Source organism: Maribacter polysaccharolyticus (assembly GCF_028882255.1).
GTDB lineage: Bacteria > Bacteroidota > Bacteroidia > Flavobacteriales > Flavobacteriaceae > Maribacter_A > Maribacter_A polysaccharolyticus.
The window spans coordinates 296,988-527,673 of the sequence record NZ_JARBUY010000001.1; the positions used below are offsets into that span (position 1 = coordinate 296,988).

The window sequence follows — 230,686 nt, forward strand, 5'->3', positions numbered from 1 at the left end:
CATCGGTATCAATACGGGGCCCGTTGTGGCCGGGGTAGTGGGGACCAAGAAATTCGCCTATGACATTTGGGGCGACGCCGTTAATGTGGCCTCTCGAATGGAATCGATGTCAGAACCTGGCCGGATCAATATATCGGAAAACACCTATGCCTTGATTAAAGAAGATGCCGAATGCGAGTACCGTGGTAAAATTCAGGTTAAAAATAGGGGGATGATGAAGATGTTCTTCGTGAATCGTATAAAAGAAAATATACCGGTCCCGGCCATGTAGGAATTTAAAGATCAAAATGGGGCACCGGGACAACCCGTCCTACATGGGTATCATCCAATAGCATATTCCCAATGCGTACCCGTACCAATCTTAAAGTTGGGAAACCCACGGCCGCCGTCATCTTGCGTACTTGACGAAACTTCCCTTCGGTCAAGGTGATACTGATCCATGTATTGGGACGATGGGTACCAATTCGGATTTTTTTATCCGGATCGGGCAGCGTAGGGGCCTCAAGCAATTTTGTGACCTTACAGGGTTTTGTGGTGTATCGTTTGCCCCATAGGCCAATCTCGACGCCTTTACCCAGTGCTTTTAGGGCTTCTAGGGTGATAACCCCATCCAACTGGGCATAATATTCCTTTTCGATTCCGGAACGGTTTATCGCATCACTTAATTTTCCGTCCGTGGTCATCAACAACAATCCCTCAGATTTCTCATCAAGCCTACCAACCGGCATTGTTCCCTCGGGAAAATCATACAGTTCACTCAAAAATCGCTTCTTCCTATTCTGACGCTCCTCATTGGAAGATAATTGACTGAGCATCCCAAAAGGTTTATAAAGCTTAAAATGATAGTGATGGTTACCTTCCATGAACTTTACGATCTATGTGCGTTATAAAGGACCTACCCATAAGAAACCCCAACCTACCTAGGGGGATTTCAGATGGGACAATGTGTCTGCCAATAATTCCTCTCGTGGCCAATACGCTTATGTGAAAATTTAGATTTATGGGACCAAAGATTGAGCTTTTTTCGAAATAAAACGGGAATATAGGCGAAAACGGATAAAATGCGGTAATCAAGGATATTTTTTCAACCATTTGAAAAACTTTAAACAAGTTCATTGTAAATTCGTTTTTTTTAGATAAGGTCCCCAATTAGGGCAGGATCAATCCGGAAATGGACAGCAAAATAGAATAGACCAAATGGAACTTACATTCAAAATAATTCATTTAAAAAAAAGATTTCCTTTGCAGATCAGCCGTGGGGTCATTACCGGGACCAACAATCTTTTTGTCGGGGTGACTAAAAACGGGATTACCGGTTGGGGGGAAATGGCACCTTCCGCTACTTTAGGAAATGAGTCCGCGGAGGAAAGCCAAAAAGTATTGGAACAATTTTATAATACGGGAATAGCCGATCTTTCCATTACCGAAATTTATAAAAAGGGAAGGGAATTCGGATTGCCGCTTTGTGTTTTAGCCGCCTTGGATATCGCTTTATGGGATCAACTGGCCAAAGCGGCCCAGCTCCCATTGTACAAACTATTCGGCATTCCCTTGCCCAAAGTCGCCACTTCGGTGACCATAGGAATAAATCCGCCGGAAGTCGTAAAAGAACGAATGCCATTGCTCTTGGAAGGTACCGGGGTTAAATTCCTAAAAGTAAAACTGGGATCCAAGGAAGGTATCGAAGCCGATAAGGCCATGTTTGCCCAGGTAATCGAAAGCACCAAAAAATATAACGTTGGCCTTCGGGTCGACGCCAATGGGGGGTGGGATGTAGACCAGGCCATCCATATGATGAAATGGTTGGCAGACCTAGGAACGGATTATGTAGAGCAGCCATTGGTACATGGCCAGGAAGAAGACCTTCCTTTTATTTTCAAGAATAGGCCACTTCCCATTTTTGTGGATGAATCCTGTAATTTTTCGACCGATATTCCCCAATGGGCACATTCGGTGGATGGGGTGAATTTAAAGTTGATGAAATGTGGCGGATTAACGGAAGGCCTAAGGATCATTGCAACCGCCAAGGCCTTTAACCTAAAAACCATGATCGGTTGCATGGGGGAATCTTCCCTATCCATATCGGCAGGGGCCGCAATAACCGGACTTTTAGACCATGTGGATTTGGATTCCCATCTCAATTTAAATCCCGATCCCTTTTCAGGCGCCCAACTTATCGATGGAGTGGTCATGCCCACGGAACGCTTTGGACACGGAGCAATTTTAAAAGATAAACTATAAATCATGATAGGAAAAGAAAAGAAATTGGCCATTTATATGGAAGGTAATCTGGATTCCATTTATGCCAAGATGGGGTATGGGGTCATGCGTTATTCCGAAAACCCCATAGTCTGCGTGATCGATTCCGATTATGCCGGTAAAAATGTGAACGAGGTCATCGATCAACCCTTTGAAATACCCATCGTTTCCTCCGTTGAAAAAGCTATTGAAATGGGGGCAGAGGTCATGGTTTTGGGATTGGCCCCGACTGGGGGCAAGCTTCCCGATACTTGGGTGCCTGAAGTGGAAAAAGCCTTGATATTGGGAATGTCTTTGATCAATGGGTTGCATGACCACCTTGCTGACCGATTTGCCGGACTTTTAAAGGCCGATAGGCCCGAACAGGTGATTTGGGATGTTCGTAAACCAGTGACCGACTATGCGATCGCCAGGGCCAGGGCTTGTGCCCTTCCCAACAAAAGGGTGCTAATGATAGGTACCGATATGGCCGTTGGAAAAATGACCTCCGGATTGGAGATTTATAAATGGATAAAAGAGCAGGGGATTCCTACCGATTTTCTGGCTACGGGCCAGATCGGCATAACCGTTACCGGAAAAGGAATTCCGTTGGATGCGATAAAAGTGGATCAAGCCAGCGGTGCGGTCGAACATATGGTCCTTGGGACTGCGGACAAGGATATTGTTTTTATAGAAGGTCAAGGTTCCCTACTACACCCAGGAAGTACGGCAACCTTACCCTTATTGCGCGGTAGTTGCCCAACACACCTTATTTTATGCCATAGAGGGGAAATGACAACGCTTCGGGACGTTCCCGACATAAAGATCCCACCTTTTAACGAGGTCATTGAATTGTATGAGGCCCTTGCCCATGCCTGTGGTTCGTTCCCGAAAGCCAAAACGGTGGGTATTGCCTTGAATACAAGTAAACTCAGTGAAGATGAAGCATTGAAGGTCATTGAAAAAATCGAGAACGAAACCGGTCTACCCGTTACCGATGTAGTGCGTTTCGGGGCAGAAAAATTGGGCAGGACCTTACTTTAAATCAAAATCCCAATGGTGAAATTCAAGTTTATAAGCATCCTTACACTTAGCCTTACCCTATGCAATGCGTATGCCCAAGATAAAAGGCCACGTGAACTTGGTATCGAGATCGGGGTACTTAAAACCGGCCCACTCAATGCCATAACCGATGTTTCCGGGGTACGGGTAGGTCAGGTAACCCTTCAGCTAGGGGATAGCATTCGCACTGGGGTTACAGCCATTTTACCGCATTCCGGGAATATTTTCCAATCAAAAGTGCCAGCGGCCATATACATCGGAAACGGATTTGGAAAACTAACAGGTTATAGCCAAGTGGAAGAGTTGGGCAATATCGAAACCCCGATCGTCCTGACCAATACGTTAAGTGTTCCTACGGCTTCGGATGCGGTGATTTCATATACTTTGGGATTAAAGAACAATGAAAATATACGTTCGGTCAACCCCATCGTCGGGGAAACCAATGACGGTTATCTAAACGACATACGAGGAAGGCACGTCAAACAACATCATGTGATGGAGGCCATTCAAAAAGCGACATCGGGACCTGTTGAAGAGGGGAACGTCGGGGCCGGAACCGGCACGGTATGTTTTGGGTACAAAGGAGGTATCGGCACCTCTTCCCGGGTAATCCCGGAAAACTTCGGTGGCTATACCGTCGGTGTGCTCGTACAGACCAATTTTGGAGGGGTTTTGGAAATCAATGGGGTTCCTATCGCCAAAGAATTGAAAAACTATCCAAAATCATTTACCTATGATGTTGACGGTTCCTGTATGATAGTCGTTATGACCAACGCCCCTTTGGATGCCAGAAACTTGAAGCGGTTGGCCAAAAGGGCGATGTTGGGCTTGGCCAAAACAGGAGGAATCGCCTCCAACGGTAGTGGGGACTATGTCATTGCGGTATCCACGGCCGAAACGAACAGGATTCCCTACAACTCCCCGAATTTATACCTTAAAACCGAAACGCTTCGCAATGATGTTGTTTCCCCCTTGTTCCTGGCCACGATAGAAGCTACGGAAGAAGCGATCATAAATTCCTTATTTGCGGCGGAAACGACTACCGGTGTAGGGGGAAAGCAGATAGAAAGCCTGCCTGTAGATCAAATTCTCGATCTTATATCAACCTATAAAAAATGACACTGTTTTTGAATTGAATTCAATGATGGGATTATGGACATAAGAACAAAAAGGCAATGGATCGTCATTAGGGATTATATGATCGGTTGGACGATTGCTTTTCTCTTTCTTGCCATAATACGGGGTATCGGAACCATTGAGAAAAGTTCCTTGTATTTTGAATTCGAGGAAGCCTTGATCTTTTCCTTTATTTTCGGTCCTTTTTTTGGGGGTATTTCCGGTCTGGCACAGAACCTCTTGGAAAAGCGATACAACCAAAGGGTTTCCATATACCGATTGATAGGCCTGAGACTTTTATATGCATTACTGTTCTTATTTTTCCTCATTTTCATGGCTTATCTCATGGTTGGCCATTTTTATGGGAAAACCGAAGATTTTTTAGCCTTTGCCTTTGGGCCGGGTAGTATACCCATATATCTCTATATCCTAACCGTAGATACCTTAATGCTCCTTACCAGACAGGTAAACCTGATGTTGGGCGACAATAATCTAAAGAAATTGTTGATGGGGAAATTTTATAATCCAAGGGAAGAGGAACGTATTTTCATGTTTCTGGACCTTCAATCTTCGACCACCCATGCCGAGCATCTAGGCCATTTAACGTACAGCCGTATGATCCAGGACTGTTTCAACGATTTAGGGATGGTTATTGAAAATGAGGCGGAAATTTATCAATATGTTGGGGATGAAGTCATCCTCACTTGGGAATTGAAAAAAGGCTTACGGAATCAAAATTGCCTTAAAGCTTTCTACACCTTCCAACAAAGACTCCATAAAAAGAAGGGGCATTATCTCGCCAAGTATAATTGTTTGCCCTTCTTTAAAGCCGGACTGCATTCCGGTAAGATTACAGTAACCGAGGTCGGTAAATACAAAAAAGAGATTGCCTATCACGGGGACACCATCAACACTACGGCACGTATCCAAGGGCAATGCAATACCTTGAACCAGGAATTGTTGATCTCCCAACAATTGAAAGAGCAGTTGATGACGAACGGATATGACTTCAAGAATATGGGAAGTATCCCGTTAAGGGGAAAGGAAAAAGAAGTAATTGTTTTTGGGGTAACCCCAACGATCCCAAAATAAAAAAGTCCCGAAAGAATCGGGACTTTTACCTAATAACCACTAAACTAAATACAATTTGTAGAATATAAAATTCTCTTTCATAGCAAATTGTTCAATGACTAAGTCGTTCTTTTCTTCAAACCTTACATTGTAAACCGTGATAAAATAGAGTAGGGGGAGAATTCCATAATTTTTGGACCACTACCCACCATCACCCCCCTTAAAACCTTAGTATTAAAAGAATTAACATAGTATTCAGAATCGCTATATTGAATTTTAAGTAACTTAATGGTATAAAAAAGTTCACTGGGTTTCCCGAAAGAATCCCTATCCATGATGCTTTGCCATTACAAGAAGTTGCCGTCATGGACGATATCGAAAAAACCGAATGAAAAAGAATAAACACTATAAGTTTTTAGCGATAATAGGATTGACCATGGGCGTATTGTCGGGGTGTGGTGGTACCAAAAGCGCAGCCGAAATCGCTATAAATACCAAAAAACTGGAAGCCATAAAAAACGACGTGGCCTCCAAATCCTACAGTATAGAAGTGCACACCGCCTATCCCACGCAAACCTATGCCGTTACCCAAATAACGAATGCTTTAATGCGTAATACCGGGAATTCCGCTTCGCGCATAGACGTTACCGGAAATTCCATTAAGGTAAAGGGCGACACCATTCAAGGGATATTACCTTATATCGGTGAAGTACGGGCCGGAAGCCCCATGAGCTCAAGGGATGTGGGAATAGAATTCAAAGGCCAACCTATTTCATATAAAGTGATCGACAATAATAAAAGGCAAACCTTGGATATCGAATTTCAAATCAAGGATAAAATAGAACGTTATGATATCATCATTCAAATCTATCCCGATAAAAGCACTACTATTTTAGTGAACTGTCGATATCGCACATCTATACGCTATGATGGCACTTTCAAGGTGTTGCCCCCCGAAAACCATCCAAGTGACTGATGATAAGCAACCTGAACTTTCTAAAGGGTTACTTACATTACCTCCAATCCCATTATTTTTCCCTTACTTTTTGTGTTAAAAAAAGATAAATTATTTTTTATTTCAAAGCATGTGCTTAGTTTTGTACCACAGTTACGAACAATGGCCCGAAAAAAACAATATAACGAAGAAGAAGTAATAGAAAAAGCGACGGACTTGTTCTGGCGCAATGGGTATGAGGCCACCACGGTTCGTATGTTGGAGAAAGAAATGGGTATCAACCAATTCTCCATCTATTCGAGTTTCGGCAATAAACAGGGCGTATTTTTACAGTGCTTAGACACCTATAAAAGGCGAATTCGTTCCATAACCCATAAGTTGGAAAATTCCAAAAACAGTTTAAAAGGAATAGAACGATTTTTTTACGACTTTCTAGAGTTTGTGCGTGAGGACAAAAGTTTTAAAGGCTGTTTGGTGACCAATACCGTAAACGAATTGAAAGAGGATACAGACCCCTTGTTACGGGACGAATTGGGACAATTTGTAATTCACATGAAACGATTGTTCGTAAATAATCTTAGTCAGGATCCGGATAAAACCCCCGAGCTTATTGATAAACAAGGGGATTATTTATTGAATTGTCTATTAGGCCTGTCAGTTTCTTCAAAACTTTACGACCAACAGAAACTCAAAGGCATTATTGAAATAACTTTTATGAATTTATAGCTTTTTTTTAATCAAAAACTAAGCGTTTGCTTAGTTACATTAACAACAAATCAATTGAAATTATGAGCACTTTAAAATTGCACACCTTGGAGACGGCTCCGGAAGAAGGAAAGGACCTTTTACAAAAATCACAAAATGCCTATGGCTATATCCCTAACTTGCATGCCGTATTGGCCGGCGCTCCAGGGTTATTGAACGCCTATCAAAACCTTCATGAACTTTTTGTGAATTCTTCATTCAACAATGACGAACTGACCGTTGTATGGCAGACCATAAATGTTGCACACGAATGCCATTATTGTGTACCTGCACACACCGCCATTGCCCATAGCATGAAGGTCGACAATGAAATTATAGAGGCTTTAAGGAACAGCACCAAATTGCCTAGCGAAAAGTTACAGGTACTTCATGAAACCACCTTATCCGTAGTACGTAATAGGGGATATATCAGCAAAGAAGAGGTTGAGGTGTTTTACGCCGCCGGTTATGAAGAAAGACAATTATTGGAAATCATCCTAGGGCTTTCACAAAAAGTGATCAGTAATTACGTAAACCACATTGCTGCAACACCGATCGATCCAAGTTTTCAGAAATTTGCTTGGAAGAAGGAAAATGAAATTGCCTAGTGGTGGTAGACCATAAGGCTTGCAGAAATGAACCTTCTACCTTGTTGTAGGAGGTTCATTTTCCCAATAGTAAGTCCCTATAACCCTCTTCCGCCATTGGGCCATCTAAATTCTTATTAACCAACGTCTACAATTTGAATATGACAGAAAGTATAAAGCTCGATATCGTTTCCGATGTGGTTTGCCCTTGGTGCATCATTGGTTACAAACGATTGATGCAGGCCATCTCGGAATTGGGTGTCGCCGACAAAGTGGATATCGAATGGCAACCGTTTGAATTAAATCCACATATGCCGATAGAAGGTGAGGATTTAAAAGCGCATATCGCCCATAAATACGGTTCATCCCTTGAAGACCAAAAACGATCCCAAGAACGTATGATCGAAATGGGAGAGGAAGTAGGTTTTAAGTTCGATTATTTTGATGGAATGAGGATGCTGAACACACGAAAGGCACATGTTTTACTTGAGTATGCCAAAGGAAAAGGGAAACAGACCGAACTCAATATGCGATTGGTCACGGCATTTTTCAGTGACCGTAGCGATATTTCCAATACCGATGTATTGCTACAAGAGTTGCAAGCCATTGGCCTTGACCCCACCGAAGCCAAAAAATACCTGGAAAACGATCAAGCACATCATGCGGTAATCGCGAAAGAACGTTATTGGCAAGATCTTGGCGTATCTTCGGTACCGACTTTCGTTTTCAATAAAAAAAGTGGTTTGTCGGGGGCCCAACCTGTGGCCGTTTTCAAGGAAATTTTAACCGAATTGTTGAATCGGTAACCCTGTGATTTTTTATATTCGTTCTTGCTATTGGCAACATCCAATATAAACGATCTATTGGGTTATGATCCATGGATGGCAATTGTGGCACGACCTACGCAATACACGAATTTCGCCTTACCCACATATACACCCCATTGTTCTTGGATTCCTGGATCACGGTAAAAAGTATTAGGACCCGTAAAAGCGGCGTTATGGTCAACCGACTGTAACCAGGGCCGAAGAAGGTGATATCGGTTATGCTCCATACCATGACCATCAAAAGTCGGATTTCTTTTATTCCAATAAATATGGGGATTCAAGGGATATGCCCGGTCCCATGAAGAACGTACCCTGGGAGCCATACTAAAAAAGCCATCGTAGGCAAGACAAAAAATTCGTGCCATAAGAAATGATGGAAATTGGAAAATAATTGACGAAATTGCATATATCGATAGCGAATGGAGTTCCTATGATAGGAAAAGGAATATTCGGAATTTTTGGAAATAACACTACCTAAAATATCATTATTATGTCATTGACCCTGTCAAGTATGATGGATTTAGGTGCAAAAGCACCTGACTTCACCTTATTGAATACCATAACGGGAAAACAAGTCTCCCTTTCAGAATTAAAATCGGACATTGCCACCGTTGTTGTATTCATTTGCAACCACTGTCCGTATGTACATCACGTAAATCCAAAATTGGTGGAGGTGGCCAAAACCTATCAAGCGAAAGGAATCCGATTCATTGCTATAAGCAGTAATGATATCGAAAACTACCCCCAAGATTCCCCGGAAAATATGACCAAGGTGGCCGCAAAAGAAGGCTATCCCTTTCCCTATCTGTACGATGCTACGCAGGAAGTCGCAAAAGCCTATAAAGCGGAATGTACCCCCGATTTCTATGTTTTTGACGAAAATATGGAATGCGCCTATAGGGGGCGTTTTGATGAATCCAGGCCGGGAATGGGGCAACCGACCGGAAAAGACCTATGCGAGGCCCTGGATGCTTTGTTGGCCGGCAAAACGGTTTCTTCCGATCAAAAACCGAGCATGGGGTGCAATATAAAATGGAAACAATAGTTTATTAGGGCCCAAAACACGAATACGGACCATACCTTCGAAATCCATTTAACAACCTTCCCCAAAATGGCAGGGCATAGCCTTTTCTGGGTGGTATGAATAAAGGGGTTCTGCTTTCGTCTTGTTGGCATATGTATTCAATTCACATACTTTTTCCGCGTTTTAGCACTATGGATCGATAGGCTATATGAAGAAAATCCCAAGAACAAAAAAAGGGCTCGCATACCAAAATAGGTAAGCAAGCCCCTTTTCAAATCAACAACTAAACCTCCTAATTCAAGGAAACCAATAATTTATTTGCCACCAATTCGGATGAGGTCGGATTTTGACCCGTGTGCTATGAATACGCCATTTTGACGATTTTCTCCACTTTATCAGGGGAAAGGTCTTGATGTTCCCCTAAGCCCAACCAACCTCGATCGGTAAATCGTTTCGCGATTTTTTCCGCAGTACCTTCATAATCCTCAGTATAATCGGAAAGCTTGGTCCCTATACCCAATTCCTTGAAAAAGGCTTCGGTTTTTTCTATGGCCGCATACGCCTTGTCTTCCAAACCTCCCTCGGTAATATCCCATACACGCTCTGCATATTGGGCCAACTTTTCTTTTTTGGCCTCAAAATTGAACTTATAGTGACTAGGTGCAATAACCGCCAAGGTACGTGCATGATCAATACCATATAATGCGGTCAATTCGTGTCCCATGGCATGTACGGCCCAATCTGTAGGCACCCCTTTTTGGATCAACCCGTTTAAAGCCATGGTACAGCTCCACATAAAATTGGCAGTAGCTTTATAATCCGTAGGATCCTTTAAGACCTTAGGCGCCACTTCTATCAAGGTCTGTAAAATACTTTCGGCGAAACGATCTTGCAACAAAGCACCAACAGGATAAGTCATATATTGCTCCAAAACATGGGTAAACGCATCGGTGATACCATTTACCAATTGCCTTTCCGGAATTGATGCAATGACCTGTGGGTCCAAGATGGAGAATCGGGGAAATAACCCCGGTCCGCCCATGGCCAATTTCTCCTTCGTTTCAGCCCGGGTGATCACGGCTCCGGAATTCATTTCAGAACCTGTTGCCGGCAAGGTCAATACCGTACCGAAAGGCATTCCTTTTTCCGTTCTGATATTCTTGGTCAATATGTCCCAAGGGGTATCGCCATCGTAGCAGGCGGCCGCAGAAAGAAATTTGGTGCCATCGATTACAGAACCACCCCCAACAGCCAATAAAAAGGTGATGTTTTCATCTTTTATCACTTTTAGGGCGTTCATTAAAACGGCGTATTCAGGATTTGCGGGTATCCCTCCGAACTCGATGGTATCGATGTTGGCCAAAGCGGTCTTTACTTGGTCATAAATTCCGTTTTTCTTTATGCTTCCCCCTCCATAAAGTAATAATACTTTAGCATCGGCAGGAATTTCTACTGAAAGTTTTTCCATCGTATCCTTACCAAAAATTATTTTGGTCGGATTTTTAAATTCAAAATCATTCATTTTCTTTTAATTTAAACCCTAACAATCATTTTTCCCTTATTTTTCCCTTCGAACAAATCGATGAACGCATTCGGTATATTATCGAATCCATCGACAATGGTTTCCGTATAGGTTAGTTTTTTCTCTGCCAACCATTCCGACAATTGCTTCATGGCCTCGGGAAACTTTTCGCCATAATTCGAAACTATGAATCCTTGCATTAGGGCACTGTTTTTCACGAGGAAGGGCTGTACACTAATGCTTTTCGGTAATTCCGTTTCATTGTAGACCGAGATGGCCCCACATATGATGATTCGTGCAAATCGGTTGATGTTGAACAATACGGCATCCGATATCGGTCCACCAACGTTGTCGAAATAAATATCCACCCCGTTTGGTGCCTCCTTGGCGAGGTCGGCTTTGATATCCGTGCTCGTATTGTAATTAATACCGGCATCAAAACCGAATTTGCCTTTTAGCATATCGATTTTTTCATCGGTACCTGCAATACCGATAACCCGAAGACCTAGGATTTTACCTATTTGCCCTACAACGCTACCTACCGCCCCGGCCGCTCCGGAAACCACCAATGTTTCCCCCGCTTTAGGTTTCCCTATTTGTGTCAACCCCAAATAGGCCGTCAATCCCGTCATACCCAGGATTCCCAAATATGCGCTAAGAGGGGCTTTATCGGCATCCACTTTTACAAGGCCTTCCCCTGTGACTACTTGTTTGGTTTTCCAACTGAGCAAACCTGAGACGAAATCCCCTGCTTCAAAGTTCCTGTTTTTAGTTTCGATGACCTTGGCCACAATCCCCGATTGTATGGGTTTATTCAATTCAAATGGGGGAACGTATGATTTGGCATCGCTCATTCGGCCCCTCAGATAAGGATCGACTGAAACGTACACGGTTTCCAAAAGGACCTCACCTTCACTGAGTTTGAAATCGGAATCCTCGGTTACAAATTCAAAATCCGACATCGAAGGCTTACCTTCAGGTCTTTGCTTTAATAAAATTGTCTTTTCCATATTATTTTTAATCTATAACCGTTACCAGATCCTCTGTAGGTTTTCTGACCTTGACAAGGTTTACCAACCAATCTTGATCCTCTTGTCGGTATCCCAAGGGCAGAAGTACGGCACTACGAAGCCCTTTCTCCCTTAAACCGAGGATCTCATCTACTTTTTCAGGTTCGAACCCCTCTATCGGAGTTGCGTCAACGCCTTCAAAAGCAGCAGCTGCAATAGCCTGTGAAAAGGCGATATAGGCCTGTTTTGCGGCATGGTTGAAGTTTTCCTCTGCATCTTTTTGAGGATAGGAGCTCAATAGCATTTGACGGTAGTTCTCCCATCCTTCATTTTTGAATCCGCGCAGCTCATTGGTCAAATCGAACATGTAATTGATTCGTTCTTCGGTATAGGTATCCCAAGCCGCGAATACCAAAAGGTGTGAACAGTCCGTGATTACGGATTGGTTCCAGGCTACCGATTTTATTTTTTCCTTGATTTCCTGATTGGTGACTACGAAAATCTCAAAAGGTTGCAATCCACTGGAAGTCGGTGCCAAACGTGCTGCTTCCAATATCCGATCCACTTTTTCCTGTGGCACTTTTTTTCCGTTCATTGCCTTAGCGGCATATCTCCATTTCAGTTTATCCAATAATTCCATTTTTTATTTGTATTTGTTAATTGTTATATATGAGGTATTCAATCTTACATTTTTATACTGTCCCAAGCCGCTTTATAAGCTTCATCGAGATGTGATCTGTTTATGGCACAAGCTCCCCGCTGTTGCATGATCATCAAAAACGACAACGGATTTATGGCGTAGGCATACAGTAGATAATCGGAAATCGGTTTGATTACCCCTTCCTTTTTCCCCCGCTCCCATAAGGCCAGCAAGGGTTGTAGGTGCTTAATCCCTTCCTTGCGACTGGGTTCATCGACCATGGGCGTATTATCACATTGGGCCAGAAAAAGGGCCTCTTCACATTGATTCAATTTAAAATCGGCAATGCGTCTCCAGATTACTTCAAACCCTTCATTAACCGACATTTCATCTGAATACGTGGCAAAGGCATAATCGGTAAAAGCACTTTTTACCTCCAAATAGGCCTTATTCACCAAATCTTGCTTGTTTTCAAAATACAAATAGATCGTAGCTGGGGAGACCCCGGCCATTTTGGCGATTTTGCTCATGGGGGCCGCATGGAAACCATCGTTGTTCACAAGGTTGATGGTCGCCTTTAATAGGGCATTGCGCTTATCTATACTTTTTTGAAGTTTTGCCATCGTTATTGAATTTCCCCACAAAGATATACATAAATGAACGTTCATTCTTTTTTTTAACAAAGAATTACAAATCATCGTTTTCAATCCATTTAAAGGGGGTGACGCATCCCTACTGTATTCCGCTGACCCTTATTCCATTAAAACAAAAACCTGCAAACCTGAATACCGATTGTTGATAAATCGACCATTCGGAATTTGTTTCCCTTTGGATAAACCTATTACTTTTATCCGCTTTTTAAGACATGGAAAAACTCAAAATAGGCGATAAATTATACAATACCAAGCAGGACGGGTTCACCGATTTTGTACGCTATTCTTTCTCTGAAGTGGTCGCACTCACCAAAACGTTGGCCGTATTGAAAAATGGGGTAAAACTTATCAACCAACCCAAGGAATCGTACATCACCGAGGATATTGGCTATTCCGTTAACCGTAAAAAGGGGGTACACTGGCATTTGGTATCCCTAGAGGCCATTCGCAAAGCACAGATCGAAAACGAAAAGATCGAAGCCCAAAACTGGTTTCAAAACAAGGAATTCTCCTTAAAAGAGAAGGTATGGATCTACAAGCAATTCAAGGAATCGGAGCGATAGGATTTTCCATTATGGCTGACATCAGGCCGTATTAAAGAAATTTTTCATACTTTCATCGGGTTGTCCTTAAATACATCTATCAGAAGGGCTTTCCAAGTAGTATCCATATGTCAAGGTCTCAGGTAACCGTATCCCTTTTTACGCCCAGAAAAAGTAGGGGAGGAAGTACCCTAAGCATATTCATGGCAATTCCGGATAGGTTCAACCCAAAAAACAAAAATGATTAGATGTGGATGGTATTTGGTAAGGGCTAATATCCATACTTTCTTTTATATTTTGTATACTTCATACCATGAGTGGGTTTATCCTAAACGATTTTCAATTAAGTTCGTAAAATGAAAAAAATATTGATTCTGTTTTCACATCCAAAATTCGAAAGCTCTAGGGCCAATACGGCTTTGGTCTACCCTATAAAGGACAAAGCAGGGGTAACCTTCCACGACCTATACGAACACTACCCTGATTTTCATATAGACGTACCCGCGGAAAAAGAATTATTAAAGCAACACGATGTCATCATCTGGCATCATCCTTTATATTGGTTCAGCTGTCCGCCTTTAATGAAACAATGGATGGATATGGTGTTGGAATATAATTGGGCCTATGGTCCCAAAGGCAATGCCTTGGAGTCTAAAATATGCTTGAATGTGATTACGGCGGGAGGGTCACGTGATCTTTACTGTTCGGCTGGCACCAATACCTATTCCGTGAATGAATTTTTAAGACCCTTTGAACAAACCGTTAAATTATGTCGAATGGCATTTTTACCCCCCTATGCCGTCATGGGAACCTACCGATTGAAAAATGAAGAATTACTGCAACATGGCCGTCAATATATGGCCTTGATCGATTTGTTGCAAGGGAACGTCGCTATTGACGATTTAAAAGGTTATGCATTCCTCAATGATATTCCCCAACTTAAAATGGACTAATTTATGACCGGAAGTATTCTTTTTCAAGCCATTGTTTTTTTAGCGGGTGCGATCATTTGCGTATCCATCGCCAAACGTTTGGGACTAAGTTCCGTTTTAGGTTATCTCTTAGCGGGTGTCTTGATCGGCCCTTATGTTTTGGGTTTCATTGGCGAAAGTGGTCAGGACATTCTACACTTTGCCGAATTCGGGGTAGTGGTCATGTTGTTTTTGATCGGCCTCGAAATTGACCCCATGAATTTCTGGAAAATGCGAAAAACCATTCTTGGAATGGGTGGCATTCAAGTCACCATGACCATGCTGCTTTCATATGCCCTGTTCTTGTTTTTGGGTTTTGAATGGAAGGTATCCCTGGTTTTTTCAATGGCAGTTGCCCTTTCGTCCACGGCCATTGCACTTCAGACCATTAAAGAAAAAGGACTGATGCAAACTACCTTCGGTACCTCGTCTTTCTCGGTTTTACTCTTCCAGGATATTATCGTGATTTTCATGTTGGGTGCCATTCCCTTATTATCCAGAACCGAAACCGGAGTTGTTGAAAATCACAGTGAACACGCCAATCTACTAGACAATTTACCTTTGGGGTTCCAGACCTTGGCAATTATTTTATCGGTCGCATTGATTATCGTTGCCGGTAGGTTTCTCATCGTGCCCATGCTGCGTAAAGTAGCCAAGACCGGGGTAAGGGAGTTGCTTATTGCCGCTGCTTTTTTAATCGTATTCGGCATTTCATTTCTTATGGAATATGTAGGGCTGAGTCCGGCCTTAGGGGCTTTTTTAGGTGGTGTGGTGCTTTCGAACAGTGAATTCAAACATGAGTTGGAAAGTACTTTGGAGCCTTTTAAAAGCTTGCTGTTGGGACTGTTTTTTATGGCCGTGGGGGCATCGATTAATTTTCTTGTAATTGCCGAAAGTCCGTTGACCATTGGAGGTCTACTCATCGTGATCATTCTCCTAAAGGCCCTTGTATTGTTTATTACGGGACATATTTTCAAATTAAAACTTGACCAAAAGATATTGTTCACTTTCAGTTTGGCACAAATCGGTGAATTTGCCTTTGTGCTGCTCTCTTTTGCATTTAACCTGAACATCCTCGATAGGGACCAAATGGATATGATGCTGGTGATAACCGCACTAACCATGACCTTGACACCGATTATCGGAATGATCAATGAACGTCTGGTACTGCCAAAAATCGGAACCAAGGAATCGATACAAAGACCTATGGACCATATTGCCAAATCCCAAAAAATAATCCTTGTGGGGTTTGGCCATTTTGGAAATACCGTGGGCCGATTTTTAAGGTCCCATGGGGTAGAGACCACCATTTTGGACCACGACTCCAATCGTGTCGATTTCCTTCGGAAAATGGGATTTGAAGTCTATTATGGGGATGCCACACGATTGGACCTATTGGAATCCGCAGGAATCGCCGAAGCTAAAATACTGATCTGTGCCATTGACAATCCGGATGCTACCCGAAAAATAACGAACATCGTAAAATCCAATTACCCCCATGTTGAACTCATGATCCGCGTTAAGGACAGATATGAAGCCTATGAGCTGTTGAACATGGGGATAGACAACATCTATCGTGAAACGTTGGAAACCTCATTGACCTTGGCCAAGGATGTCCTAAGTAAAATGGGCTTCAGAAAGTATACTTTGAACAGGCAGGCACATAAATTCATCCAGTATGATGAAAGTATCTTAAGACGATTGGCCAAGGAACCCAAAGATGAAAAAAATTATATATTTAAGGCAAGACAGGAATTGGAGCAACAGGAAAAATTCCTTAATAAGGATTTGGAAAGAGGTATCGTCGCATACGACCAACATTGGGATAGTGAGGCTATCCGGGAGACCTTGCAAAATAACGAAGAAAACACATAAGCCTACCTTTTTCCCTTACAAGGTATCCGATTGACGCATCGAACGTTTTTCCCACCTCTAATATGTATACATGAATCCTTGAAATGTATACTTCGGCATCAAAGTATCGCAGTACTTTTATACCCTGGAAATTCAGGTATCCGATAAAATCCATAGTACGATGTCGCTGAAGGTTTTTCCGGATTCAAGACAAAAATAATATAAAGGGCATGACAACTTTCATTACTATAGATTCAATCACCAAGGCCCATGAATTCTTGGGTTTAAAGGCTCCAAAACATCCTTTGGTCTCTGTCATACCCGTTGAGGAAGTACCCTTTGAAATGGATCTGGGTGCTATACGTCTTACGTTGGATGTATACGTTGTTAGCTTAAAGGAAGGGGTACACTGCAATTTCGGTTATGGACGGAATTCGTATGATTTTACCAATGGTACCCTACTTTTTACCCAACCGGGTCAAGTATTGACCCCCGAAAATCCGACCATTACCGAGAACCCCAGTGGATGGATGCTTATGTTCCATCCCGACCTTATCCGAAGGTCGGTCCTTGGCAGTGCCATCGAAAACTATTCATTCTTTTCCTATGAGATTTTTGAAGCACTCCACCTTTCTGAAGAAGAAAAACAGACCGTTACGGATCTAATACACAAAATCGAGAAGGAAATTCAACATCCAATCGATAAGCACAGTCAAAAATTGATCATTTCCAATATCGGATTGCTTTTGGATTATTGCATGCGCTATTACGATCGGCAGTTTTTTGTCCGCACCGATTTAAACAAAGATCATGTGACCGAGTTCGAAGCCTTGTTGAAAGCTTATTTTGAGTCGAACAAACCCATGGAACTTGGACTGCCTACGGTTACATATTGCGGGGAACAACTCCATATGTCCCCCAATTATTTAAGTGATCTATTAAAGAAAGAAACCGGAAAAAGTGCCAAGGACCACATTAATGCATTTATCGTGAACAGGGCCAAAAACAGGCTTATGGGCAGCAAGGATTCCGTAAGCGAGATTGCCTACGACCTTGGATTCGACTATCCACAACATTTCAGTACCTTATTCAAAAAGAAGACCGGAATAAGTCCGGCAAAATACCGAACCCTGAACTGATCCCCATTGAAACGAATTCTAAAATTCATTAAAAGAATGACCCTAGCCATAATCCTCCTTATAACCGCATTGGTTGTCATATACTTTTTGTTCACCGCCTATTACCCATCTTTCGGTGGTGAGGTTTCCAAAGAGCTTCAATTGCAATATGCCACATCGCCCCAGTTCGATCGTGGGAAATTCGTGAATACGCACCGCGTTGACCTGGGTATGGGCTTTTCGGAAACCATTTCCCTGGCCCGTAAGTTCTTTTTCGAAAAAGTGGAGAACGGTAGACCGGAAAACGATCTTGCAGTGCGAAAAATAGACGCTGCGAACATTGCCGATTATGCGAGTCCGACCCGCTTTGTTTGGTTTGGGCATTCCGCTTTTTTGATCCAAATGAACCACAAGAACATCCTATTGGATCCCATGTTCGGCGATGTCCCTGCACCACTTCCCATTTTAGGGGGCAAACGTTTTTATCCGGAACTGCCGATTGAGATACAAAGCCTACCGCAAATCGATGCCGTTTTGATTTCCCACGACCATTATGATCATTTGGATTATGGGTCCATTTCCATGTTAAAGGAAAAAGTGGAAACATTTTACACCCCTCTTGGCGTTGGGGTGCATTTGGAAGCTTGGGGGATTTCAAAAGATCGTATTGTTGAGCTGGACTGGTGGCAAGAAACCACGCTTGGAGAGCTGCAGTTTGTCTGTACCCCAGCGAGACACTTTTCGGGCCGAAAATTCTCCAATGGTCAAAGCACCCTTTGGTCTTCATGGGTCATTCGTTCTACAGCCGAGACTATCTATTTTAGTGGGGATAGCGGATACGATGGCCATTTCAAGGAAATTGGGGATAAATACGGACCTTTTGATTTTGCTATGATAGAATGTGGCCAATACAATGAATTATGGCCCGATATCCACATGTTCCCGGAAGAATCGGTACAAGCCGGGATCGACCTAAGGGCAAGCAGGATCATGCCGATTCATTGGGGGGCCTTCAAACTGGCGTTGCACTCATGGACAGATCCCGTACAACGGGTAACCAAAAAAGCAAAAGCGTTGAAGGTACCGATAATCACCCCTCAAATAGGGGATGCCTTTTTATTGAAGGAAGCGCATATCGAGAACCAGGATTGGTGGCACTGAAAATTGCCCTGTCGTTTGCTTATCACACTTCGGATAATGCATTCCCATCACCGTTTGGATTTTTGAACTTCGTAAAGGCCTTAAACCAATTACCGTTCAAAACAAAGTTTACAACCAAGCGGATGTCAATTCTCATAAAACACAATTTTTTATGATAAAAATGGTAAAATCATAAAAATGTTAAATCATCTATGTTTTGGTCAGGGCATTAAGTAACTTTAGCTATAACCAAACCATAATAAACAGTAATGAAAACCCAATTACGTCATTTTTTCCTATCACTATCCTTCTTAGTGGTCCATAATTTATTTTCCCAAGATTTTTCAGCATTTCAATTCAGGACCGTTGGTCCGGAACGGGGAGGACGTGTCACCACGGTAACAGGCACTCCGCTATTACCCGGGACCTTCTACCTAGGTGCTACGGGCGGGGGAATTTGGAAATCCGAAGATTATGGAACTACCTGGAAAAATATCACCGACGGTTATTTTGAAACCCCTTCCATAGGGGCTATTGAAATTGCCGCCAACGACCCGAACATTATTTATGTGGGTACGGGTTCAGACGGACTCAGAAGTAATGTTATCAGCGGAAAGGGAATGTATAAGTCCATTGATGCAGGTAAAACATGGAAACATATCGGTTTACCCGATGCCGGACAAATAGGAGCCGTGGAAATAGACCCCACCGACCATAATATCGTTTGGGTAGCTGTCATTGGAAACGCCTTTAAGGCCAATAAAGAACGGGGCATCTACAAAACCATTGATGGAGGTACTACCTGGGAAAAAGTCCTTTTCATTTCCGATCAAGTAGGTTTTGCCGATTTAGAGCTGTTGCCGGGCAATCCGAATATCGTATATGCCACAGCATGGAAAGCAGAGCGGAAACCATGGACCATCATTTCTGGGGGTACTACCGAAGAAGGCGGAATTTACAAATCCATAGACGGGGGCAAAAACTGGATTAGACTGAAGGAAGGACTACCACAGGGTTTGATCGGAAAAATAGATTTAGCCGTTACCCCGGCTGACTCCAGTATATTATATGCCGTTATCGAAGCCCCGGATGATGAAGGTGGTGTTTACAAATCGGTGGATCAAGGTAAGACCTTTGTCCAAACCTCCAGTAATAAAGGATTGGTCAACCGACCTTTTTATTACACCAATCTTGAAGTAGACCCAACAAATCCCGACATCGTATTCTCCAACGCCAATCCATTGTTGAAATCCACAGATGGGGGTAAAACTTGGAAGCGCATGAGCGTACCCCATGGCGACAATCATGATATATGGCTCAATCCCAACAATCCAGACCTGCTCATTCAGGCCAATGACGGTGGGGCCAATGTATCCCACAACGGGGGTAAAACCTGGTCTACCCAATTCAATCAACCTACAGCGGAACTGTATCAGGTAGAAGTGGACGACCAATACCCTTATTGGCTCTATGCCGGACAACAAGACAATTCGACCACCATTGCGGTGCCCAGTTTTCCTCCTTATGCCATTCAGGATGACGGTCGGGGCTTTATCATTAATACCGGAGGTTGTGAAACGGGACCCGCAGTCCCAAAACCCGGGAACCACAACATCGTCTATGCCAACTGTAAAGGTAGGTTCGGGGTTTTCAACAAGCTGACCGGAACAGAAAAGGCGTATTATGTAGGGGCGACCAATATTTATGGCCATAACCCGAAAGATTTAAAATATCGTTTTCAACGGGTATCCCCCGTGCATGTGTCCCCACATGACCCAGATGTAGTCTACCACGGATCCCAATACCTTCATAAAACGGATTCTGACGGGTATTCCTGGGAAACCATTTCTCCCGACCTTACGGCTTTTGAAGCCGATAAACAGGTGATTTCAGGGAGTCCCATTACACGGGATATCACCGGAGAGGAATATTATAGCACCCTATATTCCATCCAAGAATCGAAATTGGTGAAAGGGTTGATTTGGACGGGATCCAACGATGGGGTAGTCTCGGTTACCAAAGATGGCGGTAAGACCTGGAAGAACGTAACCCCTAAAAAACTCCCCAAGGGAGGAAGGGTAGAATCCGTGGCCCCGTCACAATTCGATCCTGCCAAAGCCTATATTGCCGTTGACAGACATTTATTGGGAGACCCTAAACCGTATTTTTATAAAACCAATGATTATGGTGAAAGCTGGGAACTACTGAGTGTGGAGGGTGATGGAATTCCTATGGATCATACGGCCCGAGTATTGCGTGAAGATCCCGTACGTGAAGGTTTGCTTTTTGCAGGTACCGAATTCGGTCTTTTCGTTACATTCGATGAGGGGGAAAGTTGGAAACCATTTCAACAAAACCTTCCGGTTACCCCCATTACCGATATAAAGATATTTCGTGGCGATTTAATTTTGAGCACCATGGGCAGGGGCTTCTGGATCATGGATAATATTACCAGCCTACGTCAATCACAGATCACACGCTTAAAAGAAGAGTCCGTGGTTTTCCAACCGGATACCACCATACGGTACCGATATCCGAAGATGCGTACCACCCAATTCCCTAAATACCCGAGAACGGCCGTATATATCGATTACTACGTGCCAGAGGGAACAAAAGAAGGCATCTCCTTAGAGATCCAAGATGCCAATGGCACCCCTATGGTGACGATTTTCAGTGATAGCGCTTTGGTCGACAGTAAAATAGAAGAGGAGGACATGAACCTTAGCAGCACCTTTCGATATATAGACACCAAGCTCGATGGCCAACCGGGACTCCATCGTTTTGCCTGGGACCTAAAACAGAAAGGCCCTTGGGATAAGGATCCTAAGAAAAGGTTTAAAAATGGTCCTATGGTAGCCCCTGGAAGCTACAAGGTAAAATTGACCGTAAACGGAAAATCGACTTTTCAGGAATTTGAGATCGTCATGGATCCAAGAATCGAGGCCCAAGGTGTATCCGCAAGTGATATCCAAGAACAAGTGGCCATGCAGAACAAAGTCATCAACTTATTATCCGATGCCCGGAAATTGCAGGCAGGCCTCGAGAAAGAGGCTAAAAAGTCGACAGGAAAAAAAGGGGATACAACTACGCCCCAGTCGATAGCCCTTGACACCCTTTTGAAAAAATTAAAGAATGACGAAGGTGCCTACCCGCAACAAATGTTGGTTGCTCAGATTACGTATCTGTACTATATGATCGGGCAGGCCGATCAGCTACCCGGACAAGATGCAAAAGACAGGTATGAGGAATTGACCATGGCTTTTAATGGGATAAAGCAAGAGGCGGCTTCGTTATAAAGATTATCGAACCTAAAACTGGATGGTTTTGGCAAACTCCATAAAATAAGTTTCAAAACGTTTCAGTTTTGGGTTCAATTTTTCCGAATATATCACGTACTGACATTTCTGAATACTTTGTGTGATGGAAATAATTGCACTTGAATCCGATTTCTGGGTTAAAAAATCAGCGTCGTCTATGCTGAAAATCTTTAATTGTGAAGTACTTACCCCATTCATCAAAAACAATTTGTTCATTGTTTTTGGGGTGGATATAAGAATATCGACACCTTCGAAAATCTCTGATTTCTGTATATCTATATGCAGTTCTTCATACCCGACATAAACACGAAGCGAATTATACTTGGTAAACCCTAAGAAAGCTTGGTACACTTCCAGGGCCCTTTCTTTATTTTCCACTAGAACTACTGCGCGTGGGGCATTCCCGACCGCTTCACATTTTAATTTCTGTAAAGTGGTAAGAATAAGGGTAGTTGTTTTCCCCCCATCCTTAGGTGCCGTACAAAACACATTGGCTCCACTTTTTATTACGGGAATACTGTTTCGCTGAAAAGGGGTAGGGGATGCTATCTCGAGCTGTTCGAGGGTCTCTTTTATATTGGGATGTAATTTCTTAAAAGGCATGAAAAGGTAAAAGTTAAAGTTTAAACTTACAATGTATGATAAGCGGGACAAATATACCACCTTGAAATGGAAAGAGATTCCCTTTGTAAAATAGTTACTTTTATCCACTTTGGACCATTTGCGTTTTCATGGTTGTTCCGGCCAAAATAAAAAAGCCTGTTTTACGCTAAGTGGTTCAGAATAAAGGTGTAGTTTCGCGCCTCGTAAAAAAGACTATGAAACGTATAAATCAATATAAGAAGCTATTTGGTGTAGAAAAGGATATCGATCTTAAGACTTTAAAGACCACATACCGTAGGTTAGTAAAGGAATGGCATCCTGATAAGTTTCAGGAAGGTGATGCCCAACGGGAAGAGGCTGAAGTACATAGTCGTTCTATTATTGATGGATACCATTTTCTGGTAAGCATCGCCCCAGAAACCTTGGCTGCAAATCGAGACGCCTATACTGAGACCATCTCCAATTCAGGAATTGCGGAGTTTATCCATAACGGATTGGTTTTGGAAATCACTTTTTCTGATGGAACGACGTACGAATACTTCGGGGTTACCAAACCTATTTATATAAAGATGTTGAATGCCAACAAATTGAATCGATTCGCAAAACGCTCCATCTACCCCAAATACACGTACAGAAAATCAAAACGGACCCTTCAGGAAGCTTAACTGCGGAGTAAACATACTCCGCTAAGGCGCATTTTACAGCCTTAAAAAAGAATTAGTACGGCTCTTTACACGATTGCCCATTTCGTGTAGTTATCTTTGCGCAAATCCACTACATTATATGTCAAATCTATTTTCCGATTTAGGAATCAAGGAACAACTTCTAGAAAGTCTAGCCGAATTAAAGATTTCCGTTCCTACGGATATCCAAAAAAAGACCATTCCGATACTCTTGAACCAAAAAGAGGATGTCGTCGCCTTGGCAAAAACGGGAACCGGTAAAACGGCAGCGTTCGGACTGCCTTTGTTGCAATTGATAAACCCGAAAAATGCGGATGTACAGGCGCTTATATTGGCCCCTACACGGGAATTGGGGCAACAGATTTACACGAACCTCGTTTCGTATGCATCCAACGGTCCGGCCATTTCCATTGCTTCCGTTTGTGGTGGAATTCCGATAAAACCCCAAATAGAACGCTTAAAAGAAACGACGCATATTATTGTGGCCACGCCTGGTCGATTGATAGATCTGATCCAGCGTGAGGCCGTCAGCATTGGAAAATTGAACTATTTGGTCTTGGACGAAGCCGATGAAATGGTCACGGCCTTAAAGTCCGACTTGGATACCCTAGATGCCCTGATGCCCAAATCGAGAAGGACATTGTTGTTTACTGCTACCATGCCGGGAACCGTAAAACAATTGGTACAAAACTATATGTCGAAACACGTAGTGCACTTAGAGGCCGATATGGCCCAAATGGGTCACCAAGGAATCGATCATACCTATATTGTGGTAGCACCTATTGAAAAATTGGAGGTCTTACTTCATTTTCTAAATAGTAAAGAAGGGCAACGGGGAATCATTTTCTGTAAGACCAAGGCAGCTGTGAATAAATTAGCCAAGAAATTGGCCATTAATAAATTCCCCTCCGGCGCTATTCATGGTAGTCTCACCCAAGGCATCCGTGATCGGATCATGGGGCAGTTCAGGGAAGGATACATCGATATTCTCGTGGCAACCGATTTGGCGGCCCGTGGTATCGACGTAAAGGAAATTTCCTATGTGGTCAATTACCATCTACCGGATACGTATGAAGCCTATGTGCACCGAAGTGGCCGTACGGCAAGGGCAGGGGCAAAGGGACTTTCGTTAAGCATCATACAAGAAGAGGAACTTCCTGATATTCCCGAATTCGAAAAGGAATTGGGACTGGTTTTTTTCGAGTTGAAAAAGGAGAGTGAAGCAGATCGGGAAGAAATAAATTTGGTGCTGTGGGCCAAGAAAATATTCAAAACCAAGCCCAACCGTACGGTTTCCGGGGAAACCAAAGAGAAAATAAAGACCATTTTCCATCATTTGACCAAAGAGGAATTGATAGAAAAAGTACTGGCCGATCATTTGATGCACGGTACCACCCATGCTAAAACCGAGGGCTCCCAAAAGAAATAAACCCTATGGCCAATACGATACGAAATCAACGGGATATTTTGGATAAGTTACGGATTCCCGCATTGAACCCGATGCAAAAGGAAGCACTCGAGGTAATCGAAAATACGGCGAATACCGTATTGCTGTCCCCCACAGGTACCGGAAAGACCCTTGCCTTTTTATTACCGCTTATCGAAACCCTGGATCCCGAATGCACTGAAGTACAAGCCCTAATACTAGTGCCTTCACGGGAGCTGGCCATACAGATTGAACAGGTCGTACGTAATATGGGTTCAGGTTTTAAGGTGAATGCGGTGTATGGGGGTAGGCCCATCGCCAAAGATAAGATCGAACTGAAACACACACCTGCTATTTTAATCGGAACCCCTGGTAGGATCTCGGACCATTTTGGTGGTGGCCGTTTTTCAAAAACGCATATCAAGACCTTGGTTTTGGATGAGTTTGACAAATCGTTGGAAACCGGTTTTGAGGGAGAAATGAGTGCCATCATCAATCAATTGCCAAATCTTGAAAAACGTATTCTTACTTCCGCTACACAGGGTGTTGAAATTCCAGCTTTTGTACAATGTATCGAGCCTACTTTCATTGATTATCTAAACACCAAAAAGGAATCCGGATTGATCATTAAATCGGTCGTGTCCACCGACAAGGACAAATTACAGACCTTGGTTAATTTGCTTCACCACATTGGCAATGAACCCGGAATTGTTTTTTGTAATTTCAAGGACAGTATTGAACGTGTAAGTACCTTTTTGGATAAAAACCATATCCACCACACCTGTTTTTCAGGGGGAATGGAGCAACGGGATAGGGAACGCTCGTTGATCAAGTTCAGGAACGGTACCTGTCAAGTCTTGATCGCGACCGATTTGGCGGCTAGGGGAATCGATATTCCAGAATTGAAATACATCATTCATTATGAGCTTCCCAGGGCCGTTGAAGAGTTTACCCACAGAAATGGCAGAACGGCCCGTGTAAACGAAAAAGGAACCGCATATGTATTGCAATGGGAAAAAGAATACGTACCCGGGTTTATCAAAGACGTGGAGACGGTGGACATTTCCAATAAAACGCCCCATAAACCCCTACCGAACCCTCCGAATTGGGAAACCCTCTTTATTTCAGGCGGCAGAAAAGACAAGATTTCAAAAGGTGATATTGCCGGACTCTTCTTTAAACAAGGCGGCATCAATAAAGACCAATTGGGTGTAATTGAATTAAAACAGGACTGTGCCTTCGTAGCCGTTCCCTTATCCATCGCCAATAAATTGGTTCAAAAACTGAATAATTCCCGCTTAAAGAATAAAAAAGTACGCATTACCGTATTGTAAAAAGTAAGGGGTATTATATAAGAAACAGCACTTTTAACAACTCCTTGGTAATGTTTCTGGTAGCGTATCTTATTTTTGCAAAAATTATATTGGAAGTACTACAGTGGTTTACCACTTATATCCATATCGCCAATGCTCCTTTTTAAATTGAAAAACTTTTAAGATAAATATGGAAAGAAGTCCTAAACTAAGTGCCAAAAAGTCTAGAATAAGATTGCTCCACCAATACTATTCCTATACTGGTTTTTACGCATTTATCAAATCCAGTTTAGGTAAGGTCATTGTACCCATATCCTTATTTATCATAGGATTATGGCTTGTTCATTTGTATGTGATCGATTTTCACGATCTATTTACCTCGATTACTACTACGTATAGTCCTTTGATTATTTTAAGTGTTTTCCTGGCCACAGAGTCGCTTTTGGGCTTGGTACCCCCGGAAATCTTTATAGCATGGGCCGGTAAGACCAATACTCCCATTGTATATTTATCGATACTTGCGCTAATATCCTACCTTGGGGGCATAATTTCTTTTTTTGAAGGCAAGGCCATTTCGAAAGTCCCTTCGATGAAGGCTTATTTTGAGGTGAAAATGGCAAAACATATGAAAATGATCCGAAAATGGGGGGGATTCCTCATTATCGTGGGAGCCTTATTACCCATTCCTTTTGCCATGACGAGTATAGCGGCCGGACTCATACATTACCGATTCAGAAATTACCTGCTCTTCGGTTTGTTGCGCTTCGTACGGTTTTACCTGTATGCCATCGTCATTTTCAACATCTTTTAAGGTAGTTATCCTTTAATTTCCTGCAGAATACCACCTTATGATTTCTTCAGCTTCCGTTAAATAGGAGCAAAGAAGTCGTTAATGGGTATTTGTTCCCCAATCAAGGAAATATTCCTAAATGCCGTTCTATCCCTTATTTCGCAGGCATCGTTTTAAGGGGTACATTACTTTAAGCCAACACCATAACCCAATTAATCTTACAAAAGAAAGTATTCACGAATTTAAACAGGACATTTTAGTCCGTTTTAAAAATATCACTATATTTGCACCCGAAATTTATGATTTTTTGATTCTAAAATATCACATATAGGGTTAAAGGGCTTTACGTATCAACGAAGAGTACATACGGTAAGTCGCCACCAACCACGATATTATTGGGCATAGGGAAAAAACTTTTGAAAAAAGAAAAACAATACTTTATAAAAAGATATAAAGGTCTTTTTATCCTTTAAAAATCACTAACGCCAATACCCTCATTGAGTTAGGGGGCCAATAAACAGAAAACAATGAATGGAATTTTTAATGCCAATATATATGAAAACAACCTTGACAACCAAAAACGAATACTACAGCAATGAGCGACCACCCCTTGTCATATCGCTAAATATCAATCTAAAAATCAACTAAACAAAAGTAGAAGCCCGAAAAGGGTCAGAACTGAAGCTTAAACCAATTATTAAAAGAAAAACAACAACCATGAAAAAAGTTTGGATAGGATTTTCCAGTGTAGTAATACTTTCCTTTATTGCCCTGATATGGGTGGGTACCGAAGTATATCAAACACAACCGCCGATACCGGAAACAGTAGTGATTGCCGAAACCGGTGAAACGGTCTTAACAAAAAGCGACATACAAATAGGACAGAATGTATGGGAATCGATAGGGGGCATGGAAGTAGGTTCCATTTGGGGCCACGGAAGTTATGTAGCACCTGACTGGACGGCCGATTGGATCCATAAGGAAGCGGTTTTTATGCTCAACGCCTGGGCAAAGAAGGACTATAATTCCACCTACGACGATTTGGATGTGGAGCGTAAGGCAGCCTTAAAAGCCCGTTTGATCAAAGATATAAAGACCAACACCTATAACCCTGATAATAAAGGTATAACAATTTCCCAAGCCCGTTTTGACGCCATTGCGAATAATTCAAAACACTATGCGGATATCTTTTCGAACGGACACGAAAAATATGCGATTCCAGAAGGTGCCTTGGTAGACACCGAAAAGCTGGCACAGCTAAATGCCTTTTTATTCTGGACGTCATGGGCAGCAAGTACCAATAGACCCAATAAGGAGTATACCTATACCTCCAATTGGCCGCACGAACCCCTGATCGACAATACCATTACACCCGATTCACAAATATGGTCAGGATTTTCGATTGTACTTCTATTATTGTTCATTGGGGCATTGAGCTATTATTATATTCGAAACCATGAAAAGGGCGATGCGCTATTGCATCCAGAAAATGACCCCTTGGACAAGCTCGTACTTACAAAATCACAGAAATCCGTTTTAAAATACTTTATCGTTATTTCCTTGTTGATCGCACTTCAGGTGGTTTTGGGGGCTTTAACCGTACACTATACCGTTGAGGGACAAGCATTCTTCGGATTCGATTTATCCAGTTTTTTACCCTATTCCATCACAAGGACATGGCACACACAATTGGCCGTCTTTTGGATTGCTGCCACATGGTTGGCAACAGGATTGTTCCTAGCCCCTATGATCAGTGGTAAGGAAATGAAATTTCAGGTTTTCGGAATCAATTTCCTATTCATAGCCCTATTGGTCATCGTACTCGGCTCGCTATTGGGGGAGTGGTTGGGCATCCATCAATTTCTGGATTTAACCACCAACTTCTTTTTTGGTCACCAAGGGTATGAATACATGGACCTTGGAAGATTCTGGCAGATTTTCCTAGGCATCGGTTTGGTATTATGGGTACTTATGGTGGGTAGACACGTCTTGTTTGCCATTCGCAAGAATGACGATTCAAAACATTTATTGATCATCCTTTTGATCTCTGTGATCGCTATCGGCATGTTCTTCTTCTCCGGATTAATGTATGGGGAAAACAGTAGTTTACCGGTAATCAATTATTGGAGATGGTGGTTGGTACACCTTTGGGTAGAAGGATTTTTCGAAGTTTTTGCCACGGTGATCATTGCTTTTATCTTCTTGAGGATGAAAATCCTTTCGGCAAAAACAGCAGGAAGGGCCTCCATTGCCTCGGCAACTATATTCTTGGCAGGAGGAATCATCGGAACACTGCACCATTTGTACTATTCAGGGACCCCTGTACAGGCTATCGCTTTAGGGGCGACATTCAGTGCGCTGGAGGTAGTACCCCTTACCCTAATGGGCTTTGAAATACGTGAAAACTGGAATTTGTTGAAGTCCAAGGAATGGATCCAAAATTATAAATGGCCCATATTTTTCTTTATAGCGGTAGCTTTCTGGAATATGGTAGGCGCAGGGGTGTTTGGCTTCCTGATCAATCCCCCGATTGCCTTGTACTACATACAAGGATTGAACACCACGGCGGTACACGCCCATACGGCTTTATTCGGTGTATATGGTCTGTTGGGAATGGGATTCATCATCATTTGTTTGCGATTCTATTCCGATAGGGTGTGGGATTCCATAAAACTTAAAAGAGCCTTCTGGTGGCTGAATATCGGATTGGTTGCCATGGTCGTTTTGAGTTTGTTGCCGGTAGGGATCATACAAGCCTATACTTCGATTACTAAAGGATATTCTTTTGCCAGGGATGCGGAATTATTGTATTCACCAACCGTACAGACCTTAAAGTGGTTACGTATGATCGGTGATGTGATCTTTTCTGTCGGAATATTTTATTTCTGCTGGTTTACCGTACAGGAAACGATCTATTGTCTCAAAAAAAGAAATTAAAACGAATCGGTCTAGGCCATTTTTCCTGTGCTGAAGGTTATTGGCTGTAAAAAGAAAAGGGGACGTATGTTTTTATACGTCCCCTTTTCTTTTTATTCCTTTTTTAAGGTTTACAGAGGATTCCAAACGCTCGCAGGAGGGGAAGATACCAAGGGAGGATTCACAATAGGGGTTTAACCCCATTGAAAATAGGGTGTTGTTGTATTTCATCCATTTTTTAACGCCATCCATAGTAGTTCATTAAAAATTAACACCTATTTCCATACTATAGTTTATATTTATAAAATATCTATAAGTATAGTGCCCAATGATACCCGGTACAGCCCCTGAAAGGAATACTGTGATACGATAGAATACGGTCATGCTTTTTACTTATCGATGCTTTTTATTGTAAATTGATGGTCTAAAAACCCTAACAATCCGTAGTAATCATGCATGCATATTTATTTCCCGGCCAAGGCACCCAATTTCCAGGGATGGGTAAAGCGCTGTACGAAAAATCACAATTGGCCCGAGACTATTTCAACAAAGCCAATGCCATTTTAGGGTATTCGATTACCGATGTCATGTTCGAAGGATCGGCGAAAGACCTGAAACAAACTCAATTTTCACAACCGGCCATATTCTTACATTCCTATATTCTCACCAAAACCCTTGGCGATGACTTTAAACCCGATATGGTCGCGGGACATTCTTTGGGGGAGATAACCGCTTTGGCCGCCGTGGAATCGTTGGACTTTGAATCAGCTATGATACTTATTTCAAAGCGCGCATCGGCCATGCAAAAAGTCTGTAAAAACGACAAAACGGGGATGGCAGTCGTGGTTGGATTGTATGATGTTATCGTTCAGGATATCTGTAAACAAGTAGACGGCATCGTTGTACCGGCCAATTTTAATGCGCTGAAACAAGTCGTTATTTCAGGGGAAAAGAAAGCTCTAAAGGAAGCATGTGACAAATTGAGGCCTGCCGCCCATGCCATCATAGATTTACCGGTTAGTGGAGCCTTCCATTCCCCCTTTATGGAACCCATTGTTGAAGAGTTCAGTAGGGCCATAGCCGAAACGGAATTCAAAAAACCCAAATGTCCGGTTTATCAGAATATCGCTGGGCGTCCTTGTAGCGATATTGAAATGATCAAGAAAAACCTCATCGATCAATTGACGCATCCCGTCATGTGGAGACACACAATACTTCATATGGAAGAGGATGGGGCCACTGAATTTACAGAAATAGGTCCAGGGAATTTCTTAAGGGGACTCGTGCGTCACATTCATAAAAATGTGAAAATCAACGGAATTTCTTGATCCTTTACCTACTTTTCAAACTAATTACTTCATAAACAAGTCCTTCTTCAGAAGAAATTTCCCATAGCCGATAATGCCTTTTACAACTTATTCACAATACGCATTTCAGAAATGAAATGGAAAAATTAATTTTAATAATTCTTAAAATGTTATTAGTTTTAAGGAATATTCTAATTATTATTCAAAGATCAACCAATAAGTGATGAATAAAATTCAATGAAAATAAAATTTTGTTGAATTACCCTTAATACACAAAAATCCAAAAAATGTACCCAAAAGGCATGCCCCTTTAAAAAAGCCTTTGGATATCAAACCTTTAGCAAATAACCGAAATACACCCACCAACCATGACACAACGCAGAAAATTTTTAAAACAAGGGGCCATGGCCATGATGTCCTTGCCCTTAATGTCATTCGACCCCAAAAAAGATTGGTCCCTAGAACCCTTAAAACATAAAGGGTTGAAGGATGAGGGCTATTGGAAAATGGTACGTAAGCAATTCCCTCTAAAAGAAGGACAGACGTATTTCAATAATGGGACCATGGGCCCCACTCCGGGTTATGTGTTGGATAAAATGTTCGATCATATGATGCATTGGAATGTCGAAGCGGCTACCGTGGATTATAAAAACGGTTCAGGTCCCGTTCTCCTTACAGGCTATTTCCCGTATGAGGGTTTACGTATCAAACTAGGCAAGATCATCAATTGTGATTTTAAGGAAATCTCTTTGACTCAAAATGCCACTTTTGGCATGAACTACGTGGGCATGGGACTCGATTTAAAGAAAGGGGATGAGTTGCTCAACACCAATCAAGAACACGGTGGTGGTTTCGGGGCATGGCAATTATTGGCCAAACGTAGGGGATGTGTGTACAAACAGGCCACCATTCCGGAACCGGCCAATGACCCTCAAGAAATAGTTGATGCCATTTTTAAGGAGGTGACCCCAAAGACCAAAGTTATTGCCGTTCCGCATATGGTTTCGGGTTTTGGAACGGTTCTACCGGTAAAGGAAATCTGTAGTGAGGCCAAAAAGCGTGGTATTTTTACCGTTTTGGACGGGGCACAGTGCGTGGGCCATATTCCCGTCGATGTTAAGGACATTGGTTGTGACGCCTACTATTCGAGTTTACACAAGTGGCTTCTGGCCCCTGCAGGTAGTGGTTTGCTGTATATCAATAAGGAGGCATCGGAAGCTATTTGGACCACCATTGCCAGTTATAACTGGGACAACCACGATGACCCTGGATTCCGTTTAATGCAAAACGGCACGGGTAATGCCGGACTTTTGGCCGGGTATGAAGCGGCGGTGGACTTCTTTAACACCATTGGGCATGATCTATGGTTGGGCCGTATCAAGGAACTTGGTATGTACTTAAGGAACGGACTCAAACCCATGAAGCATGTTACCATTTATTCCTCCACCAATGAGGAAATGGCGGCAGGTATCACGACCTATGGGGTAAAAGGGATGACCGGACCGGAGCTCCAAGCTTATTTGTGGGAAAAAGAACGTTTACAACCCCGATCAGTAGGCAGTGAGATGCTGAGACATTCGGTACATATCTATAACTCGAAAGAAGAAATCGATAAGGCATTGACCCTGATTGCAGGTTTGGGTTGATATTCTGGCCGGGGTTACCCGTATTTCTACCTAAACCACCATACAACCATGCGACTTTTCTTTTGTCCCTGGGACATAGGTATGATATGGTAGTCCGCTTTCGATTTCGTTAGCTGTTTTTCAATCCTTGGGAGATTATCGGCCTTGGAAACCAAACTGGAAAATACCCTTACCCGATCTTTAAATTGAATACTTTCCTTTATCAACCTTTTAATGAAAAGAGCTTCCCCTCCATTACACCATAATTCATTTGCCTGTCCCTCAAAATTTAGGGCCAAGTCCTCTTTGTCATAACTTCCCTCCAATTTAGTGCGCTTTCTTAAAGCACTTTTTAGGGCTTCTTCCTTAGAACTATGGAAAGGTGGGTTACAAACCGTAAAATCAAATAGTTCATCGGTCTGTATTATATTTTTGAACAGAAATCCTTTATTGACTTGATGGCGAATCGCTATCAAATCTTTCAACGCTTTTGTTCGCTCCACATTCGTTCTGGCGATTTCTACCGCTCTGACATCACTTTCGGAACCGACCATTTTCCATTTGAAGTGTTGTGCCCCTAGGATGCAATAGATTCCATTTGCCCCTGTACCTATATCCAGTCCATGCAATTGTCGATCCCCTGTAATATTCAACTTATCATGTAGAAAATCACGAAGGTGCAAAAGATAATCCAATCGCCCGGGAATGGGAGGAATGAGATACCCTAAGGGCAAATGATATTCCTCCAGGTTAAAATCGGCAAGTAGTATCGCCTTATTCAATTCATAAACAGCCGAAGAAGAACCAAAATCTATGGTCTCTTCCCCATTGGGGTTGAAAACAATGTGTTGCTGTAACATAGCGTCATGTCCAGACAATTTCTTCAGATCATATCTGCCATGATATGGGTTATGTGCATGCATGAAGGCAAAGGTATGGCATTTAAAGATCAATCCATGCCCTAATCCAAATGCAACAAACAATCCAGGATACCCCATTAAGTCTTTAAAAAGTAGGGGATACCGCTGATTTTTAAGATTTTCAACTAATTATTCTTTGAGCCGATATAAAGCCCTTACCTTTGCCGTCAACTTTAAATTAAGTCAAATAATTGTAAATTAAGTTTATGGGTAAAGTAAAGGCCAACGATACGGTCAAAGTACACTACACGGGAAAATTGGGTAACGGTCAAATTTTTGATAGCTCTATAGACAGGGAGCCTTTAGAGGTAACCTTGGGACAAGGAGCTTTGATACCTGGTTTTGAAAAAGGCCTGATCGAAATGGAGGTCAATGAAAAAAAGACCATTAACATTGCAAAAGAGGAAGCGTATGGAGACGTACAAAAAGAACTTTTTCAACGGGTCAATAAAGAAGATCTTCCAGAAGGCATTGTACCCGAAGTGGGCATGGGGCTTGTAGCCAAAAATCCAGATGGTAGTGAGCAGCCCTTGCGTATTGCCGAAGTAAACGAAACCGATATTGTCATTGACGCCAACCACCCTTTGGCCGGTCATGATTTGACCTTTGAACTGCAATTGGTCGAGATCAAATAAATTCGACAGGATCATTAAAATCTGAATATTTAAAAGGAAGGTGAATTACCTTCCTTTTTTTGTTTCCCATAATCAACCTGATCATTACAAGCCCCTCCCTTTAAAAGAAGGGTATTGCTTTCTTTCCCCAAAGTTCGAAAATCCCTTTTTCAGACCAATAACACCCTATTATAGACCAACTATTCCTGAGGTAGATCATGTACCTTAGCTGGTTATACAATCTACCTGTCATATGAGCATTTTAGTAGCCACGAATTTTTCCGAGACATCGGATAATGCCATCGCATATGCGGCCAATTTAGCGCAAGAATTCAAAACAAAACTAGTCCTGTTCAATGCTTTCAAACTTCCGATCCATGCGTCCAATGCAAGATTATCGGCGACTTACGTTGAGAATTTAATCGATAAGAATAAACATAAATTAAAGGGGATTGCTTCAGAACTCACCAAAAAATTCGGGATTGAGACAGCCTCCGAGTGCAGTTTTTCAAGTTTGGACCAGGAATCGGACCGGCTAATGAAGGCATATGGCTCTCGATTATTGGTTATCGGGATGTCCCCTAAAACCATGGAACAGAATTTATTGGGGAACCCTACTACGACCTTGATAAGCATGAAACGTTTTCCCGTATTGGCCATTCCGGTAAACGCAAAATTCTCGGGCGTGAAAAAAATCCTTTTCGCCTGTGACCTGTTGCAGGAAATCCCGGTGAAAACCTTGGCCGAATTACGTCGGGTAGCCGTACATCTCAAATCGGAAGTTACCGTCTTTTATGTTGAGCAAAAATTAAGTGAATTACAGCCGATTTCCCATGATAACATCGACAAAGGTTTGGAAGACCTGACTCTTTACTATAAGAATGTAAAATCGAATACGGTCATTGAGGCTTTGGAAAATGAAATCCGAAGATCGGAATCGGAGTTATTGGTGATGATTCCAAAAAAATATGGTTTTTGGGAATCCTTGATCCATAAGAGTAAGACCCGGGAAATGGCCTCAGGCCTGAACATTCCATTATTGTCCATTCCTATTGCATAGGGCCAAGAAGTACTTACCGGGATGAACGTGGATATGCCATCCTTTATAAAAGCCTCCCGGTCTTTTACGTTGAAAGCATTTCGCTCAAAAAAGTTCAATGCCTTTGTCCTACAAATAAAGGTTAGCGATATTTTATGGTCTAAAAAGGCTGTATTATGCCTTAAAAAACACCCTCAGTATGGAATCAATAAGAAGGAATATGGCGATTTTTATAAAACTTGTGCTTTTTACCGTCCCTTTTCCACACCTATCAATATGCTAAATTAACAGTAATATATCCTATATTACCCTTCACTGAAAAAAGCAAAAAAAAATTTCTTTTGGTACCCCTATGTTTTAAACGCTTTAGCCCTAATCCCTTGTAAAAAAGGCAGTTTCATGACATTTATCAGTTTTCTAAGTTTTTATATGTCCTAATTTTGGCCCCTTAAAACGATCAAACAATACAAATTTTAAATTGATTAATGTGGAAGTAAAACAAATTAAAAACGGAGTTAGGACAGAAAATGTCAACGTAAGGGATTTTGTATTCAACAATATTACCCCTTACCATGGAACACATGAATTTTTGGTAGGGCCAAGTGAAAAAACCCAAAAGCTTTGGGATATTTGTAAGGCCGCAACCCAAGAGGAAAGACTTAACAATGGGGTTCGATCTGTGGATACGGAAACGATTTCTACCGTAAGTGCTTTTGAAGCTGGTTACATAGACAAAGAAAATGAAGTTATCGTCGGTCTTCAAACCGATGAATTGTTAAAAAGGACCATGAAACCATTCGGTGGTTTTAAAGTGGTTCAAAAAGCCTTATCGGAACAAGGTGTCGCACCTAATGAAAACCTGACAAATTTATTTTCCAAATATGTCAAAACCCATAACGATGGTGTATTTGATGCCTATACGTCAGAAATCAAGAAGTTCCGTTCTTTAGGTTTCCTAACAGGTTTACCCGATAACTACGCAAGGGGTAGGATTATCGGTGATTATCGTAGGGTTGCATTATACGGAATCGATTTCTTGATAGCCTCCAAGAAAGCCGATTTAGCGAATATTACCGGTCCAATGAGCGATGCCGTGATCCGTTTGCGTGAAGAAGTATCTGAGCAGATCAAAGCGTTGAAAGAAATGATCGAATTGGGAGCTAAATACGATTTGGATTTAGCCCGCCCAGCCCAAAATGCCAAAGAAGCCGTTCAATGGACCTATATGGCTTACTTAGCAGCTGTTAAATCACAGGATGGTGCTGCCATGTCATTGGGTAATGTATCTACTTTCCTTGATATTTACATTGAGAAAGATTTACAAGAAGGCTTGATCACAGAAATTGAAGCCCAAGAATATATCGACCAATTCGTAATGAAATTACGTATGGTCCGTCACTTGAGAATGGGAGCTTACGATGAGATATTCGCAGGAGACCCAACATGGGTGACCGAGGCTATTGGAGGAATGTTCGAAGATGGTAGGAGTAAAGTCACCAAAACTTCTTTCAGGTTCTTGAACACCTTATATAATTTAGGCCCTTCACCAGAACCTAACATTACCATTCTTTGGTCAGAATCCTTGCCACAGAACTTTAAGGATTATTGTGCCAAAGTTGCCATCGATACCTCATCCATCCAGTTTGAAAACGATAACTTAATGCGTGAGAACCGTGGCTCAGACGATTACGGTATCGCATGTTGTGTATCTTATCAAGCTTTAGGAAAATCGATCCAATTCTTCGGTGCCCGTACCAACTTGGCCAAAACATTATTATTGGCCCTTAATGGTGGACGTTGTGAGTTTACAGGACAACAAGTTGTAAATGGTGTTCCTGAATATACTGATGAGTATCTTGATTTCGATAAAGTAATGGCCAATTTCAAAATTGCCATGAAAGAAGTTGCCCGTGTTTATAACGATTCAATGAACATTATTCATTATATGCACGACAAATACTATTATGAAAAGGCCCAAATGGCTTTAATCGATACCAATCCAAGCATTAACATTGCTTATGGTATTGCCGGATTATCAATAGTAGCCGATTCACTTTCAGCCATAAAATACGCGAAAGTCAAACCCGTAAGAAATGAAGAAGGTTTAACGGTCGATTTCGAAATCGAAGGGGAATTCCCTTGCTATGGAAATGACGATGACAGGGTAGATTTATTGGCAAGTCAAGCAGTAGCTGATTTTAACAATGAGTTGAAACAATTGCCTGTTTACAAAAATGCAGAACCTACCATGTCGGTATTGACCATTACGTCAAACGTATCCTATGGTAAGAAAACCGGAGCAACACCAGATGGTAGGGCTCATGGGGTACCTTTTGCACCGGGTGCAAATCCAATGCATGGTCGTGATAAAAATGGAGCCATCGCTTCCTTGAACTCCGTATCAAAAATTGACTATAAGGATTCTTTGGATGGAATTTCCAATACCTTCTCTATCGTACCTAAATCATTAGGTTCATCGGAACAAGATAGAATAGACAATTTAGCTACGACCCTTGATGGTTATTTCTCAAGGAATGCACAACATTTGAATGTAAATGTATTGAATAAGGAAACGTTGCTCGATGCCATGGAAAATCCTGGGGAATATCCTCAATTGACCATTCGCGTATCCGGTTATGCCGTTAATTTTGTACGGTTGACAAAAGAGCAGCAAATGGAAGTTATTACACGTTCTTTCCACGAGTCCATGTAATTTTTTAATTTTTGTATTGAAAGCATTTGGGATTAGGAGTATAACAGCTTCTTTTCCCGAGTGCTTTAATATTTAAAAACGGTTCGGCCATTGCCTAAAGGCCTAGGGACTTCCCTTTGAACCATGTAAACAGCACCTCCTACCTTAAGATTTTATGGTTATTGGCTTGTTTATGATAGCCAGTTCCATGCTTATAATTGTCCATACCATCATCCATAAATTGTTTTTATAGCGGTAATTCCCCTTTAGGATCTCGGTGGGCCATAAATTTTCGGCACCGCATTTAGGCTTGCCACACCCGGCTTTCTTTTAATCTTTCTTTTTATTATCCAATGCCAATCCTTTCTGGCTTTACTCAGGGGTATCCTTTTCCTTGACCGCCAATCGCATCCAACAAATCCCGATAAGTAAAATAGGAAATATAACCCTAACTGGTTAAAATTCACTATATTGTATAAAACACATTCACCATGCCTATTTATATGGATCGTCACGATATACCTCAAGAAATCACTGCGGTACATGTGGCACAAATGCATAAGGAAGATTTAAAGATTGAACATCTTTACGGTTGTAAGGGTATGACCTACTGGTGCGATGAAAAAAGGCGGACCGCCTTTTGCCTTATCCAGGCCCCTAACAAAAAGGCCATCCAGGATATGCATAACCATGCCCATGGTGAAGTTCCCCATAGGATTATCGAAGTGGAGGGATCCATAGTGGAATCTTTCCTAGGAAGGATCGAAGATCCTGAAAAATCGAAAAAAACAGAACTGAATATCATAAATGACCCCGCATTTAGGACCATTATGGTCATCGCCTTAAAAATCGGTTCATTAAAGGGTGTTGACCCATTACATTTACCTAAGGATATCGCCAATAGCCATTCATCCATTATTGGAGTAACCGAAAAATATTTCGGTCGGATCGTAAAGCAGCAATCCGATTATTTTTTACTGTCCTTCAATTCGGTCACCAATGCCGTACACTGCGCCCGGGAAATATATGCCAACTTAAATTCCCTTTCCATGACGTCGAATACAGACATCCAATCGAGCATAGGATTACACGCAGGCGTGCCGGTCACCGAAAAAGACGGTATTTTTGAGGACACCATTAAAATGGCGGAACGTTTTTGTGCCTTGGTGGATGATAAGGTCGTATTGTCCCCAGAGGTAAGGGAATTGTATGAAAGTGAAAATTTGAACCAGAAATTGGAAAATAAAAACTTGACGGCCTTAAAAGTAGATGAGGGGAAATTCATAAACCTGTTCATGGACATCATGGAAAAGGAATGGACCAATGCAGCCTTCAACGCGGATGGTTTCAGTAAAAAAATGGGCTATAGCAAATCCCAACTCTATAGAAAAATGATAGCGCTTACTGGCAAATCCCCTAATAGGCTTATCAAGGATTATAGGTTGGAAATGGCCTTACAGCTTTTGAACAGGAACAATGTTTCCGAAACAGCCTTTTCAACCGGGTTTAGCAGTGCGTCTTACTTTTCAAAATGTTTTATGGATCATTTCGGAATCCTTCCCTCAAAGTATATCCAAAATTTTGTTGATTAAGGCTTTTTTTTTGTGGGCATAAAACACCCCATGCTCAAATATTGTTATTATTTGGATAAAAAGTAGCGGTCATTCAGTATTTTGCTACTTAACTTTATTCCAACAAAAAGAATAGCGCTTCGGAACCTAGTGTTCGGTCCGGCATCAAAAAACGTAAACTCCCCATTGCTCAGGGTCACGCTGTTTTGTTTACATAAGTATCCCCTCATTTTTTATAAGTAACCGATCTCCCATTAGTTCCCTTTTTCCAACTTTTCTTGCCTTCGTTTACGCGAAAGGTAAAACGGTTTACGGTACGTTGCGATCTCCCAAGAAGCGAAAAGGAAGAAAAGAGCCATGGGATTTACAGCTGAAGTTGAATCATTTTATTAACCTTAAATAGTTGAGTCATGAAGTTTATGTATGTATTATCGAAATTAAAAGTTGTACTGTTGATCTCCTTTTTTTTGGCAAGCCCTTCCTTTTTCGGGCAAGATGACCTTGAAGATGAAATGGAAACCTCCTTGGTAAGGACACATATGGATAAAGATCTGCAATGGGGTCCGTGTCCATCCTTTATGCCAGAGGGTTGTAGCATATCCGTACTGCACGGAGACCCCTCAAAAAGAAATGTAGATATCTTTTTTAAGGTACCTGCCAATTATGTAATTCCTAAACATCGGCATAGTTCAGCTGAACGAATGATCCTTGTTTCCGGGGAACTACATGTTACTTATGAAGGGGAAAGTGAACAGACCATGAAGGTTGGTTCCTATGCATTTGGCCCGGCCAATAAACCACACACCGCAAAATGCGGAAGTGAAGAACCCTGTGTCCTTTTTATTGCCTTCGAAGAGCCATTGGACGCTTTTCCCATTACCGTGGGAACGGAATGATCTGAAGGGTATTATGGCTTATCTAACAATTAAAAAATACGATTATGGAAATGGTAAAAGGATTGGATGCCGAACTGATAGCATCCTTAAAAAATCAAATTAGGGGAGAAGTGGTAATGCCTTCGGATATCGAATACGATACCCGTCGAAAGGTATTCAACGGTATGATAGATAAGCATCCCGGTATGATCGTCAAATGTGTAGATGTGGCCGATGTTTTGGCCTCGGTCAATTTTGGACGGGAAAACGATTTGCTTATCGCCGTTCGGGGTGGGGGCCACAATGGAGGTGGATTGGGCATTTGCGACGACGGAATGGTCATTGATTTGTCAGGAATCAAATTTGTACGGGTAGACCCTTCCAACAACACCGTACGTGTAGGAGGAGGAAACCTTTGGGGTGAAGTAGACCATGCCACACACGCCTTTGGATTGGCCATACCGGCGGGAATAATTTCCACTACAGGAGTAGGGGGGTTGACCTTGGGCGGCGGTGTAGGCTATCTTTCCAGGAAATTTGGACTTACCATAGACAATTTGTTGGAGGCCGATATGGTATTGGCCGATGGTACTTTTGTAACCGTGAGCAAGGAACAGCATGCCGATCTGTTTTGGGCCATCCGTGGGGGTGGAGGCAACTTTGGGATCGTAACCTCCTTTAAGTTCCAGGCCCATCCCATAAAAACGGTTATTGGGGGACCCACCTTATGGCCCATAGCGCAAACCGAGGAAATCATGGCATGGTTTGATGGATTTATACATGGAGCTCCGGAAGATTTAAACGGGTTTATTGCAACTTTGGTCATTCCAGGGCCTCCTTTCCCCGAGCATTTGCATAACAAACAATTCTGTGGCGTGGTCTGGTGCTATACCGGGCATCCAGATAAATTCAAGGATGTTTTTAAACCTGTACGCGATAAAAAACCTTTATTCGAACATGTAGGGGAAATGCCCTATCCTTCTGTACAGACCTTGTTCGACGGACTCTTTCCTCCGGGATTGCAATGGTATTGGAGGGCCGACTTTTTTGACGAATTGGGTCCGGAGGTAAGAGCGGGCCATTTGAAACATGGCTCCCAAATTCCCACACCGCTTTCGCAAATGCATTTATATCCCATTAGCGGGGCCGCGAGCAGGGTTGGTGCTACCGATACGCCTTGGGCCTATAGGGATGCAAAATATGCCGGGGTAATTGTAGGGGTTGACCAAGACCCGAACAACAAGGAGAAAATAACTGATTGGTGCAAGGATTATTACAACACGCTACACCCATATTCCTCGGGTGGGGCCTATTCCAATTTTATGATGGAAGAAGGCCAGGAACGCATCAAAGCCAGTTATCGGCACAATTATGATCGACTGGTCGCGATAAAAAACACCTACGATCCGGATAATTTATTCAAGGTGAACCAAAATATCAAGCCCTAGGTATTTAGACCATATTCCAAAGGTCCAAAACCACCTTTTAAAGTCTATTCCCCAACTTTAAAACAAGATCTATAAGGCAAAAAAAAGTCCGTTTAAAAATCATTAAACGGACTTCCTTTATTTGGGGTCTTTACACCCTATTTTATGTTGGAAATAAGCTATTCCTCCTCTTCGGACAGTACATCGGCCATCTCCAAAGCCTCATCCATATCGTTCTTCAAAGGTACGGAGTCCTTTAAGGCCGTGAACTTTTCCAAGCGTTCCACTTCCCCTTCTTCACCTGAAAAATAAGGGAACACATCCATAATAGGGGATTCTGAAATCGCCGGTATGGTGTAATCGCCCATAGTGTCTTTCATGGCGACAACCGTATTGTCATAGGCCTCCTTTACATCGTTGGCCTGCACCAAAAGGTAAAGGTTTGTTTTACGCTCCTTTCCACTTTCCTCATCAAAGGCAATCAAGGAAACTTTTGATTTAAACCATCTGTCGGAATTCTCAAACGGATGGATCTCGGCATAATTGGCCACTTTGATATTCGTGATCTTGATTTCCTCACTGTCGCTCAGATAGGCCGCCATTTCTTCGGTAATCCGACTTTCTGCCTCGGTGTAGGATACGGCATCTACCAAATAAGGCTCGGTCTTTACCTTTAGCATACCCGATGCTTCATCCAGTTTTCTATATTTTACTTTGCACTCATACCACGTTGCACTCATATTTTTTTTGTTTTAAGGGTGCCAAATATAGGGTTTCAGATTAGGGGAAAAAGTCAAAATCGGGAATAGATATTCACAATTTTCAAACGGAAACCATATCGTTTTTAGCATGAAGCAGTTAGGGTTACCCTAAGGTGTTATATAAAAGCCAAAACGTATCGCCTTCCTGTTATTACGAACTGCATTATGTAATTTTACAGCATAAAATCGTAATTAACCATGAATACAGAACCTACCGCCTATTCCATTTTGGATTTAGCATTGGTGTCCAAGGACCATACGCTTGCACAGACATTCAACAATGTGCGTGAATTGGCAAAACATGCCGAAAACCTCGGGTATACCCGCTTTTGGTTGGCAGAACACCATAATGCATCCAATATCGGGAGTAGTGCCACTTCGATACTTATCGGTTATGTTGCCGAAGGAACAAAAACCCTTCGTATCGGTTCCGGTGGAATTATGCTCCCAAACCATTCCCCCTTGATTATAGCCGAGCAATTTGGCACGCTAGCTTCTTTATATCCCAACCGAATCGATTTGGGCTTGGGAAGGGCACCGGGAACCGATAGGGAAACCGCACAGGCCATACGTTCCGATTTTATGCAGGCGGCACATTCATTTCCTTCGGAATTGGAACAGTTGGAAATGTACTTTTCAAAAGCGAATGCCAAAGCCAAAGTACGTGCTACCGTAGCGGAAGGGGTTGAAATTCCATTCTATATTTTGGGGTCAAGTACCGATAGTGCCCATTTAGCGGCCAAAAAAGGATTACCATATGCCTTTGCCAGTCACTTTGCCACCACCCACTTAAGGGAAGCCTTACAAATCTACCGTGAAGAATTCCAGCCTTCAAAACAGTCCGAAAAACCGTATGTGATGGCAGGGGTAAACGTTATTATTGCGGATACCGATGAAGAAGCTGAACGATTATCAACTTCCTTGATCCGTTTGATCATAGGTATATTTACAGGTAAACGCGATGATGTTCAACCGCCAACGGCAATGACCGATACCTTAAGGGAAACCATGCAACATCCGCAGATACAGCAAATGCTTAAGTATTCCTTTATTGGCAGTAAAGCCACTGTCAAGACCCAATTAAAAGCGTTTTTGGAACAAACCAAAGCAGATGAACTGATTGCCGTGACCCATATCTATGGACTGGAAGATAAGATACGGTCATATAAATTATTTGCGGAAATCATGAAGGAATTGCATTAGCAGGAAAATAGATGGGTTGCCCGTCATTTGCCCGGCAAGTTAAAACGGGATTGCCGCAACGAAGTCGCTGACAATCCCATAAACCCTGATCGAATCAGGACTCTTACTGTTTTTTTACGAAATCGGCTTCCATCAAAACCCAGGAATTGGGATCGAGTACAATTTGTTCCGGGATAAAATCAAGCGTAAACGTAAAGGAGTTCGATTTTTTATCGACCTGTACCTTTTCAATCAACCGATGCTTGCCATCGGTCCCGTATATACCGATCTCCAAAGGCATTCTAAAAAAGCTTCCATCATGCTGTACCTGATCCAAACGAAGGGTCACTTTTCGGTTTTTGTCATCATAGGTCCAATTACCTTGGTACTTAAGCGTACCGGGTTTGTACAACCACTGTTGAAAAAAGTATTCCAAGTTCAACCCTGAAGCCTTTTCCATTTCCTTTTGAAAATCGGCCGTAGTGGCATTCAAATCCTTATACTTCTTGTAATACGCCTGAATTCCTTTCCAAAAAACATCGGTCCCCACCACTCCGCGTAACATATGTAGAATCCAACTTCCTTTTTGATAGGTCTGTCTGCTGGTTACTTGGGACATATCGCTAAGATTGTCATGAACGATGCGATACTCCGGATTTTTCGCATAGAAATCATCCACCATTTCTTTACTCTTGGCAAGGCCCTGTAAAAACTCATCATGACCGTATTCATGCTCAATGAAAAGCAGTGTAAAATAGGTGGCGAAACCTTCGCTCAACCACACATCGTCCCAGTCATATTCGGTCACGGCATTTCCGAACCATTGATGGGCAATTTCATGAATGACCACATTCCTCCAGCGTTCATTTCGATCTCCGACTACGGAATTTTCACTATATAGGATGGCCGATGCCGCTTCCATGCCACCACTTACACTGTTCGATTGTATATTGGCCAATTTTTCATAGGAAAAAGGCCCTACCCAATCGCTATAGAACTCCAGTACCCTTTTTGTAGGGATGGCAAAATCGTAAAATCCCGCCTCCCTGTTTTGTGGATATACCCATGATTCGATCGATTTACCCTCGAACTCGTCCACATACTGTACCGCAAACTCCGCCACACCCAAAACATAAAGCCATGTAGCAATGGGAACCGATTGCTTCCAATGGGTAAGGCGTTGACCGTTACCCAAATCGGTTTCCTCGATCTTCAATCCATTGGAAACAACCTGATATTTTGTGGGCGCACTTACGATGAACTCACAAGTGGCCTTGTCGTAGGGGTGATCAATGGTTGCCAACCAATTTCTCCCTTTATTGGGCCAATTGTCGCTAAAGAAGGTCCGGTCCCCGTATTTATTGTCCCCGATTTTAAGGCCAGTGGCCGGAACCCCTTTATAACTTATGGTATAGGAACTGTATTGGTTCGTCTTTGACGGTTCGGGCAATTGAATGGCCAGGATGGCATCGTCATGCGTAAAGTCGAGTAGCTTTCCTTCTGAAATCACCTTACTGACCATCATACCCTTTTGATCCAGTTTTTTGGATGCCTTGACCAAATCCAGCCGTAATGTCGTTTCCCCGGCAGCCAAATATCGGATTTCAACGGTCTCCTCACATTGGATCTCATCAGAGGTATCCGAAAGGCTTATGCGAAACACATAATCAATGGCATCGATATTTGGATTTTTCGGGTAGTTGTCCGTTATCGGATTAGCCGCTCTTATCGGTAGAACTAGGGCAAATAAAAGCAATAAAGAGATACTTTTCATAGGATGGTTTTAGGTGGTGGTTATCTATTGTTAGGGGTAGGGTCAGTTTTTTAGCGGTAACGCGGCAGGTCGACGGAATTCGATGACCCCCTTTTCCATGATGGTCTTTTCCACATCCGCTATGGACGACGGCACAAAAGCACTTAGGTTTTCCACACCATCCTCGGTGACCAAAGCGACATCTTCAATACGGATATACAGGCGTTCCTCGGGAATCCAAATCATGGGGTCGATGGTGAAGACCATACCGGCCCTTAGGGGTACCCGACGCACGTTGCCCACATCATGCACGGCCATGCCCACGGGATGCTGAAAATGCCCCCGGAATTTCACCCCTTCTTGCACCGCTTTCAGATAATGGGGTTTGGCAAAGGATTTTCCTTTTAAATAGTCGTTCATGTCCGCAGCGGCCCGGTCGAGAACCTCATCGGAAGTAACACCGGGCTTAATATATTTGAACAGGGCATCCCGGTAAGCCACGATGAAATTGTACAACGCCTTTTGGGCATCGTCGAATTTACCGTTCACGGGCCATATTCTGGTCACATCACTGGTGTAATACCGATAATCGGGTGCATAATCCATCAATACCAGATCCCCGGATTTCAGTACATCCGTTTTATGAAAATAGTGTCCCATAAAGGCATTGGTACCCCCACCGATAATGGAGGCATAACCATCGCCACGGGAACCGTTGACGTGGAAAATATATTTGGCGGCGGCATCGAGCTGATATTCAAAAACCCCCGGTTCGGTAGACCGCATGGCTTCGATGATCCCAAGACCTGCGATTTGTGTAGCCTTCCGTATCAGGGCAATTTCTTCCTTGCTTTTGATCAATCGCATCGCATCCATGATCGGGGATAAGTCGCGAATTTCAAATTGTGGGAACTGTGATTTTATTTTTTGTACGAATAACGCTTCCTTAGTCGATGAAGCGTCCCACGGATCGGCCGTTACCCGCGCCTGTGCATATAAAAGTTCATCCCTACTGTCGTTCCCTGTTTCTGCCGGACCTAGGGGGGTATAGAGCAGGGGGGTATCTGATTTAATAAGTCCAGTTCTGAGCAAATCGGAAGACAAAAATTCATATCCTTTTACATCATCGACCCCGGTAAGCTCCAAAACCAGTTCTTTGTCCTCTGCGGACAATATCTTACCCTGTCCTTTTTCACGGCTTTCATCCCGATGTGGCAGGTAAAGCGTTGTTTGCTTATTTTTTCCGTTTAGCATCAGATAGGCATGGTCGGTTTCCAATCCAGTGAGGTAGTAAAAAGTGTTCGATTGCCTAAAAACACTGAATCCGGGATGACCTCCAGCACCTTGCACCAGTGCTATGGCCTCATTGCCGATGGCATTGAATACCTTCGTTCTACGTTCGGTAAAATTGTCAATGGAAAAATCGGTTTGGTAATGATGGTTATCCTGAGCCTGTAATTGGTTTAGGCATAGACCAAGCAAAATGAGAAAATAGTTTGCACGTAAGTTCTTCATATTTAGAAAATTTAATGGGTTTGGGTTGGTTTGTACTTTGACTTCAGGCTAATTTAATAAAATAGTTCTAACGGTTGGGGGCCTGCAATCCCCAAAAGCATCAATTAAATAAAGATATATTCCACCTAAATAGGACGGAAAATTGACGACAAAACCCTACAGGACTGATAATCAACCAAAGAAGTACAGATTAATGTTCCCTCATATTTTAAGAAGAGAAATACGGCGATCGACCAAAAGCACCGAAAAACAAAGCTAAACCAGATCGTATGCATTGACCCAAAGGTCTGTCCCCGACGATAAGGGTATATGAGAAAAAGGAGTACCCCATCATGGAAGGGAAGATGATCGTTCTATCAAATGATAGGGTAGCATCATACACATCGTCGAAGCCATAGCGATGTACTTATTTGATGCTACCATCTGTACCGATTTATTGTTTTACAACTTTCTTTAAATCCATATGGCATACAGGACATTGCCCTTCTTCTTTATAGGTTTTATCGCCTTCACATTTCATTGGGCATTGATATACCTCATGCGTAGCCGTTTCATCCGCTCCATGATCATGGTTTTCATGCACTTCCGTATTTTCCACTTTTTTTGTCTCCTTACACGATGTGAAAAACACCCCCATTCCCAAACTAATTGCCAATACTAAAATTACCTTCTTCATTTTAAAATATTTAATTGTCATTATATGTTTATTCAGTTTATTACTTGTTTTACTTCCCCACAGGTAAGCATGGCGCTACCAAAATACGGATTGATTACCTTTTCTTCTTTGCTCAACCAATATGCGCCCCTGTTATTATCGGCCATTGGACAAAATTCCACATAGACTTTTTCATTTACCCCAAATCGTTGCACAACGTTGATCAGGTGTGAGGACAAATGCTTGAAATGGTTTCTTTGTGCATTGATATCCGACATTTCGGAAATGGCCGACGTAGCGGTTATCAGTTCTTTTTCCAAAACCATCCAAAGTTCATGGGAGGTATTATCCGATAATAGCTTGCTATCGACCATACCTAGATTGTTGCGTAAATTTACGGCACTTGATGTTATATTTTTCGGATTTTCCTCGATGAAAGCATCTTTCAAATTGATGTAATCATTAAAAATCGCTTTTAATTGTCCTTGGAATTTTACCGGCACCTCCATGCGTTCATGCCCAGGGGTCGGGTCACTTTCTTTTTTTGATGATGCGGTATCCGTTCCCATATGTCCTTCATGGCCCGTCATTGTTGTGCCACCACCCTTATTCATCATTGATTTTTTACCCTGTAATTGGGCAGCTGCATCAACGGTAAAGGTACCATTCACCACGATTTCGTTTCCAGCGGACAGGCCTTCCAAAACTTCATAATCATCTCCTATACGGCTCCCTAAAACCACTTCACGCATTTCAAAAACCGGTTGGTTTGGATCGGTTTTCAAATAGACCACTGATCGTTCCCCTGTCCATAAAATCGCCGATGCAGGTAGGGTCAGTACATTCTTGGTATCTTTCGTACCCCCAACCACCTTGGCAGCCACGAACATTCCTGGTTTGAATAAAGCGTTTTCATTATTGAGCACCACGCGCAAGGTCACCGTTCTTGTACTTGCATTTACTATGGGGGCTATGAAATCCACTTTCCCCTTGAATTCCTTATTGCCATAAGCATTCGTAGTTACCACAACTTCTTGTCCCTTTTCAAATAGGTTTATTTGATTTTCATACACATCGAAGTTTGCCCAAACGGTGTTGAGATCGGCAATTTTCAATAAGGGCTGACCTTGTCGGACAAAATCCCCTTGGGCCACCGACTTTTCTATGACCGTACCGGAAACGGTGGCGTGGACCGGGAAATTTTCCTGTACGATTCCCGTTTCCTCAATCTGACTGATTTGATTGTCGGAAAGTTTCAATAACTTCAATTTATTACGTACTGCCTTGTATAATGCAGGTTGCGATTCCTTTAATTTGGCCGCGGTTATCAATTCCTGTTGTGCAGCATACAGTTCCGGGGAATAAATGGTTGCCATCAACTGGCCTTTACGGACTTTTTCCCCGGTAGTACTGACATATAGCCTTTCTATTCTACCTGAAAAGTAACTGACTTGAACCGTATTTGCCTCTTCATTTTCAACGATTTTACCAGACAATTTCACGGTACTGCCTTCCAATTTACCTTGGCCGATAATCGTTGTTTGGATGTTGGCCAATGCCATGGCGTTTTCTGTCAATTTGAATTGATTTGCCAACATCCCATCACTACCACTTTCGATGGGTATCAAATCCATTCCGCAAATAGGGCATTCGCCCGGTTCGGGTTGCATGATTTGTGGGTGCATGGAGCAGGTCCACATGTGATTGGTTTCTGTAACCGTATCGTGATTGTGGTCTGTTTCTTTCTTTGATGCCCCCCCGAAGATCATCCATCCCAAAAGTAGGCCAATGATCAAAGTGCCCAAATACAGTATATATTTTTTCATTATTCTATGGTTTAATTTTTCTTTTTATTTTTCCAATGGAAGGTGAGGAGGTGTACCAAACTAAAAATCCGCTTAACACCGTAATCAATCCCAAAAGGGAAAATGCCCTCAAGACCGTCGTATTGAAATTATCCCTTCCTTCATAATCCATGGTATGTGTCATCCATAAAAAATCAAACCAACGCCAACTTCGATGCCGTACCGTTTGAAATTTTCCATCCTTGACCGAAACATAAGCTTTTAAGGCTTCATCCGATTTGTACGAAATAACATAAGCCGGCAATAACTTTTCACGGTATTCGTGGTGCTTTCCCACCTCATTTATTTGCTCGACCGATGCTACTTCCAAATTGTTTCCCATATGGTTTTTTGCGATGTAAAGGGCTTCCGAAACGGTGATACCATGTTTTGGATTTCCGTTGGTAGCATTAAACAACTGCTTCTTATTTACCCAATAATATGGTCTATTGCCAATATCCCTTAGTGCAATGGTATTCACACCTTCGGAAACATCGAGCTGGGAAGGACTTATCAGGGTCTTAAAGGATTTTGGGGCATAGTCCGGATCCTTAAATTGATCCCCGTGGATCTCATCAAGGTCCGTCCAACTGAAATACAAGCCACTTATCGTCCAAAAAAGGAATTGGACCCCCAAAAACAAACCTAAATAACGATGTGTTTTCCTGATTTTTAACGCTGTTTTTCTCTTTATCATCTTATTTACCCAATTTTATATTCCTAATGCTTCCTGTAACCCCAAAACATAATCCATGACCCCAACTGTTCATACCCCGGTAATTTTGATAACCGCCAAATCAGCCAGTTTCATTTATACGGGATTCCCTTTAGAATGCCAATCTTTTTGATATTTTAAAAACTGTTCCAAGCACTACATCAAATGCTTATGGTCTTTAATCTTAGGGCATTGCTTATGACCGAAACCGAGCTAAAACTCATGGCTAAAGCTGCAATCATCGGGGATAGTAAAATACCAAAGAACGGGTATAGTACCCCTGCGGCAATAGGCACGCCCAAAGTGTTATAGATCAGGGCGAAAAACAGGTTTTGCTTAATGTTTTTCATCACATTGTCGCTTAGATTCCTTGCTTTTACAATCCCGTGTAAATCGCCTTTTACCAGCGTTATCATAGCACTTTCTATGGCCACATCGGTTCCTGTTCCCATGGCAATCCCCACGTCACTTTTCGCCAATGCAGGCGCATCGTTGATACCATCCCCGGCCATGGCAACTACCATGCCCTGTTCTTGAAGTTCCGCGACCTCATTGAGTTTATCTTCGGGAAGCATTCCTGCTTTGAAATCTGCCAAATCAAGTTCCGATGCTACCGCTTGTGCCGTAACGTGGTTATCCCCTGTGAGCATGATCACACCGATCCCTTTATCTTGAAGGGTTTTGATGGCCTTGGCGCTGGTTTCCTTTATCTTATCACCAATAACCACAAAGCCCTTCACTTTTTCATCAATCGCCAAATAGGATACTGTTTTCCCTAGTTGCTGATACTTTTTGGCTTCCTCCTGGATCTCAAAAGAAATTTCCGCCTTGGCAAACTCCATCATTTTAGCATTCCCCAATGCCACCTTTTTACCATTTATTTTCGCTTCAACACCTTTTCCCGTAACAGCACTGAAAGATTCGGATTTCATGATTTCGGCATTGTGTTCTTTTCCATATTTTACGGTAGCTTCGGCCAACGGATGTTCGCTATTGGTATTCAGGGATACCATATGGCTTAGTATTTCCATTTCTTTGAGGTCACCGAAGGCCCGAACGGTTTCCACGGTGGGTTTCCCCTCTGTAATGGTGCCTGTTTTATCGACGATAAGTGTACTGACCTTATTCATTTTTTCGAGGGCTTCGGCACTTTTTATCAATACCCCATTCTGGGCCCCTTTACCCACACCCACCATTACCGACATAGGTGTTGCCAATCCCAATGCGCACGGGCATGCAATGATCAAAACCGCAATGGCATTCACAAAAGCATACACATAAGCAGGTTCTGGACCCCAGATTGCCCAAACGATGAAGGTCAGGATTGATATCATCACGACAATGGGAACAAAATATCCCGAAACCTTATCGGCTAAATTTTGAATGGGGGCCCGGCTTCTACTGGCATCATTGACCATATGGATAATCTGCGACAGCAACGTATCACTACCCACTTTTTCGGCTTTCATCAAAAAAGATCGATTGCCATTGATGGTACCGCTACTAACTTTATCATTTATCGTCTTGCTCACCGGAATGGGCTCCCCGGTGATCATGGATTCATCGATACTGGTTTCCCCATCGGTTATGACGCCATCTACGGGAATCTTGTCCCCCGGTTTTACTTTTAGGATATCACCTAACCCTATCTCGTCGATACTGACTTGGACCTCTTCACCATCGACCATTTTTATGGCCTTGTTCGGTGCTAATTTCAATAATTCCTTAATTGCCGTGTTGGTCTTACTATGGGCACGGGCCTCTAATAACTGACCTAAAAGCACCAACGTCAAAATAACGGTTGCTGCCTCAAAATACACATGAACCGCTCCGGATTCGGTTTTGAACTGCATTGGAAAAACCCCAGGGAACAACATTCCTATAACACTGAACGTCCAGGCTACACCTGCACCGATCCCGATAAGGGTAAACATATTGAGATTCCATGTTTTTATACTTCTAAAAGCACGTTCAAAGAACATCCAAGTAGCATAAAACACTACTGGAATGGATAATGCAAACTGAATCCAATTCCAATATTTCTGTTCCATGATATCGTAAAGCGGATTATTGGTTAGCATTTCGCTCATGGCAATCACGAAAATGGGCAACGTAAATGCAATGGCCAGCCAAAACTTTTTCAATAGTCCCCTATAGGTCTTTTCTTCCGCTGAAAGGTCGGATTGCATGGGTACCAAATCCATTCCGCAAATAGGGCAGGACCCAGCTTCATCCTCTACGATTTCCGGATGCATAGGACACGTCCATTGTGCTGTCGAGGTGGCTGATAAATTTTGTTCTTCGACCAAATCCATGCCACAAACAGGGCAATCGCCAGGTTGGTCATAAGTTTTATCCCCTTCACAATGCATAGGGCAATAAAAGGTTCCCGTACCTTTTCCTTTGGGTCGTTTTGCCTTTTTTGGCCCTGAACGATGATGGTGTTCGCCGGGTTTGTGAATACTATAGCTACCACCATCCGCTATCAATGCCTTTTGAAATGTTTCCAAAGGAATATGGCTTTCCATTTCAATGGAAGCTTCGGCTTTTTCCAAATTAACCGTTGCTTTGGAAACGCCTTTCACTTTGGAAAGCGTCTCTTCTACGTGACTGCGACAACCGTTGCATGTCATCCCATGTATGTGATAAGTGTGTTTCATCTCTTGATTATGGTTATTAAAGGTCGGATGTTCTTCGCTATTTACAAGCTACCATACGTTCGTTCTTGCACATTGGGCCTTTTTTTATTACTGTATTAAATAGTTAATGATCGTTGTCGCTACATAGTAGGACTTTATGGATTCTATTTGGTTCATTTGAAATTTCAATTGCAGTTCTTGAATGTCCAATACATCATTAAAATCAATCGTACCTGTTTCGTAGCTTTTGATTAAAATGTCTTCTGCATCTTTAGCTTGCTTTAAGTTTTTAGCTTGAATGGCATAACTTATTCGTGCAGAAATGCGTTCATTGGTCACCTTATCCAAAAGCGTTTCCAATGTATTTAAACGTTCCTGTTTTTGAGCGGTTATTTCCTGCTGTTCCAACTCATTTTGCTTGGTCTGGGATTTGTTTTTTTTATTGAAAATAGGAATGGATAACGAAACCATGGGCATTACGATATCTTTTCCGTTATCGGAGAAACTCATATCGGGGCGTTCGTCAACATTGATATAGTCCAAACCGAAACCGATCATGGGAAGGCTCTCTTTTTGATTTAACAGTTCGGATTGTGCAACGGACCGATAAAGCTTGTCATATTTCAACAATTCGGGATGCACGTCCAAATCTCCGGCATTCATTTCAAAATCTTCCGATGGAATATCCAATGCATCGATTATAGTAACCGAAACCCCATTATCCCTGTTCAAAAGGTTATTGAGATAAGACTGTTCCGCTAAAAATTGATGGTGCAAAACATCCTTTAGTTGTTGCATTTCGTTTTGACGCATTTGCAATCGCAACACATCAACAGCAGATGCCTTACCCACCTCAACAGAGGTCAAAGCCAATGTTTCATAGGTTTCGAGCAATTCGATATTTTCGGTCAGCACCCCTTGTTTGGCTTTGTTGGCGTATAAATTGTAATAGGACTGGGATACCGAAGCCATTAACTTTCGCTTTGCGATAACGATGTCTTCATATTTGGCATCGGCTAACGAACCCACATAATTTCCCCTTGCGGTAATCGTCCCGAACCAAGGTAACATTTGTTTGGCAGAAACTTTAAACCGTTGTGCACCGGTGCGTGTTTCAGGTTCACTTACAAAATAGCCTACTCCGAATTCGGTATTGGGAATGGTATTGACTTCATTCACCTTTTCGGAAGCTCTTTTATATTGCAACTCGAATTTTTGAATTTCCGGATTGTTCATCAAGGCTTCATCAATGAGTACTTCCAATTGTTGGGCGTCGGCAGAAAGACCCAAAAACCATGAACCAAGAGCCAAGGCCAATTTCAAGTTAATCGATCTATATTTCATTTTACTGTGCTTTTGAGTTGAACTTCGGCTTTCCAGCTGTATAATACGGGCACTACGAATAAGGTGATCAATGCGATGAGCATTCCACCAAAACTGGGTATGGCCATAGGAATCATGATATCACTTCCACGTCCTGTCGATGTCAATACCGGTAATAATGCCAATAGGGTAGTAGCCGTGGTCATTAAACAAGGTCTGATACGTTTTTCCCCAGCTTCGACAACAGACGCCCTAATTTCTTTCTTGTTTCCTGGCGTGTTCCTGTCAAAGGTTTGGGTCAAATAGGTTGCCATTACCACACCGTCATCGGTTGCGATTCCGAAAAGTGCTATAAATCCAACCCAAACCGCCACGCTTAAATTGATAGGATGCATTTGGAATAAATCGCGCAGGTTTTCTCCAAAGAAACTGAAGTTTAAAAACCATTCTTGACCATACGACCAAATCAGTATAAAGCCACCTGCAAAGGCCACTGCAATACCGGTAAACACCATTAAAGAGGTGGCGACTGAACGGAATTGGAAATACAGGATCAAAAAGATAATGGCCAAGGCCAAAGGCACGACGACCGATAAGGTTTTTTCGGCCCGTAGTTGATTTTCATAGGTTCCCGAGAATGCATAGTTGATTCCTTTGGGCACCATCAATTCCCCTGAATCTATCTTTTGTTGTAACAATGCTTGTGCATTTTCAACCACGGTAACTTCAGCAAAACCATCCAGTTTATCAAACAAGACATAGCCCACTAGAAAAGTGTCTTCACTTTTAATGACTTGCGGACCTTGTTCATAGCGAATTGTTGCCAATTCGCTTAATGGTACCGGACTGCCTTTGGCAACCGGCACATAAATCTGCCGTAAATCAGTTGGATCGGCACGCAATTCCCTCGGATAACGGACACGAACCCCATAGCGCTCCCGACCTTCAACGGTTTGGGTCAGTACCATACCGCCTACAGCGACTTTCAATACATTCTGTACATCATCTATCGAAATCCCATAACGTGCTATTTGCTCCCTATCAATATCAATCAACAGGTAGGGTTTGCCCACAATACGGTCTGCGAATACGGCTTCATCCTTAACGCCTTCAACCGCTTTCAAGATGGTTTCCAATTGCATTCCAAATGCCTCGATTTGTTTTAAATCCTGCCCTTTTATTTTGATACCCATTGGTGCACGCATTCCGGTTTGAAGCATTACCAGTCGGGTTTCGATAGGTTGAAGCTTTGGTGCGGAAGTGACACCGGGAAGTCTGGTGACCCTTACGATTTCATTCCAAATATCGTCAGGTGATCGTATTCCCGGTCGCCAATTTCGATAGAATTCCCCGTCGTTGTCTTCGATTAGTTGAGACCTTTGGATATTTAATGAAGTTGATTTGATAATCGCTTTGTTCTCGACTACGCTCGAACTGACCGCAATATTTTCGTTATGGATCAATCGACCATCCTTTAATTCAAACAAACCGTCCTCATTTACTTTGTAGCGTTGGCGGTTTCCGTGTTCATTCAACATATACTCCGGTTTATACTGAATGATGTTCTCGTACATTGATAAGGGTGCCGGGTCCAATGCCGATGATGCCCTTCCTGCTTTTCCCACCACGGTTTCAATTTCAGGAATACTGGCGACGGCCATATCTAGTTGTTGCAAGACCCGTTTGTTTTCTTCTACACCCGAATGGGGCATTGAAGTGGGCATTAGTAGAAAAGAGCCCTCATTAAGTGATGGCATAAACTCCTTGCCCGTATTCTTCATTATTAAAAACCCCGCAATCACAATGGCCGCAGGTACCGATAAAAACAGTAGCTTATTCTCCAAACACCATCGTAAAATACGAGTGTAGTAGGTAATGAATAAGGAAAAAACACCCAATAAACCAAAGCAGATGACACTCACAAAAATGAGATTCCAAAAAATATTCCTGTCAACACCCAATGGTCTCCAATATTCGGCCAACAAGAATACGATGGCAGCAACTGAAATGATGATGTTTGCAAGGTTCGCATTTTTATCCGAAAGTCTATTTTGCAGATTCAACAGTGCTATAACACCAAATGCCATCGGAATCAATCCCAACCAATACCCGTACACGACCACAACAATACCCAATACTATCAAAACCCCATTTAAAACCGTTTTAAAATAGGTTTTCATGGGTTTCTTCCTGAATAAAAAAGCGGCAAAGGGTGGAATTAGGAACAAAGCCACGATAATGGATGCCGTTAGGGCAAAGGTCTTTGTAAAGGCCAAGGGCCTAAATAGTTTTCCTTCTGCCCCAATCATGGTAAACACGGGAATGAAACTGATTATTGTGGTCATGACAGCGGTCACTATCGCACCGGAGACTTCTGCGGTGGCGTTATACACTACGGTATTAATGGATTGTGAACCTTTATCTTCATCCAAATGCCTAATAATGTTTTCCGAAAGTATCACCCCGACATCGACCATGGTACCGATAGCAATGGCTATACCCGACAGGGCAACGATATTGGCATCGACACCAAAGAACTTCATGGCAATGAAAACCATCAATACCGCTACGGGCAATACCCCGGAAATCAATAGCGAAGCCCGAAGGTTGAACACCATAAGGACAATGACCAAAATGGTAATGAGTATTTCCAGGGTCAATGCTTCGTTCAAGGTACCTAAGGTTTCTTGGATCAATTCCGTTCGGTCATAAAAGGGAACGATGGTCACTTGTGATGTTCTTCCATCTGCCAACACTTTTGAAGGTAATCCTCCACTTATTTCGTTGATTTTCTTTTTTACGTTGTTTATGACTTCCATTGGGTTTGCACCATACCGTGCCACTACAACGGCACCGACCACCTCCGCACCTTCTTTGTCCAATATTCCCCTTCGGGTTGCCGGGCCTAAGGTTACTTTGCCGATATCCTTGATTTTGATAGGGGTAAAGTCTACGGAAGTGACTACTGCATTTTCAATATCCGCTATCGATTTTACATACCCCAATCCCCGTACCAAATACTCTGCGTTATTGATTTCAATGGTCTGTGCACCAATGTCCTTATTACTTTCCTTTACGGCTTTTACGACATTGTTCAATCCAACATCGTATTGCCGCATCAATTCAGGATCCACATCCACTTGGTATTCCTGTACATAACCCCCAATGGAAGCTACTTCAGAAACACCGCTTGCAGCGGACAACGCATATTTGACATAAAAATCCTGAATGCTCCGCAGTTCCTGTAAGTCCCAACCACCGGTAACCTTACCGTTTTCATCACGACCTTCCAACGTATACCAAAATATTTGCCCCAATCCGGTGGCATCGGGACCCAAAGCAGGATTGACCCCTTCGGGCAATAGACCACTTGGCAAGGAATTCAGTTTTTCGAGAATACGACTGCGACTCCAGTAAAATTCTATGTCCTCATCAAAAATGATATAGATACTTGAAAAGCCGAACATAGATGAACTACGTATGGTTTTTACTCCCGGAATACCCAATAAAGATGTCGTTAAAGGATAGGTAATTTGATCTTCAATATCTTGTGGGGAACGACCCTCCCAAGGCGTAAAGACGATCTGTTGGTTCTCACCGATATCCGGAATGGCATCCACGGCTACGGGATCACTTGGTAAAAAACCTGTATCCCAATTAAAAGGTGCATTTGCCGTTCCCCATCCCACGAAAAGGACAAGTAATAAAACCGCTACGAGTTTGTTCTCAATTAAAAATTTGATGCCTTTATTCAGCATTGGCTTTGATTATTAAACAATTAGACATTGGTGTCATAACAACACCGAACACAGCGAATTATCCTTAAAGCCATGGCCAAAGGATAAAAGTCCATCGTTTAAAAATCAAATCAAGTATGTCTCGTCTAGCTTGTAGATGGTCTTGTTGACGAGCGGTGGTTCGTATTTTTCGTAGGAAGGTCCGTTTTTATCCAACCCTTCAAAAAGGTTGATGTAGGAATAAACAAAGGAAGCAATGAATACCTGTTGCCCAAAAGAAATTTTGTCAACCTGCAGTTGTAATTCGTCTTGACCGTCAACAACCAATTGTTCATCATCGCAACAATTTTTCTTGATCATCGAACAACCTTCGGTAGCAGGTTTTTCCATTTCCATTCCACAACCATTGACCTTTTTGAAAATTGCGGTTTCAACTAAAGTATCCCCACAATAATGCATGCTAACAGTAAATGACAGTGTAGTGAATAACACTACAAAAGCCATTACCAAGGCCATTATTTTATGGAATAGTCGTTTCATACCAACAACAAAGATAAATATTTTAAATGGATTCATTATAAAATTATGTTAACACAAGGGCCTTCATTGCATCCTGCGAAGGCTTCCAAAAAAAAACAATAACAAACTACTAAACAATCGTTTACACCCAATAAACAGCACCGATATTGAAGCATAGGAGGAAAGTACACGGTGTACTGAACCGAAATTGAATTTTAGGATGCATTAGTAATTGGATTTGAAAAAATGTATTTTTCCACGTGAAAACAGTATTTAACAAACCGAAACTTATATTCTTAGCCCAATTCTGAATGATGCACCCGAAATTAACTCCATTCGTATTCGTCCTTATTGTTTGCGTAACAAGTACCATAAACGCCATTTCACAACCTTTGGCAAACGAAGGTTCCACCAATCCACAACATTGGACAACAAAAGCGTTGTCCGAGAACAGGGATGGTGTTTGGGTCGATCCCGCGTATAATCCTGCCGATAGCACACAAACCATAGTCGTATGGTTTAAAGATCAATACCTGGAAAAGGCAGATTCCTTTTTGGAAAAAACCATGGAATTCAAAGGAAGAAAAAGAAGTGAATTGCGTTCGGAAATGACCACCACCTTAAAAGCCATGAGCAATACGGCTTTTGGAAAAGTGGCAGCGCCACTTAAAGCCCTTGAGCGGGAAGGTTTGGTGACGGGAATCAAACAACATTGGATTATCAGTGGGTTTAGCTGTACTGCCACCCCCGAGGGTTTCGAGGCTATTAAAAACCTGGAAGACGTCGCCTATATTTTTAAGAAACAGGCCCCGGTCGTATCAAAAGGCACCAATATGGGACCTGAATACCTAGAGCACATTCCCCCATCGGATTTTGACCCTAAAGCGGTCGAGTCCTATCCTTGGAACATCGAAAAAATACGTGCCCCTGAGGTGTGGAACGAGTTCGGCATTACCGGGAAAGGCGTACTTAATGTCGTTCACGATTCCGGTTTTAAATTGGACATTCCTCCTTTGGCATCGAACATTTATACCAATAAAGGGGAAATTCCGGGAAATGGGATCGATGATGACGGAAATGGATATATAGACGATTATCACGGGTACCATTTTGATGAAGGCCGCGCCAACCTTAATGAACCCAACATTCGAAGAGCGACAAATATTCACGGTAATTTATGTACCGCTATGATCGTGGGCACCTATGCCACGGGTACCAAAAAAGCCATTGGGGTGGCCCCCGGGGCCAAATGGGCACCGGTAATCGGTATTGCCCATTTTGAAGATGCGATAGAATGGGCCATAGAACAGGGAGCGGATACCTATAGCATGAGTTTTTCGCACCCCAACCTTGGGGAATACAAAACCCATTGGAGAAAAATATTGGAGCAAGGTACTTTATGTGGGGTGGTTTTTATTTCTGGAGCGGGAAATTTTGCCGCAGGACCTCAATTTGCACCACTACCGGAACAAATGCGTAACCCGGAAGATATCCCCAATGCGGTTTTAGGGGTTGCGGGTATCGGTGAAGACGGTGAGCGGCCTAAATTCAGTAGCCAGGGTCCGGTAGTCTGGAATACCGCATATTACAAGGACGGACAGGTGAACAAACCTGATTTTGCGACCATAAATTCCAAAGTACCCTGTGTCGATCCCGAAGGGAGGTTATTGAACATGGCCAGTGGCAATTCGCTTGCAGGGCCCCATACGGCAGGTATCGTTTCGTTGATGTTATCGGCCAACCCGGAGCTGTTGCCTTGGGAAATCAGGGCTATTCTTAAAAATACGGCCCAAGACATCGGTATACCGGGCTTTGATTACCAAAGTGGTCATGGTTTTATCAATGCCTATGATGCGGTGAAAGCAGTATTGAATCCATAGCCGATCGCTTACGGCAAGATGGTGCACAAGGAAAGGTATTGACCGTAGCCTTCTTGATTTTTCAATTTAAAGGTGAGAAGGCACTAAATGATTTACGGCCTATCTTATTCCATTCCATTACGGAATTGCGTCGCCGTAACCCCCGTGTTACGCTTAAAGAACTGATTGAAATTGGCCACTTCATTAAAATTCAATGCATACGCTACTTCGGCAATCGATTTACCCATTTGATGTAAAAGCGTTTTTGCATATAAGATCTTATAATCGATAATTATTTTCTGTGCACTCTTACCTGTTGCTTTTTTGGTGCATTCCGTTAAATAAATAGGACTTATATGCAGCTTTGAGGCATATTCCTTAACAGTTAAAAATTGATTGTTGCTCGAAAGCAGTTCTTGTTCGAATTTAGACATGACCGCTTCAAATCTATTCATGGTAACAATACCTTTATTGTCTTGTGTATAGCGTTTTACCTTATAAAGTAACATAAGGAGTAATGATCTTACAATTTCAAAATTATATGCTTTAGTACTTCTGGATTCATGGTGTAATTCCTTAGCCACATTCAAAATATCATTAAAATCACGATCATTCAAATGGTATATGGGCATCGTATGGATTTTGAAAAAAGGAAATTCATTCTGAAGGCCATACGACTGGTTTAAGTTAGTGAAAATAGAAGGGTTGAAATATATGATAAAACCTTCATCATCATTATTATCATTATTATTAGGGAAGTCACTATAATTGATCACTTGAAAAGGGGAAACAATAGCCAGACTATTTTCCATATGTTGAAGCGTCTGATTTCCTATTTTAATATTTCTTGTATTTCGTCGTAACACGGCTATTTCAAAGAAATCACGTTTGTGTGGCCCAAAAAATTCCTTACCGGGCTTTACCAAAGTCTTATGTTTGCTTATTTCCCTAATAAAAAATCCATTGGAGTAATCATTGGCTTTTTCCAAACCATTTATAAAATAGGTATTTATATCATTAAATACTTTCATGCTATCACAGTATTCCGTTTGAGGTGTTAAAGATATACAAAACTTAAATGGCAATCTATTTTGCTCAAATTATAATCCATATTTCAGCTTATCCATCCCATACTTTTGTCCCTTAAAATGAGAGCCCCTATAATGGATGATTTGACGCATAAATTTCGTAGCCTATTTCTTTTCTCAAAAGCCAGGAGAAAGGTCGTTATGCCGCGGATGGGGAACCATCCAAATAACTATTCCCTTAAAGATGATCCCGTTTTGAAATTGCTTTTCGTTTTTGTGGGACCGGCAGTACTGGGATTACTGATCAATGCGCTTTACAACTTCGTAGACCGCATATTTGTGGGCCAATTTGTGGGTGCGGAAGGACTGTCAGCCGTAACTATGGCTTTTCCTGTTACACTTTTTCAGTTTGGATTTGTATTGCTTTTCGGTAGTGGATCCGGTATTTTGATTGCCAAATATTTGGGGGAAGAAAGAAGGGATAAGGCTGAGGATGCATTGGGGAATTGCATTGCAGGACTTTTCATCACCTTAATACTTTTTACAGCTGCCGGTTTACTCTTTTATAAACCTTTATTGGTCGCTTTCGGTGCAGAAGGGGTCCTATTTGATTTATCCGCTGAATATCTTGCCATCATCATCATGGGCTTTCCCCTTAGTTTTTTCCTAGCGTTGGAATTTACCTGTCGTGCGGAAGGAAACCCCCGTTTCCCGGCAAAACTTATTCTATTATCATCCATAATCAATGTGAGCCTGGATTATGTTTTTATGAAAATGTTGAATATGGGTATCGGTGGTGCGGCACTTGCAACGATAATTGCACAATCTGTAAATGCAATACTTTTAATACGATACTATTTAACCGGTAAAAGCCAGGTATCAATAGTATGGAAAAAAATAAAACTTAAAAAACACATTATCCTCCCTATTCTTTCTGTGGGTTTTGCTCCTTTTATAATGGACATAGCCATAAGCTTACAGAACATATTTGCCAATAAATTATTACTTATTTCCGGTGGAACCGATGGAGTTGCCGCCATGGGGATAATTTTCGGAATCAATGTCTTTTTTATGATGACCGCACTTGGCACAGGCGATGGTATGCAACCCATGGTAAGCTATAATTTTGGGGCAAAACACTTTGAACGTGCTTTGAAAACATTGAAATACGCTCTGAGAATGGTAAGCTTAATTGCCTTTTTCGGAGTTGTAACACTTGAACTGCTCCCCGCTCAATTGATTGATGTTTTCATTGATGGTGATAAAAACATCATGACCATCACTAAAGTAGCTATACGGATATTCGCAATATCCATTCCATTTTATATGGTGCAGATAGTAATGACTAGGTATTTTCAAGCGCTTCAACAGAACAAAATTGCAACATTTTCAGCGCTTTTACGTCCGGCACTGTTCGTTCCTATATCCTATATATTCAATACGATGTATGGCTTAATCGGTATATGGGTAGCTTTTGTACTCAGTGACAGTCTAGCGGCCTTGATTTCGTTCCTATTGATCAAAAAATATTCAATTCATAAATTAAAAATACCATCCACAAAGCATACAAGTGAATTACTTGGCAATTAGGTTCCAACCACTAAAAATAATGAATAAAACAATTACGCTTTTAACTCAAAAAAATGGCAGGAAGAATATCCTTTCAAAAGCAAGTCGACAGCATATTTATTTCAATACAATCAATAAAACAATACAGTTATATGAAAACTAAAGCAATCAACTTACAGACCTTATGTTATGGATTAATCATTGGTTTATTATTGGCATCTTGTAATGGCAATAAAAAGCCTGAAATCGGACATGGGATTGCAGATTATAAGGTACTCACCGTATCACCAAAAAACATTGGGCTTTTTAGGGAATTCCCAGTAACCATTGAAGGTACCGAAAACATAGAGATTTATCCCAAAATTGAAGGTTTTATAGAAAAAGTGCTGGTCGATGAAGGGGAATATGTGCAGAAGGGGCAAGTACTTTTTTCATTGAATGCACCTGAATATGAACAGGAACTTTTGAGCACAAAGGCAGCAATCAGTAGTGCAAAGGCCGATGTAAGCTCTGCTCAGTTAGATGTTGAAAAAGCGAAGCCCTTGGTAGAGAGGGAAATCATCAGCAAGTTTGAGTTAACTTCTGCCGAAAATTCGCTTACTGCGGCAAATGCGGCTTTGGAACAAGCACAAGCCAATTACTCCAATGCACAAACCAACTTTGGCTATACCAAAATTACAGCCCCGGTTTCAGGTTATATAGGTTCATTGCCCTATAAATTAGGGAGTTTGGTTAACAGTAGCATTACGGAACCTTTGACTACGGTGTCCAATATCAAAAAGGTATATGCTTATTTTTCAATCAACGAAAAAACATATCTGGAATTTGCGAAAGTAGGCATGTTGAACAACATAGATGAAGTTACTCTTCTACTGCCAGATTACACTTTATTTGACCAGAAAGGAAAAATTCAAACGGTTAGCGGACAAGTAGACGAAGAAACTGGCTCATTTAATGTTCGTGCCATTTTTGACAACCCCGACAACTTACTTAGAACAGGTAATAGCGCCACCATACAACTTCCCAGAACCATTGATGGGGCTTTTCTTATCCCTCAATCCGCTACTTACGAAATTCAAGGCGGTGTATATGTGTATTTGGTAAACGATCAGTCACAAGTACAATCAACCAAGATCACGGTAACCGCTACAAATTCGGGTCAGGCCTATATTGTTACTGATGGACTTAAAGATGGTGATCAAGTGGTTCTTGAAGGCATTTCAGGTTTAACTAGTGGTAAAGAAATAAAGCCAGTTCAAGTAAAAGAGAGTGATATAAGTGCCTTACAGCAAATCACAGAAAAAGTTACATCTACCAACCCATAAAATAGTAGAAATAATGTTCAATAAATTTATAAAGAGACCGGTTCTTTCGGCAGTAATTTCTATCATCATATTGATTTTAGGGATTATCGGAATCACGACCCTGCCAATATCCCAATATCCAGATATTGCACCACCAACCGTAAAGGTTTCAGCCTCTTATGACGGTGCAAATGCAGAAGCCGTATTAAATAGTGTTATCGTTCCTTTGGAAGAAGCCATTAATGGTGTAGAAGGCATGACCTATATGACCTCAACGGCAACCAGCGGTTCGGCCAGTATAACCGTATATTTCGAATTGGGTACCGATCCCGATATTGCAGCGGTCAATGTTCAAAACAGTGTATCCAGTGCTTCAAATTTATTGCCTTCAGAAGTTACACAATCCGGTGTTACTACAGAAAAACAGCAAAGTAGTAATGTACTTATTTTCGGGCTGTACAGTGAAAATGAAAATTATGATGAGGAATTTATCCAGAATTATGCCGAAATCAATCTGGTACCCGTTTTAAAAAGGATAAACGGGGTTGGTAGTGCCCAAGCATTTGGTTCCAAAGATTATAGTATGCGTATTTGGCTAAAAGCCAATATTATGGCCAATTACGGATTAATTCCATCCGATATTACCACAGCTCTTGATGACCAAAACCTTGAAGCAGCACCAGGAGAACTAGGATTACAAGGTAATCAAGCGTATCAATACACCTTAAAATACAAGGGTAAATTACAAAATGCTACCGATTTTGAGGAGATCATTATCAAGACTACGGATGATGGGCGTATTCTACGCTTAAAGGATGTGGCTAGAGTAGAATTAGGGTCACAATCGTACAGTACGGATACCTTTATAAATGGTCACCCGGGTATTGGTGTTGCCATTGCACAGTCTGCGGGATCCAATGCACAAGAAGTGGTAGCACAATCCATTGAGACATTAAAAGCAGCTTCTGAAAATTTCCCTGAAGGGGTTAAGTATACCGAAATGGTAAATGCCAACGACTTTTTAGATGCTTCTATTGAGAAAGTAGTTCACACCTTGATCGAGGCATTTTTATTGGTATTCCTTGTGGTATTTGTCTTCTTACAAGATTGGCGGTCTACATTGATTCCTGCCATATCCGTACCGGTGGCTATCGTAGGTACCTTCTTTTTCTTAAGCCTGTTTGGGTTTACGATCAACTTGTTGACACTATTTGCCTTAATGCTTGCCATTGGTATTGTGGTCGATGATGCCATTGTGGTGGTCGAGGCCGTACACGCCAAACTGGATTCGGGGTATAAATCTGCCCGAAAAGCGAGTCTGGACGCCATGGGCGAGATTTCCGGGGCCATTATTTCCATTACCTTGGTCATGTCGGCGGTGTTTATACCGGTAACATTCATAAGTGGATCTTCAGGGGTTTTCTACCAACAATTTGGGATAACGCTTGCCATTGCCATTATCTTATCGGCCGTTAATGCATTGACCTTGAGCCCTGCTTTATGTGCCTTATTGTTAAAACCGCACGAAGACCATAAATCAAAAAGTTTTGTACAACGTTTTTATATGGCATTTAACGTAGGTTTTGAGAAAACGACCTCTAAATATAAAAATGCATTAACCTTCCTAATTCGTAAAAAAGCCATTGCCGTTGGTCTTATCGTTGTTTTTATTGGGGTATTCGTTTACCTAATGAATACCACGCCAACAGGCTTCGTACCCGATGAAGATCAAGCTACCGTTTTTGCCGATGTTAGTTTACCTGCGGCATCATCCATGGAAAGAACGGACGAAGTTTTGGATGAATTACAGAAAATTATTGAAGACATACCGGAAGTAAACGCATTTTTACGATCTACCGGTCGTGGTTTTTTAAGTGGTTCAGGATCTAATTATGGCATGTTCATATTAAAACTGAAATCATGGGATGAACGTAAGGGAGAGGGGCAAAGTGTACAGGATATCATCAATCAGTTGTTCGCAAAAACGGCTACAATGAAAGATGCCAGAATTATATTTTTTGCTCCACCAACCGTTACGGGATTTGGCTTAAGTAACGGATTTGAGGTACAGTTGCAAGATCAAAGTGGTGGTACCGTAGACCAGCTTTATGAAGTAAGCCAGGATTTTATCGAGACTTTAAGCCAACGACAGGAAATACAGTATGCCAACACAACGTTTGATCCTACCTTTCCACAATACGAAGTTGTAGTGGATGTAGCTAAAACCAAACTGGCAGGTCTGGATGTAGAAGGGGTTTTAAGTGTAATGCAAGGTTATTTAAGTGGGGTGTACGCATCCAACTTCAATAAATTCGGAAAGCAATACCGTGTTATCTATCAAGGGGAACCTAATTTTAGGGCGAACCTTGAGAGTTTGAATGCCATAAAAGTTAAAAATAGCAATGGTGTTATGGCGCCCATTACCGAATTCATAACCTTAAAAAGGGTTTACGGACCGCAGAGTTTAACCCGTTTTAATCTATTTACAGCGGCAAAAATAAGTGGGGCACCCAATGAAGGGTATAGTTCCGGTGATGCCATTAATGCCATTGAAGAAGTAGCAGCAGAAACGTTGCCAACGGGCTACGGATTTGAATATTCCGGGATAACACGGGAAGAAATTTCCGCCGGTAGCCAAACCGTTTATATTTTTATGCTGTGCTTCATATTCGTTTATTTCTTATTATGTGCGCAGTACGAGAGCTTTATTCTTCCTATTTCCGTTTTACTCTCCGTACCGGCAGGACTTTCCGGGGTATTGATATTTGCGAATTTATTTGGTATTAGCAACAACATCTATATACAGATCACATTGGTGATGCTTATTGGATTGTTGGCCAAAAATGCCATTTTGATTGTGGAGTTCGCGATACAAAGAAGGCGTTTGGGCGAAACCATTGTACAATCGGCCATAGACGGGGCCATTGCTCGATTTAGGCCCATTTTAATGACCTCATTTGCGTTTATCTTTGGTTTGCTTCCGCTTATGATGGCTACAGGTGCTGGCGCTACGGGCAATAGGGCTATAGGTACGGGTGCAATTGGCGGTATGCTCATCGGTACCATACTTGGTGTACTGGTCATACCGGTACTTTATATCATTTTCCAAACACTTCAAGAAAAATTAGTGGGTATACCCGATCATGATTGGGGAGATGAAGATGCAATCGATGATAAAAAACAGTAATAAAGAATTATCAAATACAGATATGAAATCCAACAATTTAAAATACATCATTCCAATTACCGTAATTGTTTTATTGATGAATTCCTGTGGGGTTATCAATAAAAGATATACCACTCCCGATAGCGATTTTCCAGGTCTTTACAGAGATACGTCGGTCAACGATACAACGTCTATGGCGACCTTGCCATGGAAAGAAATAATAACCGACAGTATATTGCAGAATTTGATAGAAGAAGGTTTGCAAAACAACCTGGATCTAAAAGTCGCCATCGAAAATATAAATCAGGCCAAGGCAAGTTTGGTTCAAGCAAGATTAGCGGTTTTACCAAGTTTGGAAGGTAGTGCCCAGGTAACCCGATCACAAACCTCCGAAGCGTCCCTTAATCTAGCCAGTACAAATGGGATAGATCTGAATACAACCACCTACTTGGGGCAACTGAGTAGTAGTTGGGAGCTTGATGTTTGGGGAAAGCTGCGTAGTAACAAACGTTCAGTTTTAGCATCTTTTTTACAAACAGAAGCAGCCACCAAAGCGGTGCAAACACAATTGATATCCGATATTGCCATGGCATATTATAATTTGTTGGCATTGGATGAGCAACTGGCCATCACGAAAGAAACCTTACAAAATAGGATCGGTGATCAGGAAACCATGAAGTATTTAAAGGAATCTGCCGTTGTTGATGGTTCCGCAGTTGTACAGAGTGAAGCTAGCCGCTACGAGGTGGAAACATCGATACCGGATATAGAATTGGAAATTCTGGAACAAGAAAATGCGTTAGCCATCTTATTGGGAAGGATTCCCGGTACCATAGAAAGATCATCATTAAAAGAGCAAACCGCTTATGCCGATTTAAAGATAGGCATACCGTCTTCACTTTTAAGAAACAGACCCGATATTCAAGAGGCCGAAATGGCCTTTAGAAGTGCTTTTGAAGATGTAAATCTGGCAAAAACCTATTTTTATCCGTCTTTGACCATTACGGCAAGTGGAGGTTTATCATCATTAAGTTTATCCGATTTTTTCGATAATTCCATTTTCTATAATTTAATAGGGGGGTTAACACAACCTATTTTCGCCAATGGAGAAAATAAAGCACGATTGAAAATCAATAAATCCGTGCAACAGCAGTCTTTCTATGATTATAAAACAGTATGGTTAAATGCAGGTTCAGAAATTTCGAATGCCTTGTATTCATACAACAAGGCAAAAGAAAAACAGGAGTCAAGGGCCCATCAAATAGACGCTTTAAAAAAATCGGTGGAATTTACCGAAGCACTTTTAGAGTATTCATCAAGTACCAATTATACCGATGTGCTTACCACCAAAAATAGTCTGTTAACCGCACAATTGGATGGTGTGGAAGATAAAAAACAAGAATTACAAGCTGTAATTGAATTGTATCGTGCCCTTGGTGGTGGGTGGCTCAACTAGTGGGTAAGTGATCCGAACATGAAATTAAATTACGGCAACCTTCCGTTTATTCGTGCTAGTCCATAGGGAGCAAGGTATTTTTATTGAAACGAACCGACGGGCACCGGTCTTAATTAAGGCCATCAGGTGCTCGTTGCATTTGGTTTATCCTTGGGGATAAGTAGGAGGGGAGCACCCATTTCGGACCATGGGAAAATCAGATATTGATCAAATAATTTTTCTGGAACATCTTCTCGTAAACATCTTTACTGAACATGTATAGTTTTGCAGGTTTTTTGGAAACCCCGAATTGTTTCTCGTCCAAAGGGATGATGTATTTTTTATTGATCAGTTTCCTTCTAAAATTACGGTTGTCGATTTCTATCCCTAAAATGGATTGATAGGCGTCCTGTACTTCATTAATCGTGAATTTGTCCGGTAGTAATTCAAAAATAATAGGTTCTGCCAGGCATTTCGTCTTAAGGTCTTCATAGGCTTCATGAATGATCTTTTCGTGGTCAAAACCCAATTCCGGTAAGTCCATAACCGGAAACCACCTGGCATTGTACTTGTTGTTCGCAATATCGACATCTTCGGTTTTCAACAAAAAGTAATATGCGATGGTCACCGTTCTTTTATCAAATTTGGCATTCTTTATCCATAGCAAGTCCTTTGCTTGGGTTAAACGATCCGGATCGCCAAAAGCCTTGAACTGTTTTTTATACAAATGGGATAAACCCGTCAGTTCCTTTAGGACACGGGTGGCCGCTTTATCCAAGGTTTCATCCTGATAGACATGATAACCCGTAAGTACATAATCATCGACAAGTATTTCGCTTTTATCTTCAGATTCCAGATAGCGTTTGATCAATAGAACATTAAGTGATTTTGTATTGGTATCGTAGCCGAATACCACGCAATCCACTGATAAATTTAGAATTTCTTTAGACTTCATAGATGATCAATTCGTATAAACACAGCTTATCATTAAACAATTAAACGTCAATTTAACATTTTTTATTTTCCTTTAGAAGCCCTTGTTTTAGGGTCTAAAATATCAATCTAACATATTATTGAGCTAAAATAGCACATTTTTTTGGTTGAATTCATAAAATAAACTAAAAATAATTTATACATTTGAAAAAACAAACGTTAATATGACGTTTAATAAATGCGTCACTAAAAAATCAAACATGGCACATTCGGAAGCCCCATTTGTTTTAGATTCCGATTTTCAAGTCGCAAAATTGGGAGGTCAAATTACCCTTAAAGCCCTATGGGCAAAGTTGGGTAAAATGATGTTTGTGGGTATACTCCTTATTTGTGCTACCCAAAATGCCATGGCCCAAGAAGAAGCGGACAACAATGATTACAAGGCTTTTATGGCAAACGGACATATAAAGAACATGCATATCTGGCATGGATTCGTAGTACATCCCGGTGCCGTATTCGCAACAAGCCTGGAATATAATTCCCCTAACGGGAAGTTTACGTTCGGGGTTTGGGGTGGCGCAAGTTTTACCAGTGTCGATGTGGAAAATAAGGACACGGGGGAATACGTAAGTGCGACGTACAAAGAGTTTTCCCTGTATACAAAATACCGTTTTAGCAATCGCTTTTTCATAGAAGCCGTTTCACATAATAATTATACCGGGGTAGAAGAGCGTGGTGATGTGTTGCGTTTTTGGAGTTATGACAAAACCCAAGGTTACAATTTTGTGGATCTTAATTTCGGTTATAGTATTACCCCAAAAACCTTCTTGTATTTGGCGACCATTTTAGGAGGGGGTTCCGGCGATTATGAAGAACAGGCAGACGGTAGCTTAAAAAATTCCTGGACCCATTATTTTGAGGTAAAACATAAAATATGGGAGAAAGACACGGCTAATGTATCCCTTTTTGCCGGTGGGGCTTGGTCTTTTATAACCGATAAGACCTTTTATACGGATAGCGCCGGAAACATGGTCAATATCGGGGTCATCTATGCGAAAGACCTCAATATCGGCACCTATAAGGTACCGGTTGAAGTTACGGCCATGTGGAACCCTGAGATGCAAAAAACCGTTTTACAACTTGATATAACATTATTTTAAAACCAATACCCATAACTGTCTTGCAAAACACTTGGTCAATCCGGTATTCGTAACAGGCAGCAACCCTTAAAAAGAATAGAATAGAAGCTAATTAAAAAAAACAGATCATGGACAGGACCAATGAATTCCAAGAGTTCAAAAAATTAGAAGTAGACCAGTTACCGATTGCAAAACACAAATTGCACAATTGGACCCATTTTGCCGGTTTGTATGCTGCCGAACATGTTGCTGCCACCGAATTTGTCATTGGTGCTACTTTCGTTGCCTTGGGAGCATCGACCAAGGATATCTTATTGGGGCTATTGATCGGTAATATTTTAGCCGTTTTGAGCTGGACGTTGATTACCTCGCCCATTGCCGTAGAAACCCGATTAAGCTTATATACCTATCTCAATAAAATAGCCGGTGATGCGATGACCAAACTCTATAATTGGGCCAACGTCATTATTTTTACGGTCATCTCCGCCGCCATGATCACCGTTTCCGCAACGGCCGTTCGTTTTGCGTTCAATATCCCCCCACAATTGAATTGGTACCCGACCAATCTGTGGTTTGTGATCATTGTAATGGTGGTCGGTCTTGTTGTGGTGGCCATTGCCATCTATGGTTTTAATGCCGTTTCGGAATTTTCGAGTATTTGTGCCCCTTGGTTGTTCGTGATGTTCACAAGCGGGGCATTTGTGCTATTACCTGCTTTATCATTGGAGGTTTTAGGGAAAACCTTACCCAATGGGTGGACGGATTTCATTACCCTCGGTGACCGCTCCATTTGGACCGGTGTCAACAGTTATGGCGAAGCGGGCATCGGTCTTACCGAAGTTATCGGTTTTGCCTGGGCAGCCAATACCATCACACATTTTGGACTTATCGATATGGCTTTATTCCGTTTTGCCAAAAAGAAAACCTATGGGTTGGCCACCAGTACGGGAATGATGTTCGGACATTACGTAGCCTGGATCGCCGCTGGTATTATGGGTGCCGGAGCTGCCGTAATTCTAGGAAAAAAAATCGTGGAACTCGATCCCGGTGATGTGGCCTATTACGCCTTGGGCTGGTCTGGTTTCGTAATCGTGATTGTGGCCGGTTGGACTACCGCCGTAGCCAATCTTTACCGTGCCGGTTTGGCCGCACAAGCTATTTTCCACAATACCTCGAGAAAAACAACCACCCTGATAGTAGGTTCGGTAACGGTAATCGTAGCCTGTTTCCCTTTTGTATTTTCCCAGATCCTTCCATTACTGACCTATGCCGGTTTAATCGTGGTGCCCGTTGGGGGAATCGTATTTGCCGAACATCAAATATTTCCCCGAATAGGATATTCAAGATATTGGTTACACTATAAACAATTAACGACCAGCACCCCTGCCATTGCTTCATGGATTTTAGGTCTTGCCTTTGGCTTTGGCTTGAATGCACTTGACGTCATGTCTTTCTTCTATCTGTTCATACCCACTTGGATCTTTACCATTGTGCTCTATACGTTTTTAGCCGGTAAATATGGAGCCAAAGACAAGTATCCAGAGGCCGAGGAAAAAGAAAGGACACGTAATGAAAACATCGAAATATACCAAGAACAACTGGCCAAGGAAGAACGTAAGCCCATTAAAGATAAGTCGCTTTTTACAAAAATTCTAAGGAGCATTGCCATTATCGTGTTGATAATCAGCTTACTGTTGGCCTGTATGGTGTTGTTCGCAAGTCCAAATGAAGCGATGTACTTGGAAAATCGCGGCATTTTTTATCGGTACACATTCATTTGCACCCTTATTTATTTTGGTACTGCCTATTGGGCCCTTAAACGTGGAAAATCTAAAAAAAATTAAACTCATGGATAATAACATTAAACTTAATCAGAAAAATTTAGCAAAAATCGCCCATAAAATACCTTGTCCTACCTATGACAGGAGTAAGATAAAAACAGGCATCGTTCATGTAGGAATCGGTGGCTTTCATAGAGCACATGAAGCTTATTACACCGATCGATTATTACATGACCAAACCATTACGGATTGGGGTATCTGCGGTATAGCGCTATTGGAATACGATACCAAAATTCATAACACCCTAAAAGAGCAAGACGGACTGTATACCTTGATCATAAAGGAATTGGACGGCTCACTCACCAAGCGTGTCGTGGGATCTATCGTGGAGTATTTATACGCTCCGGAAGACCCAACCGCCGTAATCGAAAAAATGGCAAGCAGCGAGGTGAAAATCATCAGTTTGACCATTACCGAAGGGGGTTATAATTATAGTGAAGCCACCAAAAGCTTTGATTTTACGAATCCCCTGATCCAATATGATCTGGGACATCCGGAAGCCCCAAAAACCATTTTCGGGTATTTGACACAAGCCTTGAAACTCAGAAAAGAACGAGGGTTGAACGGTTGCACCATACAATCCTGTGATAATATCCAAGGAAATGGACATATGGCCAAAAGGATGCTCTTGAGCTATGTACTTAAAGCCGAACCCCAATTGGCATCATGGATAGAAACCAATGTATCGTTTCCCAATAGTATGGTCGATCGGATCACACCGGCAACTTCAGCATCAGACATTTCCAATTTAAAGGAAACTTCCGGTATTGATGATGCATGGCCTGTGGTTTGCGAACCCTTTAAGCAATGGGTGATTGAAGATGATTTCAGTGCAGGAAGACCGGCATGGGAAACGGTAGGGGCCCAATTTGTGGAAGATGTGGTTCCCTATGAAAAAATGAAGTTGAGCCTATTGAACGCAGGCCATACGGTTTTAGGAATCATCGGTGCTTTAAGGGGCTATGACACCATTGACGAATCGGTCCACAATCCGGAAATAAGTACCTTCTTGAAAAATTATATGGATCTAGAGGTAACCCCGACCTTGGGGGCTTTGGAAGGTATCGATCTGGACGGTTACAAAAAATCCTTATTGGAACGGTTTGGAAACATCAATATCAAAGACCAGATCGATAGGATTTGCTCTGAAAGCGCTGCAAAATTCCCGATTTTTGTCTTACCGACCGTAAATGCCAATTTGGAAACAAAGGGATCCATAGACTTTGCTGCCCTGGTCATTGCGGCCTGGGCGATTTATAGCTTGGGAAAAGACGAAAACGGTAATGCATTGGCCATCAAAGATGCCATGAAGACCATCTTGAATGAAAAAGGAATTGCCGCTTCTAAAGGCAACCCAAAAGCCTTTTTGGAAATAGAGACCATATTCGGCCAACTAAAAGAGGAACCGACTTTTGTAGCGGCCTTTACCGTTGCCTATAACAACATCGTTGAAAATGGTATTGAAGCATGTGTCATCGCCCAAAACCAAAAGGCACTAAAAGTAACGGAATGAAAAATATCGTTTGTTTTGGAGAAGTGTTATGGGACGTATTCCCTACACACAAAAAAATAGGAGGCGCCCCTTTGAACGTTGCCTTAAGGTTACGATCGTTCGGGAACCATGTTTCCATGATCACAAGAATAGGTGATGATGGGCCCGGTAAGGAAATCGTCACATTCGCAGCCCAACATGGCGTGAACGTCGATTACATTCAGGTGGATCGAACCTTACGGACCGGGGAGGTTAAAGTCACGCTGAATGAAAAAGGTTCCGCCACGTATGACATTAATCACCCTAGGGCCTGGGACCATATACAATTGACCGAAGCGGCAAAGAAAAACGTCATGGATTCGGATGCCTTTATTTTTGGGAGTTTGGCGGCACGGGATGAAGCCTCGAGGAACACCTTATACGAACTTTTGAAACTGGCCAAATACAAGATCCTCGATATCAACTTAAGAAAACCCCATTACACCCAAGAGGTATTGACCTACCTCATGCATCAGGCCGATTTTATCAAATTCAATGACGAGGAAATCCTTGAAATAGCGGCAGCAATGGGCCATTCGTCAAAATCCCTGGAAAACTGTATTTTATTTATCGCCGAAAACACCCGAACAAGATCCATTTGTGTAACCAAAGGACGCCATGGCGCCATACTATACCATGACGACACCTTTTATTACAATGGCGGATACAAAATAATCGTAGCGGATACGGTAGGTGCCGGTGATTCTTTTTTGGCCGCCTTGGCAGATAAGCTGTTAAATGGTACGCCCCCACAAAAAGCCATTGATTTTGCCAGCGCTGTAGGTGCTATCGTAGCAAGTAAGGAAGGGGCCAATCCTAAGATCGAAAAGGAGGAAATCGATTGCTTTGTTCTTTAAGGGCCTAGTATCGTTTCCCTAAGGTACCCATGAAGGGCCTTTTTCGGCCTGCCTGTCCGTTTACGCTCCAAGCCTTCATAGCGATGGAGGAGCACGGAATCATTGGGACCCTATATGCGGTAGTTTTAAATCGATGCTGGTGGCAAACCCTATGTTTTGGCCAATAAGATCCACTCATATGTTACCCGGCCCCATACGGCGGTACTGCATACCTATGAGCGGACCGGCCAAAATGGAAGATAACAGGGCTGCGAATACTATGGCCACGAATATGGTGTGTCCGATAAGTTGGAGTTCAAGGGCCAGGGAGGCCACTACAATCTCCATCGCTCCACCGGGAATAAAGGTAATGCCCATTAATATCGATGTTTGTTGGGATTGTTTTCCCAATTTGGCACCCAGCCAAGCACCTACGAATTTACCTGCGATCGCCACGGTACAAAAGATAACCGTAGGCCATAGTGCCATCCCGGTCAAAAAATCGATTTTTAGTCCAAGGGTTGCAAAAAATAGCGGTACAAAAATAGCCTGTAGGGTGTCGGAAACACTCTTACGAAGATCATCGGATACCTCTTTAGCACTTCTTGCGATAATCCCTGCCAAAAAGAATCCCAGTATGGCATGAATACCCATCCACTGTGTAATGGCTCCGCAAAGCAACCCTAAACTGGCGATCAATGTTTGGGCCGCAACCGGCTGGGGCAATGGGGTCGTCTTTACAAAACGTAGCGCTTTACCCAGCATTCTGGAACCAAGGGTAAGACTTAAGATCACAAATCCTATGATTCCCAATACCGATGCGACCAGTACCAAGATATCCGTACTATGGGGAGGCACCAATGAAATTACGATAGTAAATAAAAACCATCCGAAAATATCATTGATGGCGCAAGACGACAGTGCGAGTGATCCCTTAGGGGTCTTGCTTATTTCCAAATCGTTAAGGGTACGGGCAACCACCGAAATTGCGGTTATGGAACCGGCTACCGACAAAAACAGCGCAAAGGAAAAGCCATTGGCCTTATCCCCCCAATAGATGGGATCGAATATACTGAAAACAGGAAAGCCGATCAAAATAGGGACCAGTACCCCTACGATGCCGATCAAGAGGGCGGCACGACCACTTCGGACCGCCTTTCCGATATCGACATGAAACCCTGATGAGAGCAACAGAAAGAAGACCCCAAGCCATGAGACCGTTTCAAGCATGGTCCATTGAATCCCATCTTGAGGAAAGAGCCAATCCTGAAAGGTAGGGGAGAGGCGTCCGAAAAGGGTCGGACCCAAAAGTATTCCGGCTAAAATCTCACCGACGATGGCCGGCACTTTAATCGATTCAAAAATAACACTAAGCGTTCTGGCCAACCCGAGTAGTACAAGGACTTGCAGTAGGAAAAGAAGAATATGGGTTTCGTTGATATAATGCATATTTCTATCCTTACGGTTGCTATCTTAACGATATGCAACTGCTTTAAAGTTGACTCCTTACTGGCTATGGCCATAGCGGGATGGCTTCTATTTCTTTTGGAAGGTCAACAAAGGTGTTTTTGCCTGAAAAGCGACCGTTTTGGTAATACTTTTATTGAACAAATTCTCAAACAGGGAAGTACTGCGCGTAAACATGGCGACCATATCCGCACCAATTTCGGTTGCATATTGGTTTATCCCATTGATTATCGAATCATTTGCCAAGGTATTGGTCTTTAATTTGTCATAAGAAACCAATGCTGCCAGACGGTCTTCCTGTCTTTCCAAATCCGTCACAAAATCACCTGCTCCCTTATCAATATGGAGAATATGTATCCAGGCGTTCATCAGTTTTGCATAGGGCACCAATAATTTGAGTTCTTCCTCCAAATTTTCCAGGTCACAGGAATATAGGATATGGTCGATCCCCTCATAGGTGGCGTATTCGGGAATGGTCAGCACGGGAACGGAGCTGTTTGAAATAATTCCAGCGGCATTACTTCCGAAAATCAATTTTTTAAATCCGGTAGCCCCCTTTGTACCGATACATATCAGATCGATATTATTTTTGACCGCAAATGACTCTACGCCTTTTTCTATGGAAGAGTGGTACGTAATTTCCGCTTTAATGCTCAGCTCACGACCATGCTCCTTTTTTATGGATGCAATGAGTTCGTCCATTTGACGTTCCGAACTTTTCTTGATGGTTTCTTCCAATTTTTTGGAACTGACCCGGGCCATGGCCGGCGTACTGGTTGTTATGACATGGAGCACTACCATATCGAGTTCAAAATCCTTGCTTAGATCCAAGGCGAAATGAACGGCTATTTTGGACAATTTCGAAAAATCGGTGGGTACTAAAATCTTCATATCTTTATTCATTGAAATTAAAAATACATCCCAAGAAAAAATTACACCATGATATTCATCAGTCCGTTTGGCTTGGAATACAGGGTAGATCAAATGGATAGGGGGGCAGGTTGCCCTTTGAACGACCTCATCAAAGAAATTAGTCCGTGAAGGGGATTGTTTTTTTGGTGGAAAGGGGGCGTGTTGGTCAAAGAACACCGGAGCGGCCCGTCGGCTAGGGACGTAAGACACTCCTTGGGCCTATTAGGACGCTAAATATGCCGATGTTTTCATCGGGGTGGATCCCGACCTGAAAAACGCAGCCAAAATAGCCCCTTTGCGCAAAGCCCATCAGGAAGCCTTACACCCATATTCCGCAGGGTATCCCAAAACCATAAAAAATTGAAGCTACGGTAGGAGAAGGAGTTGGAATGAGCGTTGGAGATCCATAAATACCCCAGAATAACCCTAATTCAGTCCAATCAGGGCGGACCGCAAAAAATACGTCCGGTGGACTTGACCCGTGAACGGATCAGCTGGGGCGTTGGCAATTCAGTATTCCATGGGCATTATAGTTGTGTATCTTCAGTGAGACCTCTAAAAAAATATGTTTTCAATCCTATGAAAGGTAATGTTCCTTCAATTTGTACGACCAAACGCAGCATCAACCGTACAGTAGCAGTTTGTGCCATATATTTTATCTTGACCAAAATAGGGGCAATCGATAAAATGGACACCATCGAATTAAGCACATTTTTACGCTGTACAGTGGGTAAAACAAAGGATATCAACAAGAATTGGAAGATTGCATGCAGCAGCAAAAAAATAAACCCTGGCCCTATAAAATCCTGGATTTTCATAAGACGATGCACATCACGCTGCTTCAATTTATAATTATGCTATCCCTGATCCTACACATCACGGCGGAAGCACAGGATAAGGATATGCGTTTACCCATCATCATAGACGCGGATACGGCAAATGAAGTAGATGATCTTTATGCCATTGTACGGGCGGTTGCCGAGCCCAAATTCAATATGCTGGGCATTACTTCGGCCCAATTCCATACCTCGCCATTGGCCACGGACAGTACGGTTCATGAAAGCCAAAGAATCAATGAAAATATACTTCGGTTAATGGATCAGGAGTCCATACCGCTTCCGTTGGGGAGTAATGTACCCCTTATGACCAGTACGGAACCGGCCAGATCCCCTGCTTCGGATTTTATAGTGGCTATGGCCCATGAATTGCCTGCCGGTCAACCATTGAATGTAGTCGTTTTAGGTTCTTGTACCAATGTGGCCAGTGCAATTTTGCAAGATCCTTCCATTATCGAAAAATTGAAAGTACACTATCTTGGATTTTGGCATCATGTGGAAACCAATACCTATGACAAAAAGGAATTCAATACGGGAAATGACCCTAAAGCGGTAGAGATCCTTCTAAATACCGAAGGTCTCGATCTTACCATAATGACGGCCACTACCAGCCAGCACCTTGTGTTCACAAAAGCCGAAGTAGATGCCCATTTAAAAAATAAAGGAGGTATCTCCGATTATTTTATCGACCGATGGGAAACCTATGAACGTTGGTGGACCAAGGAAGATCCGGAAAAGAAAAGCTGGATTATGTGGGATGTCGCGATCATAGAAGCACTCGCCCGTCCCGAATTATCGAAAACCGAAACTTTTTCAACACCTCAAGAAAATACGCAACGCCTAATAAACATCCATACGGCCATTGATGTGGAAATCATGAAAACGGATTTCTGGCAAAGCTTAAAAAAAATATAACATACAGTATGTACCTAGATGCCACTACTTCCATCCCTGCTATTGAACATTGTTTGCATACCATTGGTTTTTTTGACCCAAAAAACGAACAGATCCTTTCCGTGGAAAAGCCCGGTGAGGGGAACATGAACGTCGTCCTTAGGATCCGAACCGATAAGCGTTCCTTAATCGTAAAGCAATCGCGTCCTTTTATTCAAAAATACCCACAGATAGCGGCGCCCGTTGAGCGTATTGATGTGGAGTATCGATTTTACAAAGCGGTTACGAACAAAGCCATTGAACCACACATTCCGGAAATCCTGACGTATAATGCGGATAACTATGTATTGATACTCGAAGACTTAGGGGATTGCAAGGATATGTCGTACCTGTACGATGAACGCAATATCGATACTTCCCAACTCCATCAGCTTTTGGAAATTGCTTCCCAGATCCATAAATCCACTCCAAAAGCATACCCTACGAATATGGAATTGCGACTGCTTAATCACCAACACATATTCGTACTACCATTTCTTGAGGAAAGTGATTTCTCCCTGAATACCGTTCAGGATGGACTTGAGGAACTCGCCCTAAGGTATAGAACTGATGAAACATTGAAAAAAGAGATTTCCAAAGTGGGGCAACAATACCTGTCCCAGGGCAATACGCTAATGCACGGTGATTATTATCCCGGGAGTTGGATGGAAAAAGGCGACCACATCTACGTCATCGACCCGGAATTCAGCTTTATGGGATTTGCTGAATTCGACATTGGGGTACTGGCGGCACATAGCATAATGATCACGATGGATAAGGATGGTCTCCGCACCATAAAAAGTAGGTATCCGGAAAAGCTGAACGAACCATTATTGGCTCAAGTGGCCGGCATAGAGATAATGCGTAGGGTAATAGGTTTGGCCCAACTGCCTTTAAAAAGATCCCTTCAAGAAAAAAAGTTGCTTTTGGAGATCGCCCGTGCTTTGATTTTGAATGAAAGCAGTTAAGATGCCACCAACTTCCACGATTATTTTCTTGCTAGAACCCCCCTTCTAAAAAAGGTAATGATACCGAAGAATGAGGTTAGGCGATAGCCAAACTTCATTAAAGGTTCTCGAACACCTTATTAAAGCTTCATTAATACCTTATTAAAGCTTCATTAGTACCTTAAAAAGGTTCAAGAATACCTTTAAAAACAAATCACCGGCGATAAATGAACAGGTGTTAAGTGACTGACAAGCAGGAGGAAAGGCAATGTATGTAAAAGGGGATTTAATTTAAAAACGCTGAAAACCAGAAGAGTTATCGTAATTTTGTCTTCAACATATAATATAATTTCAAAAACTTGCTAGAGAAAAGACAACAATTACCCCAAGAACAATTTATAGATGCGGATTATTTCATTTATTGTTTGGAAGCGGTTCATGAAATGGAAACGGACCAAGTTACCGAGACACAGGAAAACTTGGGGCAACTGGCCATGAAATATGGAATAGCAAGTATTTATAAAACGTGCGACACTATTGAAGAACTGGAAGCCAGTTTAAATGCACTGGTTTTGGATGACCATAATTTTAAGGATTATGAAATCATCTATCTGGTTATGGAAGGTGAAGCCAATAGTATATGCTTAAATGGCTATTACTACAGTTTACAGGAAATTGCGGAAATTTTTGAAGGAAGGTTAAAAGGAAAGATAGTACACTTTTCCAACGCAAAAATCCTGGATTTGGACGAAGAGGAAGCACAATATTTTTTGGACATCACCAACGCAAAAGCCGTCTCTGGTTACGGTAAGGAATTCAACGGAATAAGCAGCTCAAACCTTGACAAAGCATTCTTTAACCTATTTAAAGAAGATGATAATATGTTGGATGTTGTGGAAGAATTACACCAAAGACATTACAATGTCTGTAAATTGCTCGATTTTAGATTGTATTATTAGTGGAACTCAATTTTGAGAAGTCAGTAAGACGCACTGAAAATTGAAAGTTGAACTAATCCCGCTTTTTTCGGTGGGATCTAGGTTCAAAACCTCGACCCTTAGGTCGATTCCTATTATTGGGTTCAGGGCTTGCCCTGAGGATTAATACCTTTTATTAAACCCATATGGCGACAGGCTAAACCTATACGCGACAAAAAGTGATTACCCTGTGGGTGATCGCTTTTTTCGGCGAGATGGCGCGCTGGCATAAGAACACTCCAGTAAAACGGCTTTTACATAATGGCTGACGATATGATTCGCTGACGCGAAGGTCATATCTGCAATTATGTAAAATGCAAGCATACGCCGTTTTACGCTATAGATATATTTGCTCTATAATGTTCCGCGTTATGTAACTTTGCTTTGGAAAAGCAAAGTATTTGGTATTACATTTCCTTTAAATTTTTCTTCCAAAAACTTTCTTCTTGTAAGGTAATGGAACACTTATTATACGAGCCGACGGTAGGAGGGGAGTGTAATGTGTGTATAATGGGAATATTTCTTCTTAGTTCTTAATTAGTTACGGGATTCTGTAAGTATAGGCTTGTTATTTTTTTACCTTTATAGCTATTTGAATTTGAGTTTATGTCTACAACAAATACACAACGAGAATTAATAGATTTTTTATGGGATTGGACAATTCCGCTTGGAAGTTGGAGTAAACTTTTAGTGGAATTAGTAACTAATAAACAAGCTACTCTTGACCATAATGAACGTAAACGGGTATTTAACTATTACCTTCAAGACATTGGATTTGGTCATCAAGTTCCACTTCCCCCATTATCGATAACCAAACCAAGCTTTACACCGCCATCAAAAGAAGTCGTACTCACAAAACTATCTGAAGTAAAAGGTGTAAATAAATTGGCAGCGGACCAAATTATGGAGTTCAGTCCGAATATTACGGTCGTGTACGGTAACAATGGTGTTGGTAAAACAGGATAAAGTAGAATTTTAAAATCTCAAGGTTATAGTTTTGATAATAATATTGAAATTCTGTCTAACGTAAATGAAACTCCTGTTAACCAAAGTGCTCGTTTAGATTTTAATTCTGATGGAAGCCCTTTTTATTTGAACTGGCAAGGAGGACGACCAGAATCTGACCTCAACGCTGTTTCGGTATTTAACAGCGATTGTGTAAATATTTCACTTTCTAATACCCGTGAATTATTGGTAACACCAAAAGGCTTTTACTTATTTACCTTAGTCACTAACGAACTTACAGAATTAGCACATTTATTAAATGCTCAATACGCTTTGTATCCAATTGTACTATCGTGGAAAGACCAAATGCATGAATCAACACCGCAGAAAGTATATATAGATGCACTAGTATACAATTCTAACAAAGCTACACTTAACGAATTATCACTCTTTAACGAGGAACATCAGACAGAATTAATAAAGAAGGAACAGGAATTAGAAAATCTAAACAAATCAACATTAGAAGCCAGGCTTAAGAGCATTAACCTCATGCTCACGGAAATTACGTCTAAAATAGTAACCGTTAAGCAAACGCAGTCTAATCTTACGAAAAATGATTGGGATACGATTATCCAATATAATGCGACCTTAAAAGCATTAAAAGCTAAAACCCAACTTGGTATTGCAGGTTTAGCTGAAGTATATGGTTTAGAGCAATTTGATGCCGATGAGTTTTCAAATTTCTTAAAATCTGCTGACGCATATATCAAACTCCTTGCGAAAGAAAACTATCCAAATAACGCTGATGATACTTGTATTTACTGCAAACAAGATTTACAAAATCAAAAGGCAAGAAATTTAGTAGAGAATTACGGTAAAATTCTAAACGATAATACCGAAGCAGAAATCAAAAAATATGAAAAGTTAAAAAGCGATATTGTTGAACGTGTAAATCTAGTTACAGATACTATCAAATTTCACCAACCTACATTTGGGATTTTAGAAGATGGTAATATTTTGCAACCTCAAGAGGTTTTACATTTTAATACAAGGGTTACCTTGTTTAAAAACCATATAATGAATAATACGGTTGATGCAAATCTGATTTTTGATATTAATTACATAGCTGTTGTACAGTTTCTTGAAGCTAAACAAATAGAACTGACTGCATCAAGAGACGCTTTAATCAAGGCTCTAAACAATTTGCTGCCTACCGAAACAAAACTGAAAGCAGAAATAGCAGAATTAAAAGATAGAAAGTTACTTTCAGAACACAAACAGGAAGTGTTAACAGTAATTACAAATCTACTTTCTCGTAAAATTATAGATGATAATAGAAATCAGTTTAATACGAACTCATTAAGTGTTAAAACAACCCAGGCTCGTCAAGAACTTGTAGCCCAAGATTTCCAAGATAAATTTACTGCCGAATTAACTGGATTTAGAAAACAACATCTTGGTGTGAGTCTTAGTTTTTTCTCGCAACAAGGTAGCTCTCGCATACGACAGAATGTGGCTAATCAAGACATTAATAAAGTTTTAAGTGAAGGTGAACAAAAAACAATTGCTCTTTGCGAGTTTTTAACTGAATTGCAATTGGACACTACAGTGGCTCCTGTTGTCTTTGACGACCCCGTGAATTCTCTCGACCATTTGATTATTCAGGACGTAGCAAAACGCTTGGTAGATTTATCAAAGGAACGACAAGTGATTGTCTTTACTCATAACGTTATATTCTTTAATGCGTTTTTTGGTTGGCAGGTACATACACTTTACAAGAATAATACTGACTTTAAATTCTACCAAGTTAAAAGTACAACAGAACAAACTGGTCTACTTTCTGATGGCGCACCTATAAACAGGCTTAGTACCTATCGAGGTAAAGTAAGTACTATTTGTAATAACGGAATTGGCGATAGAGATGAAAATGAAGTAGTAGTTGATGGTTATGATTTCCTTCGTACTACTTTAGAACTATTGGTTTCAAAAAAAATATTTCAAGATGTTGTAGACCGTTATCGTCCAAATCTAAAAATGACATTATTTCCAGCAATTAAGGGCCATAAAATTGAAGAACACAAGGCAGAAATAGATTCAATATTCGGACGAGCTAGTGGCTACATTCGAGCGCATAGTCATCCCGAAGAACACTACGCACCACCAACACTTAATGATTTAAAATCAGATTTTGAAAGGTTTAAAGTTATTGAAGCAGATTTCAATTAGAGAACATAGTTTTGGATATGGAAGAAAGCGAAAAAGCATTCAAGGAACTTATATCTTATAGTGTAAAACTAGATGAGATTGAATATAAAGATATTAGAGATTTAATTAAAGAATCTTTACGACACATTCCAATAACTACCGCTAAGCTTCATAAAAACACTCCTATTGATAGAGTAAGAATTAATGGAAAAATCAAGTTTTTCAATAAAGAAGATGATTTAACTTACATTAAGAATAAGAGTGTAATAGAGAAAAGATTACTTGAATTTGGGAGAGCAAATAAACCGCACGAGCCGCTTTTTTATGGAGCATTAGAAAGTAGTTTAATCAAACAAAACAGACTTACTGCTTTTCTTGAAACATCAACTCTTTTGAGGGATACAAAATCGGTTTGTTTAGAAGGTCAATTATTTACCCTTGCGAGATGGGTCACAAATAAAGAATTAATAATTGCTGAGATTGTTTTTAGTGATGACGCTTTAAAAAATAATCCAGATACTCTAAAGTCCTTCAATAATCATTTTGAGCAAATAAAAATGCATCCAATGAGAGAATTTGGTTTACAACAACTACAATTTTTCAGTAATGAATTCTCGAAAGAAGCTAAATCGCATCATGACTATAAGATTTGTGTAGCGTATTCGGATTTACTTTTGAATGATTATGGAATTGCTGGAATTACTTATCCCAGCGTTCAGTCTGGTTATCAAGGTCAAAATTTAGTTTTAAGGCCAGATATTGTTGATAAACATCTCAAGCTTTATTCTGTGTCCACCCATAGAATGCATAAAAATCAAATGGAATCATTTTTAGGCAATTATTTTCACACTCAAAATTTTGGTAAGGACAATTCCAATTTTGTTTGGGATTTAAAGGAATGTGATGAAGAAAATATTATAAAATATTATTCTGAAAAGGCCAAAAATGCTAAATCAGAATAAGGCCTTAATTAGCTTTGTAACGGCCTAAGATAATTTTGGGTAAAACAATAGGGGAGAGGAGCGTTAAGAATTTTAGGGGGCTGGTTACAATAAACGTTGACCGCCATTATGTTTCTTTTACCTTAAACCAGTATTAAGAGTTACAATGGATCCTAAAATTTAGCGACCGACCCGTATATTGTTTCTAAAATTATCTGTAAGCCTTGATTTTTTTGTTTCTTTTTTTATCAAGAAAAAAAGAATAGACTAAGAAGATTTTGTTTACTGTAATCCGTATTATGAAAAATCACTGCACAGTACCATACAATAAGTTACATCTAAAATTGTTGATTATGACAGGTTGAACAGTTTGGTAAACATTGACATTTGGGTATTTTTTTTTGGTGATTTCAATTATCCGCTCAATGAAATCTTTCTTGGCATGAGCACCAATTATAATATTTTGTAAAGATTCTCTATTGAAAGGTATCCTACCAGTACGGTCTTTAAGAAGTCTTAGCTCTTTTTCATAGCTCCAAACTTCTGTTTTTTTATAAAAAAGATCTACAATATGATTAGGTTCTGAGATTGGATTGTATTCACGACTATAAATTTCAGGAACATAATAGATAGGGTGAACATTGTGGAAAAATGTTTTATCAGTGGTTATGTCAAAATGCAACGATAATCCAGAATGGTTGCTAGCATAAATTTCCCACAGTTTTTCGTTCATGGGATACATGGTAAAACAAGCTATTCCAAAACTATTGACAAATGGCTCCACTTTTGTTTGAGCGAATTCCATTAACCTTATGGCATCCATATTTTCATCAAAGTAACGTTTAGTTCTTGCATCTAACAGACTATCTGCAATGGTGTCATAAAGAAGTTTTTGTTCTTCAAGATTTGACGAAAGTTTTACAAATTCAGGATTTGAGTCCATAGGGTCGTTCAAGGTATCTCTTCTTGAAAACCAAGTGTATCCCTCGTCAAGTTCGCTGAGGGTATATTCATTTGCCGCTCTAAATCTAAAGACATGAGGCGGTCCCATTTTAATTGGGAATTTTTCTCGTAAAACTTCTAATTCATACATAGAATGAATATAAAATTAATAGGAATATCTAAAAAAAAAACAAATATCAAAGCTTAATTTTCTATTTGACATAATATTAAGAGTACTCACGAAAAAAGTTGATTAGGAGGAGAATGTGAGCAAGTGCTAAGAAATTATCTCGCAGAGTAATTTTTAGCTGTTGCGGCAAGCTGCCGAGAATCTCCTGAAAAATTTATTGACTAAGAGTTTCTCATAAATCGCATATTTCAAAAGAATCTAAAAGTTTTGCTTTTTTTGGCGCTGGCCAAGCGACGGCAAATTGTGTTTTAAAATGAACGCCATTTAGCGTTTATTTTAAAAAAGCAATTGAGCGATTGGCTGTGCGGCAATTTTACATAACGACTAATTATAGATACAGCCGAAAGGTTTCTCGCTGGGTTTTCTAAGAATTTGAAATTTTCTAAAAAGTTTTTTCTGGGTAGAAATATTCAAGCTACGTAAATAAAAAAGGTTGATGACCCTGTTGGTAATTCTCTTAAAAGCTATAAACGTTAGGGATATTTTACATAATAGAATTATAGCTTACAGATATTTTCAGCATTCCAGTAAAACGGCTTTTACATAATGGCTGACGATATAGACCTAAAGGCGCTATATCTGCAATTATGTAAAATGCAAGCATGCGCCGTTTTACGACATATACCAATCTGTACTATAATTTACATTATGTAAAATAGAAGTTATTAAAGGACACCTACCTCGGTGATCATCCATCCAACCCCATATGCCCCAAAACCCCGATTATGAACCTGCATCCCTCATATATCCATTTGGTATTTATTTTAAAGGTATCCCTTCCCCAAAGACCTCTTTTTTAGGTAAAACCATTCAAAATATACCCAACCGTTTTTACCCATTGGCCACTTAAAATCGGTGAAAAACCTTTTAAACCCAATTGTGCTGTAATACAACGGAGATTTCATTCATTTTAAAGAATATTGATTATATTATATACAATCATAAAAACCTATTTCTATTTTTGATATAACAAACAACACTCAAAAAACATGAAAATAAAAAGTTCCCTCTCCACTATAGCTTTGCTATGTGTATTGGTTTTTACTGGATGTAAAGACGAAAATGTTGAAGAGGCAGTCATCCTACAAAGCACGGAATATCAGATTTACGATGTTTCCGGATCTGGGGTAACCGGCACGGCTACCTTTACCCAGGAAGACAATGGTTCTACCCACGTACTCATAGAACTTGATGGTGCCGATACCTCTACCAATCCTGCTTATATTCGTTATAACAGTGCCGCCGAAGGCGGGGGAATTGCCATAACCCTAGCAGCTTGCGAATGTGCCATTAGTAATACGACCATTACCGCCTTGAACAATGGAACCTCTATTACCTATGAAGGTTTGATAGCCTTCTACGGTCATATTACCATAGAAGATTTGAGCGGTAATATCGTTGCCGTTGCCGATATCGGGGCAAATGCCGAATAAAAGCACCCATAGGTGCCATCGATAATAGGATAACGAAAAAAGCCCAAGGGAGTCCCTTGGGCTTTTTTTATACGTTTTTATTTTATATCAATGGATATATTTTGCCTTGGCCAACCCCATATATTCTTTTACCCCCTGCCTCAAGGCCCTGAATTTCGCATACTGATCCTGGAATTTCCCAATACATCCTTGTGCGGTTTCCTTATGTTCCTTTAAGGATCTGATCATTTTCCTACTGATCTGGCTATAGGTTTCCAAACCCATCCTCAAAGATTCGATCCGGTCAAACTCCCCATAGGTCTGGGGTTCACAAATATAAGAATCCAAATTCTTTCGCAAGCGGTTAACATCGTTTAGATTTCGCTCCATTTGATGTACCAATACATTTTCTTTGGGCTCAAGATCAGCAGAACCCCTTGTGTTCGTCAATGTTCTCATAAGATTTCATTTTGGGGGGTTGTAAAATAGCTGTTGCGATACTATGAAATTACGAAATATTCCCTTACAAACAACCATCTAATTTACTTACTATCAATATTTAACGATTTTTTAGTGTTGGGGTGACAATGAGCTCACCTTTGCGCATAAAAAAACCTCCGTATCGGAGGTTTACTATCGTATGGATCAACGTATGGTAAAAAGGCCTATTGGCTTTCGGTATCATCAACGAACTCGATCTCAGCCATGGCCCGGTTCAGGCCGTTTGAGAACGGATTCTTATCCAAGGCTTTCAAAAGCCGTTGCCTACGCCGTTCCGAAATATCCAATGTATCCAGAATACGTTTCTTTACGGCTATGGAATGCTGTCGTTTTTCCTTCAGTTGTTTGCGCTCCGATACACTTAAAATAAAATCGGGCTCATACAGTTCCATGACCGTATACTTTTTGACTTCTTGTGTTGGGGTGCTGTACTCCTGTGCCATGATGCCATGCGTCCCTATTAAAAACAATAGGAAGCCCACCACGGTAAGCATGTTTTTTTTCATCCTGTGTATTATAGTGTGTCTCGCCGAACAAGATACCCATATTACATTATAAATACTTTCGGAGCATCCGGTTTTCAACGAAAAAACAATACCGTATATCGGAAATACCACCCATTACTGTACTTACGCCTTTTTTTTAAGGCATGTCAAACGCTTGACCACCGTTTTGGTTGACCCTAAAAAGCCGATCTTCGGGAGCTGGGTTTAAGGCTGCAATTTCATTTTGGCCTTTAGGTATTTCTTATACTGTCCTTTATGCAGCAATGCGGCCATATCCTCATTCTCCTGACCGATCAATTGTTTTAACATGACCGCCTTGTCCGCTTTGGAAAGGTTCATCTTCCCTACCTTATCCTTCTTTAACATATATCCGGTCAAGGTTTGTTCAAAATCGGCCAATTGGCCCGATTCGAGGCCCAACTCAGCGGCATATTTCTTTGTCAATTCCTTGGCCTTGGCCTTGATGATGCCATCGCCCTTCTGTGGTGGGTTCTGGGCACTGCCCCATTGGATCATTAGCAATGCCGTGAATAGAATAATGACTTTTTTCATTTTTTTGTTTTTTAGGGTATGTGTTTTTACCGAATAATCGTTTTATGCCCCAATAAGGTATAAAAAAAGCTACTACCAAGGGGGCGGATGCCACATTATTTATAGCATTTGCAATTTTTGGGCCAAAAGGTGTTAAGCATGGGGTATTGTTGAAGGATTTCAAAAATACTGCTTAACTTCGTAGCTTTTAAAAATCTACATCTTATGCTGGTTTGGGGGCTGTTCATTGCCTTGATCATCGTGTTTTTAGCACTGGATCTTGGGGTTTTCCATAAAACGGAACATGTTATAAAAAGTAAGGAAGCTGGCTTATGGACAGCCGTTTGGGTCACCGTGGCCCTTAGTTTCAGCGGGGTCATCTACTGGCTTTTCGCTTCCGGAATGGTAGAAAACCCTACCGGACTCACCCCGAACAATGCCGTATTGAAATACGTTACCGGATATCTTATTGAGTTATCCTTGAGTATCGATAACGTCTTCGTTATTGCCGTCATCTTCCAAGCCTTTAAAATTCCACCGCTGTACCAACATCGCGTTTTGTTTTGGGGTATTCTGGGGGCCATTGTATTTCGTGGACTCATGATCCTATTTGGAGTGGCCTTGATCACCAAGTTCGATTGGATCATTTATGTTTTTGGGGTTTTCCTTCTGTACACGGCCTTTAAAATGCTGAAGTCCGACGATTCCCATTTCGACCCTAAGAGTTCTTGGGTATTTAAACAGATCAAAAAGATATATCCGATCACCTCGACCATAAAAAACCACGATTTCTTTGTCAATCGTATGGGGATTACCGCTGCCACTCCCCTATTCGTGGCCTTGATCATCATTGAACTGACCGATGTATTGTTCGCCCTCGATAGTATCCCCGCCATTTTGGCCATTACCGCGGATCCCTTTATCGTATTCAGTTCCAATATTTTGGCGATTCTAGGATTGCGTTCCATGTATTTCCTTATTTCCCGGATGTTGCAGAAATTCCGGTACATCAATTACAGCCTTGTGGTCATTTTGGGCTTTGTCGGACTCAAAATGTTATTTTCTCATCACATTGAATTGCCAGAGTGGTTATCCCTAACGGTCATTTCGGTATCCTTGATGGCCGGTATCGCGGCTTCTTTGCTCATCGCTGAAGAAAAGGGATAAAAAAATCCCGCCACAAGGGGCGGGATGGTATTTTTCAATAGGGTTAGGCTACCTTATCCTTTGGTATTCTCCAAAGCCTCTTCTTTTAGCTCCTCGCTGGCAACGATCGCCAATTCTACCCTACGGTTCTTTGATTTACCCTCCGCAGTGGCATTATCGGCCCTTGGTTGGGTCTCTCCGTACCATTTTGTGGTGAAGCGGGTGGGACTGATCCCTTGGGCAATCAAGTAATTGGTAACCGATTCGGCACGTTGTTGCGAAAGCTTCATATTGTAATCCTCTGGTCCCGCACTATCCGTATGGCCCTCTACCAGAATATTGCTTTTAGGGTATTCGTTGAAAATTCCGGCCAATTTGTCCAGGGTAGCAGCGGATGTTCCTTTTACGTTGGATTTGTTGGTGTCGAAATAAACTCCAGCCTCTTCGGTAAAGGTAACATTAATGCCCTCTCCGACCCGGGTCACTTCCGCACCGGGAATCTCTTCCTCAATACGCTCGGCCTGGCGATCCATACGATCCCCGATATACCCACCGGCCACACCACCGACGGCGGCACCGATAATGGCACCCAATGCAGTATTGTTCCCTTTACCGATGTTGTTTCCCAAAATACCTCCGATCAGCGCTCCCCCACTGGCCCCGATAACGGCCCCTTTTTGCTTGTTGTTGGCATTACGGGTAACACTACATCCGGTGATCAATACCATACTTAATACGATATACATACTTTTTCTTGCTATATTTTTCATTTGATACATTTTAATTGATTAGTGCATTTAAGGGCATCATTACAATGATCCAAAGGACCGATCGCTGATGCCTTAATACCGATTGTTATTTTTTAGCGAACCTATAAACGACGGTAATGGGTTCCCCATCTACGCGGTTGTTCGATTCCAAGACCATGTCCGTAGGGGTCAGGGAGGCAATATTGAGCCGATATCCCAAGCCGCCATCGATATCCTTATGGTCCGCATCAATGAATTTAAATTGCAATTGGGCGGTGGAACCATCCGCACGATCCACTACCGACCAACGAATGTAACGATCACCGCCATTACAAAGACTCGATGAAGACAGGGTATACCGCCCTGTGCTATTATTGTCCCTAAAGAACCAAGTACTATCTTCAAAACAGATGTCCTTGGCATCATTGAAGAGGATGGAAGAGAAATTACCCGTATTGTCCTTATAGGATACATCCTCTAGGACCCAGGTCCCGCTTAAAAGGTTACGCTGTGTACGTACAGCTTTTGAGACAGAACAAGACGACATTAACAATGCCACGATCCCAAATAATGCGATTATTTTTTTCATGTTGATATTTTTGGTTTACATCCTATATATACGATGCCTGAATGCACTTGGATGTGCTTTTCGGTGGTAATTTTAACATAATCGATGAACTGCCTTCAATAAGCGTGTAGGTCTAACAAGGCACTTTCGAACCTACCCTTGGATAAGTAATTGTCCTCCAAAGATTTGGCAAATGGTATGGGCGTTTCCAAACTTCCCACACGTCGTACGGGAGCATCGAGATATTCAAAACAATTTTCCATGACCATCGCGGAAATGTCACTTCCTATGCCTCCGAAAAGGCTGTCCTCTTGAAGAATGATGAGTTTTCCCGTTTTTTTTACGGATCGGTACACGGCTTCGATATCCAAAGGTTGCAAGCAACGTAGATCGATTACGTCCGCATTGATGTTTTGATGTTTTTCCAAGGTTTCCAATACCCAATGTACCCCTGCCCCATAACTGACAATGCTTATAGCATCCCCTTCCCGGAGTATACTTGCCTTACCAAAGGGCAAGGTGTAATAATCCTCGGGTACATTTTGATATATGCTTCGGTACAGCCCCTTATGCTCAAAAAACAATACGGGGTTAGGGTCGTTTATGGCCGTGGCCAACAACCCTTTGGCATCATACGGAAATGCAGGATACACCACTTTCAAGCCTGGGGTTTTGGTAAACCACGCTTCATTGGTCTGGGAATGGAAGGGTCCGGCCGCAACGCCCCCGCCGCAAGGCATACGAATGACCACATCGGCGTTTTCACCCCATCGATAGTGCGATTTGGCCAAATAATTCACGATGGGATTGAATCCCGAACTCACAAAATCGGCAAATTGCATTTCCATGACCGCCTTCATCCCGTTTATCGACAATCCCATTGCGGCCGAAACAATGGCCGATTCACAAATTGGGGTATTGCGTACTCGGTCGTTCCCGAAAGCTTCGACAAATCCTTCGGTTATTTTAAAGACACCACCATATTCCGCAATATCCTGCCCTAGGAGAACGAGGTTGTCATGCCGTTGCATGGATTGTTTCAAACCTACCGATATGGCGTCTACCAGCCTAATGTTCTTTACGTTGGTCCCCGGTTCAACCTGCTTATAGGCGAACGGTCTGTACACATCCCCAAGCTCCAGGCCCGTGTCGGGGACTATTTCTTTCTCTTCAAAGGCTTTTTTCAGATGCCCATCGATTTCCTGAATGATCTCCGTCTTATAAATCACCTCCTGCCTTTCGGTAAGAATGTCGGTATTGCGCAAATACTGGGCATAATTGAGAAGAGGGTCTTTGGCCGCCCATTGGTCCATCAGTTCTTGGGGCACATATTTGGTGCCACTGGCCTCTTCATGCCCGCGCATACGAAACGTCTTGAATTCCACCATGACCGGGCGGGGATTTTCACGAATGCTTTTGCATAGGGCATCGATCTTCGTATAGACTTCCAAGATGTTGTTTCCTTCCACGATATGGGACTCCATGCCATATCCGATACCCTTGTCCGCCAAATGTTCGCATTTGAATTGTTCCTGCGTGGGTGTCGAGAGTCCGTACCCATTGTTCTCAATACAGAAGAGCACGGGTAATCCCCAAACCGCCGCTACGTTCAGTGCCTCATGAAAATCCCCTTCACTCGTAGCCCCTTCACCCGTAAATACGGCCGTCACCCTTTTTTCTTGCCGTAAGAGGGAAGCCAAGGCAATACCGTCGGCAACCCCCAATTGAGGTCCCAAATGCGAAATCATCCCTACGATCTTATAGGCTTGGGTGCCAAAATGAAAACTACGGTCCCGCCCCTTGGTAAAACCACCAACCTTACCTTGCCATTGCGAAAAAAGACGGAATAATGGGATATTCCGGGTAGTGAACACCCCTAGATTGCGATGCATGGGCAAAATATACTCCATTGGGTCCATTGCCGTGGCCACCCCTACCGCAATGGCTTCTTGCCCTATACCGCTAAACCATTTCGATATTTTGCCCTGTCTCAATAATATCAACATTTTTTCCTCGATCATACGAGGTTTCAACATCGCCTTATAAAGCTGTAACTTGATGTTGTCATCGAGATTGTAGTTGGAGTATTCCATGGTCGCCTTTTCGTAATGGTTCAACTAAGGAGCATAAATGTAACAAAAAAGATAGGAGGACCATCAAAACGTACGCCCCTTTCAATTCAACATTAATTCGTAATTTTGGATTCAGCAAAAAATTCAATCATGAACGCAATACCCAGTGTGGATTTACAGGATTTCGTTTCCGGGGATCCCCAAAGAAAACAGCAATTCATTACCCAAATAGGGAATGCCTTTGAGCAGATCGGCTTTGTGGCCTTAAGCGGACATTTTCTTTCGGACACCTTGGTCGATGACCTTTACAAGGAAATAAAGAACTTCTTTGACCTTCCCCAAGAGGTTAAGGACAAATATGAAATCGAAGGCATTGGTGGGCAACGCGGCTACACTTCCTTTGGAAAGGAACATGCGAAAGGGAAAAAGGAAGGGGATCTAAAGGAATTTTGGCATTTTGGCCAATATGTGGTCGACAACCCAAAATTGGAAGCGGAATATCCCGACAATATCATGGTAACCGAATTGGAAAAATTCAATACGGTCGGCAAGGAAGCCTATAAGATGCTCGAGAAAACCGCAAAATATGTTTTAAGGGCACTGGCATTACATTTGGATTTGGATGAGTTTTATTTTGATGAATTCATATTGAACGGTAACTCCATATTGAGGCCCATCCACTACCCCCCAATTAAAACCGAACCAAAAAACGCCGTTAGGGCCGCTGCCCATGGCGATATCAACCTCATTACCTTATTGATGGGTGCCCATGGTCGAGGGCTACAGGTCATGAACCGTAAGGGGGAATGGGTAGATGCCATCGCCCAACCCGATCAATTGATGATCAATGTCGGGGATATGCTATCGAGACATACCAACAATAAGTTGAAATCGACCATACACCAAGTGGTGAACCCACCCAAGGAATTGTGGGGAACCTCCCGATATTCGATTCCTTTTTTCATGCATCCGATCAGTGAAATGCCATTGAATTGCCTGGAAAACTGTATCGATGCGGAACATCCCAAACAGTTCGAGGACATCACTGCAGGTGAATTCCTTCACGAAAGGCTTATCGAATTGGGATTGATAAAAAAGTAAATTATGGATTTAAGCGATCAACTGAAGCAACTTTTCCCCGATCACGAGCCTTCAAAAGAGGAGACCACTGTCCCGAAATCGGATATTTGGCTGCAAGAGGCCCCAATTATATGCAAATATGAGAAACGCAAGGGCAAACCCATAACCATTTTGGAAGGGTATACCGGTGCGGATAGTGATTTTAAAACGCTGACCAAGGAGCTAAAAACGAAATTAAGCGTTGGTGGCTCATATAAAAATGAACAAATTATCATACAGGGTGATTATCGTGATAAAATCATGCAAATACTTATTAACAAAGGATTTAAAGTAAAGCGCGTGGGTGGTTGAATACACCGGTAACCCGAATTGGTTTTTTAGGGTTGCGTAGTTTACTGTTAATTTTTTTTGTAATTTTCGATTAAATGTTACTTTTATTCGCCGAAACTTAAAACAAACCTAAAGATGAGTTCCCTATTACATATAACCAATGGTGATAGCCTGACCGATAGGTTAAGGTCCATGAACCTGAAAGGAGATATTATAACGTGGCGCGAAATGCTCTGCGAAGGAAAGACCTTGACCACTGTTGGAAGTGAAACTTTTTGGAAAACCCGTTTCGAGTTTTTGAATAAAAATTACAAAGTGTCCAAATCCTGGTTTATCGAAAAGACCTTAAAGGAATACCGCTCCCTTTGTAACCACAAACAACAAGATGAAATCGTTCTTTGGTTTGAGTATGACCTGTTCTGCCAAATAAATATGTTAGCGGTTATCAGCTGGTTGAAGACCCACCGTAAATATGCCCAAATTACCTTGGTAAGCTGCGGAAAAGAGGACGAAACCGATAAAATGTACGGATTTAACGAACTGAATGATGACCGTTTGATCCAACTTTTCGAAGGCAGAAGGGAATTAAGCCAAGACGACATAGAATATGCGGATTATGTATGGCAATTGTATTGTAGCGACAACCCGATACGTTTAGAGAACCTTACCGATTTCAACAACTACGAGTTCGAATATCTGTCCGGCGCCATTACGGCACATCTTAAACGGTTCCCGACCATTAAAAACGGGCTTAATGAGTTGGAAAACCATATTTTAAGGCTATCGGTCGATAAAAAACCACAATCGAGAAAAGAACTATTATCCACAATCATCCACGATCAGGGACTATATGGTTTTGGGGACACCCAAATCGATCGGATCATTACTACGTTAAAACCCCTTTACCACACCTTCAACCCTGTACGCTTAACCAAAAAAGGAAAAGAAATATTGGAAGCCCAGACAAGTTACTACGCTTGTATCCAAGATAATGATGCCTATTTGGGAGGCGCCCTTAAATACAACTACCTTTACAATACCGAATCTAACAGAATACTAAAATTATAGCATGTTAGAAGCTTCCGAGCTTATCCTGAATGCGGATAACAGCATCTATCACCTTAACTTATTACCTGAAGACATAGCGGATACCATTATCATTGTAGGCGACCAAAATCGTGTGCCCGAGGTTTCCAAGCATTTCGACAGTATAGAGGTCAAGAAAGAGAAACGGGAATTCGTTACCCATACCGGAGTGTTAAAAGGAAAACGAATCACCGCATTGTCTACCGGTATCGGTGCCGACAATATTGATATCGTGATCAATGAATTGGATGCCTTGGCCAATATCGATTTCAAAACAAGGAAAATCAAGAAAAAGCCCAAACAGCTGAAAATCATCCGAATCGGCACTTCCGGGGCCATTCAGAAAGATATTCCCGTCGATTCCTTTGTTATGAGCGAATATGCGCTTGGTTTTGATGGGGTATTGCACTTTTATAAGCATGAGGGCATATGTGACGAAGCCTTTTCCGAAGCTTTTGTGAAACACACCGACTGGTCCGATAAAAAACCCTGGCCCTACTTGGTGCCATGCGATGCTTCCTTACGGGAAACCCTGGCCTCAAATCGTATACGATATGGGGTAACCCTAACAAATTCAGGTTTTTACGGTCCACAAGGCCGAAAACTTCGCTTGGATGTACAAGACCCTTCCCTGAATGATAAAATAGCCAATTTTAAATATGGGGATTTACGCATTACCAACCTGGAAATGGAATCCTCGGCCATTTACGGACTTTGTAAGCTCTTGGGTCACCAAGCCCTATCCATGAACTGCATCATCGCCAATAGGGTATTGGGCGAATTTTCGGAAAACCCTAGAAAAACCATAAACAGCCTGATTGCTTACACGTTGGACCGACTTACCCGATAACCTGTTTTACGCTTCATCCAAAAATTCCAAAAAGGCCCTATCTTTGAAAGGAAGCGACAGCACCTGCTCACAACAACTTTGACATTTTATCGAATGGACATATGAAAAAAGTAAAAATCATCGGGGTCCCCGAACATTTCAACATGCCTTGGCATTTGGCCATCGAAGAAGGCGCCTTTGAAGAAAGGGGCATTGACCTCGAATGGACCGATATTCCAGAGGGTACGGGTAAAATGTGCCAAATGCTCCAAAATAGGGAAACCGATTTGGCCATTATCTTAACCGAAGGTCTAGTAAAAAGCATTACGGAAGGGAATCCCTCCAAAATCGTTCAGGAATATATCGCTTCCCCCCTGCTATGGGGAATACATGTAGGTGCCAATAGCCCATATCGCTCCATTATGGAACTTGAAGGCCGCAAAGCGGCTATCAGCAGGTTTGGGAGCGGTAGTCATCTCATGGCCTATGTAAATGCCCAAAACGAAGGCTGGGAAACCGATGGATTGCAGTTCGAGGTCGTCAACGATTTGGATGGGGCCGTCAAAGCCTTGACGACGGGTACGGCCGATTATTTTATGTGGGAACACTTTACCACCAAACCGCTGGTAGACCAAAAAGTATTCAGAAGGTTGGGCGACTGCCCAACCCCTTGGCCATGTTTCGTCATCGCCGCAACCGATGACTTTATCAAGGAGGAAGGCACCACCTTACGGCATATTTTGGAAATCATAAATGGCTACACCACCGAATTCAAACAGATACCCAGTATGGATCGCACCCTCGCCAACCGCTATGGCCAAAAACTGGAAGATATTCAGGAATGGATGTCACTCACCCAATGGAGTCAATCACCCATAAAAACAAAAACCATTGATATAGTGAATTATACACTATTTCAATTAAAGTTAATATTGAAACAAAAAAAGTATAACGAGCTCACCTATAACCAAGATTAGCCGGCCGTTTCCAAGGTTTCAATGGTATTGAAACAGCTTTCAGCAACCCACCAGGGCAATTCACCATACATTTTCCCCTTAACCCATGGGCCGACCTATCTTAAACCTTCGCAATCACCTTCCTGGGTCTATTCGCTGTTCGGAAACGGGCACGGTTTATGAACCCCTAAAAGGCAAATCGAAGGGTAATTCAAACGGGGGCATGTACAGATTACAAAAAGCATTCCGCTTTGGCGAATGGGGTTTGATCGATGGGACTAGGTGAACACCAAGCTTTATTGCATTTGGCCAACAGTTCGGTAAAAATGTCATGCCTATTTCCTTTTTGATATATTGAATTATTTTTTATCACTGTATATCAATAACTTAAAATATATTAATTAAAGATTTTATTCATGTTGATTTATCAGGATTTTAAACTAATTTTAAGATTCCGGGACTTGACAAAACAGGTATTCCTTAGTAATTTAGAAACCGTATTTACAACTGTTCATTGATTTATTTGGTTATATCATGGAAAACAAAAACACATCATTTCTTGGATTTTCGGTCTTGTTGTTTTTTCTGTTTTTGACGCCTTCCCTGGCAGCACAGACGTATTACGCACTTCAGATAGACCGTAAGATCCGTTTAAAGGCGGCGGATATCACCGCTGAATACCAACCCCGTTTGGTGATGGGCCCTGAACAGGCATTGGAGTTCCAAACAACCGTTGCCCGTTTCCTCGTGAAGAAAAAAACGGTGGAAGAAGACCGAAGCCTTTCCCCCAAGGCAAAGTATGAATTGTTAAAGCAATTGTCGAGCCGGGAAACCTCAGCGATGGCCGATGTACTGGAATCCTATCGTTGGCAGGAATACATGCGTATCAAAAAGGAGATCCAACCTATACCGAAACCCGGGGCCATAGGAATGGAGGATGCGATCGTCATTCATTGACCCCACTTACAGCAGCTGTCTGACCAAGAAACCATACGTTTACCAATCGATGGGCGCTTTGCCCATTTGTTCCAATAGCGCATTGGTGGTACTGAAATGCCTGTTCCCAAACCAATACCCACGGTTGGCACTTAATGGGGAAGGATGGCCCGAGGTAAGGATATGGTGCTTGTTCCCATCGATCAACTTCGATTTCTTCTTGGCATGGCCGCCCCAAAGCAAAAAAACAATGCCCTCACGCTCTTCGGATATGGCCCTTATTACATTATCGGTAAAGGTTTCCCATCCTTTTCTTTGATGGCTTCCCGCTTCATGCGCCCTTACGGTCAAGATGGCATTCAAAAGCAAAACCCCTTGATCGGCCCATCGCTCCAGATTACCACTTTTGGGATAGGGATTGCCCAAATCGGCGGCTATCTCCTTAAATATATTGACCAAGGAAGGAGGATGCGGTATGCCGTCCGAAACCGAAAAACAGAGTCCGTTTGCCTGATGGGGCCCATGATAGGGGTCCTGCCCTAAGATGACCACCTTGGTTTTTTCGAACTGACTATGGTCGAAAGCGGCAAAAATCCGTTTATCCGGAGGATAACAGGTATGCATCGTATATTCTTCTTTGATAAATTCGACCAACCCTTTAAAATAGGGCTGGTCAAATTCGGATTCCAAGGGCTGTTTCCAGCTTTTTTCCATGCTTAGGGTCATAAAGATCGTTCTTTCGATGGTTCCGATGAAAAAGACTATTGTTCATGCCAAAATTAGGGAAAATCAGTAGAATCCTATCCGGCACCCGTAAAGACAAAACCCCATATATCCAATTTGTTCACCGAACCCCTACTGCCCTACGGATCGCAGACGTTCCCTAAACCTTGTCATCCAAACCATAAGGGATTCCGGGGAACCATCCATTCGTTACTGGGGCATTGACCGTTTGCCCCTTCCATGTTTTGGCCAGCCCCTCCTTACCTGCTCTAAATGGATTCCCGGAACGTGACCAGTGACACCCAATAAATCGAATCGAACGATCAAGAAGTCGAGTACCGGTAGCAGTTGGCCCTATGGGCCATTACGTCCCAAACCCCGGGAGAATGTTCAGAAACGAAACTCCCAGGTTTTATAAAGGACGGGGCCATCGAAAAAAAGTCATTAAATCGGTTGGTAGACGTGGCACCTTACAATTGTGTTTGTTTATATCGATGCCAATGTTTATATTTGGTACACTGGTGATTTAAGGATTTCACAATCCTTAATTTATAGACTACCTTATTTTAAGGTATGCTACGTACGGCGATTCACCACTTCTATAGGCAACCCCTTGACTATAGCTTGAAAACAATTCCCCTTCCTCTTTCAAAGTCCATAAATCTGTTGAATGACCAATAGTTTAGCATTAATTGTGCTTCCTAAACAACAACATTATGAATATAGCAGTTACGGCCGTTGGAGGCGGAGTGGGCCAAAATATCATTAAGTCATTGGAATATTCAGGCTATAACCTCATAGGACTTGATGCGAATCCTTTGGCAACTGGACTATACCTATCACAAACGGCTTATTTGATTCCGTATGCAAACAAGGAGAACTATATCCCCGAACTCTTGGAAATATGCAAAAAAGAACATGTTTCAATATTGTTTCCAGGGTCGGAACCCGAGTTATTGCCACTATCATTAAATAGGCATCTTTTTGATGAAATCGGCACCAAGGTCATTGTGAGTACGCCTAAAGTAATAACCATTACCGGCAATATTCAATTGGCATTTGACCATCTTATAAAATCCGGTGTCAACGTCCCCTATACGCATTTAGTCGAAGGATTCAACCCGGATAAAGCAACCTATCCATTTATGTTGAGGCAAAAAGTAGGTGGAGCAAGATCAAAGAACAAATTCTTGATCAGGGACAGGAATGAATGGGAGACTACATTAAAGAAAATTGGAAGTGACATTTCCAACTATATGATAACGGAATATTTGGAAGGTGACGAATACACCTGTGGCAGTATGTTCTTAAACGGTTCTTGCGAAGGTATAATTGTTATGCAAAGGATTTTAAGAGGTGGTGAAACCTACAAATGTTTCACCATTGAAAATGATGTTATACGCGAAGAGGTCAAAAAAGTTGTGGAGGCGATCAAACCTTTTGGACCTTTGAATGCGGAGTTTAAATTAAAAGATGGAAAACCCATTGTTTTCGAAGTCAATGCCCGCTGTTCCGGTACTACGGCCGCCAGGGCCCTTTCGGGTTTCAACGAACCTAAAATGATTGCCGATTATTTGTTAAAAGGAATTAAACCGGAATATACATTCAGGAATAAAACCATCTTAAGATACTGGCAAGAACTGGCCGTGGACAACGATCTTATCGCCGAATTAAAACAACGTCAGGTTATAAAAAACAACCTCTCTAGTGAACCATTGGATAATCCAATTAATGTGAATCCCAAAGAAAACAAGAATTTAGGCCTAAATCCCTAAAAGTTCGCCATATCCTTCCTAAATCTTACCTTTGCAGTCGATTTATTAAGGCATATGGGTAAGATTCACACAAAAACACTTCAGGATTTGGAATTCGATACGGTATTGAAACAGCTTTCGGCACGCTGTACTACCGAATTGGGAAAAAAAAGGGCGTTGGACATTTCCCCATTACCCCATGCCGAAGCCATTCATCGTGAATTGGGCCAAACCTCCGAATATTTAGCTTCCTTGATCAGCGACAACCGTATTCCCAACCATGGTTTCGATACGATCGACGGAGAACTCAAATTGCTTAAAATCGAGAATACCACCTTGGAAATCAACGGTTTTAGACGAATAGGAAGCATTTGCAAAACCATTGCGGATCACAAAAAGTTCTTTAGGAAGTTCAAGGAGTATTTCCCCTTGTTGTTCGAGGCGAGTGAAGCCATAGCCTTAAATACCGAAATCCCCTCCCATATCGATACGGTCATCGATCGTTTCGGGGAAATCAAGGACAATGCCTCTGACCAACTTTTTACCATACGCCAAGAAATCAATGAGGTCAAGGGGAAAATCAACCAAAGTTTCAACTCAGCCTTGAACATGTATAAGTCCTCCGACTATCTCGATGATATTCGGGAGTCGGTCGTTGAAAACCGCAGGGTTTTGGCGGTAAAGGCCATGTACCGAAAAAAAGTGAAAGGCACGGTGATGGGGTCGTCCAAAACCGGCAGCATCGTCTATATAGAACCCGAAGCCTCCTTACGGTACAGTCGGCAATTGAACAACCTTGAATTTGATGAACGGGAAGAAATACAACGCATCCTAAACGAACTAACGGACCGAATTCGCCCCTTCGCCCCTTTTTTAAAAGACTATCAGATGTATTTGGCGCATATGGACATTACCGCAGGTAAAGCCAAATACGCCTCGGAAATGAACGCTTTGTTACCCAATATCAGTGAGGAACGCAATATGTTCCTAAGGGAGGCCTATCACCCCCTCTTGTATTTAAGCAACAAGTTAAAACGGGAAAAAACCTATCCGCAGACGATAGAATTGCGACCGGATAACCGAATTATCGTGATTTCCGGCCCCAATGCCGGGGGAAAAAGTATTACCTTGAAAACCATCGGGCTTTTGCAGGTCATGTTACAGAGCGGTTTTTTGGTGCCCGTACATGAGCGCTCCACCATGTGCCTGTTCGACAAGGTTTTGACCGATATCGGGGACAACCAATCCATAGAAAACCATTTAAGCACCTACAGCTACCGACTGAAGAACATGAACCAATTCCTGCGTAAGTGCAATAAAAAGACCTTGTTCCTGATCGATGAATTCGGTACGGGAAGTGACCCCGAGCTTGGGGGCGCCTTGGCAGAGGCCTTTTTGGAGGTATTCTATGAACGGGGCGCTTATGGGGTCATTACCACCCACTATGCCAACTTAAAGGCCTTGGCCAATGAACTGCCGCATTGCACCAATGCGAACATGTTGTTCAATGCAAAAACCTTGGAACCCACTTTTCAGTTGGTCTTGGGGCAGGCCGGTAGTTCGTTTACTTTTGAGGTGGCCCAGAAGAACGGCATCCCCTACTCCCTCATCAACAAGGCAAAGAAGAAGATAGAGCGCGGAAAAGTCCGTTTTGATGCCACCATAGCCAAACTACAGAAAGAACGCAGCAAAATGGCCGAAACAGGCTCTAAACTGCATGAAGAAGAGTTAAAGGCGCGGGAAGAGGCCCAACGTTTGGAAAACCTGAACACCAAGATCAAAACCAAATTGGAGAATTACCAAGAACTGTATGACCATAACCAGCGAATGATCTATTTGGGCAATAGGGTCAATACAGCGGCTGAGCGCTATTTCCAGGATAAGAAAAAACGGGTACTGGTATCCGAATTGTTGCGGATCGTAGAGACCGAGAACAGTAAACGCAAAAAGAAACCGGCCAAAGAGGTGAAGGCCGAAAGGATCAAAAAGGAACAAGTGACGCAAGAAGTCCAAAAAGAAGTGAAGATCATCCGGGAAAAGAAGAAAGTAGCCAAGAAAAAAGCGGTCATTGCCGAAAAGAACAAACCCCGCCCTATTTTCAGGATCGGGGACCGGGTGCGTATGATAGACGGTAAGGCCATAGGCAGTATCGACACTTTGGAAAAAAATAAGGCCATCGTAAATTATGGCATGTTCACGACCAATGTAAGTGTTGACCAGTTAGAGTTGGTAGAAGCTAAAAAATAAGCTACTTTTAAAATAATCATTCCACTACACCTTAAAAATCAAATTTCAACGTTAGAGAAACCTATCAATAAGACCATACAGATGAAATCCTTACCCCTTCCCCCATACGCATTACTGCTAATTCTTATGTTCAACCTCTCCGGATGTAGCCCTTCAAACAACGAAATCCCTGAAGAGGAAGACCCTATAGAAGCCATAGCGGAAGAAGAAACCCCGGAAGAAGTGACTCCCGAAGAAGAGACCCCCGAGGAAGAGCCTTCCGAAACGGAAAATATCGTTTGGAAGAATTGGTATTTATCCGTCCCCTTAAACAATGGAAGCGGAAAAGCAACTTCCATATTTTACGAGGATATCGTAAACGACAACCTATCGGCGGCGGCATCGGAATACTTTTATCAAAATGAAGATGGTTCCTATACCATGTGGACCAAGTTTACGGGCTATACCACTTCCGGGCAGGCCGGTCTCGATGACGGAAAATATTGCAGGACCGAGTTGCGTGAATTCTGGCAAGGAAACCAAACGACCGATGACAACTGGTACATGGATGAAGGCACCCACATTTTGGAGACTACCTTGCGCGTTGATTTTGTGGAAGGGAACGGGCGGACCATAGTAGCGCAAATACACGGAAAGGAAACCGAAGGATTGGAAGGGTCACCCGCTACGGTAAAAATCCGGTGGAACAGCGGAACCATACAATTGGATCATTATGTAAAACCCGATACAGGCGAACCATGGACCAGTGCGTTCGACACCAAAGTGGATGTGGCCCAAGTAGACAATGAAATCTTTACCTTTAAACTGAAAGTGGAGGGTGGAAAATGTTATTATGCCCTGATTTGCGAAGCCAAGGATATCAATATCGACTATACGTTGATGTACGATTATGTGGGTAACGGCTATGCCCACCAAAATTACTTTAAGACCGGGAATTATTTTGGCTGGAACGACGATTATGAGAAAACCGCCCAAGTGGTGCTTTACAAAGTTGTCACCGACCATTTTTAAGCCCCCTACCAAATTTGATTATCAACGAGTTACCTAAAATCGTATATGATTTAAGTGCGCCGCGGCTAAAAAAAACAGCCGACGCCAAGTTGTTGAATCCAACCTGGGCTGCCGACTGTTTAAATAACACCAAACTCCCGTTAATTACAATCAACACTTCTAAAGGTGTACTGCGTACAAAGCCCTAAAAAGGTTTTGGAACAATATGCTTCATAGCATTTTTCACTGGACAGTTAGTTCAGGGGTTGTTCCCCTAAGGTTTTCCAAACCAGATCCCAATATTGAAATTGTTTTTTTACATCATAAGCCCCATATGGCGGTGAGGATGAGAAAAATACGTTTTTGTCATCCACTTTCTTGTAAGACGTATATTTTACCGTTTGGTTATCCCCTTTTTTATACACAAATCGAAACTGGGTATCGACACCAATTGTTATCATTAGACTGGCATTTTTATCGCCGCCACCATGAACGTATTGCCCGACAGCATCCTGAAATCCAAATACCGGTTAAAAAAGAAATTGGGCTTGGATAACGAAACAGATCTGACCAGTTTTCTAAATTTACTTTAGATGGTCGACTTCACGGTGTTTGCACCGCTTTACGGTAATCATATACGATTTCTTCCCGTGTATCCCTACGACTTTATCTACCTAGGTATGTAGAATGATTCACAAAATTCAATGCATACCGAACGTATTCAATATCTTTATGACCTAAGATTCTCCTTTTAAAAGAAATGAATAAAAAAATAATATTATTTGACGGTGTTTGTAACTTATGCAACCGAACGGTACAGTTCGTAATCAGACACGACAAAAAAGATGAATTCCGTTTTGCTACCCTTCAAGGTGACATGGGAAAACAACTGGTCAAAGAACGCCATATCGATACCGATACTGTTGATTCCATCATCCTGATAGAACCCGGGGTCGCCTATTACACCAAATCCACCGCCGCCTTAAAAATAGGGGCTTCTTTCGGTGGGGCATGGAAACTGTTAAACGTACTGGAATTGATACCCAGCAGTATAAGTGATATCGTATACGATTTTGTGGCCAGCAACCGATACAAATGGTACGGCAAAAAGGATGCGTGTATGATTCCAACCCCGGAATTAAAGACCAAGTTTTTAGATTAGTAAGCGCTTAATCGTTTCGAAGGAGTAACGACCGGAAAAATCGCAATACGTACAGCGAAACCAAATCCAAAGGACCAATCGTAATGCCCCTCCCCTTGCGTATTGAAAACCACTCCCTACCCATGCACAAGAAATACAACCAAAATTCACATGTAGCCTACATTGACCCTTTAATGCCGTAGCCAGAAAATCGTATACGATTATAGATGCCTTTATAAATGAAAAACCATCGCTAGACAATGGTATTACGCTCTTTCCCTAACCCAAATGCCCCATTGACCCAGGCTTTACCCCCTTTCACGAAACCGTTGTTTTAAAATTGTCAATTAACAAGGAACTTGTTACAACTTTAAAATCCAACATTATGAAAAAACTATTCCTTATCCTGTTTGTGTTTCCGGTCCTTTTCTATGGAAACGATGTAAATACACCTTCTAATATCAAAGAAGTCACCGTATACCTGAATGGCGCCCAAATAACCAGAAACGCACAACTAATACTTCTTCCCGGCACCAACGCATTCACCTTTAAAGGGCTTTCACCCAAAATTGATGAAAGTAGTATACAGATTGCCGGACTTCAATCGGCTTCAATACTTTCCCTGGCTTTCGATGTGGATTTTTTGACCCCTTCCACGGACAGCCCTGAAGTGGCTTTGTTAAAATCACAGATCACCGTTGTAAATCGTAAGATAGCAGCATTGAAAAACACCATTTCCGGCTTGGAAGAAGAACAAAAAGTAATCAATGCCAACCGATTGGTGAGTGGAGGGAACCTTACCTTGGATTTGGATAAGATAAAACAGATAAGCACCTACTATCGGGAACGGATAACCACTATAAAAAACGAGATTTTCGATGCCAACATTGAAATCGATTCCCTTAAACGTGATTCCGTTGCTTACCAAAAACAAATGACCGAAATAAATAATTCCCCGGTCAAGGAACAAGGCGTAATACGTTTAAAACTCAATACTCCCATAGCAATATCCATCCCCCTTCAAATATCGTATACGATTAAAGATGCTGGCTGGATACCCCATTATGACATAAAATCAGTAAAAGCCAGCGACCCCTTACAGCTAACCTACAAAGCCCATGTGTATCAAAAATCAGGTGTGGATTGGAACAACGTAAAAATCAACCTATCGTCCGGTAGTCCAACATTGAATGTTGCAAAACCCAATGTATCCCCCAAATATCTCGACTTTGTTAACCGGTATGCCAAACGAAAGCAACAAGCCATCAAAAAACAGAAATACTTTTACAATCCTTCCATCAATAAGGTCACAGGTCAAGTTACCGATGCCTCAGGGATGCCACTACCTGGCGCGAATGTATTGGTGAAGGGAACTTCATATGGCACCCAAACCGATTTTGATGGTAATTATACCTTGGAAATACCAAACGGACAAGAATTGGTCATCTCCTATATCGGGTTCGTTACCTACGAAGTTCCCATTTACTCATCATTGATCAATTGCCGTTTGGAAGAAGATGCCCAACATTTGGATGAAGTAGTTGTTATAGGGTATGGTATTTCAGGGGCTTCTTCCGGAGTAAGGGTCAGAGGTGCATCCAGTAATTCAAACTACACGATAACCCCTGAACCCACTACCCCACTCTATATTATTGACGGGATACCCGTTGATGGCTTTACTGAAGGCGATTTGGATGAAAGCGAAATTCAGTCTATCGAAGTACTCAAGGGATCCAATGCCGAAGCACTTTATGGAAATAGGGGCGTAAACGGCATCATACTGATAACCACTAAAAAGAGCAACTTCATAGAAGGCATGACCAACACCATGTTTGAGATAAAAAAACCATATTCCATTATATCTGACGGAGATATTACAGCCATTGAACTGAATTCTTTCAAAATCAAGGCCCATTATGAACATTTTGCGGCTCCCGTCATCAATGAGAATGTGTTCATGACCGCCACTTTCCAAGATTGGGAAGAACATAATTTACTGCCCGGGGAAGCCAATATCTATTTTGAAGGAAGGTTTGCGGGTAAAACGACCATCGACCCCTATACCACCAAGAAAGAAATGACATTGTCATTGGGCATTGACCCCAACATTACCGTAACCCGTACTCAAAACCGGAATTTTAAAAGCAAGTCTTTCACGGGAAGTAACCGCATTCTTGACAGGACCTATGAATTAATGGTGAAAAACAACAAATCGGTTCCCATCCAATTAAAACTAATGGATCGGGTGCCTTTACCCCAAAATAAAGAGATAAAAATGGATGATATACAAACCCATAATGCATCCTATGATGCGAAAAAAGGTTTATTGACTTGGGAGCTTCAACTAGCACCAAAACAGCGCAAAACGGAATCTTTTTCCTTCAAGGTAAAATACCCGAAATACAAGTCCATTTCGATTTAAGCACGGTTGGCATAAAGAAGTGTGAAAAGCGTCAAAAATCGAATGTGATCCATTAATTTTGCACCACTAATTTGGGGTTCGTCGACTTGTGGTGACGAACCCTAAAACCGTACAGGATGAAAAAGATATCACATTGGGTATATAATTTACTGGTAGATCAAGGACTTTCAGAATCATGGGCCGGCACCATTAACATGCTGGTTTTATCGATTATGGTCTTGATCGTTCTTTTTGTATTGGATTTCTTTTTACGAAAAATGATCATTGGTATCTTCACGCGCCTATCCAGGTCCTCTAAAACGCATTTTGATGACTTGTTGGTAAAGAACAAAGCACCTAGGAACATTGCCCATATCATTCCTTTGGTTTTGGCCTACAAGGCCATTCCCGCAATTTTCAGGGACTTTCCGAATACCGAATTGTTCTTTATCAAGACCATCGAGATCTTTGGCATTGTGTTGTTCCTTTGGATCGTGCGCAGTTTACTGCATACGGTAAAAGATTTCCTGAAAACCCTACCCAGTCTCAAAGACAAACCCATTGATAGCTATATACAGGTCTTTATGATCTTTGCGTGGGCCATGGGGCTCTTTTATGCGTTCTCGATCATCTCGGGGGTTGAATTATGGAAATTCCTCACCGCATTGGGTACGGCATCGGCCGTGATCATTTTAATCTTCAAGGATACCATATTAGGTTTTGTAGCCAGTATACAAGTGTCTATCAACGATATGGTTCGCATTGGGGATTGGATCACTTTTGAAAAATACGGTGCCGATGGGGACGTTATTGAAATTAACTTGGCCACGGTCAAGGTCCAGAATTTTGATAAGACCATCACCACGATACCGACCTACGCCCTCATATCGGACTCCTTCAAAAACTGGAGGGGAATGTCAGATTCCGGTGGAAGACGAATAAAACGGGCCCTGATCATAAAACAGGAAAGCATCAAATTTTTGACCAAGGAAAACATCGAGTCCCTTAAAAAGATTGAATTGATCCGTGAATATCTTACCCATCGAAGTAGCGCCATCGATAGCTTCAATAGTGAAAATAAAGTGGACAAATCACTTTTGATCAACGGAAAAAACCTGACGAATGTCGGGGTATTCAGAAAATACATCGATACCTATATCAATTCGCATTCGGGAATAAACAAGGAAATGACCATTATGGTACGCCATTTAGAACCTTCTCCCCAAGGCTTACCCATTGAGCTCTATGCCTTTAGCAAGGATAAGCGATGGGCCAATTACGAATACATCATGGCCGATATTTTCGATCACTTATTGGCGGCAATCCCTTATTTTGAACTGGAAGGATTTGAACTGCCCAGTGGTACCACTTTTAAGGCAGTGCCCCAATCATTCCAAAAGGGTAAAGCAACGCAGGAATCACGGTAAACCAAGCAACATCTTACTGTAAAAAGCCATGAGGATACCGTTTGCCATAGCCATTTTAAATGTTTGGGGGTATCATTTCAACAAAGTGCAGCGATAGGGAAATCACCTAAGGCTATCGCACTTCTTCCAGATGATCATCCCAATTCTCGACATGGGGTTGCCCTAATTTCCCTACTGATTTGGCCACAACCGTAGCTACAGTGGCATCCCCGGTAATGTTTATTATGGTCCGGCACATATCCAATGGCCTATCCACGGCGAATATCAAAGCCAATCCTATGGCCAACTTATCGGCTGGAAAACCGACGGATTCCAATACGATGACCAACATGACCATTCCCGCACCGGGAACCGCAGCAGAACCTATAGAGGCCAACAAGGCCGTTAAGACAATGACCAACTGTGCCCCAAGGTCGAGATTAAAATCCAGGGCTTGGGCTATGAATACGGCGGCCACTCCTTGATATAGGCTCGTACCATCCATATTAATGGTGGCACCCACGGGCAATACAAAACTGGAAACCTCCTTATCCACTCCAATGTGCTCTTCTACCCTTTCCATGGTAACCGGTAGTGTTGCAGCACTTGAACTTGTGGAAAATGCCAATAATTGGGCCGGACTGATCTGTTTTAAAAACCAAAACGGATTTAGGCGGGCATAGGTAGATACCACAAAGATGTAAAAAACGATCATTAACGACAATCCAAGTACAACCACTCCTGAATACTTCAACAACGCATAGAGCAAATCCGGGTCACTGGAGGACACGACAACACTGGCCAAAAGGGCAAAAACGGCGATGGGGGCCGACAACATGATCAAGTCCACCATTTTCAAAACGACATCATTCAAGGCGTCGAAGAATTTTTTAAGTGGCTCTGCCCTTTTCTCCCCGATCAACAACATAGATATGCCCATGAATATCGTGAAGAAGATGACTTGTAGCATTAACCCGTTATCCCCCATGGATTTAATGGCATTATCAGGCACCATATTCTCCAAAAAGCTTAAGGGACCGGCCTCCTTTTGCCTGGAAGCCTCGGCTATTTTTGAGGTAACCCCACTATCATTGGCATAGGTAGCGGTCAATCGGTCTATGGTGTCCTCTGAAATCCCATTCCCCGGTTGTATGATATTGACCAAAATCAATCCAATGGTAATCGCCACGATCGTTGTACCCACATAAATCAAAATGGTTCGTACCCCGATATTCCTGAATTTCGAAATATCCTTTAGATCGGATATCCCTTTGATCAAGGAAGCAAGTATCAATGGAATCGCTATCAGTTTGAGAAGTTTGACAAAAATAGTTCCTAAGGGTTTGATCCAGTCGGAAACAAATTCATTTCCCCAACTTATCTGTGTCATGGCAAATCCAAATACGATCCCAAGGATCATTCCGATTAAAATCTGCCAGTGCAATTCCATTTTCTTCATATACCTTTGTTTAAATGAGTTGGAAATATACCAATTTGTTGGCAAAGGTGGAAGAAGTGGCTACGAATTTATGGCTCGCGCAAGTAAAAAATAATCGGCCATGACCAATGCTGCCATAGCCTCTACAATAGGTACTGCCCTAGGTACGACGCAAGGGTCATGGCGCCCCTTGCCTTTGGTCGTTACCCTATTCCCTTCTTTATCAATGGTTTCATACGGCTGTATGACCGTAGCGACAGGTTTAAAGGCCACATTAAAATAGATATCCATACCATTGCTGATACCTCCTTGTATGCCTCCACTAAAATTGGTCTTTGTGGTACCATCGGTGTTGTACGCATCATTATGGGCACTACCTTTCATGGTCACCCCTTTAAAACCACTGCCATATTCAAACCCTTTTACGGCATTGATAGACAACATTGCCTTACCCAATTCGGCATGGAGCTTGTCAAAAACAGGCTCTCCCAAACCAATCGGCACATTTTGTATCACGCAAGAGATTACCCCCCCGATGGTATCGCCTTCTTTACGGATATCCTTAATATGATCTTCCATCTTGGCAGCCATATCGGGATCGGGACAACGAACCGGATTCGACTCTATCAATGAAAAGTCGAGCTCGTGGTAGGTTTTATCCATCTTTAACCCGCCCACTTGGGATACATAGGCGTTGATCTTTAATCCTGAAAGGAATTGTTTGGCAATGGCCCCTGCCACCACCCTACTGGCAGTTTCGCGGGCCGAACTCCTGCCCCCACCCCTATAATCACGAAAACCATACTTTTGATCATACACATAATCGGCATGGGAAGGTCTGTAAGAGTCTTTGATATGGGTGTAGTCCCCGGATTTTTGATTGGTATTGTGGATCGCGAAACCAATGGGCGTACCCGTAGTCTTACCTTCGAAAATACCCGAAAGGAATTCGACCGTATCGGGTTCCTTACGTTGGGTGACAATAGCCGATTGGCCCGGTTTACGACGGTTCAGTTCATTTTGGATTTCCTCCAGATCAAGCTCTATTCCCGGAGGACACCCATCCAAAACCCCACCGATTGCCGCACCGTGCGATTCCCCAAAGGTGGATAGTTTAAAAAGGTTACCGAATGTATTCCCTGCCATAGCGTAATATTAGGTTCTTAGTTCGCCAAAGATATAGGTTAATGAACGGATACAAAAATCAATTTATCAAGGCATTTTTCAAGATGGTAATGGGATGCATGGCATCCCTATCGGTACCATCCTTGATCTGATGTCTACAACTGGTCCCATTGGCGGCGATGATGGTGCCTTCGTCACTTTTTCGGATGGCAGGAAATAATTTCAATTCCCCGATCTGCATACTTACCGCATAATGCTCCTTTTCGTACCCAAAAGAGCCGGCCATGCCACAACAACCCGAACTAATAAGGGTAACCGAATAATTCTCGGGCAAATTAAGGATATCAAAGGTCACTTTTTGATTGGACAGCGCTTTTTGATGACAATGATTATGAATTTTTATGGTTTTCGCCTCCTTCGTAAACCTATCCGAAGTTAAATTCCCCTTGGTGATCTCATTTGCTAAAAATTCCTCGATCAGATAGGAGTTTCCTGCAATGGCCTCGACGTCCCCATCGGGCACCAATCTTTTATATTCATCCCTAAAGGACAATATGGCCGAGGGCTCAATCCCCAATACAGGGATTCCCTGATCACAGAAAATCCTTAGTTCCTTCACGTTCTCCATGGCCAATTTTTTCGCTTGCTTCAAAAACCCCTTGGATAGATACGTCCGTCCACTTTCCGCATAATACAATTGAACATCATACCCCAATCCCATTAGCAATTCCATGGCATCCTTCCCTAGGTCCGTATCCATATAATGGGTAAACTCATCAATATATAGTACTACTTTTGTATCTTCCTTATTTTGCTGTATTTTAATATCTTGGAGGTATTTATCAAAATCAAAGCTTGAAACTTTGGGCATCGACCTTTCCACAGCCACGCCAACTGACTTTTTCAACAAACCACTAAGCCATTCCGAACCATAAACGGCATTTGTCAACCAGGCTACCTTACTCCCAATTTTATTGAGCTTGGTATTGTGGGCAAAGAGCTTGCTCCGCATTGAATACCCTTTTTGCTCTTGGTATTGATATAAAAATTCTGCTTTAAGACTGGCAATATCGACATTACTGGGACACTCACTGGCACATGCCTTACAACTCAAACAAAAGTCGAAAACCTCTTTCAATTCTTCCTGTCCGAATCTTTTGGAGGGATCCCCTGTGGTTAAAAATTCACGAAAGGCATTCGCACGGCCCCTTGTGGTATCTTTCTCATTTTTAGTGGCATGGTAACTTGGACACATACCCCCTTTGGACAGATGGGTTTTTCGACAATCCCCACTACCGTTACATTTTTCCGCAGCCTTTAAAATGCCCTCACTATCCGAAAAGTCCATTAAAGTGGTAATCTCCGGCTCTTCCCTGTCCACTTCATAACGAAAGGATTCATCCATGGGAAAGGCATCGACTATTTTTCCTGGATTGAATATCCCGTCAGGGTCAAAATATGCCTTTACCCTCCTTAAAAGTCCATAATTCTTTTCCCCGATCATAAGCGGGATAAATTCGGCACGGACAATCCCGTCCCCATGTTCCCCGCTAAAGGAGCCTTTATATTTTTTGGTCAACTTGGCGACATCCGTAGTAATTGCCCTGAACAGGGCCACATCTTTCGATTTTTTAAGGTTAAGGATGGGACGTAAATGCAATTCACCTGCCCCTGCGTGGGCATAATAAACGGCGTTCTGCTTATATCCCTTCATGATCAGGGTGAATTCCGCTATAAAATCCTTCAGGTCTTCAAGGGCTACCGCGGTATCCTCAATACAGGCCACGGCTTTCATATCGCCAACGATATTACCCAGAAGCCCTAATCCCGCTTTTCTTAACTCGACGGCCTTTGCGATATCACCTCCATACAAAATGGGGTTCGCATAACTCAATCCCGAGTCTTTTATGGTAACTATCAACTTTTGGATCTCCTTTTGGAGTTCTTCCTCACTATCTGCCTTCAATTCCAGCATCAACAAGGCGGCCGGATCCCCTTCTACAAAAAAACGGTTCTCGAGTTGGGTCGTATTGTTTTTGGTACAGTCCAAAATGACCTTATCCATCATTTCACATAAGTGCAACCCGTGATCCATTACTGGAACCACATCGCTTAGGCAATCTTCCAACGTATGGTAATGTGTGACCACCATAGCCGAGTATTTGGGAGGAAGTTCATCCAACTGAAGGGTTATTTCCGTGGTAAAGGCCAAGGTCCCTTCACTCCCGGACAATAAGTTACAGTAATTGAATTCCGCTTCGGGCCCTTCGAAAATTTCACTCCTCAATAGTTCATCAACGGCATACCCCGTATTTCTCCTATGGATACTCGACTTAGGAAATTCATTATGAATTTCATTCTGTATCTCTTTATTGGATAATTCGTTGTATATGCTTTTATAAAGTTTTCCTTCAAGGGTATCCAATTCGGTTTTTTCATGGAATTCCTTTTTAGACAAAGGTTTGAACTCCACTTCCGACCCATCGGACAAAATGGTCTTCATGGCCATGACCTTATCGCGCGTAACACCGTATTGTATAGAGGTGGTCCCCGAGGAATTGTTCCCTACCATACCCCCTATCATACAACGGTTCGAAGTGGAGGTATTCGGACCGAAAAACAATCCGTGCGGTTCCAAATATTGATTGAGTTCATCGCGGATGATACCGGGTTGTACGGTCACCTGCTTACGGGCAACATCAAGATCGATGATTTCCGTGAAGTGTTTCGATACATCAACAACGATTCCGTCACCTACACACTGTCCGGCCAACGATGTGCCCGCTGTCCTAGGAATGAGTCCGACCTTGTTTTCAGATGCAAAACCGATCAATTTCTTAATATCCCCGACGTGCTTGGGAAAAGCTACCGCCATGGGTATTTTTCGGTACACGGAGGCATCCGTGGCATATAGTGTGGTACTTAAATCATCAAATAATAAGTCTCCCGTTAACGCTTCCTTCAGTACTTTCAATTTCTCCATGTTCAGCCTGGTACGATTTTGGATGCAAAATTAAGATATTATTTTCAGCAAAATAAAGAATCATTATTTTTACCCCTATAAAATCAAATCTTATGAAAATTTTAAAAACACTTACATTAATTGCTTGTTTCGTTTCGTTTTCGACGACTTTTGGCCAAGACATCTCCGAGCATGCCTTAGGGCTTCGTTTGGGCGACAGTGACGGCTTCGGTGCGGAAATATCCTATCAGAAATCAATTTCCAGATACAATCGGGTAGAGTTCGATTTGGGCTGGCGCGACCATAAGGACTACAACGCCTTTAAATTGGCCGGGGTATACCAATGGGTACAACCCTTAGACGGTAATTTCAATTGGTACTACGGCGTTGGTGGTGGTTTTGGAAATGTTGATTTTGAAAATATCACCGACGACGACGGGGTGTTCATTTTTGGGGCCGGGGACATCGGCGTGGAGTATAATTTTGACATTCCCCTATTGATATCGTTGGATTTTAGACCGGAGATAGGATTGCTCGGTTATGATGGCTTTTCCGATAATTTTGATTTCGATATCGCCTTGGGCATACGATATCAATTCTAAACCTTGGAGAACACAAATAAAGAAAGCCCTGAACAATCGTACAGGGCTTTTTATTTATGGGCACTTATAACTACATTTGCAACTCATAAAAATAAACATCGAATGAGAAACACCTTTTTATCCATTATCACCTTGGCATTATTAGTGACTGCCTGTAACTCCAAGCCAAAAGGCTATACCATTAACGGGACACTAACCGGTGAGATTGCGGATAGTACTGCGGTCTATTTGAAAAAAAGTGATGAAAGCAATAGACTGGTCGAAGTGGATACGGCCTTGATCACCAATGGCACGTTTGTATTCGAAGGTCAACAAGACTTTCCCGAAATGCATTATATTTTTGTGGATAAACTTCGTGGATATGCGGCTACGGTCCTTGAAAATGGCGATATCGAAATAACCGCCCATATAGACAGTCTTGGATTTGCCAAGGCCGTTGGAACTCCCCAAAACGAATTTTTATACGATTTTCAAAAAAAATCAAGGGAAGCATCCAATCAGGCGATGAACATCCAAAAGGATATGAGGACCGCTTCCGGGAACCGGGATACGGTTTTAATCAATTCCTTAAAGGAAGAATTGGACGAATTAAGGGGCGAGTACGAAGCCTTTGAAATCGACTATATCAAGAGCAATCCCAATGCCTTGATTTCGGCCCTGTTGATCGATCGGGCCATAAACACAAGAACTTCGACCACAGAAGAGCTTCAGGCATTGTACGATGCGCTTAGCCCGGAAATAAAAGAGACCGGGGCAGCCAAAAAAATAATCCAATTATTGGACGAGCGTAAAAAACATGAAGAAAATTCAAAGAACACGGATATCGGCGCCATTGCCCCTGATTTTTCGGCTCCCTCTCCTTCAGGGGAACTATTGGCATTGAACGATGTTAAAGGAAAAGCTACCTTGATCGATTTTTGGGCCGCTTGGTGCAGGCCATGTCGCGCAGAAAACCCGAATGTGGTGAAAGTGTACCATAAATACAAAGAAAAAGGACTGAGTATCATCGGGGTTTCCTTGGACAAAACCGAAGAGGCCTGGAAAAAAGCCATAGCGGATGACGGATTGGAATGGCACCACGTTTCCAACATCGCCTATTTTGATGATGCCATAGCGAAACTCTACAACGTTGACGCCATACCGGCGACATTTTTATTGGACGATAAAGGGGTCATCGTTGCCAAGAACCTCAGGGGACCCGCCTTGGAAGCCCGGATTTCGGAAATGCTGAATTAGCAAAAATCCCTTTGATTCAAAAATAAAAAAGCCCTTCGGTTGCGACCGGAAGGGCTTTCTTTTTTCATTAACATGTTTCAGTACTTAACTTTTGGCATTCCAGACCCCAACCGCTTAACCAGGATCAAGCCGTCAAATCTTACCCAGTTTTTCCATGACGAACAAAATCACAATGGGAATGGCCAACAAAATCACCATTAAAGTGTCCGTTACCAAAAGTTCGGGCCTAAAGAACAAGGTAGCGACATACCCTCCCATGGCGCCCCCAAAGTGCGCGGTATGCCCAATATTTCCCAAGCGTTTTTTCATCCCATAAATCGAATACAGCAAATAACCGATACCGAGGACATAGGCAGGCAAGGGAATGGGTATGAACATGATCCCCAAACGCATATCCGGTTGCAATAAAATCGCGGTATACAATATTCCGGTCACGGCACCACTGGCCCCTACCGCGCTGTAATACGGTTCGTTCTTGTGAAAAAAGAGGGCCAACAGACTTCCGGCCGCAAGACTTATAAAATATATCCCCACGAACTTCACCGGGCCAAACCAATTTATAACCACATCGGCAAAGAAATAAAGGGTCAACATATTCATAAAGAGATGGGAGGTGTCTACATGCAAAAACCCAGAAGTCAGCATCCTATCTTTCTGCCCCCCACGCACGGCACCTATACTAAACTTGTAACGATCAAAAAAAACCGCATCATTGAAACCTTTTAAAGAGGCCAATACATTGGCTGCTATGATGGCGATGGTAGCGATGTTCAGATTATTCATGTACTGTAGCATTAAATTTCGTGCCAAATATAGCTATATTTGCGCTTTACCCGGTTTTACATGCAACTACTTGCCTTTATTTTCATTTATCCTTTTTTGTGGATCATCTCCATATTACCCGACCGCCTTTTTTACGGGGTTTCCAATGTTTTTTATGTCTTGGTATACCGCTTGATCGGGTATCGGAAAAAAGTTGTCCGGGGCAATATGGAATTGACCTTACCGAACAAAACAAATCAGGAATTGGATGTAATGGAAAAAAGATTTTACCACCACCTGTGCGATACATTCTTGGAAATGGTCAAAAGCATGAGTATTTCCAAAAAGGCAATTAAAAAAAAATATAAGGTTATCAATATTGATGTGGTTCGGGAAATTGAAAAAGAAAAAAGCATCTTGGTGGTCTGTTCCCATTATGCCAATTGGGAATGGAACGTCAGCCTCAATAATTATGTGGAGTCCAAGGGATATGCGGTATATCAAAAAATCAGCAATTCCTATTTCGATAGGCTGGTCAGAAAAATAAGGGCCAAATGGAACACCACCTTGATCACACAACAGGAAACCGTAAAAACGGTAGTGCGCAACCACCAAAACGATATCCGGGCCATATATGGCATGGTAAGTGATCAATCGCCCCAAGTAAAACGGGCCCAATACTGGAAAGAATTCATGGGCATCAAGGTCCCCATATTCAACGGGGCCGAGACCCTGGCAAGAAAACTCGATCTGGCCGTGGTTTTCTTAAAGGTCAGCAAAGTGAAACGCGGGTATTACCAAGCCGAATTCATTCCTATTACCCTTGCCGGTAGCTCAACGGAAAAAAATGAGATCACCGACAAGTTCATCGAACTTACGGAACAACAGATCAAAGAACGGCCCGAACATTACCTTTGGACACATCGCCGCTGGAAACATAGAAATAAAGTGCCGACTGAATTCCAATAGTCTTGCTTTAATCAAAAAATCCTAGGGTTTTTCATCTTCCAAATCCTTCAAAAGCACATGGGACATGGCATTTACCTATACGATAATACCCTAAAAATTAAATAATTTATTTTTTTCTGCGTTATAGAACAAAATTTATTTGCCATACATGGGCTTCAATAAAAAAAATACCCCCCTTTTTTACCTGGTTTTGCTTTTTTGCCTTACATTCAGCTTAACCCTACAAAGTAACGGCCACCCAGGTCACTTATACATTTCGGCGATAAATAATTCCGACCACCCATATGACGACAAACTTCCGACAAACATCACGGAAGTATCCCCACCCACAACCGAAAATACACATCAAGCGTTTTGCGCATTGGACCAACCTACCCTAAACACAGTTCAGGTCAATGAATCCGATATAATTTGGTACGACAGGGCCTCCCATGGCAATCCATTGGCTCCAAACACCCTATTACAAGATGGCTTTACCTACTACGCAGCACAGGTAAAGGGAGATGAAGAAAGTACGTTGCGTTTGGCCATTTCCATTTCTTTGCTGATCCCTTCGTCCCCAACAACGGACAAACCCACACAAGTCTTTTCGACAACAGAAAATCCGACCATTGCCGATTTAGAAATACAGGAAACATACATTGTTTGGTACGATGCCCCTGAAGGAGGCAACCTATTGAGTCTAGAAACACCATTACAAAACGGAATAGCCTATTATGCTGCCCAAGTAATATCCAATTGCGAAAGTGTAAAAAGACTTAAGGTGATGGCCGAAATTCACCAACCATCGGATTTAAAGGTTACGAAAACGGTGAACAATGATCACCCAATGATCGGTGAAAAGGTAACTTTGACCATCACCATAGCGAACGATGGTACAACCGACTTTAAGGATATCACCATTACCGAACATCTAGACCGTGGGGTTGATTATGTTAACGCAAAATCGACCATTGGCAGCTATAATGCTTCCGATCATATATGGACACTTTCTTCTTTACCATCACGGACAACTGCGGTCATGGAACTTGTCGTTAAGGCTACTTCCCTCGGAAATTACAGCAGCAATTCAACCCTTGAAACCTCTACCCCCATAGATAAAGAATCCGAGAACAATAGCGCTGAAATTACCTTGGAACCATCTTGCCTTACGATATACAATGAATTTACGCCAAATGACGATGGTAAAAACGACTACTTTAAAATAGATTGCATCGAAACGTTTCCGGAATCGGAGCTCCAAGTGTTTAACAGATATGGCGCCTTGGTATATCAGAAAAAGGCATACCAAAATGATTGGCGCGGTTTGGCCAATGTTAGTGGCGTGGTGGGCAATGGGGAACCCTTGCCTACGGGAACCTACTTTTATAAACTTAAAACCGATGACATAAGCGAAAACATAACAGGCTGGTTGTTTTTAAGAAAAGATTGACAAGCCTTACACCTTAAATTATTTGATGAAATCCCCCCGGAAAAAATCCATAAAACTCCTTGCACTGTTTCTCCTTTTTAGCGGAGGTAGGCTGTTGGCACAACAGTTACCACAGTATACCCAGTATATGTACAACACCTCTACCATAAACCCCGCATATGTTAACGAGAACAACCGATTGGATGCCACAATCACCTACAGGGCCCAATGGGTAGGGATTGATGGGGCCCCGGAAACCAAAGCACTTACCATTACGGGGATCATCAATAACAGAATGGGACTGGGACTCAACCTGTTTAAGGATAATATTGGACCATCTACCGAGTTCAATTCCAATGCGGTTCTCTTTTATTATCTCAACCTCAGTAAAAAAGTGAAAATGTCGCTGGGCATAAATGCCGGTGTCGATTTTTTTGAGGTCGATTATTCCAAGGGCAGTTATTACGATCAAGATGACGTCCTTTTTAGTTATGACAACTATTACAATGCCCTCCCAGCGATAGGAGCCGGAATTTATATATTCAATGACAACTGGTATGTCGGGTTCTCCGTTCCCAACCTGCTCTTGAACAAATCAAACGTAGTAGGCGACACAAACTTGATCCAAAGGGACAACCATATGTATTTTATAGGGGGCTATGTCGTAGCCATTAACTCAGCAACAAAATTAAAACCCTCTATCCTAGTCAAGACGATTGCCAATGCTCCCGCAACGATAGATGCCTCCCTAAACGTACTTTTCATGCAAAAATTCACATTAGGGGTTTCCCATAGATTTAAGGACAGTTTTAGCGCCATGGCCGGATTCCAAATATCCAAAAACTTTTTCCTGGGCTATTCCTACGATTATAGTACATCGGATCTTGGCGACTACAACCGGGGTTCGCACGAAATCATATTGAAGTACCTCATGCCGCGATGGGGCCCTAACGCCCGTTCCCCGAGATTTTTCTAAGCAGACGACCATGAAAGGAATCTTTACCATATTCGCACTATTACTATACAACATCCATCTGGCACAGAACACCAGAGCGGAAGCGAACGAATATTTCCAAAATCTAAACTTTACGGAGGCCATAGTTCTTTACCAACAACTTGATTTGAAAAAGAAAAAACCAAGGCCCTTGATTGTTGAACGGCTAGCCGAAAGTTATTTTAGCATCAGCGATTACGGCAATGCCCGATTATGGTACGAAAAACTTTATGCCCTTAAGGCAAAAAGGGTAGACGAAGCAACCTTCATTAAGTACGTACAAAGCCTTAAAGCCTGCGGTAAATATGTTGAAGCCAACAATTTGATCAAGGAATACTATAGTTACGATGTGCAAAAAATGGCCATCATCATAGCACAGGAACAGTATTTGGACAGCCTTCTTGCACTAGGACCCAAATACGACATACGCAATTCCGAAATCAACTCACCCCTATCCGATTTTGCCCCAATGTACCACAAAGATGCTATCGTATTTTCCTCAAGCCGGGCCCCTGAATTTTCGGAAGACGTGGATTATTCCTGGAACAACCAACCCTATCTTTCCATTTTAATGGCCAATAGGGATACAATATCGGGAAAACTTAGCGCTGTGCGCAAATTCCACAAGAACATCCAATCTTCCTTTCATGAAGGAACCCTGACCTATTCCTCGGATTACAAAACCGTTTATTTTACCCAGAACTATTTAAAAGACAATCACTTACTGGTAAATCCCAAAGGATTTTCCAATATGCGCATCTTTAGGGGGGATGTAACGGGAGATTCGATTGTAAATGCCGTCCCCTTAAAATTCAACAATCCCAAATACTCTTTCGGACATCCTTTTTTGACCAAGGACGGGAAACGACTTTACTTTGTTTCCAACAAGTACGGAGGATTTGGGGAGACCGATATTTATTACGTGGATATTAAGGAGGATGGAAAATTGGGACCGGCCATCAATCTAGGCCCAACTATAAACACCCCAGGAAGGGAAATGTTCCCCTATGTTGACGGACAAAATTTGTATTTTGCTTCTGATAGTCATTTTGGTCTGGGCGGACTCGACATTTTTAAATCGGAAATCGATTCGACCAATAGTTATGGAACCCCAAAAAATATAGGCAAACCCATCAATAGTAATAGGGATGATTTTGCCCTTATAACAAATGATTTCGAAAATACCGGTTATTTTTCTTCCAACAGGACCAATGGCAAAGGGGATGATGACATTTATTCATTTAGCAAAGTAGCTGAGCTGATGAGCTACAAGGGCCGCATTTTAGATGAGGAGATCAAGGCCCCGATCCCTGGGGTTAAAGTAAAAGTTTATGACCGGGAGAAACAGCTGATTACCGAAACCACCACGGATTTGCTTGGTAATTATGAGGTGGCCCTCCCTACTAACGGCAATCACATAATCGCTTTTTTTAAAACGGAATACAAACAAGAAATACAGGCGGTCAACCATGCCGAATCCCCGAACCTTTACCAGGACATCAATACCACCCATTTAACCCCTTTTTCAAGCTATGTCATTAATGAAGGCGGGGTGGAAAAAATTCGGGCTAATCCTATATTCTTTAATTTAAACCGATTTAATATCACCTATAAAGCAGCGAAGGAATTGGACAAGATCGTGACCTTCATGAATGCTTTTCCCAGCGTAAAAATAAAGATTGAGGCCCATACCGATTCCAGGGCATCGGATGCATTCAATTTGAAACTTTCGAACAACAGGGCCAAATCAACCCGGGATTATCTTATTTATATGGGGATCGATGCCTCAAGGATTGAAAGCGCCATTGGCTACGGCGAATCGCGCCTGATCAATCATTGTGCTAACGGCGTTCCCTGCAGCAACGAAGATCATTTGGCCAACAGAAGATGTGATTTTATAATCATCGGAAAATAAAGAATACCACTGTACAGATCCCACACTCGAAATATCCCGTATTTGCAACTATGGGGCACCCCCATACAATCATTCTTTAAACACCGACTACAGCTTTAATTTCATCAATGATCCGATCGGCCAGTGCATCCGCTTCATTTTGACTTTTGGCTTCGGTATATATACGGATTATAGGTTCGGTATTCGACTTCCGCAAATGCACCCAGTTTTCGGCAAAATCGACCTTTACCCCATCAATAGTCGATATTTGCTCCCCGGCATATTTGTCCGCCATGGTTTTTAAAATGCCATCTACATCCAATTCGGGCGTTAATTGGATTTTCTTTTTACTCATAAAGTAACTTGGATAACTATCGCGCAAGTCTTTTACGGTACCACCCTTTTCTGCCATAAGCATCAAGAACAACGCTGTACCCACCAAGGCATCACGACCGTAATGGCTCTCAGGGTAAATAATCCCACCATTACCCTCTCCACCGATTATGGCTTTGTTCCCTTTCATCTTAGTGACCACATTCACCTCACCCACGGCAGCAGCTTCATAGGTACCCCCATGCTTTTCGGTAATATCCCTTAGCGCCCGGGAAGAAGAAAGGTTCGAAACCGTATTTCCTTTTGTTTTACCCAACACATAATCGGCACAGGCCACCAAAGTATATTCCTCCCCGAACATTTCACCATCATTACTTATAAAAGCCAAACGGTCCACATCGGGATCTACCACAATACCGAAATCCGCTTTTTCCTTAACCACAAGTTCACAAATATCCCCGAGATGCTCTTTCAAAGGCTCTGGATTATGGGGAAACTGTCCATTGGGATTACAATACAACTTAACAACTTCAACTCCCAAGGTTTCCAACAATTTAGGAATCGCTATTCCTCCCGTCGAATTCACCCCATCGACCACCACTTTGAATTTGGCTTTCCGAATGGTATCGGCATCTATTAACGGTAGGTCCAGAACTTCATCGACATGAATGTCGATATAGGCATCATTCTTCGTTACACTCCCCAAATCATCCACATCGGCAAACACAAAATCCTCGTTTTCTGCAATTTCAAGGATTCTTGCACCTTGGGAAGCATCCAGAAATTCCCCCTTCTCATTGAGCAACTTTAGGGCATTCCATTGTTTTGGATTATGGCTGGCGGTCAATATTATACCCCCATCCGCTTTTTCCATAGGAACGGCAATTTCCACCGTCGGCGTTGTGGACAGATCCAAATCAATAACATCAATACCCAATCCTACCAAAGTCGACACCACAAGATGTTGTATCATTTCCCCGGATATTCTGGCATCGCGCCCTATGACAACCTTTAAATCGTCTTTTTTGGAATATTCCTTTAGCCACACTCCATAAGCTGCCGCAAATTTTACGGCATCGACAGGAGTTAAGTTATCCCCGGTTTTTCCACCGATAGTACCCCGTATTCCAGAAATTGATTTTATAAGTGTCATAATTTGTTAAAAGTTTTTTGCAAATATAAAGGACTAATGCCAATCCTATCCTTCAATTTGGTAAATTCGATCTTGATAAATCAATAAATCGCCCCATGAATTTTCTGGCCCATATATATCTTTCTTTCGGTGACCAAGAAATCACAATAGGCAACTTTATTGCCGATAGTATCCGTGGCAATAAAATAGACCACCTGCCAAAGCGCATTCAAAAAGGGATTCGTTTACATCGGGAAATAGACACCTACACCGACACCCATACCATACCAAAGATCAGCAGTAAGCGCCTCCATAAAAATTACAGCCATTATAGCCGGGTCATCGTCGACATTTATTATGATCATTTTTTAGCCAAAAACTGGAACGATTATTCCGATATTCCCCTGAATATATTCGTTGATGACTTTTATAAACTTTTGGAAAACAATTACATCATTCTACCGGATGGGGTGCAGTATATGATGCCTTACATGATCAAGGATAACTGGCTTTTGAATTATGCCAAAATGGATGGCATCCAAAAAGCCTTAACCGGTTTGAACCGTAGGACCAACAACAGATCAAAAATGAATTTTGCTATCGTAGATCTTGAGGAACACTATTCGGAATTTGAAAGTGAGTTCACCGCATTCTTTGATGAATTGATCACTTTTTCAAAACAAAAATTCAAAACCTTATAACCAATATATCAATAACCAACATTTTATTACATGAAGCTTTTATTTAAACATTTAATTCTCTTTGCCTCTTTACTCATTTTAACCAACTGTAAAGAACAACCCGCCCGACCTACAGGGGCAGTAGCCAATAAGGCGATGGTCGTTTCCGCCCGTGTGGAAGCCTCAGCCATAGGTGCGGAAATCCTAAAAAACGGAGGAAATGCCTTTGATGCCATGGTAGGAACGGAGATGGCCCTCGTAGTCGCCTATCCTTTTGCCGGGAACCTTGGAGGTGGAGGATTCATGGTTTACCGAAAGAGCAATGGAGACAAAGGCTCGATAGACTACCGGGAAAAAGCCCCTTTAGCAGCCCATAAGGACCTGTATTTGGATTCGCTGGGTAATGTCATTCCAGGGAAAAGTACCATTGGGGCCACGGCAGTAGGCGTGCCGGGAACCATAGCCGGAATTTTTGAAGTTCATGAGAAATTCGGAAGCCTACCTATGGAAGACATCCTAAAACCCGTGATCGCATTGGCGGAAAAAGGCATTGTGGCAACAGAAAACCAAGCGAAACGCCTTGAAAGATATAGGGAACAACTACGTGAATTAAACGGAGATAACAACTTGTTTGTCAAGGATATCAAAAAAGGGGATACTTTAAAATACCCCGCCCTGGCGAATACCTTGAAACGCATCGTCAAAAATGGGCGTGATGAATTCTACAAGGGCAAAACGGCGGAAATTTTATCCTCATTCATCCAAGAAAAAGGAGGCTATGTCACCATGGAAGACTTAGCTCGCTACGAAGCCAAATGGCGTCAACCCATTATCTTCACTTACAAAGACCTTAATATTATCTCTATGAGTCCCCCAAGCAGCGGCGGGGTTACCATGAACCAGATTTTCAAGATGATAGAACCTTACGAGATCTCCGGGTACGGTCACAACTCCACAGAAACCATTCAATTGTTCACCGAAGCCAGTCGAAGGGCCTATGCCGATCGCAATTATTTCTTGGGAGACCCCGATTTTGTCGACATTCCGTTAGACATTCTCTTGAGTAAAAATTACTTAAACGAAAGAATGAAAGATTTCACTTTCGATAAAGCCACCTTATCCGCTGACATTGAGAGAGGTAAGCTCCAGACCTATGAAAGTTCGGAAACCACCCATTACTCCATTGTTGACCAGGAAGGAAATGCCGTATCGGTTACCACCACCTTGAATGGGGCATACGGATCAAAATTATATTGCGAGGAATTGGGCTTCTTCCTGAACAATGAAATGGATGACTTCAGTTCTAAACCCGGCGTACCCAATATGTTCGGATTGATCGGAGCCGAGGCCAATAGTATTGCCCCCGAAAAAAGAATGTTAAGCTCCATGACCCCGACCATTGTAGAGAAAGACGGAAAGCTTTGGATGGTAGTGGGCAGCCCAGGGGGATCGACCATCATAACCGCTGTGGCCCAAACCATTTTAAACACCTACGAATTCAAAATGAGCATGCAAGATGCGGTCAACGCACCTCGATTCCATCATCAATGGTTGCCAGACTACATTATATTCGAACCCGAAGGTTTCCCTTCCATCATCAAAGACGAATTAAAAGCCAAAGGATATATCATCAACGAAGACCGAACCCCCATCTTGGGCAAAGTGGATGCCATTCGCGTATTGCCCGATGGACGATTGGAAGGTGGGGCAGATAAACGCGGTGATGACGCAGCTGTAGGATATTGAACAAACCAAAAGACAAGGTTTCAAAACCAAGTAGTCCGGTTGCCTGATTTTAACCCAATCAGGCCCTAGCCGCGAAACCATAAAAACAACAAGCCATTTAAACAGGACACGGGATGCTGAAAAAGTCGATCAAAATACTCCTTGGATTCATCGGACTCCTATTGGCAGGGTCGGTGGTGCTTTATATCCTCTACAACGAACCGCTGCCAGAGGGACAATCGGGACCGGATGCGGATGCCTTGGCACATAAAATGCTCAAGGCCATAAACATTGAAGCCTTTAAGGACACCCGTTATCTCGAATGGACCTTTCGTAATGGCAAACATGCCTACCAATGGGATAAAACCCTGGGCAAGGTCAAAGTCTCATGGAGCGATATGACCGTAGACCTAAACCTTAACAATACCCAAGAAAGCGAGGTGTTTGAAAAAGGCAGAATGATAACCGAACAGGAAAAACGGCAAAAAGCCATTAAAAAATCAATTGGACTATTCAACAATGATTCCTACTGGCTAGTCGCCCCTTTCAAGGTTTTTGACGAAGGCGTCGAACGTTATTTGGTAAAATCGGACGATGGCACGGATGCCCTGTTGGTAACGTATACTTCGGGTGGCAGCACCCCTGGGGATTCGTATTTATGGAAATTACAGCCCAACGGCTTTCCGATAAGCTTTCAAATGTGGGTGCGGATAATTCCCATAGGAGGACTGGAAGCCACATGGGACGACTGGCAACTGGTCGAAAGTGGGGCATTTATAGCCAAGTCCCATCGCTTAGGACCCATTACGATCGATATGGGCGATGTTCGGGGCTATACCCCATAAGCCCCAATAGGGTAATTTGGCAGCAATGACCACAAACACCCATTTAATTCGCTATTTTTAATCCCATATTCAAAGGTAGACCCAAATGATATTCAACATTTTACAAAAAGAAGATACAACCCCCGAAGTCAGCAAACAGATACACGAACTGTTCCAAGTTCTAAATGCCGATATCGATCAATGGGACATTGAACGAATAATGGCACAAGGCAACGAATTCATCTTAGCGTGCTGCTGGGAAAATGACAAATTAATAGGAATGGCTTCCTTGGCGACTTACAAGGCAATTTCCGGATATAAGGGCATGGTAGAGGATGTTGTGGTCGCCGAAAGCATGAGAAGTAAAGGGATAGGTAGGAAATTGATGGAAATGCTCCTTCTCGAAGGGAAACGATTGCAACTTTCAGAGATTTTATTATTCAGTGGCCACCATCGCAAACCAGCCATCGCCCTGTATAAAAGTCTGGGATTCAATCAAAAGAACAGCGGTATGTACACCTTGAAATTATCAGGAAGTAACAGGACTTGAAAAAATACATAAACATAACATACACAAGGTTTTAATTGATATTACCTGAACATTTACCGTAATAGCTATACTGACTTTAACCAACTACGGAAAACTTGCGGACTACCCCTTACACCATCGTAAGAATCCTTAGGATGTTATACGCCAACCACACGCCATACCACACCTTAAACGGAATGTTGTCAATTCCCCTTGTTTTTCCCGATCTGACTTTTCAATTCTTCCATAGACTCCTGCAATTGACGCAACAACCCTTTTTCCGTAGTTGCATCTATTCCAAAAGTAATCTTACTGTTCACCTGCCAAATTTCCTGAATCTGATGGGGTTCTATTTCATAAGGCGGATAGGTTTCATTCAAGCTTATCAAGATGATTTTATTGGATGAGGGTGACTTATCGATTTTCTTGACCAAAACAGCATCCTGTAAAACGATTACATAAATTTTGTTTGGCCCGACATCAGAAATATCCTCAATGGCTTTTGCCAATACCCACTCCCCAGGTTTCAGATTGGGCAACATACTGTCCCCTTCCACCTGAAAACCCCGATAAGTGGCATTCCTAAATTCCGGTAGCGGCAAATCAAAAGCCGGCAATTGTTTATACCAACTGGTATCCTGAATGTTTTGAGGGTAACCTGCCGCAGCCTTGGCATTGACCAAGACCATATTTTCATTATCGGATGAATCTACGGTCACCACTTTAGGGATCACACTGGTATTCGAAGGTTCCAAATACTGCTTATCACTTTCGGCAAACAACCATAATGGGTTGATTTTAAATTGCTTCAACAGCTCAGCGACCACTTTTCCCGATAATTTGGTTCTCCCCCTTTCAATATCGGCCGTGGTGTTTCCGGCCCCCAAAACCTTTGCAAATTCGGCTTGGGTATACCCCAAAGACCTTCGGACCTCGGTAAACCGTTTTAATGTAAGATCATTTTCCATACCCAAAGATACGTATTTTGGAATATATCCAAAATATTTATGGAATATTTCCGTAATTGGGATTATTTCCATATTTTTGGATTATATACCAATTCAAAGATGACAATAAATACGATCCAAGACCGTCTAAGCCAATTTGCCCATGCAGGGACAAGGGAGATCCTTTCGGGGAATAAGATGTTCCATATCCATAGGACGGCCACAAGCACCCGTCGCGACAACATGGTAGGCGATGACGACAAAGACACATCAATACATCAAAGCATTCAATTACGATTATTTTAAAAACTATGGGAAATTCTATGATACTAGTATACGATGGGAGTTTCAATGGGTTCCTTACCGCTATGCACTTTGCCCTTGAAAACAATATGGAGGTTTTGGGATTTCAAAAAAACGGTTCGGACCAAGAAGGTCTTTTTACGGATCGATTGATTATTGCAACCCAAAAAACAAAGGCACGGGAATTATGGGAAAGCCTTGAAAAAAAGAGCCACCCGGCAATCAGGACCATCTATTTTTCCTTTTTAAGCGAAGCCATTGGGATTGATTTCATGCTTTATCAATATATTAGGAAACTATATAGCCTATTGGATATGGAGGGCATGGAACAAGCCGCGATGGTCGAATCGAAAATCACCAAATTGGCCTATCAGGTGCACCGGGAGAAATCATATATTGAAAGTTCATTGGATTTTCCAAACACCGACACCTCGGTGTATTATACTGAATTGGCCTCCGATTACAATGTCTTACCACTAATTTCCAGACACTTCAGGCACAAATACCCAAAACAGCCTTGGATCATCTTCGACCGTAACCGCAAATACGGGGTGTATTACAACGGAATGACACTTGAAATGATTTCAGAGCAGTCCAAGGAAAGGTATTTAAAAACCAAAATGCCCTTTCCCCAAAATCGGGAAAACAGCTACAGAATGGCAATGTAAATGGGAGCAAGAACTATTTTGACCTTTCCCCTATGAATTGATCGCTCTTATTCTGAAAGAGAATATTGAATGTGGTCAGGCTTCCGTAGATTCGGGTAATATATTGTTGTAGATCAACTTTTTCCTGGTCATCAAGATGCTTACTGGCATTGATTTTTTGCTCCATCACACGTATTCGATCCCGAACCATTACGATCTTATGGAAAAATGTATCAATGGGTATTTCCTTTTCGGACAAATTCGCCTCACCCGGTTTAATAACCAATGTACCTCCTTTCCATTTACTCCCCAAGGCGGTCGCATTATTGATATCGCTCCATCTTCTCAATATGGAAATCAGACTCAGCTCCACATCGGAAAAACTGACCGTATCCACCTCATCGGTAACCGCCTCAATGACCTCGAACCCCGCATCAATGGCAATGGTTTCCAACCCCCCATCGATAAAAGTCACCCAATACTGTTCCGAACTAAGATTGGTTACAACCCCTTTTCCAAATTCCGGATGATCGATCCTTGACCCTATCCCTAATAATTTCATATTCGAATGCTTTATTTTATTTCAAAATTAACTTTCACCATCGATAAATCAAAACTTGGGCAACTTCCTTTTTAGGGGGCAAAACCGTACCTTTGCCACTTTGCCGTAAAAGAAAATGACAAACTACGAGGAAAATATTGAGGTCAAAGGGGCCCGTGTCCATAATCTCAAAAATATCGATGTTACCATACCTAGGGAAAAGCTGGTGGTTATCACCGGATTGTCGGGAAGTGGTAAATCATCCCTTGCTTTTGACACCATATATGCGGAAGGCCAACGTAGGTACATCGAAACCTTTTCAGCATATGCCCGTCAATTTTTGGGCGGACTGGAACGTCCCGATGTTGACAAAATCGATGGACTTTCACCGGTCATTGCCATTGAACAGAAAACGACATCGAAATCCCCTCGCTCCACGGTAGGTACCATAACCGAAATATATGACTTTCTTAGACTGTTATTTGCCCGTGCCGGTGATGCATACAGTTATAATACCGGCGAAAAGATGGTCAGTTACAGTGATCGGCAGATCAAGGAGCTGATCATTACCGACTATAAAGGAAAAAAAATAAACATACTTGCCCCCATTATCAAATCGCGAAAAGGGCATTATCGTGAATTATTCGAACAAATTGCCAAACAGGGTTTCGTCAAGGTTCGGGTCGATGGTGAAATCAAGGATATCGTAAAGGGCATGAAGGTTGACCGGTACAAGACCCATGATATCGAAATTGTCATTGATCGACTTAAAATTACCGACAACTCGGAATTGGACAATCGCATGACCGAAACCATCAATACGGCCATGTATAGCGGCGAAAATGTCTTGATGGTTTTGGAAGAAGGCCAAAACGTTCCGCGGTATTTCAGTCGTGACCTTATGTGTCCGACCACCGGTATCTCGTACCCTACCCCAGAGCCCAATACGTTTTCGTTCAACTCCCCTAAAGGCATGTGTCCAAATTGCAATGGATTGGGCCATGTACATGAAGTTAACGAGAAGAAGATCTTTCCGAACAAAAAACTTTCGATCCATGCAGGCGGAATCGCACCATTGGGTCCCTACAAAAAATCATGGGCCTTCAAGCAAATAGAGACCATAGCAAAACGATATGGATTTGAACTTCAGGATCCCATAAACAAGATTCCGACCGAAGCCATTGAAGTCATTTTGAATGGGGGTCAGGACAGTTTTGATATCGAATCGAAAACCCTTGGGGTCAAACGGAACTACAAAATAGATTACGAAGGTATAACGAACTTTATCAAAAACCAGTTCGAAGAATCGGATAGCGTCTCCATCAAACGATGGGCCAAGGAATATATGGATAAAATCATTTGTCCAACCTGCAATGGATCACGTTTGCGACAAGAATCCTTGAATTTCAAGATCGATGAAAAGAACATTGCGGATATCTCCAATATGGATATTGCCGAAGTGGCCGGTTTCTTTAAGGACTTGGAAGATAAATTAAGTGGCAATCAATTAAAGATCGCCGAAGAAATCATAAAGGAAATCAAAACCCGGGTCCAATTTTTATTGGATGTCGGTTTGGATTACCTCTCCCTGAACCGAAGCTCCAAATCCCTTTCCGGAGGTGAAGCCCAGCGTATTCGTCTTGCCACCCAAATCGGGACCCAATTGGTTGGCGTACTTTACATTTTGGACGAACCCAGTATTGGCCTACATCAACGCGATAACAATCGATTGATCAGCTCTCTGGAAGCCCTGCGTGATATCGGGAATTCCATTATTGTTGTAGAACACGACAGGGACATGATAGAAAGGGCCGACCATGTTATTGACATTGGCCCGAAAGCAGGCCGTCACGGAGGTGAAATCATTACGGAAGGACCGCCACATGAATTGAAGCACCACCATACCCTTACCGCCGATTACATTAGCGGTGCAAAGCAAATAACGGTACCGAAACAGCGAAGAAAAGGGAATGGCAAAAAGATTACTTTAGCCGGTTGTACCGGAAACAACCTCAAGAATGTCACCATCGACATTCCTTTGGGCCAAATGATCGGGGTAACCGGTGTTTCAGGTAGCGGTAAATCCACTTTGATCAATGAGACCCTCTACCCTATCATGAATGCCCATTATTTCAATGGTGTTCGTAAACCCATGCCCTATAAATCAATTAAAGGGCTGGAACATATTGACAAGGTTATAGATATCAACCAAAGTCCGATCGGGCGTACCCCAAGATCCAATCCGGCCACATATACGGGTGTTTTTAGCGAAATCCGGTCCCTATTCACCAAAACCCCGGAGGCTGCCATCAGGGGGTATAAACCGGGGCGGTTCAGTTTTAACGTCAAGGGAGGCCGGTGCGAAACATGCCAAGGCGGGGGCGTACGGGTAATTGAAATGAACTTTCTTCCTGATGTTTATGTGGAATGCGAAGCGTGTAACGGCAAACGTTTCAATAGGGAAACCCTGGAAATACGTTACAAGGGAAAATCAATTTCCGACGTACTTGATATGACCATAAACGAGGCCGTAGCTTTTTTCGAAATGATACCCAAAATACATCGAAAATTAAAGACCATCCAAGATGTGGGATTGGGTTATATTTCCCTAGGGCAACAATCCACCACGCTATCCGGTGGGGAAGCGCAACGTATAAAATTGGCCACCGAACTTTCCAAACGCGACACGGGTAATACTTTTTATATCCTGGACGAACCGACAACCGGCCTACATTTTGAAGATATTAGGGTACTTTTGGAAGTCCTGAATAAATTGGTGGATAAAGGGAATACCGTTTTGGTGATCGAACACAATTTGGACGTTATCAAGGTAGTGGACCATATCATCGATATCGGATATGAAGGTGGACGAGGCGGCGGTATGGTCGTTGCGAAAGGTACTCCGGAAGAAGTCTGCAAGGACAAAAAAAGTTATACCGCACAATTTTTAAGCCCGGAATTGGGTTTGGACACATAGAAAGCTAAACATTATATTAAAAGAACGGTGACCCTTTTGATCACCTACTTAAAACGATACCTAATAGCATGAGAAAAGAACAACATTTCAAAGGTTGGAACGAAATTAAGACCAACGATTCTTGGGCCATATTCAAAATAATGGGCGAATTTGTGAGTGGCTTTGAAAAAATGAGTGAAATCGGTCCCTGTGTATCCATCTTCGGATCTGCCAGGACCAAGGAGAACTCCCCGTTTTATAACCTTTCCGTCAAAATCGCCAAACACATTGCCGAAGCTGGGTACGGTGTCATAACCGGTGGAGGCCCGGGTATCATGGAAGCCGGTAACCGAGGGGCCCACTTGGCTGGAGGGACTTCCGTGGGCTTGAATATCGACCTTCCTTTTGAGCAACATGACAACCCCTATATCGATCGCGATAAAAGCCTTGATTTCGACTACTTCTTTGTTCGAAAAGTCATGTTCGTGAAATACTCCCAAGGTTTTGTGGTCATGCCGGGCGGATTTGGAACGCTCGATGAGCTTTTTGAGGCAATAACCCTTATCCAAACCAACAAAATTGAAAAATTTCCCATTATATTAGTGGGCACCAAATTTTGGAGTGGACTTATTGATTGGATCAAGGATACAATGCTGGAAGCCGGAAATATCAGCCCCAAGGATTTAGATCTTATAAAACTGGTAGACACCGAGGGGGAAGTTGTGGATATTTTGGATTCTTTCTACAAAGGCCGATCATTGAGCCCGAATTTCTAAATAGAATAGTTGAAAAAGAACGTTTATATTAATTACATTTTAGGCATACTGGCTTTTGTTGTAGGCATTCAGACCATATACGGCCAGCACACAAATATCCTATCGGTCCAATTGAACGGGGAGAATAAGGAATTGAGCATTCAACAGGAATTCATTTATGTGAATTCTTCCAAATATACCTTGGAAGAACTCTATTTCAATGACTGGGCGCATGCCTATTCGAACAAAAACACAGGTCTTGCCAAAAGATTTGCCCAAGAATTCAAAAAAAGCCTCCATTTGGCCAAGGATGACGAACGGGGACGCACGACCATCCTGAGTGCCGTTGATGATGAATACCGGGGCTTGTTTTGGGAGCGAACGGAAGAAAAAGACCTGCTTAAGATCACCTTGAACAAACCCTTGTATCCCGGTGAACAGGTTAAATTGTTCATGACCTATACCGTAAAATTGCCTCCAGATAAATACACGACCTATGGGTACACCAATAGGGATGAATATTACCTAAAGGATTGGTATTTATCGCCAGCCGTTTTCAATGGGGAATGGAATTTGTATTCCAATAAGAACCTCGAGGATCTATATACCGATATTACCCATACAACGGTCCATATCACTTATCCGGGCAATCTTTTCCTTACTACGAATTACAGGAACCTCGGTACCTCAAATTTCCCAAAGGAAAACCAGACCCAGTTGGAAGCCATAAAGCAAAAAAATTGTGAGATCATTCTAAGTCCGTTCAAAAGGTTCACTACCCATGTGACCCCGTACATGACCGTGGTCACCGATTTACAAAGTCCTAAATACGACAAAATTACCCAAGGGATTTCCATTGCCAAGGTTTCCAAATTCATATTCGACAATCTTGGTAAATATCCCCATGCCCAATTACTGGTCAGCCAAAAGGATTACAACAAAAGTCCCCTTTACGGACTTAACCAACTTCCCTATTTCATTAGGCCTTACGAAGAGCAATTTCAATTTGAAATGAAGTTCTTAAAAACGGCACTGAACAAATTCTTGACGGAAACCCTATATCTAAATCCAAGAAAAGAGCAATGGCTTAAAGATGCCATTGCCAATTATTTGATGATCGATTATGTGGAGACTTTTTATCCCGATCAGAAACTTTTGGGCAAACTTTCGAATATTTGGGGGATTCGGGGATTCAACCTCGCAAAGATGGATTTTAACGAGCAATACCCCTTCCTATACATGCTTACTGCCCGTAAGAACCTAGATCAAGCCCTTACCACTCCCAACGACTCATTGATCAAATTCAATCAAAAGATAGCCAATAAATATAAGGCCGGTATGGGACTTTCCTATTTGGCCGATTATATTGGAAAGGAAAAGATCGACAACAGTATCAAAACCTATTTTAAACACTATTCACTGAACTCTGCCAAGGTCCTGGATTTTGAATCCATTATAAAGCGGTCTACCGATACCGATATCGATTGGTTTTTCAGGGATTATCTATCAACCGATAAAAAGATCGACTTTAAGATCAAAAAAATCACCAAAACCGACGATTCATTACGGGTAACCCTAAAAAACAAGGAAGGCACCAATGTACCCATTTCACTTTTTGGCATCAAGAAAGATTCGGTGGTTTCCAAATACTGGTTTACCGATATAAAAACCCAAAAGACCTTTACCATCCCTAGAGGGAACGAAGACCGAATGGTCTTGAATTATGACCATAAAATTCCCGAATTCAATGAAAGGGACAATTGGAAATCTTTAAAAGGCTTTTTTTCAAGCAATAAAAAATTACAGTTCCGTTTTTTTAAAGATGCCGAAGACCCCTATTACAATCAGGTTTTCTACGTGCCCGTAATCAACTTCAACATTTACGATGGGTGGTCTCCGGGTATGCGGATCTACAATAAGACTTTTTTGGAAAAACCTTTCGTATATGATTTTGCCCCATCGTATGCCTTCAAAGAAAAATCCTTGGTGGGATATGGCAAGTTCAATTACCGGAAATACCTAAGTAAAAGTGGTCTTTACGTCGCGAATTACGGCCTAAGGGGGTCAACATCACATTATCAGACCAATTCGAGATACACCACCATTACCCCTTCGATAAGTTATGGGTGGCGGCCGGAAGACCTACGATCCAACGAAAGGGATTTTCTTAGCCTTCGCTTTGTAAATGTATTCAGAACCCTTGATGAAAATGTGGATAATGTGGAAACCGATCCGGATTACAGTGTTCTGAACGCACGTTTCACACATAGTGTCAATGGTATTATCGATTATTTCTCTTGGTTTGCCGACGCCCAATACAGCAAGGAATTCAGCAAGCTCTCTTTTGAACTGGAATACCGAAAATTATTCGAGAACAACAGACAATTCAATTTCAGGTTCTTCGCCGGTAAATTCCTGAGAAACACCATCGCACCCGATGAGCAATTTTTCGATTTTGCCCTTGACAGGCCCAATGATTATCTATTTGATTACAACTACTTGGGTAGGTCCGAAGAAACCGGCTTGTACAGTCAACAGATCATTATAGCCGAAGGCGGTTTTAAATCCAAATTAAAGGATCCCTTCTCCAATGATTGGATGGCTACCGCCAATACCAGTATCAATATTTGGAAATGGATCGAATTTTACAGCGATGTCGGATTTTTAAAGAGAAAGAAGGAAAAAGAACGATTGGTCTATGACTCCGGTATCCGCTTAAACCTGGTTACTGATTATTTTGAACTCTACTTTCCACTATACTCCAACAATGGTTGGGAAGTATCACAGCCCAATTATGAGGAAAAAATCAGATTCATCGTTACCTTGAGCCCAAAAACCTTAACGGGCTTATTTACTCGAAAATGGTTTTAATATTTTACCATATCACCAATTATTGGCCTATAATTTTTTTAAATCATCAACTTTTTATTTTTTTACGTCATTTTCTTTAATGATTATTAAAAATATTAACCCGTTTCATTATTGCAAATTCCCGTAGCGTTTGGTACTTTTGTAAAAAGTCTAACAATAGTCTATGGATACATCCCCAAAAACAAGTGCCGATATTTCTTTTGATGACTTTAAGACCCAGATTCTTCGCGATTATAGGATAGCATTTACAAGTAGGGTCTGTAGTCTTTTGGGTAGAAAGGAAGTACTTACCGGGAAAGCCAAGTTCGGTATTTTTGGGGACGGTAAGGAATTGCCCCAGTTGGCCATGGCAAAATCTTTCAGAAACGGGGATTTCAGGAGCGGGTACTATAGGGACCAAACCTTTATGATGGCCTTGGGTCTTTTGGATGCAAAAGCATTTTTTCATGGCCTTTATGCCACAGCGGATATAGAGAAAGAGCCCATGAGTGCCGGAAGGCAAATGGGAGGGCATTTTTTAACCTATAGTCTTAATGAAGACGGTTCTTGGAAGAACTTGACAGAACAGAAAAACACTAGTGCGGATATTTCCTGTACGGCCGGTCAAATGCCCCGATTATTGGGATTGGCACAGGCCTCCAAGGTCTACCGCAATCTACCCGATTTAGATGCGACCAACTTCTCCAACAATGGCAATGAGGTTGCATGGGGAACCATAGGTAACGCAAGTACCAGTGAAGGGCTGTTCTTCGAAACGATAAATGCCGGTGGGGTGCTTCAGGTGCCCATGGTGGTCAGTGTTTGGGATGATGAGTACGGAATTTCCGTACCGGCCAAATACCATACCACCAAAGAAGATATTTCAAAAGTATTGTCCGGATTCAAACGTGAAGGAAACCATGAAGGATACGAACTCCTTAAGGTAAAGGGTTGGGATTATACCGCCTTGATGCACGTTTATGAAAACGCTTCGGATATTGCCAGGGAACAACATGTTCCCGTTATCATACATGTGACCGAACTTACCCAGCCCCAAGGCCACTCCTCCTCCGGTTCCCATGAAAGATATAAAAGTGCTGAACGATTGCAATGGGAAAAAGACAATGATTGCATCAAACGGTTCAAGGAATGGATCCTGGAATCCGGGATCTCAACAGATGAGGAACTGTCAAAACTGGAAAAGGGTATCCGCCAAAAAGTGCGATCCGCAAAAAACGAGGCATGGGCCGAATTCTTGGAAGACCACAAGAAAATGAAAGCGGAGTTATTGGGTCTTATGAAAGATGTCGCCACTAAAAGTGCCAATCGTAATTTCATCGCAAAACTGAGAAATGACCTTATCGCCATAGAAGAACCGCTTAAGAAAGACCTAGGGATCATTTCCCGGAAAACCTTACGCTATTTGATTGGGGAAGAATCCAAGGAAAAGGATGCCCTGGCGGAATGGGTGAATGTTTTTATGGACAAAATGCTGCCAAAATTCGGCAAGCATCTCTATAGTGACCATCCGAACAAGGCAACGAATATTCCAAAGGTCGAGCCCATATATGACACGAAATCGGAAAAGGTTGACGGTAGGATCATTTTAAGGGACAATTTTGACAAACTCTTTGAAAAATATCCCGAGTTGCTGGTTTTTGGGGAGGATAGCGGCACCATTGGCGATGTTAACCAAGGGCTGGAAGGGCTTCAGAAAAAATATGGAAAAATACGGGTAGCGGATACCGGTATCCGTGAATCGACTATTATCGGGCAAGGTATCGGTTTGGCCCTTAGGGGATTGAGACCCATTGCCGAGATACAATACCTTGATTATATTTTTTATGCCATGTCGCCATTGACCGATGACCTTTCGACCATGCGTTACCGCAGTTTTGGCAAACAAAAAGCTCCGCTTATCGTTCGTACGAGAGGACATCGATTGGAGGGCATATGGCATTCGGGTTCCCCGATGGGCGGACTCATACACCTCTTAAGGGGAATGTATATTTTAGCCCCGAGGAACATGACCCAAGCCGCAGGATTTTATAATACTTTAATGAAGAGTGATGAACCGGCCTTGATCATAGAAAGTTTAAACGGTTATCGCCTAAAAGAAAGGAAACCAAAGAACTTAGGGGAATTCAGCACACCGATCGGGGTCGTCGAAACCTTAAAAAAAGGTACCGACATCACGTTGGTATCGTATGGATCCACATTACGTATTGTCTTAAGGGTCGCCAAAGAACTTGCCGTGGTAGGAATCGATGCCGAGGTCATCGATGCCCAAACCCTTTTGCCATTTGACATAAATCACGACACGGTAAAGAGCATCCAAAAAACGAATAGGTTATTGGTCATCGATGAGGATGTACCTGGCGGATGTTCAGCATATCTCCTTAACGAGATCACTGAAAAACAGGGAGGATATAAATATTTGGACAGTGCACCACAGACCCTTACCAGTAAGGAACACAGGCCTGCCTATGGTACCGATGGGGATTATTTTTCAAAACCGAGTGCGGAGGATATTTTTGAAAAAGTATACGAAATAATGCATGAGGCATACCCCGCCGATTATCCTAAATTGAGATAAGCCGCTTTAACGAAAAAGAAAAAACCCACTCCTCAGGAGTGGGTTTTTTCTTTTCTTGGAATTTGCTTAATTCTTCAATTCTTTTTCCGGTAAATTAACGGTTGGCTCCAGAGGATTTCCGTCTGCATCTATTTCTATGATATCATCGAAGCCCAAGGCATCCAATTTGGTTGCTATTTTAGCCCTATCCCCGACCATGAACCAATTGACCTCATTGGGCTTTACCACCTTTTGGCTCACTTTCTTTATGTCTTCCAGGGAAAGGTTACGTACATTTTTATCATAGGTCTGGTAATAATCATCAGGGAGTCCGTAACGCACCAAATTGGCAACCGAACTATTCACGGATCCATTGGTCTCCCACTGTCCGGGTAGTTTAAGCACCTGATTGGTCTTTACCTTATCCAATTCCTCTTGGGTAGCTGGCTTAGTGGTCACAAACTCCGATATTTCCTTACGCAGCTCAGTGACCGATTCCGCGGATTTATCGGTTTGCACCGGAGCATACACGATAAAGGGTCGCTCTTGCTTGGATCCCAACACCAATCCGCCTGCGCCATAGGCCCAATGCTTATCTTCCCTAAGATTCATATTGATCCTCGACGTAAAATCCCCTCCTAAAATACTTACCATTTGTTGAAGGGCTATTTCAGAAACATCCCCATACTTTTCGGTCAAATGCCCTGCGATGATCACCGACTGTTGTGATTCGGGCCTATTCATTAAATAGAGGGTATTCTTGGTGTTCGTTTTCGGTTCTGTAAATGTGATTTCCGGAACATTCCCCTTTTTCCATTTTCCCAAGGTCTTTTGTAATTTGGCTTTGAGTTCATCCATTTCCACATCCCCTGTAACAATGATCGTCGCATTGTTGGGCTTCATCCAAGAGTCATAAAAACCGATAATATCATCCCTTGTCAGTTTTTCGACCGTAGCCTCGTAACCCGTTCCGGTATACGGATTGCTATAAGGATGGTTCTCCCCATACAACAACTTGTTCATAACCCGTAAAGCCATTGAAAAAGGTTGTGATTTTTCATTCTTTATCGTGTTGATCTGCTCGGTTTTAAGACGTTGGAATTCTTTTTCAGGAAAGGCAGGGTTAAGGATCACCTCGGAAAATAAGTCGATGCTTGCATCCAAACTGGGTTTTAGGGTATTCATATAAACCGTTGAATTATCCTGATCTGAAAATGTGCTTAGGCTTGCACCCAACAACTGCAACTGTTCATTTATCTCCAACGAATTCAATTCCTTGGTTCCTTCATCCAACAGATTCATCGCCAATTCCGCAGTTCCCGGACTGGCCAGGTTATCGGTTTTATAACCTGCATCGACCATAAGTCGCATTACGACCGTGGGAACACCTTTGCGTTTGGCCAATACGATATTGAGTCCATTAGCAAGTTCTTCCCTTTCCAATTCGGGAAATTCAGCACTCTTGGGCGTACCTAAGTCCGGCAGTTTTGAACGGTCAATCGATGATGCTACCGTAGTATATTCTTGAAAAGGCTCACAAACCAAGGTATGTTTGCCCTGAGTCAACCATTTTTTTGCGGTTTCCTTGATATCCTGGACTGTTGCTTCCTCTACATATTTCAGTACTTTTTTATAGTACCCTGCATCATCGAAATAGGTCTCGTTAGATGCTAAAATATCGGAAACTCCCCCAAAACCACCGATCCGCTCCAACCCTTTGATGAAACCGGAGAAATAAGCGGCTTTTACCCGCTTTAACTCCTTTTCGGTCGGTCCTTCATTGATCAATCTATCAATTTCGGCCTGCATTAGCATTCGCACCTTTTCGGGATCTTCCCCCGGCTTTACATTTGCCCAACTAATAAAATTACTGGCAATTTCACTGGAAGCTTGGAACGAAACCACGGAACTTGCGATTTGATCTTCATAAACCAATTTCTTGTATAATCTGGAATTTTTACCACTTGAAAGTATGGAAGAAATCAAATCAAAATGGATATCCTCCTTATGACCGAATTGAGGCGTGTTCCAGGCAAAGAGTATCCTGGTTTCCGGAACCCGATCCTGATATACCTGATAAGTATCCCCATTGTGCACGGGAATGTTCACCTCTTGTCTTTCAATGGTAGGACCGGCCGGGATATCCCCGAAATAATCCAAAACCTTTTTATGCACTTCTTGGGGGTTTATGTCGCCGGCTATGGCAACAACCGCATTGGCAGCCCCATAATACGATTTAAACCATTCATGTACATCCTCTAGGGAAGCGGCATTCAAATCTTCCATCTCCCCTATCACGGTCCATGAATACGGATGGCCTTTGGGGTACATGGCCTTGGTCAAATAATTCCACTGCTTACCATAGGGTTGATTCTCTCCCTGGCGCTTTTCGTTCTGAACCACTCCCCGTTGTTCATCCAAAAGTTCTTGATCCACGGCCCCCAACAAATGCCCCATACGATCGGATTCCAAAAACAATACCTGATCTAAGGCCGATACGGGAACATTTTGAAAGTAATTGGTTCGATCGGAATTTGTGGTACCGTTCAAATCCGTTCCCCCGATCCGTTCAAGTGCTTGAAAATAGTCATCGTTGAAATTTTCACTGCCATTGAACATCAAATGTTCAAATAAATGTGCAAAACCACTTTTCCCGGGCTTTTCATTCTTAGACCCTACGTGGTACCAAACATTCACGGCAACGATCGGTGCCTTGTGATCTTCATGAACCAGTAAGGTGAGTCCGTTCGGCAGTACGAATTTTTCATAGGGGATTTCGATATTATCTGCTTTAAACTCAAAATTTTGGGCCATCTGTACTTGGACGGCACCTAAAAGACACCATAAAACAAGGAATAATTTTTTCATGATTGATGATTAAATGATTAATAATGAACAACCTAAATATAGGGCATCCCAGAATTTTAAGCAACTAAAAATCTTTTTTTGGGTTAATTAAAAAATTGGTACTTTTAATCCCATTCAAATGTTACTTTAAATAATGAAAAACAACCTACAAACCCAAATCGGATTGGCCTTGCTTAGAATTTTACCTTCCGCCATGATGCTCAATCACGGACTACCTAAATTCCAGAAATTGATCGGCGGTAATTTTGAATTCGGAGACCCCTTGGGAATCGGAGCTGCCCCCTCCTTGTTCTTAACCGTTATTGCGGAATTTATTTGCCCGATTTTAATCATCATAGGGTTCAAGACCCGATGGATGGCCGTTCCCGTTGCATTTACCATGTTTGTTGCCGCATTCATCGTTCATGGGGCCGACCCATTCGGAACCAAGGAAAAAGCAGTGCTCTATTTGGTTTTCTTTGTCACAATCATTTTATTGGGTCCCGGAAAGTTCAGTATCGACAAAAAGTAATCAGAGGATTTTTACCAAAAGTTCTTTCAACAAATCGGATGGCGGTGTGGCATTGGCCCCTACTCCTTTTCCCTTAAGATCCATTTCGCGCAAATGCGAAATGATACTACTTACCTTTTTCATGGGATAGTTCTTTGCCGCAACTTGGAATTCCCCAACGAAATATGGGTTTATCCTTAATGCACTGGCTACATTTTTAGGAGAATGGTCGTTTAACCCATGGTATTGCAACAATTGGGAAAAAAAGCTATGCAACAAGGTAATCGTAAGGACAAATGGATTGTCTTTCGGGTTTTGGGCAAAGTACGTGATAATCTTGGACGCTTTGAGTACATCGCGTTCACCGATGGCCTTCTTCAACTCAAAATTATTGTAATCTTTACTGATCCCTATATGCTCTTCTATGTTCTCCGAAGTGATCTGGCTTTCTTTTGGCAAAATAAAGGTAAGTTTATCCAACTCTTTACCGATCCTGCTCAAATCGGTCCCTAAATTTTCTACAAGTAGTATGGCCGCTTTATGGGAAATGGAGTACCCTTTGCCTTGGAGAACCTTTCGGATCCAATCGGAAACCTGGTTCTCATACAGTTTTTTACTCTCGAACAGTACCCCCGATTTCTGAACGGATTTATACAGTTTCTTCCGTTTGTCCAATTTCTTATACTTATAGCATATCACCAAAACCGTGGTAGGCTGTGGGTTTTCCGCATAATCGACCAATTGCTCAATCGTTCTTGAAAGATCTTGGGCCTCTTTTACGATAACCACCTGGCGTTCGGCCATCATGGGATATCGCTTGGCATTGGAAACGATCTCATCGATACTGGCCTCCTTACCATAGAGTACCATCTGATTAAAGCCCCGCTCTTCCTCCGTCAGTACATTCTTCTCGATATATTGCGATAACATATCGATAAAATAAGGCTCTTCCCCATATAGGAAATACAACGGACGTATATTTCCTTTTCGAATATCGGCAACGATTTGTTTTACTTCATCCATCCAAATAAATTCATCAAATTTGCCAAATGCAACAGCTCAATTTCCCACATTATGACTTTCGTTTCAAAAATAGCGAAAATAGCATCTATATTTTTGATGCTATCCGTAAAAAATTCGTGGTACTACAACCTGAGGAATGGGTGCGTCAAAATGTGGTGCAATTCTTGATCCAGGAGAAAAAATACCCAAAGAGCCTTATCAACGTAGAAAAACAGATCGTAATCAATAAGATAAAAAAGAGATACGATGTCGTCGTTTTCGATCCTTCCGGGAATATTGACCTATTGGTGGAATGCAAAGCCCCCCGGATTTCCATAACCCAACAGACCTTTGACCAGATCGCAAAATACAATATGCAGTTGAAGGCCACTTATTTAATGGTCACCAACGGACTTGACCATATTTATTGCAAAATGGACTACGTGCAAGAAAAATATATGTTTTTAAAGCATATTCCTGATTTTAGCCGTTAATTTGCAAGCGTTTTGAAAATTGCAATAGTCATATTGAACTGGAACGGGGAGGTACTTTTGGAAAGATACCTTCCATCGGTAATACAATATTCCGAAGGTGCCGATATTTATGTTGCCGACAATGACTCTACCGATGGTTCCATTGCCTTTCTTAGCAACAATTTCCCAGAGGTGAAAATTATTCGGAACACGGTGAACGGTGGTTTTGCCAAAGGGTATAACGATGCCCTTAAAAATGTGGTTGCCGATATATTTTGTTTACTCAACAACGATGTGGAAGTTACCCCGAATTGGCTAGATCCCATAAAAAATGCCTTTGATACCATGCCCCATGCCAGCATTGTCCAGCCCAAGATCCTGGACCTAATGCGAAAGGACCATTTTGAGTATGCCGGGGCTGCCGGTGGATTCATCGATCAATTGGGGTACCCCTTTTGTAGGGGTAGGATATTCCAGGAATTGGAGAAAGATACGGGCCAATACGATGATATTACGGAGATTTTTTGGGCCACTGGGGCATGCATGTTCATTAAAAGTGACCTCTATAAGGAGTTGGGAGGTTTTGATGAGGAATATTTTGCACATCAGGAAGAGGTGGATCTTTGTTGGAGGGCAAAGAATGCAGGTTATAGGGTTTTTTATATAGGCACTTCCAAGGTGTACCATTTAGGGGGGTCTACCCTAAGTAACATGAACCCGAAAAAAACCTACCTGAATTTCAGGAATTCTCTTTTCTCCATCACCAAGAACCTACCCAGACCGAAAGCATTATTGATAATTTTTTTAAGGCTATTATTGGATGGGGTCGCGGCCATCCGTTTTGTATTCCAATTCAAATTCAGTCACTGTCTGGCCATTTTAAAAGCGCACCTAAGCTTCTACACCAAGTTTCGAAGCATGGATAAAAAACGTGTAAAAACCAATTTCATAAAAAAATATTATGTCACAAAATCCATAGTATGGTCCCATTTCGTAAATGGTGTAAGGAAATTTAACATTTTAGTAAAAGATTAACGAATTAGACTGATTTTAGCAATGCGAATTGCATAATTTTGATGTCAAATTTGTTTACTATAAATAAGAGTATCCATTATTAAATTTAAACCAGTTATAACGCAGATTATGAAGAAAATTATTTTAGGCTGTTTGGGCGTGACCCTATTGTTATCATCATGTGTTTCCCAAAAGAAATATGCTGATTTAGAAGCAAAACATAAGGAAACCCAAGATTTATTGAATTCCGCAACCGTTAAGTTGAATACCTGTTTGGAAGATCAGGCTTCGGCAACATCCAGATTGCAAACGTTGGAAGACCAAAATGCTTTCTTAAAGGCCAACAACCAAGAGTTGATCAACAACATGGGTAATTTAACCACGTTGACCACAAAAGGTGCTGAAAACCTTGAAAAATCCTTGGAAAGCTTACAAGAAAAAGATCTTACCATCAGAAAATTACAAAATGCCATTACAAGAAGGGATTCTGTTAACCTTGCGTTGGTTCAGAGCTTAAAAGGAGTATTGGGCAATTTAGATGACGAGGACATTGAAATCAGCGTTGAAAAAGGTGTTGTATTCGTTTCCATCTCCGATAAATTGTTGTTCAGCAGCGGTAGTTACAATGTAACAAGCCGAGCTAAGGAAGTTTTGGGTAAAGTTGCACAAGTAGTGAACAACAAACCGGATTTCGAATTCATGGTAGAAGGTCATACCGATGATGTACCCTACAGAAAAGGGGTTTTATTGGACAACTGGGATTTAAGTGTAAAACGAGCTACAGCCGTAGTTAGGATTTTACAGAACGATTATAAAGTCGATCCTAAACGTATGACTGCAGCCGGTAGAGCTGAATTTGTACCGGTTTCACAAACTGAAAAATCCAAAAACAGAAGAACAAGGATCGTTGTTCTTCCAAAAATCGATCAATTCTACAGCATGATCGAAGAAGGAATGAAAGATCCTGCAATCAACGACTAGATCGCAAATCGGATTTCATAAAATAAAAACGCCCGGACAAATTGTCCGGGCGTTTTCATTTCATCCCTATAGTTTTTTTATATAGTTCTAAAAAATATCGATACTTCCTTTGCCTTCCCTGATTATTTCGGGTTCGTCCCCGGAAAGGTCTATTACGGTCGATGCCACATTACCCCCATACCCCCCATCGATGACAATATCGACAAGGTTTTTCCATTTTTCATAGATAAGTTCCGGGTCTGTGGTATATTCCAAAAGTTCATCCTCGTCATAAATGGATGTGGATACGATGGGATTTCCCAATTCCTGTACCAAGGTTTTCGCAATGGCATTATCCGGAACCCGGATACCCACCGTCTTTTTTTGTTTAAAATCTTTCGGCAAATTGGAACTCCCCGGTAAAATGAAGGTATATGGCCCGGGTAGTGCCCTTTTCAAAATTTTAAATGTCGCATTATCTATCTGACGTGCATAATCGGAAAGATTACTTAAATCGGCACAAATAAATGACCAATTGGCCTTTGCCAACTTTACCCCTTTTATCCTCGCTATTTTTTCCAAGGCACGGGAATTCGTGATATCACAACCTAGTCCGTAAACCGTATCGGTCGGATAAATGATGAGTCCCCCTTTTCTGAGGACCTTGACCACTTTGGCTATCTCCCTCGGATTGGGGTTTTCTTCGTAAATTCTTAGTAATTCAGCCATTCGTACATGATTATTATTTTACTTGATATACCCGAACAAAATCCACTTCCATGACCGCGGGGAACACCGAATCGTCTACCCCTTGCTTCCCGCCCCAATTGCCTCCCACGGCAATGTTCATAAGCAAATAGAACGGTTTTGAAAATGGCCAATTATCGGAAGTATACCTCTTTGGGCGTTGAAAAACGAACTTGATATTATCGATGTCGTCAATATAGAATTTCAAATATTCCTCGGACCATAATAACCCATAGGTATGAAACGCTTCCTCTGCCGATTCAAGCGCCAACGGACCGGAAGTGGCTTCCGTTCCATCAACATGGTTATTGGCCGTACTGTGAATGGTCATATGCACGTTATTCGGCTGATAACTCACATATTCCATAATGTCTATTTCGCCGCATTGGGGCCAACCTTCAGTCTCGAGATCATTGCCCAGCATCCAAATTGCAGGCCATAATCCATTGCCTTTGTGTTCGGGGAGTTTGGCGCGTATTTCCATTCGACCGTACATAAATTCCCGGGTACTGTTCAAACGGGCAGCGGTATAATCCCCTATTTTTTGACCCTTACCGACCTTTTTTGCCGTAATTTTCAAGGTACCGTTGCTAACCTCCACGTTATCGTTAGCCACATAGTTCTGCAATTCGTTATTCCCCCAACCGTGTTGACCTGTTTGGATCTTCCAATTTTCGCCCAACAACCTATCCCCTTCAAATTCATCGCTCCAAATCAGTTCGGCATTCTCCCAATAATCCGGTGCATTCACATCGAGCCCATTCCCTTGTTCTACCGTACTACCGATTTGAGCAATACCCTTACAGGATATAACCAGGGAAAAAATCATTAGGAATGACAAAAAACTGTAAAAGGTATTATTCATATATGTAAAAATTCAATACGGATCAAAGGTCACGACAACACCTCCAATTTAGCAAATCGCAACAACAATTTCTTTATATCGCCTTGGTCGAATTTTATTTCGGCCTTCCTATCATTGCCGGCACCTTCCAATTTTATGACGACTCCTTTACCGAATCGTGTATGGTTGACGACCGCGCCTTCAGTAAGGTTGGGGTCAATTACATTGGTATTACCTATGGGTTTGGCAATTTCGGGTTTTAACTTCCTTAATTTACGCAATTGGGATTCATTGGGTTTCCCAACTGGAGGCGGTGCACCTGTCTTTGGCTTTGTTTGCCTGAGTTTACTTTTATCGACCGCTCCGAAAATATCCGCATCGATCAGTGATTTATACCGGTATCCTTTATCGATCGGGGTAAAGTTCTCTACATATTTTTCATCGATTTCTTCAAGGAAACGGCTGGGTTCGGCATCTATCAATTTACCCCATCGGTATCTATTCTGGGTATACGTCAAATAAGCTTGTCTTTCCGCCCTTGTCAGTGCCACATAAAACAAACGCCGCTCTTCTTCCAATTCGCTACGGGTGTTCATGCTCATGGCAGACGGAAACAGGTCCTCTTCCATCCCTACGATATAAACATAGGGAAATTCAAGTCCTTTGGCCAAATGAATGGTCATCAAGGCCACTCGATCATCATCCCCGGTATCATTATCCAAATCCGTTGCCAAGGCAACATCTTCCAAAAACTCCCCGATATTACCGGTGGCATCGGCAATTTCTTTTTGACCCTCAACAAAATCCTTAATCCCGTTGAGCAACTCTTCGATATTTTCCATTCTGGCAATTCCTTCCGGCGTCCCATCTTTTTTGAACTCCAAAAGTATCCCTGTTTTTTTGGCAACATGTTCAGCAAGAGTAAAAGCGTCCGCACCTTCGTTCATGATCTGGAAACTCTTGATCATGGTAACGAAATCCTGCAACTTCCTTTTGGTTCCCGAATTTATTTTCAAGTCAATACGGTCCAGGTTCTCGATGACCTCAAAGATCGACCTTCCATAATGGTTCGCAGCCACGATCAACTTATCCATCGTGGTCTGCCCTATACCCCGAGCGGGAAAATTAATGACCCGCTTTAAGGCTTCCTCGTCCTTTGGATTGATCACCAATCGTAAATAGGACAATACATCTTTTATCTCTTTGCGCTGATAGAACGAAAGTCCACCGTAGATACGATAAGGAATATCCCTTTTACGAAGCGCGTCCTCAATGGCCCTTGATTGTGAGTTGGTCCTATAGAGTACGGCGAAATCGCCGTTTGGCAATTGTTGTTGCATTTTATTCTCAAAAATGGACCCTGCAACGAACCTCCCTTCCTCGGCATCGGTAATGCTACGGTGTATCTTTATGGGAGGACCATCATCATTGGCCGTCCATACCTCCTTTTCGAGTTGGTTCTTATTGTTTGCAATGATTGAATTCGCGGCATTTACGATATTCTTGGTAGAACGGTAATTTTGTTCCAACCGGTACATGCCTACATTGTCGTAATCCTTTTGAAAGTTGAGGATATTACTGATATTGGCCCCTCGAAACGAATAGATACTTTGGGCATCGTCCCCTACCACGCAAATATTCTGATAGCGATCTGAGAGGGCCTTGACGATCAAATATTGGGAATGGTTGGTATCTTGGTACTCATCTACCAAAATATACCGGAACCGATCTTGATATTTCATCAAAACCTCCGGAAAACGTGTTAATAGTTCATTCGTCCGAAGTAACAGATCATCAAAGTCCATCGCACCCGCCTTAAAACAACGATTTACATATTCTTCATAGATCTCTCCCGTTCTAGGTCGCTTGGCCATGGCATCGGCCTCGATCAGTTCGGGATTCTGCATATAAGCCTTTACCGTGATCAAGCTGTTCTTGTACGATGATATCCTATTCTGTATCTGTTTGTATTTATAAATATCCTTGTCCAATCCCATTTCCTTGATGATCGAGGCAATCAATCGCTGGGAATCTTGGGTATCATAAATGGTGAAATTACTCGGATAGCCCAATTTATCACCGTCAAAACGCAGCAATTTGGCAAAAACGGAGTGAAAGGTACCCATCCAAAGATTTTTTGATTCGGAATTGCCGACAATATCCGCGATACGTTTTTTCATTTCCCGTGCCGCTTTATTGGTAAAGGTCAGGGCCAAAATATTGAATGAATCCACGCCTTGCGCCATAAGGTGTGCAATGCGATAGGTAAGCACCCTTGTTTTTCCGGAGCCTGCACCCGCAATTACCATTAAGGGACCGTCTTTATGCAACACAGGGGCCTTTTGGGCCTCATTTAATTCATCTATGAAATTTTTCAATACAATCAATAATTTAGTGCGTGAATTTACCATTAATTCACGGGATCCTAAAAAGCAAAACCCAATAATTATAAACAATGAAAATTGAATATTCTTTCAATTTGAATATATTTAGGCCATAAAAGTCCATCTATGCAACAATTTCGCCCCCACTATGTACTCCTTGGAATATTTTTTAGCCTATCAATGGTTGCCCAAACCAAAAAATCCGGACCTATCATTTCAGACTTTGGTAAGGTATGGACGGTGGCCTCCCAGGATTTCAAGATTGACCCTTCCATGGAGTTCAAAGCGGTTTTCGACATAATGGCTTCCCCGGAAGACAAAGACCGATTAAATGCCTCCATCGAAACTGCCGCCCGTTTCTTGAATATGCACGCCCAAAACGGTATTTCGGAAGACCGGTTGAAAATCGCATTGGTCGTACACAATAAAGCCTCTAAAGATATTATCACCAATGAAGCCTATCAAAAACGATACGGTACCGATAATCCCAATCACGAATTGATCAAGGCTCTTTTGGATGCAGGAGGACAAGTTATTTTCTGCGGACAATCGTCCATGTCGAGAGGTATAGAAAAGAAGGAGCTCATAGCGGGCGTTCAATTATCGCTCTCGGCAATGACCGCCTTGATCCAATTACAAAACTCAAACTACAAACTTATTAAATTCTAAACCAGGTATTTATGAAAAATTTCTTAAGCTTAATGCTGTTCCTGATCGGAAGTTCGGCTTTCGCCCAATACTCCGGTCTTGAAAAAGACTACAAGTCCGTTGAAAATAAGGTAATCGAATGGCGAAGGGATATTCACCAAAATCCTGAACTTTCCAACCGGGAGTTTAAAACGGCGGAAAAAATTGCCAAACATCTAAGGTCTTTGGGTATTGAAGTACAAACAGGGGTAGCCCATACCGGTGTGGTAGGTATTTTAAAAGGAGACCAAGATGGAAAAGTTATCGCTTTAAGGGCGGATATCGATGCCTTACCGGTCTATGAACGAAACGACCTACCTTACAAGTCCAATGTTACCTCTGAATTTTTAGGGGAAAAGGTCGGCGTAATGCATGCCTGCGGGCACGACACCCATACCGCTATTTTGATGGGTGTGGCCGAGGTCCTTTCCAAAAACAAGGATAAAATAAAAGGCACCGTTAAATTTATATTCCAACCCGCAGAGGAAGGTCCACCACCGGGAGAAGAAGGTGGCGCTTTATTAATGGTAAAGGAAGGAGTCCTTAAAAATCCCGATGTGGATGCCATTTTCGGTTTGCACATCAATTCCCAGACCCCAGTTGGTGTTATTCGCTACAAGTCGGGAGGCACGATGGCCGCAGCACAAAGCTTCACCATAAATGTAAAAGGAAAACAAAGTCATGGATCACAGCCATGGTCGGGAATCGACCCTATAATGATCAGTGCCAAAATCATTGATGGCTTACAGACGATCATCAGCCGTGAGGTTAATTTGACCCAAGAAGCAGCTGTAATTACCGTTGGGAAAATAAAAAGTGGGGTACGCTTTAATATTATCCCGGAAAGTGCCGAAATGATCGGGACCATCAGAACGTTGGATTACGATATGAAGGACCATATCAACAAAAGGATGATGGAAATGGTCCCCGATATCGCAAAGGCCTATGGCGCAGTGGCAACCATTGAAATCAAGGATGCCACCGACATTACCTATAATGACCCCGCTTTGGTAGAACAAATGCTTCCGACCATGAAACGGGTCGCCGGCGACAGCAATGTACAGACCCAAAACGCAGTGACCGGGGCCGAGGATTTTTCCTATTTTCAGCGCGAAGTACCCGGATTTTTCTTTTTCCTAGGGGGAATGACCCCCGGTACGACCGAGTCATTTCCCCACCATACCCCCGATTTTCTTATTGATGACAGTGGACTGAACCTTGGGGTAAGAACGCTGACGGAAATGAGTTTGGACTATTTGAACCGAAGCATTTCCAACGACACTAAAATAAAAGGATAATGAAAATCCAGCCCTAAAATTGAAACTTTCAAAGTTATAATCGATCGTTCATGGATTCTTTTTTGAGTTTTGCCAGTAGTATTTCTTGGTGGATGTGGCTACTTATCGTCTTGTTGATCGTAGCGATCCGCGATATTTTCGTGCAACGATCCCATACGATCAGCCACAACTTCCCCATTGTAGGGCATTTACGCTATTGGTTGGAAAGCATAGGCCCTGAAATGAGACAATATTTCGTTGCCAACAATAGGGAAGAACTGCCTTTTAACCGCATTGAACGCAGCTGGATATACGCATCGGCAAAAAAAGAGAACAATTATGAGGGATTTGGTACCGATAGGGACATCTATGCCCACCAACATATTTTCATAAAAAACCAATTGATGGCCTTTAAGTTGGGGCCAAACCATCCCAATATTTCGGACAATAACTTTTTACCCTGTGCCAAGGTGATCGGAGCATATAATAAACGTAAGAAACCGTATAGGCCCGCCTCCATAATAAATGTTTCCGCCATGAGTTTCGGGTCACTTTCGGCCGCGGCCGTGGAAGCCTTGAACCTGGGTGTAGCCAAAGCAGGTGCGTACCATAATACAGGGGAAGGCGGACTATCCCCTTACCATAAAAGAGGGGGCGATGTCATTTTCCATTTCGGTACCGGTTATTTTGGTGTCCGGAGTGAGGATGGAAATTTTTCCATGGAAAAATTAAAAGCCCTTGTCGATGAAAATCCTTGTATCAAGGCTATAGAAATCAAGCTATCCCAAGGGGCCAAACCCGGTAAGGGAGGTGTTTTGCCCGGTGCAAAGATAACTCCTGAAATTGCGAAAATAAGAGGTGTGGAAATCGGTAAGGATGTCCTCTCCCCTGCTACCCATAAAGTTTTCGATACCATCCCGGAACTCCTACAGCTTATTGAGGATATTGCCGAACAAACGGGTTTGCCCGTAGGTATCAAAGGGGCTATCGGTAAGTTGGATCAATGGGAACTCTTGGCCGACACCATGATCAAAACGGGTAAGGGACCTGATTTTATCACCGTTGACGGTGGTGAAGGTGGTACGGGAGCTGCGCCACCAAGTTTTGCCGATCATGTGTCATTGCCATGGGTGTACGGATTCTCTAGCCTGTACAAATTATTCTTGGACAAGAACTTAACCCATAGGATCGTTTTTATCGGTAGCGGTAGATTGGGATTCCCGGGAAAAGCAGCCATGGCCTTCGCCATGGGCGTAGATTGTATCAACGTGGCCCGGGAAGCAATGATGGGCATTGGTTGCATACAAGCGCAGGTATGCCATACCAATCGATGTCCCTCAGGAATAGCAACACAAAGCAAGTGGCTTCAAGGCGGCATACACGTACCCCTAAAATCCGATCGATTGGCACAGTATTTCAAAACCTTCCGAAAAGAACTCCTTGAAATAACCCATGCAGCGGGTTATGAACATCCTTGCCAATTTACCATGGATGATATACAGGTCAATATCGATGACGATTTCCTACACAGTGACCTTAAATCGACCTATGGGTATGAAAAATGCGAAGTTGCATTCAAGGACATGAAAGCGCTTTATGATTGTGAATATTTGGGAGGTCGAGATTTTCACGGTATCGCCAAATAGCATATTTTTGTGACTTATTTTTTATGAATAACCAATTCCCAAAATACCTATGAAAAGAATTTTACTTAGCCTGACTTTACTTCTGCTTACCGTAACTTCTGTTCTTGCACAGCGAAAAAGCGACCTTATAGCAGAGATAGCAGATCTTAAAACCGAATTGGACTCTACCAAAGCCCTTATAGCCTCAGCTAAAAAAAATGAAAAAATAGGTTTGGCCAGGGCGGAATCCTTTGAATCCCAAGTAAAGGAGCTGCAAGATGCCAATGCCACCCTACTTAAGAATTTGAACAGTTTTGCCAAGGTTTCCAATAAAAACTCTGAAAACATCAACATGGCATTGGCCAAGTTGGAAGAAAAAGAAAATCAATTAAAAGCCATAAACAATGCCCTGTCTTCAAACGATTCAACGGCAGTCGTAGTTTTGACGCATACCAAACAAACCCTAGGGGAAAATGCCCGAATAGGGGTTTCGGAGGGTAAGGTGATCATTGCCTCGAAACTGGAAGCGTTGTTCGATCCCACCACAGGGACGCAACTAACCTCCGAAAGTACGGCATGGTTGGAAAAAATAAGCAATATCCTTACCGCAAACCCTAAAGTTGCATTGACCATTGAAGGATTGAGTATGACCGGGGAGTTGGATTTGGCGGCCGATCAGGCAGCAGCCATCGGTGCGGTACTTCAGAAACAATTTTCCATAGATCCCAACAGAATACATACCTTAGGAAAAGATGGTAATTTCAAGGAAGGGATAAACCTAATAATCCACCCCGATTATGCAAGGTTTTATGATATGGTAAAGGAGAGTATGAAAGCATCCAACTAAATTGGGAGCTTATTGGAATTGCTTATACTTTTTCAATAAAACCTGCGTTTTAAATTGCGTTAACCGTACTAAATACCCAATAAAATGACAGGAGATCAAATCTTTCAATTATTCGCTTACCTATTACCGGCCATAGTCGTTGGGGCAGTTTCTTTTTATTTTTTCAGGATGCATACCAATAACGAAGAAGGAAGGCGCCGGTTTCTTTTACATAAGGATTCCCAACACAACACCCTTCCAATCAGGCTGCAGGCCTACGAGCGTATGGCCTTGTTTTTAGAGCGTATCGCCATACCGAGTTTGGTCGTTAGGGTAGCACCGAAATCCGCGGATAAAAACGATTATGAAAATCTGTTGATACGTACCATAGAAAATGAATTTGAGCATAATCTTTCACAACAGATCTACCTTTCCGATGAATGTTGGAATATCATTAAGGCCGCAAAAAGTGCCACCATCCAAATGATACGAAAAGCCGCACTTAGCGAAACCGATTCGGCAGACAAACTTCGGGAAGACATCCTTAACCAAACCATGGACAAACAATCGCCTTCGGCTACCGCATTGTCGTATGTGAAAAAAGAAATCGGCGAGCTCTGGTAATCATAAGTTCAGGAGACAAGCGCAAGGGACAAGTGCTAGGGACAAGTGCAAGGGACAAGTGCAAGAGACAAGTTCAAGGTCAAGGATTCAAAATGAGCAGTAGTTCCCATTGATTTCATTTTTAAAGAATCATTCTACATCGAGTTCCAATTGGGAAGTTTCCAAATTTTTATATTTGGCGAAATTATAACCGCTATGCCACCAAGCCGTCATTTTGTCCTTATTGAATATCAAGGAGTTGGTCGTTAAAATGACCGGGGTGTAATAAAAATTGATCACCGCACCGTGGTGGTTGGCAACGTATTTACCAATACGGATATTCTGATGCTCTATTCGATCCAACATAAAAGCGAACATGGCCGTAAGCAATGCAAAAGCATTCTTTGAGGGCAACCTATTGAACATCGTAGTCTCCGTCTGTAAGATAATGGCATCTATTTCCGTTGCCCCTCGTTTTATCGCTTCTTCAATGGGCACCATGGACCCTAGGCCGCCATCGGCATATTCGCATCCATTTTTTTTTGCCAAGCTCATAAAAGGGGTATAATTACACGATATCCATATCCACTCACAGAACTCGTCATAGTCGAAGTCATTGATCGATTTGTATTCCACTTGGTTCATTGACAGATTGGAAACCGTAACCACGATATCCTTTGGTCCTTTCTTCAGGATTTCAAATTCTTCCCTGGTCAAGGTATTCCTAATCAATTTATGTAAGTTCTTACTCTCTCCAAAGGTCTTTCTTCCCCGATAAAAATTCTTTAGTACGTTCCAGTGGTCTATCCCTATGGTTTCCACCCCGTGTTTTACCTGGATTACAAAAGGACAGTTACTGAAGATACTTTCCTGGTTAACCGATGTATAGACTTCTTTGATCTTTTCTATTTTCTGTAGTGCCAAATGGGAAATCAAAAGACTCCCTGTGGATGTCCCTAAAAAAAGGTCGTAGTTATGATCAAGGCCCTGCATTAGATACTCCGCTACGCCACCGGCAAAGGCCCCTTTACTACCCCCACCTGAAATTACCATTGCCCTCATTCCAAATTCAATTTAGTATTAAGATAGCGAACTTCTTCTTCATTCAAACCCTTTGTCAGTTCTATGATACGATTTCTTTGTTCATCAACCGTCAAAAGGCTATCCAATAAATTCCTGGAAAATTTTCGAAATTGCCATGAATGGTGCCTAGAGGCCTCGATAAGGTCCAAAAGGTTTTGATCGGTGAACCCCAATACTTCATTGATAATCCCAAAAGCATTTTGGCGAACGCCCATGGAATACGTTGGAGACGTATAATCCAATAGTTCTGAAAGATATCCCTCTTTGCGGTCAAGGTCATAATCCTTGGTCAATCCTGCCAATAACAACCACAATAAACGGACATTTTTATCGGGCAACCCGATGCTGCCTTTCGTTTTATTTAAATAAAGGGCCCTATCCTGAGGAAATGAAATCCATAAACGGTATAAGGCATTTTCCTGCGTTATATAGCTTTCATCGTCCAATAAGGATTCATAGTTTGTTTTCAGTTCCAAAGGAATCTTGGAAGAAGTCAAAGCCAACCCCTGCCTTATTTTAATCGATTTGCTCTCAAAGGCCTCCTTTAAAAGTCGGTGTGAAAATAGCTTATGGTATTTTAAAACCAATCGGGCTTTAAATTCCTCATTATCCGATGCTTCCCAATATTTCTGAACAATACTTTCATTGTTTTCCAGACTTGTTGTCAACTCCCATTGAAGTTTTACAAAAGCCGCCACGGAAGTTGAATGCCCGATCAAATATTCCGTTACTTTTTCCATGGGAAAAACAGATGACCCCAACCAAGACCGCTTGAACGTACTTAAATCTTTACTCCCAACAAGTTCCATTTCGTCCATGAAATCATCGATGGTAACATTTTGGTATCGGTGCTTGTTCAAATAATTCTTGATACCCTGTTTAAAGGCCGTATCCCCAATTTCATTGCGGAGCATAACAAGGGCCCACGCCCCTTTCTCATAAAAGGTAAGACTACTGGCTTTCGGGTTGGTCAGGGCCTCCCCTTTTCCTTCTTTCGAAAATTCATTCAATTGTTGGGCCGAATCGTATAGTTTCCAATAAAAAAAATCGTCTCCAAATATTTTTTGTTGGGCCAAATAGGCATAATAAGTAGCAAAGCCCTCATGCAACCAATGGTGGTGGCCATCCTTTTCGGTAACGAGATTCCCGAACCATTGATGGGCCAGTTCATGGGCATTGACATTTACATAATTACGGTCTAAAAAAGCCGTGGAATCGATGACAAAGGCATCGGAAAAAATGGTCGCTCCGGTGTTTTCCATTCCAGAGTACAAAAAATCCTTTACGGGAATCTGTTTATAGTCCTCCCACGGATAAGGCACTCCGATTTCAGCTTCCATAAAATCGAATATTTCCTTGGTATACCGATACGTGGGCTCTACCCTTAAACTATCCTGAGGGTAAAAATAGTTTTCGATAGGGATACCGCTTGAAGCGGTCAGTTCTTGTTTGTCATAGTCCCCAATGGCAAAGCCCAAAAGATAGCTGCTCATAGGGTTTTGCATATCGAACGACCAGGTTTTTAAGCCTTTGGACACTTTCGTTTTCCGTAATTTTCCGTTGGAGATAATCGTATATGAAGCATCGAACGTAATATGGAGGTCAAACTCGACCTTTTCCTCCATATCATCAAAGCTGGGCAACCAATGGCTGCTGTATTTCCCCTGCCCTTGGGTCCAGATCTGCCCATCGGCGGGCAATGTTCGCTTACGCCCATCAACATCATCATCCCAACCCAAAAAGTAGACCGTTTGTTTGGGTTTGGCACTATATTCCAAGGTTAGGTCATAATTCCTGTTCTTTTTAAGCTTCTTATGGATGGTAACGGTGGTATCCGATATTTTATACCTTACTTTCCTATGATTTAGAAGTACGGCATTGAAATCGATATTTTCCGCGTCTAGGAAGACCGAATCCACGTGCTCCAACACCTTGAATTTATAATCGACCCTTCCATCAATCGTTTTTTCCAAAGCATTGGGACGTACATTCACCTCCGCATGTAGAAAGTCCACTTTTTCTTGATGTTGGGCACAAACTTCCGAGAAAATCAAACAAAAAATAACTACAAAGACATACCGTTGAACCATAAATTAAATTTACGATGTTTTGTTGAATTGGCGTACGGAATACCGATCCTTTCCAAGGAACGGGGAGATGGGGAAAACACACAAGTTACCCAAGGCATTATTTTTTTCGATTGGGGTGTGGTTTGCCATCATCAAGTCGTGTTGGGAATGACTGTCCACGAAAATTGCATCTCAATCCCATTACCACTATTTTTATGGCATGAATGCGAATTTCCTTCAGACACCCATTACCTACCTAAAAGGTGTAGGCCCACATAGGGCCCAGATATTGCAGTCAGAATTGGGAATCGGCACCTATCAAGACCTACTGAATCTTTACCCAAACCGTTATATCGATAAAACCCAATATTATAAGATCGGGCAATTGCAACGAAACAATGCCGACGTTCAAATTGTCGGTAAAATCATTCATTTGAAAACAATTGAACAAAAGAAAGGAAAACGTTTGACAGCAACGTTTATCGATGATACCGGGGAAATGGAATTGGTATGGTTCCGGGGTCAAAAATGGATCCGGGAAAATTTAAAATTAAATACCCCTTATGTGATCTTTGGACGATGCAATTGGTACAATGGTAAATTCTCTATGCCACATCCTGAAATGGAATTGCTCGCCGAGCATGAAAAGGGACTTAAAATTGCCATGCAACCCATTTATCCCTCCACCGAAAAACTGGGGAATAGTGGAATCACCAATCGGGTCATCAACAAATTACAGCAACAGCTTTTTATTGAAACCAAAGGACGGTTCAGCGAAACCCTTTCCGATCGCCTAGTACATGAACTTAAATTGATTTCCAAAAGCGAGGCCCTTTTCAACATACATTTCCCAAAGAACCAAGCATTTTTGGCCAAGGCCCAGTTTCGCCTAAAATTTGAGGAACTCTTTTACATTCAATTGCAGCTCATTTCAAAAAAAATGTTGCGTAAGCAAAAGATAAGGGGCTTCAATTTTGATCAGGTGGGGGAACGTTTCAATGATTTCTATACGAACCACTTACCTTTCGAACTAACCAATGCCCAGAAACGCGTAATAAAGGAAATCAGGGCCGATTTGGGCAGTAACGCCCAAATGAACCGGTTATTGCAAGGGGATGTGGGCTCTGGCAAGACCATTGTTGCCCTAATGATCATGCTATTGGCCATAGACAACGACTTTCAGGCCTGTTTAATGGCCCCTACCGAAATACTTGCCAATCAACACTACAATGGCATCAAAGGACTTTTAGACGGTACGGGAGTTCGTATCGCCTTGTTGACAGGCTCCACAAAAAAATCGGAGCGGAACAATATCCATCAGGAACTGGAAAGTGGCGAATTGCACATCCTTATCGGAACCCATGCCCTCTTGGAAGATAAGGTACAGTATAAAAACCTGGGCTTGGCCATCGTGGACGAACAACATCGATTCGGCGTGGCCCAACGATCCAAATTGTGGCATAAAAATGAAATTCCACCACATATTTTGGTGATGACCGCAACGCCTATCCCAAGAACCCTGGCGATGAGTCTTTATGGGGATTTGGATATTTCGGTAATCGATGAACTACCACCGGGACGGAAAGCCATAAAGACCGTACATCGCTACGATTCCAATCGACTCAAAGTATTTGCGTTCATAAAGGATGAAATAAAAAAGGGCCGACAGATTTATGTCGTCTACCCCTTGATCCAAGAATCCGAAGCCTTGGACTATAAAGACCTGATGGACGGTTATGAGAGTATCGTTAGGGATTTCCCCCAACCCGAATACCAGATATCGATCGTACATGGAAAAATGAAACCTGTGGACAAAGATTATGAAATGGAGCGTTTTGTCAAGGGGGAAACCCAGATCATGGTAGCGACAACCGTAATCGAAGTTGGCGTAAACGTACCCAATGCGTCGGTAATGATCATCGAAAGTGCCGAACGTTTCGGCCTGTCCCAATTACATCAGTTACGGGGACGTGTTGGCCGGGGTGCCGACCAAAGCTATTGTATTTTAATGACGGGCCATAAACTGTCTACAGAAGCCAAAACCCGCCTGGAAACCATGGTGCGCACCAATGATGGTTTTGAAATTGCCGAGGTAGACCTTAAACTGCGGGGGCCTGGGGATTTAATGGGCACCCAACAAAGTGGCATCCTAAATTTAAAGATAGCCGATATCGTAAAGGACAATGATATTCTTAAAACCGCCAGACATTATGCGATAAAAACCTTAAAAGAAGACCCCGGACTTGAAAACACCGAAAATCTGACCATTCGCCATACCTATGCCCAAATTGTAAAACAAAAGAATATTTGGAATTACATCAGTTAAGGGATTTGATTCGTCTCAAAAAACCGATAGGGCATACTTGCTTAATTTGTTAAGTTATAGTGGATTTTAGGACCTTATGGATCAATAAACCCCAAAATTTCTTAACTTTTAAACAGCTACGACATTTATAAGGCAAGGGACTCGTATTTTTTTTGATTATTTTTCATCCCATTAAACGCGTAGCGGTAATCCGTTCCCCTTTAAGTAATGACAACGGTAATAAATGCATACTATGTGTTACGATATCAAAGCTAGTTTGGAGGCCCAATTGGCCAGGGCTAAGAAAGAGCAGGACTATGCGGCCATGGATGAAATTTTGGAAAAATTAATCCCCCTCACCGACCTTCCCCTTTACCATGCTTCCGGCTTTAGCCACCCAGAACTTTTGATATATACCGATCGTTCCCCTACCTTTCCGGAAGTAGCCACTTGGGGATTGGTTCCCGAATGGGTGCATGATGATGTGCAGCGTACCAAATTATGGAACAACACCTTAAATGCCCGAGGAGAGACCATATTTGAAAAACCGGCATTTAGAACGGCTGCCAATAACAATCGTTGTATCATTTATGTTGATGGATTTTACGAACACCACCATTTTAAGGGCAAAACCTATCCTTTTTATATTTATCGGAAAGACAATGGACCTTTGGCCTTTGCCGGACTATGGAGTGAATGGACGACCCCCGAGGGCGGCACTTTAAAAACCTTCTCGATAGTAACGACGACAGGCAACCCCTTATTGGCGAAAATCCACAATAACCCTAAGTTGAAAGAAGCCCGGATGCCCTTGATACTCGATGATGAAAATGCGGAAGAATGGTTAAACTTAAAAGACCGACACACGGTTGAAAAACTTATCCGCCCCTTACCCGAGGACCTTCTTACAGCCCATACCGTATCCCGATTAAGGGGAAAGGAATATATGGGCAATCAGGAGGAAATCTCTTCCCCTGTTGAATACAGTGAACTGGAATTTTAAAAATAGAATAGTAAAACACTAAAATAGAACGATATGGAATTAGGTGCATTTTCAGTAAGTCTTAACGTTAAAGACCTTAAGGCTTCAAAACAATTTTATGAAAATTTGGGCTTCTTTGTTTTTGCCGGGGATATGGAACGAAACTACCTTATCATGAAGAATGCCGATACACTGATCGGTCTTTTTCAAGGGATGTTCGAAAACAATATCCTTACCTTCAATCCAGGGTGGGACGCAAGCGCAAACACGCTGGAATCTTTTGTGGATGTACGGGTAATCCAAAAGAACCTCAAGCAAAAAGGGATTTCTTTACTCAGGGAAGCGGATGAAAGTACTTCGGGACCTGGAAGTATTGTCTTTAAAGACCCTGACGGGAATACAATTCTAATTGACCAACACGTTTAAATCAAGTTTAAGGCCTACCCTTGACATGTAATGTATTTATGCTTCGAACGACTGAATCCTAACGGAATACAACCCTATTGACGGTCTTTATAGTTCATTGCGATAAAAGAAAATATGAAAGCAAATAAAAAAGTGAAAACGTTGATACCCGCCTTTCAAATTGATATGGGCGGTATCCCCATTAAACAAGCCCTGCCTACCACAAAAGTAGATCAAGTAGATCCATTTCTTTTGGTACACCACGGCAAATTGAAGTACAGGAAACATGGCAAGGCGATTCATCAGGGTATCGGCCCCCATCCCCACCGGGGATTTTCCCCGGTAACTTTTATCATCAATGGTGAAATACACCACCGCGACAGCCGTGGCAACAACCAAATTGCCAAGAAAGGTGAAGTTCAATGGATGCACGCGGGTTCAGGTATCATTCACAGTGAACGGCCTTCCCAAGCTTTGGTAGACCAAAACGAATACAATGAGTTCATTCAGCTATGGATCAACAGTCCGGCCTTAAAGAAAATGCAACAGCCCAACTACCAATACATCCCGGAGAATGAAATCCCCAAATTCTTTTCTGAGGACAAACAGATTGTCAGCAAAGTAGTGGCGGGATCTTATGGCGACCAAAATGGTAAGATCCGAACGGAAAGTGAGTTGCTTATCCTATGGTCAATAGCAAAGGGCCCCGGAATGGAAACTTTCAGCCTTCCCCATGGTTATAATGCAATGCTTTACACCGTACATGGGGAGCTAAACATCAAGGGGTACGGTAAGATGGAAAAGGAGTGTTTGGCCATTTTTGAAAATGATGGGGAGCAGCTCTCGATAACAACCTCCGGTAAGGCCGAGTTTCTGATCCTTTGTGGCCTCCCCTTAAATGAAAAAGTAGTTCAACAAGGTCCCTTTGTCATGAATTCCGAAACCCAGATCTTGGAAGCCATGCGCGATTATCAAATGGGTAAAATGGGGGTATTGATCGAAGATTGAGTCAAGAACCTTCACCTTTACAGTAGTTGCCCATCGGAAATAACCCTTTTTAAACCCAGTGATAGCACTGATACCATGTACGCGGCATGTTTAAAAGGGTCTTAATATTTGGTCTAGAAATGATTTTAGTTTAAATTCATGAAAAAATAGACTGGTTATCAATTGTTTATCAAGGCCAAGTACCTTTTTTCGATAGCATGGACAAATATATTATCACTACCGCAAACAAATATCCCCACAGATGCGAGCTAAACAGTTTGGATCATGTCGGAAAGGTATGACAATAGGTTTTTGGATATCCTTGGGGACTTTAATTTCGAAGTTCTGGAGAACAGCAAATATTCAATTTATGCGTTATCCAAAAACCTGAAGTTCATCTATTTCAATCCGGCTTGGTTCGATTTTGCCGACAAGAACGGATTTGATAAAGTGGCGTCCAAAAATATGATTTTGGGCACTCCATTCCTAAAATCGATCAAGGGGGTCCGACTTAGGTTATATTTTTACAATAACTACAAAAAGGTACTTAAAACCGGAAAGGCCTGGCATCATGATTATGAATGTTCGAGCAAAACGGAATTTCGTTTTTTCCATCAAACCGCATATCCGTTAAAGAACCAAGAAGGCATCTTGGTCATACATACCGAAATGTTCAAATTACCGATGGACAATATGAATCGCGAGGCGTTCAAAGCCATTGAGCAAAGATACTTGAATGCCGATGGTCAGATTATCCAGTGCAGTAATTGCAGGCACACCCAAAGGGCGGACAAACCCGAGCATTGGGATTGGGTCCCCGATTGGGTGGAAAAACTCCCCTTCAACCACAAATTGGACATCTGCCCAACTTGTGAACACCTGTACCTTTAGAAACCGCTATGTCTTCATCCTTGGTCAGGAACTATTTCATGATAGGGGTTACCACGATATTCCGGAATGCCACCGGACCATGGTCTCCTTGTATCATGAACGGCCCTGCCTCGGCCTCATTATTATCCAAGGCGCCCCCGGTCATCCCCGGTATGTTCTGATCGGTAATTATTTCTTTCCCATTGGCCGTTATGGTCACCCGTCTACCTATCAACGTAATATCATAGGTTTGCCATTCCCCTGCGGGATTGGCCGCCATTTCATTTGGTGTAAGAAATCCGTAAACACCCCCAAAATAGATACTGGATGGTTCCAACCCATGGTTATCCGCAATTTGCACCTCATATCTGCCCCGTAGATAGATACCGCTATTACTGCCTTCAGGATAGCGAAACTCGATATGTAATTTAAAATCGTCGAATTTTTCATCGGAAACCAAATTAGCCCCCGATTCTTCACTGGTAAGAACCCCATCTATTACTTGCCATTGGTTTTCTCCTGTAGCATGCCATCCGTCCATATTCTTGCCATTGAACAAGGCTTTTGGGGCACCCCAAACGGGTTGCCGATTATAATGCAGTTTAGGCGCCCTGGTCCCTACCCAATCGTAGGTCTTACCATTGGTATAAATCATTTTCCCCATTAATCGGTCCCCTTCCAAACTACCCTCAAACTCCATATCCCTTTTCCCGGGTTCCCATTGTGGAGGTATGGCAAAACTGAATTTCCCGTTATCCGATTTTACTTCCGCGATAGGTCTTGCACTGCCAAAAGCATAAACAAATCGCCCTACTAAAGTGCTAAACCCCGAATGCGTAACCTCTAACCATGAAGGAACCTCTTTCCCATCTTGGGATATGGTCAGGTTCCATCTTCCTTCAATCGATTTGGATTCCTGCGCTTTAAGCTGAAATGAAAGGGCAACGGTAATGACGACCGCAACTAATTTTAACTGTTTACTGATCATTGTAAATGGTATTTATCGAATTAAATTGGCTAAACTTTATTTTCCACAGCCTTCCCGTCGCCTAGTATCTATAAGGTATATGATTTTCCATTCACCCTTGTCCTTGAACAATTGGAAGGAATTTACCCCACAATGGCTGAATGCACCCTTATACCAAAACTCATAAGGGGTCCAAGCGCTGGCCATGGCCCCATCGAACTGTATATTGACAGAGAGCAACTTTTCTTGAAAATCGACCGAATCCGGAATACTTACTATGGATTTCAAAAACTTATCGAAATCCTCCGTGCGCAAGATTGCCTCACCTTCTTTTGTTCGGCCTACGGTTTGGACGATAACACCCTCACCGACCGATTGCTTCATTAATACAGAATCCTTGGCATGAAAACCCATGAAAAAATCCTCGATAGCCTGCCTGATACGGGATTCATCGTTTCCCTGGGCGGTAACATCCACAAAAAAAAGAAGCAACACTATTGGCAATACCTTTTTCATACCCACTATTTCCATCAAAAATAAGTCAAAATCATTTAAGGACAACCTCAAAGGTGGGCATTCTAAAAATCCCCCACCTTCTCCCCTAAAACCGGCACAAAATCCTTACTTTTACCGATCTTAAATCAAGATCGATGTCTACAGCCAAAAAAGAATATAAAAGGGTTACTGTTAAGTCCCTTGTGGAAATGAAAAAAAACGGTGAAAAGATTTCCATGCTCACCTCTTATGATTATTCAATGGCGAAAATTGTGGATGCCGCCAAGGTAGATGTGATTCTTGTAGGGGATTCTGCCAGTAATGTCATGGCAGGGTATGAAACAACATTGCCCATTACCCTAGATCAAATGATCTACCACGCCTCATCGGTGATGAGGGCCGTAAAAAGAGCCCTTGTGGTCGTTGATATTCCTTTCGGAAGTTATCAAAGTGACCCTAAAGAAGCCTTACGTTCCGCCATTCGGATCATGAAAGAAAGTAGGGCCCATGCCGTAAAAGTAGAAGGTGGGGAGGAAATAAAAGAATCGGTAAAAAGGATTTTGAACGCCGGTGTCCCGGTTATGGGCCATTTAGGATTGACCCCACAGGCGATTTATAAGTTCGGTACGTACACCGTAAGGGCAAGGGAAGAAGAAGAAGCGGAAAAATTAATTGCCGATGCCAAATTATTGGAACGCTTGGGATGCTTTGCCATCGTCTTGGAAAAAATACCGGCAGAACTGGCAAAAAGGGTATCGGAAAGTATTTCGATCCCCACCATAGGGATTGGCGCCGGAAAACATGCAGACGGACAAGTTTTGGTCATACACGACCTTTTGGGAATGACCCATGAGTTTAACCCAAGGTTCCTAAGAAGGTACATGAACCTGTATGAGGAAATGGGCAAGGCCATTACGCAATACGTAACTGATGTAAAGACCAGGGATTTCCCCAATGATGCTGAGCAGTATTGATTAAAATTGACATTCCCAATTTATAAAACATGTTAAAACGAACAAGCATAATCATCTTTGTCCTATTGAACATCGGTTGCGACCAATTGTCCAAAGACCTTGTACGCAAACATGTAGAGCCAATGGATTATATCCAGGTCATCAACGATAATTTCATCTTGACCAACGTGGAAAATACCGGGGCCATGCTTGGGTTCGGACAGGACTTACCCCCTATTCTCAAAAGGGTATTCCTGCAGGGGCTCCCTCTAATGGTACTATTGGTGTTGATGGCACGAACCTTACAGAAGATAAATCTCAACCGTTGGATGGTACTGGCCTTTGCCTTTGTCATCGGTGGCGGCATAGGCAACCTTATTGACCGCATTGCTTATGGCTCCGTAACCGATTTCTTTCAGGTTAAACTCGGCTTTTTTAAAACAGGGATTTTCAATATGGCCGATGTATCGGTATCCATTGGGGTTTGTCTATTGCTTTTTCTAACGCTTCGGTACAGGAATCTATCAATCTAAAGGATGTCGAAGCTAATTTCAAATTCCAAAAACCTTCAGATACTACACGAAGACAATCATCTCATTGTCATCAACAAACGTCCAGGAGACATCGTTCAAGGCGACAAAACCGGGGATACGCCCCTTAGCGAGGTCGTAAAACACTATATCAAGGAAAAATACCATAAGCCCGGCAATGTCTATTTAGGGGTTCCCCATAGACTGGACCGCCCTACTTCGGGCATTGTGGTTTTTGCGAAAACGTCAAAAGCCTTACCAAGGTTGAATAAATTATTTGCGGAAAAAGAGGCTGAAAAAACCTATTGGGCGGTCGTTAAAAAAAGACCTCCAAAAGATTACGATACCCTTACCCAATGGTTGAGGCGCAATCCCAAACAGAATAAATCCTATGCCAACAATAAGGAAGTACCGGATAGTAAAAAGGCGGTTTTGGATTACCGCCTGATAAAAAAGTTGGACAACTATTTTTTATTGGAAATTGATTTGAAAACTGGGCGTCACCATCAGATCAGGGCACAATTGTCATCTATCGGATGCCCTATAAAAGGGGACCTGAAATATGGTTTTGACCGCAGTAACAAAGATGGCAGTATTCACCTACATGCAAGGAAATTATCTTTTGTACATCCCGTAAAAAAAGAACGTCTTGAAATCATCGCCCCGCTACCCGATGATGCAGTTTGGAATGCTTGTTGATACTATTTTAGTACATTTATTTCAGACTCAAAAACACCATACCATGTTTAATAAAACAATTTTATTGCTAATTCTTGTGCTTTTAGCTTCATGTGGAAGCTATAACTCCATAGACACTTTTTATAATGCCCATAAGAACGACAATCAGGTCACTGCCATTCGTGTTCCCAAGTTCATGTTGACCTTGATCAGTGGAGTTTCTCCTGAAATGCAGGCTCTTGTCGGAAATACGAATGATCTGCGATTTATGCGATTTCCTAGTGGCACCCCTGCCAAAACACAATTTCTTAATTCACAAATGAACGGGATTACCGGAAATTCTTTTATCGAGGTATACCGTAAAAATGATGAATTGAAAAGAAATGTCGTTTCCATTCGTGAAAAACGCAATAGCGTTAGGGAAATCTTGATATACAAGAATGACAACATTAATGGCTCCTTGTTATATTTCAATGGGGATTTTGACCCCATCAAAGTTCGTGAAATGGCCAAAAACAATGCCTTCGGAAAAATTGGGGATGCACTGATCCAGCAATTCAATCCGCAAACCCCGGAATCGGACAACCCTAACAATTGAAGGCCATAACTATCGCGAGGCCCGTACGCTCTCAATGACCACCGATGCCAATATGAACATACCGCCTACAAGGGTCGTCATGGCAGGAATCTCACCTAGAAAAATTGCCCCTATGATAATACCAAAAACCGGCTGAATACTGCTCATGATACTTATTGACGTAATGGAAAAGTGTTTAAAAGTCAATAAGAAAAGGGTATGACCAATGGCCGTCGTCAATACGGCCAACGCCACAATGCCCTCCCATTGGCCCAGCAATATTCGAAAATCAATAAAGAATAATGCCGGAAACAATAACAGACCAATGATCCCTGTTTGATAGACCATGAGCATAGAGCCGTGGTAACTTGCCGTTTTCGATTTTAGGATAATGTTCCTTAAGGCATAGCATAAGGCCGACAATATCCCCATACCTATCGCCAAGGTTGTCGAATTGCCTAAATCGAATTCAGGGGACAAAAAATAAACGCCAAATAAAACCAAAATACCCAACAACACATGGACCCTATGAAATTTGGACTTTAAAATCAAAGGTTCTAAAAAAGCGGTAATAACGGGATAGGTAAACAGCGATAGCATGCCAATGGCCACATTCGACATTTGAAGGGCATAAAAGTAGGTCAACCAATGTAAGCACATCAAAACCCCACTCAGGATCACCATAAATCCATCACTGGATCCCACGAGCAGGGAAATACCTTTGATCCGGCAATAAACATACAGGATGATAAAAGCCAAAATACCCCTAGTCGCAATGGTTACGGGTACTGGCAAATCCACATACCGCCCCAATGCCCCTGAGGTACTGACAAAAAGCATTGCCAAATTCAATTCCAGTAAATTGGTAAAATGCCTACTGTTCCCCAAAACTTATCTATCGTGTATGCTGCATGGCTTTCTCCCGAATGATCTGTGCTACGGGTTTATTTTCCAAATGGCTTTCCAGCCAAGATAGGATATCCAAATAAAGGAAAGCACGTTTTTCATACGGATGGTTTTCATACTTCTTAAGCTCATTATACAATTTTTGGAATTCATTGCGTAAATCATTGGGGTAAATCCCCCCTAAATTCCGTAAAAATTTGATTATTTCTTTTTGAACGGCATGCAGATCGTTCATTTTCAACAAAAACTTATAAGTACTTTTCAGTTGAAGTTCCATATGATAATCCATTCCGGCTTCATAATGGGCAACCAAACTCAATACCCTTGCAAAGCACATAAGGTCTTCGCGCATTTTTAGATTTTTGTTATCGATGATTCTTTTAAGGTATAAAATACAGTTTTTATTGTCTCCGTTACCAAAGTAAAGACTGGCTATTTTGTAATACAGGACCATGATGTGATGTGCATCAAGGCGATCCCGGTGTTTTGCGATGCCGTATTCTATGATTTTGACCAGATATAGGCCCTTACTGAAAGTACCCTCCAAAAAATGGAGGTTCAACCTGTTGGCATTTATATATAGAAAAGCCAATGAGGCAATATTGTCGTTCTTGGGAAAATTCTTCCCTTCCACTATCTGTTCCAAGCGTTGAAGGGTTTGCCTGAATTGGGAACTGTATTTTACATAGAACAACGACTCCAATAGGTAATGGTTTCCTTTTAAGAAAAAAACGGGATTCAATTGGATCATTTTCTCATTCTCATAAAAAAGATCCACCCATTTATTGGCATATTTATAACAGGAAAGAAAATCCTGTATCAAAAAGCTATACCAAAGTTTCGCCTTGTAAAGCCATAATTTCTCACGAAAGCCCAGTTCATCGATATTGTATTTCGGCAATTTCTCACTAAAGTAGTTCTGCACCATTTTTAAATCGTCATCACTACGGACATAACCCACCTTCAACATCAGGCCATATAATTGCAATGACAAATTGGATAATTTACTGGTCATCACGTTTTGTTCGGACAATTCCTTCGCCTGCACCGCCAATTCATCGGCCCTATCGGGAATACTTCGGGTAATATATTGGGTTTCGATTATTTTTTCGAGCTCTACGATCTCATAGGCAATGTTCTTTTCTTCATGGTCTATGGCTATTATCTTCGATTTATCCAAGATTTTCAAGCTTTGCTTATAGAGTCCTTTTTGATATAGGATGGTAGCAAAATCCAACTGTTCGCGCAATTGGATCCTAATATTTTGATTGACGGGATTTAATCTAAGGCTTACCAGAATTTGCTTATACAAATGGGCTTTTAAATTGGAAAGTTGCGACTTTTTTACAATGCCACTATCCAAAATCACTTTTTCATCATATTGCTTTGTCTTATCCAATAAATTGAACAATGCCAAAAATTTGGCATCGGCATTCACTCCCAAGCGCCCAACATAAAGTTTAAATTGGCGTTTTTCGGACTTGGAAAGTGATTTTACCAGAACGAACAATGCATCTTTATGCACATTTGTCATCGTAATATATATAGTTTAAATCGTTGTTATACAAATACTTATGTCAACCAAAAAGTTCCTTAACGTTGTAAATGAAAACATAAAGTTTAGGTGATTTCCCTTAATTGGTCATATATTCGTCATTAGCTAGTAAAATTACGTAAATATAATGAGTAAAGATATAGTACAGATTTTTGACACCACGTTGCGTGATGGGGAGCAAGTTCCGGGATGTAAATTGGACAAAGAACAGAAATTGGTCATTGCCAGACGTCTCGATGATCTTGGTGTCGATATCATCGAAGCCGGATTCCCTATTTCGAGTCCCGGTGACTTTAATGCCGTTTTTGAAATTGCCAAAATCGTAAAGAATGCTACGGTATGTGGGCTGACCCGTGCCGTAAAAAAAGATATTGAGGTTGCTGCCGAAGCGTTGAAACCTGCCAAAACACCTAGAATACATACAGGCATAGGAACATCTGATTCCCATATAAAGCATAAATTCAATTCAGACAAAGAAGCCATCATAGAACGGGCTGTAAGTGCGGTAAAATACGCCAAAACCTTTGTTGAGGATGTGGAATTTTATGCGGAGGATGCCGGTAGGACCGATAATGAGTTCTTGGCAAGGGTTTGCGAGGCCGTGATTAAGGCAGGTGCCACGGTCTTGAATATACCGGATACCACAGGATATTGTCTTCCCGAGGAATATGGGGCCAAAATGAAATACCTCAAAGAAAATGTTACCGGGATACACAAAGCGGTACTTTCCTGTCATTGTCATAATGATTTAGGGTTGGCAACCGCGAATTCCATTGCAGGGGTAATCAACGGTGCCAGACAGATTGAATGTACGATCAATGGGATCGGGGAACGCGCCGGTAATACCTCTTTGGAAGAAGTGGTCATGATATTGAGACAGCACCCCTATTTAGGTATTGATACCAATATCAACAGCAAACTACTTTACGATACCAGTCAAATGGTTTCCGAAAAAATGGGCATGCTGGTACAGCCCAACAAAGCTATTGTAGGGGCCAACGCTTTTGCCCATAGCTCTGGAATCCACCAAGATGGGGTGATCAAGAACAGGGAAACCTATGAAATCATGGATCCTTCCGATGTTGGGGTAACTGAATCATCGATCGTTCTTACCGCTAGAAGTGGTAGGGCCGCTTTGGCCTACCGGGCGAAAAATGTAGGTTATGAACTTACCAAAGTACAATTGGATATTGTTTACGAAGAGTTTTTGAAATATGCCGATAAACAAAAAGAAATCGTGGATGAGGATATCCATGAAATCATAGCGAGTAGCAATATTAAAATTGAAAGTATTTCTTAAATGAAATTGAACATAGCAGTTTTAGGTGGGGATGGTATTGGCCCGGAAGTTATCGACCAAGCCGTGAAATGCCTACAAGCCGTAGAGGAAAATTTCGGTCACGATTTCACCTTCACCAATGGATTGGTAGGGGCGGCGGCCATGAAGGCAACAGGCAGCCCAATCCCCGAGGAAACCTTAACGCTATGTAAAAATTCCGATGCGATATTGTTCGGGGCCATCGGTACCCCTGAATACGATAATGATCCAATGGCTAAAGTGCGTCCTGAAGACGGACTTTTATATTTGCGAAAAGAGTTGGACCTCTTTACCAATATCAGACCCATAAAGGCATTTCCCGTATTAAGCAGCAATTCCCCTTTTAAACGCGATGTGATTACGGGTACCGATTTGGTAATATACCGGGAGCTGACCAGTGGAATGTACTTTGGCGAAAAAAGCTTAAGTGAAGACGGGACCGTTGCCACCGACCTATGCCGCTACACCGAAGAAGAAATTAGCCGTGTCGCCCATATGGCTTTCAAGGCGGCGAAAAAGAGAAAAAGAAAGTTAACATTGGTAGACAAGGCCCATGTGCTGGAGACTTCAAGGTTATGGCGAAAAGTAGTCACGAAAATCGCCGAAAGCTATCCAGAAGTTGAATTGACCTGCATGTATTTGGACCATGCCTCCATGGCCATATTATTGAACCCTAATTCCTTTGATGTTATCCTGGCCAGCAATATGATCGGTGACATCCTATCTTCCCAGTGCAATGTGTTGATCGGCTCTGCAGGATTGTTGCCATCGGCCTCGATCGGCACCGAATATGCGATGTTCGAACCCATACACGGTTCCTATCCCCAAGCCAAAGGGAAGAATATTGCCAATCCGGTAGCCGCTATATATAGTGCTGCCCTCCTACTTGATCATTTTGGATTGCACGAAGAAGTCAATGCCATTGTTTCAGCGGTCCATCAATCGTTCAGAAAAGAAATCGTAACCATCGATATTATGGGAAGCACAAAATATGGAACTTCCAGTGTCGGTGATTTTATTGCAAAGAATATTGTGGATGCCGATGACAACCTGAACATCAATGATGAGAATATCGGCTTGGGAAAATCAACCATTATTTAAGACCCACCCAATCATTCGGATGCCAGTTGCTTGACAAAAGCATCAAAATCTTTCTTGAACGATTCATACTTTTCCCCTGTGGCAGGACCATTGAACCCCGTACTTATTTTTCGTACCGCTCCTTTTTTATCGACAAATATCGTTGTAGGGTAGGAAATTATGTGATTCAACATGGGTAATTTCCGATGTGCCTCAATTTTACTTGACGACCCGTATTGCGCAAGCAATATCGGATATTGGACCCCAATCGCATCTTTCAATCGATCGATGCGTTGTAGGGCTTGTTCCTCGGTCTTAGAATACTCAAAGGCCAAGGCGACAATGGCCACATCCAATTGTGGATTTTCTGCATGATAATTGACAAGGAACTTGGTTTCATCCAAACAGTTAGGGCACCACGTCCCCATAATCTGGACTATTACCGCTTTGTTCTTGAATTGGTCGTCCTCCAAAGAAACCGGATTACCCTCCGTATCGGGAAAAGTAAAAGCAAGTTTTTCATGTCCGGGTTTTAAATAGGTTAAAGAATCCGGATCCGGCAATTCAAAATATTCGTTCCTTCTGGCAAAGAAAGGTTCTTGATAATGATTTCCGGAATAGAAAGTACCCTCAAGCGTACTATCGCTGACTTTGGCAGTGAACAAAAATGCATGGGAACCGTCAAATGCCGATATTTTCATGGTATCCCCGTCCATGACCCCTTCCAAAAACCGGTAATCACCGGTGGTTGTCCTGAATGTACCGGTAACTTTCGAACCGTCTTGGGTAAATATCCCTTTGCCCAAATAACCATTCGGGGTATCCGGACTGAATTCGGTCTTCCAGATTCCCGAAACATTGACCAATGGTTCTTGTTGGGTTTTAAATCTTGTGCGCTCCCCATAAGTCGCCGAAAAAGGTACCACCCGATTAAGACTTTCTATTATAAATTCACCATTGATGACCGTATCGTTATATTTTCCCTTAATATATCCTTCGAAAACGGGCATTTGTATGACTATGGAATCGTTCTTTACCTTGACCTCATGAACCTTGATTACTTCATCCGCATTATAAATCTCCAAGGCATATTGTCCGTTGTCCTTTTTTAAATTAAAATTAAAAGGCAACACCTCCCCGTCCTGCACCTCCAAACGGGCAAGCCAATATCCTTCGGTGAGACTCCCTTGTCCGGGATTGGAACATGATAAACAACATAAACAAACCAATAGGAGTGACCCTAAATAACGCATAAATCAAATTTTTAATACTACAAACGAAGTAACGAATAAATACTTACATAAAAAATTAAAACAATTCAATTGAATCCGTATTGAATGTCTTATTTCATTGTTTTATCTTTACCAGCTTTAAATACAGAAAATGAACATTTCTTATAACTGGCTGAAACAGTTTCTTGATATTGATTGGAAAGCAACGGATACCGCTGAACTTTTGACCGATTTAGGTTTGGAAGTCGAAGGTATTACCAAATATGAAACCGTTAAGGGTGGTTTAAAAGGCATTGTTGTGGGTCATGTACTCACATGTGAACAGCATCCAAATGCCGACCGCTTAAAATTGACTACGGTCGACATTGGTCTAGAGAAACCGGTACAGATAGTCTGTGGTGCACCAAACGTAGCGAAGGGACAAAATGTACCTGTGGCCACGATAGGAACCGTACTTTACACCAAAGAAGGGGAACCTTGGACAATTAAAAAAGGGAAAATCCGGGGCGAAGAAAGCCATGGAATGATCTGTGCCGAAGATGAACTAGGTCTCGGGGATAGCCATGATGGGATAATGGTCTTGGAAGAATCCTTGGTACCTGGGACACCATTTGCCGAAATCGTGGAAATAGAAAACGATGAGGTTTTTGAAATAGGACTCACCCCGAACAGGGCCGATGCAATGAGTCACTACGGGGTAGCAAGGGATTTAAAGGCCGGACTTAAACAAAAAGAAGTCGTAAAGGAATTGATTACCCCATCGACCAGTCATTTTAACATTGCCGATCGGTCATTGAAAATGGATGTCTCGGTTGAAGATAATACATTGGCTCCCCGGTATTGTGGGTTGACCATAAGCAACCTAATCGTACAACCCTCCCCGAATTGGTTGAAAGATCGCTTAAGGGCGATTGGTTTAAACCCGGTCAATAATATAGTCGATGCGACCAATTATGTCTTACATGAAATGGGACAACCCCTCCATGCCTTTGATGCCGGTCGAATATTAGGCAAAAAGATAGTGGTCAAAACCTTACCTAAAGGAACCAAATTCATGACCTTGGACGGTATTGAAAGGGAACTGCATGAAGAGGACCTAATGATCTGTGATGGGGAAAAACCCATGTGTATCGCTGGCGTTTTTGGCGGAATCAACACAGGGGTCACCGAAAATACAAAATCGATATTTTTGGAAAGTGCCTATTTCGACCCCATTTCCATACGCAAAACGGCAAAAAGACATGGATTGAACACCGATGCCTCATTTCGATTTGAAAGAGGTATCGATATAGAAAATGTGGAATATTGCCTTAAACGTGCCGCCCTATTGATTACGGAAATCGCAGGCGGGGATATCACATCGGATATCGTGGATCTATATCCAAATAAAAAGGACGATTATCAGGTATTCCTGACGTTTGAGAAAATAGACCACCTTATTGGCCAAAAAATACCACGTGATACGATTAAATCCATTTTGGCCTCTTTGGAGATCAAGGTGAAAAATGTAACCGAATCTGGGATGGGATTGGTAATACCGTCCTACAGGGTCGACGTACAACGGGAAGTGGATGTGATCGAGGAAATACTCCGGGTATTTGGCTACAACAATATCACATTTGGAGATAAATTGAATGCGTCAATTGCCCCTATATCCAAATTCGAGGATTACAACCTACAGGATATCATCGGTGACTTCTTGGCTTCCAGGGGGTTCTATGAAATCATGACGAACAGTCTTACCTCACCGGATTATGTCAATCTGATAAAGGAATTGGACCCCGGGCATTCCGTGACCATGCTAAATCCCTTAAGTGCCGATTTATCGGCAATGCGCCAAAGCATGCTATTGAATGGCCTAGAGACGATTTCATACAATATTAACCGCAAGAAAAACAATCTTAGATTTTTTGAATTTGGGAAAACGTACCACCAGTATAGTGATCGGTATGTAGAAAACAAACACTTAAGTCTATTGATAACCGGAAATAGGAACAATACAGGCTGGGCTTCCCCTGCGAAACCTACCGATTTTTTCTTTTTCAAATCGGTCGTGATGAACATTTTAAATCGATTGGGTATTTCGGACAGTAATCAAAACCCGGTCGAAGGCTCTTTGTTTTCGGAAGGATTGACCCTTACAGCCAAGAAAATGAAAATCGTCGATTTCGGGGTCATACACAAATCCCTGGTCAAACACTTTGATATTAAACAAGAGGTGTTTTACGCTGATTTTCATTGGGACAATATCATTGAGTTGGTACCCAAATCGGAAATCAAATTCAAACCGATTCCCAAATACCCGGAAGTCAAAAGGGATTTTGCCTTACTGATCGATGAGGGCATCGAATTCAAGCAAATTCATGACATGGCCTTCCAAACTGAGCGGAATCTTCTGAAAAAGGTAACCTTGTTTGATGTTTATACCGGAAACAAACTACCCCAAGGCAAAAAATCCTATGCGGTAAGTTTTACCCTGTTAGACGATAAAAAGACGCTTACCGATAAGCAGATCGATAAAATAATGTCTAAACTCCAACAAAAATACGAAACTGAATTAGGGGCCGAATTAAGGTAAATAAGCCATTTTACTGGGAAGGATAACACTGTCTATGGTGTGGATCACCCCATTGCACCTATTGGTATCCGCAGTTATTATCTTGGCCGAATTCCCGAAACTATCGGTCAAAACGATATCGATCCCCTGTATGGAGACCGTAAGCGCTTCCCCTTGCACGGTCATGAGCTTGGCAGTACCCTGACCCTTGCAGAGGGCCGAAAGTAGGTTGGAAGCGGAAAACTTACCCGCAATGATATGATATCTTAAGAGCGCCTGTAAATCACTTTTATTTTCAGCTTTAAAAAAGTCCGAATCCGTATTCCCAAACAGGGTATCGAAAGCTTTATCAGAGGGCGCAAAAATGGTAAATGCACCGTTTAAAGCCAATATATTATCCAGTTCGGCCGCTTTCATAGCCATGAACAATGTCCTGAAATTTGTCGCATTCGATGTGTTCGAAAATATGGGTTCTTCATACCCCATGGCCAATAGGTCATCGTCGATACCGGCATCAGGCCCTTGGGCGGTAACAAAAAACGTCCAGAAAAACGTCAATAGGGCAAGTCGGGGAACAAAATGGCTCATAATTGGTTTAATTTAGGGCTTGATAACATTTCATCGATAAACGGTATGAAATGATCGACAATATACAACATTAACCCATGTAGAAAACAGACTTATTGTGCACTTTGACGTATTTAACATAATATTAACAATACGGGTTTAACACTGTAAAATTTGCAAAAAAGGCAAAATGTTTTATTTTCAATGGATTAAGATTCAATAAGCTATGAAAATGGAGAAAACAAATCTGAAAAAAGCATTGGACAAGGTTAAATCGAAGCATTTTGAATCGGTCGATATCCTGGTAGAAGTACAAAAAATCCTGGAAGAAAGTGATAAGCGGCAAGACAGGGTTGAACGAAACCTATTATCGGGTATGTCCGGGAATTCCAACGCATTCCATTTTGATAAATTGAAAACGGGGAACATTTACCATATCGAACACATTCGAAAGATCTGTATCGACTATCGCCTGCGTTTTTTGGATACGAAATACTTTAAGGGTGATATTCCGCAAGAGGCAATCTCAAAAATAAAGCAACTCGAAAAATTTCATGCAACCGAACTTTCCGGATTCAAAATAATCGCTCCTTCCAAACTTTTTAAATTAAAGGACAAGGATGACCCCTTGTTGTTCGCCCCTATAGGCAACGATTATTATTATTTTATCCATAAATGGGGAAACGACCTCCATCCTTTCCGCAAAGTATTCATGTGGCCGTACAAAAACGTGGTAAACCTAGTACTTACGGTATTGGTATTGAGTTTTTTGACCACCTTGATCACCCCTATTGAACTTTTCACAAAAACCACTTCGGGTTATGAATTTTGGCTATTGTTCTTCTTTATGTTCAAATGGGCCCTTGCCGTAGTTTTGTTCTATGGTTTTGCCAAGGGAAAAAACTTCAACCACGCGATTTGGAAAAGCAGGTTTCTTAACTCTTAATGTATTTTGGAATAAAGCCTAAATTCAATCCTGAAAGAAAAACCGGTAAGGCACTCCATTCAAATCAATATTTCCCAAAAATTCCGGCCCAGGCTCTAGCTGTATTCGCAAAAGTCCCCCTTTATCGGCATCATCGCTCTTTTGATATCCTACGATCATATCGTCGTTGGTCACATCATAGCTGACCATGGTAGTATTCCCTATTTTATATTCGATCCCCAATTGCGTGGCGGTCAGAAAATTTTCATAGTAATACAAAACGCCGAGATTATTGGTAAAATCATAGATTGCCGGTATACCGACAAAATCCGCAATTATGGGTTTTACATAAAAAAGCCTTCCGGATTCATCAAAAAAATTCTGCTCGACCCTATTGAATTCAGGAGCCGTGGCACCCCCATAGTTCACATATTGCACCCCCAAGGTAGCACTGTTTAAAATCGTATGCAGTTCTTCATAAGAAATAATCAGCTGTTGCCGTGTGTCCGTAAATATATTGACTACATCATATCCCAATCCTTTTTCGTGGATTACCGACAGGGACGCCATATCAATGACCGAAAGTCCGTATTCCTCGGTAATGTCCAAATCGAAGGTCAATACGAACAAACGACCGTTGGTGATGGCCATCTGCACCGGTTTTTTATCCAATGCTATATCGGTACTATTATTTTCCTCTTGCGCCAAGTCGATGGCCCGAACAAAATACCGGTCGATTTTTGAAGTCTCTTCGATCGTGTAGGCCACAAACAAGACCCCACCACTAAACGCAATGGAGGTTACTTCAAGGGCACAATCCAATTTGTCCCCAAAAACATCCACCGTTTTAGACCCATCCTCATTGAAATCATGGAGAACCACCTGTCCGTCACATGCCGTCAATTTAGTATAAAAGGCAAAAGTCGAACCTTCCCGGAACGTCAATTCCGGAACCGGAATATTTTCAAAGGAGCTTTCTGCCGAACTGAATTCGAAGCCGGTTTTTGTCGCCTCTAAGGTTTGCACGGTCAGTTCGCCGTTGTTTTTCATCAATAGCGCATAGTCCGCGGCATAGAAAGTTTCTTCTCCTGTTTCTGTGAGATTTGTTGAGGTGTCTTCAGAGGTACTGCAACCTAAGACCACCAATGCCACTAAGGCATAAAGAATGCTGTAGGTTTTCATAATGTAAGATTTAGGGGCCGATAAGACTATCCCTTCACATCGTACATTTTATTGCGCTGTTCTTTAATAGCCTTATCGGACATATATTCATCAAACGTTAAATATCTGTCAATGTTGCCTTTAGGGGTCAATTCTATGATTCGATCGGCAACCGTCTCGGCAAACTCATGATCATGGGTCGTAAAAAGAACGGTTCCTTTGAAATTTTTCAAGGAGTTGTTAAAGGCGGTAATACTTTCGAGATCCAGGTGGTTGGTCGGTTCATCGAGCATAAGTACATTGGCCCTGAGCAACATCATCCTACTTAACATACAACGCACTTTCTCACCTCCGGAAAGCACCGTACATTTTTTTAGGGCCTCTTCCCCACTAAAAAGCATTTTGCCCAGAAAGCCCCTTATATAAACCTCTTCCCTTTCTTCCTCGGTCTTTGCCCATTGCCTTAGCCAATCGACTAAATTGATGTTTTGGGTAAAGAAATCCGAATTGTCTGCCGGCAAATAGGATTGCGTAGTGGTCACCCCCCATTGAAACTCACCTGCATCCTGCTTTTTATTGCCATTCAAGATTTCATAAAAAGCAGTGGTAGCCCTAGAATCCCTGGAAATTATTGCCACCTTATCCCCTTTCGCCAAATTGATGCTTACCTGACTGAAAAGTAGATCGCCATCTTCTGAAGAAGCTGCCAATCCTTCAACATTCAAAATTTGATCGCCCGCTTCACGCTCACGTTCAAAAATCAATGCAGGGTACCTTCTACTTGAAGGCTTAATATCTTCAACCTTTAGTTTGGACAGCATTTTTTTACGGGAAGTAGCTTGCTTACTTTTTGCGACATTCGCACTAAAACGCATGATGAATTCCTGTAACTCCTTGGCTTTTTCCTCGGCCTTCTTATTTTGTTGGGCACGTTGGCGGGCGGCCAATTGGCTACTTTCATACCAGAACGTATAATTCCCTGAGAACAGGTTCAACTTACCAAAATCTATATCGGCAATATGTGTACAAACGGCATCCAAAAAGTGACGGTCATGCGAAACGACAATTACGGTATTTTCATAATCCGCCAAAAAGTTCTCTAACCAACCAATAGTCTCATAATCCAAATCGTTTGTAGGCTCATCCATGATCAAGACATCAGGATTGCCAAAAAGGGCTTGGGCCAACAACACCCTCACCTTCAATTTAGAATCCACATCGGCCATTGAGGAATAATGCAATTCCTCATGGATCCCCAAGTTGGATAATAAGGCAGCGGCATCACTATCCGCATTCCAACCGTTCATCTCCTCGAACTGCACTTGTAATTCCCCGATTTTATCCGCATTGGCATCGGTATAATCTGCATACAAGGCATCTATCTCATTTTTAATCGAAAAAAGGGGTTTGTTCCCCATGACCACCGATTCAAGCACCGTATACCCATCATAGGCATTGTGGTTTTGCTCGAGTATCGACATTCTTTTCCCTGGTTCAAGGTGCACATGCCCCGAGGTCGGATCGATCTGTCCGGATAGGATTTTCAAAAAGGTACTTTTACCGGCACCATTGGCGCCAATGACCCCATAACAATTGCCTTGGGTAAACGAAACATTTACTTCGTCAAACAATACACGTTTACCGAACTGAACAGATAAATTGGATACAGATAACATTTTCCTTTTTTTAAAATCCGTGCAAAAATAGACAATTAAATAGCGATAGACCAATAAACTTTAGCGTTATATAAGGAATACCTTAACGAATCGAAATGGTATTTTAACTCGTATTTAACAGGGATACATCATTGGGTTCACTAATTTTGATAGTATATCGTATATACTGTTATATGAATAGAAGTTTACTCATTCTTTTACTTTCTGTCCTGGTAGGTTGCAGTGAAGACCATAAAAATTCGTCCAGTGTTTTTTTTAGCGGAGAAATCGTAAATCCTACCGACAACTATGTGGTTCTATTCAAGGGTGACAAGCTCATAGATTCCGTAGCTTTGGACGATGACAACAGATTTGCCTTTAGGTTTGACTCAATCGAAAACGGCCTTTACCATTTTAAACATGCCCCGGAATACCAGAATGTTTATTTAAATAGAGGGGATAGCCTTTTTATACGATTAAATACGGTTGATTTTGACGAATCGCTCGTTTATTCGGGAAAAGGGGAAGAAATCAATAATTTTATGATGGAGGTCTATCTCACCAAAGAGAATGAGAAAAAAATCATAAACGATTTCTACCGTTTGGAACCTAAGGGATTCAGTAGGAAAATCGATTCTTTACAACATTTGAAGTTGGATCTGTTGAACGAACTCAACCTTGATTTCCCGTTTACCGAAAAAGAAATGGAAATCGCCAAGGCCGATATCGTTTATAATTATGCCAAATACAAGGAACGTTACCCTTTTAAACATAAAAAATTCTCCAAAACGAAGAACAAAATACCGGACCTCGATAAATCGTACTATGCCTACCGCAATGAAATCACCTATGACAATAAGGACCTGACTTATTTAAGGCCTTATTATGAATTCATGGTAAACCATTTCGGGAATTTATCTTTTATGTCCTGTACGGAAGGTTGTGAGATAAAGGATAATATGGCCAGAAACCACCTTCATTTCAACAAACACAAAATGAAACTCATAGATAGTATGGTCGTGGAAAAGGATTTAAAGGACAACCTTTTTAGAAACGTGGCCGTCGACTATTTATTGAAAGTGCACGACACCCCTGAAAACAATAGAATTTTCATGGAAGTCTTTCAAGCACTATCAAGTGATAACAAGCATATGGCCGAAATAGAGGATCTGTATAACGGCATTAAGAACATTCAGCCCCAAAATAGAATTCCCGAAATTGAAGTGACCAATTTCAATGGGGAAAAGATCACCTTACCCAATATTGCGAAAAACAGGAAAACCGTATTTTATTTTTGGTCCGGGACCAATAGGAAACACCTCAATAATATCTCAAATCGCGTAAAACAACTTGAACGGGAAGAGCCCAATTTCGACTTTGTAGGTATCAATGTAAAAACCGGTCAAGACGAATGGAAATCCTTGGTAAAAACCTCGGGTTTTGATGCCTCCTCACAATTCCGATCGGATAATTTTGAACAACTTACGAAATCGTTGATCGTATACCCCTTGAATAAATGCATCATAACCGAAGATGAACAGATTGTTGATGCCTTTGGGGATATTTATAAATCATTCGATTAAAAAAACCCAAAAACCATTGGTTTTTGGGCTCTTATTTATTTTTTATACCAAGTAAGGATCAGTTACCCTTGTTATAATCCGCTAAGAACTTTGCCAATCCACTATCGGTCAATGGATGTCTTAAAAGACCTTCAATGGATGAAAGGGGACCCGTCATTACATCGGCTCCTATTTTGGCACAATCGATAACGTGCATGGTATGCCTTACGGATGCCGCCAATATTTGGGTTTCAAAAGCATAATTATCATAGATGTGGCGTATTTCGGCAATCAAATTAAGTCCGTCAGTGGAAATATCATCCAACCTACCGATAAATGGAGATACATAAGTAGCTCCCGCTTTGGCGGCCAACAACGCCTGACCAACCGAAAAGACCAAGGTACAATTGGTACGGATACCATTATCGGAAAAATATTTTAAGGCCTTAAGACCATCCTTGATCATTGGTACCTTAACCACGATCTGCTCGTGCAACTCTGCCAATTCCTCACCTTCTTTTATCATTTCACTGAATTCGGTGGCAATTACTTCCGCAGAAACATCGCCTTCCACGATATTGCAGATATCAACATAATGCTTTAGAATATTATTTCGCCCTGTAATGCCTTCCTTGGCCATTAATGACGGATTAGTGGTTACCCCGTCAAGGACCCCAAGTTCTTGGGCTTCTTTTATTTGTTCTAAATTGGCGGTATCGATAAAAAATTTCATGACTTCGTATTTATTTAATTATTATCCCAGGCATTCAATGGTATTGAATCCGGCAAAATTACAACTTATAATGGTTCAACAATAACTTCTCATACGTTTTGTCTGGCAATAATCGTTTTAAGACAATAGAGAATTTTTGCATAAAAGACCCCACTTTATAATGTACCTTCGGTTTTTTGGTGTTTAAAATGCCATACACCTTTATCGCTACTAGTTTGGGATCGCTACCCGAATCAACATCTTCATCGATCAGTCGTAAAGTGTTCCCATAAGGCGCTTTATAAGGGGAATCGGTCAGAACGGGAGCGTGATATCTTCCGCTGGCGATATTCGTAGCGAAATCGCCCGGAGCCAAATTACTGATATGGATACCAAAATCCTTCGTTTCCATTCTTAGGGCCTCAGTGGTAAGTTCCAGTGCTCCTTTGGTAGCCGAATAAATGGCACGATAAGGCAATCCCATGTACCCTGCGATAGAGGTGACATTGATGATACGTCCGTGTCCTTGTTTTCGCATTTGGGGCAATACGGCCTTGATCATATGTAAAGGTCCGTGAAAATTGGTTTCAAAGGTTTTAAGGATCTCCTCATGGGGGGTTTCCTCTATGGGCCCCGTAATACCGACCCCGGCATTATTGATCAACACATCCAACCGCCCATCCTTAGTTAAAATTCTATCAATGGCCATTGCGATGGTCCCGGTATTCCTCACATCCAATTCCAATAGATCGAAATCGCTGAAATCGGGATATTTGTTAAGATCTCTAGTCGTACCGTAAACCTTATAACCTTTGCTTTTTAGATAATTTCCGATTGACCTTCCTATACCGGATGAGCCACCTGTGATAAGAACTATTTTTTGCTCCATAATAGTTGCAAAATTAAAGAATAATACAGCGTCTTGTAGAATTTGGATTCAGAATCCGTCAATATGAAAAAATGATATGTAATCCGATAACCGAACACAGGCCTTACGAAAAATAAAGGCATAAAAAAACGGCAAGCTACCTACATCGCACCGCTACGACCGTATACCCTTGCTGCGTTCCCACCCTGGGGGATTCTACAGGAGCTGGTCGTGTAGGACTTGCCGAGTGCAAATATACAACCTTTTATATCAAAAAATAAACCTTAAATAGGCTCTTTATACCACAAATAAATAAAGCCGTTGTTTTCCAATGCATTATAAACCCATTTCACGATACAACCTGCATACCAACGTCACCTAAAATTCAATCAATCGTTTTATTTTCTGATCTATATCAAGTAACTTGGCCCCTTGATTGCCGATTGCAAACACAGACTGCCAGACACTACGGGGTCTTTCTTTGAATCGCACCTTATTATATATCAAATTAAAAGTTTCATGAATACACTTAAATTTTTTGTTGTTTGCAATTTCCTTCTACTCTTGATCATAGGCTGTGGCAGTGGAAATACCAAGGCATCCTCTTTGTTCGAGATTAAGCTCGAAGGGAACAAAACGGATTTCAAACAACACGAATCCATCGGCGTGGCGATAAAAAACAAGAAAGACAAAGCCATCAACAAAGTAACCTATACGATTGACGATAACGAACTCCAAATAAATGGCAATAAACTGACTTTCGATCTTACGACCCTGGGCAATAAAACCCTAAAGGCGACTATCGACTACGATGATACCAGTGCGGAGATCTCCAAGAAAATAAAAGTGTTGGCCCCAAACCCTCCTGCCTTGTACACCTATGAGATCATCAATGAATTCCCCCATGATATTGGAGCATACACACAGGGATTGGAATTCCATGATGGGGTACTTTATGAGAGTACAGGGAAAAAGGGGAAATCCTCGTTGAGGAAGGTGGATTTTAAAACCGGGGAGGTTTTGAACAAAATAGCCTTGGAAAACTCCCAGTTTGGAGAAGGGATTACGATCATGGACGGCAAGATCTATCAACTTACCTGGCAAAGTGGAATCGGTTTTGTCTATGACCTTGAAACTTTCCAAAAAATAGATGATTTTCAATATGGGCAAAGTAAGGAAGGTTGGGGATTGTGCAACGATGGCAACAGAATCTTTAAAAGCGACGGTACGGAAAAAATTTGGATCCTGAATCCCGAAACCTTGGTGGAAGAAGGACATATTGAAACCGCAACGGATAAATCGGTTTTCAATATGGCCAATGAATTGGAATATTTGGACGGAAAAATCTATGCCAATGTGTATCAAAAACCCAGTATGATGATCATTGATGCCAAGAGCGGAGCAATTGAAGGGGTCATCAATTTTGGCGGTTTAAAGGAAAAAGTGACCAAACATCCCGAATTGGATGTGTTTAATGGCGTTGCTTATCACCCGGAACGAAGAACTTTTTTCGTAACCGGGAAAAACTGGGATAAAATGTTCGAGGTAAATATCATTAAGAAATAATGGAAGCTTACGAAAAGCGCATATGTGTATCCAAAGCTGACCTTGATGAGTTGGACCACGTGAACAATGTTCGCTATGTACAATGGATTCAAGACATCTCAAAAGAGCATTGGGAAACCACGGCCCCTAAAGAAATGCAGGCCGGTATTCTTTGGGTGGTCAAAAAACACACCATAGATTATTTCAGTTCCGCGGTTTTAGGCGATAATATCCTTGCAAGGACCTATATCGCCAGTACAAAGGGAGCCCTCTCGATACGATGTGTGGAAATGTACAATTCCAAAACAAATGTGCTTTTGGTTCGCGCCCAAACCGAGTGGTGCCTATTGAATGCCCTTAACTTAAAACCGATCCGAATTTCCACGGCCATAAAAAATGCTTTCTTGAGTACATAATCCGTACCCTTAATACATGTCGCATTTTTCATCCTTATTTCCGCACTGCTATTTTTGTTGGGATGGAGTTCTTGCCGGAAGGATTTTGAATATGCCTCCAACCCCGGAAATTTGACGTTTTCAAAGACCACCGTATTTCTTGATAACGTTTTTTCCACTATATCACATAGCCCCTACACCTTAAATGTGTACACCCCAACCGAGAAGATATTGAAATACCCTTTATATAATTAAATGAATGGGATGATAGTGGCTATTGATTGAATGTCGATGGTGTCGCCGGGAAAGAATCCACGAATCTACCCCTACTTGGTCATGATAGCCTTTGCATTATTATTGAAACCACTTACGACCTAACCAACAATACGGATGATACATTCCTTAATATATACCGATGCAATCACTTTTGGTAGGGATACCGCAATCCAAGAAGTGCGATTGGTAACCTTGGTCAAAGATGCCCTCTTCCTTTATCCAAGGACTGCAGCAGACGGCTCCGACCAAACCCTCAGTTTGGAAATGGGTTTTGGAGATGAAGCTATATATATATAAGGAAGGATATTATTTACAGCAGGACGAATTAATGAAAAAACCCTATGTGGTTTATGGTTATGCGATAGTAGCTGAAAACCAAACCCTGACCATTGAAGCTGGCTGCCGTGTTTCTTTCCATGAAGATTCCGGTTTGCATGTAGCCGAAGGGGCTTCTCTGTACCTTAGTGGCAGATTAAGCCAAGACCAAGATCCGTTCGAAAATACGGTGATTTTCGAGGGAGACCGACTAGAACCCAGGTATGGGAACAGCAGGTCAATGGAACGGTATTTGGATCACTAAAGGCAGCAACGCCAATCTTATGGAGCAGCTCCCTTAAAGAATGCCATCTTGGGAATAATGGTGGAAGGCCACAAGACACCGCAACCCCCTACCCTAACGATCAGGAATTCGCAAATACACAATTGCACAGGTACCTTTGGGCCAAAAATACCTATGTCATCCACGAAAATACCATTTTAGACAGTTCCGGTCTGAATTCCTTATTCTGTAATCAAAGAGGGATTTACGACTTCACCCATAATACCATGACCAATTCTTGTTCCCATAGCATAAGGTTGGGAACCACTATCTGTTTGAGCAATTACAGTGGAACGGATTCGGGATACACGATAACGGCCCAATTCAAGAATTGTATCATTGATGGTATTGCCTGCGTGAAATCTCTTTACAGACTGTTGGGATGCACACCTTGTTTTTTTCTTTCGACCATTCCCTTATAAAATTTGAGGATAATACAGGTCAATTTGCAAATGACCCTTTGTGCGAATTTGGCGACACTACGCCATACAATCAGGTATTTACACATCAATATACTGATTTTAAACTTGTTAAGAAAGGTGTGTGTTTGATCAAGGAAGAATCGGAAGCCATAAATAAGGTCGATTTAAACCATGCCCTCAACATCCCCTTTGATATTCTAGGTACCGATAGAACGGAAAATCCGGACATTGGAGCCCACGAATTCACCCCAAGAATGCAATATGTCGTTAAAACTCAGGTAAAAGGAAGTATTTTCCTTCAATTTCAATTATTTCTTTATCGTATAAAGACAAACCTCATTTTTTATAAGGTTTTCCTTGGCCCTAACTTCGACTACAATCCTAACTTTGCCCTTAAACAGCTAAATACATGGAATTTAACTACTCCATAATCGATTCTGACGCCACTTCAAATTTGCAATTGCAGCATTTTTTGGAGGAATATGGTGATTTTTCGTGTGTTTCTTTAGCTAAAAACAGTACCGACGGTTTAAATTCAATTTTGAAATATTCCCCCGATGTCGTTTTCGTAAACTTGAATGAAAATTCCCGTGAATATTTCCATATGGTCATGGAGCTCCACCAATACATCAAAAAATTACCGGTATTCATCGGGATTTCCAAAACCAAGGAACACGCTTATGATGCCATCAAAAACGGTTTTTTCGATTATTGGTTAAAACCGTACAACGAATTTGATATTAGAAAATCCTTGTTACGCCTTAAAAAGCAACTGCCGGAACCGGTTGCAGCCCCTGCCCTTTCCCAAGCCCCGACTATTTGCTTAAAGTCGTACCGGGATTTCCAATACTTAAATACCGATGACATACTTTACCTACAGGCAGATAACAATACCACGGAATTCGTAATGAAAGACGGCAGTGTTGTCAACGCCTTTAAGACGCTAAAGACGTTCGAGAACCAATTACCATCGAATTTTATCCGCATCCATCAAAGCTATATCATCAATACGGTTTTCATTTCGGGCATCAGCTATGGAAAATCGTTATGCACCCTAAAACTTCGCAACCTACAATTGCCATTTTCAAAATCCTATAAATCGAATATTGATGAGGTAAAAGAGCGTTTATCAAAAACGGTTATTCCTACATCTAATTAAGTTTATTCTTTCAAAACTAGTACGAATACTAGTAAAAACAGGTTGAATACTCACAAATTTCAAATGACCCCATTTTCCTCAATGGGGCTTATTAGTTTTACAACATAATAAAACAAACCCCTAACACAAAATTTTATGATTATGAAAAGAGCACTTAGTATTTTGGCAGTATTGGCATTAATGATCGGATCGACAGCCATGAGTACCGAAAATGAAATTCAAGAACAAAACAACATAACCTGTGATGACTGTGCCCACGATAAGGACAGAAGGGAAGCCGAAGTGGCCCAATGCGATGACTGTGCCCATGATAAGGACAGAAGGGAAGCCGAAGTGGCCCAATGTGATGACTGTGCCCATGATAAGGACAGAAGGGAAGCCGAAGTGGCCCAATGCGATGACTGCGCCCATGATAAGGACAGAAGGGAAGCTGAAGTGGCCTAACCAATGTTCACTCATTGATTCCTAAGATTAAAGGGATAAGAAAGAGGATCCCTCAAAAACAAAAAGGTCTTAATCTTTGTAGGATTAAGACCTTTTTGTTTACATTAGTACCACCATGCTTAGAACAAACCGACCTACAATTTTCCACCTCACCAAAGGGTTATTACTGCCTCTATGGTGTATTCTTTTTTCTTCTTGTAGTCAACCCGATAACCCACCGGCCACTCCGGAAAACGTTGCCAACGACAGTATTTTAAGTTGGATATCCCAAAGTCGAAATCCGGTGACTTCCATAACAGAGAAAAAACAATTGCTCCAAAAGGCATTTTTGGCCGCCGATAAGAGTCCTGTGGATAGTACCCGACTCAGGTATTATTCCAGACTTTCCTTGGCTTTTTTAGAGCTCAATGATTCAACTGAATTCCGAACCGTCAATAAAAAAACATTGTCCCTGGCCAAAAAAACCAATGATACCATAAACGAAGCTTATGCCCATTGGGACCTTGCTGATTTTTTTGAAACCAATATAGCAATGGACAGTGCGTTTTACCATTACCATCAGGCCCAAAAGAAGTTTGAAGCTGTTGGGGACACCTATTATTCGGGGCGCTTGTTCTACAATATGGCGCTAATCCAAACCGATGTCAAGGATTATACCGGCGCGGAGATCAATGCCTTTAATTCCATCGAACGCCTAAAGCCTTTGGACGAATACCTAAGACTGCATCGTTGCTATAATTTATTGGGCTCCATTTCCAACGAATTGAAGGAATATGAACGGTCTTTGGAATACTTTAATCTGGCCAATGAGTATCTCTCCAAAGTAAAAGATCAAGAGGTACGGAATAATTTTTTACCTAAACTTCAAAACAATATTGGCAATACCTATAAAAATCAAGGTAATTATGAAGACGCCAAAAGATATTACCAAAAAGCGGTATTCAACAATGATAGTTTAAGATTTAAAGCACCTTCCTCATACGCCTTATTCCTTAATAATTTTGCATTAAGTCGATTAAAATTGGGGGATACCTTAGGTGTTTTAAAGGATTTGGAAACAGCTAGGGAAATAAGAAAAAACCAAAAGGATATTGAAGGCCTATCACTCAGTGAATATACCTTTGCCGAATACTATCTAACCCAAAATGACACCGTAAATGCTCTGGAACGTGCAAAAATGGCCAAGCAATATGCCGAGGAGGGCTCAAACAACAAACGGTTATTGGCCTCATTGGGATTATTGGCCCGGATCGACCCCAAAAACTCCCTAAACCATACGCAACACTATATTGCCTTGACCGACAGCCTGCTTCAGATAGAACGGAAGGAACGCGATAAATTTACCCGTATACGTTTTGAAACCGACGAGTTTATTGCCGAAAACGAATCCCTTGCCCGAAAAAAACAAATTTGGACAGGATTATCCATAGGTATTTTCCTACTTGGGGTGTCCGTCTACGTTATCTTCTACCAACGGTCCAAAAACCAAGCTTTGCGATTTCAACAACAACAACAAACCAGTAACCAAGAGATTTTTGATTTGATGTTGTCCCAAAAACAGAAAATTGCCGAAACCAAAAAAGCGGAGCAAAAACGCATTTCAGAAGAATTGCACGATGGGGTCCTTGGGAAAATGTTGGGGGCCAGAATGGTATTGACCGGATTGAATAAGATCAACTCGGAGGAAGCCATATCGGAAAGGGCAAAGGCCATATCCGCCTTAAAGGATGTGGAAGGGGAAGTACGAGCCATATCACACGAATTAAGCCATGCAGCCTACCATAACATCAACAATTTCATAAATTCGATCAAAGATCTTTTAAAAAACATATGCTCCGCGAACGACCTCAATTATACCTTTGATTATGAAGAATCTCAGGATTGGGACAATATGAAAGGGGAAATAAAAATCAACTTATACCGTATGGTACAGGAGATTATGCAAAATGCCGTAAAACACGCAAATTGTAAGAATATTTTGGTTAGTTTTGTACGTAGAAATGAAATGTTATTGGTTGCCATAACAGATGACGGAAAGGGATTTGCCTCTAAACCGGGCAAAAAGGGTATCGGTATGAGAAATATCGGCTCAAGGATAGAAAAATTAGGTGGCACTTGGAACATAGACAGTACTTTGAATAAAGGAACAACGATTACTTTAAATATCCCCCTTGAAACTCAAGAAGCCGTTCATGAAATGAATCATGAAAATTTGAATTAATATTATTTGATACTTTTTATAGAAGGAAAGGGATTATGAAAACTATTCGACTTTTATCTGTTGATGACCATGCCATGACGGCAATGGGCTATAAATACATATTGGAAGGTTCAGAGTTTGATGACTTTCAAGTTAAGGTAGATACCGTAAATACTTTTGAAGGGGCGATTGAAAAAATCGATTTTTCCGCCCGATCACTCCCCTATGACATTCTCTTATTGGACATATCCCTTTTTCCATCCCATTCCGGGGATACCCGAAGCGGCGAGGACCTGGGCATCTATGCCCGAAAAAAAGTACCTACTTCCAAGGTCGTCTTTATGTCATCGTTTAGCGATAGTTACCGAATCAACAGCATTTTTAAAAGCGTAGATCCGGATGGATATATGGTAAAATCGGAAATAGACGAACAGTCGCTATGCGCCATGGTACGCACCGTTCTGGAGCGACCACCCTACTATACCGCCAGTGCCCTATCGGCGATACGAAAAAAAATGGCCAATGATTATGACCTGGTAGACGATACCGACAAAAAGATCCTACATTATATCTCCATAGGAACCCGTACTAAAGATATCGGTCCGTTGATTTCCGTTGCACCGACCACTGTGGAAGCCCGAAAAAGACAACTGAAACAACTTTTTGGTATAGAACAAGGCAATGATATTGAGTTAATTGAGGAAGCCAGAAACCGTGGATTCATTTAATTTATTTTTTTAACATTTTTCCACAACACACAACTTACTGACAATCAGTGTTTTTACTGATTATTCCTTTTAAACAAAGGAAAACCTCAGAAATTATAAGGTTTTCCTAAGCCCAATTTTCAGGACATAAAATTAGATTTGAGGTTATTCGTATTAAATAGACCCCACTCTTATGTCTTTAAAATCGGAAAATTTCGGAAATGACCCGCATTGGTCAACCCAAAAAGCTTCATTCAATGGGCTTTCAGGTCTTATCAACAATCTTGAAAAAAATTTTTTCTCTCAAATTTCAGTACGCCACGATTCCCCGATAAACGGGAAGATCAACTTGATCATTGAAATGGATTGTAACTTAAATTTGATCGATATGATCACCCAATCCTACAACGGGGCCTGGGGAACATTCAACCAAATTGAATATTCCCTTGCGGAGGATTTGGATACACTGGATCAATGCAATGATGCCGTGTTCGATGTGGATGAGTTCATCATCAACCTAAAGGATACCAGTATAGTCATCGATAAATTATACGACCAAAGTATCCCCGATCAATTGCCCAGTATATTTAGCAATCTGGAAAAACACTTCCTTGCATTGACGAAAAGAAATATTGAGGTCCCCTATGAAATTTTCGTAGCTGTTTTCGAGGAAGAACTTTTTACCTTAGCCCCCGTTTCCACGAACACCACACACAATTATTCCACGTATTGGGGCCTTTATTTTGAATCCGAAAAAGATGCCGTTATCTACGACCTGGAAAAATCAACTATACTTAGGGAGAATCTTTACATGATCAACAAATAACCTTACCCGCTTACAGTACATTATCCAAAACTGCAAGATTGGTTTCTTTTTTTCTTTTTACCAAATTTAAATTCCCCAAGGTAGGGTCGATCTACTCCCATCCTATGGAATAAGCCTATACATATATTCGGCTGAAAACCGACTATAAAGACAACCTGTCTTAAAGTATTTATTTAAGTTCTATGGACACCCTTCTTAAGAACCCTTCCCATATAATGACATAATCCGCTTCCCTTTGGAATTCGACCCCCAATAGTTGATAGTAATGATACTACCAGAACAAAGGCCCATACCTTTCTTGAACGAAATGGTATGGGCCTTACTATTTCCAATATCCGAAATTGGCAAGGAACTGTAAGATTCGAAAAATCCGACGCTTACCTTGGAGCATTGTTCAACCTCCAATCCAATAAAAGATACGATCCTTAGTTAAACAAAGGCCTTCCGTGCATCATGGCGTTGACCTCTTCCTTCACTTGGGCTACTATTTCCTCGTTTTCAGCATTGGTAAGTACACGATCGATAAAATCGACAATGACCCCCATTTCATCCTCTTTTAATCCTCTTGTGGTAATCGCTGCGGTACCAAAACGAATCCCTGAAGTTACGAACGGTGATTTATCATCAAAAGGCACCATGTTTTTATTTGCGGTAATATCGGCCTTAACCAATATTTTTTCCGCATCCTTCCCGGTGATATCCTTATTCCGTAAATCGATAAGCATCATATGATTATCCGTTCCACCGGAGATGATATTATAGCCTTTAGCCACAAATGCAGCCGCCATGGCAGCAGCATTTTTCTTCACTTGCAACATGTACTGTAAATACTCATCGGTCAATGCCTCACCAAAAGCGATGGCCTTTGCGGCAATGATATGTTCCAAAGGACCCCCTTGGTTTCCGGGAAAAACGGCTAAATCGAGCAATGCGGACATTTTTCTGAGATTTCCGTTCTTTAATTTGATCCCAAAGGGATTGTCAAAATCCTCTCCCATCAAAATCAATCCACCTCTTGGCCCCCTTAATGTTTTATGAGTGGTCGTGGTTACGACATGGCAATGGGGAATGGGATCGCTAAGAATGCCCTTGGCGATCAGACCGGCCGGATGTGCAATATCTGCCATAAGAATGGCACCCACACTATCCGCAATTTCACGAAAACGTTTAAAGTCCATATCCCGAGAATAAGCAGAGGCCCCGGCAATGATCAAATTGGGTTTTTCCTTCAAGGCAATTTCTTGGATGGCATCATAATTAAGTACACCTGTCTCCGCTTCTACGCCATAAAAAACAGGGTTGTATAATCTACCTGAGAAATTTACAGGAGAACCATGGGTCAAATGCCCCCCATGTGAAAGGTCAAATCCTAAAATCTTGTCCCCTGGTTTTAAAAATGCATGAAAAACAGCAGCATTGGCCTGTGAACCGGAATGAGGTTGCACATTGGCATAGGCGGCACCAAATAATTCCTTGGCCCTATCTATAGCGATTTGTTCAACTTGATCTACTATTTCGCATCCTCCATAATATCTTTTTCCCGGGTATCCCTCGGCATATTTATTGGTCAACACCGATCCCGCAGCCTCCATTACTTGGGGACTTGTAAAGTTTTCAGAGGCAATAAGTTCAATTCCGTTCAATTGCCTTTCTTTTTCGTCTTCTATTAAGTCGAATATAAGTTGATCACGTAGCATAGTATCTGTTCTGTTAAATGAATGGCAAAAATACAAATTGCCAATTGGTTTTTCATGGAAAATAATATATTTGATTCGGATTTTATCAAATATGAATTAACAACAGCATTATGCCGATACATACAAATAACCCAAGTAAAAAAACCTGGATACCCACTCCGGAAAATACCGACTTCCCTATACAGAACATCCCTTTTGGGGTCTTTTTGACACGGGACGACATTATTACGATAGGTACCCGAATAGGTGATACGGCGATCGATTTAGGCGCTATGCACCAATTGGGCTATTTTGAAGGAATACCCTTGACCGATGATATTTTCCTTCAAGATTCCTTAAATGACTTTATCTCCGACGGTCAAAAAACGTGGAGATTGGTACGTAATCGAATCAGCGAGGTTTTTGACATTGAAAATGAAACCTTGAAAAATAACGAAAACCATAAGAGCATTATCCTTTTCTCCTTGAATGAAATAGAAATGCAATTACCGGTACAAATCGGGGATTATACCGATTTTTACTCCAGTAAAGAACACGCGACCAATGTAGGCACCATGTTTCGTGATCCCGAAAATGCCCTTTATCCCAATTGGTTGCATATTCCGGTAGGATACCACGGAAGGAGTTCTACGATTATCCCTAGTGGAATCCCAATACACAGGCCCATGGGACAAACTTTTCCCAAAGGTGCGGAAAAACCGGTATTCGGTCCATCCAAATTGGTCGACTTTGAATTGGAAATGGCCTTTATAACAACGGATGCGAACAAGTTTGGCGAGCCAATCCCCATTGACAAGGCCGAAGAACATATTTTCGGTATGGTTTTGTTCAATGACTGGAGCGCCCGTGACATACAAAAATGGGAATATGTTCCCTTAGGCCCTTTTTTGGCCAAGAGTTTTGCTTCTTCCATTTCCCCTTGGATCATCACCCTTGATGCTTTGGAACCCTTTAGGTGTAAAGGCCCCAAACAGGATCCAAAGCCCTTTCCTTATCTTTCTATTGAAGGGGAACACAGTTTCGATATCAATTTACAGGTAGATATTGTTACGGAAGAAGGCATAGCTACCACCGTTACCAACTCCAATTTCAAGTACCTCTATTGGTCTATGGCCCAACAATTGGCCCACCACACGATAAATGGTTGTGTGGTCAATAGTGGGGATCTGATGGGCAGTGGAACCATTTCGGGGCCTACACCGGATTCGTATGGCTCAATGCTCGAACTTGCTTGGCAAGGCACCAAGCCCATTCCCTTAAATGACGGGACCGAACGCAAATTCATCGAGGATAATGATACCGTGGTTATGCGCGGTTTTTGTGAACGCAACGGACAACGTATCGGTTTTGGGGAGGTATCCACCAAACTGTTACCGGTATTTGAGCCTAAAAAACAAAAAAACAATGTGAAATAAAAGGTTTTTCAACGGGACAATACGATAATTTATCGTTTTACGTTATCTACAAACACAGTTTTGGCACAAGTGTTGAAAGTGTAGCTTAGAACGATAAATTTAAATGTCATGAAGAAACTTTTACTTTTTAGCGGAATATTACTTTTTATGTTATCCTGTGGTGGGGTCAAAAAAACCCAACAGGCCATAAACACAGGTAATTACATGAATGCCATTAACAGTGCCGTTCAAAAACTATCCGAGAATAAGAACAAGAAAAGCAATCAATCTTATGTGCTTATTTTGGAAGAGGCTTTCCAAAAAAACACGGAAAGGGAATTGGAACAAATTGCTTTTCTAAGGAAAGACGGCAACCCTGCGCATCTTGAAACCATTTATAAAGGGTACGAAAATCTTAAGCATATCCAGGAAGTCATAAAACCTTTACTCCCTTTATGGGTCAATGATCAAAATAGAAATGCTGAGTTTTCCTTTACCAACTATGACAATAAGATCATCGCCACGAAAAACGAACTTTCTTCGTATTTGTATGCCAATGCCCTGAACCTATTGACCAATGCCACCAATAAGTATGATTACAGAAAATCGTATGATGATTTCGAATACTTGAATGTAATCAATCCCGGATATGGGGACAGTAAGTCCAAAATGGAAGAAGCCTATCAAAAGGGCCAAGATTATGTAAAGGTACATATGATCAATAACACCGATAAGATCATACCCGTTAAACTCGAAGATGAATTATTGGACTTCAACACCTACGGATTGGATAACAAATGGACGAAATACCATTCCACCCATTTGACCGGTATCGACTATGATTATGATATGCAAATAGAGTTAAGGGAAATAAATATTTCCCCGGAACAGGTGAATGAAAAGCAGATCATTAAAGAAAAACAAATAATCGACGGGGAAAAATACCTTCTTGATGATGATGGCCATGTGGTAAAGGATAGTTTAGGAAACGAAATAAAAGTAGATCATTTTAGAACGGTCAAATGCCATTTTTATCAATATACACAATTCAAAACCGCTCAGGTTTCCGGATTGGTTAGCTTTATAGACTTGGATACCCAACAACAACTAAATTCGTACCCCCTATCAAGTGAATTTATCTTTGAGCATGTTTACGCCCATTCCGACGGTGACAAAAGGGCTTTGGACAATGATTTGGTTTCCTTACTTAATCTAGGAGCTGTTCCATTCCCTTCAAACGAAGAAATGGTCTATGATGCCGGTGAAGACCTGAAAAACCGAATAAAAGGTATTATAACCACTCACCGATTTAACTGATAAAACCGATTTAACCAATATAAAAGCCCTGAATACCTCAGGGCTTTTTTTATATAAAGGCTTTTAAATCGATGGCGTTTATGCCTCCATGGGATTCATGGGCCACCACTACCCCATTCCGAATTACCAAAAGTTGGGGCGATTGGTGGGTCACTTGAAATTTATACCCGGTTTCATTGGAAACCTCCCTAAAAGCATGAAGATCCAAATAATAAAGATCCATGGTCCCTTCCGGTATATCGTAGCTCCCATTAAAGGTGTTCAACACCATTCTGCTGATTCCACAAGTCGTGGAATGCTTAAAGATCACTTGGGTTTTAGCGTTCGATTTTTCCGCTATTTCATCTAACTGATGTACGGAAACCAATGGCTTCCATGGCACTTTCACCTCTACTTTCCCTGGTTTCCCCTCATTTTTACCAAATAAATCCTTAAATAAACCCATAATCTTTTTTATCTCTAAGTCGTTCGTAACTCCATTCCTTACAACTGCCGAAATGTCTCCTTATTCTTTAAATTAAATGCCATTCTGTCTGCTTGTTGTCCTTGGTAAGGTTATTGACATTCATCTTTCAAAAGTAAACCTTAACTTAAAAAAAGACACTGATGAACTTCAATAATTTTACCATAAAGTCGCAAGAAGCCGTTCAACTTGCCCAACAGATTGCGCAAGAAATGGGGCATCAACAAATTGAGAACGAACACATCTTCAAGGCAATTTCCCAAGTCGATGAAAACGTACTCCCTTTTATTTTAAAGAAACTGAATGTAAATACCGGTCTTTTAAACCAGATACTTGGGAAAGAGTTGGAAAGTTTTCCGAAAGTATCCGGCGGGGAGATCATGGTATCCCGGGAAGCGGGCAAAAGTTTGAACGAAGCCGGTAGTATCGCCAAAAAAATGGAAGATGAATATGTTTCCATTGAACATTTATTGTTGGCGATATTCAAATCAAAAAGCAAAATAGCCCAGATCCTTAAAGACCAAGGGGTGACCGAAAAAGACCTTAGGGCGGCAATTGACGAACTCCGTAAGGGCGGAAAGGTAACTTCACAGAGTGCCGAGGAGACTTATAATTCCCTGGAAAAATATGCACGGAACCTAAATCAAATGGCCGACAGTGGCAAACTGGACCCTGTCATAGGCCGTGATGAGGAAATCCGTCGTATTCTGCAGATACTTTCCAGAAGAACGAAAAACAACCCCATGTTAGTAGGGGAACCCGGCGTTGGTAAGACAGCGATTGCCGAGGGTCTGGCACATAGGATCATTCAAGGTGATATTCCTGAAAACCTAAAGGACAAGGTCATTTACTCTTTGGATATGGGTGCATTGATTGCCGGTGCCAAATACAAAGGGGAATTTGAAGAACGATTAAAAGCCGTCATCAAAGAAGTCACTTCCTCTGATGGCAACATTGTGCTCTTTATCGACGAGATCCACACCTTGGTAGGTGCAGGTGGTGGTCAAGGCGCCATGGATGCGGCAAATATACTTAAACCGGCATTGGCGAGAGGGGAATTAAGGGCCATAGGGGCAACTACTTTGGATGAGTATCAAAAGTATTTTGAAAAAGACAAGGCCCTGGAACGAAGGTTCCAAAAGGTCATGGTGGATGAGCCGGATACCGAAAGTGCGATATCCATCTTAAGGGGTATCAAAGAAAAATATGAGGCACATCACAAGGTACAGATCAAGGATGAGGCCGTAATAGGTGCCGTAGAACTTTCACAACGCTATATCACCAATAGGTTTTTGCCTGATAAAGCGATCGACCTTATGGACGAAGCCGCTGCCAAACTCCGAATGGAAATCAATTCAAAACCGGAGGAATTGGATGTCCTGGACAGAAAGATCATGCAACTAGAGATTGAAATCGAAGCCATTAAACGGGAAAACGATCAAGCTAAACTAAAGGTTTTGAACATTGACCTGGCTAATATAAAGGAAAAACGCAATGAAATATATGCGAAGTGGGAAAGTGAAAAAACAGTCGTCGATAGCATACAAAAAGTAAAAAACGATATCGAAAACTTTAAATTGGAGGCAGAACGTGCTGAACGTAGTGGTGATTATGGAAAAGTAGCTGAATTGCGGTATGGCAAGATCAAAGAAGCCCAAGAAAAATTAAATGCGCTTCAAAAGGAAATGGCCGAACAGCAAAAAGGAACAACCTTGATAAAAGAAGAGGTTACCTATGAGGATATTGCTGAAGTCGTTGCCAAATGGACAGGCATACCCGTTAACAAAATGCTTCAAAGTGAACGTGAAAAATTACTTAAACTTGAGGATGTACTCCACAAACGCGTTGTAGGACAGGAAGAAGCGATACAAGCCGTATCCGATGCCATACGAAGAAGTAGGGCCGGACTCCAAGATGCCAAAAAACCCATTGGGTCATTCTTGTTCCTAGGGACCACCGGGGTCGGTAAAACCGAACTCGCAAAAACCTTGGCCGCGTACCTATTCGACGATGAAAATGCGATGACGCGAATAGACATGAGCGAATACCAAGAGCGGCATTCCGTCAGCAGGTTGGTGGGTGCCCCTCCTGGATATGTTGGTTACGACGAAGGAGGCCAACTTACCGAGGCCGTGAGAAGAAGACCGTATTCCGTTGTGCTATTGGATGAAATCGAAAAAGCACATCCAGACACCTTCAATATCCTCTTACAGGTTTTGGATGAAGGTAGATTAACCGATAACAAAGGTCGTATTGCCGATTTCAAGAATACGATAATCATTATGACCAGTAATATGGGTAGTCACATCATCCAGGAAAAATTTGAAAACAACAAGGATATTTACAGTGCTTCAGAGGCCGCCCGTGTTGAGGTGCTCGGATTATTGCGAAAGACGATACGTCCGGAATTCCTCAACAGGATCGATGATATCATCATGTTCACACCACTGAACAAGAAAGATATAACCAAGATCGTGACACTTCAATTGGAGCAATTGAAAAAAATGTTGGGCAAACAGAATATCACCATTGACTTTACCAATGAGGCGATTACCCACCTTGCCGAAAAAGGATATGATCCACAATATGGGGCAAGACCCATAAAAAGGATCATCCAGAAAGAGGTTTTGAACAATCTGTCCAAAGAACTCCTTCGAGGTAGCATAAAGGCCGATAGTATCGTATTGATCGATTCCTTTGACGATGAAATGGTCTTTAGAAATCAAAGTGAATTGGTGTAGTACACCATAGATAATCATTAAATAAAGCCCTGACGCTAAACGTCAGGGCTTTTTTTTTACCTAAAATATATACCATGCAGTATATAATTTTTATAACTTCGTATAAAATAGCTGTACCATGACTACAAAAGCCGAAAGAACCACCGCCTTTATCATTGAAACCATCGCCCCGATTTTTATTAAACAAGGTTATGTGGGCACGAGTATGAGCGACCTTACAAAGGCCACCGGCCTTACAAAAGGTGCACTTTATGGCAATTTCGAAAACAAGGAAGCCCTCGCTTTGGCAGCTTATGAATTCAGTATCAACAAATTACTTGCTGCCATTGATGAACGGTTGGGAATCGAAGGTAATTCGTTGGATAAGATATTCTCGTTAACCAAGTTCTATCGCAATTACGACATGTTCACGGCAGAATTGGGAGGTTGTCCTGTTTTGAATATAGGTATTGATGCACAAGCGAACAATAAGGCCTTGGCTGCAGCTTCCCGTGAAACCATTAGGATCATAGAAGGCAAAATAGCATTGGTTTTGGAAAACGGGGTGAACAACAATGACCTGCACTTACCGGTTACCCCATTACAATTCGCAAAACAATTCTATACGATGTTACAAGGGGCGGTAGCGATGAGTACGATCACAAGGGACCGTAAATACCTTTCAAACACCGTAGCCTATTTGGAAGTATTGGTTAAAAATGAAATCAAGAAATAACGGATGGGTTTATTCCGGTCTTACCCTGTAGATCCATGTCTTTTCCGGGTATTTTCCGTTCAATCCGGAATCCCTGGCCTTGCGGGCCTCACCCATGGTATCGTATCGTCCTAAATATACGTAGTTCAAATTGTTCTTACTTCTTAAGAACGATTTAGCCTGTAGGCCTTTCTTGGCCATATCTGCCTTAAAAGCGTCCAAATACCTTTTGGTCCCAAAGACATTGGCAATTAAATAGTAACCGGGCTGTAAGCCGTCCTCCCCAATCACTTCCTCATATTTTTCACCTGCCATAGGTTTTACTTCCTCAGTCTGTTGGGCAAGTTGCAATATGCGTTCCTTTTCTTTGGCAGCTTGGATCGAATCGGTAATTCGTTGTGCTGCAGCCAATTCCTGACTTCTTTTTGCCTCCGCAATCGAATCCTTGCGCTTTTGTTCCGCGATTTGTACAGCCGCTATTTCCTGTCGTTGCCGGGCCCTATCGATCGAATCTGATTTGCGTTTTAATGCGTCACGCATTTCCGCTTCGGCGATGGCCGATTCCTTCTTTGCCAAAGCCAATGAATCCCTCCTCAACTTACGCTGGGCTTTCTCTCGTGCCTTTGCCTCCCTTTTCATCGCCAATGCTTCCGCTTTTGAGAGCGTTTCCACAGCTTTATCGGTCGCCACGATTTCCTCGATCTTTTCCTCTTCTTCTTTCCCTTTAAAGGGTTTTACCCTTTTTCTCGACGCATATTTCCCGAAATCAAAAGCGGTGATCAATTCAAAAGTGGGGTCTTTACCCTTTAAATCGGAATCGGTTCCAAATTCGACCACGCCCCCGATTGAAAAACGTTTCATAATCCTTCCCCCTCCTCCAACGGCAACCCCATAAAAACTATTGTATCCGGCTTGTGCCCAAAATTTATCCGTGGCCAAAACGGCACTCAGCCCAACTTGGGTATCATACCCTGGAATGGACTTCACATAGAGCATAGGCCTTACCACCGAGGTACTATCGGAAGCCCCCAAGGCCACCGGAATAGCATAGGAAGCCGTTCCTAAATATATTTTCTCATCATTGGCCGTATGGGCTTTCTTATCCTCGAAGTTATAATCGAAAAGGTTTTCAGAAGTAAACCCAATATTTAGGCCATCATAGGTAAATTGAATCCCAGGTGCCATTTGAAGAATAAAATCATCAGTCGTCCCAAAGAATTGTAGCTCTATTTGTGGGTCCCCTTCAAAGGTATTTCCTGAAAATTCTTGTTGGTATCCATATACATTCACTCCAACGGTAAGACTGGCCCGATCACCCAAGCCAAATTGATATGCATAATTCAAAACCCCACCCGTATTTAGGTAAATGTCGGTGTTATGTTGAAAAAAGCCCGCACCTATAGCCGATGAATTATTAAGTTTACCCGTATAGTTTAAGAAGAAGGTCGTGGGGTCGGCATCAACGGTCTGCCATTGCCAGCGAGTCCATAACCCCAAAGAATGCGTATTCCCGTAATTCACTGAAAAGGCCGGATTCAATATTTCCGAATTGGAATCGGTCAGATTGTGCTGCCTTAAATCCAACGGCAATCCAACGTCCTGCGCATGCAGCACGCCAACGAATAAAATGAACAAAAAAGACAGCTTTATTTTGGTCATATGCAAAAAAACAAAAAACAAAGGGGTTTACATACTAATTTGAGGTATTTTTAGTTAGAATAAATGAAAAGTCCAAAACTAACGAATTGCTGATTATGAAGGTTTTAAAAGCATTGCTGATTTTTGTTTTTGTCTCAGGTTTCTTAGGCTGCAAAGAAGAACAACCTATTGTGATAGATGACTCCATATCAACCTTTTACTTTATCAGACATGCTGAAAAAGATAGGTCGGACCCCAATAATATGGACCCGGAACTTACACAAAAAGGACTGGGTAGGGCCATGCATTGGGCCGAAATTCTAGATGAAATCCCGATTGATGCCGTGTATACCACGGATTATGAAAGAACGCAAATGACTGCCGCCCCCATTGCGGTTAAAAAGAACCTTACCGTGCAAATTTATGACCCTGCCATTCTCGATCTGGAACAGTTCAAGGAAGAAAACAAGAACAGGAATGTTCTAGTGGTCGGCCATAGCGATTCAACCCCGGATTTCGTGAACAAATTAATCGGACAGGAAAAGTATGACTCAATTGATGACGGCCAAAACGGAAGTCTCTTTATTGTTGAAATCGTCGGTGGCACCACTACGGATATGCGATTGAACTTTAATTGTAATTGCCCGGATTAACGGAAATTTCCTCCAATTCGATTTTGGACAATAATTCCAATTCGTTCTTCATAAAAAGACTATCTATCTTAGATATGGATTGCGAATCCTTGACCGATTTGAAATTGTTATAATCCACGAATCTAATCCCGTTGACATACCTTTCGTTATAGGCCTCCCTAAATCGAATTCCACCACCATTAACATGGAACTCATAGGCCAAATATTCTGGAATAAATGTTTCGGTATTGAACCAATAGACATATACATCATCAAAGTCGTCCCCGCCATTCTCTTGATCGAACGTTACTTTAATCTTGTAAAAATCTTTACCGTTGATCGTAATCTCACCAAGATATTCCTTGTTCACGGCAGGATCATTCAAACCATAGGGCAAATACGCAAAATAATGTACGGAATTGATGGAATTCGAATATACGCGGGCAAGGGAATCCATGACCTTGACAGGTTTCCCATCAACCTTACGTGTGAATCCATTTGGAGACTTAATATCAACTGTAACAAGGGAGTCGGACGTAAATATCCGCTTTAGCACCTTTTGTCCGTTAACGGTTTCACTTACATATTCTTTATCCCTGAATTTAAAAGAAATGTCACTGGTCTTGTACCGTTCGCCACCACAAACTTCAATACTTTTGTCCACTATCTGTTGGGCGGTCATACGTTGTGAGGTCTTTTCTTTGCATGAAAGGATTACAACCAACAGTAGGGCCATTAAAATACTTTTTGCTTTTTTCATTCCATAAAGGTCGTAAACGGGTAAACAACATTACAAAGAACCCCAATAATTCCAATTAAGTGAAATTGCGGAAACGATAATTGTCACTATTTTTGTAGCCATATGGAGAATACGATCAATATAAAGAACAAAAGGGCCCGATTCGAATATGATATCCTGGATAAGTATACCGCCGGTATCGTTTTATCAGGCACAGAAATAAAATCCATTCGCCAAGGAAAGGCCTCCATTGCCGAAAGTTTCTGTGAGTTCAATGACCGCGGTGAACTTTTCATCATTAACATGCAGATCGATGAATACTCCCACGCCTCCCATTTCAACCATAAACCCAAAGCCGAACGAAAATTACTTTTGAACAAACGTGAGTTGAAAAAATTGGAAAAGGAAGTTTCTGCCAGTGGACTTACGATCGTACCCTTGAACCTTTTCTTGAACGATCGCGGTTTGGCCAAAATGAACATAGCCCTCGCCAAAGGTAAAAAGCTTTACGATAAGCGCGAGACCATTAAAGACCGTGACAATAAGCGGGATCTTGACCGGATCAAGAAAAGTTTCAATAGGTAGAAGAACCAAAAGGCCTACCTAGTTTTTATCCTCGAGTAAGGGAACGAACCGAAAAGCACCGAGTTCCGTTTTTTCAAATTCCTTTTCTGATTTTCGTACGAACAACGTCATGATCTGCTCTTCAACACCAACGGGTATTACGAGCCTACCCCCTACTTTTAATTGTGACAATAGTGCTTTGGGGACTTCCGGAGCCCCAGCCGTTACGATGATACTGTTGAAAGGAGCTTCTTCCGGCAAGCCTTTGTAACCATCCCCAAAGATGACTTTCTTGGGTCGATAACCCATCTTTTTAAAAAACAGGTTGGTTTTTTTGAAAAGTTCCAATTGTCTTTCGATCGTAAATACTTTCGCTTTTAATTGCAATAGAATTGCGGTTTGGTACCCACTTCCCGTTCCTATTTCCAGAACTTTGTGTCCGGGTTCGACTTTCAACAATTCAGATTGGAAAGCAACCGTATAAGGTTGTGAAATGGTCTGATCCGCAGCGATGGGAAAAGCCTTGTCCTGATATGCATGCCCCTCAAAACCACTGTCCATAAAAAGATGTCTGGGCACTTTGCGTATGGCATCAAGAACATGGGTATCCACTATTCCTTTGGCAATCAATACCTCGGCCAATTTGTTGCGCATTCCGCGATGTTTAAGCGTATCTCTCAAGGGTAACTATGATGGTTTGGTTAAAAAAGCTAAGTTAATAAAGTTTGTTCAATGAATTAAAGAACTTCCCCGATCCCTTACAAAACTTTTGAAGTTCAAAGTAAATAAACTACCAAACTATCGTTATTTTTGAAGAAAATACAACCTATGCTTAAAGTTGGAGTCCTAGGAGCAGGACATTTAGGAAAAATACACCTTCGTCTACTCAATGAATCCCCAAAATATGATTTGATCGGTTTTTATGATCCGGATGATATCAATGGCCAAAAAGTCGCCGCTGAATTCGGATACCACTATATGGAAAACATCAATGAGCTGATCGATGCCGTTGATGTTGTCGACATTGTTACCCCCACGCTATCACATTTTGATTGCGCCAAGAAAGCCATGGAAAAAGGAAAACATGTTTTTATAGAAAAGCCCATCACAAACACCCTCGAAGAAGCGGAAGAATTATTGCAATTGGAAGCGGCACATGGTGTTAAAGGCCAAGTGGGGCATGTAGAACGGTTCAATCCGGCATTCTTGGCGGTAAAGGATAAGATACATGGTCCCATGTTCATAGAAGCCCATAGATTGGCCGAATTCAATCCCCGGGGCACGGATGTTCCGGTTGTTCTGGATCTGATGATACATGACATAGATGCCATTCTCAGTGTCGTGGATTCCGAGGTAAAACAAATCAATGCCAGTGGCGTATCGGTAATCAGTCAATCGCCCGATATTGCCAATGCCCGTATCGAATTTGAAAACGGTTGTGTGGCGAATCTTACCGCGAGCAGGATATCATTGAAAAACATGCGAAAATCCCGATTCTTTCAACGGGACGCCTATATTTCGGTAGACTTTTTGGAGAAAAAGGCCGAAGTGGTAAAGATGAAGGACGCTCCGGAATCCCCCGGCGATTTCGATATGATCCTACAGAATGCAGAGGGTATAAAAAAACAGATCTATTTTGAAAATCCAGAGATAACGGCCAACAATGCCATTCTCGATGAATTGGAGACTTTTGCAGATGCGATTACCCAAAACACCACCCCGGTAGTGACCCTCCGTCAGGGAACACGGGCATTGCGTGTAGCGCTCCAGATTATACGGTCTTTCTAAAAAAAAGCAATTATGAAAAATATAGCAGTTATCGGTGCAGGGACCATGGGCAACGGAATTGCCCATGTTTTTGCTCAAAATGGCCATCATGTACATTTGATCGACATCTCACAAGAAGCCATCGATCGGGGAATCTCGACGATTACCAGGAATTTGGATCGAATGATTTCCAAAGGGAAGATCGATGAATCGGCCAAGGCCACAACCCTTAAGAACATCATCACCTATACCGAACTATCGAAGGGTATTCCAAATACTGATTTGGTGGTTGAAGCCGCTACGGAACAACTGAACATAAAACTGGGGCTTTTCAAGGAAATGGATGCATTATCGGGACCAGGTACGATTTTGGCGACCAATACCTCCTCCATTTCAATAACGGAAATCGCCGCGGTAACCGAAAAACCGGACAAAGTGATCGGAATGCATTTTATGAACCCGGTTCCCATAATGGGGCTGGTAGAGATCATTCGAGGCTACAATACCTCCGATGAAACGACAAATACCATTATGGACCTATCGATAAAGTTGGGAAAGACACCAACAAAGGTCAATGATTACCCTGGGTTCGTTGCCAATAGGATCTTAATGCCGATGATCAACGAAGCTATCGAAACCCTTTATCATGGGGTTGCCGGAGTAACGGAAATAGATACGGTTATGAAATTGGGTATGGCCCACCCCATGGGCCCCTTGCAATTGGCCGATTTTATCGGGTTGGATGTGTGCCTTTCGATACTGAACGTCATGTACGACGGATTCAAAAATCCGAAATATGCACCCTGTCCGCTTTTGGCGAATATGGTAATGGCCAAAAAACTGGGGATAAAATCGGGAGAAGGTTTCTATGATTATTCCAAATCCAAAAAAGCCGAAACCGTTTCTTCTCAATTCAAGTAATATCATGGCGGTGATCAAACCCTTTAAGGCGGTAAGACCCACAAAGGACAAAATCGCCCATGTTACATCCCGATCATATCTAGCGTATGCCCAGGAAGAATTGGAGGCAACCTTACGCTATAATCCGTTTTCCTTTCTGCACATCATCAATCCGGGATACAAATTTTCAAAAGAAGTTTCCGGTGAAGAACGCTATGGATTGATCCGTAATCGCTATTTGGAATTTTTTGAGGAACATATTTTAACAAAGGATGATACCGATGGTTTTTATATCTATCAAATTGAAAAGAACAATTTAAAATGTTGTGGCCTCATTGCTTTGGCCAGTGTGCAGGATTATCGTGACAACGTTATCAAAAAACACGAAGAAACAATGAGCCCGCGAGAGCAATTATTCGCTAAATACCTAAAAAATGTGGGTTTTAACGCAGAACCCGTGTTAACTACCTATACCGACAAAATCGAAATCCAGGACATAATCGATTTCGAAAAACAAAAAGAGCCGGAATATTCCTTTACCACATCCGATTGGATAAAACATACCCTTTGGACGGTAACCAAGAAGGAATCCGTACAAGGGTTGATGCGCGAATTCACGCCTATTACATCGTTATATATTGCGGATGGCCATCATAGAAGTGCCTCTTCGGAAATTTTGGCCAGTAATTTTCAAAAAGGGAATACCCAACATACGGGCAAAGAACCCTATAATTACTTCATGTGCTATCTGCTACCTGAATCAGAGATCCGTATTCATGAATTCAATCGGATGGTGAAAGATCTCAACGGATTGACCAAAGCGGAATTCCTTATAAAATTGGATGCTTTCTTTAGGATAGAAAAAAAGGGTGATGTACTTTACAAACCCAAGAAAAAACATCATTTCAGTATGTATCTTGATGGCGCATTTTATTCGCTGATCCTAAGGGAGAAAGCCTATGGATTTACCGATTTGCTCAGTAGACTCGATACGCATATCCTTTATAAAACCATCCTGGATCCCATTTTAGGCATTAAAGACCTCAGAAGTAACAAACGCATACATTATGGCTGTGGTAAACACAATGTGATCCGTATGAAAGATGAAATCGACCTGGGGAAATTCGCAGTAGGTTTTAGTCTTTTCCCGTTAACAATGGATGAAATAAAGGCCATTGCCGATGCCGGATCGGTCATGCCCCCGAAAAGTACTTATATCGAACCTAAACTAAGAAGTGGCCTGACCATTTACGAGTTTTAATATATAATTTATCATGTCTATACAATCAAATCTTGAGCATATAAACCGAACATTGCCGAATCATGTCACCTTGGTAGCCGTTTCAAAGACAAAACCCGAAGAAAGTATCCTGGAAGCCTATAATGGGGGACAGCGCATTTTCGGTGAGAACAAAATCCAGGAAATGGCCCGAAAATGGGAGGCCTTACCTAAAGATATCGAATGGCATATGATAGGCCACGTACAGCGGAACAAGGTTAAATATATGGCCGAATTCGTTTCATTGATCCATGGTGTCGACAGTTTTAAGTTGCTACGGGAAATCAACAAACAGGCTCAAAAACACAACAGGACCATTCCATGCCTTTTACAGGTGCATATTGCCGAAGAGGAAACAAAATTCGGATTGGACGAGAAGGAACTGAACCAGCTTATAGGCTCAAAGGAATTCAGAGATCTTACCCATGTCGAAATCGTAGGCTTGATGGGCATGGCCACCTTTACGAAGGATCAAACCCAAATAAAAAAGGAATTTAGGTACTTAAAGCATATTTTCGATAAAATAAAAGATACCTTACCCCATATTTCCGTATTATCCATGGGTATGAGCGGTGATTACCAGTTAGCTGTGGAAGAAGGTAGTACCATGGTACGCATAGGAAGTAGTATCTTTGGAGCAAGAGACTATTCCCATATATGAAATTAAAGATTGAAGGCAATTGATGTATACGATTCTCGACATAGAGACGACAGGAGGTAAATACAACGAAGAAGGTATCACCGAAATAGCTATCCATAAATTCGATGGCCATAAGGTCATTGATAAATTCATTAGTCTGGTGAACCCCGAAAGGGAAATACAGCCCTTTGTGGCCAATTTAACCGGCATCAATTCCAAAATGCTCCGTACTGCCCCCAAATTCCATGAAGTTGCAAAACGTATTGTGGAGATTACCGAAGACACCGTTCTCGTTGCCCATAATGCCCAATTTGATTACAGGATCCTAAGAACCGAATTTAGGCGATTGGGGTATAATTTTGAGCGGAAGACCTTATGTACCGTTGATCTTTCAAAAAGTCTCTTGCCAGATGCCGAGTCGTATAGCCTCGGAAAATTGGTGAGGTCTTTGGGCATCCCCATGAGTGATCGCCATCGGGCGAACGGTGATGCCATTGCCACCCTTAAACTATTTAAGTTATTACTTTCCAGAGACACCAATAAAACCATAATCAAGGAAGTGGTCCGGGAAGAAACCCACGGGGAACTTTCACAACGACAGCTGGATATCGTGGAACAAATGCCCTCCGAAACCGGTCTGTACTACATGCACGACAAGAAGGGGGATATCCTATTTCTAGGCAAAAGTACCAACATAAAAAAACGGGTAAACCAACACTTTACCAAAAGTGGCAGTAAGGCACGACAACTTCAAAAAGAAACCAAAACAATAACCTTCGAAAAAACAGGAAGCGAACTGGTCGCTTTATTGAAAGAACGCGAAGAACTTCTAAAAAATAAACCCCGGTACAATCACAATATCAGGAAAAAACGCCTACAGGCCCTCTATCTGAGTACAAATGACGATGGGTATCAAACGTTTGTAATCGCTCCCCAAACCAACGGAAAAACCAACATAACCACCTTTAACGGTATTGTTTCCGCCAAGAACTTTCTTTTGAAAATCACCGAGGAGTTCCAACTTTGCACCAAAATCAATGACCTGGAACATCACGGCCCCTGTGAAATGGAAAAGAAAGGCCAGTGCCTGGGTGGATGTCGTGGATTGGAATCCCCCACGGCTTATAACCAAAGGGTCAATGAGGCGATAAACAAGTATAGCTTAGCGCAAAAAACGATGTTGATTGTTGATAAAGGTCGTGAAATTGGGGAGTATAGTGCTATCTTTATAAAAGATGGGGTCTTTCAAGGCTTGGGATATTACGACCTTAACCACCAGATCAATAATATCCATATCTTGGAATCGATTATCACCCCCATGCGGGGCGATAGCACCGCAACCCACATCATAGATTCCTATCTTAGGAAAAAACGAATAAAAAAAATAATAGATCTTAAGCACTGATTTTGAGCACCAAAAAAAAGAATCGCGATTGGAGGTCCGCCATACATGAAGTCATTTATGGGACCCATACTCCAGCGGGCAAATTATTCGATATAATACTACTGATCGTTATTCTATACAGTGTAATTATCGTGATGTTCGAAAGCATTCCAAAGTACGATAACCAATACCATAACTTCTTCAATATATCGGAATGGGTAGTGACCATCCTTTTTTCCATTGAATATATCTTAAGGCTGATCTGTATCAAAAAACCCCGTAAGTATATTTTTAGTTTTTTCGGTATTATCGACCTACTTTCAACGATACCGAAATATCTGACGTTCTTCTTTTTGCAATCCCACTATTTAACCGCTTTTAGGGCACTACGATTGTTACGGGTCTTTAGGATACTGAAATTAGTGCGTTTTGTCGGGGAGTCGAATAATTTGATTCGGGCATTAAGGGCCAGCAGGACCAAAATCTTTGTTTTTGTATTTTTTGTACTGGTCGTATCCGTATTATTGGGTACTATCATGTATTTGGTCGAAGGGCCTACCCATGGGTTCAACAGTATTCCCCATAGCATCTATTGGACCATAGTGACCTTAACCACGGTGGGTTATGGTGATATCTCCCCCCAAACCCCTCTCGGTCAGTTCATCGCTACGCTGATCATGATCATCGGTTATGGCGTTATTGCGGTGCCTACGGGAATCGTCTCCGCTGAATATTCCTCCTATCCCAAAGATCGAAAAGAGAGTGACAAAGGAAGGTCTTGTCCTAATTGCGGTGTTGAAATCCAACGCTCTGATGCCATATACTGCAGAAAATGTGGATTCAAATTAATTGAAGACCAATGAGCACCAAAACCCTCATATCGGTCGTGGGACCTACTGCCATCGGCAAAACCAGAATGGGAATTTCGTTGGCTAAACATTTCAACACCGAGATCATTTCAGCGGATTCCCGTCAGTTTTATAAAGAATTGGAAATAGGTACAGCGGTCCCCAGCGAAGAAGAATTGCTCTCGATCAAACACCATTGCATCCAACATAAAAGCATCTTTGACCCTTATTCGGTGGGTGATTTTGAAAAAGAGGCCCTTTCGATATTGGACAGATTATTTGAAAAACACGATACGGTAATCCTTGTGGGTGGTAGTGGCCTATATGTCGATGCCATCACCAAAGGGTTGGATGATTTCCCTGCTGTATCACCGGACTATCGTGAAGCATTGAACAAAACCCTGAGCGAAAAAGGGATTGCCGAACTTCAACACCAATTGAAGAGGTACGACGAAGCCTACTACAACAAAGTGGATTTGGAAAACCCGCATCGATTGATACGGGCTTTGGAAATCTGCATGGCAACAGGCAAACCATATTCATCGTTTTTAAGAAAAAAGAATGTAAAAAGGTCATTTGACACCCTTACCATAGGCATAAGTGCCGACCGGGAAATCATTTATGACAGGATCAATCAACGGGTCGATCTTATGATCGCGAACGGACTTTTGGATGAAGCTCGGGAAGTTTATCCACACAGAAAATTAAACGCCCTACAAACCGTAGGCTACAAAGAACTTTTCAATTATTTCGATGGTACCTGGACACTGGAATTCGCTATTTCCGAAATAAAAAAGAACACAAGGCGCTTTGCAAAAAGACAATTGACCTGGTATCGAAAAAACGAGGACATCATATGGTTCGATTACCTTGATGACCCTACCCTGGTATGTGAAGAAATCGCTGAAAAAATAGCTGGTCCACCCCTAAATGGTTAGCAAAGGTATCTATATCGTAATGGGTGTTTCGGGCAGTGGCAAAACAACCGTTGGTACATTATTGGCCAATACATTGCAACTCCCTTTTTTTGATGGGGATGACTATCATCCTGAATCAAACGTGAAAAAAATGGCCAGTGGAAAAGCCCTAAATGACCAAGATCGAAAAGAATGGTTGGAAACCCTAAACAGACTCGCACGGGAACACAAGTCCATTGGAGCGGTAATCGCCTGTTCCGCATTAAAGGAAAGTTATAGGGCATCTTTGCGAAAAGATGTGATGGAGCAAATGACCTTTATTTACCTAAAAGGTTCATTTTCAGCTATAAATCGCAGATTACAAGGACGTAAAGGGCACTACATGCCGATATCGTTGTTAAAGTCCCAATTTGAAACATTGGAACCCCCCAAAGACGCCATTGAAGTTTCAATAAACCAAAGTCCAGAGGATATCGTCAACAGCATACGTGACAAAATCACATAAAAAAAGCCCCGACGAAAACGTCGGGGCTTTGTATTCTTAGAAAGATATTGTTTTATTCCGATTCGGTTTTTATGACCAACCTGAAACCTTCTCCATGGATATTCAATATTTCCACGGTATCATCACGTTTAAGGTATTTACGTAACTTGGCAATATACACATCCATACTTCTGGAAGTGAAATAATTATCATCCCTCCAGATTTTTGTCAAGGCCAATTCCCTAGGCATCAAATCATTTTCATGCAAAGCCAAAAGACGCAGCAATTCATTTTCTTTTGGAGAAAGTTTAATTGCTTCTTCATCTTTATATTTCAAGAACCTTAATTTGGAATTCAAATGAAAACCACCTATTTGGAATTCGAATTTCTTGCTGTCTGTCAACGAACTGGAAGCCTTTCTTTGGATAATGGCTTTAAGCTTCATCAATAACACTTCCGAATCAAAAGGTTTGTTCAGGTAATCGTCCGCACCGGCCTTATAGCCTTTAAGGACATCTTCTTTCATCGTTTTGGCGGTAAGGAAGATTATCGGGACATTCTCGTTCTTCTCCCTTATTTCTTTCGCAAGGGTGAAACCGTCTTTATAAGGCATCATGACATCCAAGATGCAGACATCAAAATTGTCTTTCTTGAACTTCTCAAAACCCTCCATCCCATTCTTGGCCAATGTAACATCAAAATTGTTCATTGACAAATAATCCTTCAATACAATCCCAAAATTGGGATCATCCTCCACTAAAAGTATTTTCTTGTTTACTGTTTCCATAATTCGTTAAATTAATGGTAGTTTAATATAGAAAGAGCTTCCTTTATCTTTTTCGCTTTCTGCATAAACCTCACCTTGGTGATCTTCTATAATTTTTTTAACATAAGCAAGGCCCAAGCCATGCCCTTTTACATTGTGTATATCCCCAGTGTGTTCCCTGTAGAACTTCTCAAAAACTTTTTTCAACACGGCCTTGCTCATTCCCGCACCTTGATCTTTGATCTTAATTACGATATTGTTCTTGACCACCTCGGTGTAAATATCGATTTTTGGGGCCATTGGGGAATATTTAATGGCATTGTCCAAGATATTCACGACAACATTGGTAAAATGCATCTCATTGGCCAAAACTTCCGTTCTCTCGGCTTTTAAATGCTTTTCTATATAACCTCCCCTATCCTCGACGATCAGTTCAACATGGGCAATGGCATCTTGTATGATATCGTGTACATCTACCCGATCCTTGCTGATATCCAATTGGTTCTTTTCCAACTTTGAGATACGCAGAACATTTTCAACTTGTGCATGCATCCTTTTGTTCTCGTCCCGAATCATTTGTAGGTACCTCATTACCTTTTCCTTGTCTTCGATTACCTTTGGGTTCTTAATGGCCTCTACTGCCAAATTAATGGTTGCGATCGGCGTTTTGAACTCATGGGTCATATTATTGATAAAATCGGATTTTATCTCTGAAATCTGTTTTTGGCGTATCAATTGGTAAATGGCACTGGAATAGGCAACGATGATGACCAGGGTAAACAAAAGGGACATAGCCGCCATACCTATTATGGAACGTATTAAAAATCGCTTTTTCTTAGGAAAATCAATCAATAGCGTGTAATTTGAATTGCCCTCCGAATCCTTGAATATCAAAGATTTATAAGGCGGAAGATTCCTAAAACTGAACTTTCTTGATTTTACCGATGTAGGCAACCCCTTACTAGCTATACCATATTCATAATCGGTGTTGATATTCCGATTGTTCAACTCGCGTTCCAACAACAATTCGATTTCCTGTTTCGAAACCCTATTGTGAATGGGCACGCGTTTGGCAAACTCCCCGAACATATCCTCAAAGGCCGAAATCTCCATCGAAGTCAACCCTCCGATTTTTTCCACTTTTTCGATAGGGGTAAATCTGCTTTGATGTCCATCAAGACCTAAATCTTCCTTGTAAGTAGCCTTTAAGCGCCTACTGGTATAATTTTTTATGGTCGTAGTGTCATCACCCGTACCATTGTCAAAGAACGTTGATGCGATATTATATTCCTCTTCTAAAATTCCGTGGGAATAATAATGGATCTCATCTGAACTTATATCCTGATCGACAAAAAAGAAGTTTTTGAAATGGGAGCTCTTTAAATCCCCCACACTATCCTTGATATTTACATACCTATCAAAATAGTCGTTCCGCTCTCTTTCAGTGATTTTGTCGGTCACCTTATCCAGTACATCCGACACACTGTTTGAAAACTGTTCCTCTTTATCCTCAACTGATTTCTTTATCCAATAGCCCTGAACGAAGATAATCCCTATCAATGATAGGCTCATCAGAATGACCAAAAGAACAAACAACCTCCTATTCATCTACACGCAAAATTAAAGATTTAACAACTAGTATTTTAACGTTTAACCTAACCTTAACAAAATTGTTAAAATTGCTCAAACCCGCCTTGGCCGAGTATACGTTTATGGGTTTCATTTACTTTTGAACGGGTCTCGTTCAAGGAGATATTCTCGATGACATAATCGGACAACCCGATCTTAACCGTGTCATTCAATTGGTTACCCATACGGGCCCTGATTTCGGATTTTGAAACCTTATCCCTTTCCATGACCCTGGCCAAACGCACTTCTTCTGGTGCCGTGACCAGAATGATTTTATCATAAAAATCCTGTTGTCCATTTTCAAAAACTATGGCGGATTCTTGGATAACATAGGGGGTGCTTTGTTTTGCCGCCCACCTAAGAAAATCCTCACGAACGGCAGGATGGACAATTTTGTTCAATTGCCCCAATAGCCCTTTGTCCCCGAATACTTTTTTTGCAATGTATTCCCTATTCAAGGTTTTGCCGTTATAGGCTTCCGCTCCCAAAAGTGCCTTAATGGCCTTTCGCAATTCCTTCGAAGACACCATAAGCGCTTTTGCCTCATTATCTGAATTATAAACGGGCACACCCAGGTCCTTGAACATTTTGGCCACAGTGGTCTTTCCACTTCCGATACCACCCGTTAACGCAACGATTTTCATTGTTTCCTCAATATGAATTCCACTTGACTTTCGCTCAGTTCAGCACTTCTAAGGTTTTCCAACGGATTGACCAATTGCAGACCGATGTTCTTCGATGCATTGTCCTTGATCGTATTGTAATCGGCAATCACCTCAAAATCTGCACTTTCCAATAACTTCAACTGATTCAACGTACCCTTGCAGAGCACCCCTACCTTATCCGGGAATGTCTTGATTTCATACTTCTCAGGAAGATTGATCACTTTTATGGGCACTTCGATCAACTTTTCTGAAAACCGAGCTACCTTTCCGCTGACGACTACCTTATCGCTCGAATAGGTAATACCCCCTGATTCCTGCATTTTATCCAGCGCCACTTCTTGGGAAAAGTCAGTGGATACATCACTTAGTTTTAGTTTTACCGTATTTATCGTATTAATGGTATCAACGATATTCCAAGGCCCTTTAAGGGTTACCTCACTTGGCTCAATGACCGGTTCTCCATCCAGAATATGGTTTTGCGGTAGGGTAATGTCCAATTTGGAGGCAATAGGGACCACCTTGGTAACCAAACGCATAAATTCAAAATACAAGGTATCCTCATCGATTTCCAATAAATTCATCGACCGAAGTTGTTTATCTATTTGCTTCCGATAAACACTTTGTGGCATATAGTACCTGCCATTCCTTTCGTTAACGGAAGACACATCTACCCTCACCTCTTTATTCTTAAAGTTGAACCCTAAAAATTGAAATCCGCTTGCCTGTATTTTTACATCGACCTGTTTTTTAGACACTTCGGTAAGTAAAAGGCTATCGGGAACATGAAAGAACACCAGTTCAAAGGTGGCGTTGTCGGTATAGGTCTTGGCCAGATTGTTCAAGAACCAGATCAAGCCCGAACACAATAAGAACATCAAAAACATTTTTGCCTTGCGTCTTTTAATAATGTTTTTGAATTTTTGTATCACTTTACGATAATTCTAGTTGAAGAATAGATTTGGAAACAATTCTTTGGGTTTCTTTTTGCTAAAATTAATCCAAAAGATTGATTTTAGAAAACCCACGCCATACCCCAAAAATTGGATGCCTACCGCCAATAACGAAAGAAAAGCGACCCACACACTCTTGTTCTTTAATAGGGAATCGACGAAAAGCACGATAAAATACAATAGATAAACCCCTATTGGCCAAATAACGTTAAAGGCCAATAAAAATAGGGCCACTGTGAATCCCATTAAAAAAAGCGTAGGGAACCAATAGGTTATTTTAGCAGATCCCGGATGCCATTGGTTTAATATAGGCCTGACCATACCGAATTTATTCACTTGAACAAAAAATTTATGCCAATCGATACGCCGTTTATGATAGACAAATGCCTCGGGAATCAATTTTGTTTCGTAGCCCTTGTCCCAAATGCGCATGGTTAAATCTGGATCTTCACCCGGATGGATCTTACCATAGCCCCCTACTTTTTCAAAGGCCTCTTTGGAAATGCCCATATTAAAACTTCTAGGTTGGAATTTATCGACCGAGGATTTTCCCCCGCGTATCCCCCCTGTGGTCAAAACCGATGTCATTGCATAATTAATGGCCTTTTGAATATCGGTAAAAGAGTCATGTGCCGCATCGGGCCCACCAAAGCAATGCACAAAGTGACCATCGAGCGAATTTTTAACTTCCTGTAAATATCCGGAAGGCAAAATACAATCGGAATCAAGTACGATAAAATAATTCCCTTGGGCGCGTTCCATACCGTAATTACGTGAATCCCCGGGACCGGAGTTCTTTTTAGGCAAATAGGTGATATCCAACTTATCCTGATAGGCCTCCACCTCGCTTTGGGAATCGATCGTTGACCCATCCTCAATGATCACCACTTTGAAGGGTTCTTTGAAGGTTTGGTGTACCAAACTTTCCAACAATTCCCTTATTTCATTGGGCCTATTGTAAACAGGAATAATAAATGAAAAGGAAATATCATCCATACCAGTAATCTGAATTCGATGCACTTAATAATCCGTGCCGTAGCAACCAATCCCCTTTCAGGTCAACGAAGGGGATAAAAATTACCTCAATATACTATTATTGGAACTTCTCCATAACTTCTTGACTAACCCCGGTATTGGAGAAGCCACCATCGTGGAAAAGATTCTGCATGGTCACTTTTTTGGTCAAATCGGAGAATAATGTCAAGGTATAATCGGCACACTCCAGGGCCGTAGCATTACCCAGTGGGGACATTTGCTCTGCATAACTTATAAAACCATCAAAGCCTTTCACCCCTTGACCCGCTGTTGTTGGGGTCGGTGATTGCGAAATAGTGTTTACCCTAACCTTCTTTTCTTTCCCGAAGAAATACCCAAAACTACGGGCTACGGATTCCAAATAAGCCTTGTTATCGGCCATATCGTTATAATCGGGGAAAGATCGTTGTGCGGCCATATAGGTCAATGCAACGATACTGCCCCATTCGTTCATGGCATCCGCTTTATACAGGCTCTGCATGACCCTATGGAAAGATAAGGCGGAAACATCCCATCCTTTATGCGAAAATTCATAATTCTGATCTGTATAGTGCCGTCCTTTCCGGACATTGATCGACATACCGATGGAATGCAATACAAAGTCGATCTTACCCCCAAGGATTTCCATGGACTGACTTACCAATTTATCAAGATCTTCGGTGCTTGTGGCATCGGCAGGTACTATTTGAGAACCGGTTTTTTCAGCCAATTCATTGATTTGACCCATACGCATGGCAATAGGGGCATTGGTCAACACAAAAGTCCCACCTTCCTCATGTACCCTTTCCGCAGTTTTCCAAGCAATTGAATTTGAATCAAGTGCACCAAAAATAATCCCTTTTTTACCCTTTAATAAATTATAAGCCATGTTCTGTTTTTCTTAGTTGATTATTTCGCCAAAGATATTTAAAATATATAATATACGAGGTCTGTAATGTTCGTTAGTTCAACAATTGCCTGGCATGGGCCATAGCCGATTCCGAAAGGTCCTTTCCACCTAACATTTCGGCCAACTCCACTACCCTTTCGTCTTTCGATAATTCTTTCATATTCGTTAAGGTACCCCCAGACTTATCCTCTTTGTACACCTTAAAATGATGATCGCCCTTAGAAGCCACCTGAGGGAGGTGCGTGATTGAAAAAATTTGCATATTCCTGCTCATTTCATACATAATCCCACCCATACGGTTCGAGATTTCCCCGGAAACACCGGTATCTATTTCGTCGAACATCATGGTCGGGAGGTTTTCATATTTCGCCATTATGGATTTTATGGTCAACATGATACGTGAAAGCTCACCACCTGAAGCTACTTTTTTGATATCGCCAAAATCGGTTCCTTTATTGGCTGCGAATAAAAATAAGAGATTATCCTTACCGTTTTGCTTAAAATCCCCCGAAGGAAGCAATTCTATTTTGAACCGGGCACTTGGCATCCCCAACAGTGCAAGCTTTTCTTCAATCTGTGCTTTTAAATCCGGGATGACCTGTTGTCTTTTCTTCGATATTTTGGAAGCCAGATCATTGAGTATTTGCGCTTGCCCCTCCAATTGCTTTTGTTTATCGGCAATGGTAGCCTCTATGTTTTCGGTAGCATCGACTTTTTCAAAGAGCTCTTCTTTTATTTCGATCAACCCTGAAATTTCCCGCACCCCGTGTTTTTTCTGCAAACTATAAAGCAATTGCAATTTGGCATTCACCTCTTCCAACATTCTCGGGTCAAGATCCGCCTGATCGGAAAGTCCCTGTACTTCTGCCGCGATATCATCCATTTCTATGAACACGGATTGTATCCTGTTATCCAAGGCGGCATATGCAGCACCAAAACCCGATAGTTTGCCCGATACTTGCTTTAATTCGGACAATAGGTTCATGACCCCCACTTGTTCGTCATTCATGAGTTGGTGCCCTTGGGCCAATAGCTCGACGATGGTTTCCACATTGCTCAATTGCCGGTATTGCTCTTCCAATTCCTCCAACATACCTTCTTTCAAACGGGCTTCTTCGAGCTCTTTCAATAAAAAGCTATTGTATTCATGCTCCTTGATGGCATTGCCCTGAAATTCGACCAATTCGTTCAATTCCTTGGAAATCTTCCGATATTCATTCAATTGTGCGGAATATTGCGTCCGCAAATCCTTAGTACCTGCCAAGGCATCGATTACCTTGAATTGAAATTCGTTTTCGGCCAACTGCAAGGTTTGGTGCTGGGAGTGGATATCAATCAATTTACTCCCCAACTTGGAAAGCACCCCCAAGGTCACCGGCGTATCGTTCACAAAGGCCCTGGATTTTCCACTAGGCAATATTTCCCTACGAATTATGGTCTTCTCCTCATAATCCAGATCATGCTCAAGAAAAAAGGATGAAAGTCCATAACTGCCGATTTCGAAATCACTTTCTACGATGCATTTTTCATCTTTGTTACGCAAAGTGGACAAATCGGCACGTTTCCCCAACACCAACGAAAGTCCGCCCAACAAAATTGATTTACCAGCACCGGTTTCTCCGGTAATACACGTAAAACCATTACCGAAAGACACATTTAGCCTATCGATCAGAGCGTAATTCTTAATGGAAAGATTCTTCAGCAAAACCTTGAATTTTGGATTGCGTAAAGATAATTTTTATTTCAGTTGAAAAAAACGGAGATCAATATTTTATATCATTCCATGTACTGGAATAAAGCGGGGCGATACGATTGAGGGTTTCCTTTAACTTCACGACGTCCACTTTCGGTCCGTCGGAAAAAATATTGCGAATCTCATCCGATTTGGCGTCGAAGAAAGTGGAAATCAAAAAGGCGTTCGGCCTTCTTTTGATCATCGTCTCGAACAAATTCAATGTCCCGGCTATTACTTGTTTCCCCGTACTATTGTTATCGGCAAGAATATCGATTCCCTTGCGATGGTAATTGTACATGGCGACCCGGTATTCCCTATAGGTGTTCGACATGAGGTTATCGACCAACTCAAAACGGCTTCGATCCGTAGATTGGCTCCAACCCAATGAACTGCTACTTTGGGCTTGGGTAACTATATTTTGGGCTTTTCTGAAATATTCACTCCCCCCCTCCAAGGAAAAAGTATCTGCATCCAGTCCCAAAATGACATAAGCATAATAGGCCATGACACTTACCAGATTGGATTCGAATACATTCTCATTGAAAATCAAGGGTTGGAACTCAATATATTGGAAACTGAATTGATTGTCCTTATAATTGAATATCGGGGTTTCATAAGAGGTATTGTAAACAGGTCGAGAAGATTGGATCTGTATATTTCCCTTGAAACTATTGGATTCGTAATCGGTAATGGTAATGAACATTTGTGCGTTTACCCGTTCATTTTCCTTATAAATACGGTTCGTCCATTTCGTTTTATTCACAAAATCGTTCAAGGAGCGCTCCAACGTCTTAAATACCTGCTGGTTTGTCTGTGATACTTGATCTGAATTGACCGTTATCACACAATTCAATTCCTGGGCAGATGTTAGTACGGAAAATGAAAAAATTAAAACAAATAAGAATTTACGCATTCAACCGAATTATGATTTCGTTCAATATATCCTCGGCAACCTCGGCCTTGGTTTTTAATTGAAACGCTTTTATCCGTGAATTCTTATCCAAGAAGGTAATTTTGTTGGTATTACTTGCGAATCCGGCCCCATCATCGTTCAAGGAATTCAGGACAATGGCATCCAAGTGCTTTCTTTCCAATTTTCCCTTGGCATTTTCGAGCTCATTTTCAGTCTCCAGGGCAAAACCCACCAAAAACTGACCCGTTTTACATTCCCCCAATGACTTTAGAATATCTCGGTTCTTCACCAATTCCAAAGTAAGGTTATCCTCTTTCTTCTTTATTTTTTGGGTCGCCACGGTTTTTGGCTTGTAATCGGCCACGGCAGCTGCAGCAATCATAATATCACACGTATTGAAATGCTCATGGGCCACTTCATACATATCGTCTGCCGAAACCACGCCCACCACCTTGATCGAATCATGGGCAATGGTCTGGTTCGTGGGTCCTGAAACCAAAATGACCTCGGCCCCTAGATTTGCGGCCACCTTTGCCAATTCATAACCCATTTGTCCGGTTGAATGGTTACCGATGAACCGAACCGGATCGATAGCCTCATAAGTCGGTCCTGCAGTGATTACCACCTTTTTATCTTTTAAAGGAAGGCCTTTCAATAAGTAACCCTTAACGAAATCAATGATTTCCTCAGGCTCGGCCATGCGCCCCTCCCCATGCAAACCACTCGCCAATTCCCCTGACGTTGGTGGTATCATGATATTACCGTAAGACAGTAAGGTGTTTATGGAAGTTTTGGTTGCAGGATGTTGATACATATCCAAATCCATCGCCGGCGCAAAAAAAACAGGACATTTTGCTGATAAATACACGGCGGTCAATAGGTTATCCGTGTTCCCAGTGGCCATTTTGGACATGGTATTGGCTGTCGCCGGGGCAATGATCATCATATCTGCCCAAAGCCCAAGATCCACATGGTTGTTCCAATCCGTTTCCGATCCTTCTTCTTTTACGAATGCGGTAACCGCCGGATTTTTGGATAGGGTGGCCAACGTTAAGGGGGAAACAAAATAGCTGGCACTTTCTGTCAATACTACTTTGACATTTGCACCAGCTTTAATCAATAAACGTACAAGAAAGGTAGTCTTGTAAGCAGCAATTCCCCCGGTAATGCCTAAAAGGATATTCTTGCCACCCAACATACTACTCGGTGTCTTTCTCTGTATTCCTATGGTATATTTTATCCATCAACCACTCTTCTACTGCCATGGCGTGGGGTTTAGGAAGTTTTTCGTAAAATTTGGAAACCTCTATTTGCTCTTTGTTTTCGAAAACTTCTTCCAGACTATCACTGTATGTCGCGAATTCCTCCAATTTTTCCAAAAGCTCTTTTTTGATTTCAGAATTGATCTGAACCGCTCTTTTGGCCGCTATTGAAATCGCTTCATAAATATTTTCTGTTTTTTTATCGAACTCATTTTTATTAATGGTCACCGTTGAAACCGCTGCTTTGGAGTTCTTTAAATCGTTCATATTCATAATAACAACTTTTTATCTTGTTCGTCTTTCCACTATAATCGTGGGATTTTTGATTTCCTCTTCGATTTTGCCCAATAATTCATCTGCCTCTTCGGCAAATTTAGTATTCGGATATTGCTTTTTCAATACATTGTACGCTGCTTTCGCCGTCTTAAGACGTTCAGGCCTCAATTGGATAAAACTATTCAAGGCATACTGTGTTGCCGATTCGAATTTAAGGTACAACGCCTCTTCCCTGAAAATGGAGCCCGGATAATCAGAAATAAAATTATCGAAGGCAGCTATGGAAGGCGTTAAAAACGAATAATCGAAATGACCAAGTTTATTGAACTGTTTGGCGATTTCAAAAGCTTTTTGCTCTTTTTTTGTCGTCAGTTCCTTAGCCATTTTATTGGCCTCATCAAAGTACTCCGAATCCGGGTACATGTTAATGAAAGTCTGTAATTTTACCAAAGCCTTATCGGTATCGGTCTGATCCAAGGAATAATCCGGTGAAAGGTTATAATAACTTTTAGCCCCTAAAAATGCAACTTCGAGCACTTTGTCGCTCTTGGGGTAGGATTTGATGAACCGCTCGAACTGATAACCGGCCATATTGTAATCCTTTAATTCATAATAGGTGTTCGCAAAAAAGAACATGATACGCTCCCCTTGCGGTTTGCCTACATATTTGGGCGCAATCTGTTCGAACAAACGGTTAGATCGTTTGTAATCCCCATCATCGTAAAATTTTTGGGCAAGGTCCAACTTCAGCTTAACATCTTCATTTTTAAGCGCTTTTTGATACTCGCTACATGACGACATGACCAATAGTAAACCAAGAAATGGTAAAAATTTCTTCATTTTAAAAAACATTTTGCAAAATTAGGGATTCTCAACGGAATTAAAAAACAAATTTTATGGTACTAAAGTAGCCCCCCAAAAACACAAATGCGCGCTATTTGGCTTAGATTTAACTTTTCAATGGCATGCGACTATACCTGTAGTCCGGCGAAAGGCTTAACAAATTGTTTTATTTTTTCCCGAAGTCCCTCAGAAACAGGAACCAATGGCAATCTAACCGCACTTGTTGCCAGACCCATAGCTTCGAAAACGGATTTGATACCTGCCGGATTGCCTTCTTGGAAAATCAATCCCATACCTTCTTGAAGCGCGTATTGCAGTTCAAATGCAGCTTTCACTTCGGCTTTCAACCCCAATCGGATCATCTCGGAAAACGCATTGGGAACCCCTTGGGCCAAAACTGAGATCACCCCGGATCCCCCAGCCAATACGGTGGACAACGCCGTCATATCATCCCCGGATATCACCATAAAACCTTTAGGTTTATCCTTGGTCAATTGAAGGACCTGTGACATATCCCCTGAAGCTTCCTTGACGCCTATGACATTATCAAGATCATTGGCCAAGCGCAGCACAGTAGTCGGAAGCATATTACTTCCGGTCCTTGACGGTACATTATAAACAATCAAAGGCAAGGGTGAATTTTCGGCAATGGCCTTAAAATGCCGGTAGATCCCTTCTTGGGTAGGCTTATTGTAGTATGGGGATACCGAAAGAATGGCATCAAAACCACTTAAGTCCGTTTTTTTGATGGTCTCAATTACGGCATGGGTGTTATTGCCCCCGATACCTATAACCAATGGCAATCTATTGGCATTGGCACTTACAATGGTTTCCAAAACCAATTGTTTCTCTTCCTCGGTAAGTGTTGCGGTTTCAGCAGTAGTACCCAGAGCCACTAAATAATCGACCCCTCCTGCAATGCAATGCTCCACAATATTGGTCAGTGCCATGGTATCAACCGTAAGATCGCTCTTAAAAGGCGTCACCAAGGCAACTCCCGTTCCCATCAATTTATCCATTATTCAATTTCATTCAGAACTTTCAGATATTTCTTAAGTTCTAGTTTAAACATTTTAAAATCTTTTAGGGGCAAACCTAAAATCAAATCGTTCAATTGTTGATCCACCTCCATAAAGCCCACCTTAATACGTGCCTTGGTCTTTACGGTCATCAACTGCAACAATAGATTGTCCGTCGTATAATAATTGACCAGCAAATCATAATCCCTACTTAAGAACTCCAACGCGTAACTGTTTGCGATTTCCCCTTTCCATCCTAAATCCTTATCCGAAAAGACAGGCGTGGCATACGGTGAGTTCTTATCATAATAACTTTTATACCCAATGACCTTTACCGCATTGGGCCTTAAATTATATTCTTCAATAAATTCCAAAAAGAGTTCGGACTTTTCAAAACGATCCAAATCCACTATACAACCGATGGATGTAATCCCCTTTTCCCCCTCCACATTAGATGGAGGTTTGGCCAACTCTTCCTTTAAGAACTTTTTACCGGATTTACGTTTGAATTTATCCTTAATTCTTTTTAAAAACATGTAATTTTACATTTACGCAAATGTAAATAATAAACCCTCATTTTGATGGGGCTAAGGTAAAAACAATAATGGTTTTAAAAATAAAACATTTTGTTATATTCATAACAATTATTGGTTTGATTTCCTGCAAACAGGACCATCGGGTCATACACAAAATAGAGGGAAAACAACTGGCAATAGACAGTACCATCACCAAAACCACGGATATAGAAGACTTCATTTTACCTTATAAAAATCGAATCAACGAGGTGTTGGACAGTACTTTGGCCTATGCACCGAATCCAATTTCCAAAGAGGATGGGGAGTTCAATACCACTGCAGGAAACCTTATGGCCGACATCGTTCACAGTCAAGCCAACCCCATTTTCAAGGCCCGAACGGGAAAGGATATAGATTTTGTCTTATTGAACCATGGGGGAATACGTTCGGGCATTTCCGCCGGAAAGGTCAGTGCAAGAAATGCCTTCGAGGTCATGCCTTTTGAAAACCTTATTAAAGTGGCCGAGGTTACAGGAAACGACGTGAATGAAATGGTAGCGTTCTTGGTACGATCCGGAAGGGCACACCCCATTTCCGGACTTCAAATTGTTTTGGACAAAAACAGGACCCTAAAAAAGGCATTTGTCAATGGGAAACCCATCCTACCCGAACAGACTTATTATGTGGCCTCTTCAGATTATTTACTGGCCGGTGGTGACCATATGGGCTTCTTTAAAAACACCACATCAATAACGGATACGGATTATTTGCTCCGAAATGCCCTAATCGATTATTTCAAAAAAGCAGATACCCTTGCACCGGTTGTGGACAACCGATTTTATATTGAAAAATAATATGGATAGAAGAAAATTTATCGCCCAGACCTCGGCCAGTACTGCATTTGTCGGTTTGGGAGGACTTTCGTTGGGTTCCTGTACGGGAGCAACCAAAAAACACATAACCATATTGCACACCAATGATGTGCACAGCCATATCGATACTTTTCCCAAAGACCATTCAAGTTTTCCCAATTTGGGGGGCGTTGCCCGCAGGGCTTCTTTGGTCGAATCGATTCGAACGGAAAATCCGAATACCTTATTATTGGATGCGGGGGATATTTTTCAAGGCACCCCTTATTTCAATTTTTATGGGGGTGAACTGGAATTCAAGTTAATGAGCAAACTAAAATACGATGCGGCGACCATTGGCAACCATGATTTTGATAATGGCATAGACGGACTCCTTGCCCAAATCCCGAATGCGACCTTTGATTTCCTTTCCGCCAACTATGATTTCAGCAATACCGTTATGGACGATTTTGTAAAACCCTACAACACTTATAGGGTCGACGGCCTAAAAGTGGGTGTCTACGGCATTGGCATTGAGCTCGCAGGTTTGGTTACCGAAAAATTGTACAAGGAAACCCAATATTTGGATCCATTTGAAATTGCCACCGATATGGAAAACCGATTAAAGATGGATGAGCAATGCGATTTGATCATTTGCCTTTCCCATTTAGGTTATCACTATAAGGACGAGCAAAAACCGGATGACCTAAAACTTGCCGCAAAAACCAAATACACCGACCTTATTATCGGAGGACACACCCATACCTTTCTCCCTAAACCAACGATTGCCAAAAATGCCCAAGGCCATAACATCCTGGTAAACCAAGTGGGTTGTTTTGGTATACATCTAGGCCGAATGGATTTTTATTTTGATAGCGCCAAAAATGTTAAGGCCGATGGCACCAGCATCATCGTTTAATGACCATGGGCCGTTAGGACAAACCCAACGATCTGTTTGAATTCCTCTTGAAGTGGAATTGTTGGAAATGGTTTCTTGGCCCTGCCATACCAATATCCGGCATTAAAATCGTCTCCCTCCTTTCTATGTAGATACGCATGGATCCAACTCCCTATTTCATTATCGATATCTTGGGCCAGGGCATGCGAAGCTTCCCAATCGCCGCGGGCATCGAACCACAACGCCTTTAGGGTGTCCGGCCAATTTTCATTAGGATCATCTTCTTCCAAGGTACCCATAAACCCGCTATAATGTTTCGGCACCATTAGGTCAATTTTTTAACCAATTTACCAACGGTCAACCCTTGAACGATGATGGAGAAAACCACTACAATATAGGTAATCACCAAGAATAGATCCCGATGCATCTCTTGGGTAAGACCCAATGCAAGCGCTATTGAAATCCCACCTCTCAATCCACCCCAGGTCATTATGATATTGGTATTCGGAACAAAATCCAGTTTCTCCTTAAAAAAGCCGATGGGCAACAATAGCGACAAATACCTGGATAAAAGGATCAATGGAATGGACAGTAATCCGGCGATCATATAATCGAGTTCAAAGGCCAAAACCAATATTTCCATACCTATCAGGACAAACAATAGTGTATTAAGGAGAATATCGACCAACTCCCAGAACTTATCCACATACGTTTCTGTGGTCTCTGACATGGCACTATCACGCATGGTATCGTTCCCCACCATTAATCCGGCAGTCACCATGGCCAGTGGAGCGGACAGATGGAGGTTTTGCGCGATAACCGTACCTACCATAACGGTTGCCAAAGTAATGATCACTTCAATATCATAATCATCAATGGATTTCATTAGGCGATAGGTAATCCACCCCAAAAGCAGGCCTAGGACAATCCCTCCAATTACCTCAACCCCGAAAAGTTCCAGGACATCGATCATCGATACGCTTTCACTGCCCGAAGATGCAAACTGGAATATGGTCAAGAACACCACTACCCCGACCCCATCATTGAACAATGATTCGCCCACGATCTTAGTTTCCAATATTTTGGGAGCCCCCGCTTGCTTCAGAATACCCAATACCGCAATCGGATCGGTCGGGGAAATCAATGCCCCGAACAATAGGCAGTACACATAGGCAACATCCATGCTAAAGACCATCAATAAATAATAGACGGCCGTACCCACCAAAAAGGTAGATACCAACACCCCGATGGTCGAGAAGACCAAAATAGGCCATCTTTGCACCCTCAATTGCTGAAAATTCGTATGTAAAGCACCCGCAAAGAGTAAAAAACTCAGCATAATATCCAACAACAGTGTCTTAAAGTCGATTTGGGAAATGATATACTTTTCCGCATTCAACAAGGTATCATCAACATAACTTAAGGCAAATACACCCAAAGTAAAGCAGATGGTGATGACCATTAGGCCAATGGTATTGGGCAATTTTAAAAAGCGCACATTGATAAACCCAAAGGTTGCGGAAAGAAAGACCAAAATGGTGGTGATCAAAAAGTAATTCATTTCTTGGTTTTGTTTTATACGATTACATCAAAAATAAGGGCAATACATGTTTAACACAACGACTATGCATACGATCGGAAAATACCTTACTAATTCACCATCCCAAGAAAATCCTGCTCGGATATTATGGGCACCCCAAGGGTTTCGGCCTTTGTCCTTTTACTGGGGCCCATTTTATCACCAGCCACCAAAAAAGAGGTTTTCGAAGAAATGGAAGATCCCACCTTACCCCCATTGTCCTCTATCATTTTCTTTAAATCGTTTCGGCTAACGGATTCAAAAACCCCGGATACCACGAAGGTTTTCCCCTTTAAGACTTCGGTTTGGTTCAATAATTCATCCGCGGACAATTCAAACTGCAGTCCATAACTTTTTAACCGGGCAATGTTCTCCAAATTTCTCTCATTCTGAAAGAATTCGACCACACTATGGGCAATACGCTCGCCGATCTCATCCACGGCAATCAATTCTTCGACGGTTGCAGCCATCAAGGCATCGACATGTTTAAAAGCTTTTGCCAGTTTTTTAGCCACCGTTTCCCCGACAAAACGAATTCCCAAGGCGAACAATACCCTCTCAAAAGGAATATCCACCGAAGCGGCTACCCCCTTAACCAAATTGTCGGCCGATTTTTCCGCCATACGTTCCAAGGGCATGACCTGCTCCTTGGTCAAAATATACAGATCTGCATAATTGCGAATGAGTCCTTCCTTAAACAACAATTCAACGGTTTCCGCACCCAGTCCTTCAATATCCATGGCCTTGCGGGAAATGAAATGCTGGATACGTCCGGTGATCTGGGTCGGACACCCATAGAAATTGGTACAGTAATGTTTGGCATCCCCTGCTGTCCTTACCAATTCGGTACCGCATTCAGGGCAATGTGTAATATATTGGGTGGGTTTTGAATTTACGGGTCTTAAGGAAATATCCACCCCAACGATTTTTGGTATGATTTCCCCTCCTTTTTCCACAAAGACCGTATCACCTTCACGTACATCCAATTTTTCTATTTGATCGGCATTATGTAAAGACGCCCTTTTTACCGTTGTGCCGGCCAAGAGAACAGGCTCTAGATTGGCAACGGG

Annotated in this window: 200 protein-coding genes and 1 other RNA gene (2 of these 201 only partly in view); 124 read left to right on the forward strand and 77 right to left on the reverse strand. The window is 41.9% G+C overall.

The window, feature by feature from the left end:
* Positions 1-271: the end of an adenylate/guanylate cyclase domain-containing protein gene (locus PHU20_RS01355; RefSeq protein WP_274823538.1), read on the forward strand. 1,565 nt of this gene lie to the left of the window's left edge; the window shows 271 of its 1,836 coding nt (coding positions 1,566-1,836); its start codon lies off the left edge, out of view; the stop codon is at positions 269-271.
* Between the two features lie 4 nt (positions 272-275).
* Here the strand turns inward: PHU20_RS01355 and PHU20_RS01360 are convergent, their stop codons facing one another.
* A complete protein-coding gene (locus PHU20_RS01360) occupies positions 276-863 on the reverse strand; it encodes a pseudouridine synthase (RefSeq protein WP_274823539.1) in 588 nt (195 codons plus the stop codon).
* Positions 864-1,197: 334 nt separating this feature from the next.
* Here PHU20_RS01360 and PHU20_RS01365 point away from each other — a divergent pair, with 334 nt between their 5' ends.
* The 9 genes from PHU20_RS01365 (at position 1,198) to PHU20_RS01405 (ending at position 9,645) form a co-directional block, all read left to right on the forward strand.
* The gene (locus PHU20_RS01365; protein ID WP_274823540.1) at positions 1,198-2,241 is read left to right on the forward strand and encodes a dipeptide epimerase; all 1,044 of its coding nucleotides are present in this window, start codon (positions 1,198-1,200) and stop codon (positions 2,239-2,241) included.
* Positions 2,242-2,244: 3 nt separating this feature from the next.
* The gene (locus tag PHU20_RS01370; RefSeq protein WP_274823541.1) at positions 2,245-3,282 is read left to right on the forward strand and encodes an N-acetyltransferase DgcN family protein; all 1,038 of its coding nucleotides are present in this window, start codon (positions 2,245-2,247) and stop codon (positions 3,280-3,282) included.
* A 12-nt stretch (positions 3,283-3,294) separates the two neighbouring features.
* Entirely contained in the window at positions 3,295-4,419 is a 1,125-nt protein-coding gene (locus PHU20_RS01375) for a DmpA family aminopeptidase (RefSeq protein ID WP_274823542.1), read from the forward strand.
* Between the two features lie 33 nt (positions 4,420-4,452).
* On the forward strand, positions 4,453-5,508 hold the full coding sequence (locus PHU20_RS01380; protein WP_274823543.1) for an adenylate/guanylate cyclase domain-containing protein: 1,056 nt from the start codon (positions 4,453-4,455) through the stop codon (positions 5,506-5,508).
* A 367-nt stretch (positions 5,509-5,875) separates the two neighbouring features.
* Positions 5,876-6,463: a DUF4251 domain-containing protein gene (locus PHU20_RS01385; RefSeq protein ID WP_274823544.1), complete on the forward strand. Its 588-nt coding sequence runs from the start codon at positions 5,876-5,878 to the stop codon at positions 6,461-6,463.
* A gap of 141 nt (positions 6,464-6,604) precedes the next feature.
* A complete protein-coding gene (locus PHU20_RS01390; RefSeq protein WP_274823545.1) occupies positions 6,605-7,168 on the forward strand; it encodes a TetR/AcrR family transcriptional regulator in 564 nt (187 codons plus the stop codon).
* Positions 7,169-7,230: 62 nt separating this feature from the next.
* Positions 7,231-7,794, forward strand: a complete 564-nt coding sequence (locus tag PHU20_RS01395) for a carboxymuconolactone decarboxylase family protein (protein ID WP_274823546.1) — start codon at positions 7,231-7,233, stop codon at positions 7,792-7,794.
* 140 nt (positions 7,795-7,934) lie between these two features.
* A complete protein-coding gene (locus tag PHU20_RS01400) occupies positions 7,935-8,579 on the forward strand; it encodes a DsbA family oxidoreductase (protein ID WP_274823547.1) in 645 nt (214 codons plus the stop codon).
* A 511-nt stretch (positions 8,580-9,090) separates the two neighbouring features.
* On the forward strand, positions 9,091-9,645 hold the full coding sequence (locus PHU20_RS01405; RefSeq protein ID WP_274823548.1) for a thioredoxin family protein: 555 nt from the start codon (positions 9,091-9,093) through the stop codon (positions 9,643-9,645).
* A 337-nt stretch (positions 9,646-9,982) separates the two neighbouring features.
* On the opposite strand, the gene PHU20_RS01410 is transcribed toward PHU20_RS01405, so the two are convergent.
* Genes PHU20_RS01410 through PHU20_RS01425 form a run of 4 tightly spaced genes read right to left on the reverse strand, consistent with a single transcriptional unit; the run spans position 9,983 to position 13,419 of the window.
* Positions 9,983-11,146: an iron-containing alcohol dehydrogenase gene (locus PHU20_RS01410; RefSeq protein WP_274823549.1), complete on the reverse strand. Its 1,164-nt coding sequence runs from the start codon at positions 11,144-11,146 to the stop codon at positions 9,983-9,985.
* 11 nt (positions 11,147-11,157) lie between these two features.
* Positions 11,158-12,156, reverse strand: coding sequence for an NADP-dependent oxidoreductase (locus tag PHU20_RS01415; RefSeq protein ID WP_274823550.1), 999 nt, complete (start codon positions 12,154-12,156; stop codon positions 11,158-11,160).
* Between the two features lie 7 nt (positions 12,157-12,163).
* On the reverse strand, positions 12,164-12,796 hold the full coding sequence (locus PHU20_RS01420) for a nitroreductase family protein (RefSeq protein ID WP_274823551.1): 633 nt from the start codon (positions 12,794-12,796) through the stop codon (positions 12,164-12,166).
* A 44-nt stretch (positions 12,797-12,840) separates the two neighbouring features.
* On the reverse strand, positions 12,841-13,419 hold the full coding sequence (locus PHU20_RS01425) for a TetR/AcrR family transcriptional regulator (protein WP_274823552.1): 579 nt from the start codon (positions 13,417-13,419) through the stop codon (positions 12,841-12,843).
* Positions 13,420-13,661: 242 nt separating this feature from the next.
* Between PHU20_RS01425 and PHU20_RS01430 the strand changes: the two genes are divergently transcribed.
* From PHU20_RS01430 to PHU20_RS01455, 6 genes are all read left to right on the forward strand, one after another.
* Positions 13,662-14,012, forward strand: coding sequence for a pyruvate kinase (locus PHU20_RS01430; RefSeq protein ID WP_274823553.1), 351 nt, complete (start codon positions 13,662-13,664; stop codon positions 14,010-14,012).
* 335 nt (positions 14,013-14,347) lie between these two features.
* A complete protein-coding gene (locus PHU20_RS01435; RefSeq protein ID WP_274823554.1) occupies positions 14,348-14,944 on the forward strand; it encodes an NAD(P)H-dependent oxidoreductase in 597 nt (198 codons plus the stop codon).
* Between the two features lie 3 nt (positions 14,945-14,947).
* Positions 14,948-16,837 (forward strand): monovalent cation:proton antiporter-2 (CPA2) family protein, encoded by a 1,890-nt coding sequence (locus PHU20_RS01440; RefSeq protein WP_274823555.1) that lies wholly within the window; start codon positions 14,948-14,950, stop codon positions 16,835-16,837.
* Between the two features lie 209 nt (positions 16,838-17,046).
* Positions 17,047-17,955, forward strand: a complete 909-nt coding sequence (locus PHU20_RS01445; RefSeq protein ID WP_274823556.1) for a helix-turn-helix domain-containing protein — start codon at positions 17,047-17,049, stop codon at positions 17,953-17,955.
* 36 nt (positions 17,956-17,991) lie between these two features.
* Entirely contained in the window at positions 17,992-19,095 is a 1,104-nt protein-coding gene (locus tag PHU20_RS01450; protein ID WP_274823557.1) for an MBL fold metallo-hydrolase, read from the forward strand.
* A gap of 248 nt (positions 19,096-19,343) precedes the next feature.
* A complete protein-coding gene (locus PHU20_RS01455; RefSeq protein ID WP_274823558.1) occupies positions 19,344-22,370 on the forward strand; it encodes a VPS10 domain-containing protein in 3,027 nt (1,008 codons plus the stop codon).
* Between the two features lie 12 nt (positions 22,371-22,382).
* On the opposite strand, the gene PHU20_RS01460 is transcribed toward PHU20_RS01455, so the two are convergent.
* Positions 22,383-22,994, reverse strand: coding sequence for a DEAD/DEAH box helicase (locus tag PHU20_RS01460; protein WP_274823559.1), 612 nt, complete (start codon positions 22,992-22,994; stop codon positions 22,383-22,385).
* 215 nt (positions 22,995-23,209) lie between these two features.
* On the opposite strand from PHU20_RS01460, the gene PHU20_RS01465 reads away from it, so the two are divergent.
* The 5 genes from PHU20_RS01465 to PHU20_RS01485 all read left to right on the forward strand — a co-directional run bounded on the left by PHU20_RS01465 (position 23,210) and on the right by PHU20_RS01485 (position 30,143).
* A complete protein-coding gene (locus PHU20_RS01465; protein ID WP_274823560.1) occupies positions 23,210-23,659 on the forward strand; it encodes a KTSC domain-containing protein in 450 nt (149 codons plus the stop codon).
* A 118-nt stretch (positions 23,660-23,777) separates the two neighbouring features.
* Positions 23,778-25,106, forward strand: a complete 1,329-nt coding sequence (locus PHU20_RS01470; RefSeq protein WP_274823561.1) for a DEAD/DEAH box helicase — start codon at positions 23,778-23,780, stop codon at positions 25,104-25,106.
* 5 nt (positions 25,107-25,111) lie between these two features.
* Entirely contained in the window at positions 25,112-26,437 is a 1,326-nt protein-coding gene (locus PHU20_RS01475; protein WP_274823562.1) for a DEAD/DEAH box helicase, read from the forward strand.
* 169 nt (positions 26,438-26,606) lie between these two features.
* Positions 26,607-27,227: a YqaA family protein gene (locus PHU20_RS01480; protein ID WP_274823563.1), complete on the forward strand. Its 621-nt coding sequence runs from the start codon at positions 26,607-26,609 to the stop codon at positions 27,225-27,227.
* Positions 27,228-27,923: 696 nt separating this feature from the next.
* A complete protein-coding gene (locus tag PHU20_RS01485) occupies positions 27,924-30,143 on the forward strand; it encodes a nitric-oxide reductase large subunit (protein ID WP_274823564.1) in 2,220 nt (739 codons plus the stop codon).
* Between the two features lie 72 nt (positions 30,144-30,215).
* Here the strand turns inward: PHU20_RS01485 and PHU20_RS01490 are convergent, their stop codons facing one another.
* Positions 30,216-30,374: a hypothetical protein gene (locus PHU20_RS01490; RefSeq protein ID WP_274823565.1), complete on the reverse strand. Its 159-nt coding sequence runs from the start codon at positions 30,372-30,374 to the stop codon at positions 30,216-30,218.
* A gap of 200 nt (positions 30,375-30,574) precedes the next feature.
* Here PHU20_RS01490 and fabD point away from each other — a divergent pair, with 200 nt between their 5' ends.
* Together fabD and PHU20_RS01500 are read left to right on the forward strand one after the other, a co-directional pair.
* A complete protein-coding gene (gene fabD, locus PHU20_RS01495; RefSeq protein WP_274823566.1) occupies positions 30,575-31,450 on the forward strand; it encodes an ACP S-malonyltransferase in 876 nt (291 codons plus the stop codon).
* Positions 31,451-31,797: 347 nt separating this feature from the next.
* Positions 31,798-33,075, forward strand: a complete 1,278-nt coding sequence (locus tag PHU20_RS01500) for an aminotransferase class V-fold PLP-dependent enzyme (RefSeq protein ID WP_274823567.1) — start codon at positions 31,798-31,800, stop codon at positions 33,073-33,075.
* Between the two features lie 26 nt (positions 33,076-33,101).
* Here the strand turns inward: PHU20_RS01500 and rlmF are convergent, their stop codons facing one another.
* A complete protein-coding gene (rlmF, locus tag PHU20_RS01505) occupies positions 33,102-33,977 on the reverse strand; it encodes a 23S rRNA (adenine(1618)-N(6))-methyltransferase RlmF (RefSeq protein WP_274823568.1) in 876 nt (291 codons plus the stop codon).
* A gap of 203 nt (positions 33,978-34,180) precedes the next feature.
* Here rlmF and PHU20_RS01510 point away from each other — a divergent pair, with 203 nt between their 5' ends.
* From PHU20_RS01510 to PHU20_RS01535, 6 genes are all read left to right on the forward strand, one after another.
* On the forward strand, positions 34,181-34,609 hold the full coding sequence (locus PHU20_RS01510) for an FKBP-type peptidyl-prolyl cis-trans isomerase (protein ID WP_274823569.1): 429 nt from the start codon (positions 34,181-34,183) through the stop codon (positions 34,607-34,609).
* A 232-nt stretch (positions 34,610-34,841) separates the two neighbouring features.
* Positions 34,842-35,648 carry a universal stress protein gene (locus tag PHU20_RS01515; RefSeq protein WP_274823570.1) on the forward strand — a complete coding sequence of 269 codons (807 nt, stop codon included), beginning with the start codon at positions 34,842-34,844 and terminating at the stop codon, positions 35,646-35,648.
* Positions 35,649-36,114: 466 nt separating this feature from the next.
* Positions 36,115-38,340, forward strand: coding sequence for a formate C-acetyltransferase (gene pflB / locus PHU20_RS01520; RefSeq protein ID WP_274823571.1), 2,226 nt, complete (start codon positions 36,115-36,117; stop codon positions 38,338-38,340).
* Positions 38,341-38,810: 470 nt separating this feature from the next.
* Entirely contained in the window at positions 38,811-39,911 is a 1,101-nt protein-coding gene (locus PHU20_RS01525; RefSeq protein ID WP_274823572.1) for a nickel-binding protein, read from the forward strand.
* Between the two features lie 389 nt (positions 39,912-40,300).
* Positions 40,301-40,786, forward strand: a complete 486-nt coding sequence (locus tag PHU20_RS01530) for a cupin domain-containing protein (RefSeq protein WP_274823573.1) — start codon at positions 40,301-40,303, stop codon at positions 40,784-40,786.
* 44 nt (positions 40,787-40,830) lie between these two features.
* Positions 40,831-42,213 (forward strand): FAD-binding oxidoreductase, encoded by a 1,383-nt coding sequence (locus tag PHU20_RS01535; RefSeq protein ID WP_274823574.1) that lies wholly within the window; start codon positions 40,831-40,833, stop codon positions 42,211-42,213.
* A gap of 158 nt (positions 42,214-42,371) precedes the next feature.
* On the opposite strand, the gene PHU20_RS01540 is transcribed toward PHU20_RS01535, so the two are convergent.
* Positions 42,372-42,932 (reverse strand): DUF4494 domain-containing protein, encoded by a 561-nt coding sequence (locus tag PHU20_RS01540; protein ID WP_274823575.1) that lies wholly within the window; start codon positions 42,930-42,932, stop codon positions 42,372-42,374.
* 219 nt (positions 42,933-43,151) lie between these two features.
* On the opposite strand from PHU20_RS01540, the gene PHU20_RS01545 reads away from it, so the two are divergent.
* Positions 43,152-44,156, forward strand: a complete 1,005-nt coding sequence (locus PHU20_RS01545) for an LLM class flavin-dependent oxidoreductase (protein WP_274823576.1) — start codon at positions 43,152-43,154, stop codon at positions 44,154-44,156.
* A gap of 103 nt (positions 44,157-44,259) precedes the next feature.
* Here the strand turns inward: PHU20_RS01545 and PHU20_RS01550 are convergent, their stop codons facing one another.
* The 9 genes from PHU20_RS01550 to PHU20_RS01590 form a co-directional block, all read right to left on the reverse strand.
* Positions 44,260-45,909 carry a M1 family metallopeptidase gene (locus PHU20_RS01550; protein WP_274823577.1) on the reverse strand — a complete coding sequence of 550 codons (1,650 nt, stop codon included), beginning with the start codon at positions 45,907-45,909 and terminating at the stop codon, positions 44,260-44,262.
* A 42-nt stretch (positions 45,910-45,951) separates the two neighbouring features.
* Positions 45,952-47,403: an aminopeptidase P family protein gene (locus tag PHU20_RS01555; protein WP_274823578.1), complete on the reverse strand. Its 1,452-nt coding sequence runs from the start codon at positions 47,401-47,403 to the stop codon at positions 45,952-45,954.
* A gap of 433 nt (positions 47,404-47,836) precedes the next feature.
* A complete protein-coding gene (locus PHU20_RS01560) occupies positions 47,837-48,079 on the reverse strand; it encodes a heavy metal-binding domain-containing protein (protein WP_274823579.1) in 243 nt (80 codons plus the stop codon).
* Between the two features lie 32 nt (positions 48,080-48,111).
* Positions 48,112-49,884 carry an efflux RND transporter periplasmic adaptor subunit gene (locus PHU20_RS01565; RefSeq protein ID WP_274823580.1) on the reverse strand — a complete coding sequence of 591 codons (1,773 nt, stop codon included), beginning with the start codon at positions 49,882-49,884 and terminating at the stop codon, positions 48,112-48,114.
* Positions 49,885-49,888: 4 nt separating this feature from the next.
* Positions 49,889-50,599 carry a PepSY domain-containing protein gene (locus tag PHU20_RS01570; protein ID WP_274823581.1) on the reverse strand — a complete coding sequence of 237 codons (711 nt, stop codon included), beginning with the start codon at positions 50,597-50,599 and terminating at the stop codon, positions 49,889-49,891.
* A gap of 179 nt (positions 50,600-50,778) precedes the next feature.
* The gene (locus PHU20_RS01575; RefSeq protein WP_274823582.1) at positions 50,779-53,277 is read right to left on the reverse strand and encodes a heavy metal translocating P-type ATPase; all 2,499 of its coding nucleotides are present in this window, start codon (positions 53,275-53,277) and stop codon (positions 50,779-50,781) included.
* 87 nt (positions 53,278-53,364) lie between these two features.
* Complete coding sequence (locus tag PHU20_RS01580; RefSeq protein ID WP_274823583.1) at positions 53,365-54,600, reverse strand: TolC family protein; 1,236 nt, start codon at positions 54,598-54,600, stop codon at positions 53,365-53,367.
* Entirely contained in the window at positions 54,597-58,337 is a 3,741-nt protein-coding gene (locus tag PHU20_RS01585; protein ID WP_274823584.1) for an efflux RND transporter permease subunit, read from the reverse strand. The genes PHU20_RS01580 and PHU20_RS01585 overlap by 4 nt, the downstream gene beginning before the upstream one ends.
* A gap of 105 nt (positions 58,338-58,442) precedes the next feature.
* Entirely contained in the window at positions 58,443-58,856 is a 414-nt protein-coding gene (locus PHU20_RS01590; RefSeq protein ID WP_274823585.1) for an HYC_CC_PP family protein, read from the reverse strand.
* Between the two features lie 290 nt (positions 58,857-59,146).
* Between PHU20_RS01590 and PHU20_RS01595 the strand changes: the two genes are divergently transcribed.
* Positions 59,147-60,715 (forward strand): S8 family peptidase, encoded by a 1,569-nt coding sequence (locus PHU20_RS01595; protein ID WP_274823586.1) that lies wholly within the window; start codon positions 59,147-59,149, stop codon positions 60,713-60,715.
* Between the two features lie 104 nt (positions 60,716-60,819).
* Here PHU20_RS01595 and PHU20_RS01600 read toward each other — a convergent pair whose 3' ends face one another.
* The gene (locus PHU20_RS01600) at positions 60,820-61,725 is read right to left on the reverse strand and encodes an AraC family transcriptional regulator (protein ID WP_274823587.1); all 906 of its coding nucleotides are present in this window, start codon (positions 61,723-61,725) and stop codon (positions 60,820-60,822) included.
* Between the two features lie 132 nt (positions 61,726-61,857).
* On the opposite strand from PHU20_RS01600, the gene PHU20_RS01605 reads away from it, so the two are divergent.
* The 4 genes from PHU20_RS01605 (at position 61,858) to PHU20_RS01620 (ending at position 69,217) form a co-directional block, all read left to right on the forward strand.
* Complete coding sequence (locus PHU20_RS01605; protein WP_274823588.1) at positions 61,858-63,312, forward strand: MATE family efflux transporter; 1,455 nt, start codon at positions 61,858-61,860, stop codon at positions 63,310-63,312.
* A 131-nt stretch (positions 63,313-63,443) separates the two neighbouring features.
* A complete protein-coding gene (locus PHU20_RS01610; protein WP_274823589.1) occupies positions 63,444-64,616 on the forward strand; it encodes an efflux RND transporter periplasmic adaptor subunit in 1,173 nt (390 codons plus the stop codon).
* 13 nt (positions 64,617-64,629) lie between these two features.
* On the forward strand, positions 64,630-67,782 hold the full coding sequence (locus tag PHU20_RS01615) for an efflux RND transporter permease subunit (protein ID WP_274823590.1): 3,153 nt from the start codon (positions 64,630-64,632) through the stop codon (positions 67,780-67,782).
* 22 nt (positions 67,783-67,804) lie between these two features.
* On the forward strand, positions 67,805-69,217 hold the full coding sequence (locus tag PHU20_RS01620) for an efflux transporter outer membrane subunit (protein ID WP_274823591.1): 1,413 nt from the start codon (positions 67,805-67,807) through the stop codon (positions 69,215-69,217).
* A gap of 196 nt (positions 69,218-69,413) precedes the next feature.
* On the opposite strand, the gene PHU20_RS01625 is transcribed toward PHU20_RS01620, so the two are convergent.
* Positions 69,414-70,151, reverse strand: a complete 738-nt coding sequence (locus tag PHU20_RS01625) for an NUDIX hydrolase (protein WP_274823592.1) — start codon at positions 70,149-70,151, stop codon at positions 69,414-69,416.
* Positions 70,152-70,389: 238 nt separating this feature from the next.
* Here PHU20_RS01625 and PHU20_RS01630 point away from each other — a divergent pair, with 238 nt between their 5' ends.
* From PHU20_RS01630 to PHU20_RS01645, 4 genes are all read left to right on the forward strand, one after another.
* A complete protein-coding gene (locus PHU20_RS01630) occupies positions 70,390-71,289 on the forward strand; it encodes a hypothetical protein (RefSeq protein ID WP_274823593.1) in 900 nt (299 codons plus the stop codon).
* A gap of 107 nt (positions 71,290-71,396) precedes the next feature.
* Positions 71,397-73,112, forward strand: coding sequence for a purine-cytosine permease family protein (locus PHU20_RS01635; protein WP_274823594.1), 1,716 nt, complete (start codon positions 71,397-71,399; stop codon positions 73,110-73,112).
* A 4-nt stretch (positions 73,113-73,116) separates the two neighbouring features.
* Positions 73,117-74,622, forward strand: coding sequence for a mannitol dehydrogenase family protein (locus tag PHU20_RS01640; RefSeq protein ID WP_274823595.1), 1,506 nt, complete (start codon positions 73,117-73,119; stop codon positions 74,620-74,622).
* Positions 74,619-75,497, forward strand: coding sequence for a carbohydrate kinase family protein (locus PHU20_RS01645; RefSeq protein ID WP_274823596.1), 879 nt, complete (start codon positions 74,619-74,621; stop codon positions 75,495-75,497). Before PHU20_RS01640 ends, PHU20_RS01645 begins: the two co-directional genes overlap by 4 nt.
* Positions 75,498-75,671: 174 nt before the next feature.
* On the opposite strand, the gene PHU20_RS01650 is transcribed toward PHU20_RS01645, so the two are convergent.
* Both PHU20_RS01650 and PHU20_RS01655 read right to left on the reverse strand, forming a co-directional pair.
* Entirely contained in the window at positions 75,672-76,925 is a 1,254-nt protein-coding gene (locus PHU20_RS01650; protein WP_274823597.1) for a cation:proton antiporter, read from the reverse strand.
* A gap of 87 nt (positions 76,926-77,012) precedes the next feature.
* Positions 77,013-77,834, reverse strand: coding sequence for a universal stress protein (locus PHU20_RS01655; protein WP_274823598.1), 822 nt, complete (start codon positions 77,832-77,834; stop codon positions 77,013-77,015).
* 788 nt (positions 77,835-78,622) lie between these two features.
* Here PHU20_RS01655 and PHU20_RS01660 point away from each other — a divergent pair.
* The 6 genes from PHU20_RS01660 (at position 78,623) to PHU20_RS01685 (ending at position 85,660) form a co-directional block, all read left to right on the forward strand.
* Positions 78,623-79,606 carry a nucleoside hydrolase gene (locus PHU20_RS01660; protein ID WP_274823599.1) on the forward strand — a complete coding sequence of 328 codons (984 nt, stop codon included), beginning with the start codon at positions 78,623-78,625 and terminating at the stop codon, positions 79,604-79,606.
* An 8-nt stretch (positions 79,607-79,614) separates the two neighbouring features.
* On the forward strand, positions 79,615-80,592 hold the full coding sequence (locus PHU20_RS01665; RefSeq protein ID WP_274823600.1) for a phosphotransferase: 978 nt from the start codon (positions 79,615-79,617) through the stop codon (positions 80,590-80,592).
* Positions 80,593-80,930: 338 nt separating this feature from the next.
* The gene (locus PHU20_RS01670; protein WP_274823601.1) at positions 80,931-81,530 is read left to right on the forward strand and encodes a DUF6642 family protein; all 600 of its coding nucleotides are present in this window, start codon (positions 80,931-80,933) and stop codon (positions 81,528-81,530) included.
* A gap of 624 nt (positions 81,531-82,154) precedes the next feature.
* Positions 82,155-82,514: an ATP-binding protein gene (locus PHU20_RS01675; protein ID WP_274823602.1), complete on the forward strand. Its 360-nt coding sequence runs from the start codon at positions 82,155-82,157 to the stop codon at positions 82,512-82,514.
* Positions 82,515-82,640: 126 nt separating this feature from the next.
* A complete protein-coding gene (locus PHU20_RS01680) occupies positions 82,641-84,719 on the forward strand; it encodes an AAA family ATPase (protein WP_274823603.1) in 2,079 nt (692 codons plus the stop codon).
* 17 nt (positions 84,720-84,736) lie between these two features.
* Complete coding sequence (locus tag PHU20_RS01685; protein ID WP_274823604.1) at positions 84,737-85,660, forward strand: hypothetical protein; 924 nt, start codon at positions 84,737-84,739, stop codon at positions 85,658-85,660.
* 286 nt (positions 85,661-85,946) lie between these two features.
* Here the strand turns inward: PHU20_RS01685 and PHU20_RS01690 are convergent, their stop codons facing one another.
* A complete protein-coding gene (locus PHU20_RS01690; RefSeq protein ID WP_274823605.1) occupies positions 85,947-86,732 on the reverse strand; it encodes a DUF2971 domain-containing protein in 786 nt (261 codons plus the stop codon).
* Positions 86,733-87,760: 1,028 nt separating this feature from the next.
* On the opposite strand from PHU20_RS01690, the gene PHU20_RS01695 reads away from it, so the two are divergent.
* The gene (locus PHU20_RS01695) at positions 87,761-88,204 is read left to right on the forward strand and encodes a hypothetical protein (RefSeq protein WP_274823606.1); all 444 of its coding nucleotides are present in this window, start codon (positions 87,761-87,763) and stop codon (positions 88,202-88,204) included.
* A gap of 87 nt (positions 88,205-88,291) precedes the next feature.
* Here PHU20_RS01695 and PHU20_RS01700 read toward each other — a convergent pair whose 3' ends face one another.
* The 3 genes from PHU20_RS01700 to PHU20_RS01710 all read right to left on the reverse strand — a co-directional run bounded on the left by PHU20_RS01700 (position 88,292) and on the right by PHU20_RS01710 (position 89,742).
* Entirely contained in the window at positions 88,292-88,642 is a 351-nt protein-coding gene (locus PHU20_RS01700) for a hypothetical protein (protein WP_274823607.1), read from the reverse strand.
* Between the two features lie 206 nt (positions 88,643-88,848).
* Positions 88,849-89,190: a hypothetical protein gene (locus tag PHU20_RS01705; RefSeq protein WP_274823608.1), complete on the reverse strand. Its 342-nt coding sequence runs from the start codon at positions 89,188-89,190 to the stop codon at positions 88,849-88,851.
* A 204-nt stretch (positions 89,191-89,394) separates the two neighbouring features.
* Positions 89,395-89,742 (reverse strand): hypothetical protein, encoded by a 348-nt coding sequence (locus tag PHU20_RS01710; protein ID WP_274823609.1) that lies wholly within the window; start codon positions 89,740-89,742, stop codon positions 89,395-89,397.
* Positions 89,743-89,946: 204 nt separating this feature from the next.
* Between PHU20_RS01710 and PHU20_RS01715 the strand changes: the two genes are divergently transcribed.
* Positions 89,947-90,888, forward strand: coding sequence for a TerC family protein (locus PHU20_RS01715; RefSeq protein ID WP_274823610.1), 942 nt, complete (start codon positions 89,947-89,949; stop codon positions 90,886-90,888).
* 53 nt (positions 90,889-90,941) lie between these two features.
* Here PHU20_RS01715 and PHU20_RS01720 read toward each other — a convergent pair whose 3' ends face one another.
* From PHU20_RS01720 to PHU20_RS01730, 3 genes are all read right to left on the reverse strand, one after another.
* The gene (locus PHU20_RS01720) at positions 90,942-91,637 is read right to left on the reverse strand and encodes a YiaD family glycine zipper/OmpA-like lipoprotein (RefSeq protein WP_274823611.1); all 696 of its coding nucleotides are present in this window, start codon (positions 91,635-91,637) and stop codon (positions 90,942-90,944) included.
* Between the two features lie 85 nt (positions 91,638-91,722).
* The gene (locus PHU20_RS01725) at positions 91,723-92,205 is read right to left on the reverse strand and encodes a lipocalin-like domain-containing protein (protein WP_274823612.1); all 483 of its coding nucleotides are present in this window, start codon (positions 92,203-92,205) and stop codon (positions 91,723-91,725) included.
* 95 nt (positions 92,206-92,300) lie between these two features.
* Complete coding sequence (locus PHU20_RS01730; RefSeq protein WP_274824450.1) at positions 92,301-94,277, reverse strand: alpha-ketoacid dehydrogenase subunit alpha/beta; 1,977 nt, start codon at positions 94,275-94,277, stop codon at positions 92,301-92,303.
* Positions 94,278-94,406: 129 nt separating this feature from the next.
* Between PHU20_RS01730 and PHU20_RS01735 the strand changes: the two genes are divergently transcribed.
* From PHU20_RS01735 to PHU20_RS01760, 6 genes are all read left to right on the forward strand, one after another.
* A complete protein-coding gene (locus PHU20_RS01735) occupies positions 94,407-95,357 on the forward strand; it encodes an isopenicillin N synthase family dioxygenase (protein ID WP_274823613.1) in 951 nt (316 codons plus the stop codon).
* Between the two features lie 3 nt (positions 95,358-95,360).
* Positions 95,361-95,687 (forward strand): translation initiation factor, encoded by a 327-nt coding sequence (locus PHU20_RS01740; RefSeq protein WP_274823614.1) that lies wholly within the window; start codon positions 95,361-95,363, stop codon positions 95,685-95,687.
* Between the two features lie 114 nt (positions 95,688-95,801).
* Complete coding sequence (locus tag PHU20_RS01745) at positions 95,802-96,734, forward strand: DUF1835 domain-containing protein (protein WP_274823615.1); 933 nt, start codon at positions 95,802-95,804, stop codon at positions 96,732-96,734.
* A 1-nt stretch (position 96,735) separates the two neighbouring features.
* The gene (locus tag PHU20_RS01750; protein ID WP_274823616.1) at positions 96,736-97,602 is read left to right on the forward strand and encodes a nucleoside phosphorylase; all 867 of its coding nucleotides are present in this window, start codon (positions 96,736-96,738) and stop codon (positions 97,600-97,602) included.
* Between the two features lie 101 nt (positions 97,603-97,703).
* Positions 97,704-98,558, forward strand: a complete 855-nt coding sequence (locus PHU20_RS01755) for a substrate-binding domain-containing protein (RefSeq protein WP_274823617.1) — start codon at positions 97,704-97,706, stop codon at positions 98,556-98,558.
* 513 nt (positions 98,559-99,071) lie between these two features.
* The gene (locus PHU20_RS01760; protein WP_274823618.1) at positions 99,072-99,494 is read left to right on the forward strand and encodes a hypothetical protein; all 423 of its coding nucleotides are present in this window, start codon (positions 99,072-99,074) and stop codon (positions 99,492-99,494) included.
* A 39-nt stretch (positions 99,495-99,533) separates the two neighbouring features.
* On the opposite strand, the gene ung is transcribed toward PHU20_RS01760, so the two are convergent.
* Entirely contained in the window at positions 99,534-100,199 is a 666-nt protein-coding gene (gene ung, locus PHU20_RS01765) for a uracil-DNA glycosylase (protein ID WP_274823619.1), read from the reverse strand.
* Positions 100,200-100,912: 713 nt separating this feature from the next.
* Here ung and PHU20_RS01770 point away from each other — a divergent pair.
* The 3 genes from PHU20_RS01770 to PHU20_RS01780 all read left to right on the forward strand — a co-directional run bounded on the left by PHU20_RS01770 (position 100,913) and on the right by PHU20_RS01780 (position 105,208).
* Positions 100,913-101,971, forward strand: a complete 1,059-nt coding sequence (locus PHU20_RS01770; protein WP_274823620.1) for an ATP-grasp domain-containing protein — start codon at positions 100,913-100,915, stop codon at positions 101,969-101,971.
* Between the two features lie 54 nt (positions 101,972-102,025).
* A complete protein-coding gene (locus PHU20_RS01775) occupies positions 102,026-104,197 on the forward strand; it encodes an endonuclease MutS2 (RefSeq protein ID WP_274823621.1) in 2,172 nt (723 codons plus the stop codon).
* A gap of 81 nt (positions 104,198-104,278) precedes the next feature.
* Positions 104,279-105,208: a polysaccharide lyase family 7 protein gene (locus PHU20_RS01780; RefSeq protein ID WP_274823622.1), complete on the forward strand. Its 930-nt coding sequence runs from the start codon at positions 104,279-104,281 to the stop codon at positions 105,206-105,208.
* A 233-nt stretch (positions 105,209-105,441) separates the two neighbouring features.
* Here PHU20_RS01780 and PHU20_RS01785 read toward each other — a convergent pair whose 3' ends face one another.
* A complete protein-coding gene (locus PHU20_RS01785) occupies positions 105,442-105,648 on the reverse strand; it encodes a hypothetical protein (RefSeq protein ID WP_274823623.1) in 207 nt (68 codons plus the stop codon).
* 299 nt (positions 105,649-105,947) lie between these two features.
* On the opposite strand from PHU20_RS01785, the gene PHU20_RS01790 reads away from it, so the two are divergent.
* The 3 genes from PHU20_RS01790 (at position 105,948) to PHU20_RS01800 (ending at position 110,156) form a co-directional block, all read left to right on the forward strand.
* Positions 105,948-106,349, forward strand: coding sequence for a thiol-disulfide oxidoreductase DCC family protein (locus PHU20_RS01790; protein ID WP_274823624.1), 402 nt, complete (start codon positions 105,948-105,950; stop codon positions 106,347-106,349).
* A gap of 364 nt (positions 106,350-106,713) precedes the next feature.
* Entirely contained in the window at positions 106,714-108,750 is a 2,037-nt protein-coding gene (locus PHU20_RS01795) for a mucoidy inhibitor MuiA family protein (protein WP_274823625.1), read from the forward strand.
* Between the two features lie 116 nt (positions 108,751-108,866).
* Positions 108,867-110,156: a mechanosensitive ion channel family protein gene (locus PHU20_RS01800; RefSeq protein WP_274823626.1), complete on the forward strand. Its 1,290-nt coding sequence runs from the start codon at positions 108,867-108,869 to the stop codon at positions 110,154-110,156.
* A gap of 112 nt (positions 110,157-110,268) precedes the next feature.
* Here PHU20_RS01800 and PHU20_RS01805 read toward each other — a convergent pair whose 3' ends face one another.
* The 3 genes from PHU20_RS01805 to PHU20_RS01815 are packed head-to-tail and all read right to left on the reverse strand — an operon-like array spanning position 110,269 to position 115,681.
* On the reverse strand, positions 110,269-111,594 hold the full coding sequence (locus PHU20_RS01805; protein WP_274823627.1) for a dicarboxylate/amino acid:cation symporter: 1,326 nt from the start codon (positions 111,592-111,594) through the stop codon (positions 110,269-110,271).
* A 60-nt stretch (positions 111,595-111,654) separates the two neighbouring features.
* Positions 111,655-112,719, reverse strand: coding sequence for a chorismate synthase (gene aroC / locus PHU20_RS01810; RefSeq protein ID WP_274823628.1), 1,065 nt, complete (start codon positions 112,717-112,719; stop codon positions 111,655-111,657).
* A 58-nt stretch (positions 112,720-112,777) separates the two neighbouring features.
* Entirely contained in the window at positions 112,778-115,681 is a 2,904-nt protein-coding gene (locus tag PHU20_RS01815; protein WP_274823629.1) for an FAD-binding and (Fe-S)-binding domain-containing protein, read from the reverse strand.
* A gap of 92 nt (positions 115,682-115,773) precedes the next feature.
* Here PHU20_RS01815 and PHU20_RS01820 point away from each other — a divergent pair, with 92 nt between their 5' ends.
* Both PHU20_RS01820 and PHU20_RS01825 read left to right on the forward strand, forming a co-directional pair.
* Entirely contained in the window at positions 115,774-116,262 is a 489-nt protein-coding gene (locus PHU20_RS01820) for a hypothetical protein (protein WP_274823630.1), read from the forward strand.
* Between the two features lie 102 nt (positions 116,263-116,364).
* Positions 116,365-117,498, forward strand: coding sequence for a TlpA disulfide reductase family protein (locus tag PHU20_RS01825; RefSeq protein ID WP_274823631.1), 1,134 nt, complete (start codon positions 116,365-116,367; stop codon positions 117,496-117,498).
* Between the two features lie 132 nt (positions 117,499-117,630).
* Here the strand turns inward: PHU20_RS01825 and PHU20_RS01830 are convergent, their stop codons facing one another.
* On the reverse strand, positions 117,631-118,281 hold the full coding sequence (locus PHU20_RS01830; RefSeq protein WP_274823632.1) for a rhomboid family intramembrane serine protease: 651 nt from the start codon (positions 118,279-118,281) through the stop codon (positions 117,631-117,633).
* Positions 118,282-118,341: 60 nt separating this feature from the next.
* Between PHU20_RS01830 and PHU20_RS01835 the strand changes: the two genes are divergently transcribed.
* The 4 genes from PHU20_RS01835 (at position 118,342) to PHU20_RS01850 (ending at position 123,549) form a co-directional block, all read left to right on the forward strand.
* The gene (locus tag PHU20_RS01835) at positions 118,342-119,229 is read left to right on the forward strand and encodes a lysophospholipid acyltransferase family protein (RefSeq protein ID WP_274823633.1); all 888 of its coding nucleotides are present in this window, start codon (positions 118,342-118,344) and stop codon (positions 119,227-119,229) included.
* A 361-nt stretch (positions 119,230-119,590) separates the two neighbouring features.
* Positions 119,591-120,661, forward strand: a complete 1,071-nt coding sequence (locus PHU20_RS01840; RefSeq protein WP_274823634.1) for a T9SS type B sorting domain-containing protein — start codon at positions 119,591-119,593, stop codon at positions 120,659-120,661.
* Between the two features lie 25 nt (positions 120,662-120,686).
* The gene (locus tag PHU20_RS01845) at positions 120,687-121,616 is read left to right on the forward strand and encodes a PorP/SprF family type IX secretion system membrane protein (RefSeq protein WP_274823635.1); all 930 of its coding nucleotides are present in this window, start codon (positions 120,687-120,689) and stop codon (positions 121,614-121,616) included.
* Positions 121,617-121,626: 10 nt separating this feature from the next.
* On the forward strand, positions 121,627-123,549 hold the full coding sequence (locus PHU20_RS01850; protein ID WP_274823636.1) for an OmpA family protein: 1,923 nt from the start codon (positions 121,627-121,629) through the stop codon (positions 123,547-123,549).
* A gap of 76 nt (positions 123,550-123,625) precedes the next feature.
* Here PHU20_RS01850 and glmM read toward each other — a convergent pair whose 3' ends face one another.
* Complete coding sequence (glmM, locus tag PHU20_RS01855; RefSeq protein WP_274823637.1) at positions 123,626-125,014, reverse strand: phosphoglucosamine mutase; 1,389 nt, start codon at positions 125,012-125,014, stop codon at positions 123,626-123,628.
* Between the two features lie 95 nt (positions 125,015-125,109).
* Here glmM and PHU20_RS01860 point away from each other — a divergent pair, with 95 nt between their 5' ends.
* From PHU20_RS01860 to PHU20_RS01875, 4 genes are all read left to right on the forward strand, one after another.
* Complete coding sequence (locus PHU20_RS01860) at positions 125,110-125,694, forward strand: acyl carrier protein phosphodiesterase (protein ID WP_274823638.1); 585 nt, start codon at positions 125,110-125,112, stop codon at positions 125,692-125,694.
* Between the two features lie 30 nt (positions 125,695-125,724).
* The gene (gene ggt / locus PHU20_RS01865; RefSeq protein ID WP_274823639.1) at positions 125,725-127,419 is read left to right on the forward strand and encodes a gamma-glutamyltransferase; all 1,695 of its coding nucleotides are present in this window, start codon (positions 125,725-125,727) and stop codon (positions 127,417-127,419) included.
* 113 nt (positions 127,420-127,532) lie between these two features.
* Positions 127,533-128,243: a hypothetical protein gene (locus PHU20_RS01870; protein ID WP_274823640.1), complete on the forward strand. Its 711-nt coding sequence runs from the start codon at positions 127,533-127,535 to the stop codon at positions 128,241-128,243.
* Between the two features lie 85 nt (positions 128,244-128,328).
* A complete protein-coding gene (locus tag PHU20_RS01875) occupies positions 128,329-128,772 on the forward strand; it encodes a GNAT family N-acetyltransferase (protein WP_274823641.1) in 444 nt (147 codons plus the stop codon).
* 182 nt (positions 128,773-128,954) lie between these two features.
* Here PHU20_RS01875 and PHU20_RS01880 read toward each other — a convergent pair whose 3' ends face one another.
* A complete protein-coding gene (locus PHU20_RS01880; RefSeq protein ID WP_274824451.1) occupies positions 128,955-129,719 on the reverse strand; it encodes an XRE family transcriptional regulator in 765 nt (254 codons plus the stop codon).
* 99 nt (positions 129,720-129,818) lie between these two features.
* Here PHU20_RS01880 and PHU20_RS01885 point away from each other — a divergent pair, with 99 nt between their 5' ends.
* Positions 129,819-130,004 (forward strand): hypothetical protein, encoded by a 186-nt coding sequence (locus tag PHU20_RS01885; protein WP_274823642.1) that lies wholly within the window; start codon positions 129,819-129,821, stop codon positions 130,002-130,004.
* Positions 130,005-130,021: 17 nt separating this feature from the next.
* Positions 130,022-130,669, forward strand: a complete 648-nt coding sequence (locus PHU20_RS01890; RefSeq protein WP_274823643.1) for a TIGR03915 family putative DNA repair protein — start codon at positions 130,022-130,024, stop codon at positions 130,667-130,669.
* Between the two features lie 13 nt (positions 130,670-130,682).
* Here PHU20_RS01890 and PHU20_RS01895 read toward each other — a convergent pair whose 3' ends face one another.
* Positions 130,683-131,210 carry a hypothetical protein gene (locus PHU20_RS01895; RefSeq protein WP_274823644.1) on the reverse strand — a complete coding sequence of 176 codons (528 nt, stop codon included), beginning with the start codon at positions 131,208-131,210 and terminating at the stop codon, positions 130,683-130,685.
* 115 nt (positions 131,211-131,325) lie between these two features.
* Here PHU20_RS01895 and uvrA point away from each other — a divergent pair, with 115 nt between their 5' ends.
* The 4 genes from uvrA to PHU20_RS01915 all read left to right on the forward strand — a co-directional run bounded on the left by uvrA (position 131,326) and on the right by PHU20_RS01915 (position 140,346).
* A complete protein-coding gene (uvrA, locus tag PHU20_RS01900) occupies positions 131,326-134,166 on the forward strand; it encodes an excinuclease ABC subunit UvrA (protein ID WP_274823645.1) in 2,841 nt (946 codons plus the stop codon).
* 68 nt (positions 134,167-134,234) lie between these two features.
* Positions 134,235-134,921 carry an LOG family protein gene (locus tag PHU20_RS01905; protein ID WP_274823646.1) on the forward strand — a complete coding sequence of 229 codons (687 nt, stop codon included), beginning with the start codon at positions 134,235-134,237 and terminating at the stop codon, positions 134,919-134,921.
* A 9-nt stretch (positions 134,922-134,930) separates the two neighbouring features.
* A complete protein-coding gene (locus PHU20_RS01910; RefSeq protein ID WP_274823647.1) occupies positions 134,931-137,771 on the forward strand; it encodes a M1 family aminopeptidase in 2,841 nt (946 codons plus the stop codon).
* Between the two features lie 163 nt (positions 137,772-137,934).
* The gene (locus PHU20_RS01915) at positions 137,935-140,346 is read left to right on the forward strand and encodes an alpha-ketoacid dehydrogenase subunit alpha/beta (RefSeq protein ID WP_274823648.1); all 2,412 of its coding nucleotides are present in this window, start codon (positions 137,935-137,937) and stop codon (positions 140,344-140,346) included.
* A 66-nt stretch (positions 140,347-140,412) separates the two neighbouring features.
* Here PHU20_RS01915 and PHU20_RS01920 read toward each other — a convergent pair whose 3' ends face one another.
* Positions 140,413-143,193: a M16 family metallopeptidase gene (locus tag PHU20_RS01920; RefSeq protein ID WP_274823649.1), complete on the reverse strand. Its 2,781-nt coding sequence runs from the start codon at positions 143,191-143,193 to the stop codon at positions 140,413-140,415.
* A gap of 133 nt (positions 143,194-143,326) precedes the next feature.
* On the opposite strand from PHU20_RS01920, the gene PHU20_RS01925 reads away from it, so the two are divergent.
* The gene (locus tag PHU20_RS01925) at positions 143,327-143,704 is read left to right on the forward strand and encodes a DoxX family protein (protein WP_274823650.1); all 378 of its coding nucleotides are present in this window, start codon (positions 143,327-143,329) and stop codon (positions 143,702-143,704) included.
* On the opposite strand, the gene holA is transcribed toward PHU20_RS01925, so the two are convergent.
* Positions 143,705-144,706: a DNA polymerase III subunit delta gene (gene holA, locus PHU20_RS01930; RefSeq protein WP_274823651.1), complete on the reverse strand. Its 1,002-nt coding sequence runs from the start codon at positions 144,704-144,706 to the stop codon at positions 143,705-143,707. It abuts the gene before it with no gap.
* A gap of 26 nt (positions 144,707-144,732) precedes the next feature.
* Here holA and PHU20_RS01935 point away from each other — a divergent pair, with 26 nt between their 5' ends.
* The 3 genes from PHU20_RS01935 (at position 144,733) to PHU20_RS01945 (ending at position 147,153) form a co-directional block, all read left to right on the forward strand.
* A complete protein-coding gene (locus PHU20_RS01935; RefSeq protein WP_274823652.1) occupies positions 144,733-145,179 on the forward strand; it encodes a type I restriction enzyme HsdR N-terminal domain-containing protein in 447 nt (148 codons plus the stop codon).
* Positions 145,180-145,191: 12 nt separating this feature from the next.
* Positions 145,192-146,193, forward strand: a complete 1,002-nt coding sequence (locus tag PHU20_RS01940) for a glycosyltransferase family 2 protein (protein ID WP_274823653.1) — start codon at positions 145,192-145,194, stop codon at positions 146,191-146,193.
* A gap of 108 nt (positions 146,194-146,301) precedes the next feature.
* Positions 146,302-147,153 (forward strand): OmpA/MotB family protein, encoded by an 852-nt coding sequence (locus tag PHU20_RS01945; protein WP_274823654.1) that lies wholly within the window; start codon positions 146,302-146,304, stop codon positions 147,151-147,153.
* Between the two features lie 87 nt (positions 147,154-147,240).
* Here PHU20_RS01945 and PHU20_RS01950 read toward each other — a convergent pair whose 3' ends face one another.
* The 3 genes from PHU20_RS01950 to PHU20_RS01960 are packed head-to-tail and all read right to left on the reverse strand — an operon-like array spanning position 147,241 to position 151,101.
* A complete protein-coding gene (locus PHU20_RS01950) occupies positions 147,241-147,861 on the reverse strand; it encodes an L-threonylcarbamoyladenylate synthase (protein WP_274823655.1) in 621 nt (206 codons plus the stop codon).
* A 13-nt stretch (positions 147,862-147,874) separates the two neighbouring features.
* Positions 147,875-148,744, reverse strand: a complete 870-nt coding sequence (locus PHU20_RS01955) for a glycoside hydrolase family 16 protein (protein WP_274823656.1) — start codon at positions 148,742-148,744, stop codon at positions 147,875-147,877.
* A 29-nt stretch (positions 148,745-148,773) separates the two neighbouring features.
* Positions 148,774-151,101 carry an ATP-dependent helicase gene (locus tag PHU20_RS01960; protein WP_274823657.1) on the reverse strand — a complete coding sequence of 776 codons (2,328 nt, stop codon included), beginning with the start codon at positions 151,099-151,101 and terminating at the stop codon, positions 148,774-148,776.
* 132 nt (positions 151,102-151,233) lie between these two features.
* Between PHU20_RS01960 and PHU20_RS01965 the strand changes: the two genes are divergently transcribed.
* From PHU20_RS01965 to PHU20_RS01985, 5 genes are all read left to right on the forward strand, one after another.
* Positions 151,234-151,776 (forward strand): DsrE family protein, encoded by a 543-nt coding sequence (locus tag PHU20_RS01965; RefSeq protein ID WP_274823658.1) that lies wholly within the window; start codon positions 151,234-151,236, stop codon positions 151,774-151,776.
* A gap of 11 nt (positions 151,777-151,787) precedes the next feature.
* Positions 151,788-153,092 carry an amidohydrolase gene (locus PHU20_RS01970; RefSeq protein ID WP_274823659.1) on the forward strand — a complete coding sequence of 435 codons (1,305 nt, stop codon included), beginning with the start codon at positions 151,788-151,790 and terminating at the stop codon, positions 153,090-153,092.
* 50 nt (positions 153,093-153,142) lie between these two features.
* A complete protein-coding gene (locus tag PHU20_RS01975) occupies positions 153,143-154,717 on the forward strand; it encodes an FMN-binding glutamate synthase family protein (RefSeq protein WP_274823660.1) in 1,575 nt (524 codons plus the stop codon).
* A gap of 49 nt (positions 154,718-154,766) precedes the next feature.
* Complete coding sequence (locus tag PHU20_RS01980; RefSeq protein ID WP_274823661.1) at positions 154,767-155,543, forward strand: hypothetical protein; 777 nt, start codon at positions 154,767-154,769, stop codon at positions 155,541-155,543.
* Positions 155,544-155,627: 84 nt separating this feature from the next.
* Positions 155,628-156,146: a DUF7935 family protein gene (locus PHU20_RS01985; RefSeq protein WP_274823662.1), complete on the forward strand. Its 519-nt coding sequence runs from the start codon at positions 155,628-155,630 to the stop codon at positions 156,144-156,146.
* 129 nt (positions 156,147-156,275) lie between these two features.
* Here PHU20_RS01985 and PHU20_RS01990 read toward each other — a convergent pair whose 3' ends face one another.
* Both PHU20_RS01990 and PHU20_RS01995 read right to left on the reverse strand, forming a co-directional pair.
* Complete coding sequence (locus PHU20_RS01990; RefSeq protein WP_274823663.1) at positions 156,276-157,187, reverse strand: patatin-like phospholipase family protein; 912 nt, start codon at positions 157,185-157,187, stop codon at positions 156,276-156,278.
* Positions 157,184-159,298, reverse strand: a complete 2,115-nt coding sequence (locus PHU20_RS01995) for a M1 family metallopeptidase (protein WP_274823664.1) — start codon at positions 159,296-159,298, stop codon at positions 157,184-157,186. Before PHU20_RS01995 ends, PHU20_RS01990 begins: the two co-directional genes overlap by 4 nt.
* 199 nt (positions 159,299-159,497) lie before the next feature.
* On the opposite strand from PHU20_RS01995, the gene recG reads away from it, so the two are divergent.
* From recG to PHU20_RS02020, 5 genes are all read left to right on the forward strand, one after another.
* Positions 159,498-161,603 (forward strand): ATP-dependent DNA helicase RecG, encoded by a 2,106-nt coding sequence (gene recG, locus PHU20_RS02000; RefSeq protein WP_274823665.1) that lies wholly within the window; start codon positions 159,498-159,500, stop codon positions 161,601-161,603.
* A 232-nt stretch (positions 161,604-161,835) separates the two neighbouring features.
* Positions 161,836-162,585, forward strand: a complete 750-nt coding sequence (locus tag PHU20_RS02005; RefSeq protein WP_274823666.1) for an SOS response-associated peptidase — start codon at positions 161,836-161,838, stop codon at positions 162,583-162,585.
* Positions 162,586-162,618: 33 nt separating this feature from the next.
* Complete coding sequence (locus PHU20_RS02010; RefSeq protein WP_274823667.1) at positions 162,619-162,990, forward strand: VOC family protein; 372 nt, start codon at positions 162,619-162,621, stop codon at positions 162,988-162,990.
* Positions 162,991-163,104: 114 nt separating this feature from the next.
* Positions 163,105-163,977: a pirin family protein gene (locus tag PHU20_RS02015; protein WP_274823668.1), complete on the forward strand. Its 873-nt coding sequence runs from the start codon at positions 163,105-163,107 to the stop codon at positions 163,975-163,977.
* A gap of 264 nt (positions 163,978-164,241) precedes the next feature.
* Positions 164,242-164,847, forward strand: coding sequence for a hypothetical protein (locus tag PHU20_RS02020; protein ID WP_274823669.1), 606 nt, complete (start codon positions 164,242-164,244; stop codon positions 164,845-164,847).
* A 31-nt stretch (positions 164,848-164,878) separates the two neighbouring features.
* On the opposite strand, the gene PHU20_RS02025 is transcribed toward PHU20_RS02020, so the two are convergent.
* Complete coding sequence (locus tag PHU20_RS02025; RefSeq protein WP_274823670.1) at positions 164,879-165,814, reverse strand: 3-keto-disaccharide hydrolase; 936 nt, start codon at positions 165,812-165,814, stop codon at positions 164,879-164,881.
* A gap of 36 nt (positions 165,815-165,850) precedes the next feature.
* On the reverse strand, positions 165,851-166,309 hold the full coding sequence (locus PHU20_RS02030) for a nuclear transport factor 2 family protein (RefSeq protein WP_274823671.1): 459 nt from the start codon (positions 166,307-166,309) through the stop codon (positions 165,851-165,853).
* 134 nt (positions 166,310-166,443) lie between these two features.
* Between PHU20_RS02030 and panB the strand changes: the two genes are divergently transcribed.
* Genes panB through PHU20_RS02050 form a run of 4 tightly spaced genes read left to right on the forward strand, consistent with a single transcriptional unit; the run spans position 166,444 to position 169,047 of the window.
* Positions 166,444-167,262, forward strand: a complete 819-nt coding sequence (gene panB, locus PHU20_RS02035) for a 3-methyl-2-oxobutanoate hydroxymethyltransferase (RefSeq protein WP_274823672.1) — start codon at positions 166,444-166,446, stop codon at positions 167,260-167,262.
* A gap of 29 nt (positions 167,263-167,291) precedes the next feature.
* Positions 167,292-167,774 (forward strand): signal peptidase II, encoded by a 483-nt coding sequence (gene lspA / locus PHU20_RS02040; protein WP_274823673.1) that lies wholly within the window; start codon positions 167,292-167,294, stop codon positions 167,772-167,774.
* 3 nt (positions 167,775-167,777) lie between these two features.
* The gene (locus tag PHU20_RS02045) at positions 167,778-168,470 is read left to right on the forward strand and encodes an RluA family pseudouridine synthase (protein ID WP_274823674.1); all 693 of its coding nucleotides are present in this window, start codon (positions 167,778-167,780) and stop codon (positions 168,468-168,470) included.
* A 43-nt stretch (positions 168,471-168,513) separates the two neighbouring features.
* Complete coding sequence (locus tag PHU20_RS02050) at positions 168,514-169,047, forward strand: DUF4252 domain-containing protein (protein ID WP_274823675.1); 534 nt, start codon at positions 168,514-168,516, stop codon at positions 169,045-169,047.
* Between the two features lie 9 nt (positions 169,048-169,056).
* Here the strand turns inward: PHU20_RS02050 and PHU20_RS02055 are convergent, their stop codons facing one another.
* Positions 169,057-169,878: a DMT family transporter gene (locus PHU20_RS02055; protein WP_274823676.1), complete on the reverse strand. Its 822-nt coding sequence runs from the start codon at positions 169,876-169,878 to the stop codon at positions 169,057-169,059.
* A gap of 43 nt (positions 169,879-169,921) precedes the next feature.
* Positions 169,922-171,466 (reverse strand): hypothetical protein, encoded by a 1,545-nt coding sequence (locus PHU20_RS02060; protein WP_274823677.1) that lies wholly within the window; start codon positions 171,464-171,466, stop codon positions 169,922-169,924.
* Between the two features lie 148 nt (positions 171,467-171,614).
* Between PHU20_RS02060 and PHU20_RS02065 the strand changes: the two genes are divergently transcribed.
* Positions 171,615-172,787, forward strand: a complete 1,173-nt coding sequence (locus PHU20_RS02065; RefSeq protein ID WP_274823678.1) for a 2-isopropylmalate synthase — start codon at positions 171,615-171,617, stop codon at positions 172,785-172,787.
* Positions 172,788-173,906 carry a 3-isopropylmalate dehydrogenase gene (leuB, locus tag PHU20_RS02070; protein ID WP_274823679.1) on the forward strand — a complete coding sequence of 373 codons (1,119 nt, stop codon included), beginning with the start codon at positions 172,788-172,790 and terminating at the stop codon, positions 173,904-173,906.
* An 11-nt stretch (positions 173,907-173,917) separates the two neighbouring features.
* Here leuB and PHU20_RS02075 read toward each other — a convergent pair whose 3' ends face one another.
* On the reverse strand, positions 173,918-175,138 hold the full coding sequence (locus tag PHU20_RS02075; RefSeq protein ID WP_274823680.1) for a peroxiredoxin family protein: 1,221 nt from the start codon (positions 175,136-175,138) through the stop codon (positions 173,918-173,920).
* A gap of 130 nt (positions 175,139-175,268) precedes the next feature.
* Here PHU20_RS02075 and pheT point away from each other — a divergent pair, with 130 nt between their 5' ends.
* Positions 175,269-177,695 carry a phenylalanine--tRNA ligase subunit beta gene (pheT, locus tag PHU20_RS02080; protein WP_274823681.1) on the forward strand — a complete coding sequence of 809 codons (2,427 nt, stop codon included), beginning with the start codon at positions 175,269-175,271 and terminating at the stop codon, positions 177,693-177,695.
* On the opposite strand, the gene PHU20_RS02085 is transcribed toward pheT, so the two are convergent.
* Positions 177,687-178,262 (reverse strand): fasciclin domain-containing protein, encoded by a 576-nt coding sequence (locus PHU20_RS02085; protein ID WP_274823682.1) that lies wholly within the window; start codon positions 178,260-178,262, stop codon positions 177,687-177,689. The genes pheT and PHU20_RS02085 overlap by 9 nt on opposite strands.
* 211 nt (positions 178,263-178,473) lie before the next feature.
* Between PHU20_RS02085 and PHU20_RS02090 the strand changes: the two genes are divergently transcribed.
* Positions 178,474-179,187, forward strand: coding sequence for a hypothetical protein (locus PHU20_RS02090; RefSeq protein WP_338040866.1), 714 nt, complete (start codon positions 178,474-178,476; stop codon positions 179,185-179,187).
* A 24-nt stretch (positions 179,188-179,211) separates the two neighbouring features.
* Here PHU20_RS02090 and PHU20_RS02095 read toward each other — a convergent pair whose 3' ends face one another.
* Both PHU20_RS02095 and PHU20_RS02100 read right to left on the reverse strand, forming a co-directional pair.
* Entirely contained in the window at positions 179,212-180,348 is a 1,137-nt protein-coding gene (locus tag PHU20_RS02095) for a hypothetical protein (RefSeq protein ID WP_274823684.1), read from the reverse strand.
* Positions 180,349-180,374: 26 nt separating this feature from the next.
* Entirely contained in the window at positions 180,375-182,003 is a 1,629-nt protein-coding gene (locus PHU20_RS02100) for an ABC-F family ATP-binding cassette domain-containing protein (protein WP_274823685.1), read from the reverse strand.
* A gap of 173 nt (positions 182,004-182,176) precedes the next feature.
* Here PHU20_RS02100 and PHU20_RS02105 point away from each other — a divergent pair, with 173 nt between their 5' ends.
* Positions 182,177-183,565: a TlpA family protein disulfide reductase gene (locus tag PHU20_RS02105; protein WP_274823686.1), complete on the forward strand. Its 1,389-nt coding sequence runs from the start codon at positions 182,177-182,179 to the stop codon at positions 183,563-183,565.
* Between the two features lie 58 nt (positions 183,566-183,623).
* Here the strand turns inward: PHU20_RS02105 and fsa are convergent, their stop codons facing one another.
* The 3 genes from fsa to ffs form a co-directional block, all read right to left on the reverse strand.
* Positions 183,624-184,277, reverse strand: coding sequence for a fructose-6-phosphate aldolase (fsa, locus tag PHU20_RS02110; protein ID WP_274823687.1), 654 nt, complete (start codon positions 184,275-184,277; stop codon positions 183,624-183,626).
* Between the two features lie 58 nt (positions 184,278-184,335).
* The gene (locus PHU20_RS02115) at positions 184,336-185,145 is read right to left on the reverse strand and encodes an SDR family oxidoreductase (RefSeq protein WP_274823688.1); all 810 of its coding nucleotides are present in this window, start codon (positions 185,143-185,145) and stop codon (positions 184,336-184,338) included.
* Between the two features lie 126 nt (positions 185,146-185,271).
* An RNA gene (gene ffs, locus PHU20_RS02120) (signal recognition particle sRNA small type) lies at positions 185,272-185,370 on the reverse strand.
* A gap of 273 nt (positions 185,371-185,643) precedes the next feature.
* Here ffs and PHU20_RS02125 point away from each other — a divergent pair.
* The 10 genes from PHU20_RS02125 (at position 185,644) to PHU20_RS02170 (ending at position 193,696) form a co-directional block, all read left to right on the forward strand.
* Positions 185,644-186,690, forward strand: coding sequence for a glutaminyl-peptide cyclotransferase (locus tag PHU20_RS02125; RefSeq protein WP_274823689.1), 1,047 nt, complete (start codon positions 185,644-185,646; stop codon positions 186,688-186,690).
* A complete protein-coding gene (locus tag PHU20_RS02130; RefSeq protein ID WP_274823690.1) occupies positions 186,690-187,085 on the forward strand; it encodes an acyl-CoA thioesterase in 396 nt (131 codons plus the stop codon). The genes PHU20_RS02125 and PHU20_RS02130 overlap by 1 nt, the downstream gene beginning before the upstream one ends.
* A 369-nt stretch (positions 187,086-187,454) precedes the next feature.
* Positions 187,455-187,637 (forward strand): hypothetical protein, encoded by a 183-nt coding sequence (locus PHU20_RS02135; RefSeq protein ID WP_274823691.1) that lies wholly within the window; start codon positions 187,455-187,457, stop codon positions 187,635-187,637.
* On the forward strand, positions 187,618-187,920 hold the full coding sequence (locus PHU20_RS02140) for a hypothetical protein (RefSeq protein WP_274823692.1): 303 nt from the start codon (positions 187,618-187,620) through the stop codon (positions 187,918-187,920). Before PHU20_RS02135 ends, PHU20_RS02140 begins: the two co-directional genes overlap by 20 nt.
* Positions 187,921-188,320: 400 nt before the next feature.
* Positions 188,321-188,791, forward strand: coding sequence for a hypothetical protein (locus PHU20_RS02145; protein ID WP_274823693.1), 471 nt, complete (start codon positions 188,321-188,323; stop codon positions 188,789-188,791).
* Positions 188,770-189,519 carry a LytR/AlgR family response regulator transcription factor gene (locus tag PHU20_RS02150; protein WP_274823694.1) on the forward strand — a complete coding sequence of 250 codons (750 nt, stop codon included), beginning with the start codon at positions 188,770-188,772 and terminating at the stop codon, positions 189,517-189,519. The genes PHU20_RS02145 and PHU20_RS02150 overlap by 22 nt, the downstream gene beginning before the upstream one ends.
* Positions 189,520-189,660: 141 nt before the next feature.
* Positions 189,661-189,963, forward strand: a complete 303-nt coding sequence (locus PHU20_RS02155; protein WP_274823695.1) for a hypothetical protein — start codon at positions 189,661-189,663, stop codon at positions 189,961-189,963.
* Positions 189,964-190,078: 115 nt separating this feature from the next.
* The gene (locus PHU20_RS02160; protein ID WP_274823696.1) at positions 190,079-192,184 is read left to right on the forward strand and encodes a tetratricopeptide repeat-containing sensor histidine kinase; all 2,106 of its coding nucleotides are present in this window, start codon (positions 190,079-190,081) and stop codon (positions 192,182-192,184) included.
* 35 nt (positions 192,185-192,219) lie between these two features.
* On the forward strand, positions 192,220-192,891 hold the full coding sequence (locus PHU20_RS02165) for a DNA-binding response regulator (protein WP_274823697.1): 672 nt from the start codon (positions 192,220-192,222) through the stop codon (positions 192,889-192,891).
* Positions 192,892-193,063: 172 nt separating this feature from the next.
* Entirely contained in the window at positions 193,064-193,696 is a 633-nt protein-coding gene (locus PHU20_RS02170; protein WP_274823698.1) for a hypothetical protein, read from the forward strand.
* 425 nt (positions 193,697-194,121) lie between these two features.
* On the opposite strand, the gene glyA is transcribed toward PHU20_RS02170, so the two are convergent.
* The gene (gene glyA, locus PHU20_RS02175; RefSeq protein ID WP_274823699.1) at positions 194,122-195,393 is read right to left on the reverse strand and encodes a serine hydroxymethyltransferase; all 1,272 of its coding nucleotides are present in this window, start codon (positions 195,391-195,393) and stop codon (positions 194,122-194,124) included.
* A gap of 110 nt (positions 195,394-195,503) precedes the next feature.
* On the opposite strand from glyA, the gene fahA reads away from it, so the two are divergent.
* Positions 195,504-196,808 (forward strand): fumarylacetoacetase, encoded by a 1,305-nt coding sequence (fahA, locus tag PHU20_RS02180; RefSeq protein WP_274823700.1) that lies wholly within the window; start codon positions 195,504-195,506, stop codon positions 196,806-196,808.
* Positions 196,809-196,916: 108 nt separating this feature from the next.
* Positions 196,917-198,104: a hypothetical protein gene (locus PHU20_RS02185; RefSeq protein ID WP_274823701.1), complete on the forward strand. Its 1,188-nt coding sequence runs from the start codon at positions 196,917-196,919 to the stop codon at positions 198,102-198,104.
* A 49-nt stretch (positions 198,105-198,153) separates the two neighbouring features.
* Here PHU20_RS02185 and ytxJ read toward each other — a convergent pair whose 3' ends face one another.
* Positions 198,154-198,549, reverse strand: a complete 396-nt coding sequence (gene ytxJ, locus PHU20_RS02190; RefSeq protein WP_274823702.1) for a bacillithiol system redox-active protein YtxJ — start codon at positions 198,547-198,549, stop codon at positions 198,154-198,156.
* A 161-nt stretch (positions 198,550-198,710) separates the two neighbouring features.
* Here ytxJ and clpB point away from each other — a divergent pair, with 161 nt between their 5' ends.
* A complete protein-coding gene (gene clpB, locus PHU20_RS02195) occupies positions 198,711-201,308 on the forward strand; it encodes an ATP-dependent chaperone ClpB (protein WP_274823703.1) in 2,598 nt (865 codons plus the stop codon).
* 118 nt (positions 201,309-201,426) lie between these two features.
* Positions 201,427-202,023: a TetR/AcrR family transcriptional regulator gene (locus PHU20_RS02200; RefSeq protein WP_274823704.1), complete on the forward strand. Its 597-nt coding sequence runs from the start codon at positions 201,427-201,429 to the stop codon at positions 202,021-202,023.
* A gap of 9 nt (positions 202,024-202,032) precedes the next feature.
* Here PHU20_RS02200 and PHU20_RS02205 read toward each other — a convergent pair whose 3' ends face one another.
* Complete coding sequence (locus tag PHU20_RS02205) at positions 202,033-203,661, reverse strand: PorP/SprF family type IX secretion system membrane protein (protein ID WP_274823705.1); 1,629 nt, start codon at positions 203,659-203,661, stop codon at positions 202,033-202,035.
* 95 nt (positions 203,662-203,756) lie between these two features.
* Between PHU20_RS02205 and PHU20_RS02210 the strand changes: the two genes are divergently transcribed.
* Positions 203,757-204,293, forward strand: a complete 537-nt coding sequence (locus PHU20_RS02210; RefSeq protein ID WP_274823706.1) for a SixA phosphatase family protein — start codon at positions 203,757-203,759, stop codon at positions 204,291-204,293.
* On the opposite strand, the gene PHU20_RS02215 is transcribed toward PHU20_RS02210, so the two are convergent.
* Positions 204,271-205,032: a DUF6503 family protein gene (locus PHU20_RS02215; protein WP_274823707.1), complete on the reverse strand. Its 762-nt coding sequence runs from the start codon at positions 205,030-205,032 to the stop codon at positions 204,271-204,273. The two genes, PHU20_RS02210 and PHU20_RS02215, sit on opposite strands and share 23 nt — an antisense overlap.
* A gap of 102 nt (positions 205,033-205,134) precedes the next feature.
* Between PHU20_RS02215 and smpB the strand changes: the two genes are divergently transcribed.
* Positions 205,135-205,596 (forward strand): SsrA-binding protein SmpB, encoded by a 462-nt coding sequence (gene smpB, locus PHU20_RS02220; RefSeq protein WP_274823708.1) that lies wholly within the window; start codon positions 205,135-205,137, stop codon positions 205,594-205,596.
* An 18-nt stretch (positions 205,597-205,614) separates the two neighbouring features.
* On the opposite strand, the gene PHU20_RS02225 is transcribed toward smpB, so the two are convergent.
* The gene (locus PHU20_RS02225; RefSeq protein ID WP_274823709.1) at positions 205,615-206,256 is read right to left on the reverse strand and encodes a protein-L-isoaspartate(D-aspartate) O-methyltransferase; all 642 of its coding nucleotides are present in this window, start codon (positions 206,254-206,256) and stop codon (positions 205,615-205,617) included.
* Positions 206,257-206,403: 147 nt separating this feature from the next.
* On the opposite strand from PHU20_RS02225, the gene PHU20_RS02230 reads away from it, so the two are divergent.
* The 8 genes from PHU20_RS02230 to PHU20_RS02265 are packed head-to-tail and all read left to right on the forward strand — an operon-like array spanning position 206,404 to position 213,815.
* Positions 206,404-207,363, forward strand: coding sequence for a Gfo/Idh/MocA family protein (locus tag PHU20_RS02230; RefSeq protein ID WP_274823710.1), 960 nt, complete (start codon positions 206,404-206,406; stop codon positions 207,361-207,363).
* A gap of 12 nt (positions 207,364-207,375) precedes the next feature.
* A complete protein-coding gene (locus tag PHU20_RS02235; RefSeq protein WP_274823711.1) occupies positions 207,376-208,263 on the forward strand; it encodes a 3-hydroxyacyl-CoA dehydrogenase family protein in 888 nt (295 codons plus the stop codon).
* Between the two features lie 4 nt (positions 208,264-208,267).
* Complete coding sequence (locus PHU20_RS02240) at positions 208,268-209,503, forward strand: DUF1015 domain-containing protein (RefSeq protein ID WP_274823712.1); 1,236 nt, start codon at positions 208,268-208,270, stop codon at positions 209,501-209,503.
* A 13-nt stretch (positions 209,504-209,516) separates the two neighbouring features.
* Positions 209,517-210,182 (forward strand): YggS family pyridoxal phosphate-dependent enzyme, encoded by a 666-nt coding sequence (locus PHU20_RS02245; protein ID WP_274823713.1) that lies wholly within the window; start codon positions 209,517-209,519, stop codon positions 210,180-210,182.
* 22 nt (positions 210,183-210,204) lie between these two features.
* Entirely contained in the window at positions 210,205-211,566 is a 1,362-nt protein-coding gene (locus PHU20_RS02250) for an exonuclease domain-containing protein (RefSeq protein WP_274823714.1), read from the forward strand.
* Positions 211,567-211,568: 2 nt separating this feature from the next.
* Positions 211,569-212,408: an ion transporter gene (locus PHU20_RS02255; RefSeq protein ID WP_274823715.1), complete on the forward strand. Its 840-nt coding sequence runs from the start codon at positions 211,569-211,571 to the stop codon at positions 212,406-212,408.
* The gene (gene miaA, locus PHU20_RS02260) at positions 212,405-213,331 is read left to right on the forward strand and encodes a tRNA (adenosine(37)-N6)-dimethylallyltransferase MiaA (protein ID WP_274823716.1); all 927 of its coding nucleotides are present in this window, start codon (positions 212,405-212,407) and stop codon (positions 213,329-213,331) included. The genes PHU20_RS02255 and miaA overlap by 4 nt, the downstream gene beginning before the upstream one ends.
* On the forward strand, positions 213,324-213,815 hold the full coding sequence (locus PHU20_RS02265; protein ID WP_274823717.1) for a gluconokinase: 492 nt from the start codon (positions 213,324-213,326) through the stop codon (positions 213,813-213,815). Before miaA ends, PHU20_RS02265 begins: the two co-directional genes overlap by 8 nt.
* A gap of 52 nt (positions 213,816-213,867) precedes the next feature.
* Here PHU20_RS02265 and PHU20_RS02270 read toward each other — a convergent pair whose 3' ends face one another.
* From PHU20_RS02270 to PHU20_RS02330, 13 genes are all read right to left on the reverse strand, one after another.
* Positions 213,868-214,581, reverse strand: a complete 714-nt coding sequence (locus PHU20_RS02270) for a response regulator transcription factor (protein WP_274823718.1) — start codon at positions 214,579-214,581, stop codon at positions 213,868-213,870.
* A 6-nt stretch (positions 214,582-214,587) separates the two neighbouring features.
* A complete protein-coding gene (locus PHU20_RS02275; RefSeq protein WP_274823719.1) occupies positions 214,588-216,168 on the reverse strand; it encodes a sensor histidine kinase in 1,581 nt (526 codons plus the stop codon).
* A gap of 65 nt (positions 216,169-216,233) precedes the next feature.
* Positions 216,234-216,833, reverse strand: a complete 600-nt coding sequence (gene coaE, locus PHU20_RS02280; protein WP_274823720.1) for a dephospho-CoA kinase — start codon at positions 216,831-216,833, stop codon at positions 216,234-216,236.
* The gene (locus PHU20_RS02285; protein ID WP_274823721.1) at positions 216,830-217,729 is read right to left on the reverse strand and encodes a CdaR family protein; all 900 of its coding nucleotides are present in this window, start codon (positions 217,727-217,729) and stop codon (positions 216,830-216,832) included. Before PHU20_RS02285 ends, coaE begins: the two co-directional genes overlap by 4 nt.
* 66 nt (positions 217,730-217,795) lie before the next feature.
* On the reverse strand, positions 217,796-218,800 hold the full coding sequence (locus tag PHU20_RS02290; RefSeq protein WP_274823722.1) for a glycosyltransferase family 2 protein: 1,005 nt from the start codon (positions 218,798-218,800) through the stop codon (positions 217,796-217,798).
* A gap of 97 nt (positions 218,801-218,897) precedes the next feature.
* Positions 218,898-219,707, reverse strand: coding sequence for an enoyl-ACP reductase FabI (locus tag PHU20_RS02295; RefSeq protein ID WP_274823723.1), 810 nt, complete (start codon positions 219,705-219,707; stop codon positions 218,898-218,900).
* A 73-nt stretch (positions 219,708-219,780) separates the two neighbouring features.
* The gene (gene recN, locus PHU20_RS02300) at positions 219,781-221,433 is read right to left on the reverse strand and encodes a DNA repair protein RecN (RefSeq protein WP_274823724.1); all 1,653 of its coding nucleotides are present in this window, start codon (positions 221,431-221,433) and stop codon (positions 219,781-219,783) included.
* Positions 221,434-221,491: 58 nt separating this feature from the next.
* Positions 221,492-222,376 carry a type IX secretion system protein PorD gene (gene porD / locus PHU20_RS02305; protein ID WP_274823725.1) on the reverse strand — a complete coding sequence of 295 codons (885 nt, stop codon included), beginning with the start codon at positions 222,374-222,376 and terminating at the stop codon, positions 221,492-221,494.
* Complete coding sequence (coaBC, locus tag PHU20_RS02310) at positions 222,369-223,574, reverse strand: bifunctional phosphopantothenoylcysteine decarboxylase/phosphopantothenate--cysteine ligase CoaBC (protein ID WP_274823726.1); 1,206 nt, start codon at positions 223,572-223,574, stop codon at positions 222,369-222,371. The genes porD and coaBC overlap by 8 nt, the downstream gene beginning before the upstream one ends.
* Position 223,575: 1 nt before the next feature.
* Entirely contained in the window at positions 223,576-223,911 is a 336-nt protein-coding gene (locus PHU20_RS02315) for a DNA-directed RNA polymerase subunit omega (RefSeq protein WP_274823727.1), read from the reverse strand.
* Between the two features lie 12 nt (positions 223,912-223,923).
* Positions 223,924-224,754, reverse strand: a complete 831-nt coding sequence (locus PHU20_RS02320; RefSeq protein WP_274823728.1) for an outer membrane protein assembly factor BamD — start codon at positions 224,752-224,754, stop codon at positions 223,924-223,926.
* 131 nt (positions 224,755-224,885) lie between these two features.
* Positions 224,886-225,776, reverse strand: coding sequence for a 4-hydroxy-tetrahydrodipicolinate synthase (gene dapA, locus PHU20_RS02325; protein WP_274823729.1), 891 nt, complete (start codon positions 225,774-225,776; stop codon positions 224,886-224,888).
* Complete coding sequence (locus PHU20_RS02330) at positions 225,776-226,312, reverse strand: DUF6913 domain-containing protein (protein ID WP_274823730.1); 537 nt, start codon at positions 226,310-226,312, stop codon at positions 225,776-225,778. The genes dapA and PHU20_RS02330 overlap by 1 nt, the downstream gene beginning before the upstream one ends.
* 116 nt (positions 226,313-226,428) lie before the next feature.
* Here PHU20_RS02330 and PHU20_RS02335 point away from each other — a divergent pair, with 116 nt between their 5' ends.
* Positions 226,429-227,145, forward strand: coding sequence for a 5'-nucleotidase C-terminal domain-containing protein (locus tag PHU20_RS02335; RefSeq protein ID WP_338040867.1), 717 nt, complete (start codon positions 226,429-226,431; stop codon positions 227,143-227,145).
* 1 nt (position 227,146) lies between these two features.
* On the forward strand, positions 227,147-228,058 hold the full coding sequence (locus tag PHU20_RS02340; protein ID WP_274823732.1) for a bifunctional metallophosphatase/5'-nucleotidase: 912 nt from the start codon (positions 227,147-227,149) through the stop codon (positions 228,056-228,058).
* Here the strand turns inward: PHU20_RS02340 and PHU20_RS02345 are convergent.
* From PHU20_RS02345 to ligA, 3 genes are all read right to left on the reverse strand, one after another.
* On the reverse strand, positions 228,055-228,363 hold the full coding sequence (locus PHU20_RS02345; protein WP_274823733.1) for a hypothetical protein: 309 nt from the start codon (positions 228,361-228,363) through the stop codon (positions 228,055-228,057). The two genes, PHU20_RS02340 and PHU20_RS02345, sit on opposite strands and share 4 nt — an antisense overlap.
* Positions 228,363-229,598 (reverse strand): cation:proton antiporter, encoded by a 1,236-nt coding sequence (locus PHU20_RS02350; RefSeq protein ID WP_274823734.1) that lies wholly within the window; start codon positions 229,596-229,598, stop codon positions 228,363-228,365. Before PHU20_RS02350 ends, PHU20_RS02345 begins: the two co-directional genes overlap by 1 nt.
* A gap of 89 nt (positions 229,599-229,687) precedes the next feature.
* On the reverse strand, positions 229,688-230,686 hold the 3' portion of the coding sequence (gene ligA, locus PHU20_RS02355; protein WP_274823735.1) for an NAD-dependent DNA ligase LigA. It continues 999 nt past the right edge of the window; only the last 999 of its 1,998 coding nucleotides appear in the window; its start codon lies beyond the right edge, outside the window; it ends in the stop codon at positions 229,688-229,690.

Bases quoted from the DNA above. Each gene is read 5' to 3' on its own strand.
- PHU20_RS01360 (WP_274823539.1), bottom strand. From the start codon at position 863: ATGGAAGGTAACCATCACTATCATTTTAAGCTTTATAAACCTTTTGGG.
- PHU20_RS01365 (WP_274823540.1), top strand. From the start codon at position 1,198: ATGGAACTTACATTCAAAATAATTCATTTAAAAAAAAGATTTCCTTTG.
- PHU20_RS01370 (WP_274823541.1), top strand. From the start codon at position 2,245: ATGATAGGAAAAGAAAAGAAATTGGCCATTTATATGGAAGGTAATCTG.
- PHU20_RS01375 (WP_274823542.1), top strand. From the start codon at position 3,295: ATGGTGAAATTCAAGTTTATAAGCATCCTTACACTTAGCCTTACCCTA.
- PHU20_RS01380 (WP_274823543.1), top strand. From the start codon at position 4,453: ATGGACATAAGAACAAAAAGGCAATGGATCGTCATTAGGGATTATATG.
- PHU20_RS01385 (WP_274823544.1), top strand. From the start codon at position 5,876: ATGAAAAAGAATAAACACTATAAGTTTTTAGCGATAATAGGATTGACC.
- PHU20_RS01390 (WP_274823545.1), top strand. From the start codon at position 6,605: ATGGCCCGAAAAAAACAATATAACGAAGAAGAAGTAATAGAAAAAGCG.
- PHU20_RS01395 (WP_274823546.1), top strand. From the start codon at position 7,231: ATGAGCACTTTAAAATTGCACACCTTGGAGACGGCTCCGGAAGAAGGA.
- PHU20_RS01400 (WP_274823547.1), top strand. From the start codon at position 7,935: ATGACAGAAAGTATAAAGCTCGATATCGTTTCCGATGTGGTTTGCCCT.
- PHU20_RS01405 (WP_274823548.1), top strand. From the start codon at position 9,091: ATGTCATTGACCCTGTCAAGTATGATGGATTTAGGTGCAAAAGCACCT.
- PHU20_RS01410 (WP_274823549.1), bottom strand. From the start codon at position 11,146: ATGAATGATTTTGAATTTAAAAATCCGACCAAAATAATTTTTGGTAAG.
- PHU20_RS01415 (WP_274823550.1), bottom strand. From the start codon at position 12,156: ATGGAAAAGACAATTTTATTAAAGCAAAGACCTGAAGGTAAGCCTTCG.
- PHU20_RS01420 (WP_274823551.1), bottom strand. From the start codon at position 12,796: ATGGAATTATTGGATAAACTGAAATGGAGATATGCCGCTAAGGCAATG.
- PHU20_RS01425 (WP_274823552.1), bottom strand. From the start codon at position 13,419: ATGGCAAAACTTCAAAAAAGTATAGATAAGCGCAATGCCCTATTAAAG.
- PHU20_RS01430 (WP_274823553.1), top strand. From the start codon at position 13,662: ATGGAAAAACTCAAAATAGGCGATAAATTATACAATACCAAGCAGGAC.
- PHU20_RS01435 (WP_274823554.1), top strand. From the start codon at position 14,348: ATGAAAAAAATATTGATTCTGTTTTCACATCCAAAATTCGAAAGCTCT.
- PHU20_RS01440 (WP_274823555.1), top strand. From the start codon at position 14,948: ATGACCGGAAGTATTCTTTTTCAAGCCATTGTTTTTTTAGCGGGTGCG.
- PHU20_RS01445 (WP_274823556.1), top strand. From the start codon at position 17,047: ATGACAACTTTCATTACTATAGATTCAATCACCAAGGCCCATGAATTC.
- PHU20_RS01450 (WP_274823557.1), top strand. From the start codon at position 17,992: ATGACCCTAGCCATAATCCTCCTTATAACCGCATTGGTTGTCATATAC.
- PHU20_RS01455 (WP_274823558.1), top strand. From the start codon at position 19,344: ATGAAAACCCAATTACGTCATTTTTTCCTATCACTATCCTTCTTAGTG.
- PHU20_RS01460 (WP_274823559.1), bottom strand. From the start codon at position 22,994: ATGCCTTTTAAGAAATTACATCCCAATATAAAAGAGACCCTCGAACAG.
- PHU20_RS01465 (WP_274823560.1), top strand. From the start codon at position 23,210: ATGAAACGTATAAATCAATATAAGAAGCTATTTGGTGTAGAAAAGGAT.
- PHU20_RS01470 (WP_274823561.1), top strand. From the start codon at position 23,778: ATGTCAAATCTATTTTCCGATTTAGGAATCAAGGAACAACTTCTAGAA.
- PHU20_RS01475 (WP_274823562.1), top strand. From the start codon at position 25,112: ATGGCCAATACGATACGAAATCAACGGGATATTTTGGATAAGTTACGG.
- PHU20_RS01480 (WP_274823563.1), top strand. From the start codon at position 26,607: ATGGAAAGAAGTCCTAAACTAAGTGCCAAAAAGTCTAGAATAAGATTG.
- PHU20_RS01485 (WP_274823564.1), top strand. From the start codon at position 27,924: ATGAAAAAAGTTTGGATAGGATTTTCCAGTGTAGTAATACTTTCCTTT.
- PHU20_RS01490 (WP_274823565.1), bottom strand. From the start codon at position 30,374: ATGGATGGCGTTAAAAAATGGATGAAATACAACAACACCCTATTTTCA.
- fabD (WP_274823566.1), top strand. From the start codon at position 30,575: ATGCATGCATATTTATTTCCCGGCCAAGGCACCCAATTTCCAGGGATG.
- PHU20_RS01500 (WP_274823567.1), top strand. From the start codon at position 31,798: ATGACACAACGCAGAAAATTTTTAAAACAAGGGGCCATGGCCATGATG.
- rlmF (WP_274823568.1), bottom strand. From the start codon at position 33,977: ATGCATGCACATAACCCATATCATGGCAGATATGATCTGAAGAAATTG.
- PHU20_RS01510 (WP_274823569.1), top strand. From the start codon at position 34,181: ATGGGTAAAGTAAAGGCCAACGATACGGTCAAAGTACACTACACGGGA.
- PHU20_RS01515 (WP_274823570.1), top strand. From the start codon at position 34,842: ATGAGCATTTTAGTAGCCACGAATTTTTCCGAGACATCGGATAATGCC.
- PHU20_RS01525 (WP_274823572.1), top strand. From the start codon at position 38,811: ATGCCTATTTATATGGATCGTCACGATATACCTCAAGAAATCACTGCG.
- PHU20_RS01530 (WP_274823573.1), top strand. From the start codon at position 40,301: ATGAAGTTTATGTATGTATTATCGAAATTAAAAGTTGTACTGTTGATC.
- PHU20_RS01535 (WP_274823574.1), top strand. From the start codon at position 40,831: ATGGAAATGGTAAAAGGATTGGATGCCGAACTGATAGCATCCTTAAAA.
- PHU20_RS01540 (WP_274823575.1), bottom strand. From the start codon at position 42,932: ATGAGTGCAACGTGGTATGAGTGCAAAGTAAAATATAGAAAACTGGAT.
- PHU20_RS01545 (WP_274823576.1), top strand. From the start codon at position 43,152: ATGAATACAGAACCTACCGCCTATTCCATTTTGGATTTAGCATTGGTG.
- PHU20_RS01550 (WP_274823577.1), bottom strand. From the start codon at position 45,909: ATGAAAAGTATCTCTTTATTGCTTTTATTTGCCCTAGTTCTACCGATA.
- PHU20_RS01555 (WP_274823578.1), bottom strand. From the start codon at position 47,403: ATGAAGAACTTACGTGCAAACTATTTTCTCATTTTGCTTGGTCTATGC.
- PHU20_RS01560 (WP_274823579.1), bottom strand. From the start codon at position 48,079: ATGAAGAAGGTAATTTTAGTATTGGCAATTAGTTTGGGAATGGGGGTG.
- PHU20_RS01565 (WP_274823580.1), bottom strand. From the start codon at position 49,884: ATGAAAAAATATATACTGTATTTGGGCACTTTGATCATTGGCCTACTT.
- PHU20_RS01570 (WP_274823581.1), bottom strand. From the start codon at position 50,599: ATGATAAAGAGAAAAACAGCGTTAAAAATCAGGAAAACACATCGTTAT.
- PHU20_RS01575 (WP_274823582.1), bottom strand. From the start codon at position 53,277: ATGAAACACACTTATCACATACATGGGATGACATGCAACGGTTGTCGC.
- PHU20_RS01580 (WP_274823583.1), bottom strand. From the start codon at position 54,600: ATGAAATATAGATCGATTAACTTGAAATTGGCCTTGGCTCTTGGTTCA.
- PHU20_RS01585 (WP_274823584.1), bottom strand. From the start codon at position 58,337: ATGCTGAATAAAGGCATCAAATTTTTAATTGAGAACAAACTCGTAGCG.
- PHU20_RS01590 (WP_274823585.1), bottom strand. From the start codon at position 58,856: ATGAAACGACTATTCCATAAAATAATGGCCTTGGTAATGGCTTTTGTA.
- PHU20_RS01595 (WP_274823586.1), top strand. From the start codon at position 59,147: ATGATGCACCCGAAATTAACTCCATTCGTATTCGTCCTTATTGTTTGC.
- PHU20_RS01600 (WP_274823587.1), bottom strand. From the start codon at position 61,725: ATGAAAGTATTTAATGATATAAATACCTATTTTATAAATGGTTTGGAA.
- PHU20_RS01605 (WP_274823588.1), top strand. From the start codon at position 61,858: ATGGATGATTTGACGCATAAATTTCGTAGCCTATTTCTTTTCTCAAAA.
- PHU20_RS01610 (WP_274823589.1), top strand. From the start codon at position 63,444: ATGAAAACTAAAGCAATCAACTTACAGACCTTATGTTATGGATTAATC.
- PHU20_RS01615 (WP_274823590.1), top strand. From the start codon at position 64,630: ATGTTCAATAAATTTATAAAGAGACCGGTTCTTTCGGCAGTAATTTCT.
- PHU20_RS01620 (WP_274823591.1), top strand. From the start codon at position 67,805: ATGAAATCCAACAATTTAAAATACATCATTCCAATTACCGTAATTGTT.
- PHU20_RS01625 (WP_274823592.1), bottom strand. From the start codon at position 70,151: ATGAAGTCTAAAGAAATTCTAAATTTATCAGTGGATTGCGTGGTATTC.
- PHU20_RS01630 (WP_274823593.1), top strand. From the start codon at position 70,390: ATGGCACATTCGGAAGCCCCATTTGTTTTAGATTCCGATTTTCAAGTC.
- PHU20_RS01635 (WP_274823594.1), top strand. From the start codon at position 71,397: ATGGACAGGACCAATGAATTCCAAGAGTTCAAAAAATTAGAAGTAGAC.
- PHU20_RS01640 (WP_274823595.1), top strand. From the start codon at position 73,117: ATGGATAATAACATTAAACTTAATCAGAAAAATTTAGCAAAAATCGCC.
- PHU20_RS01645 (WP_274823596.1), top strand. From the start codon at position 74,619: ATGAAAAATATCGTTTGTTTTGGAGAAGTGTTATGGGACGTATTCCCT.
- PHU20_RS01650 (WP_274823597.1), bottom strand. From the start codon at position 76,925: ATGCATTATATCAACGAAACCCATATTCTTCTTTTCCTACTGCAAGTC.
- PHU20_RS01655 (WP_274823598.1), bottom strand. From the start codon at position 77,834: ATGAAGATTTTAGTACCCACCGATTTTTCGAAATTGTCCAAAATAGCC.
- PHU20_RS01660 (WP_274823599.1), top strand. From the start codon at position 78,623: ATGCAGCAGCAAAAAAATAAACCCTGGCCCTATAAAATCCTGGATTTT.
- PHU20_RS01665 (WP_274823600.1), top strand. From the start codon at position 79,615: ATGTACCTAGATGCCACTACTTCCATCCCTGCTATTGAACATTGTTTG.
- PHU20_RS01675 (WP_274823602.1), top strand. From the start codon at position 82,155: ATGTCTACAACAAATACACAACGAGAATTAATAGATTTTTTATGGGAT.
- PHU20_RS01685 (WP_274823604.1), top strand. From the start codon at position 84,737: ATGGAAGAAAGCGAAAAAGCATTCAAGGAACTTATATCTTATAGTGTA.
- PHU20_RS01690 (WP_274823605.1), bottom strand. From the start codon at position 86,732: ATGTATGAATTAGAAGTTTTACGAGAAAAATTCCCAATTAAAATGGGA.
- PHU20_RS01695 (WP_274823606.1), top strand. From the start codon at position 87,761: ATGAAAATAAAAAGTTCCCTCTCCACTATAGCTTTGCTATGTGTATTG.
- PHU20_RS01700 (WP_274823607.1), bottom strand. From the start codon at position 88,642: ATGAGAACATTGACGAACACAAGGGGTTCTGCTGATCTTGAGCCCAAA.
- PHU20_RS01705 (WP_274823608.1), bottom strand. From the start codon at position 89,190: ATGAAAAAAAACATGCTTACCGTGGTGGGCTTCCTATTGTTTTTAATA.
- PHU20_RS01710 (WP_274823609.1), bottom strand. From the start codon at position 89,742: ATGAAAAAAGTCATTATTCTATTCACGGCATTGCTAATGATCCAATGG.
- PHU20_RS01715 (WP_274823610.1), top strand. From the start codon at position 89,947: ATGCTGGTTTGGGGGCTGTTCATTGCCTTGATCATCGTGTTTTTAGCA.
- PHU20_RS01720 (WP_274823611.1), bottom strand. From the start codon at position 91,637: ATGAAAAATATAGCAAGAAAAAGTATGTATATCGTATTAAGTATGGTA.
- PHU20_RS01725 (WP_274823612.1), bottom strand. From the start codon at position 92,205: ATGAAAAAAATAATCGCATTATTTGGGATCGTGGCATTGTTAATGTCG.
- PHU20_RS01730 (WP_274824450.1), bottom strand. From the start codon at position 94,277: ATGGAATACTCCAACTACAATCTCGATGACAACATCAAGTTACAGCTT.
- PHU20_RS01735 (WP_274823613.1), top strand. From the start codon at position 94,407: ATGAACGCAATACCCAGTGTGGATTTACAGGATTTCGTTTCCGGGGAT.
- PHU20_RS01740 (WP_274823614.1), top strand. From the start codon at position 95,361: ATGGATTTAAGCGATCAACTGAAGCAACTTTTCCCCGATCACGAGCCT.
- PHU20_RS01745 (WP_274823615.1), top strand. From the start codon at position 95,802: ATGAGTTCCCTATTACATATAACCAATGGTGATAGCCTGACCGATAGG.
- PHU20_RS01750 (WP_274823616.1), top strand. From the start codon at position 96,736: ATGTTAGAAGCTTCCGAGCTTATCCTGAATGCGGATAACAGCATCTAT.
- PHU20_RS01755 (WP_274823617.1), top strand. From the start codon at position 97,704: ATGAAAAAAGTAAAAATCATCGGGGTCCCCGAACATTTCAACATGCCT.
- PHU20_RS01760 (WP_274823618.1), top strand. From the start codon at position 99,072: ATGGAAAACAAAAACACATCATTTCTTGGATTTTCGGTCTTGTTGTTT.
- ung (WP_274823619.1), bottom strand. From the start codon at position 100,199: ATGACCCTAAGCATGGAAAAAAGCTGGAAACAGCCCTTGGAATCCGAA.
- PHU20_RS01770 (WP_274823620.1), top strand. From the start codon at position 100,913: ATGAATATAGCAGTTACGGCCGTTGGAGGCGGAGTGGGCCAAAATATC.
- PHU20_RS01775 (WP_274823621.1), top strand. From the start codon at position 102,026: ATGGGTAAGATTCACACAAAAACACTTCAGGATTTGGAATTCGATACG.
- PHU20_RS01780 (WP_274823622.1), top strand. From the start codon at position 104,279: ATGAAATCCTTACCCCTTCCCCCATACGCATTACTGCTAATTCTTATG.
- PHU20_RS01785 (WP_274823623.1), bottom strand. From the start codon at position 105,648: ATGATAACAATTGGTGTCGATACCCAGTTTCGATTTGTGTATAAAAAA.
- PHU20_RS01790 (WP_274823624.1), top strand. From the start codon at position 105,948: ATGAATAAAAAAATAATATTATTTGACGGTGTTTGTAACTTATGCAAC.
- PHU20_RS01795 (WP_274823625.1), top strand. From the start codon at position 106,714: ATGAAAAAACTATTCCTTATCCTGTTTGTGTTTCCGGTCCTTTTCTAT.
- PHU20_RS01800 (WP_274823626.1), top strand. From the start codon at position 108,867: ATGAAAAAGATATCACATTGGGTATATAATTTACTGGTAGATCAAGGA.
- PHU20_RS01805 (WP_274823627.1), bottom strand. From the start codon at position 111,594: ATGAAGAAAATGGAATTGCACTGGCAGATTTTAATCGGAATGATCCTT.
- aroC (WP_274823628.1), bottom strand. From the start codon at position 112,719: ATGGCAGGGAATACATTCGGTAACCTTTTTAAACTATCCACCTTTGGG.
- PHU20_RS01815 (WP_274823629.1), bottom strand. From the start codon at position 115,681: ATGGAGAAATTGAAAGTACTGAAGGAAGCGTTAACGGGAGACTTATTA.
- PHU20_RS01820 (WP_274823630.1), top strand. From the start codon at position 115,774: ATGAAAATTTTAAAAACACTTACATTAATTGCTTGTTTCGTTTCGTTT.
- PHU20_RS01825 (WP_274823631.1), top strand. From the start codon at position 116,365: ATGAGAAACACCTTTTTATCCATTATCACCTTGGCATTATTAGTGACT.
- PHU20_RS01830 (WP_274823632.1), bottom strand. From the start codon at position 118,281: ATGAATAATCTGAACATCGCTACCATCGCCATCATAGCAGCCAATGTA.
- PHU20_RS01835 (WP_274823633.1), top strand. From the start codon at position 118,342: ATGCAACTACTTGCCTTTATTTTCATTTATCCTTTTTTGTGGATCATC.
- PHU20_RS01845 (WP_274823635.1), top strand. From the start codon at position 120,687: ATGAAATCCCCCCGGAAAAAATCCATAAAACTCCTTGCACTGTTTCTC.
- PHU20_RS01850 (WP_274823636.1), top strand. From the start codon at position 121,627: ATGAAAGGAATCTTTACCATATTCGCACTATTACTATACAACATCCAT.
- glmM (WP_274823637.1), bottom strand. From the start codon at position 125,014: ATGACACTTATAAAATCAATTTCTGGAATACGGGGTACTATCGGTGGA.
- PHU20_RS01860 (WP_274823638.1), top strand. From the start codon at position 125,110: ATGAATTTTCTGGCCCATATATATCTTTCTTTCGGTGACCAAGAAATC.
- ggt (WP_274823639.1), top strand. From the start codon at position 125,725: ATGAAGCTTTTATTTAAACATTTAATTCTCTTTGCCTCTTTACTCATT.
- PHU20_RS01870 (WP_274823640.1), top strand. From the start codon at position 127,533: ATGCTGAAAAAGTCGATCAAAATACTCCTTGGATTCATCGGACTCCTA.
- PHU20_RS01875 (WP_274823641.1), top strand. From the start codon at position 128,329: ATGATATTCAACATTTTACAAAAAGAAGATACAACCCCCGAAGTCAGC.
- PHU20_RS01880 (WP_274824451.1), bottom strand. From the start codon at position 129,719: ATGGAAAATGATCTTACATTAAAACGGTTTACCGAGGTCCGAAGGTCT.
- PHU20_RS01885 (WP_274823642.1), top strand. From the start codon at position 129,819: ATGACAATAAATACGATCCAAGACCGTCTAAGCCAATTTGCCCATGCA.
- PHU20_RS01890 (WP_274823643.1), top strand. From the start codon at position 130,022: ATGATACTAGTATACGATGGGAGTTTCAATGGGTTCCTTACCGCTATG.
- PHU20_RS01895 (WP_274823644.1), bottom strand. From the start codon at position 131,210: ATGAAATTATTAGGGATAGGGTCAAGGATCGATCATCCGGAATTTGGA.
- uvrA (WP_274823645.1), top strand. From the start codon at position 131,326: ATGACAAACTACGAGGAAAATATTGAGGTCAAAGGGGCCCGTGTCCAT.
- PHU20_RS01905 (WP_274823646.1), top strand. From the start codon at position 134,235: ATGAGAAAAGAACAACATTTCAAAGGTTGGAACGAAATTAAGACCAAC.
- PHU20_RS01915 (WP_274823648.1), top strand. From the start codon at position 137,935: ATGGATACATCCCCAAAAACAAGTGCCGATATTTCTTTTGATGACTTT.
- PHU20_RS01920 (WP_274823649.1), bottom strand. From the start codon at position 143,193: ATGAAAAAATTATTCCTTGTTTTATGGTGTCTTTTAGGTGCCGTCCAA.
- PHU20_RS01925 (WP_274823650.1), top strand. From the start codon at position 143,327: ATGAAAAACAACCTACAAACCCAAATCGGATTGGCCTTGCTTAGAATT.
- holA (WP_274823651.1), bottom strand. From the start codon at position 144,706: ATGGATGAAGTAAAACAAATCGTTGCCGATATTCGAAAAGGAAATATA.
- PHU20_RS01935 (WP_274823652.1), top strand. From the start codon at position 144,733: ATGCAACAGCTCAATTTCCCACATTATGACTTTCGTTTCAAAAATAGC.
- PHU20_RS01945 (WP_274823654.1), top strand. From the start codon at position 146,302: ATGAAGAAAATTATTTTAGGCTGTTTGGGCGTGACCCTATTGTTATCA.
- PHU20_RS01950 (WP_274823655.1), bottom strand. From the start codon at position 147,861: ATGGCTGAATTACTAAGAATTTACGAAGAAAACCCCAATCCGAGGGAG.
- PHU20_RS01955 (WP_274823656.1), bottom strand. From the start codon at position 148,744: ATGAATAATACCTTTTACAGTTTTTTGTCATTCCTAATGATTTTTTCC.
- PHU20_RS01965 (WP_274823658.1), top strand. From the start codon at position 151,234: ATGCAACAATTTCGCCCCCACTATGTACTCCTTGGAATATTTTTTAGC.
- PHU20_RS01970 (WP_274823659.1), top strand. From the start codon at position 151,788: ATGAAAAATTTCTTAAGCTTAATGCTGTTCCTGATCGGAAGTTCGGCT.
- PHU20_RS01975 (WP_274823660.1), top strand. From the start codon at position 153,143: ATGGATTCTTTTTTGAGTTTTGCCAGTAGTATTTCTTGGTGGATGTGG.
- PHU20_RS01980 (WP_274823661.1), top strand. From the start codon at position 154,767: ATGAAAAGAATTTTACTTAGCCTGACTTTACTTCTGCTTACCGTAACT.
- PHU20_RS01985 (WP_274823662.1), top strand. From the start codon at position 155,628: ATGACAGGAGATCAAATCTTTCAATTATTCGCTTACCTATTACCGGCC.
- PHU20_RS01990 (WP_274823663.1), bottom strand. From the start codon at position 157,187: ATGAGGGCAATGGTAATTTCAGGTGGGGGTAGTAAAGGGGCCTTTGCC.
- PHU20_RS01995 (WP_274823664.1), bottom strand. From the start codon at position 159,298: ATGGTTCAACGGTATGTCTTTGTAGTTATTTTTTGTTTGATTTTCTCG.
- recG (WP_274823665.1), top strand. From the start codon at position 159,498: ATGAATGCGAATTTCCTTCAGACACCCATTACCTACCTAAAAGGTGTA.
- PHU20_RS02005 (WP_274823666.1), top strand. From the start codon at position 161,836: ATGTGTTACGATATCAAAGCTAGTTTGGAGGCCCAATTGGCCAGGGCT.
- PHU20_RS02010 (WP_274823667.1), top strand. From the start codon at position 162,619: ATGGAATTAGGTGCATTTTCAGTAAGTCTTAACGTTAAAGACCTTAAG.
- PHU20_RS02015 (WP_274823668.1), top strand. From the start codon at position 163,105: ATGAAAGCAAATAAAAAAGTGAAAACGTTGATACCCGCCTTTCAAATT.
- PHU20_RS02020 (WP_274823669.1), top strand. From the start codon at position 164,242: ATGTCGGAAAGGTATGACAATAGGTTTTTGGATATCCTTGGGGACTTT.
- PHU20_RS02025 (WP_274823670.1), bottom strand. From the start codon at position 165,814: ATGATCAGTAAACAGTTAAAATTAGTTGCGGTCGTCATTACCGTTGCC.
- PHU20_RS02030 (WP_274823671.1), bottom strand. From the start codon at position 166,309: ATGAAAAAGGTATTGCCAATAGTGTTGCTTCTTTTTTTTGTGGATGTT.
- panB (WP_274823672.1), top strand. From the start codon at position 166,444: ATGTCTACAGCCAAAAAAGAATATAAAAGGGTTACTGTTAAGTCCCTT.
- lspA (WP_274823673.1), top strand. From the start codon at position 167,292: ATGTTAAAACGAACAAGCATAATCATCTTTGTCCTATTGAACATCGGT.
- PHU20_RS02045 (WP_274823674.1), top strand. From the start codon at position 167,778: ATGTCGAAGCTAATTTCAAATTCCAAAAACCTTCAGATACTACACGAA.
- PHU20_RS02050 (WP_274823675.1), top strand. From the start codon at position 168,514: ATGTTTAATAAAACAATTTTATTGCTAATTCTTGTGCTTTTAGCTTCA.
- PHU20_RS02060 (WP_274823677.1), bottom strand. From the start codon at position 171,466: ATGACAAATGTGCATAAAGATGCATTGTTCGTTCTGGTAAAATCACTT.
- PHU20_RS02065 (WP_274823678.1), top strand. From the start codon at position 171,615: ATGAGTAAAGATATAGTACAGATTTTTGACACCACGTTGCGTGATGGG.
- leuB (WP_274823679.1), top strand. From the start codon at position 172,788: ATGAAATTGAACATAGCAGTTTTAGGTGGGGATGGTATTGGCCCGGAA.
- PHU20_RS02075 (WP_274823680.1), bottom strand. From the start codon at position 175,138: ATGCGTTATTTAGGGTCACTCCTATTGGTTTGTTTATGTTGTTTATCA.
- pheT (WP_274823681.1), top strand. From the start codon at position 175,269: ATGAACATTTCTTATAACTGGCTGAAACAGTTTCTTGATATTGATTGG.
- PHU20_RS02085 (WP_274823682.1), bottom strand. From the start codon at position 178,262: ATGAGCCATTTTGTTCCCCGACTTGCCCTATTGACGTTTTTCTGGACG.
- PHU20_RS02090 (WP_338040866.1), top strand. From the start codon at position 178,474: ATGGAGAAAACAAATCTGAAAAAAGCATTGGACAAGGTTAAATCGAAG.
- PHU20_RS02095 (WP_274823684.1), bottom strand. From the start codon at position 180,348: ATGAAAACCTACAGCATTCTTTATGCCTTAGTGGCATTGGTGGTCTTA.
- PHU20_RS02100 (WP_274823685.1), bottom strand. From the start codon at position 182,003: ATGTTATCTGTATCCAATTTATCTGTTCAGTTCGGTAAACGTGTATTG.
- PHU20_RS02105 (WP_274823686.1), top strand. From the start codon at position 182,177: ATGAATAGAAGTTTACTCATTCTTTTACTTTCTGTCCTGGTAGGTTGC.
- fsa (WP_274823687.1), bottom strand. From the start codon at position 184,277: ATGAAATTTTTTATCGATACCGCCAATTTAGAACAAATAAAAGAAGCC.
- PHU20_RS02115 (WP_274823688.1), bottom strand. From the start codon at position 185,145: ATGGAGCAAAAAATAGTTCTTATCACAGGTGGCTCATCCGGTATAGGA.
- PHU20_RS02125 (WP_274823689.1), top strand. From the start codon at position 185,644: ATGAATACACTTAAATTTTTTGTTGTTTGCAATTTCCTTCTACTCTTG.
- PHU20_RS02130 (WP_274823690.1), top strand. From the start codon at position 186,690: ATGGAAGCTTACGAAAAGCGCATATGTGTATCCAAAGCTGACCTTGAT.
- PHU20_RS02135 (WP_274823691.1), top strand. From the start codon at position 187,455: ATGATACATTCCTTAATATATACCGATGCAATCACTTTTGGTAGGGAT.
- PHU20_RS02140 (WP_274823692.1), top strand. From the start codon at position 187,618: ATGAAGCTATATATATATAAGGAAGGATATTATTTACAGCAGGACGAA.
- PHU20_RS02145 (WP_274823693.1), top strand. From the start codon at position 188,321: ATGCACACCTTGTTTTTTTCTTTCGACCATTCCCTTATAAAATTTGAG.
- PHU20_RS02150 (WP_274823694.1), top strand. From the start codon at position 188,770: ATGGAATTTAACTACTCCATAATCGATTCTGACGCCACTTCAAATTTG.
- PHU20_RS02155 (WP_274823695.1), top strand. From the start codon at position 189,661: ATGAAAAGAGCACTTAGTATTTTGGCAGTATTGGCATTAATGATCGGA.
- PHU20_RS02160 (WP_274823696.1), top strand. From the start codon at position 190,079: ATGCTTAGAACAAACCGACCTACAATTTTCCACCTCACCAAAGGGTTA.
- PHU20_RS02165 (WP_274823697.1), top strand. From the start codon at position 192,220: ATGAAAACTATTCGACTTTTATCTGTTGATGACCATGCCATGACGGCA.
- PHU20_RS02170 (WP_274823698.1), top strand. From the start codon at position 193,064: ATGTCTTTAAAATCGGAAAATTTCGGAAATGACCCGCATTGGTCAACC.
- glyA (WP_274823699.1), bottom strand. From the start codon at position 195,393: ATGCTACGTGATCAACTTATATTCGACTTAATAGAAGACGAAAAAGAA.
- fahA (WP_274823700.1), top strand. From the start codon at position 195,504: ATGCCGATACATACAAATAACCCAAGTAAAAAAACCTGGATACCCACT.
- PHU20_RS02185 (WP_274823701.1), top strand. From the start codon at position 196,917: ATGAAGAAACTTTTACTTTTTAGCGGAATATTACTTTTTATGTTATCC.
- ytxJ (WP_274823702.1), bottom strand. From the start codon at position 198,549: ATGGGTTTATTTAAGGATTTATTTGGTAAAAATGAGGGGAAACCAGGG.
- clpB (WP_274823703.1), top strand. From the start codon at position 198,711: ATGAACTTCAATAATTTTACCATAAAGTCGCAAGAAGCCGTTCAACTT.
- PHU20_RS02200 (WP_274823704.1), top strand. From the start codon at position 201,427: ATGACTACAAAAGCCGAAAGAACCACCGCCTTTATCATTGAAACCATC.
- PHU20_RS02205 (WP_274823705.1), bottom strand. From the start codon at position 203,661: ATGACCAAAATAAAGCTGTCTTTTTTGTTCATTTTATTCGTTGGCGTG.
- PHU20_RS02210 (WP_274823706.1), top strand. From the start codon at position 203,757: ATGAAGGTTTTAAAAGCATTGCTGATTTTTGTTTTTGTCTCAGGTTTC.
- PHU20_RS02215 (WP_274823707.1), bottom strand. From the start codon at position 205,032: ATGAAAAAAGCAAAAAGTATTTTAATGGCCCTACTGTTGGTTGTAATC.
- smpB (WP_274823708.1), top strand. From the start codon at position 205,135: ATGGAGAATACGATCAATATAAAGAACAAAAGGGCCCGATTCGAATAT.
- PHU20_RS02230 (WP_274823710.1), top strand. From the start codon at position 206,404: ATGCTTAAAGTTGGAGTCCTAGGAGCAGGACATTTAGGAAAAATACAC.
- PHU20_RS02235 (WP_274823711.1), top strand. From the start codon at position 207,376: ATGAAAAATATAGCAGTTATCGGTGCAGGGACCATGGGCAACGGAATT.
- PHU20_RS02240 (WP_274823712.1), top strand. From the start codon at position 208,268: ATGGCGGTGATCAAACCCTTTAAGGCGGTAAGACCCACAAAGGACAAA.
- PHU20_RS02245 (WP_274823713.1), top strand. From the start codon at position 209,517: ATGTCTATACAATCAAATCTTGAGCATATAAACCGAACATTGCCGAAT.
- PHU20_RS02250 (WP_274823714.1), top strand. From the start codon at position 210,205: ATGTATACGATTCTCGACATAGAGACGACAGGAGGTAAATACAACGAA.
- miaA (WP_274823716.1), top strand. From the start codon at position 212,405: ATGAGCACCAAAACCCTCATATCGGTCGTGGGACCTACTGCCATCGGC.
- PHU20_RS02265 (WP_274823717.1), top strand. From the start codon at position 213,324: ATGGTTAGCAAAGGTATCTATATCGTAATGGGTGTTTCGGGCAGTGGC.
- PHU20_RS02270 (WP_274823718.1), bottom strand. From the start codon at position 214,581: ATGGAAACAGTAAACAAGAAAATACTTTTAGTGGAGGATGATCCCAAT.
- PHU20_RS02275 (WP_274823719.1), bottom strand. From the start codon at position 216,168: ATGAATAGGAGGTTGTTTGTTCTTTTGGTCATTCTGATGAGCCTATCA.
- coaE (WP_274823720.1), bottom strand. From the start codon at position 216,833: ATGAAAATCGTTGCGTTAACGGGTGGTATCGGAAGTGGAAAGACCACT.
- PHU20_RS02285 (WP_274823721.1), bottom strand. From the start codon at position 217,729: ATGTTCTTATTGTGTTCGGGCTTGATCTGGTTCTTGAACAATCTGGCC.
- PHU20_RS02290 (WP_274823722.1), bottom strand. From the start codon at position 218,800: ATGGATGATATTTCCTTTTCATTTATTATTCCTGTTTACAATAGGCCC.
- PHU20_RS02295 (WP_274823723.1), bottom strand. From the start codon at position 219,707: ATGGCTTATAATTTATTAAAGGGTAAAAAAGGGATTATTTTTGGTGCA.
- porD (WP_274823725.1), bottom strand. From the start codon at position 222,376: ATGCGTAAATTCTTATTTGTTTTAATTTTTTCATTTTCCGTACTAACA.
- coaBC (WP_274823726.1), bottom strand. From the start codon at position 223,574: ATGTTGGGTGGCAAGAATATCCTTTTAGGCATTACCGGGGGAATTGCT.
- PHU20_RS02315 (WP_274823727.1), bottom strand. From the start codon at position 223,911: ATGAATATGAACGATTTAAAGAACTCCAAAGCAGCGGTTTCAACGGTG.
- PHU20_RS02320 (WP_274823728.1), bottom strand. From the start codon at position 224,754: ATGAAGAAATTTTTACCATTTCTTGGTTTACTATTGGTCATGTCGTCA.
- dapA (WP_274823729.1), bottom strand. From the start codon at position 225,776: ATGGATAAATTGATGGGAACGGGAGTTGCCTTGGTGACGCCTTTTAAG.
- PHU20_RS02330 (WP_274823730.1), bottom strand. From the start codon at position 226,312: ATGTTTTTAAAAAGAATTAAGGATAAATTCAAACGTAAATCCGGTAAA.
- PHU20_RS02340 (WP_274823732.1), top strand. From the start codon at position 227,147: ATGGATAGAAGAAAATTTATCGCCCAGACCTCGGCCAGTACTGCATTT.
- PHU20_RS02345 (WP_274823733.1), bottom strand. From the start codon at position 228,363: ATGGTGCCGAAACATTATAGCGGGTTTATGGGTACCTTGGAAGAAGAT.
- PHU20_RS02350 (WP_274823734.1), bottom strand. From the start codon at position 229,598: ATGAATTACTTTTTGATCACCACCATTTTGGTCTTTCTTTCCGCAACC.